Annotated in this window: 171 protein-coding genes and 5 pseudogenes (1 of these 176 only partly in view); 113 read left to right on the top strand and 63 right to left on the bottom strand. The window is 70.7% G+C overall.

Annotation, left to right across the window (positions count from 1 at the left end; translation table 11 throughout):
• The first annotated feature begins 2 nt into the window (after positions 1 to 2).
• From WMF11_RS18605 to WMF11_RS18560, 10 genes are all read left to right on the top strand, one after another.
• Positions 3 to 701 carry an L-ribulose-5-phosphate 4-epimerase gene (locus WMF11_RS18605; RefSeq protein ID WP_437978407.1) on the top strand — a complete coding sequence of 233 codons (699 nt, stop codon included), beginning with the start codon at positions 3 to 5 and terminating at the stop codon, positions 699 to 701.
• A gap of 83 nt (positions 702 to 784) precedes the next feature.
• Positions 785 to 1,756: an ABC transporter substrate-binding protein gene (locus tag WMF11_RS18600; protein ID WP_437553354.1), complete on the top strand. Its 972-nt coding sequence runs from the start codon at positions 785 to 787 to the stop codon at positions 1,754 to 1,756.
• Between the two features lie 48 nt (positions 1,757 to 1,804).
• Positions 1,805 to 3,325 (top strand): sugar ABC transporter ATP-binding protein, encoded by a 1,521-nt coding sequence (locus WMF11_RS18595; protein WP_437909713.1) that lies wholly within the window; start codon positions 1,805 to 1,807, stop codon positions 3,323 to 3,325.
• The gene (locus tag WMF11_RS18590) at positions 3,322 to 4,380 is read left to right on the top strand and encodes an ABC transporter permease (RefSeq protein ID WP_437909712.1); all 1,059 of its coding nucleotides are present in this window, start codon (positions 3,322 to 3,324) and stop codon (positions 4,378 to 4,380) included. The genes WMF11_RS18595 and WMF11_RS18590 overlap by 4 nt, the downstream gene beginning before the upstream one ends.
• Positions 4,377 to 5,426, top strand: coding sequence for a galactofuranose ABC transporter, permease protein YjfF (gene yjfF, locus WMF11_RS18585; RefSeq protein ID WP_437553348.1), 1,050 nt, complete (start codon positions 4,377 to 4,379; stop codon positions 5,424 to 5,426). The genes WMF11_RS18590 and yjfF overlap by 4 nt, the downstream gene beginning before the upstream one ends.
• A 129-nt stretch (positions 5,427 to 5,555) precedes the next feature.
• Complete coding sequence (locus WMF11_RS18580) at positions 5,556 to 7,979, top strand: family 43 glycosylhydrolase (protein WP_437978406.1); 2,424 nt, start codon at positions 5,556 to 5,558, stop codon at positions 7,977 to 7,979.
• Positions 7,980 to 8,099: 120 nt separating this feature from the next.
• The gene (locus WMF11_RS18575) at positions 8,100 to 8,249 is read left to right on the top strand and encodes a hypothetical protein (RefSeq protein WP_437978405.1); all 150 of its coding nucleotides are present in this window, start codon (positions 8,100 to 8,102) and stop codon (positions 8,247 to 8,249) included.
• A gap of 250 nt (positions 8,250 to 8,499) precedes the next feature.
• Positions 8,500 to 9,693, top strand: coding sequence for a zinc-binding metallopeptidase family protein (locus WMF11_RS18570; RefSeq protein WP_437978404.1), 1,194 nt, complete (start codon positions 8,500 to 8,502; stop codon positions 9,691 to 9,693).
• A gap of 89 nt (positions 9,694 to 9,782) precedes the next feature.
• Positions 9,783 to 10,025: an addiction module protein gene (locus WMF11_RS18565; RefSeq protein ID WP_437909708.1), complete on the top strand. Its 243-nt coding sequence runs from the start codon at positions 9,783 to 9,785 to the stop codon at positions 10,023 to 10,025.
• Entirely contained in the window at positions 10,022 to 10,345 is a 324-nt protein-coding gene (locus tag WMF11_RS18560; RefSeq protein WP_437978403.1) for a type II toxin-antitoxin system RelE/ParE family toxin, read from the top strand. The genes WMF11_RS18565 and WMF11_RS18560 overlap by 4 nt, the downstream gene beginning before the upstream one ends.
• A 108-nt stretch (positions 10,346 to 10,453) precedes the next feature.
• On the opposite strand, the gene WMF11_RS18555 is transcribed toward WMF11_RS18560, so the two are convergent.
• Complete coding sequence (locus tag WMF11_RS18555; RefSeq protein WP_437978402.1) at positions 10,454 to 11,272, bottom strand: hypothetical protein; 819 nt, start codon at positions 11,270 to 11,272, stop codon at positions 10,454 to 10,456.
• 526 nt (positions 11,273 to 11,798) lie between these two features.
• On the opposite strand from WMF11_RS18555, the gene WMF11_RS18550 reads away from it, so the two are divergent.
• Positions 11,799 to 12,707 carry an SGNH/GDSL hydrolase family protein gene (locus WMF11_RS18550; protein WP_437909706.1) on the top strand — a complete coding sequence of 303 codons (909 nt, stop codon included), beginning with the start codon at positions 11,799 to 11,801 and terminating at the stop codon, positions 12,705 to 12,707.
• A 44-nt stretch (positions 12,708 to 12,751) separates the two neighbouring features.
• Here the strand turns inward: WMF11_RS18550 and WMF11_RS18545 are convergent, their stop codons facing one another.
• Entirely contained in the window at positions 12,752 to 13,894 is a 1,143-nt protein-coding gene (locus tag WMF11_RS18545; RefSeq protein WP_437978401.1) for an aromatic ring-hydroxylating oxygenase subunit alpha, read from the bottom strand.
• Positions 13,895 to 14,008: 114 nt separating this feature from the next.
• Positions 14,009 to 15,001: a latent transforming growth factor beta-binding protein gene (locus WMF11_RS18540; RefSeq protein WP_437909704.1), complete on the bottom strand. Its 993-nt coding sequence runs from the start codon at positions 14,999 to 15,001 to the stop codon at positions 14,009 to 14,011.
• 819 nt (positions 15,002 to 15,820) lie between these two features.
• On the opposite strand from WMF11_RS18540, the gene WMF11_RS18535 reads away from it, so the two are divergent.
• A complete protein-coding gene (locus WMF11_RS18535; protein WP_437978400.1) occupies positions 15,821 to 17,626 on the top strand; it encodes a hypothetical protein in 1,806 nt (601 codons plus the stop codon).
• A 211-nt stretch (positions 17,627 to 17,837) separates the two neighbouring features.
• On the opposite strand, the gene WMF11_RS18530 is transcribed toward WMF11_RS18535, so the two are convergent.
• Positions 17,838 to 19,133, bottom strand: a complete 1,296-nt coding sequence (locus WMF11_RS18530; protein WP_437978399.1) for a sialate O-acetylesterase — start codon at positions 19,131 to 19,133, stop codon at positions 17,838 to 17,840.
• 200 nt (positions 19,134 to 19,333) lie between these two features.
• Entirely contained in the window at positions 19,334 to 20,008 is a 675-nt protein-coding gene (locus WMF11_RS18525; RefSeq protein WP_437909701.1) for a universal stress protein, read from the bottom strand.
• 406 nt (positions 20,009 to 20,414) lie between these two features.
• Between WMF11_RS18525 and WMF11_RS18520 the strand changes: the two genes are divergently transcribed.
• The 5 genes from WMF11_RS18520 to WMF11_RS18500 all read left to right on the top strand — a co-directional run bounded on the left by WMF11_RS18520 (position 20,415) and on the right by WMF11_RS18500 (position 28,059).
• Complete coding sequence (locus WMF11_RS18520) at positions 20,415 to 21,206, top strand: CBS domain-containing protein (RefSeq protein WP_437978398.1); 792 nt, start codon at positions 20,415 to 20,417, stop codon at positions 21,204 to 21,206.
• Positions 21,207 to 21,299: 93 nt separating this feature from the next.
• Entirely contained in the window at positions 21,300 to 21,710 is a 411-nt protein-coding gene (locus WMF11_RS18515) for a CBS domain-containing protein (RefSeq protein ID WP_437553323.1), read from the top strand.
• A 103-nt stretch (positions 21,711 to 21,813) separates the two neighbouring features.
• On the top strand, positions 21,814 to 23,154 hold the full coding sequence (locus WMF11_RS18510; protein ID WP_437978397.1) for an acetyl-CoA hydrolase/transferase family protein: 1,341 nt from the start codon (positions 21,814 to 21,816) through the stop codon (positions 23,152 to 23,154).
• Between the two features lie 250 nt (positions 23,155 to 23,404).
• Complete coding sequence (locus tag WMF11_RS18505; RefSeq protein WP_437909698.1) at positions 23,405 to 25,138, top strand: acyl-CoA carboxylase subunit beta; 1,734 nt, start codon at positions 23,405 to 23,407, stop codon at positions 25,136 to 25,138.
• Between the two features lie 2 nt (positions 25,139 to 25,140).
• Positions 25,141 to 28,059, top strand: coding sequence for a biotin/lipoyl-containing protein (locus tag WMF11_RS18500; protein ID WP_437978396.1), 2,919 nt, complete (start codon positions 25,141 to 25,143; stop codon positions 28,057 to 28,059).
• A gap of 42 nt (positions 28,060 to 28,101) precedes the next feature.
• Here WMF11_RS18500 and WMF11_RS18495 read toward each other — a convergent pair whose 3' ends face one another.
• Both WMF11_RS18495 and WMF11_RS18490 read right to left on the bottom strand, forming a co-directional pair.
• Positions 28,102 to 28,590 carry a hemerythrin domain-containing protein gene (locus WMF11_RS18495; RefSeq protein WP_437978395.1) on the bottom strand — a complete coding sequence of 163 codons (489 nt, stop codon included), beginning with the start codon at positions 28,588 to 28,590 and terminating at the stop codon, positions 28,102 to 28,104.
• A 169-nt stretch (positions 28,591 to 28,759) separates the two neighbouring features.
• Positions 28,760 to 34,441 (bottom strand): AAA family ATPase, encoded by a 5,682-nt coding sequence (locus WMF11_RS18490; protein ID WP_437978394.1) that lies wholly within the window; start codon positions 34,439 to 34,441, stop codon positions 28,760 to 28,762.
• A 428-nt stretch (positions 34,442 to 34,869) separates the two neighbouring features.
• On the opposite strand from WMF11_RS18490, the gene WMF11_RS18485 reads away from it, so the two are divergent.
• The 4 genes from WMF11_RS18485 to WMF11_RS18470 all read left to right on the top strand — a co-directional run bounded on the left by WMF11_RS18485 (position 34,870) and on the right by WMF11_RS18470 (position 39,655).
• A complete protein-coding gene (locus WMF11_RS18485) occupies positions 34,870 to 35,991 on the top strand; it encodes an ATP-binding protein (protein WP_437978393.1) in 1,122 nt (373 codons plus the stop codon).
• Positions 35,992 to 36,177: 186 nt separating this feature from the next.
• Positions 36,178 to 36,744, top strand: coding sequence for a hypothetical protein (locus tag WMF11_RS18480; RefSeq protein ID WP_437718245.1), 567 nt, complete (start codon positions 36,178 to 36,180; stop codon positions 36,742 to 36,744).
• A gap of 428 nt (positions 36,745 to 37,172) precedes the next feature.
• A complete protein-coding gene (locus WMF11_RS18475) occupies positions 37,173 to 38,090 on the top strand; it encodes a fibro-slime domain-containing protein (RefSeq protein ID WP_437978392.1) in 918 nt (305 codons plus the stop codon).
• A gap of 44 nt (positions 38,091 to 38,134) precedes the next feature.
• Complete coding sequence (locus tag WMF11_RS18470; RefSeq protein ID WP_437978391.1) at positions 38,135 to 39,655, top strand: hypothetical protein; 1,521 nt, start codon at positions 38,135 to 38,137, stop codon at positions 39,653 to 39,655.
• Positions 39,656 to 39,739: 84 nt separating this feature from the next.
• Here the strand turns inward: WMF11_RS18470 and WMF11_RS18465 are convergent, their stop codons facing one another.
• From WMF11_RS18465 to WMF11_RS18455, 3 genes are all read right to left on the bottom strand, one after another.
• A complete protein-coding gene (locus WMF11_RS18465; protein WP_437978390.1) occupies positions 39,740 to 40,618 on the bottom strand; it encodes a hypothetical protein in 879 nt (292 codons plus the stop codon).
• An 872-nt stretch (positions 40,619 to 41,490) separates the two neighbouring features.
• Positions 41,491 to 42,741: an RNA polymerase sigma factor gene (locus tag WMF11_RS18460; protein WP_437978389.1), complete on the bottom strand. Its 1,251-nt coding sequence runs from the start codon at positions 42,739 to 42,741 to the stop codon at positions 41,491 to 41,493.
• The gene (locus WMF11_RS18455; protein ID WP_437909689.1) at positions 42,738 to 43,073 is read right to left on the bottom strand and encodes a YciI family protein; all 336 of its coding nucleotides are present in this window, start codon (positions 43,071 to 43,073) and stop codon (positions 42,738 to 42,740) included. Before WMF11_RS18455 ends, WMF11_RS18460 begins: the two co-directional genes overlap by 4 nt.
• A 368-nt stretch (positions 43,074 to 43,441) precedes the next feature.
• On the opposite strand from WMF11_RS18455, the gene WMF11_RS18450 reads away from it, so the two are divergent.
• Positions 43,442 to 43,567 carry a hypothetical protein gene (locus WMF11_RS18450; RefSeq protein ID WP_437909688.1) on the top strand — a complete coding sequence of 42 codons (126 nt, stop codon included), beginning with the start codon at positions 43,442 to 43,444 and terminating at the stop codon, positions 43,565 to 43,567.
• A 129-nt stretch (positions 43,568 to 43,696) separates the two neighbouring features.
• Here WMF11_RS18450 and WMF11_RS18445 read toward each other — a convergent pair whose 3' ends face one another.
• From WMF11_RS18445 to WMF11_RS18425, 5 genes are all read right to left on the bottom strand, one after another.
• A complete protein-coding gene (locus WMF11_RS18445) occupies positions 43,697 to 43,846 on the bottom strand; it encodes a hypothetical protein (protein WP_437909687.1) in 150 nt (49 codons plus the stop codon).
• Complete coding sequence (locus WMF11_RS18440; protein WP_437979320.1) at positions 43,843 to 44,043, bottom strand: DUF2169 domain-containing protein; 201 nt, start codon at positions 44,041 to 44,043, stop codon at positions 43,843 to 43,845. Before WMF11_RS18440 ends, WMF11_RS18445 begins: the two co-directional genes overlap by 4 nt.
• Positions 44,044 to 44,478: 435 nt before the next feature.
• Positions 44,479 to 44,859 carry a hypothetical protein gene (locus WMF11_RS18435; RefSeq protein WP_437978388.1) on the bottom strand — a complete coding sequence of 127 codons (381 nt, stop codon included), beginning with the start codon at positions 44,857 to 44,859 and terminating at the stop codon, positions 44,479 to 44,481.
• Between the two features lie 347 nt (positions 44,860 to 45,206).
• Positions 45,207 to 46,721 carry a flavin-containing monooxygenase gene (locus WMF11_RS18430; protein WP_437978387.1) on the bottom strand — a complete coding sequence of 505 codons (1,515 nt, stop codon included), beginning with the start codon at positions 46,719 to 46,721 and terminating at the stop codon, positions 45,207 to 45,209.
• Positions 46,722 to 46,879: 158 nt separating this feature from the next.
• Entirely contained in the window at positions 46,880 to 49,198 is a 2,319-nt protein-coding gene (locus tag WMF11_RS18425) for a nitric-oxide reductase large subunit (RefSeq protein ID WP_437909683.1), read from the bottom strand.
• 207 nt (positions 49,199 to 49,405) lie between these two features.
• Between WMF11_RS18425 and norR the strand changes: the two genes are divergently transcribed.
• The 3 genes from norR to WMF11_RS18410 all read left to right on the top strand — a co-directional run bounded on the left by norR (position 49,406) and on the right by WMF11_RS18410 (position 52,992).
• Complete coding sequence (norR, locus tag WMF11_RS18420) at positions 49,406 to 50,965, top strand: nitric oxide reductase transcriptional regulator NorR (protein ID WP_437978386.1); 1,560 nt, start codon at positions 49,406 to 49,408, stop codon at positions 50,963 to 50,965.
• A gap of 109 nt (positions 50,966 to 51,074) precedes the next feature.
• Complete coding sequence (locus WMF11_RS18415) at positions 51,075 to 51,485, top strand: VOC family protein (RefSeq protein ID WP_437909681.1); 411 nt, start codon at positions 51,075 to 51,077, stop codon at positions 51,483 to 51,485.
• Positions 51,486 to 51,630: 145 nt separating this feature from the next.
• Positions 51,631 to 52,992 carry a PQQ-dependent sugar dehydrogenase gene (locus tag WMF11_RS18410; RefSeq protein ID WP_437978385.1) on the top strand — a complete coding sequence of 454 codons (1,362 nt, stop codon included), beginning with the start codon at positions 51,631 to 51,633 and terminating at the stop codon, positions 52,990 to 52,992.
• Positions 52,993 to 53,013: 21 nt separating this feature from the next.
• On the opposite strand, the gene WMF11_RS18405 is transcribed toward WMF11_RS18410, so the two are convergent.
• The 3 genes and pseudogenes from WMF11_RS18405 to WMF11_RS18395 form a co-directional block, all read right to left on the bottom strand.
• Entirely contained in the window at positions 53,014 to 54,393 is a 1,380-nt protein-coding gene (locus WMF11_RS18405) for an extracellular catalytic domain type 1 short-chain-length polyhydroxyalkanoate depolymerase (RefSeq protein WP_437978384.1), read from the bottom strand.
• Positions 54,394 to 54,623: 230 nt separating this feature from the next.
• A complete protein-coding gene (locus WMF11_RS18400; protein WP_437978383.1) occupies positions 54,624 to 55,697 on the bottom strand; it encodes an alpha/beta hydrolase family esterase in 1,074 nt (357 codons plus the stop codon).
• 546 nt (positions 55,698 to 56,243) lie between these two features.
• Positions 56,244 to 57,011, bottom strand: a pseudogene (locus WMF11_RS18395) (glycoside hydrolase family protein); the annotation flags it as partial.
• Positions 57,012 to 57,027: 16 nt separating this feature from the next.
• Here WMF11_RS18395 and WMF11_RS18390 point away from each other — a divergent pair.
• Positions 57,028 to 57,294 (top strand): hypothetical protein, encoded by a 267-nt coding sequence (locus WMF11_RS18390; protein WP_437979437.1) that lies wholly within the window; start codon positions 57,028 to 57,030, stop codon positions 57,292 to 57,294.
• Between the two features lie 58 nt (positions 57,295 to 57,352).
• Here WMF11_RS18390 and WMF11_RS18385 read toward each other — a convergent pair whose 3' ends face one another.
• The gene (locus WMF11_RS18385; RefSeq protein ID WP_437978382.1) at positions 57,353 to 58,681 is read right to left on the bottom strand and encodes a DUF2403 domain-containing lipoprotein; all 1,329 of its coding nucleotides are present in this window, start codon (positions 58,679 to 58,681) and stop codon (positions 57,353 to 57,355) included.
• A 548-nt stretch (positions 58,682 to 59,229) separates the two neighbouring features.
• On the opposite strand from WMF11_RS18385, the gene WMF11_RS18380 reads away from it, so the two are divergent.
• Entirely contained in the window at positions 59,230 to 60,582 is a 1,353-nt protein-coding gene (locus WMF11_RS18380) for a hypothetical protein (RefSeq protein ID WP_437909676.1), read from the top strand.
• Position 60,583: 1 nt separating this feature from the next.
• Here the strand turns inward: WMF11_RS18380 and WMF11_RS18375 are convergent, their stop codons facing one another.
• The 3 genes from WMF11_RS18375 to WMF11_RS18365 are packed head-to-tail and all read right to left on the bottom strand — an operon-like array spanning position 60,584 to position 66,311.
• Complete coding sequence (locus tag WMF11_RS18375; RefSeq protein ID WP_437978381.1) at positions 60,584 to 61,867, bottom strand: PEGA domain-containing protein; 1,284 nt, start codon at positions 61,865 to 61,867, stop codon at positions 60,584 to 60,586.
• On the bottom strand, positions 61,864 to 64,611 hold the full coding sequence (locus WMF11_RS18370) for an FG-GAP repeat domain-containing protein (RefSeq protein WP_437978380.1): 2,748 nt from the start codon (positions 64,609 to 64,611) through the stop codon (positions 61,864 to 61,866). Before WMF11_RS18370 ends, WMF11_RS18375 begins: the two co-directional genes overlap by 4 nt.
• Before the next feature lie 2 nt (positions 64,612 to 64,613).
• Entirely contained in the window at positions 64,614 to 66,311 is a 1,698-nt protein-coding gene (locus WMF11_RS18365; RefSeq protein ID WP_437978379.1) for a serine/threonine-protein kinase, read from the bottom strand.
• A gap of 232 nt (positions 66,312 to 66,543) precedes the next feature.
• Between WMF11_RS18365 and WMF11_RS18360 the strand changes: the two genes are divergently transcribed.
• Complete coding sequence (locus WMF11_RS18360; RefSeq protein WP_437978378.1) at positions 66,544 to 67,191, top strand: histidine phosphatase family protein; 648 nt, start codon at positions 66,544 to 66,546, stop codon at positions 67,189 to 67,191.
• Here the strand turns inward: WMF11_RS18360 and WMF11_RS18355 are convergent.
• The gene (locus WMF11_RS18355) at positions 67,160 to 68,170 is read right to left on the bottom strand and encodes a phosphotransferase family protein (RefSeq protein WP_437909671.1); all 1,011 of its coding nucleotides are present in this window, start codon (positions 68,168 to 68,170) and stop codon (positions 67,160 to 67,162) included. The genes WMF11_RS18360 and WMF11_RS18355 overlap by 32 nt on opposite strands.
• A gap of 277 nt (positions 68,171 to 68,447) precedes the next feature.
• Here WMF11_RS18355 and nhaA point away from each other — a divergent pair, with 277 nt between their 5' ends.
• Positions 68,448 to 69,857: a Na+/H+ antiporter NhaA gene (gene nhaA / locus WMF11_RS18350; protein ID WP_437978377.1), complete on the top strand. Its 1,410-nt coding sequence runs from the start codon at positions 68,448 to 68,450 to the stop codon at positions 69,855 to 69,857.
• 31 nt (positions 69,858 to 69,888) lie between these two features.
• On the opposite strand, the gene WMF11_RS18345 is transcribed toward nhaA, so the two are convergent.
• Positions 69,889 to 71,637, bottom strand: coding sequence for a DUF389 domain-containing protein (locus WMF11_RS18345; protein WP_437978376.1), 1,749 nt, complete (start codon positions 71,635 to 71,637; stop codon positions 69,889 to 69,891).
• 159 nt (positions 71,638 to 71,796) lie between these two features.
• On the bottom strand, positions 71,797 to 74,046 hold the full coding sequence (locus WMF11_RS18340; protein ID WP_437978375.1) for a bifunctional alpha,alpha-trehalose-phosphate synthase (UDP-forming)/trehalose-phosphatase: 2,250 nt from the start codon (positions 74,044 to 74,046) through the stop codon (positions 71,797 to 71,799).
• A gap of 471 nt (positions 74,047 to 74,517) precedes the next feature.
• On the opposite strand from WMF11_RS18340, the gene WMF11_RS18335 reads away from it, so the two are divergent.
• The 5 genes from WMF11_RS18335 to WMF11_RS18315 all read left to right on the top strand — a co-directional run bounded on the left by WMF11_RS18335 (position 74,518) and on the right by WMF11_RS18315 (position 82,063).
• Complete coding sequence (locus tag WMF11_RS18335) at positions 74,518 to 75,903, top strand: NfeD family protein (RefSeq protein ID WP_437978374.1); 1,386 nt, start codon at positions 74,518 to 74,520, stop codon at positions 75,901 to 75,903.
• A 7-nt stretch (positions 75,904 to 75,910) separates the two neighbouring features.
• Positions 75,911 to 76,903, top strand: coding sequence for a flotillin-like protein FloA (gene floA / locus WMF11_RS18330; RefSeq protein ID WP_437910996.1), 993 nt, complete (start codon positions 75,911 to 75,913; stop codon positions 76,901 to 76,903).
• Positions 76,900 to 77,262 (top strand): hypothetical protein, encoded by a 363-nt coding sequence (locus WMF11_RS18325; RefSeq protein ID WP_437978373.1) that lies wholly within the window; start codon positions 76,900 to 76,902, stop codon positions 77,260 to 77,262. Before floA ends, WMF11_RS18325 begins: the two co-directional genes overlap by 4 nt.
• Positions 77,263 to 77,373: 111 nt before the next feature.
• Positions 77,374 to 79,209, top strand: a complete 1,836-nt coding sequence (locus tag WMF11_RS18320; RefSeq protein ID WP_437978372.1) for a glycoside hydrolase family 15 protein — start codon at positions 77,374 to 77,376, stop codon at positions 79,207 to 79,209.
• A gap of 19 nt (positions 79,210 to 79,228) precedes the next feature.
• Positions 79,229 to 82,063 (top strand): cation-translocating P-type ATPase, encoded by a 2,835-nt coding sequence (locus WMF11_RS18315; RefSeq protein ID WP_437978371.1) that lies wholly within the window; start codon positions 79,229 to 79,231, stop codon positions 82,061 to 82,063.
• A 13-nt stretch (positions 82,064 to 82,076) separates the two neighbouring features.
• Here the strand turns inward: WMF11_RS18315 and WMF11_RS18310 are convergent, their stop codons facing one another.
• Entirely contained in the window at positions 82,077 to 83,132 is a 1,056-nt protein-coding gene (locus tag WMF11_RS18310) for an AI-2E family transporter (protein ID WP_437978370.1), read from the bottom strand.
• Positions 83,133 to 83,291: 159 nt separating this feature from the next.
• On the opposite strand from WMF11_RS18310, the gene WMF11_RS18305 reads away from it, so the two are divergent.
• Positions 83,292 to 84,848, top strand: coding sequence for an ATP-binding protein (locus WMF11_RS18305; RefSeq protein ID WP_437978369.1), 1,557 nt, complete (start codon positions 83,292 to 83,294; stop codon positions 84,846 to 84,848).
• Positions 84,849 to 85,066: 218 nt separating this feature from the next.
• On the opposite strand, the gene WMF11_RS18300 is transcribed toward WMF11_RS18305, so the two are convergent.
• Entirely contained in the window at positions 85,067 to 85,426 is a 360-nt protein-coding gene (locus tag WMF11_RS18300) for a four-helix bundle copper-binding protein (protein ID WP_437978368.1), read from the bottom strand.
• Between the two features lie 684 nt (positions 85,427 to 86,110).
• Between WMF11_RS18300 and WMF11_RS18295 the strand changes: the two genes are divergently transcribed.
• From WMF11_RS18295 to mnhG, 12 genes are all read left to right on the top strand, one after another.
• Positions 86,111 to 86,707 (top strand): hypothetical protein, encoded by a 597-nt coding sequence (locus WMF11_RS18295; protein ID WP_437978367.1) that lies wholly within the window; start codon positions 86,111 to 86,113, stop codon positions 86,705 to 86,707.
• A gap of 46 nt (positions 86,708 to 86,753) precedes the next feature.
• The gene (locus WMF11_RS18290) at positions 86,754 to 86,924 is read left to right on the top strand and encodes a hypothetical protein (protein WP_437978366.1); all 171 of its coding nucleotides are present in this window, start codon (positions 86,754 to 86,756) and stop codon (positions 86,922 to 86,924) included.
• 619 nt (positions 86,925 to 87,543) lie between these two features.
• Positions 87,544 to 87,738 carry a hypothetical protein gene (locus tag WMF11_RS18285; protein ID WP_437978365.1) on the top strand — a complete coding sequence of 65 codons (195 nt, stop codon included), beginning with the start codon at positions 87,544 to 87,546 and terminating at the stop codon, positions 87,736 to 87,738.
• 170 nt (positions 87,739 to 87,908) lie between these two features.
• On the top strand, positions 87,909 to 90,878 hold the full coding sequence (locus tag WMF11_RS18280; RefSeq protein ID WP_437978364.1) for a UPF0182 family protein: 2,970 nt from the start codon (positions 87,909 to 87,911) through the stop codon (positions 90,876 to 90,878).
• Positions 90,879 to 91,003: 125 nt separating this feature from the next.
• Entirely contained in the window at positions 91,004 to 92,017 is a 1,014-nt protein-coding gene (locus WMF11_RS18275; RefSeq protein ID WP_437978363.1) for a universal stress protein, read from the top strand.
• A gap of 47 nt (positions 92,018 to 92,064) precedes the next feature.
• Positions 92,065 to 94,383 carry a hydrogen gas-evolving membrane-bound hydrogenase subunit E gene (gene mbhE, locus WMF11_RS18270; RefSeq protein ID WP_437978362.1) on the top strand — a complete coding sequence of 773 codons (2,319 nt, stop codon included), beginning with the start codon at positions 92,065 to 92,067 and terminating at the stop codon, positions 94,381 to 94,383.
• Positions 94,365 to 94,787, top strand: a complete 423-nt coding sequence (locus tag WMF11_RS18265; RefSeq protein WP_437909662.1) for an MnhB domain-containing protein — start codon at positions 94,365 to 94,367, stop codon at positions 94,785 to 94,787. The genes mbhE and WMF11_RS18265 overlap by 19 nt, the downstream gene beginning before the upstream one ends.
• On the top strand, positions 94,784 to 95,134 hold the full coding sequence (locus WMF11_RS18260) for a sodium:proton antiporter (protein WP_437978361.1): 351 nt from the start codon (positions 94,784 to 94,786) through the stop codon (positions 95,132 to 95,134). Before WMF11_RS18265 ends, WMF11_RS18260 begins: the two co-directional genes overlap by 4 nt.
• On the top strand, positions 95,131 to 96,621 hold the full coding sequence (locus tag WMF11_RS18255; RefSeq protein WP_437978360.1) for a proton-conducting transporter transmembrane domain-containing protein: 1,491 nt from the start codon (positions 95,131 to 95,133) through the stop codon (positions 96,619 to 96,621). Before WMF11_RS18260 ends, WMF11_RS18255 begins: the two co-directional genes overlap by 4 nt.
• 4 nt (positions 96,622 to 96,625) lie before the next feature.
• Positions 96,626 to 97,123: a Na+/H+ antiporter subunit E gene (locus tag WMF11_RS18250; protein WP_437978359.1), complete on the top strand. Its 498-nt coding sequence runs from the start codon at positions 96,626 to 96,628 to the stop codon at positions 97,121 to 97,123.
• Position 97,124: 1 nt separating this feature from the next.
• On the top strand, positions 97,125 to 97,406 hold the full coding sequence (locus WMF11_RS18245; RefSeq protein ID WP_437978358.1) for a monovalent cation/H+ antiporter complex subunit F: 282 nt from the start codon (positions 97,125 to 97,127) through the stop codon (positions 97,404 to 97,406).
• A complete protein-coding gene (gene mnhG, locus WMF11_RS18240) occupies positions 97,396 to 97,776 on the top strand; it encodes a monovalent cation/H(+) antiporter subunit G (RefSeq protein WP_437978357.1) in 381 nt (126 codons plus the stop codon). The genes WMF11_RS18245 and mnhG overlap by 11 nt, the downstream gene beginning before the upstream one ends.
• Before the next feature lie 25 nt (positions 97,777 to 97,801).
• Here mnhG and WMF11_RS18235 read toward each other — a convergent pair whose 3' ends face one another.
• Complete coding sequence (locus WMF11_RS18235; protein ID WP_437978356.1) at positions 97,802 to 98,833, bottom strand: mechanosensitive ion channel family protein; 1,032 nt, start codon at positions 98,831 to 98,833, stop codon at positions 97,802 to 97,804.
• Between the two features lie 9 nt (positions 98,834 to 98,842).
• Positions 98,843 to 99,946, bottom strand: a complete 1,104-nt coding sequence (locus tag WMF11_RS18230; protein ID WP_437978355.1) for an AI-2E family transporter — start codon at positions 99,944 to 99,946, stop codon at positions 98,843 to 98,845.
• A gap of 409 nt (positions 99,947 to 100,355) precedes the next feature.
• On the opposite strand from WMF11_RS18230, the gene WMF11_RS18225 reads away from it, so the two are divergent.
• From WMF11_RS18225 to WMF11_RS18210, 4 genes are all read left to right on the top strand, one after another.
• Entirely contained in the window at positions 100,356 to 101,225 is an 870-nt protein-coding gene (locus WMF11_RS18225; protein WP_437978354.1) for a hypothetical protein, read from the top strand.
• 198 nt (positions 101,226 to 101,423) lie between these two features.
• Positions 101,424 to 101,858 (top strand): DUF6184 family natural product biosynthesis lipoprotein, encoded by a 435-nt coding sequence (locus WMF11_RS18220; protein WP_437909655.1) that lies wholly within the window; start codon positions 101,424 to 101,426, stop codon positions 101,856 to 101,858.
• 66 nt (positions 101,859 to 101,924) lie between these two features.
• Positions 101,925 to 102,065: a hypothetical protein gene (locus tag WMF11_RS18215; protein ID WP_437978353.1), complete on the top strand. Its 141-nt coding sequence runs from the start codon at positions 101,925 to 101,927 to the stop codon at positions 102,063 to 102,065.
• Between the two features lie 72 nt (positions 102,066 to 102,137).
• The gene (locus tag WMF11_RS18210; protein WP_437978352.1) at positions 102,138 to 102,563 is read left to right on the top strand and encodes a DUF6184 family natural product biosynthesis lipoprotein; all 426 of its coding nucleotides are present in this window, start codon (positions 102,138 to 102,140) and stop codon (positions 102,561 to 102,563) included.
• 251 nt (positions 102,564 to 102,814) lie between these two features.
• Here WMF11_RS18210 and WMF11_RS18205 read toward each other — a convergent pair whose 3' ends face one another.
• Complete coding sequence (locus WMF11_RS18205; protein WP_437978351.1) at positions 102,815 to 103,009, bottom strand: hypothetical protein; 195 nt, start codon at positions 103,007 to 103,009, stop codon at positions 102,815 to 102,817.
• A 407-nt stretch (positions 103,010 to 103,416) separates the two neighbouring features.
• On the opposite strand from WMF11_RS18205, the gene WMF11_RS18200 reads away from it, so the two are divergent.
• Positions 103,417 to 103,914, top strand: a complete 498-nt coding sequence (locus WMF11_RS18200; RefSeq protein ID WP_437979319.1) for a DUF421 domain-containing protein — start codon at positions 103,417 to 103,419, stop codon at positions 103,912 to 103,914.
• A gap of 203 nt (positions 103,915 to 104,117) precedes the next feature.
• Positions 104,118 to 104,402, top strand: a pseudogene (locus WMF11_RS18195) (hypothetical protein); the annotation flags it as partial.
• A 70-nt stretch (positions 104,403 to 104,472) separates the two neighbouring features.
• On the opposite strand, the pseudogene WMF11_RS18190 reads toward WMF11_RS18195, so the two are convergent.
• From WMF11_RS18190 to gspC, 4 genes and pseudogenes are all read right to left on the bottom strand, one after another.
• Positions 104,473 to 104,595 (bottom strand): annotated as a pseudogene (locus tag WMF11_RS18190) (glycoside hydrolase family 15 protein); the annotation flags it as partial.
• A gap of 18 nt (positions 104,596 to 104,613) precedes the next feature.
• Positions 104,614 to 105,027, bottom strand: coding sequence for a hypothetical protein (locus tag WMF11_RS18185; protein ID WP_437978350.1), 414 nt, complete (start codon positions 105,025 to 105,027; stop codon positions 104,614 to 104,616).
• Positions 105,024 to 105,185, bottom strand: a complete 162-nt coding sequence (locus WMF11_RS18180; RefSeq protein ID WP_437978349.1) for a hypothetical protein — start codon at positions 105,183 to 105,185, stop codon at positions 105,024 to 105,026. Before WMF11_RS18180 ends, WMF11_RS18185 begins: the two co-directional genes overlap by 4 nt.
• 50 nt (positions 105,186 to 105,235) lie before the next feature.
• The gene (gene gspC / locus WMF11_RS18175) at positions 105,236 to 106,183 is read right to left on the bottom strand and encodes a type II secretion system protein GspC (RefSeq protein WP_437909651.1); all 948 of its coding nucleotides are present in this window, start codon (positions 106,181 to 106,183) and stop codon (positions 105,236 to 105,238) included.
• A gap of 209 nt (positions 106,184 to 106,392) precedes the next feature.
• Here gspC and WMF11_RS18170 point away from each other — a divergent pair, with 209 nt between their 5' ends.
• From WMF11_RS18170 to WMF11_RS18155, 4 genes are all read left to right on the top strand, one after another.
• Positions 106,393 to 106,707: a hypothetical protein gene (locus WMF11_RS18170; protein WP_437978348.1), complete on the top strand. Its 315-nt coding sequence runs from the start codon at positions 106,393 to 106,395 to the stop codon at positions 106,705 to 106,707.
• A gap of 37 nt (positions 106,708 to 106,744) precedes the next feature.
• The gene (locus WMF11_RS18165) at positions 106,745 to 108,253 is read left to right on the top strand and encodes an ATP-binding protein (RefSeq protein WP_437909649.1); all 1,509 of its coding nucleotides are present in this window, start codon (positions 106,745 to 106,747) and stop codon (positions 108,251 to 108,253) included.
• Positions 108,250 to 109,620 carry a sigma-54-dependent transcriptional regulator gene (locus WMF11_RS18160; protein WP_437909648.1) on the top strand — a complete coding sequence of 457 codons (1,371 nt, stop codon included), beginning with the start codon at positions 108,250 to 108,252 and terminating at the stop codon, positions 109,618 to 109,620. Before WMF11_RS18165 ends, WMF11_RS18160 begins: the two co-directional genes overlap by 4 nt.
• Positions 109,621 to 109,847: 227 nt before the next feature.
• The gene (locus WMF11_RS18155) at positions 109,848 to 110,306 is read left to right on the top strand and encodes a hypothetical protein (RefSeq protein ID WP_437978347.1); all 459 of its coding nucleotides are present in this window, start codon (positions 109,848 to 109,850) and stop codon (positions 110,304 to 110,306) included.
• A gap of 19 nt (positions 110,307 to 110,325) precedes the next feature.
• On the opposite strand, the gene WMF11_RS18150 is transcribed toward WMF11_RS18155, so the two are convergent.
• A complete protein-coding gene (locus WMF11_RS18150) occupies positions 110,326 to 111,609 on the bottom strand; it encodes a hypothetical protein (RefSeq protein WP_437909647.1) in 1,284 nt (427 codons plus the stop codon).
• Positions 111,610 to 111,860: 251 nt separating this feature from the next.
• Here WMF11_RS18150 and WMF11_RS18145 point away from each other — a divergent pair, with 251 nt between their 5' ends.
• The 11 genes from WMF11_RS18145 to WMF11_RS18095 all read left to right on the top strand — a co-directional run bounded on the left by WMF11_RS18145 (position 111,861) and on the right by WMF11_RS18095 (position 126,992).
• Positions 111,861 to 113,423, top strand: coding sequence for a CotH kinase family protein (locus tag WMF11_RS18145; RefSeq protein ID WP_437978346.1), 1,563 nt, complete (start codon positions 111,861 to 111,863; stop codon positions 113,421 to 113,423).
• Positions 113,424 to 113,477: 54 nt separating this feature from the next.
• Positions 113,478 to 114,500 (top strand): calcium/sodium antiporter, encoded by a 1,023-nt coding sequence (locus WMF11_RS18140; protein ID WP_437909645.1) that lies wholly within the window; start codon positions 113,478 to 113,480, stop codon positions 114,498 to 114,500.
• Positions 114,501 to 114,578: 78 nt separating this feature from the next.
• The gene (locus WMF11_RS18135; protein ID WP_437978345.1) at positions 114,579 to 116,528 is read left to right on the top strand and encodes a TrkH family potassium uptake protein; all 1,950 of its coding nucleotides are present in this window, start codon (positions 114,579 to 114,581) and stop codon (positions 116,526 to 116,528) included.
• Positions 116,529 to 116,654: 126 nt separating this feature from the next.
• Positions 116,655 to 117,338, top strand: a complete 684-nt coding sequence (locus WMF11_RS18130) for a potassium channel family protein (RefSeq protein WP_437909643.1) — start codon at positions 116,655 to 116,657, stop codon at positions 117,336 to 117,338.
• Positions 117,339 to 117,450: 112 nt separating this feature from the next.
• Positions 117,451 to 120,207: a TonB-dependent receptor domain-containing protein gene (locus tag WMF11_RS18125; RefSeq protein ID WP_437978344.1), complete on the top strand. Its 2,757-nt coding sequence runs from the start codon at positions 117,451 to 117,453 to the stop codon at positions 120,205 to 120,207.
• Positions 120,207 to 121,715, top strand: a complete 1,509-nt coding sequence (locus WMF11_RS18120; RefSeq protein ID WP_437978343.1) for a hypothetical protein — start codon at positions 120,207 to 120,209, stop codon at positions 121,713 to 121,715. Before WMF11_RS18125 ends, WMF11_RS18120 begins: the two co-directional genes overlap by 1 nt.
• 2 nt (positions 121,716 to 121,717) lie before the next feature.
• Entirely contained in the window at positions 121,718 to 122,806 is a 1,089-nt protein-coding gene (locus tag WMF11_RS18115; protein ID WP_437978342.1) for a TRAFAC clade GTPase domain-containing protein, read from the top strand.
• A 7-nt stretch (positions 122,807 to 122,813) separates the two neighbouring features.
• Positions 122,814 to 123,536 carry a hypothetical protein gene (locus tag WMF11_RS18110; RefSeq protein ID WP_437978341.1) on the top strand — a complete coding sequence of 241 codons (723 nt, stop codon included), beginning with the start codon at positions 122,814 to 122,816 and terminating at the stop codon, positions 123,534 to 123,536.
• Between the two features lie 203 nt (positions 123,537 to 123,739).
• Complete coding sequence (locus WMF11_RS18105) at positions 123,740 to 124,600, top strand: SDR family NAD(P)-dependent oxidoreductase (protein ID WP_437978340.1); 861 nt, start codon at positions 123,740 to 123,742, stop codon at positions 124,598 to 124,600.
• Positions 124,601 to 124,869: 269 nt separating this feature from the next.
• Positions 124,870 to 125,298: a hypothetical protein gene (locus WMF11_RS18100; RefSeq protein WP_437978339.1), complete on the top strand. Its 429-nt coding sequence runs from the start codon at positions 124,870 to 124,872 to the stop codon at positions 125,296 to 125,298.
• A 356-nt stretch (positions 125,299 to 125,654) separates the two neighbouring features.
• On the top strand, positions 125,655 to 126,992 hold the full coding sequence (locus tag WMF11_RS18095; protein WP_437978338.1) for a hypothetical protein: 1,338 nt from the start codon (positions 125,655 to 125,657) through the stop codon (positions 126,990 to 126,992).
• Between the two features lie 29 nt (positions 126,993 to 127,021).
• Here WMF11_RS18095 and WMF11_RS18090 read toward each other — a convergent pair whose 3' ends face one another.
• Positions 127,022 to 127,957 carry a LysR family transcriptional regulator gene (locus WMF11_RS18090; RefSeq protein ID WP_437978337.1) on the bottom strand — a complete coding sequence of 312 codons (936 nt, stop codon included), beginning with the start codon at positions 127,955 to 127,957 and terminating at the stop codon, positions 127,022 to 127,024.
• Positions 127,958 to 128,141: 184 nt separating this feature from the next.
• Between WMF11_RS18090 and WMF11_RS18085 the strand changes: the two genes are divergently transcribed.
• From WMF11_RS18085 to WMF11_RS18030, 12 genes are all read left to right on the top strand, one after another.
• On the top strand, positions 128,142 to 129,101 hold the full coding sequence (locus WMF11_RS18085; RefSeq protein WP_437909634.1) for a DUF2169 family type VI secretion system accessory protein: 960 nt from the start codon (positions 128,142 to 128,144) through the stop codon (positions 129,099 to 129,101).
• A complete protein-coding gene (locus tag WMF11_RS18080; RefSeq protein ID WP_437978336.1) occupies positions 129,088 to 129,654 on the top strand; it encodes a hypothetical protein in 567 nt (188 codons plus the stop codon). The genes WMF11_RS18085 and WMF11_RS18080 overlap by 14 nt, the downstream gene beginning before the upstream one ends.
• Positions 129,651 to 131,852 (top strand): type VI secretion system Vgr family protein, encoded by a 2,202-nt coding sequence (locus WMF11_RS18075; protein ID WP_437978335.1) that lies wholly within the window; start codon positions 129,651 to 129,653, stop codon positions 131,850 to 131,852. The genes WMF11_RS18080 and WMF11_RS18075 overlap by 4 nt, the downstream gene beginning before the upstream one ends.
• Complete coding sequence (locus WMF11_RS18070) at positions 131,849 to 134,032, top strand: type VI secretion system Vgr family protein (protein WP_437978334.1); 2,184 nt, start codon at positions 131,849 to 131,851, stop codon at positions 134,030 to 134,032. The genes WMF11_RS18075 and WMF11_RS18070 overlap by 4 nt, the downstream gene beginning before the upstream one ends.
• Positions 134,029 to 134,538 carry a hypothetical protein gene (locus tag WMF11_RS18065; protein WP_437978333.1) on the top strand — a complete coding sequence of 170 codons (510 nt, stop codon included), beginning with the start codon at positions 134,029 to 134,031 and terminating at the stop codon, positions 134,536 to 134,538. Before WMF11_RS18070 ends, WMF11_RS18065 begins: the two co-directional genes overlap by 4 nt.
• 20 nt (positions 134,539 to 134,558) lie before the next feature.
• Positions 134,559 to 138,554 (top strand): DUF6531 domain-containing protein, encoded by a 3,996-nt coding sequence (locus WMF11_RS18060; RefSeq protein WP_437978332.1) that lies wholly within the window; start codon positions 134,559 to 134,561, stop codon positions 138,552 to 138,554.
• A gap of 1 nt (position 138,555) precedes the next feature.
• Positions 138,556 to 139,470, top strand: coding sequence for a hypothetical protein (locus tag WMF11_RS18055; protein WP_437978331.1), 915 nt, complete (start codon positions 138,556 to 138,558; stop codon positions 139,468 to 139,470).
• Between the two features lie 5 nt (positions 139,471 to 139,475).
• Positions 139,476 to 142,016, top strand: coding sequence for a type VI secretion system Vgr family protein (locus WMF11_RS18050; RefSeq protein ID WP_437978330.1), 2,541 nt, complete (start codon positions 139,476 to 139,478; stop codon positions 142,014 to 142,016).
• Positions 142,016 to 142,978, top strand: a complete 963-nt coding sequence (locus WMF11_RS18045) for a hypothetical protein (protein WP_437978329.1) — start codon at positions 142,016 to 142,018, stop codon at positions 142,976 to 142,978. The genes WMF11_RS18050 and WMF11_RS18045 overlap by 1 nt, the downstream gene beginning before the upstream one ends.
• The gene (locus WMF11_RS18040) at positions 142,975 to 144,306 is read left to right on the top strand and encodes a hypothetical protein (RefSeq protein ID WP_437978328.1); all 1,332 of its coding nucleotides are present in this window, start codon (positions 142,975 to 142,977) and stop codon (positions 144,304 to 144,306) included. Before WMF11_RS18045 ends, WMF11_RS18040 begins: the two co-directional genes overlap by 4 nt.
• 6 nt (positions 144,307 to 144,312) lie before the next feature.
• Positions 144,313 to 145,806 carry a hypothetical protein gene (locus tag WMF11_RS18035; RefSeq protein ID WP_437978327.1) on the top strand — a complete coding sequence of 498 codons (1,494 nt, stop codon included), beginning with the start codon at positions 144,313 to 144,315 and terminating at the stop codon, positions 145,804 to 145,806.
• 251 nt (positions 145,807 to 146,057) lie between these two features.
• A complete protein-coding gene (locus WMF11_RS18030; protein ID WP_437978326.1) occupies positions 146,058 to 147,080 on the top strand; it encodes a zinc-dependent alcohol dehydrogenase family protein in 1,023 nt (340 codons plus the stop codon).
• Between the two features lie 177 nt (positions 147,081 to 147,257).
• On the opposite strand, the gene WMF11_RS18025 is transcribed toward WMF11_RS18030, so the two are convergent.
• Together WMF11_RS18025 and WMF11_RS18020 are read right to left on the bottom strand one after the other, a co-directional pair.
• Positions 147,258 to 148,844, bottom strand: a complete 1,587-nt coding sequence (locus WMF11_RS18025) for a DUF2357 domain-containing protein (RefSeq protein WP_437978325.1) — start codon at positions 148,842 to 148,844, stop codon at positions 147,258 to 147,260.
• A complete protein-coding gene (locus tag WMF11_RS18020; protein ID WP_437978324.1) occupies positions 148,841 to 151,231 on the bottom strand; it encodes an McrB family protein in 2,391 nt (796 codons plus the stop codon). The genes WMF11_RS18025 and WMF11_RS18020 overlap by 4 nt, the downstream gene beginning before the upstream one ends.
• Before the next feature lie 180 nt (positions 151,232 to 151,411).
• On the opposite strand from WMF11_RS18020, the gene WMF11_RS18015 reads away from it, so the two are divergent.
• Both WMF11_RS18015 and WMF11_RS18010 read left to right on the top strand, forming a co-directional pair.
• Positions 151,412 to 153,097 carry an AAA family ATPase gene (locus WMF11_RS18015; RefSeq protein ID WP_437978323.1) on the top strand — a complete coding sequence of 562 codons (1,686 nt, stop codon included), beginning with the start codon at positions 151,412 to 151,414 and terminating at the stop codon, positions 153,095 to 153,097.
• A complete protein-coding gene (locus WMF11_RS18010; RefSeq protein WP_437978322.1) occupies positions 153,087 to 154,523 on the top strand; it encodes a VWA domain-containing protein in 1,437 nt (478 codons plus the stop codon). The genes WMF11_RS18015 and WMF11_RS18010 overlap by 11 nt, the downstream gene beginning before the upstream one ends.
• A gap of 169 nt (positions 154,524 to 154,692) precedes the next feature.
• On the opposite strand, the gene WMF11_RS18005 is transcribed toward WMF11_RS18010, so the two are convergent.
• The 10 genes from WMF11_RS18005 to WMF11_RS17960 all read right to left on the bottom strand — a co-directional run bounded on the left by WMF11_RS18005 (position 154,693) and on the right by WMF11_RS17960 (position 166,064).
• A complete protein-coding gene (locus WMF11_RS18005; RefSeq protein WP_437978321.1) occupies positions 154,693 to 155,406 on the bottom strand; it encodes a hypothetical protein in 714 nt (237 codons plus the stop codon).
• Positions 155,403 to 156,638: an AAA family ATPase gene (locus WMF11_RS18000; protein ID WP_437978320.1), complete on the bottom strand. Its 1,236-nt coding sequence runs from the start codon at positions 156,636 to 156,638 to the stop codon at positions 155,403 to 155,405. Before WMF11_RS18000 ends, WMF11_RS18005 begins: the two co-directional genes overlap by 4 nt.
• Positions 156,639 to 157,043: 405 nt before the next feature.
• A complete protein-coding gene (locus WMF11_RS17995; RefSeq protein WP_437978319.1) occupies positions 157,044 to 160,136 on the bottom strand; it encodes a DUF3427 domain-containing protein in 3,093 nt (1,030 codons plus the stop codon).
• Positions 160,137 to 160,178: 42 nt separating this feature from the next.
• The gene (locus tag WMF11_RS17990) at positions 160,179 to 160,454 is read right to left on the bottom strand and encodes a DUF1016 N-terminal domain-containing protein (RefSeq protein ID WP_437978318.1); all 276 of its coding nucleotides are present in this window, start codon (positions 160,452 to 160,454) and stop codon (positions 160,179 to 160,181) included.
• Between the two features lie 4 nt (positions 160,455 to 160,458).
• Positions 160,459 to 161,253 (bottom strand): hypothetical protein, encoded by a 795-nt coding sequence (locus WMF11_RS17985; protein ID WP_437909604.1) that lies wholly within the window; start codon positions 161,251 to 161,253, stop codon positions 160,459 to 160,461.
• 11 nt (positions 161,254 to 161,264) lie between these two features.
• Entirely contained in the window at positions 161,265 to 161,858 is a 594-nt protein-coding gene (locus WMF11_RS17980) for a hypothetical protein (RefSeq protein WP_437978317.1), read from the bottom strand.
• On the bottom strand, positions 161,855 to 163,231 hold the full coding sequence (locus WMF11_RS17975; RefSeq protein WP_437978316.1) for an AAA family ATPase: 1,377 nt from the start codon (positions 163,229 to 163,231) through the stop codon (positions 161,855 to 161,857). Before WMF11_RS17975 ends, WMF11_RS17980 begins: the two co-directional genes overlap by 4 nt.
• Before the next feature lie 96 nt (positions 163,232 to 163,327).
• Positions 163,328 to 164,053 carry a hypothetical protein gene (locus WMF11_RS17970; RefSeq protein ID WP_437978315.1) on the bottom strand — a complete coding sequence of 242 codons (726 nt, stop codon included), beginning with the start codon at positions 164,051 to 164,053 and terminating at the stop codon, positions 163,328 to 163,330.
• A gap of 447 nt (positions 164,054 to 164,500) precedes the next feature.
• Positions 164,501 to 164,764 carry a hypothetical protein gene (locus WMF11_RS17965; protein ID WP_437978314.1) on the bottom strand — a complete coding sequence of 88 codons (264 nt, stop codon included), beginning with the start codon at positions 164,762 to 164,764 and terminating at the stop codon, positions 164,501 to 164,503.
• A 577-nt stretch (positions 164,765 to 165,341) separates the two neighbouring features.
• Positions 165,342 to 166,064 (bottom strand): hypothetical protein, encoded by a 723-nt coding sequence (locus WMF11_RS17960; RefSeq protein ID WP_437978313.1) that lies wholly within the window; start codon positions 166,062 to 166,064, stop codon positions 165,342 to 165,344.
• 383 nt (positions 166,065 to 166,447) lie between these two features.
• Between WMF11_RS17960 and WMF11_RS17955 the strand changes: the two genes are divergently transcribed.
• Positions 166,448 to 167,332, top strand: a complete 885-nt coding sequence (locus WMF11_RS17955; RefSeq protein ID WP_437978312.1) for a hypothetical protein — start codon at positions 166,448 to 166,450, stop codon at positions 167,330 to 167,332.
• A 22-nt stretch (positions 167,333 to 167,354) separates the two neighbouring features.
• Here the strand turns inward: WMF11_RS17955 and WMF11_RS17950 are convergent, their stop codons facing one another.
• On the bottom strand, positions 167,355 to 170,753 hold the full coding sequence (locus tag WMF11_RS17950) for a protein kinase domain-containing protein (RefSeq protein ID WP_437978311.1): 3,399 nt from the start codon (positions 170,751 to 170,753) through the stop codon (positions 167,355 to 167,357).
• Positions 170,750 to 172,192, bottom strand: a complete 1,443-nt coding sequence (locus WMF11_RS17945; protein ID WP_437978310.1) for a sigma 54-interacting transcriptional regulator — start codon at positions 172,190 to 172,192, stop codon at positions 170,750 to 170,752. The genes WMF11_RS17950 and WMF11_RS17945 overlap by 4 nt, the downstream gene beginning before the upstream one ends.
• A gap of 314 nt (positions 172,193 to 172,506) precedes the next feature.
• Between WMF11_RS17945 and WMF11_RS17940 the strand changes: the two genes are divergently transcribed.
• Positions 172,507 to 174,414, top strand: a complete 1,908-nt coding sequence (locus WMF11_RS17940; protein WP_437978309.1) for a M6 family metalloprotease domain-containing protein — start codon at positions 172,507 to 172,509, stop codon at positions 174,412 to 174,414.
• A gap of 383 nt (positions 174,415 to 174,797) precedes the next feature.
• Here WMF11_RS17940 and WMF11_RS17935 read toward each other — a convergent pair whose 3' ends face one another.
• Entirely contained in the window at positions 174,798 to 175,172 is a 375-nt protein-coding gene (locus WMF11_RS17935; protein WP_437978308.1) for a hypothetical protein, read from the bottom strand.
• Positions 175,173 to 176,187: 1,015 nt separating this feature from the next.
• Positions 176,188 to 177,285 (bottom strand): hypothetical protein, encoded by a 1,098-nt coding sequence (locus WMF11_RS17930; RefSeq protein WP_437978307.1) that lies wholly within the window; start codon positions 177,283 to 177,285, stop codon positions 176,188 to 176,190.
• A gap of 182 nt (positions 177,286 to 177,467) precedes the next feature.
• Here WMF11_RS17930 and WMF11_RS17925 point away from each other — a divergent pair, with 182 nt between their 5' ends.
• Positions 177,468 to 178,055, top strand: a complete 588-nt coding sequence (locus tag WMF11_RS17925; protein ID WP_437978306.1) for a LysE family translocator — start codon at positions 177,468 to 177,470, stop codon at positions 178,053 to 178,055.
• A gap of 3 nt (positions 178,056 to 178,058) precedes the next feature.
• Positions 178,059 to 179,498 carry a PLP-dependent aminotransferase family protein gene (locus tag WMF11_RS17920; RefSeq protein ID WP_437978305.1) on the top strand — a complete coding sequence of 480 codons (1,440 nt, stop codon included), beginning with the start codon at positions 178,059 to 178,061 and terminating at the stop codon, positions 179,496 to 179,498.
• Between the two features lie 267 nt (positions 179,499 to 179,765).
• Here the strand turns inward: WMF11_RS17920 and WMF11_RS17915 are convergent, their stop codons facing one another.
• The 3 genes from WMF11_RS17915 to WMF11_RS17905 all read right to left on the bottom strand — a co-directional run bounded on the left by WMF11_RS17915 (position 179,766) and on the right by WMF11_RS17905 (position 182,033).
• Positions 179,766 to 180,794, bottom strand: a complete 1,029-nt coding sequence (locus tag WMF11_RS17915) for an alpha/beta hydrolase family protein (protein WP_437978304.1) — start codon at positions 180,792 to 180,794, stop codon at positions 179,766 to 179,768.
• Positions 180,795 to 180,954: 160 nt separating this feature from the next.
• A complete protein-coding gene (locus WMF11_RS17910; protein ID WP_437978303.1) occupies positions 180,955 to 181,311 on the bottom strand; it encodes an antibiotic biosynthesis monooxygenase family protein in 357 nt (118 codons plus the stop codon).
• Between the two features lie 146 nt (positions 181,312 to 181,457).
• A complete protein-coding gene (locus WMF11_RS17905) occupies positions 181,458 to 182,033 on the bottom strand; it encodes a DoxX family protein (RefSeq protein WP_437978302.1) in 576 nt (191 codons plus the stop codon).
• 145 nt (positions 182,034 to 182,178) lie between these two features.
• On the opposite strand from WMF11_RS17905, the gene WMF11_RS17900 reads away from it, so the two are divergent.
• Both WMF11_RS17900 and WMF11_RS17895 read left to right on the top strand, forming a co-directional pair.
• A complete protein-coding gene (locus WMF11_RS17900) occupies positions 182,179 to 183,144 on the top strand; it encodes a LysR family transcriptional regulator (RefSeq protein WP_437978301.1) in 966 nt (321 codons plus the stop codon).
• Positions 183,145 to 183,326: 182 nt separating this feature from the next.
• Positions 183,327 to 184,580 (top strand): Kelch repeat-containing protein, encoded by a 1,254-nt coding sequence (locus WMF11_RS17895; RefSeq protein WP_437978300.1) that lies wholly within the window; start codon positions 183,327 to 183,329, stop codon positions 184,578 to 184,580.
• Positions 184,581 to 184,636: 56 nt separating this feature from the next.
• Here the strand turns inward: WMF11_RS17895 and WMF11_RS17890 are convergent, their stop codons facing one another.
• On the bottom strand, positions 184,637 to 185,329 hold the full coding sequence (locus WMF11_RS17890) for an O-methyltransferase (protein WP_437978299.1): 693 nt from the start codon (positions 185,327 to 185,329) through the stop codon (positions 184,637 to 184,639).
• A gap of 131 nt (positions 185,330 to 185,460) precedes the next feature.
• Between WMF11_RS17890 and WMF11_RS17885 the strand changes: the two genes are divergently transcribed.
• Positions 185,461 to 186,372: a LysR family transcriptional regulator gene (locus tag WMF11_RS17885; protein WP_437978298.1), complete on the top strand. Its 912-nt coding sequence runs from the start codon at positions 185,461 to 185,463 to the stop codon at positions 186,370 to 186,372.
• A gap of 163 nt (positions 186,373 to 186,535) precedes the next feature.
• Here the strand turns inward: WMF11_RS17885 and WMF11_RS17880 are convergent, their stop codons facing one another.
• Positions 186,536 to 186,751, bottom strand: coding sequence for a hypothetical protein (locus WMF11_RS17880; protein WP_437978297.1), 216 nt, complete (start codon positions 186,749 to 186,751; stop codon positions 186,536 to 186,538).
• 1 nt (position 186,752) lies between these two features.
• On the opposite strand from WMF11_RS17880, the gene WMF11_RS17875 reads away from it, so the two are divergent.
• Positions 186,753 to 188,204, top strand: a complete 1,452-nt coding sequence (locus tag WMF11_RS17875) for a glycosyl hydrolase family 8 (protein WP_437978296.1) — start codon at positions 186,753 to 186,755, stop codon at positions 188,202 to 188,204.
• A 310-nt stretch (positions 188,205 to 188,514) separates the two neighbouring features.
• Here WMF11_RS17875 and WMF11_RS17870 read toward each other — a convergent pair whose 3' ends face one another.
• The 3 genes from WMF11_RS17870 to WMF11_RS17860 all read right to left on the bottom strand — a co-directional run bounded on the left by WMF11_RS17870 (position 188,515) and on the right by WMF11_RS17860 (position 196,088).
• Positions 188,515 to 189,792: a hypothetical protein gene (locus WMF11_RS17870; protein ID WP_437978295.1), complete on the bottom strand. Its 1,278-nt coding sequence runs from the start codon at positions 189,790 to 189,792 to the stop codon at positions 188,515 to 188,517.
• 61 nt (positions 189,793 to 189,853) lie between these two features.
• Positions 189,854 to 194,665 (bottom strand): sigma 54-interacting transcriptional regulator, encoded by a 4,812-nt coding sequence (locus tag WMF11_RS17865; RefSeq protein ID WP_437978294.1) that lies wholly within the window; start codon positions 194,663 to 194,665, stop codon positions 189,854 to 189,856.
• 10 nt (positions 194,666 to 194,675) lie between these two features.
• The gene (locus WMF11_RS17860) at positions 194,676 to 196,088 is read right to left on the bottom strand and encodes a hypothetical protein (RefSeq protein ID WP_437978293.1); all 1,413 of its coding nucleotides are present in this window, start codon (positions 196,086 to 196,088) and stop codon (positions 194,676 to 194,678) included.
• Positions 196,089 to 196,321: 233 nt separating this feature from the next.
• Here WMF11_RS17860 and WMF11_RS17855 point away from each other — a divergent pair, with 233 nt between their 5' ends.
• The 3 genes from WMF11_RS17855 to WMF11_RS17845 all read left to right on the top strand — a co-directional run bounded on the left by WMF11_RS17855 (position 196,322) and on the right by WMF11_RS17845 (position 198,978).
• Positions 196,322 to 197,095, top strand: a complete 774-nt coding sequence (locus tag WMF11_RS17855) for an MBL fold metallo-hydrolase (protein WP_437909574.1) — start codon at positions 196,322 to 196,324, stop codon at positions 197,093 to 197,095.
• Positions 197,096 to 197,344: 249 nt separating this feature from the next.
• Positions 197,345 to 197,953, top strand: a complete 609-nt coding sequence (locus tag WMF11_RS17850) for a TetR family transcriptional regulator C-terminal domain-containing protein (protein WP_437978292.1) — start codon at positions 197,345 to 197,347, stop codon at positions 197,951 to 197,953.
• A 32-nt stretch (positions 197,954 to 197,985) separates the two neighbouring features.
• On the top strand, positions 197,986 to 198,978 hold the full coding sequence (locus tag WMF11_RS17845; protein ID WP_437978291.1) for an alpha/beta fold hydrolase: 993 nt from the start codon (positions 197,986 to 197,988) through the stop codon (positions 198,976 to 198,978).
• Positions 198,979 to 198,993: 15 nt separating this feature from the next.
• On the opposite strand, the gene WMF11_RS17840 is transcribed toward WMF11_RS17845, so the two are convergent.
• Positions 198,994 to 200,481 carry a PLP-dependent aminotransferase family protein gene (locus WMF11_RS17840; protein WP_437978290.1) on the bottom strand — a complete coding sequence of 496 codons (1,488 nt, stop codon included), beginning with the start codon at positions 200,479 to 200,481 and terminating at the stop codon, positions 198,994 to 198,996.
• 64 nt (positions 200,482 to 200,545) lie between these two features.
• Here WMF11_RS17840 and WMF11_RS17835 point away from each other — a divergent pair, with 64 nt between their 5' ends.
• The 16 genes and pseudogenes from WMF11_RS17835 (at position 200,546) to WMF11_RS17760 (ending at position 223,211) form a co-directional block, all read left to right on the top strand.
• Positions 200,546 to 201,043: a cupin domain-containing protein gene (locus WMF11_RS17835; protein WP_437553112.1), complete on the top strand. Its 498-nt coding sequence runs from the start codon at positions 200,546 to 200,548 to the stop codon at positions 201,041 to 201,043.
• Positions 201,040 to 201,933, top strand: coding sequence for a dihydrodipicolinate synthase family protein (locus tag WMF11_RS17830; RefSeq protein WP_437978289.1), 894 nt, complete (start codon positions 201,040 to 201,042; stop codon positions 201,931 to 201,933). Before WMF11_RS17835 ends, WMF11_RS17830 begins: the two co-directional genes overlap by 4 nt.
• A gap of 213 nt (positions 201,934 to 202,146) precedes the next feature.
• Positions 202,147 to 203,034, top strand: a complete 888-nt coding sequence (locus WMF11_RS17825; RefSeq protein ID WP_437978288.1) for an MbnP family protein — start codon at positions 202,147 to 202,149, stop codon at positions 203,032 to 203,034.
• Entirely contained in the window at positions 203,031 to 204,086 is a 1,056-nt protein-coding gene (locus WMF11_RS17820) for a cytochrome-c peroxidase (protein WP_437978287.1), read from the top strand. Before WMF11_RS17825 ends, WMF11_RS17820 begins: the two co-directional genes overlap by 4 nt.
• Before the next feature lie 527 nt (positions 204,087 to 204,613).
• Positions 204,614 to 204,967: a hypothetical protein gene (locus WMF11_RS17815; RefSeq protein ID WP_437978286.1), complete on the top strand. Its 354-nt coding sequence runs from the start codon at positions 204,614 to 204,616 to the stop codon at positions 204,965 to 204,967.
• Between the two features lie 275 nt (positions 204,968 to 205,242).
• Positions 205,243 to 205,776, top strand: a pseudogene (locus tag WMF11_RS17810) (serine/threonine-protein kinase); the annotation flags it as partial.
• Between the two features lie 170 nt (positions 205,777 to 205,946).
• Positions 205,947 to 206,507 carry a BrxE family protein gene (locus WMF11_RS17805; RefSeq protein ID WP_437978285.1) on the top strand — a complete coding sequence of 187 codons (561 nt, stop codon included), beginning with the start codon at positions 205,947 to 205,949 and terminating at the stop codon, positions 206,505 to 206,507.
• Positions 206,507 to 207,292 carry a BrxA family protein gene (locus WMF11_RS17800; RefSeq protein ID WP_437978284.1) on the top strand — a complete coding sequence of 262 codons (786 nt, stop codon included), beginning with the start codon at positions 206,507 to 206,509 and terminating at the stop codon, positions 207,290 to 207,292. Before WMF11_RS17805 ends, WMF11_RS17800 begins: the two co-directional genes overlap by 1 nt.
• Entirely contained in the window at positions 207,289 to 207,864 is a 576-nt protein-coding gene (locus WMF11_RS17795) for a BREX protein BrxB domain-containing protein (protein ID WP_437978283.1), read from the top strand. Before WMF11_RS17800 ends, WMF11_RS17795 begins: the two co-directional genes overlap by 4 nt.
• An 18-nt stretch (positions 207,865 to 207,882) precedes the next feature.
• On the top strand, positions 207,883 to 211,422 hold the full coding sequence (gene brxC / locus WMF11_RS17790; protein ID WP_437978282.1) for a BREX system P-loop protein BrxC: 3,540 nt from the start codon (positions 207,883 to 207,885) through the stop codon (positions 211,420 to 211,422).
• Positions 211,419 to 213,371 carry an ATP-binding protein gene (locus tag WMF11_RS17785; RefSeq protein ID WP_437978281.1) on the top strand — a complete coding sequence of 651 codons (1,953 nt, stop codon included), beginning with the start codon at positions 211,419 to 211,421 and terminating at the stop codon, positions 213,369 to 213,371. The genes brxC and WMF11_RS17785 overlap by 4 nt, the downstream gene beginning before the upstream one ends.
• A 3-nt stretch (positions 213,372 to 213,374) precedes the next feature.
• Positions 213,375 to 215,627, top strand: coding sequence for an Eco57I restriction-modification methylase domain-containing protein (locus WMF11_RS17780; RefSeq protein WP_437978280.1), 2,253 nt, complete (start codon positions 213,375 to 213,377; stop codon positions 215,625 to 215,627).
• Positions 215,624 to 218,245, top strand: coding sequence for a hypothetical protein (locus tag WMF11_RS17775; protein ID WP_437978279.1), 2,622 nt, complete (start codon positions 215,624 to 215,626; stop codon positions 218,243 to 218,245). The genes WMF11_RS17780 and WMF11_RS17775 overlap by 4 nt, the downstream gene beginning before the upstream one ends.
• A 34-nt stretch (positions 218,246 to 218,279) precedes the next feature.
• On the top strand, positions 218,280 to 220,832 hold the full coding sequence (locus tag WMF11_RS17770; RefSeq protein WP_437978278.1) for a PglZ domain-containing protein: 2,553 nt from the start codon (positions 218,280 to 218,282) through the stop codon (positions 220,830 to 220,832).
• A gap of 7 nt (positions 220,833 to 220,839) precedes the next feature.
• Positions 220,840 to 222,879, top strand: coding sequence for a protease Lon-related BREX system protein BrxL (brxL, locus tag WMF11_RS17765; RefSeq protein ID WP_437978277.1), 2,040 nt, complete (start codon positions 220,840 to 220,842; stop codon positions 222,877 to 222,879).
• 95 nt (positions 222,880 to 222,974) lie between these two features.
• Positions 222,975 to 223,211 carry a hypothetical protein gene (locus WMF11_RS17760; RefSeq protein ID WP_437978276.1) on the top strand — a complete coding sequence of 79 codons (237 nt, stop codon included), beginning with the start codon at positions 222,975 to 222,977 and terminating at the stop codon, positions 223,209 to 223,211.
• Between the two features lie 227 nt (positions 223,212 to 223,438).
• On the opposite strand, the gene WMF11_RS17755 is transcribed toward WMF11_RS17760, so the two are convergent.
• Positions 223,439 to 226,210, bottom strand: coding sequence for a hypothetical protein (locus WMF11_RS17755; RefSeq protein ID WP_437978275.1), 2,772 nt, complete (start codon positions 226,208 to 226,210; stop codon positions 223,439 to 223,441).
• Positions 226,207 to 226,566: a hypothetical protein gene (locus tag WMF11_RS17750; RefSeq protein WP_437978274.1), complete on the bottom strand. Its 360-nt coding sequence runs from the start codon at positions 226,564 to 226,566 to the stop codon at positions 226,207 to 226,209. The genes WMF11_RS17755 and WMF11_RS17750 overlap by 4 nt, the downstream gene beginning before the upstream one ends.
• A 279-nt stretch (positions 226,567 to 226,845) precedes the next feature.
• Here WMF11_RS17750 and WMF11_RS17745 point away from each other — a divergent pair.
• The 4 genes and pseudogenes from WMF11_RS17745 to WMF11_RS17730 all read left to right on the top strand — a co-directional run.
• Positions 226,846 to 227,181 (top strand): annotated as a pseudogene (locus tag WMF11_RS17745) (hypothetical protein); the annotation flags it as partial.
• A complete protein-coding gene (locus WMF11_RS17740) occupies positions 227,178 to 227,372 on the top strand; it encodes a hypothetical protein (protein ID WP_437909555.1) in 195 nt (64 codons plus the stop codon). The pseudogene WMF11_RS17745 and the gene WMF11_RS17740, both read left to right, overlap by 4 nt.
• A gap of 47 nt (positions 227,373 to 227,419) precedes the next feature.
• The gene (locus WMF11_RS17735; protein WP_437978273.1) at positions 227,420 to 229,162 is read left to right on the top strand and encodes a CocE/NonD family hydrolase; all 1,743 of its coding nucleotides are present in this window, start codon (positions 227,420 to 227,422) and stop codon (positions 229,160 to 229,162) included.
• Positions 229,163 to 229,170: 8 nt separating this feature from the next.
• On the top strand, positions 229,171 to 230,686 hold the beginning of the coding sequence (locus WMF11_RS17730; protein ID WP_437978272.1) for an amino acid adenylation domain-containing protein. 7,790 nt of this gene lie beyond the right edge of the window; only the first 1,516 of its 9,306 coding nucleotides appear in the window; its start codon is at positions 229,171 to 229,173; the stop codon falls past the right edge of the window.

The raw sequence follows: 230,686 nt of genomic DNA, 5'->3' as shown, positions 1-230,686 counted from the left end.
ACGTGAGCGCGACCTATCGAGAGCTGCGCGAGCGCGCCTTCGCGGCGAACATGGAGATCCCGCGCCGAGGGCTCGCGATCTACACGTTCGGCAACGTCTCGGCGTTCGATCGAGATCGGGGCGTCCTGGCGATCAAGCCCAGCGGCGTCCCTTACGATCGGCTGTCGGCCGACGACATGGTCGTGGTCGATCTCGAGGGGAAGGTGGTGGAGGGACACCTCCGCCCCTCCTCGGACACCAGGACGCATATCGTTCTGTACGCGAGCTTCCGCGGGTTGGGTGGCGTGGTGCACACGCACTCGACCTACGCGACCGGATGGGCGCAGACAGGCACGCCGATCCCGATCTACGGTACGACGCACGCGGATCACCTGGCCGAGGACGTACCCTGCACCGAGGTGATGCGGCCGGACGCCGTGGAGGGCGACTACGAGACGGAGACGGGGAAGCAGATCATCGAGTGCTTCAGGGATCGTAACCCGCTTCACACACCCATGGTGCTGGTGGCGGGACACGGTCCGTTCGCGTGGGGAGAGGACGCCGAGAAGGCCGTGTACAATGCGGCGGTGCTCGAGGAGATCGCGAGGATGGCGTTCATCACCCGCACGATCCACCCGGGCGCCGCGCGCCTGCCGGACGCGCTCGTGCGCAAGCACTTCGACCGGAAGCACGGGAAGCAAGCGTATTACGGGCAGAAGTGACGCCGGACGTCGGGGGACGACGGCGAGGATGATTCAGGTGCCTCATGGAACGAGGCGATGGACGAGAGGAGACGAGCTGCGCCATGAAGAGGAGAAACTTTGTCACCACGGGGATGGTGGCGCTGGCAGGGCTGGCGCTGATCCTGGTAGGGCCGGGCTGTCAGAAGGAAAATAAGCAGATCACGCTCGGGTTCTCCCAGATCGGCGCGGAGAGCGAGTGGCGGACCGCGAACACGAAGTCGATCGAGGAGTCCGCCAAGGCGGCCGGGATCGATCTCAAGCTCTCCGACGCGCAGCAGAAGCAGGAGAACCAGATCAAGGCCATCCGGTCGTTCATCGCGCAGAAGGTCGACGTCATCGCCTTCTCGCCCGTGGTCGAGACCGGCTGGGAGCCCGTCCTGCGCGAGGCCAAGGAGGCCAAGATCCCCGTCATCCTGACCGATCGCGCGGTGGACACGAAGGACGACACCCTCTGGGTCAGCTTCATGGGGTCGGACTTCGTCGAGGAGGGCCGCCGCGCCGCGAAGTGGCTGGTCGAGAAGACGAAGGACCAGAAGGACCCGGTCAACATCGTCGAGCTGCAGGGCACCGTCGGCTCGGCCCCCGCGATCGATCGCAAGAAGGGGTTCGAGGAGATCATCAAGGACAAGCCCCAGTTCAAGATCATCCGCTCGCAGACGGGCGACTTCACGCGCGCCAAGGGCAAGGAGGTCATGGAGGCGTTCCTCAAGGCGGAGGGCAAGAACATCAACGTCCTCTACGCCCACAACGACGACATGGCGATCGGCGCGATCCAGGCCATCGAGGAGGCGGGGCTCAAACCCGGCAAGGACATCCTCATCATCTCGATCGACGCGGTGAAGGGCGCGTTCGAGGCGATGATGGCCGGCAAGCTCAACGTGACGGTCGAGTGCAGCCCCCTCCTCGGGCCGCAGCTGATGACCGCTGTGAAGGACCTGATGGCGGGCAAGCAGCTGCCGAAGCGCATCGTCACCGAGGAGGGCGTCTTCCCGATGGAGACGGCCGCCCAGGAGTTCCCGAAGCGCAAGTACTGAGCGCGCGTGACGGCGGCGCCGCGAAGGCCGCCGGGGAGGACGTGAGCGATGCAGAGCGGAGCCGTGCCCGTGCTCGAGATGAAGCGGATCTCCAAGGGATTTCCTGGCGTACAGGCGCTCTCTTCCGTGGATTTTCGGATGCTGCCCGGGGAGGTGCACACGCTCATGGGGCAGAACGGCGCGGGCAAATCGACGCTGGTCAAGGTCCTGACCGGCGTCCACCCCCCGGATGACGGGCAGATCCTGCTCGAGGGCCGGGAGATCAGGCCCTCGAGCCCGCAGGACGCGCAGGCGCTCGGCATCAGCGCCGTGTTCCAGGAGGTGAACCTCTGCCCCAACCTCTCCGTGGCCGAGAACATCTTCCTCGGGCGCGAGGACGCCGGCGTCTTCGCGATCCGGTGGGGGGAGATGCGCCGGAAGGCGAGCGCCCTGCTCTCGGACCTCAACATCCACGTCGACGTCACCGCGCCGCTCTCGACCTTCTCGATCGCCGTGCAGCAGCTCGTCGCGATCGCCCGCGCGATCTGCGCCCAGGCGAAGATCCTCGTCCTCGACGAGCCGACCTCGAGCCTGGCCGAGGACGAGGTGAAGACGCTCTTCTCGGTCATCCAGCGGCTCAAGGCGCAGGGGATGGCGATCCTGTTCATCTCGCACTTCCTCGACCAGGTGTTCGAGATCTCCGACCGGATCACGGTGCTGAGGAACGGTCAGCTGGTCAGCGAGACGCCGGCCGCCGAGCTGTCGCGCATGGAGCTCGTCACGCGGATGGTCGGGCGCGAGGTCGCGGAGGACGGTCCGACCCGGGCCGAGCGCGCGCGGGCGCCGTCGGCGGGCGGGCAAGCGCCCCTGTTGCGGGCGCGAGGGCTCGGCAAGAAGGGCTCCGTCAGCGATGTCGATCTCGACGTGCAGCGCGGCGAAGCGCTCGGCCTCGCCGGGCTCCTGGGCGCCGGAAAGACGGAGACGGTGCGGCTCTTGTTCGGGCTCGACGGGGCGGACCAGGGATCCATCGAGATCGACGGGGAGCCGGCGCGCATCGGCTCGCCGCTCGACGCGATCGCGCGCGGCCTCGGCTTCTGCCCCGAGGACCGGAAGGTCGAGGGGATCCTCGGCGACCTCTCGCTGCGCGAGAACATCGTCGTCGCCCTCCAGGCCAAGCGCGGCATCTTCCGCAACCTGTCCCGGGACGAGCAGGACGACATCGCCAGCCGCTACATCGAGCGGCTCGGCATCGTGGCCGCCGACGCGGAGGTGCCCATCTCGAAGCTGAGCGGCGGCAACCAGCAGAAGGCGCTCCTGGCGCGCTGGCTGGTGACCGATCCGCGCATGCTCATCCTCGACGAGCCGACCCGCGGCATCGACGTGGCGGCCAAGGGCGAAATCATGGGCAAGGTCATGGAGCTCTGCGATCGGGGCATGGCGGTGGTGCTCGTCTCCTCGGAGATGGCCGAGGCGCTGCGCTACTCGGACCAGGTCGTCGTCCTGCGCGACCGGCGCAAGGTGGCGGAGCTCGCCACGGACAAGACCGACGAGCAGGCGGTCTACCAGATCATCGCGGGAGGTCAGCCGTGAGCGCGGCCGCCGCCTCCCTGCGCCGGCTCGCCAGCGGGAACGCGTTCTGGCCACTGGCGATGCTCGGCTCCCTCCTTCTGTTCAACCTCGTCAGCAATCCGCAGTTCTTCGCGATCACGGTCAAGGACGGCCACCTCTACGGCAGCGTCATCGACATCCTGAACCGCGCGTCGCCGCTCATGATCATCGCCATGGGGCTCACCCTGGTGATCGCCACCCGCGGCATCGACATCTCCGTCGGCGCGGTCGTGGCCATCTCTGGCGCGGTCGCGGCGGTGCTGATCGGCGGCGAGCTCTCGCCGAGCGGCGGGACCGGCATGGTGGACGCGACGCGTGTCCCGCTGCCGATCGTCCTCTGGAGCGCGCTGGGCGTGGCGCTGGCGCTCGGCATGTGGAACGGCACGCTGGTGTCGATCTTCGGCATGCAGCCGATCATCGCGACCCTGATCCTGCTCGTCACGGGGCGAGGCATCGCCCAGCTCATCACGGGCGGCCAGATCATCACCATCTACTACAGCCCGTATCACGTCATCGGGAACGGCTTCCTCCTCGGGATCCCGGTCTCGCTGTTCATCGTGGCGGGCGTGAGCGCCGTCGTCTGGCTCTTGACCCGCAAGACCGCGCTCGGGATGTTCATCGAGGCGATCGGCGTGAACCCGGTCGCCTCGCGGCTGGCCGGGATCCGCGCGCGCACGATCACCTTCGCCTGTTACGCCGTGTGCGGCCTGTGCGCCGGCATCGCCGGGCTCATCGTGAGCTCGAACGTCAAGAGCGCCGACGGGAACAACGCGGGCCTCCTCTTCGAGCTCGACGCCATCCTGGCCGTGGTCCTGGGCGGGACGTCGCTCTCCGGGGGCAAGTTCACGCTGGCGGGGAGCGTCGTCGGCGCCCTGATCATCCAGACGCTCACCACCACCATCTACTCCGCCGGCGTGCCCCCGGAGGTCAACCTGGTGGTGAAGGCGCTCGTCGTCTTCCTGATCACCATCCTGCAGTCGCAGAAGGTCAGGGATCTCATCGCAAAGCAACGGACGAGGAGGCTGGTCACACCATGATCGACACCGCCGCCGTGACCGGACGGAGCGGCACCATCGCCGCGCCCGGACGGAGCGGCACCACCGCCGCGACCGGGCGCGCCGTCCGGATCGACCCGAGGCACCTGCCGCTCGCGGTCACCAGCAGCCTGTTCGTGCTCATGTTCGCGGCCGGGTCGTACCTGTTCAACGGGTTCTTCTCGCTACAGGTGTTCCTCAACTTCTTCATCGACAATGCGTTCCTCTTGATCACCGCCATCGGGATGACCTTCGTCATCCTCTCCGGCGGGATCGACCTCTCGGTCGGCTCGGTCATCGCGCTGACCACGATGGTCTCGGCGTCGCTCGTCGAGAAGCACGGCGTGAGCCCTGCCGTGGTCATCCCGCTCGTGCTGGCCATGGGCTCGGCCATCGGCCTCGTGATGGGGGTCGTCATCCAGTACTTCAAGGTGCAGCCCTTCATCGTCACGCTGGCGGGCATGTTCCTGGCGCGCGGGCTCTGTTACCTCATCAGCATCGACTCCATCACGATCCGCAACGGTTTCTACGTCGACGTCTCGTCGCACCGCATTCCGTTCCTGTTCGACACCTCGATTACCTGGAACGTGGTCATCGCGCTCGCGCTGTTCGCCGCGGCCATTTACATCGCCCACTACACGAGCTTCGGCCGCACGGTCTACGCGATCGGCGGCAGCGAACAATCCGCCCTGCTCATGGGCCTGCCGGTGCCACGGACCAAGGTGCTCATTTATACCTTGAGCGGGTTCTGCTCGGCGCTGGCGGGCGTCGCCTTCACGTTCTACATGGTGTCCGGCTACGCGCTGCACGCCGGCGGAATGGAAATGGACGCAATCGCCGCCGTCGTCATCGGCGGCACCCTGCTGACCGGCGGCCATGGTACGGTCGTCGGCACCCTGTTCGGTGTGCTCATCTACGGCACCATCCAGACCCTCATCATGTTCGAGGGCACGCTCAGCTCCTGGTGGACCAAGATCGTCATCGGCCTGCTCCTCCTGGTCGCCTGCCTGCTCCAGCGGCTCTTCGAGCGGCGCGCCCGTACGGCGTGACACGACGGGGATGAAGTGCATTCCGCCAGGGTCCGAGTGGCTCCGATAGGCACTTTCGTGCCCGTTCATTGATCATTTCGGACGCCCTCGGGAATTCAAGGGTCCACAACAAGGAACTGAGAGGTCATCGTGCGCTCTTATGCAGCAGGGATTGTCACTTTCGTTGGATTGATCGCGATCGGGTGCGGCTCGGACGAGCCCAATCCCAGCCCGGCGGGATCTAGCACCTCGTCCGGACCTACCTCGACAAGCTCCTCAAGTCAGGGCGGATCGGGAGGTGGAACTGGCGGCGACGGCGGCGGCGACGGCGGCTCCGGCGGCGACGGCGGCGCGGGTGGCTCTCCGAACGCCGGCGGCGGTGGGGCGGGCGGCGACGGCGACGCGGCCTTCCAGGTGACGACCTACCAGAACCCCGTTCTGCCCGGTGATCACCCGGACATGAACATTTACCGGGAAGGCGACTACTTCTACCTGGTCGGGTCGAACTTCCACATGATGCCCGCCTTCGAGATCCTGCGCTCGACGGATCTCCTTCACTGGGAGCGCATGAACCGGGTGGTCCACTCCACCGCTCCCGCGCTGGAGGCGCAGCTCGGCCCGGGCCAGGGCACCTGGGGCGGCTTCATCGTCAAGGCCGGCGATGTGTACCGGGTCTATTACTCCATCGGGGCCACCCAGCATTTCTCCTCGGCGCCGAGCCTCGAGGGCCCGTGGTCAGAGCCCACCAAGGTCGACATCTTCCCCTACACGCCGCCCGGCAGCGAGACCTCGTACGAACGAGGGACCGGCTCCGACAATTCCGTGTTCGTCGATCCCGACAGCGGCAAGACGTACATGATCATCAAGAACGGTCTGTGCAAGTGGGACGCGGAGCACCCCAACGACTTCGGCATCAACCTGGTCACGGAGATCGATCCCAAGACCGGGATGCTGCTGCCCGAGTCGAGCATCGACATGAGCTTCATCAACTGGGATCAGGAGACCGGCGGCTGCGGCGACTTCACGAATCCTGACTGGAGCAAGTGGGCCGAGGGGCCGACGATGGCCAAGCGCGGCGACTGGTACTACTACTTCGTCTCGACGCACACGGCCTGCGGCGGCCAGCTGCACGCCTGGGCGTCGAAGAAGCTGGTCGGCAGCACCCCCGAGGACTGGACGTGGCTCGGCTACGTCCTTACCGGCGAGGAGCCGTACGCCGGCGTCCAGCACACCACGTCGCCGATCGCGCTGGAGGACGGCTCGTGGTGGGCCTTTGCCCACTCGTACGACTGCAGCAACGTGGGCACCGACGACACAAAGACCTCGAAGAACGGCGACTGGCAGGGGCTTGGCCGCGAGGGGCTGCTGCTGGAGGTGACCTGGGTCGACCAAGAGGTGGACGGGAAGACGATCCCGGTCCCGCACTACCCGACCAAGAAGGGCGATCTGCCCGCGCCCAAGCTGCCGCAGAGCGGCGTGCCCTTCCTGCTGCCCGTGAACGACGATTTCTCGTCGGCCACGATCGACCCCGCGTGGACCACCTACGGCGCGTCGGAGGACAAGTACTCGGTGGTGGATCGCCCGGGGTGGCTGCGGATCACGCCGGGTACCGGAGAGACCACGTGGGTCGTTCAGAAGGACGCGCTGCACTCGAGCAGCATGGTCGCGAAGGTCGAGTTCGCGCCCGCGGCCGACGGGGACGCGGCCGGCATCCGCGTGGGCAACGGCTACTGGCAGGACGAGCAGGTGCTCTCCTGCCCGACGTGGATGAACGACAGCGAGAAGTTCAGGCTCCCCGCCATCATGGACGTCTCGGTGGCGCGGGTCATGGAGGGCGAGGAGGACATGATTCGCTTCTCCTTCCGGTCGCGCTCGGTGCAGGCCCCGGCCGAGGCGGGGGCTGCGTACACCGAGCTTGCCGAGCCGGTCGTGGTGGGCGCGTCGGTCCCCGCCCCCGCCGGGAAAGCGGTCTGGCTGAAGCTGGTCCGCTCCGAGCACAAGGCCACGGGCTGGTTCAGCACGGATGGAGTCGAATGGACCCAGGTAGGCACCGAGATCGACGTCTCCACGCTCGACGGGTTCTATGCCATGGCTCACACCTGGATTGGCAACCAGGCCGGCATGTTCGCGACCAATAGCCGTGCCTACTTCGACCTGTTCACCTATCGTGACGGATTCACCCCGATCCCGGCCGCGGAGGCGGACCAGCAGTCCGGCGCCCAGGTCGTGTCGAGCACGTCGGCGGGACCGGTGCTGGGTGATCTGGAGAACGGCGACTGGGCCATGTTCGGGAGCGTCGACCTCGGCAGCGGGGGTGTGAAGTCGAAGGCGATCGCGCTGGAGGCCTCGAGCGCCGGGGCCGGCGGCACCGTGGAGGTCTGGATCGATCCGCTGGCAGGCGGCGAGAGGATCGGCACCTGCGCCCTCCCCGGTACGGACGGCTGGGAGAAGTGGACGACGACGACGTGCAACGTGGCGCCCACGTCGGGCACGCACGAGGTCTACTTGAAGGTGAAGGGCGGCCAGGGCGAGCTCGTGCGCCTCGCATCGCTGCGCTTCGTGCCCACCAACTGACCTTGCCCGCCACGGGTGGCAAAGCCGCCGGCGGAGTCGCCGGCGGCCGCCCCCTTCCCAGCCGGCCTGACGGCCGCGAGCAGCGAGGAAGCTGCGGCTGGACCTGAACCTCCAAGAAGTGTGGCGCGGCCCCGTACGCCCGCCGGAGCCGGCGCGCTCGGGGCCGACGGGCCTGCCGATCTCGCCGTGCCAGGCAAGCTCGTGGTGGACACGGGCGGGCTCAAGCCGAGCTACCTGGGGCCGCCGGAGAGCTACCGCGCGACGAAGTAGCGAGGCGCGCGCAGCAGCAGTGCAAGCGCCGGGGAGGCGGGGAGTCGATTCCCAACCCGGGTCGGGCTGAAGCGCTCAACCTGGGTCGGGTCGCCGGCATTGTTGCCACACCGAGACACTTCGCGACGTCCGTCCACGGCACGTTAGGTCCTGCCCGTGTCGCGAGCGCCGAGCCAGAAGCCTGGCATACAACTTGCAAACCTTGCGATCGTGAGCTGAGGCCGACACGATCGAGGCCGCTCAACCCACCATGACCAATCGCTTTGACAGTCTGATCGCGCGCCTGCGCAGCGCCTGGAAGCGGACCAAGCAGCCCACCGCCCCGCGCGCTTACCGCTGCCAGTGTCAAAGGCCGGTGTTCTTCCGCAACAGCGAATGCCTCGCCTGCAAGACGCCGCTCGGGTACGAGCCCGATCGCGCCCAGGTCCTGCCGCTCAAGGCCGGCCCGACCGAGGGTACGTGGCAGATAGGGCACGACACGGCGGACGCGCCGCAGCTCTACAGGCGCTGCGGCAACTTCGACCTGGCGTCGGGCTGCAACTGGCTGATACCGGCGGCGGCGGAGGCGCCCGCGCTCTGCGCCGCGTGCCGGCTCAACCGCACCATTCCAGATCTCTCCGTCGCCCAGCACCAGGCGCAGTGGCGCCTGCTCGAGACGGCCAAACGACGGCTCGTGTCGCAGCTCCTGGCGCTGAACCTGCCGGTGAAGTCCAGGATCGGCGAGGATCCGGAGCGCGGCCTCTGCTTCGATTTCCTCGCCTCGCCGCCCGACGGGCCCAGGGTGATGACCGGCCACGCCGACGGCGTGATCACGCTGAACATCGAGGAGGCGGACGACGCCACACGCGAGCGCACCCGCGCCGCGATGCGCGAGCCTTACCGCACGCTGCTCGGGCACTTCCGCCACGAGGTCGGCCATTATTACTGGGACCGCCTGGTGAAGGGCACCGGGTGGCTGGCCCCGTTCCGGGAGCTGTTCGGCGACGAGCAGCAGGACTACGCCGCCGCGCTGAAGGCCAACTACGAGCAGGGGCCGCCGGCGGACTGGCCCGAGCGCTTCGTCAGCGCCTACGCCAGCATGCACCCGTGGGAAGACTGGGCCGAGACCTGGGCCCACTATCTCCACATGGTCGACACCGTCGATACGGCCCTCAGCTTCGGCATCGACGCCGATGATGTGGAGCTCGACGTCGAGCCATGGGGCGCGGACGCGCTGTGGCGGCCGGACGACCGAGGGGCCGAGACCTTCCTGGGCTTCTTGAACGCCTGGGTGGAGCTGACGGCCGTGCTCAACGAGATGTCGCGCAGCATGGGCCAGCATGACTTTTACCCGTTCGTGCTGCCGCGCCCCGCCGTGGCGAAGCTGCAGTTCATCCACCTCGTGGTGAACGGCGCTCCCCCCGCGGCTGCCGCTACGCCGCCCGCGGCTGCCGCGGTGCCATAGAAGATCCTATCCCGGCACGGCTCCCGCAGCCGAGCGACCGCTGTGAGGTGCGCCCGGTGCCACGCTCGTGCTAAGCTCCACAGTGCACCATGTCGCAGCATGAGAGCGATCTACTGGCCAAGATCCTGCGGCTCCCGCCATCCGTCCGCGCACAGTTCGCGCACGAGATCCTCGCCAGCCTGGACGACCCGGCAGAGACGGAGGTCGAGGGGCGCTGGACGGCTGAGATCGAGCGTCGGGCGGACGAGGTCCTTTCCGGACTGGCCGAGCTGGAAGACGCGGACCTCGTCCATGAACAACTCGCCGCGCGGCTCGCCGCCACTCGCCGGTGAAGGCGCACTACCACCGCGAAGCGCGCGAGGAGCTCACGGCCGCGGCGGAGTGGTACGAGGCCCGGCAGCCGGGATTGGGGCTGGACTTCGTCGCCGAGGTCGCCCGAGCGGTAGCATCAATCCGCGAGCATCCCGAGGCGTGGCCCCGCTGGCAGGGGCTCACGACCTCCGTCCCGATTCGTATGTTCGTCCTGCAACGATTCCCCTTCTCTCTTCCGTACCTGGTGCATGACAAGACCCTTGTCGTGCTCGCCATCGCGCACGGACAGCGAAGGCCGGGATACTGGCGCGCGGGGCTGCGCAGCCTGGAGGCGCCCTGAGGCCGCCTTCCAGGAAGCGGTTGGCAATGCGCCGCGCTTCGCGGCGGTATGTTCCCGTCGCCTCCGCCACAGGATCGCGGTGGTACGCGGCTGCTCCCTCGCCCGCGCCTACCGCCCGTACAGACGCTGGAGCTGCTTCACGAACTCCGGCTTGAACACGCCGTCCACGCGGATCGAGTACCGGAAGAACGGGTCCGGCTCGACGCCGTGGTAATCCATGTCGTTGAACCAGTAGATGGGCGCGCGGACGACCGTGCGCTCCTCCCCTGCCCTGTCGCAGACATAGAACCGCTTGTCGCCGCGCGGGTCGAACGAGATGGACTGCGCCGCGCCGATCGCGCTCCCAGGCTCGGTGTCCCGGTGCGCGGGCGCATGATCGTTCGCCTCGAGGCCGAAGATCACGCACCGCCCGATCTCGACGAACGGCAGGCCCCGGATGAACTCGACCGTCCGGGGGAACGTCGCCCCGGCCTCCGCCGAAAAGTCCTTGCCCGCGCCAGAGTGCTTGTCTTCCCAGCGATCGTTCTCGAGCAGATGATAGCAGACCTTCCAGGGGAAATAGACGCCGTAGCGGTACTTCAGGTACAGCATCTGCGCCCGCGTGAGCGGGTGATCCGTCTCGTCTCCGAACGTGTACTCGCGCCGCCGGTCGGGATCGAAGGCGGACGGGTCATCGCCGAGCGCGATGAAGTCGCAGAACTCGTCGCGCGAGAAGCCCTCGATGACCTCCCCGTAATCCACGTACGGGTCGTCGCGCACCCAGGGCGCGACCACGCCCATCCATTTCAGGCTGCCGCCGGTGTACGAGGGCTCGACGCGGCAGAGGCCGCGCACGATCTCGCGATCGAGCTCGGGGAAGCACGCGGCGTCGATCAGCGGCGACAGGTCGATGTAGGGGCGGCCCCACAGGCCGCAGAGCTTGCTCATGCCGTCCTCGCTCCGAGCGGTACCCGCGCGCGACCATGCCGTCAAACGTGTGGGCGCCGTCCTCCACCAGGGCGCAGGTCGACGGGGCGCGGCCCGGCGCGCGGATCCCGCGCTGCCGGCGCGCGCAGAGGGCGCGGTCCTCCCGGTTCGCGGCGTCCCAGGAGGCGCCCACGTGGCCCGGATCGAAGCCTGGCGTGAGCCAGCACGGGCGGGGAGCCGGGCTCGGGCGTGGAGCGCTCGGGACCGAACGCCTCGGGGGCCTCCCAGAAGGATGGGCCGTGGCGCAGACACCGAATTCGACTCTCGCCCGAATTGTTCAATCCACCAATATGGCCGTGACGTCTCGCATCGAGGCATAGGCGAGTATGCCTATACATCGCGTCAGCCGGCTTGGGTACGACGTCGTGGCAGTCACCTGCATCGGTCGAACGCGGCCCTTCGATGCATGGCTGAATCGTCAATACAAGGCAATGAGTGGCTTTCGCCGCTTGAAACCTCGGCGCCAAGCGGACACTGGAGAAAAAAAATGAGGTCGACACGTTCCTACGTCGCTACGAAACTGAGCGTTCTCGGTCTCCTGAGCATCGGCATCTGGGCCTGCGGTGAGGCCAATGACGGTGGTACGTCCTCGGCCGGCGGAGGCGCCCCTGACGAGACCACCTCCAGCAGCGCGGAGACCACGGCCACGGTCGGCTCGGGCGGTGCGGCCACGACCGGCGCCGGAGGCGCGACAGCCGGGAGCACCTCGAGCAGCAGCAGCAGCAGCAGCGCAAGCACCGCGGAGGCCAGCAGCTCGGCCAGCGGAGGAGAGACGGTCGGCACGGGCGGTGAACCGGGCGAGTGCGTCAAGGGCCAGACCAAGGGGAATCAAGTCGCGGTCATCGGAGAATCGTTCATCGCCGCGACTCACGGCATCACGCAGCAGATCGAGAAGCAGGCCAAGGCCAACGGCTCCCTCGCCCAGAACGACCGCTACATCGACAACTCCGTCAGCGGCACGACGCTCGCCAACGATCAGATCCCCAGCCAGTACCGCAAGGCCGCGGAGAACGGCATGATCAAGTACGTGCTGATGGATGGCGGCGGGAACGACTGCTTGTTGAGAGGGGACGGCGACGGGGCCCTCGCGGCGGCGCAGTCGCTGTTCGAGACCATGGAGAAGGACAACGTCGAGAAGGTGGTCTATTTCTTCTATCCCGACCCCATCGGAAACAACTTCTCGTCGCTCAAGAGCTGCCTCGACACGCTCCGGCCGAAGATGAAGGCGTTGTGCGACGGGCTCACGGCACCGAAGTGTTACTGGTTGGACCTTCGTCCGACCTGGAACGGACACAACGAGTATACGCAAGACGGAATCCACCCCACCTCTGCCGGTAGCATCGCCACCGGAGATGCAGTCTGGGAAGTGATGAAGGAGAACTGCGTCGCGCAGTAACCGGAGCCCGATCTACCGGCGACCACGCCGGCCGCAGCGCTCGCTCATGCCGTCCCCGCGCGGAGCGCCGAGAGGTACCTGCGCGCGACCATGCCGTCGAAGGCGTGGACGCCGTCTTCCACCATGGCGTAGGTCGACGGCGTGTAGCCGGGCGCGCGGATCCCTCGCTGCTGCCGCTCGCAGATGGCGCGGTCTTCCCGGTTCACAGCGTCCCAGAAGGTGAACACGTCGCCCGGATCGAAGCCTTTCGTGAACGCCGCGGGGTGGAAGTACGTGTCGGCGATCACGAGCGTCCGGTCGGGCGCGCGCGGGGCGAGCCGGTACGTGAGCAGGTAGTCGGGCTGGAGGCTCGTGAGCAGGCCCGGGAAGAGCATGGCGTCGCGCACGCGCCGCCGCTCCGCCTCGGGGACGATGAGCGGCCGCGCGCCGGGCGCCGCGCTCGTCGAGACGGTGTCGGCACCGGGCGCGAGGTCCATGACACCGCCGAGCCACGGGCCGCCCCGGCCCCAGGACACGGCGTCGTCGCACGGGGTCAGCCGCTCCAGCGCGGGGTGTACGCGCGGGAAATGGTGAGACTCCTGGAAGTTCTCCGCGCAGAGCTTCCAGTTCGCGGCGACCTCGTACTCCACCCGCCTGCCCCGCCGGAGCGAGCGCAGCCCGGGGCGCGAGAGCCAGGGAGGCGCCTCGCCGATCGCGCTCTCGAGCGGCGGCGCGCCGGGATCGAGCGTCACGAAGAGGAAGCCGAAGAGGGCGCCGGCGCGCGCCGGGAGGAGCCCGTGCGCGCCGCGGTCGAAGCCGGGCGGCGCGTGGGGCGCGGCGCGCAGCGCGCCGGAGAGCTCGTAGGTCCAGCCGTGGTACGGGCACTCGAGGTGCGCGAGGCGGCCGCACGGGCCGTCGAGCAGCGTCGCCGCCCGGTGGCGGCAGACGTTGTGGAACGCGCGGATCTCCAGATCGGCGCCGCGGAGGACGACGACGCCCGCCGGCGTGAGGGGGGCGAGCAGCCACTCTCCCGGGCGGGCGATCTCGTCCTCGCGGCCGACGCAGAGCCAGGAGCGCCCGAAGATCTCGGCCTGCTCGAAGGCAAAGACGTCCTCGTCCCAGTACGCGCGCGCGGGCAGCGGCCGGGCGCTGGGGAGCGGCGCCAGCACCGCGTCGAGATCGGCGGGGGTGAGAGGGAGCTCCGGCAAGACGGGCGATGTTACCAGAACGAGGGCGCGGAGGGCGGCGCGGGCCGAGAGCCCGCGAACGGTCCGTCGATCAAGCAGGCTCATCCCCCCCGCAGCGCTGGGATGAGCCCCGGATCAGCACCCGCGGATGCTGGCGTTGCCGCACGAGTAATAACACTCATCGCAGTTCACGCATCTGTCGTAGTTGAGATAGAGCTCCGCGCCATCCGGAGTTTTGTCGATGCACGCGGTGAAGCAGGCGTCGTCCCCGTCCCTGCAGGTCACGGCGCACTGAGCGAACCGGGGGCACTCGTCGTCGAGGGTGCACGCATCGAGCTCATCCGCGCAGCTCCCCTGGACCGCGCATCCGATGCACCCGCTCGTGTCGCTGCCGCACTCGTCGAGGTCGTCGCAGGCCATGGTGGCGTTGCAATCGGCGAGGTCCGTGCCCTCCTCGCAGAGACCGGTGCCTTCGGGCTCGTCGCACTCGCCGTTGTTCGTGGAATCGCACGGCTCGCCCGCCGCGCAGTCCGCGACGTCCGTGCCCTCCTCGCACTCGCCCGTGCCCTCGGGCTCGTCGCAGACGCCGTCCTGCACGCGGTCGCACGGCGCGAGCTCGCAGTCGTCGACGTCCGTGCCCTCCGGACACCGGCCCGTGCCCTCGGGCTCGTCGCAGGTGCCGTTGCCGGTCGAGGGACAGTGAGAGAGGCAGTCGGCGCGGTCGGTCCCAGCAGGGCAGTTGCCGGTGCCCTGGGGCTCGTCGCAGGTGCCATCACCCGCGCTGGGGCAGTGGTCCGTGGGATCGAGACAGCCCATCAGGGCCGCCGCATGGACGTCGCAGACCTCCGCCAGGTGATGACCGTCCACGCACCGGCCCTCCAGCCTGACACAGTCGATGTACGCCGTGTGCTCGTCCTGGCAGCGCTCCTCGGCTCGCCTGGCGATGGCTTCCTCCTCGGCCTCACACAGGCCCTCTTCGTCGCCAGAGCAGTCCTCGCAGGCGCAGCGGGCCTCGCAGACCGTCCCGTAGACCGGCTGCTCGGTCTTGCCACCATCGCTCCCCGAGCTGGCGCAGGCCGCGAACAGACCGGCGATCGCTGCTGTGATCATCACGTGTCGGACACGCATGGGGTCTCCTCATCCTCTGGCTGAAATGAGAGGTCGTCCGCCGAGGCGCAGGGCGCCGACGCGACGCGGCAAAGGCAAGACGACATGGCTGGCACTGGAAGCACCAGGGCACCCTTCACCTGCGCACACCGCGCTCGACCGCCTTTCGCTTCGACTGTGACTGAAAAATTCAACTCAAAGAAAACGGCTACCTATACCAGCCCCGGCGGCGACCGGTCAATCATCGCAAGGCGAAGCTGGGGCCGACAACGCGTCGCGAGGCGACGCTGGGGCCGACAGCGGGCGGGGCAGCGGCCGCCGCTGCGCTCGTGTCGACAGGGGCGGAATGGCCAACGCTTCACCGAACTCAGGAGGTGCGCTCGATGCGCTCGGGCTTGCCAACGAGCTGAGGAGCGGACGCCCGAAACCTCACGGACATCGGGAGGTGCACTCGGGCTCGGGAAGGTGCTGAGAAGCGAAACGCGCTGGTCGGCAAGGACGGCTCGCCGGACGGGTGCAACGGGTGAAAACGAGTGGAGAAGAGAGCGTCGCGACCTCCAAAACGCGCTCCACAAACGTGGAGCGGACGCGACAATCGCGCGCGCTCGGCCGTCGAAAAGCTGCTGCGTTCGTCGTTGGCCCGGGGCGAGGATGAGCGTGGACGAGGTAGGACGCGGACTGCGCGGGCGCCCTCCGCCCGAAAGCGCCGTGAAGGAGTAAAGAGGCGTTGGCATCCGCATCGTTTCGACAGAAGATGCGTGCGCGCGGTTCGCGCTGCGGCTCCTCGCCTCCGACGGCCGGCGCCGCGTCACTGGACCCCTACCGGCTGGAGAGCAGCGGATGAAGATGCGATCTTTGGTGTGTCTCTTCGTTCTTGGACTGATGACGACGGCGTGCGGCGACGACGACGCGACGATCATCGGGACTGGGGGCGGCGGGGGTGCGGGCGGCGGCACCGGCGGCGAAGGCGCCACCTCGGCCAGCAGCACGTCAGGAAACGGCGGCGGCGATACGGGCGGCGGCGGTACCGGCGGTACCGGCGGCGACGGCGGCGGCGACACGGGCGGCGGCGGTACCGGCGGTACCGGCGGCGACGGCGGCACCGGCGGCAACGGCGGCGGCGACACGGGCGGCGGCGGTGCAGGCGGCGTCGGCGGCAACGGCGGCGGCGACACGGGCGGCGGCGGTGCGGGCGGCGGCACCACCTCGAGCTCGGCCTCATCGAGCAGCGCGGCCTCGACCTCGGCCGCGGCCACCACCGGCGCTGGCGGCGACGGCGGCGGCAGCGCCTCGTCGACCTCGGCCGCGGCCACCACCGGCGCTGGCGGCGACGGCGGCGGCAGCGCCTCGTCGACCTCGGCCGCGGCCACCACCGGCGCTGGCGGCGACGGCGGCGGCAGCGTCACCTCCACGACCTCGGTCACCACGGGCGCTGGCGGCGACGGCGGCGGCAGCGTCACCTCCACGACCTCCGTCACCACGGGCGCTGGCGGCGACGGCGGCGGCGGCGTCACCTCCACGACGGCGGTCACCACCACCGGCGCCGGCGGCGGCGAGCTCGGTGGCCCCGGCGCTGCCTGTGCCAGCGATGCGATGTGCGCCAGCGACATCTGCCTCGAGGAGGACGATACTGGCTGGCCTTCCGGCTACTGTACCGCCGGCTGTCTGTCGGACGACGACTGTGGCGACGGCGTCTGCACCCAGGTGAGCCAGACACTCGCCATCTGCATGGCCGCGTGCGAGACGTCGGCGGACTGCCGCGACGGCTATGCGTGCGACGACGGGGTCTGCTGGATGGGCTGCACCAGCGATGATCAGTGCACGGAGGTGGGCTCGTGCCACGAGGCGTCCGGCGGCTGCTACCTCCCGGACGGCAGCGCTTGCGAGACGGACGCCCAGTGCGGTGGCTACCTCTGCGCCACCGAGGCCGTCGACGGCTATCCGGGCGGCTTCTGCACGGGTGAGTGCGTGGATGACAGCGACTGCGACGGCGGCACCTGCATCGACGCAGGCTTCTGCCTCGTCGAGTGCGGCACGGACGCCGACTGCCGCGACGGCTATGGGTGCGACCAGGGGCTCTGCGCTCCGGCCTGCACCAGCGACGCTCAGTGCACGGGCGAGGGTGCAACCTGCCTTGTGGACGTGGGTCGCTGCGCCCCGCCGCCCGGCGAGGGCGCCGACGGTGACCTTTGCACGGCGGACGGCGACTGCGCCGGCCTCTTCTGCGTCCTCGAAGAGTGGGGCTGGCCCGGCGGCTACTGCTCGGGCTACTGTGACGCATCGAGTCCCTGCGCCGGCGGCGGGATCTGCGCATCGGACGACACCTGCAACAGCGCGTGCGAGACGGACACCGACTGCCGCGAGGGCTATATGTGCACGCCGGAGGGCTGCCTCCCGGCGCCCCCGGCGCCGGCCGAGAGCGCCGACGGCGACGCTTGCACCGCCGACAGCGAGTGCATCAGCGGCATGTGCTACGACGGCTGGCCTGGCGGCTCCTGCACGGGCGACTGCGAGACGGACGCCGACTGCGCCGAGGGCGGCATCTGCGCCGCAGTGGACAACACCTGCAACCACGCGTGCGACACGGACGCCGACTGCCGCGACGGCTATGGGTGCACGGAGGCGAACGGCTGCGTCCCGCAATGAGGACCCGATGACCGGCAGGCTCGCAGGCTGGTCCGTACGACCTGACGACGGACCCCTGCGGCTCCCCTGAAGCGATGAACCTCCGCGTCGCCATGAGGTGACGACGAGGCCTCTCCCACGAAGCGCGGCGCGGCTGCTCCACCACGCCTGGAGCAGCCGGCGCGCGCCCCTTCCCCGCTCCACCAGCTCGCCACGAGGCGCCGCCCGGCGCTCAGCCCTGCCCGTGCCCGCGCGAGCGGCGGCGGCGCAGGCCCGCGAGCGCGACCAGCGCGAGCGCTGCCGCTGCCCCGGGGCCCTGGCCGGCGGCGATACGGCAGCCGCAGCCGCCGGCGCTCCCGGGCGCGACCCCGCCCGAGCTGGCCGCGGCCTCGGCGCTGCCCGTCGCCGCCGCGCTCCCGCTCGATACGGCCGTGGCGCCGCTCCCGCCCTCGGCTTCGCTCCCGGCGCCGCCCGCCGTCGCCGTGCTCCCGCTCGATACGGCCGTGGCGCCATCTCCGGTCGCGCCGCCTCCCGTGGCGCCCCCTCCCCCTGCGGCCGCGCTCCCGGCGCTGCTCGCCGACGACGCGGTCGACGAGCCCTCCTCGCGGACGAGCGCGAGGTACGCCTCGGCGAAGCGCGCGCCGAGGAGCTGGTACGCGGCGGAGTCGAAGTGATACGTGTCGTCGGGCGCTCGCACGGTGAAGTCGTCCGTGTCGACCCATGCGGCCCGCGGGTCCTCCTCGGCCACGGTCACCTGCGCCGCGCGCACGGCGTCGATGTTCGCCTCCTTTCCGGCGGCGATGGGCCCGCCGTTCGCGGGGTAGAGGTTGTCGCTGACCCTGCCGAGCACGACCGGGAGCCCGGGGACGCCGAGGTCCGCGCGGATCGCCGCGATGAAGCCGCGCAGCGTATCGCCGTAGGAGAACGCGGCCGACCACCCCGCCTCGTTCTCGCCCTGCATCCAGACGAGCGCGGCGATCTCGTACGGGTGCCCCTCCGACTCGAGCCTCGCCAGGGCGCCGTCGAGCCGCGTCACCTCCTCGGGATAACGGAGGGCGCGGTCGCCCTCGTACGTCGCGGAGTCCAGCTTGCCGAGGAGCGCGTGGTAGAGCTGCGATTTGTAGAGCACCTCGGGATCCGGCGCGAGGCCGCGCCCCCAGTGATCGACGAGGTTGGTGCCCCCCTGGGCCATCTTCACGATCGCGATCCGGTGCTCCGGGTACGCCGCGGCGATCGCGCGGCCGAACGTGATCTCGGGCCCGTAGCGGCGGGCTTCGCCCTTCGGCTCGAGCGGCCCCCAGTCGGCGCTCGTCGCCGCGGCGTACGGCCCTCCCTCGCGCGCGTCGGGGTTGTAGTGGTCGTACCAGACGTCCGGCTGGCTCTGGAGCTCGACCGGGAGCTGGCGGCCCACGCCGTAGCCGACCATGTTCGACTGGCCCGCGAGGACGAACACCTTCACCGGCTGCGCGATCGCGGGAGCGGAGAGGGACAGCGCGAAAGCCGCCAGGGCGATGCAAGACCGCTTCATGGCGCTGTGTATCCCTCGCGCGCGGTGGAACGTCAACGAACGTCAACGAGCGTCAACGAACGTCAACGAGCGTCAACGAGCGTCAACGAGCGTCAACGAGCGTCAACGCGGCGGGATCGCGCTCGCCTCGCGTCCTCACGGCGCGTATCGGGCGCTTGTGTGCATGACAGACGCGCGGCCCCGTCGAGCTCGCCGCGCGATCACGTCGCTTCGGGCGTCGACTGGTAAGCCGCGCTCGACGCCGCGTAGACCCCGTTGGTCGCATACGAGTAGCGGTGCGGCCGGACGTGGTGCTCCGAGTGGCGCGCGCACCAGAGCGCTGCGCCGCCCGTCTCTTGCCGGTGCCTCACGCACTCCGGGCAGGGCGGCTCGATCTCGGGGACCCGGCCGGCGGTCGCGTGATCCTTCGGCCGGACGATCCACACCGGGCAGCGCGCGAGCCGGGAGACGCGCTCGGCGACCGAGCCGAGGAGCAGCCGTTCGAGCCCGCGGTAGCCGTGCGAGCCGACGACCACGAGGTCGGCGTCCAGGTCGGCGGCGAGCTGGGCGATGTTCTCGGCCGCATCCCCGCGGCGGAAGTGCACGACGACGCGCTTCAGCCGCCCCCCGTCGAGCTTGTTGCCCATGGCGCTCACGCGCTCGCTCGCGCGCTGCTGGAGCTGCTGGAGCGCCACGTCGGGCCTGGTGGCCACCATGGGCGCCCGCGAGAGCCCGACGCCGACCCAGCTCTCGGGCTCGACGTAGACCCCGTGCACCTCGGCGTTCTCGCGACAGCAAGCGGACTCGAGCGCCTGATCAAGCGCACGGTTGCTCGGCTCCGAGAAGTCGATCCCGACGACGACGATGAACCGATTCGTTGCGTTTGCGCTCGACATGACAGCCTCCTCAGCCTCCATGCGAGGCCCCGACCCGCGGTCGCCTCGCTCCACCCATCTGCTCGTTTGCCCAATACTCAGCACGCCGCATGCCAGGCGTTCCGGGCGCCGGAGAGGAGGGTTTCGCGCGCGCTGGCTCCCTCGCGCGAGCGGGGCTCTCCCCGCGCGCTGGACGCTTCGCGCGGGCCGGGAGCGAGCTCCTCGCGCCGCGAGCTGCGGGCGGGCGCCTCGCGAGGGAGCCGGCAGCCGTTTGCGCCGCGGCGCAAACGGCGCGCGGAGGCGCAGACGCGACCGCGGCGTACCAGGGCCGCCGCCGCACGCCCGGGATCTCGAGTGCATGGCACGAACGGTGCTCATCCCACGGCACACCTCGAGCGAAGGACGCAGAGGCGAACGGGAGACGACGATGACAACCCTTGGACCTACCGGCGGAGAGCACCAGCTCCGGCACCACACGATCCGCAGCACACGCATCGTTGGAGACGACGGCGAGGAATCGGTCGTGGCGACCGTCTACTGTCCGGTGCGGGAGCGTTCGATGGCGGCGCGCGAGTGCGAGTCGTGCAGCCGCTTCCATGCGCTGCACTTCGACAAGAGCTCGCGCACGACGTCGGTCGTCTGCCACACCGGCCACGCGGCGCCGGGCACGGGGGAAGCGGCTCCGCTGCGCAGCGTGGGCGCCGACGTGGCCGTGAATCCGGAGGCGCCGCTCGCGGAGATCATGACCAAGGACGTCATCTGCATCCGATCGGAGGTCTCCCTCGACGACATCACGGCCCTGCTCGTCCGCCACGAGATCAGCGGGATGCCGGTCGTGGACGCGGCGGGCAAGCCGGTCGGCATGGTGTCGCGGGCCGACGTGCTCCGCGCAGCAGAGGAGCGCGGCGACACCGAGGAGTCGCGGCGGGTGGCCTCGCGGTCGGACGAGGTCGCGCCGCTCGAGATGGATCAGGGCTTCCATGTCTACGAGCCCGTCAGGGTCACCGCGCGCGACGTGATGACGCCCGTCGTGGTGCAGCTGCACGAGAGCGCCAGCATCCGGCAGGCCGCGTCGCTCATGGCGTACGAGGGCGTGCACCGGCTGCCGGTCGTCGCGGACGACGGCAAGGTCGTCGGCATCCTGTCGTCGCTCGACGTGCTGCGGTGGTTCGGGCGGTGCTGCGGGTACCTGATCCCGCCGGCGCGCAAGCGGGCCTGAGGAGATGTCGTGGCAAACCGAGCTTGATCGAAGGGCGCCGGTTCGCTCGGCCCGACTCGTTCATCGCGGACGTCCAGCGCCAGGGGAAGCACCATGAGCTCTTCCACCATTCGCATCCAGGACTGCATGACCCGGAGCCCCCACTCGATCGGCGCCGATCAGAAGGTCGGCCTCGCCCGCGCGCTCATGCGCGGACATCGCATCCGGCACCTGCCGGTGCTGAGCGGCGGCCGGCTGGTCGGCATCCTCTCCGAGCGGGACATCTACTGGATAGAGACGCTCAAGGAGCGAGAGGGGGACGATCTGCTCGTCAGCGAGGCCATGTCGCCGTGCCCCTACGCCGTCGCGCCGAGCGCCCCGCTCTCCGAGGTGGTCCGCGAGATGGCCGAGCACAAGTACGGTTCGGCGGTGGTGCTGAGCGGCGCGCAGGTCGTCGGCGTCTTCACGACGACCGACGCGCTGGCCGTGCTGGCCGCCCTGCTCACCGAGAGAGAGATCTCCTGACCCGAGGCGCGACCTGCGTGACGGCGCGGCCGGCCATCGCCCGCCCCGACGCCGGCGAACACGCTCCGTTCATCCACCCAAGAACACCGGAAGAAGGCACACGATGCAGCAGACGATCACGGACTGGCGATCGCGCTTCGGCGACAAGATCAAGACGGCCGAAGAAGCCATCCGCGCGATCCCCCCCGGGCGGCGCATCCTCGTCGGCTCGGGCGCCGCAGAGCCGACCGATCTCGTGAACGCCATGGTGGAGACCGGCGACCACCTCGCCGGCAACGAGATCGTCCACCTGATGACCGAGGGCCCCGCGCCGTATGTCCGCCCCGGCCTCGAGCGGCGGTTCCGTCACACGGCGTTCTTCATCGGCCAGAACGTCCGCGAGGCGATCCACGAGGGGCGCGCCGACTTCATGCCGGTCTTCCTCTCCGAGATCCCGAGCCTGATCCTCTCGGGCCGGGTGGGCATCGACGTGGCCCTCATCCAGGTAAGCCCCCCGGACGCCCACGGCTTCGTCAGCCTCGGCGTCTCCGTCGATATCGTCCGCGCCGCCGTCGACTCGGCGGCTGTGGTCCTCGCCGAGGTCAACCCGCGGATGCCCCGCACCCACGGAGACTCGTTCTTGCACGTGGATCGGATAACCCACCTCGTCCCGGTCGACCGCGAGCTCCCCGAGCGCGCGAGCGAGCCGCTCGACGACGTCGACCGCGCCATCGGCCGCAACGTGGCGGCGCTCGTGCCCGACGGCGCGACGCTCCAGACCGGCATCGGCAAGATCCCGAACGCCGTCCTCGCCGCCCTGGGAGGCAGGAGCGATCTCGGCGTGCACACCGAGATGCTCTCCGACGGCGTGATGGATCTCGTCCAGCGCGGCGTCATCACGAACCGCAGGAAGACCCTCCTGCCGGGGAAGCTCGTGACCTCGTTCCTCCTCGGCAGCCGCGCCCTCTACGCCTGGGCCCACGAAAACCCCGTCATCGAGATGCGCGGGGCCGCCTTCACCAACGATCCGCTGACGATCGCGAGGAACGACAGGATGATCGCGATCAACGCGGCCCTCGCCGTCGATCTGACGGGCCAGGTCGCCGCCGACACGCTGATGGGCCGCTTCTTCTCCGGGATCGGGGGGCAGGTCGACTTCATCCGGGGCGCGGCGCGGAGCGCCGGCGGCAAGCCGATCATCGCGCTCCGGTCCACCGCGAAGGACGGCACGATCAGCCGGATCCAGCCGGTGTTCGAGCAGGGCGCCGGCATCGTGACGAGCCGCGGGGACGTGCACTACGTGGTGACGGAGCACGGCGTCGCCGATCTCTGGGGCCGGAACATCCGGGAGCGCGCGCTGGCGCTCATCGAGATCGCCCACCCCGATCACCGCGCCGACCTGCTCGCCGCGGCCAAGCAGCGCCGCTATGTGTTCGGCGATCATGTCCTCTCGCGCGCGGATTGATCCTGACGGGCGCCGGGCTCAGCCACGCATGACTCGCCGCGTCCAGACGGAGAGCGCCGCGCGAGCCGGTCGAGGTGGCCGCGGCGACCCGGCCCAGCACCCCGTGCCGCGCCCCACATGCCGGCGCGCCCCACATGCCGGCGCGCCCCACATGCCGGCGCGCCCCACACGTCGGCGCGCGCCTCGCCGGGCGCGCGAGGTGCGCCCCCGGACCCTGCCATGACCATGATATAGAGCGCCTCGCCCGTCCATGAGCCCTCTTGATCACAACGATGTCGCCGTGAATCCCTCCGCCCTCGTGCCCTCGCTCGACGATCCGCTCGACGAGGGTGCCTCGGCGCCGGCCGCGCCCGCCTCGGCGTACGACGCGGCGCTCCGGGAGGCCGAGGAGCTCCGCAGGCGCCCCTATGTCTCCGCGGGCCCGGAGAGCATCATCCGGCAGCACGGCAAAGGCCGGATGACGATCTGGGAGCGCATCCGGGTGCTCACGCCCGAGCCGCCGCGGGTCGTCTTCGAGAACTGGGGGCCCAACCTGGACGGCGCCTCGCTGGTCACCGCGATCCTGCGCATCGGCAGCCGCGACGTGGCGCTGTACGGCCACGACTTCACGGTCCGCGCCGGGTCGATGGACGCGACGAACGGCCGCAAGCTCGCGCGGCTGTTCCAGCTGGCGGGAGAGCGGGGCATCCCGCTCATCGGCCTCAACGACAGCGCCGGCGCCTACGTGCCCGCGGGCGTCGGCGGGCTCGACGGCTACGCCGAGGCGTTCGCGGCGCTGCGCAAGATCAGCGGCGTGGTCCCGAGCATCATGTGCATGTTCGGGTTCAACGCGGGCGGCGGCTCCTACCTGCCGCGGCAGGGCAGCTTCGTCATCCAGCCGGGCGGCACGTTCTTCGGCCTGACCGGGGCGGCGGTCGTCAAATCGGTCCTTGGCGAGGTGGTCTCGCCCGACGACCTCGGCGGCCCGCGCGTCCACGGCGCCTCGGGGGTGGCCGATCTCACGGTGCCAGACGAGGTGGGCGCGCTGCGCACAACCGTCCGGCTGCTCGGTTACCTGCCGAGCAACAACCGCGAGAGCGCGCCTTTCCAGCGGACGAGCGATCCGGTGGGGCGGGAGACGACCGAGATCGACACGCTCCTCCGCAGGACGATCTCGTCGCCGACGGGCTACAACACGCCGCTCGATATCAACATCATCATCCAGCGCATCTGCGATCACGGCGACTACTTCGAGGTGCAGCCGCAGCGCGCGCGCAACACGATCACCGCGTTCGGGCGGGTCGGCGGGCGCGTCGTCGGCTTCGTGGCGAACAACAGCGCTGTCGCGTCGGGTCAGATCGACGTGGCGGCCGCTTACAAGAACGCGCGCTTCATCCGCTTCTGCAACCTCTACAACATCCCGCTCCTCTTCATGGAGGACACCACGGGGTTCCTCCCGGGCAGGGAGCAAGAGGCGATGGGCATCGTGCAGGCCGGCCGGGCCATGCTCGACGCGATCATCGACGTGCGCACCCCGCGCATCCTGCTGCTCGTGCGCAACGCGTTCGGCGGCGCCTATGCCTCGTTCAACAACTACGCGACGGGCGCGGACGTCGTGCTCGCGCTCCCCACGACGCGCGTCGCCGTGATGGGCCCCGCCGGCAAGGAGTTCGTCTACAAGGACGAGCTCCGCAAGGTGCGCGCGCAGGCGAGCGCCAGGGAGAAGGCCGGCGTCAAGGAGCGGCTCGCCCGCGGCCTGGACGAGGCCAAGGCGAAGGCGGAGGCCCGCGACGAGGCCGCGGCGTGGCTGAAGGCGAGAGAGGCCGAGTTCAGCGCGCGGTACGAGCGGGAGCTCATGAACCCGCGCGAGGGACTCAGCCTGGGCTCCATCTCGCGGCTCGTGATGCCGCGCGAGCTCCGCTCGGTGATCGCAGAGAACCTCGAGTTCCTGCTGCGGCACTACCAGCCAGGGCCGTTCACCGGTGTTCAGCGGGAGTTCCATTGATCATGGATGGATTCGAGACCAAGCGAGGTTACGACCGCAACCCGAGGGTGGTGCGCGACCGCAGGCTCGGCCGCTCGAGCTCGGCGTGGGCGCGCTCCTTCGCCGCCGACGACGTGCGGCCGCTGATCGTCTGCCGGGGCCCGATCCGGAAAGAGGCGATGGATGTCTTCGCCCAGATGGGGATCGAGCATTACGGCATCCTCCTCTCGGAGAAGGACTCGATCGTCTACACGCACGCCCTGGCGCCGGAGCTGCGCTGCGTGCACCCGGCGCACGTGCACCGCGTGAAGGACTATACCGGCGCCACCAAGGACGAGCGCGTCAAGCTGATGCAGAAGATCGTCGCGATCGCCCGGGCCGGCGGCTACACGCACGTGTTCGCGGGCTACGGCTTCATGGCCGAGGACGGGGAGTTCGTGCGCACGCTCGAGGAGGCGGGGCTCGTCTTCATCGGCCCGCGCTCGTCGGTGCAGCGCGCCGCCGGGCTCAAGGACGAGGCGAAGCGGACGGCGCTCGCGGCCGCGGTCAGCGTGACACCCGGCATCGACGACGCGACCCGGCGGATCGTGCTCCGCAAGTGGCCCGATCACGCGGCGCTGCGCGCGGCCGCGGCAGAGCGCGGGCTGCTCGGCGCGGGCGCCGCGGGCGCGGGGCTCGCCGACGGGATCCCGCTCGCCGAGGCGGCGGACGCCCTGCTCGCGGCGGCGTACGCGCGGCGCGTGGATCTCTACACGACCGACGAGCTCTGCGAGGAGCTCGAGCGGGGCGCGGCCGAGCTGCTCGCCCGCCACCCGGGGCGGCGGATCCGGCTCAAGGCCATCGGCGGCGGCGGCGGCAAGGGGCAGCGGCTCCTCGCCGGCGTCGCGCCCGACGCGGCGCCCCTCGAGGCCGCGGCGCGGGCGCGGGCGGCCGAGGTCCCCGCGCTGGCGCGGGAGGTCCTCGCGGAGGTGAAGGCCGCCGGCGTCGGCGACAACAAGAACATCCTGCTCGAGCTCAACATCGAGGAGACGCGGCACAACGAGATCCAGCTGATCGGCAACGGCGCGTGGTGCGTCGCGCTGGGCGGGCGCGACTGCTCGCTGCAGATGCACGAGCAGAAGCTGCTCGAGGTGGCGATGACGCAGGAGGGGCTGCTCGAGGCGATCGAGCGGGCGCGCGCGGCCGGCGAGGCGCCGCGCGCGGCGTCGCTCGAGCGCGAGCTCGCGTCGCTCGCCCGGATGGAGGCCGAGGCGGAGCGGTTCGGGCAGGCGGTCGGGCTGAACTCGGCCTCGACGTTCGAGTGCATCGTCGAGGGGGATCACCACTACTTCATGGAGGTCAACACCCGTATCCAGGTCGAGCACCGGGTGTCGGAGCTCTGTTATGGCCTCCGCTTCGAGAACCCGGCCGATCCGGCCGACGCGTTCGAGGTGACCTCGCTCGTCGAGTGCATGGTCCTCCTCGCGCGCCACGGCGAGCGGCTGCCCCGGCCGATCCGCGTCCGGCGGGAAGGGTCCGCGGTGGAGGCGCGCCTCAACGCGACGAACGGCGCGCTGGAGCCCCACGCGGCCGGCATCATCGTGTCCTGGAGCGATCCGCACCCGCACGAGATCCGCGACGATCAGGGCATCTGCGTGAAGAACCCCGACACGGGGGTGTTCATGCATTACCGGGTCGCCGGCGCCTACGACAGCAACATCGCGCTCCTCGTGACCTACGGCGCCTCGCGCGAGGAGGCCTACCAGCGGATCTGCGAGATCCTGCGCACGACCACGCTGCGCGGCAGCGATCTTCACACGAACCTCCTGTTCCATTACGGGCTCGTGCACTGGTTCCTCGCGCGGAGCGTGTGGACGAAGCCGACGACGCGCTTCGTGGTCCCCTACATCACGCAGGTCGGCCTGCTCGCGGTGGAGCTCGGGGAGCTCGATTTCGATGCGATGTGGGCCGAGCTCGGCGCCCGTCACGAGCGCCGCCTCGCGGCGCGGGCCGGGGCCGCGGAGGCGACCGGCGCAGGCGCGTTGAAGAAGGTCTTCACGCTGAAGGACACGCTGGTGCGCCGTCCCGTGGAGAAGATCTGCGCGGAGCCGCACCTGCTGTCGGCGTGGCTCAGCCGGAACATGGGGTCGTTCGAGATCCGGTCGGGGCGGGTGCGCTGGCTCAAGAACCCGATCGAGGTGCTCGCGGACACGTACTGGCTGCTCAACATGACGCCGCAGCCGCAGGCGCCCGCGGCCCATGTGATCTGGGATCACGACCAGGAGGTGCTCTCGCGGGCGCTCGGCTTCTACCGGCGCGTCGGCGAGCGGATGGGCCAGGCGGGCGGCGCGCCTTCGTGGCCCGAGCTGCGAGCGCACCTGTCCCGGGATACAGCGCCTCAGGGCTATGACGCCGAGCTGTGGCGGCGGGTCCGCGGCTCGCACCTCGGCTTCCAGGCGGGCCTTGAGCTCCTCGACGCGCTGGTCCTCGCGGGCGACGCCGCGCGCTTCTTCGAGCTCCGCGCGCGGGAGGACGGCACGGTCGACATCCCCGAGCGCCTGCTCGATCGCGAGCTCTCGGCCCGCATGCGCAAGGTGCTCGCGCCGCCGCCCGCCATGCGGGCCAACGAGATCGTGGCGGTCACCGGCGGCATGTTCTATGCGCAGGAGGCGCCGGATCGGCCTCCGCTCGTGACGAAGGGCAGCCATTTCGCCGCGGGCGATCCGCTCTACGTGATCGAGGTCATGAAGATGTTCAACAAGGTGCTCGCGCCGTGCTCCGGCACCGTCGAGGAGGTGCTCATCGACGGCGGCGAGGGGACGATCGTGCAGAAGGGCCAGCCGCTCTTCCGCGTGAAGCCCGACGAGGTGCTCGTGGAGGAGGACTCGGCCGAGCGCGCGCGCCGCCGGCGCGAGGCGGCGCGGCGGTACGTCGACGCGATCTTCGACGCCGAGGGCCCCTGAGGCCGCGCGTGGGCTGAGGCGCCGCGGGCCGCGTCGGCCCGGTCAAGGAGCCCGAGGCCCCGGCGCGGCCGTCGAGGACCGGTGAGCGGCGCGCTTCACGGCGTCGCGCGCCGCGGCGAGCCCATCGAGCAGGCGCGCCACGGCCGGCTCGGGCAGCTCCCGGTCGGCCCACGGATACAGCCCTTCCTCCTCGTGGGCGGCGTGCTGCCGCAGCGCCCGGACGAACGCCTCCACCCGCTCTTCCCGCAACGTGTGGAGCTCGATCGCGACCCCCATCTCCGCGATCAGCTTGCGGATGCCGAGGTGCTCGGCGCGAACGGTGCCCGCCTCCTCCGGATCGAAGCGATCGAGCACCGGCAGGAGCACCGCCTCCTCCGCCTCCATGTGCGCCGAGAGGTCGCGCTCGAACGCTCCCCACATCTCGCGCGCCGCCTCCGCGTCGCCGGCATGCATCCGGTTGAGCAGGCCCTCGAACACCTCGTCCAGCCGCTGATGATCCAAGCGCAGCGCGTCGTACAGCCCCTTCTTCATGATGTCCTCCGATCCAGGGACCGAGCATGAGACGTACCAGCGCCGAGCCCCGCCGGCAGCGCGGCGCCGCGCGGCAGGAGGTGCAAACGCCGCGCGTCGGCGCAACGCGCCCGGCGCTCGACCTCGAGAGGGAGCGGCACAGGGGATCGTCGCGAGCAGGACAGCCCGCTCACGCCGCCGGAGGCGGGGGCGCCGGCCCCGCGCAGGGGAGCTCGACGATGAAGGTGGCGCCGGCGCCGGGCTCGCAGTTGCACCGGATCGAGCCGCCGTGGTCCTCCACGATCTTGCGGCTGATGTACAGGCCGAGGCCCAGCCCGCCGTAGTGCCGCTCCGAGACGGCGCGCTCGAAGCGCTCGAAGATGCGGCCGCACTGCGCCGGATCGATGCCGATGCCGTGGTCCCGGACCGCGAGCCGGGCCACGCCGTTCTCGACGCCCACGACGATCTCGATGGGCTTGCCGGCGCCGAACTTGATCGCGTTGCCGAGGAGGTTGGTGACGACCTGGTCGAGGCGGGACCTGTCCCAGCACCCCACGACCGGCCCGTCGCCGCGGATCGAGATCGCGCAGCGTGCCCTCGCCAGATCGGCCTCGAAGCGCAGAGCCACCGCGCGGACGAGGGCCCCGAGGTCGACGTCGCCGAGCTCCAGCGCGCGCGGCCTCGACTCGATGCGCGAGACGTCGAGCAGATCACTGATGAGCCCGGTCAGCCGGGTTGTCTGCCGCGAGAGACGCTCGAGCCGCTGATCCATGACCTGCGGATCCACGGGGCGCCCCGCGCCTACCGCGCGGCGGAGGGACTGCACCAGGAGCGTGAGCGAGGTCAGCGGCGTATTCAGCTCGTGGGACGCGACGGAGAGGAACTCGCTGCGGGCGCGGACGGCCTCCTGAGAGGCGCGGTAGAGCCGGGCGTTGTCGATCGCGATCGCCGCGCGATGCGCGATCTCCTGCGCCAGATCGAGGTCGGCGCGCCCGTAGCGGCGCCCCGGCTCGCCCGAGGAGAGGGTGAGCGCCCCGAGCCTCTGCCCGCGCACCACGAGCGGCACCGAGAGCCGGGTGCGCGTACCGAGCTCCCGGAGCAGCCGAAAGTGCTCGTCGTCAACACACATCGTTCGCAGGATCTCCTCGGGCAGCTCGGACATGAGGAGCGGCGCGCCGGTGCGGAGGACCTCGACCGACGGGTCGAGTGAGCCCCAGCGCGGCGGATACCGGAGCTGAAGCTCCTCGAGGACAGGCGCCTTCTCGGGGTCTCCGTGCGCGCCGGCCAGGCGGCGGAGCTCTCCGTCTTCCACGATATCGATCGAGCACCAGTCGGCCAGGGTCTGCACGCAGAACTCGCCGAGGCGGGCGAAGGTCACCTCGTACTCGAGCGATTCCGACAGGACGACGCCGGCCTCGGCGAGGAACGCGGATCGGCGCTCGGCCGCCTCGGCCGCCGTCCTCGCCGTCCGCTCCCTGGCGAGGAGCCGCGCGTTCTCGAGGGAAATCGCCGCTTGCGTGGCGAGCAGCTCCAGGGCGGCGAGCCGATCGGGGGTGAAGGCGCCGGCGAGGAGGTTGTTCTCGAGATAAAGCAGCCCGACCGCCTGGGCCTGCCTGAGGATGGGCATGCAGAGGACCGACCTGGGCCGGCTCCGAGCGAAGTAGCCGTCGCTCGCGAACTTGCCCGCGTGGGCGGCGGCGTCGCTCAGGATGACCCGCTCCTTGGTCCGGCTCGCGTAGTGGATGAGCGACGCGGGAACGCGGAGCGAGCCGTCCAGCGGCTCCGAGCCGAGGAGGGTCGTCGTCGCCCCGCGCTCTCCGAGGGCCGCCTCCGCCTCGATCGAGAGGCCCTGGTCCTGGCACAGGAGGAGGCAGGCCCTCTCCGCACCTCCCTGCTCGAGCACGATCCTGAGCAGCGTGCGGATGAGCTCGTCGAGCACGATCTCACCGGAGATGGTCTGCGAGGCCTTGGTCACCGAGGAGAGGTCGAGCTGATCGGAGCCCACCGCGACGGTCGCGGTGGGCGGGGGAGACCGCCGCTCGACGAGGTGGGGTGTCTGCAGGTCGAGCTGCCTCACCTTGCCGTGGGCGCCCCAGCGGGCGTAACAGGCACGGGCATTGCGGAGGTACAGATCGGCGAACTCCTCGAGCCCTCGCGCCCGGTAGAACCGGGACGCGACCTCGTAGGCCACGGCTTCGTTGTGCGCGAAGCCGTTGTCGCGCGCCGAGCGGATGGCCTCGTCGAAGAGGCGCTCGGCGTCGAGAGGGCGGCCCTCGATCCGCGCGACCTCGGCCTGGACGAGGGCGCGGCGGTCCTGGAAGTTCGCGGGGCAGTGCTCTGCCCAGAAGGACAATTTTTGCAATTGAACCTCGAGCAGCTCCGCGAATCGACGTTGTTCCACGGCAGGCGCATCGGCGTACATCGCCGTCAGCGTGAGCGCGTAGTAGACGTGGTGCGTCGCCTCGTTCGCCAGGGACATCACTTCGCGCAGCATCGGCGCAGCGCGGGCCGCGGCCTGCCGCGCCTCGGCAACTCGTCCATCGATGAACGCCGCGACCTGCTTCATGATGTGAAAGAAGGCGACCCCGATCCCGAAGCCGGCCTTCTCCATCGCGAGGACACACTCCGCCTCGTCATAGGTATCGTCGTTGAAGCTCGTGGACGCCTGCGTCACCCCCCTCAGGCTCGCCGCGAATTGCTCCTCGGTCCGGAGGAGACGGCGCGCCAGGTCGTGGTGGCTCTTCTCGGCCAGCGACGCGTACTTCCGCGAGGCCTCGATGACTTGCTCGATCGAGCCGCCGCTCTCCACGACGAGCCACACCAAGTTGAAGGAAGCGTAGCCGGCAAAGATGAAATCCCCGACATCGAAGCAAGCGACATGAGCCTGCTCCATCATGGGAAGGAGCGTCGCGAAGCGCATGCGCCAGACGCTGACGAGGGCCGCGTGGTGAAAGAGCAGCCTCCCCTTCAGCGCCAGGCCGTTGAACCTCTCGTTCAGCCTGAGCGCCATCTCCGAGAATTGACACCCCCAGGAGATGTTGCCGTACCTCGACACCAGCAGGGCTGCATAACAACTGTAGACGAAAGCGGACTCTTCGCAGTTTCCATGCTGCAGGGAGAGGCTCAATGCCTTGGCGATGACCAGGGGCCAGTACGCCGGTCGCGTGCTGTACGTCGGAGCCATCGCCTCGACGAGCAATCGGACGACGGCCCGCACGCGCTCGTCCGTGGTCGTCGGCGCGAGCGCGAGGTCGGCGATGGCGCGCCCGCCGAGGAGGATGGGGACCCTCTGGAGCTCGGCCTCCACCGCGGCCTGGATCTCGCCTTCGGACTCCGGGAAGGTCACCCCGAAGAGGCGCACCGCCTCGAACATGGTGCTCACGGCGTCACCGAGCCGTCCGGCGATCTGATAGAGGCGCAGGCGGAGCCGATGGGCCTTGGCGCGGTCGAGCGGTGAGCGTGCGCGCGCGAGGATCAGGTCGAACAGCGCGTCGGCCCGCTGGAAGTCGCCGAGGAGGCACTCGCATTCGGCGAGATCCAGGTGGATCGCGAGCGTCTCCTCGTACTTTCTGCTCCAGGCATCCTCGGGCAAGAGGGATAACGCCTGGGCGAGGTAGCTCCGCGCAGACGCATGGGCGATCGCGGCCTTCGCCTTCGTCCCTGCGAGGAAGTCGAGCCGGCAGAGCGCCTCCTTTTCGCGCGGATCGGTGAGGAGATGGGCGCCGCGGTTCCACTGGTTCGCGACGTCGAAGATCCGCTCCGCGACCGCCTCCTCGGGCAACCGCGACGCGAGGAGCCGGCCGATCCGGAGGTGCTCTGCGGCCCGCTGCTCCTCCGGCACCAGCGAGTAGGCCGCTTCCTGGACGCGGTCATGGAGGAACTTGCACGTGCCGTCCAGGTCGAGGACCAGCCCCGCCCGGACGGCCTCCCAGAGGTCCGCCCGCGTGCCCTCTTCCAGGCCGCCGTGGACCATCGCGAGCAGAGCGATCTCCGCGGTGTTCCCCAGACATGCGAGCTGTTTCAGCGCCTCCTGCGTCGCCGGGGCCAGCCTCCGGAGCTTTGCGACCATCAGGTCGACCACGTTGTCCGTGAAGCCCTTCTCGCGGATCCTCGCGACGTCCCACCGGAACCGGCCGCTCCGCTCGTCGCGCTCGATCAGGCGCTCGTCGTGGAGCTCGGTGAGGAACTGGATGGCAAAGAACGGATTGCCCGCCGTCCTGTCCTGGATCAGCGCGGCGAGCGGAGCGACCTCGTCGACGGCGCAGCGCAGGGCCTCACCGACGAGCGCGGCGAGCGCCGCGGGCGGGAGGGGACCGAGCACGATGTCCGAGACGCGGGCGCCCGCCTGCCGCACCTCGGAGAGGCTGCGCATGAGCGGGTGAGAGGCGGACACCTCGTTGTCGCGGTACGCGCCGATGACGAGGACGTCCTGCACCTCCGCGTGGGTCAAGATCTCCTGGAGCAGCCCGAGGCTGGCCGAGTCGGCCCACTGCAGGTCGTCGAGGAACAGCGCGAGGGGGCGCTCGTGGCGGGCGAACACCCCGATGAAGCGCTGGAACACCCTGCGGAAGCGGTTCTGCGCCTCGACCGGCGGCAGCTCCGGCGCCGGCGGCGGCCGTCCGATGGCGAGCGCGACCTCCGGGATCACGTCGACGATGAGCTGGGCGTTGATCCCGAAGGCCTCGAGGAGAAGCCGCCTCCACGCGGCGATCTGCTCCTCGCTCTCCGCGAGGATCCAGCGCACGAGCTCCCGGAAGGCCTGGACGAGCGTGGCATAGGGGATGTCGCGCTTGTACTGGTCGAACTTCCCCGAGATGAAGAAGCCCCCCTGCCGGACGACAGGCGCCTCGATCTGGTGGACAAGCCCGCTCTTGCCGATGCCGGAGTACCCGGAGACGAGCACGAGCTCCGGTGTCCCCGTCGCCGCCACGCGGCCCCACGCCTCCTTCAGGACGGCCATCTCCGCGTCCCGCCCATAGAGCTTCTGGGGGATCTGGAGCTGATCGGACGCGTCGTGCTCCCCCGGTGTGAACGGTTTGATCGTCCCGCTCCGGGTCCACTCGGCGAGGCATCTCTCCAGATCGCGCCGGAGGCCGCGAGCGCTCTGATAGCGATCCTCGGGCGTCTTGGAGAGGAGCTTCAGGACGATCTGCGCGACGGCGCCGGGCACCTCGGGGGCGACGTCCGAGGCGCTCGGCGGGGCGTGGGCGACGTGACAGTGGACCCACGCCACGGGATCCTTCGCCTCGAAGCGGAGCCTCCCGGTGAGCATCTGAAAGAAGGTGACGCCGAGCGAGTAGAGATCGGCGCGGCTGTCGATCGCCCGGTTGGTCCGCCCCGTCTGCTCCGGCGCGAGGTAGGGCAGCGAGCCCTCGATGAGGCGCGCCGGCTGCGTTGGCCGGTGTTCCCGGGGGAGACGGGACGCGAGGCCGAAGTCGGTGATCTTCACCTCGCCGCTCGCGGGGCTCACGAGGATGTTCTGGGGCTTCAGGTCCTTGTGGATGATGTCCTTGCCGTGGATCTCCGCGACCGCCCCGGCGATGCGGATGGCGACCGGGAGGAACCGGTCCATGGGCATCGGCTCGCCGAGCAGGCCATCGAGGGAGTCAGCGCCCTCGTCCTCGAGGACGAGGGCGTGCATCCCCTGGTACGTCTCGAGGGCGAGCGGCCGGACGACTGCGGGGGTGTCGAACAGCGTTCCGAGCTCATACTCGCGCCTGAGCTGCTCGAGCTCCTTCGGTCCGCTGCGCCGCGGGTCGAGCACCTTGAGGATGACCGGATGGCCATCGGCGTCCCTCCGCGCGCGATGAACGACCGCCCTCCCCTCGCCGGAGAGCGTCTCGAGGATCGTGTACCGGGCGGCGGGAGTCATGGGTGAGGGCCTGAGGGGCGAAGCGCCACGTCGCTCGGGGCCCGCGTGGGGCCATGGCTGCGCCTGCCGGCCCCCCTGAGCTCCTCTCCAGCGTGGTGGCCCGGTTGGGCGGGGCCATCCGCAGGGCGGGCCGCGCGAAGCTCGAGCGGCTCAGGCTGCACCATGCAGGAGGCGATTGTACTCTTCAATGCCGGTGTGGAGGGCAACAAAATCGGACATGCCAGCCAGCCTCACGTTGATGCACGGTGGCCGAGACGCGGTAGTCATCCTGCCGATGCTCGCCGCTCGACCAGGCCCGCAAATGCTCAGGCCGCCAGGCCATCCCCGGACACCCGGCGCTGCATGTCGCCCGAGCACGCCGGGCAGCTCGGCTCGCCGCTCCATGGTCGCTCCGAGCGGCGCACCCTGAAGAGATGATGCGCTCCTCTGTGTCATTGCTCAAAGCGACGCTCGAATCGGCGGCGGACGGGATACTGGCCGTCGATCTCGCCCGGCGCATCGTGCTCTTCAACCGCCGTTTTGCGGAGATTTTCCTCATTCCGGACGAGGTCCTGACCCGCCGGGACGACGTGTACGCGTTGGATTTCGTGCACGATGTCATGCGAGATCCCGATGGGTTCCGGAGCAGGATCGAAGCCATCTACGCTCACCCGGAGGCGACCAGCTTCGATCTCTTCGAGCTCAAGGACGGGCGGTTCATCGAGTGCTACTCGCTGCCGCAGTACCTGGCCGGGGCCGTGGTCGGGCGGGTCTGGAGCCACCGCGACGTCACGGCGCGCGTGCGCGCTGAGCAGCAGCGCGACCGGCTCCTCCTGGAGGAGAGGCGTGCGCGCGCCGAGGCGGAGGAGGCGGTCCGCGTGCGCGACGAGTTTGTCGCCATTGCCTCTCACGAGCTCCGAACACCGCTCACGAGCCTGCAGCTCGTCATGCAGGGCCTGGAGCGGCGGCTCGCGCCGGGGATGGACGTCGGGCGCGCGCGCTCGGCGCTGCTCCGATGCAACCGGCAGATCCGGCGCCTCGCGGCCCTCGTGGACGGGCTCCTCGATGTCTCTTGCATCCAGGCGGGGGGGCTCGATCTCAGGCTGAGCGAGGTCGATCTCCGCACGGTGGTCCGCGACGCCGCCGCGCGGGTCGCGGACCAGCTCGCGCAGGGAGGCATCGAGCTGATCATGCAGGCGGAGGGGCCCGTGGTCGGCCGCTGGGACGGCGACCGGCTGGAGCGGGTGGTCACCAGCCTGCTGACCAACGCCGTCAAGTTCGGCGGAGCGAAGCCGATCCAGATCGCGCTCGCGTCGGATGGTCGAACCGCCCGACTGTCGATAACCGACCACGGGATCGGCATGGATCAGGAGACGCAGTCGAAGCTGTTCGAGCGATTCGGGCGCGGCGTTTCGGCGAGGCACTACGGAGGGCTGGGGCTCGGCCTCTACATCGCCCGCTGTGTCGTCGAAGCGCACGGTGGCCGGATGTACGTGAAGAGCGAGCTCGGGCAAGGAGCGACCTTCACGGTCGAGCTGCCGCTGCCGCGAGCTGCGCCTGAGTCGCCCTGAGGCGGGCGCGTCACTGCAGCGTCCCCCGAGGCCGCGCGCGCGCCGAGGCGCCGCCTCGGCCGGTCAACGGTCAAGGAGCCCGAAGCCGCGGTTCGCGCCTGGCCGGGCCCGTCCCTGCCACCCGGGGCGCTGGCCTGCCTCCGCGCGATGCGGTACCCTCCTTGCCGAGCGCGCTCGCGCGATGGGATGACCGACGAACCGAAGGTCAAGGGGGTGGCGTTTCGCTCCGTGGTGGCGAGCTTTGGCAAGCTGCGCGGCGAGCCTGTCCAGAAGCGCAGCCTGGATGAGATGTGTGAACCGCTGCGCGACGGCATCCGCTACGGCAGCCTCGTCTCCACCGGCTGGTACCCGATCGCCTGGTACAAGGACCTGTTCCAGGCCATCCGGCGCACGACCGGCGAAGGCAAGGAGCTCATCCACCAGATTGGCCGCCAGTGCACGCACGACGACATGAGCGGCATCTACAAGGTCATCGCGAACCTCATCTCCCCTTCCACCCTCTTCTCCCTCGGCCAGCGCGTCTTCTCCAACTACTATTCCGCCGGCCACGTCCGTGTCCTCGAATCCCGCCGCGGCTTCACCCGCGCTCTCTGGATCGGCTGCCAAGGCTTCGACGAGAACATGTGGACCGAGGTCATCGGCTCCTGCGAGCAGCTCCTCGTGATCGGCGGCGCCGACCACGTCCGCCAGCGCATCATCTCCGGCGGTGGCGACAACGACGATCACCTCGAGTTGACGGCTCACTGGAGCTGAGGCTCCGCGCGGGGCGCCGGTGAAGCGATCGCGGCCACGCGAGCGCGACGTCGCGCTCCGCATCCACGAGCCGGAGCGCTGCGACCCGGGAGCCCGGCGCTGGGTCAGCCCCGGTGAGGGCGCGCGCCTCGCCGTGCGCGTGGTCGGTCCGCTCGCTCTTCGGTGGAGAGCCGGGATCGCGTTCTGATGAAGGACCCGTCGGATGCCGGCATTCAGACGAGCGGGGCACATGAGCGAACCGAAGCGGTGGATCGAGGAGGAGGGAGGCGCCCCGGCCGGGGCGCGCGAGCTGCTGCGTTTGGCCGCGCGCCCGCGGCCGATGACGCCCGTCGGGTGCGCCGCATTGGCAGGGCCCCTTCGGGCGCCGCCCCTCGAAACGACGCGTTCACATGAGCTTGCCTGCCGGACCGGCAAGCTCGGAGGCATCCATGCGACAGGAGACGATCTCGATGAAGCTAGCCCAGCCCACGGCGGCCACCCGCGCGGGCACCCCGCGATTCCTGGCCGTCCTTCTCTCGACGGGCACGGCGTTCGCGGGGTGCACCACCGAGATCGCCGTCATCGGTCGCGACCTCGGCGCCACGACGTCGTCGTCGCCCGCCTCGTCCTCGTCCACCGCCGGCGGTGATGACCCCGGCATCCTCGATCCCGGCGCTGGCGGCGGCTCTCTCCAAGGCACCGCCGGCGCTGGCGGGGACGAGCGTTGCGAGCCGAAGCTCGCGGGGGTGGTGCGCGACTTCAAGGCCTTCAGCCCTGACGGCGGGCACCCCGACTTCGAGACCTTCGTGGGCGACGGCCTGAAAGGCATCGTCGAGCCCGAGCTCGGCCCCGACGACAAGCCGGTCTATGCCCATGAGGGCGGGACGGAGCACACGACCGGGCCCGAGGCGTTTTATCAGTGGTATCACGACGACCCCACGGTCAACGTACCGATCCGGTACGACGTCCCGCTCCAGGTGAGCGAAAGCGGCCTCGGGCTCTTCTCGGGAGACCAGTTCTTCCCCATCGACGATCAGGGGTGGGGCAACGAGGGGCGGGAGCACAACTTCGGCTTCACGTACGAGCTCCACATGACGTTCGACTACCAGCGCGGCGGCGTCTTCTTCTTCAACGGCGACGACGACCTCTGGGTGTTCATCAACAGGCGCCTCGCGATCGACATGGGCGGGCTCCACGTCCCGACCTCGGCGCTCCTCGAGCTCGACGCGCACGCCGAGGAGCTCGGCATCGAGGTCGGCAAGGAGTATCCGCTCGACTTCTTCTACGCGGAGCGCCGCGGCAGCAGCGCGGTGTTCACGATGATGACGTCGTTCAAGTTCACGAACTGCGACCCGATCCTGAAGTAGCATCGACGGTCTTCATGCGATGGAACCCAGGGAAGCGGGCACCTATGCCGCACAAAGTCTGCGTCGCCACGCCGTTCGCGCTGGCGTCCGCCTTGCTCCTCCAGGCCGGAGCCGCGCGCGCGTCGGGCGCGCTGGAGATCACCGGCGCTCCCACGAGCGCCAACGGGCTGAACGCACGGGCGCTCGCGCGGGGCCCGGAAGCCGCGTTCTTCAACCCGGCGCTCCTGCCGTACGCGCCCGCGACGACGCAAGCGGGCTTCTTCGTGCTCGTCACCCACGGCGACATCACCCTGGCCCCGCGCCCCCCGGGCGTCGACGTGCCCGAGTCGGTGTACGATGGCCAGATCCGGAATCCGGACGGCTCGACCTCTCGGCTCACCCACCGGCCCTTGCCCGGGTCGAAGCTCCCGAGCCCGCGGGGCGACACGCGCGACCGGCAGATCAACAGCTACGCGACGCTCGGGTTCGTGCGGCCGCTCTACGAGGACCGCCTCGTCCTGGGCTTCTACGCCCTCTTGCCGCTCAGGAGCTTCCAGGAGCAGCGGGCCTTCTTCGCCGACGAGCGCGCGCAGTACTTCTCGAATCGGCTGGAGTTCGAGCTGCTGGGAGATCGCTTGTCGGTCACCAGCCTGGCCGTGTCGATGGCTGGCCGGATCACCCGCTGGCTGTCGGTCGGGGCGGGCGTCGACGTCACGATCGGCACCAGCGCGCGGACCGCCGTCCACGTGCCCGACGCCAGCGACCAGCGGACCGCCCTCATCAACCCCGACGTGGAGGTCGAGAGCGTCTTCGCTCCTTACTTCGCCTTCGCGACCAGCCCGGCCCCCTGGCTGCGCCTCTCGGCCACGCTCCACCTCGCCTCGGCGTCGGACACCGACGGCGAGAACAGGATCCGCTTCTGGAACACCACCTATCCGGAGGGCGAGACCTCGGTCCCCCAGGCCTATCGCTTGACGCTCGGGCACCAGCCGACCCGCGTCGGCGTCGGGGCCTCGGTCATGGGCCCGCTGAGCGAGGACCGAGGGGGCGAGCGCGCAGCGCGCTCGAAGAGCCCGGCGCCGCCCGCCTGGGAGATCGGCGCGCACGCGCTCCTGACGCGGTGGTCAGAGTACCGCGATCGGCACGCGGAGAGCCCGCCCGACCCGTGGTCGAGCACGGTGTCCGTGGGGCTCGGCGGCGCGGTCGTGCTGGGGAGCCGCAGGCTCTCTGCCGACGTTGCCTTCACGCCGTCTCCCGTGCCCGACCAGATCGGCAGGACCAACTACGTCGACAACCCGCGCCTCGCGGCCAGCGCCTCGTTCGAGACGCCGGTGTCGCTCTTCGGCGCCGACTTCGGCGTGGGGGCGTTCCTGCACGGCCAGCTGCTCCTGCCACGGGAGGTGTCGAAGCGCCCGTCCGCCAGGAACCCCGTGTTCGACGAGGTCCCCGACAACCTCGTCGACATCGTGAGCGGCGAGCCGCTCGACGGCGTGGAGGGGCTGCAGACGAACAACCCTGGTTATCCCGGCTTCTCCAGCGGCGGCTGGCTCGCCGGCGCCGGCTTCGTCCTGCGGCTGCCCGAGTGAGCAGCGCAGCGAAGCCGGTGTCCTCTCGATGGGAGGCCCGGTGGCGCTCGGTCACGCGGAGCGCCGCGACCGCCGGGAGGGGCTTCACTGGAAGAGCGTGTCGGCCCTTTCCTTGATCCAGGCGCAGTCCGCGTCGTCAGTTGTACGGACCATCACGAAGGTGCTGTTGCACTCCTCCGGATCGGGATACGTCCTCGAGGCGGCCATTGTCGCCTTGAGGCTCGGAGGATCCGTTTCGAGCACGCTCTGCTCCGACACGAAACCGAGCCGACCCTCGATGCGATCGGTCGCGACCGCCACGCCGTCGAGCTCGGTCCGCGCCCGCTCGGCCACGTACACCGACCCGTCGATGAGCCCCTGGAGCTGAACCGTCATCCCCGGGTGCCCATCCTCGTCCTGATCGACGACGCGGGCGTCCGCCGGATCCGTGGGCAGCTCGTCCTGCGCCGGATCGCCGAGCGCCGCGCCGATCACCTCGTGGAGGGGCCCGAGCTTGTAGCGGAGTCCCCCTTCGCTCACCGCAAACGTGCCCTCGCGGGTGACCGGCGCGAGCGCCTCGCGGAAGCTGTCCGGGATGACGGCGTGCACGATCGCGTCCGGGTCCTCGGTGTAATGGTCGCAATACGTGCCCTGCAGGGAGATGGCGTCTCCATTCTGCTGCTGCGTGATGAGCATCACGCTGACGATGCGCGTCTGGAACGGCGGGAGACCCTGCGCCTGGGTGAGCTGCGACCCGACGGCGCGGTACGCCCACGTGCCGGAGACATCGGTGACGTCCGGGGCCGCGGCCTGCGCGCAGCCCGGCGACTCCCCGCCCGCACCTCCCGTCCCCGCGGAGCCCGTGCTCGTCGTCGCGCCCGTCGTCGTCGCGCCCACCGTCGTCGCGCCCTCGTTGTCAGCAGGATCCGATCCGCAACCCAGGAGGGGCAAGGCAAGCAATCCAGCGAACAGGTTGTACCTCATTCAAAGCTCCATGCATCGCCGGCCCGCGCGTCGAGGCGGCCGTGAGGAGGACCGCCTTCGGTCGTCCATGGCCAGCTCGTCTGCGTTCGGACGACCGGCGCGGTTGTTAGCATGAGCGCGCGCGGTGGAGGTGCGCCGACGCGCCGGCTCCTCATCTTTTTTTCCGCCGCATCCGAAGCGCACGGCGAAGAGCAACACAAGGAAGGCTGCGTAGAGCAGAGGCCCCGTCGCGTCCTTTTTGCGCCGGGGAAGTCCCGAGCACCTTCACAGCGCCACCCCGCCACGGAGTCGTGTTTCTGGCAGGGACCGCGCCAGAGCTTCGCATGCGACACCGACCCGCGCATCCGCCTGGCCTCCTGAGGCGCATGGCTCGCGTGCTCGGCCTTGTATGTGGCGGTCGCCGTCGTCCTGATACGTGCGCTGCTCGAGGGTCTCGACGTCCCCGGGCGCGACGACTGATTCGAAGAGCTCCTCGCTGCGTTCGACAGAATCGTGGCCGATCTTCGTACTTCTCGCGAAATTTTCGCGGGTATTTGAGGGGATCTTTCTCGAGCTCGTTCCCCGCGTCGGAAATCCCGCCAGAGATACCGGTCGATGACGAGCGGCCGCCGAAGAACAGCAGCGATCGCCGTGGTTTCCGTCTGGTTCGCTACCGAGGGCGACTCCGGTGTGGCCCAACGGGGCGCCCATCGCCGCATCGCCCGCGGTAAAGGGCCGCGGCATCACCGGTCCCACCGTACAGCCACGCTGCACGCGCTGGTTGACATAGAGAACCCTATGCGGTCCGGCCCTCCTGGAGAAACGACGCTATAGCAACAACTTATCCATGCATCGATCGAAGAGGCCGCCTTCACTCCACAGCCTGCGGGGAATCACGGGCCGATGGCCCGGAGTCGCCGCTGCAACAGCGCTTTCACCGCAGGAGTGGGCGCGGATTTGACCGCCACATCCCGATAGCGCCGCGCCGCATCGTCATTTCCGCAGCGCCGATGCAAGTCGGCGAGCACCGCAGCCCACAAGTATGAGCCGGTCAGCCAAGTGGGCGGCTCAAGGCCTTCGAGAACCGCGAGCCCCGCGGCAGGCCCCTGCCACTCCGCCGTTGCGACCGCGCGATTCAGCCGGTGTATCGCGGAGGGGCCGAGCCGCTCCAAGAGGGCATAGCAGTCCACGACCCTTTCCCACCGGGTTTCTGCGACAGACGGCGCGAGACAATGCTCCGCGGCGATGCCGGCCTCCGCGTGGTACCTGGAAAACACATCACCCTGCGCAGATTTGGCCAGCCACGAAAGCCCAACCTGAATTTCCTGCTGGTCCCAAAGAGATCGGTCCTGCTCTTCCAGGAGCAGCAACCCGCCGGAGGCATCCTGGCGAGCGGTCATCCGTGCCGCGTGCAGATGCATCAGCGCCAGCAGGGCAAACGTTTCCGGAGTCCGGCCTACCGGGTGTTCCGCCAGGATGGCCGCCAGCCGCATCGCTTCGTCGCAGAGCTCTCGGCGGATCGCCGTCTCCGCGTAGGAAGCGAGGTAGCCCTCCGTGAACAGGAGGTAGAGGATTGCGTGCACGGCGGGGAGCCGCGAGGCGCACTGCTCTCCCGTGAGCTCGTCGCGGAGCAGCGGAGATTCCCGCAAGCGGCTGCGGGCACGACCAAGGCGCTTGTACACATTGGCTTCGCTGGCAAAGAGCCGCTCCGCGATCTCGCGGACATCGAAGCCGCAGAGGGTCTTCAGGGCAAACACAAGCTGCGATTCAACGGGGATCGCGTCGTCGCAGCAGACGAACAGCATCCTGAGCAGATCGTCTCGCACATCGCCCGCGAGGAAAGGGTCAGGACCGTTCTCCGGCGCACCGGGGTCGTCCAGGGCGTGCTGCTCCGCCTTGCGATCGCGGCGCGCTCGTCGGCGCATCTCTCCCACAAGGTGGTTGTGCGCCACGCGGAAGAGCCACGCGGATGGATTGTCCGGCAAGCCGGCAATCGTCCACGATTCAAGGGCAGCCATAAGCGCCGACTGAACTGCGTCCTCGACAGCCTCGATGTGCTGCAGTCCTACGCGGCGCGAGAGCATGGCGACCAACCGGCCGTATTCGTGCCGGAAGGAGTGCTCAAGCAGCCGAGGTGCGCTCAAGGAGCGTGGATCTCGATGACTTCGACGCCTGAACCGGGCCGCACGAGCCCTGGACATTCACGGGCCACTTGGATTGCCTCTTCCAGCGTCTGCGCCGAGACGATCATGTAGCCGCCGACCAGCTCTTTGACCTCCACGAAGGGCCCGTCCGGCGCAGGCTGCGTGGTGACGAGCCTTCCCGCGCCGAGCTTGCCTCCCATATCAGGCAGGTTCTTCTGGAACTTCTCCCTCCAATCGTTGAACTTGACGTACATCGCTTGCATTTGGGCGGGCGAGGGTTTCTCGCCATCTCCACCGGGCAGCGCTCGCTGCAAACACAGATATTTGGGCATGGTTTCTCCTTTGAGAGCTCCGCCGGTCACCTCGACCGGCACCCCCATGACGCTCGCGCGTCGGGGTTTTGGACACTCCCGGTCGTTTTTTGTCGAGGGCCCTCAGGTAGGCGGCGACGTCTTCCCGGGAGCAGGTCCCGGATCGCCGCGGCTCGCTGCGATCCCGAGGCGCTCGATGAAATGCGGCCATCCGATGGCGTGCTTCGCCGCTTCGGCCGGGATGAGACCGCTGTGCGCTCCACAGTGAGTACTTCTATACTACTGCACCGTCTGGTACACTACAAGCACTCACTTGCGGAGATGTCACGACGACGCTTCATCACAATTTCCACACCTGCCCGCCCGAGCTGAACCGCGACTTCGCGCAGGTGGTCGCCACGCTGGAGCGCGAGGCCGGTGTGACGCGCGGGAAGATGTTCGGCTCGGAGGGCCTCAAGATCGGAAAGAGCGTCTTTGCCATGGAGATGAAGGCTAGCGGCCCGGATTTTTTCTGAGAGGGACCTGTCGTGGCGCGACCCGCTCGAACGTCTCGGTGTTGGCGCCCAGGGCCCAGTCGGCGCGGGGGCGCAGGGGGTCACGCTCCTCCAAGCGAGCGGCGGGCTCGACATTCGGCCCAAGCTTGCTCACCCCTCCGGTGCCGCCGACAGCCCGAGCAGCCGACCGAGCGCCTCGTGAACGACCCGGACCGCCGCCTCGTCCCCGAGGGCGACAGCGCGGCTCAGGGTGCTGGCGAGCGAGGCGACCACGGCCGCCCGAGGCGACGGATCGTTCACGGCGAGCGCCCAGGCCCTGGGCTAGACGCGAGCCCCCGGATCCGCGCCACCCCGCGCGCCCCGGGCAAGCGCATCTGAAGCCGTGGAGCCGCCGGATTCACGTGCTCGAGCACGATCCACTCATCGCCTTGCAGGAATGTGATCCGCTGGTCCTCGGGCGCCGCCTGGAAGTACGACCAGTCGAAGCCCGCGAGGATGTCGGCGTTCGGCCCCTCGAGCGCCTTGCGAGGCGTGCTGATCGGTCCGCCACATCACCGCATCGATCGCGAAGGCGAAGCTCGCCTTGGCGATGACGGTGACGTAGTGCCGGCCCTGCGTGCGCCAGGCGATCGCGGCGGCCGCGGCGCCTTTCAGCGGCGTCACGGCGCCGCGCAGGAGCGCGCTCATGATCGTGCTCTCCGACGGCCGCTCCCGGCCATGGCTCGCCTCGGCACCATGAATCGCCTCCCTCGCTGAGTGCCCTCGCTTGTGTGAAGAGCGCGCGGCAATCTCGCGATCTATGTGTGACTAAAATTCTGGCGTCTTTTGTCGGGGTTTGGCGTCTTCTGGCGTCCCAACTTCTCGCTGTTTGCGTGCGGCTTCAACCCGTTTGCCGCTCTGGCGGTGATCGATGAGGACGATCCCCGCGCTGCTCACCATGACCAGGCGATCGGCGTCTTATCACGAACATAGCAGCCGTCGCCGTGGTTGTAGCAGCGCGCGACCCAGTTCTGGCAGGCCCATAGGGCATCGTTGGGAGTATGGCCCCACCAGATCTTGACATGGCCGACGTCAACCCATTTGCCCCACCATTGCCAGCAAATCCATTCGCTTTCGGTCACCGCTTGCTGCGCGCTTCCAACCGCCTCCGCCGCGTCGGGGTCGATCGCGTCCGCTGACTCGGGATCAGCCTCCGCCGTCTGGGTCTCCTGCTCGTCGTCGCCTTCGAGGGAAGCGTCGCCAGCGCAGCCACCGAGCGCGGCTGCGGCACCGAGGAGCGTGAACGGGAGGACCCTCTTGCTGAACAAGCTCATCTCTTTACTCTCCTGAGATTTTTCCAGGAAGAGACCGTTCGCATCTCGGTCTCTCTCACGCCTGATGGATGCTGCGATGGCGAGCCATCCTTCACGCAATCGGGTACGGCCATCTCTTTTTTGAAAAAAGCATCCTGTCGCGCTGGCGATCTCGCTCTCTCCAGGCCGGAGCTCCCGGAGATCATCTCTCGTCGGGCCCCCTCCCCGCCTTGAAGCTCCGATGACAGCGCCGTGAAGTTTCAGGGGCATCAGGCCAGGGCGAACAGGGCAAGCGGAGCGATCGGAGTCCGCGTCCGGCGCGCGATGTTGGCCGGCAATGGCGGCTCGCCAGCGGAGCGCGCCTCCGGTCAGGCCTCCGCGCGCCGAGGACGCCCCGCGCTCGCGGGCTCGCGGCGCGGCGGCCGGCCCTCCCTGGAAAAAACCATGGTGCCGTCGTCCACCGGGCCGAGCTTCATCGCGAGCAGATCGAGCACGTAGTTCTGGCGGAAGCACCACGGCGCCTTCGATCCTTGCTTGGGCAGGTGGTCCACCGAGCGCCGCACGTAGCCCGACGTCAGGCCGAGCAGCGGCCGAGGATCGAGGATGGATTCGTCAGGGCGCGGCAAGCACTGCCGGTAGCCGTGGCGATCCATGTGGCTTAGCAGGCGGCAGACGTACGTCGAGGCCAGCTCGGCGCGCAGCGTCCACGACGCGTTCGTGTAACCGAGGCAGAGCGCGAAGTTCGGGACGCCGCCCAGCATCAACCCCTTGTAGATGAACGACCTGCCGGGCTCGAGGACGTCACCGTCGACGGCGAGCCGGATGCCGCCGCAGAGCAGGAGCTCCAGGCCCGTCGCCGTCACGATGATGTCCGCCTGGAGCTCCTTGCCCGACTCGAGCAGGACGCCGCTCTTCGTGAAGGTCCGGATGCTGTCGGTGACCACCGAGGCGCGCCCCTCCCTCACCGCACGGAAGAGATCGGCGTCCGGCACGAGGCAGAGGCGCTGATCCCATGGATCGTAGCGAGGGTTGAAGTGTGTATCGATGTCGAAGTCGGGCGGCAGATGCCGGGCGACGCCGCCGCGGAGCATCCGCCGGGCCAGCCGCGGCGCGCGCTGGCAGACCTGGTAGATGAGCAGGCTGAGCGCGACGTTCTTCCAGCGGGCGACGCGGTGGGCGATTTGCTCCGGCAGGTGCTCGCGGATCGCGTTGGCTATCGGGTCCTCCGAGGGCAGCGAGGCGATGTACGTCGGCGAGCGCTGGAGCATCGTCACATGCGCCGCGTCGGCGGCCATCGCGGGCACCAGCGTCACGGCCGTGGCGCCGCTGCCGATGACGACGACGCGCTTGCCCCGGTAGTCGAGATCCTCCGGCCACTGCTGGGGGTGCACGAGCTGTCCCTGGAAGTCGTCGCGGCCAGGGAAGCTGGGCGTATACCCGCTCTCGTAGCGGTAGTAGCCGCTGCAGACGTACAGGAAGCTGCAGGAGGTACGGACGCGCTCCTCGCCTGGGCCGACGTCCACCTCGACGGTCCAGCGCGCCTGCTCCGACGACCATGACGCGGCTCGAACCCGGTGATTGAACCGGATGTGCCGGTCGATGCCGAGCTCCCGGGCCGTGTCGCGCACGTAGTCGCGGATCGACGATCCGTCCGCGATCGCCTTGGCCTCCTTCCAGGGGCGGAAGGAATAGCCGAGCGTGAACATGTCCGAGTCCGAGCGGACGCCTGGGTAGCGGAACAGGTCCCAGGTACCGCCGATCGCGCTGCGCCCCTCGAGGATCGCGTACCGCTTGCCGGGGCAGCGCGTCTGGAGGTGGTAGCCGGCCGCGATGCCGGAGAGGCCGGCGCCTACGATGAGAACGTCGAAGTGCTCGGTGGACATGCTGGGTTCCCGGGGGCGAGCGCCGTGGCGCTCCCGGACCCGAGCATAGCGTGGCGGATCAGGGCTGGGCTCGACGCCACGCGCACATTTCGGGGCGCCGCGCGGCGCTGCGGCGAGGAGGCGCGCCAGCGCCCGGCCGGGCGCTGGCGCGCGGGTGCTCAGACCGCCGGCGCGCCGCTCGCAGCCGGCGCGGCCATCCCTGCCGCCTCACCTTCGGGCGCGGGCTTCGCCGAGGCAGCGCCCGCCGGCCTGCGGGTGAAGAGCCCCGCGACGAACCCGACGAAGGCCAGGACGCCGACGATGAACAGGGTGTCTCCGACGAGCCGCATCCAGCGCAGCGCCTCGAGGACCGGCTGCTGCATGAACTCCGCGCTCCGCGCATACCACAGCCCGCGCTCGACGCTGGCCCACGCCTGCGCCAGCCCGATCGGCAAGAGGCTCAGGAGGATCATGAGGCCGAGGCCGCCGTTCATCCCCCAGAACGCCACCCGGAGCCGCGCCTCGTTCCACACCGCGTCGGGGCGCAGGCGGCGGAGCATCACCAGCACGAGGCCGAGGGACAACAGCCCGTAGACGCCGAAGAGGGCGGCGTGCGCGTGCACGGGGGTCGTGTTGAGGCCCTGCATGTAATAGAGCGCGATCGGCGGGTTGATGAGGAAGCCGAACACCCCGGCGCCGACGAAGTTCCAGAACGCGACGGCGACGAAGAACTGGATGGGCCAGCGATAGGCCTGCATCCACGCGCTCCGGTGCTGCATCTGCCAGGTCTCGTGCGCCTCCATCCCCACGAGGACGAGCGGCACGACCTCCAGGGCGCTGAAGCTCGCGCCGACCGCCATCACCGAGACCGGCGTGCCGCTGAAGTAGAGGTGGTGGAACGTGCCGGGGATGCCCGAGACGAGGAAGATGCAGGTGGACAGGAGCGCCGCCCGCGCCGCGCTGTCGGGCCGCACGAGCCCGAACCGGGTGAACAGGAACGCGATGGCCGCGGTGGCGAACACCTCCATGAACCCCTCGACCCACAGGTGGACGACCCACCAGCGCCAGTACTCCATGACCGAGAGGTGCGTCTTCGCGCCGTAGAACAGCCCCACGCCGTAGAACATCCCGATCGCGACCGTCGCGCCGGTGAAGAGCAGCACGATGTGCCGGCTCATGTCGCGCCGCGAGAGCGCGGGCCAGAGCGCGCGCAGCATCAGGAAGAGCCAGAGCGCGAGGCCGCCGAAGAGCGCTATCTGGAAGGCGCGGCCGAGGTCGACGTACTCGTACCCCTGGTGCCCGAACCAGAACGAGTGCTCGAGCGCGAAGCGCTGCTTCACCGACAGCCACTCTCCGGCGAGCGAGCCGAAGACCACGAGGACGAGCGCCCCGAAGAGGACGTTCACGCCGAGCCGCTGCCCCTTCGGCTCGCGCCCGCCCACCGCCGGCGCGAGGAACAGCCCCGCCGCGAGGAACGCGGTCGCGATCCAGAAGACGCCGAGCTGGACGTGCCAGGTGCGCGTCACCGCGTACGGCAGGTAGTCCGCGACAGGCAGGCCGAAGACCTCGTGTCCTTCCACCGTGTAGTGCGCGGTCAGGGCGCCGAGCGCGACCTGGAGCACGAGCAGCGCGACGACGACGAGGCAGTACTTCCCGACGGCCCGCATCGACGGCGTGAGCACCCACCCCGAGAGCGGGTCGCTCGCCGGGGCGGCGACGGCCGGCTCCTCGCTGCGGCGGAACGCGTGGTACCAGACGAGCGCGCCGATCCCGGCGAGCAGCAGCACGATGCTGACGATCGACCAGATCACGTTGGCGGCCGTGGGGACGTTGCCGACGAGCGGCTCATGAGGCCAGTTGTTCGTGTAGCTGGCGCCGGTGCCAGGGCGCTCCGCGGCCGTGGCCCACGAGGTCCAGAAGAAGAAGGCGGTCAGCTTGTCGCGCCGCCCGGCGTCGGGGACCGCGCCCGTGTGCAGCGCGTAGCTCTCGCGCAGCCCGGTGAGGCTCGGCTCGTCGCCGAAGAGCGCGCGATAATGCGCCGCGGTCTGCTCGATCGCCAGCGCGCGATCCTCGGAGACCGTGAGCGCGCCGGTCGCGGCGTCGTAGCCGTTCTGGCGCATCGTCCGCTGGAGCCGCGCCTTGAGCGCGGCCTGCGCCTCGTCCGGGAGCGCCGCGAACGCCGCGCCGTGCTCTCGCTGGCTCCAGAGCGCGAGCTGCGCCTCGGCCTCGCGATGGAGCCAGTCGGCCGACCAGTCCGGCGCCTGGTAAGCGCCGTGCCCCCAGACGCTGCCGACCTGCTGCCCGCCGATGCTCTGATAGACGAGCTGCCCGTCCAGGATATCGTCCTTCGTGAGCAGCACCCGGCCGGCCGGCGTCTGGACCCGCTCGGGGATCGGCGGGGCCTTGCGGTACACCTCCCGACCCATGAAGCCGAGTATCAAGAAGCCAGCGGTGATGACGGCGGCGAGCGCCAGCCAGAGTCGTCGTAGGTTATGCATAGCGACCTCGTTGTTCGCGTGAGCCCCCGGCGCGCCCGCGCCTCCGCGGCGCGACCTCGAGGGCTCCGGTCGTGACGCCCGGCCCTGAAGCAGCCGGCGTGCCGCTGCCATGCGCCCCCTCGTTTCGTGCCTCCAGGCGGGTGGTGTTGCGATTTTCGCAACATCCGTTCGTTGTCGAATCGACAACCACGTTGTACGATCGACAACATGGTGAAGCCGAAGCTGGAGGCGCTGCTGTCGGTCGCGCTCGATCTCACGACGTCGCTGGGCGCCGAGGATCGGTACCGGCGCCTGCTCGAGGCGGTGCGGCACGTGGTGCCGTGTGATGCGGCGTGCCTGATGCGGTATCAGGACGGCGTGCTGGTGCCGCTCGCGGCGCACGGGCTCGCGCCGGAGGCGCTGGGGCGCACGTTTTGCACGAAGGCGCACCCGCGGCTCGACCTCCTCTGCCACGCGGAGGCGCCGGTGCGCTTCGCGCCGGACACCGAGCTGCCGGATCCGTTCGACGGGCTGCTCGCGTCGGACGCGACAGCGCTGGCGCACGTGCACGCGTGCCTTGGCTGTCCGCTGCGGGTCGAGGGCGCGCTCATCGGGCTGCTGACGGCCGACGCGCGCGACCCGCGGGCCTTCGAGGGGGTCGACGCGGCGACGCTCTCCTGGCTGGGCGCGCTGGCCGGCGCGGCGGTGCGCACGAGCCAGCTCATCGACGCGCTCGAGCACAGCGCCGAGCGGCTCGGCCTGGTGGCCGACGATCTCCGGCGGGCGGCGGAGCGGGAGCGGGGCGCGAGCCTGCTGGGGACGAGCCCGGCGATGCAGCGGCTGCGCGACGAGATCGCGCTCGTGGGGCCGTCGGATCTCACGGTGCTCATCACGGGCGAGACGGGCGTGGGGAAAGAGCTCGTGGCGCGCGCCGTCCACGCGGCGTCGGGGCGTCGGGGCGAGCCGCTGCTCCACGTGAACTGCGCGGCGCTGCCCGAGTCGGTGGCGGAGAGCGAGCTGTTCGGGCACGTGCGCGGCGCGTTCACCGGGGCGGAGCAGAGCCGGCCGGGGAAGCTCGAGGTGGCGGACAAGGGCACGCTGCTCCTCGACGAGATCGGCGAGCTGCCGCTGTCGATCCAGCCGAAGCTGCTGCGGGCGCTGCAGGAGGGCGAGGTGCAGCGGGTCGGCGCCGATCGGTCGCTGCGCGTCGACGTGCGCGTCGTGGCGGCGACGAACCGCGATATCGAGCGGGAGGTGGCCGAGGGGCGCTTCCGCGCCGACCTGTTCCACCGGCTCAACGTCTACCGCCTCGCGGTGCCGCCGCTGCGCGAGCGGAGGAGCGATATCCCGCTGCTCGCCGGCCACTTCTGCGACGAGGCGCGCGCGCGGCTCGGCGTCGGGCCGGTGCGGCTGACGAAGGCGGCGCGCGAGCTGCTCGCGGGCGGCGCCTGGCCGGGGAACGTGCGCGAGCTGGAGAACACGGTGTTCCGGATGGTGCTGCAGGCGTCGCGGGGCGTGCCCCGCGGGGCGCCCGTGGTCGTCAAGCCGGCCCACCTGGGGGTCGACGTCGCCGCGGCGCCGGAGCCCGCGCCGCGCGAGGACGAAGCGGAGAAGGCGGCGCCCGCCGCGGCGGCGGCGCCGCTGAACGAGCAGGTCGACGCGTTCCAGCGCGGGCTCATCGAGCGGGCCGTGGCGCAGGCCGACGGCAACTGGGCCGCCGCGGCGCGATCGCTCGGGATGCACCGCAGCAACCTGCACCACCTCGCGAAGCGGCTCGGGCTGCGCTGAGGAGAACGGGGACGGCGAAGGGCCACCGTCGCGCCGGGGCCTCCGGGTGGGGTATCCTCAGCGGCGTGCGCCGCTCCCCTACCCCGGCGCCGTCGCGGAGGCTCTCCCCATGTTCACACGCATCGCGCACGTCTGTCTCAACGTGAGGGATCTGCAGCGCTCGGTCGACTTCTACGGCAAGCTCGGGTTCGCCACCAAGTTCAGCTTCACCCGCGAAGGCGCGCCGTTCGGCGCTTACCTCGAGATCGCCGACGGCAACTATATGGAGATGTTCGAGGACCGGAACCTCGGCGAGGTGGTCAATACCGGGATCGCCCACTTCTGCCTGGAGACCGACGACATGGACGCCGTGATGGCGACGCTGAAGAGCCGCGGCGTCCCGTTCACCGAGAAGAAGCTCGGCTGCGACAACACGTACCAGATCTGGCTGGCGGACCCCGACGGCAACAAGTTCGAGGTGCACCAGTACACGCCGACCAGCACGCAGTACACCGGAGGGGTGATCGAGGCGGACTGGTAGTCGGCGCAGGGGCGGCAGCCGGGGCTGGATGGAGGGGCGCTCCCCCGTCTGCTCATGGCGAGAGGCGAGGCGATCGGCGGGCTCATCGGTCCAGAGAAGCGGTGGAGCGGTGGACAGAGGAGCAGCCGAATGGCAACCCGAGTCCATGGACAACCGAATCTCAGGTCGCCTGTGGCGCCGGCGTGGGGTGGCTCAGGTGCTCTTGGTCGGCGCCGGCGCGGGCGCGCTGGCCTCCTGCTCGCCCAAGCGCGCCGAGGTCACGCCGCAGCCGGCGCCCACCGACAGGATCCTCACCGGCGCCGACGCGCTGGGCGACTGGACGACGGACGCGCCGGGCGTGAAGCGCAAGATCACCGTCGCCGACCTCCCCGCGCCCAACGAGGGCGAGTCGGTGACCAACAGCCCGAACAGGGCAGATCGTCCAGCCGGTGCGTTCCCCAAAGTCCCGTCGGGATTCACCGTCACCGAGCTCGCCACGGGTCTGGAGAAGCCGCGCGTGGTGCAGGTGGCGCCGAACGGCGACGTGTTCGTGGCCGAGAGCGCGGCGGACCGGGTTCAGGTGCTCCGGGACACGGACGGCGACGGCAAGGCCGATGTCCGCAGCGTCTACGCCGAGGACCTGAACCGCCCCTTCGGCATCGCCTTCTATCCGAGCGGGACCGAGGCGCCGACGCACGTCTACATCGCGAACACCGACAGCGTTGTGCGGTTCCCTTACAAGGCGGGTGACACAAGGGCCAGCGGCCCGGCCGAGGCGCTGGTCACCAACATCCCCTCGGGCAGGGAGGCCGTGGGCGGCGGCGGCCACTGGACCCGCGATATCGTCTTCAGCAAGGACAACCAGCGAATGTTCGTGTCCGTGGGCTCCCGCTCCAACGTCGATGACGACGAGGACGAGATCCGGCGCGCCTGCATCCTGGCCTTCACGCCCGACGGCAAGAACGAGGTGCTCCATGCGTCAGGCATCCGCAACCCGGTCGGCCTGGCCATCGAGCCGGCGACGGGCGCGCTCTGGACCAGCGTGAACGAGCGCGACGAGCTGGGCGACAACCTGGTCCCCGACTACGTGACGCGCGTGCAAGAGGGCGGCTTCTACGGCTGGCCCTGGTACTACCTCGGCGGGCATCAGGATCCGCGGCACAAGGGCAAGCACCCCGAGCTCCGGGACAAGGTCATCGTGCCGGACGTGCTGATCCAGTCGCACTCGGCGTCCCTCGACCTCTGCTTCTACACGGGCCAGCAGTTCCCGGCCGACTACCAGGGACACATCTTCGCGGCGGAGCACGGCTCGTGGAACCGGTCGCGGCGCACCGGATACAAGGTGATCCGCGTCCCGGTCAAGGACGGCAAGGCGGCGGGATATTACGAAGACTTCATGACCGGCTTCGTCACGAGCACCGGTGACGTGTGGGGTCGCCCGGTCGGCGTCGCCGTGGCCAGGGACGGCGCGCTGCTGGTGACCGACGACCAGAGCAACACCGTGTGGCGGGTGGCCTACGGCAAGTGAGACCCTGGTCTTCCCGTGCGCTCAGCGCGGGCGGCGCTTCGGGCGACCGAGCAGCAATCCCAGCGCCGCGAGGACGAGACCCGCCTGGGCGCCAGAGTCGCTCGCGTCGCTGCCCACGGCGCAGCTGCAGCCGGAGCTGGAGCCTTCTCCTTCTGTCGAGTCGCCGCTTCCCGAGCTGGCGTCCTGTCCGTTCGCCCCCCCGGACGCGGTGTCCATCGCGCCGCCGCTGCCTGAGCCACTTCCCATGACCCCGCCCGCGCCTCCGGTTGCGGCCCCGCCACCCGCGCCTCCGGCTCCGGGCTCGCCCCCCGCGCCTCCGGTTGCGGCCTCGCCCCCCGCGCCTCCGGCTCCGGGCTCGCCCCCCGCGCCTCCGGCTCCGGCCGCGCCGCCCGCTCCTCCGGTGTCGTTGCCGCCGGGGACAGCGCCGGGACAAGCCGCCGTCTCTGGATCCTGACCACCGGCCCTGTCGAGGCCGAAATAGGCGGCGACGGCGGGTCCATCGAACGGCACGGCGTGCCCGACACCGTCCATCGAAAAGGCCTCATAGACCGTGTAGCCGCAGGAGCTCTTCCAGGACTGGCGCGTGGTTCCGCGCTTCGGCGTGTCGGTCCCACTCGGGGTTTCGCTCAACCCCAGGAGGTTCGTCCACTCCTTGACGTCTTCAGCCATGTTCTTGTAGCTGAGGATCGTGTCGGCGGTGCCATGCCAGTGCTGCAGGCGCGGGCGATGGCCGGTGTAACCGGGGAAATACGAACGAACGAGGTCTCCCCACTGCTGCCCGGTCTTCGTGACGTTGCCGCCCCCGCAGGGCCCGCTCCACTGGGCCGAGCTCCCCGTCCCGGTGACGTCGTTGTAGCCCTCGGCCCAGCAGCCGCACGGAACACCCATGAGCGACACGCCGGCCATGAACACGTCCGGATACACACCGAGCAGCGCCTCGGTCATGATGCCGCCCGACGACCCGCCGACCGAGTACACGCGGCCCGCATCGCCGCTGTACTTCGCGAGCGTGTATTTCACCATCTGGACGATGGCCCCCGTGTCGCCGCCGCCGCCGTGGGCGAGCGATCTCGTCGATCCCGCGTCCCAGCAGTTCTGCCCGGTGGCCTCCGGGAAGATCATGATGAAGCCGCTGGTGTTCGCGATGGACACCAGGCTCGACATCTCGCTGAACGTGCCCTGGCCATTTCCCTGGCAATGATGGGGAGCGACGACGATGGGAGGCTTGGCCGCCAGCTTGTCAGGCACGTAGATGTACATGTTGACGTAGCTGGGCAGGCCGTCCGCCCCCCATTCGCTCTGGTTGACTTTCTGCAGCGATGCCCCGCGCGCAGGCAGCGCAACGAGCAGCGCCAGCGAGAGCGACGCGAGCCCGAGGACGTGACTTTTGAATTGGTCCATCGAACAGAGACTCCCTATCAACGACAACCTGGCACGCGAGCCAGCGCCGCTTTGTTTCGCGCACTCTAGAGCGACAAGCGGGCTGAAACCCCGAGGAACAGCGGGGATTTCACAGGGAGCCGAGGAGGCGGGGAGCGAGAGACCGCGGGTAAGGAGAGCTGCTTCTCTTCTTCCTCCCCGCCTCCTCGCCTCCCTGTGAAAATTCTCCGGGTTTCAACACGATCGGTGTTCTAGAACTGACTCAGGAACGTCCACACTTCCTGAGGCATCCATGACATCTGCTGCCCGCCGTCGTTCGGCGACGGGGTATGACCGCCGTCGTAGTCACACCAGCGGGTGGGGTGCCCCGCGGAGCAGCCCTTGTAGTCCGAGCAGGCGTGGCCACCTCTGGGCGCCTTGGCCAGGGACTCCACCATGCATCCATTTTGCTTGGCGAAGAAATCGCTGTTGGAGGTCTGTCCGGCTCCGCCGCTCTCCTGCTGACCGAGCGAAGACATGAAGGCGACCGGCTGACAGCTCGCCGGCCGGGGGAGACCGCCGCCGGAGTGCACGACCGCGGCGCGGTAAACGTCCGGACGCGCGCAGGCCAGCGTCCACGCCATCGCCCCCCCCTGGCTGAAGCCTTCGAGCTCGATGCGCGAGGTGTCGATGCAGAGATCGCCCGTGACCTGCTTGAGGATGTCGTCGACGAAGGTCACATCGTCGGCTGACCAGATCCCGCCGACAGCGTCGGGCGCGATGAAGATGGTGCTCCCTTCGGAGAGCGACCAGAGCCCGAAATAAGAGGGCGCAACCTGGCCGCTGTTGCCCGTGGCCCCGTGGAAGGAGAGAATGAGCCGGTACGGGTGGTCGCTATCGTAATCGTCGGGGGCGCGCAGGGCGTATTTGCGGCTCTTTCCGCCGCTCTGCACGGTGCCAGCGCCGTTCTGGAGCGTGCGCATCTTGCCGCAGCCTGCGGACTTCACCGCGTCACCTCCACCTCCGTCACCGCCGGCCCCGCCTGTCCCGGCGCCGCCCGCGCCGCCCGCGCCGCCCGCGCCGCCCGTTCCACCCGAGCCCGCTCCACCGGCGCCGACGGTCGCTCCGCCGCTACCGGCGGCTTCGCCGCTGCTCGTGCCGCCGGAAGCGCTGCTCGACCCAGCGGTCACGCCGGTCGACGCCCCGCTGGCGGCTGACACGCTCGGGCTGCCCGCGCCCGCAGCTTGTGCCGCGTCGCCGCCCTCATCGCCGCACGCCAGCATCGCGACGCTCGAGAGCAAACAGAAGACATGGATGCGACTGACGGCTTTCTTTTCGTGGTGCACAATGCCCCTCTGGTTGCGTTGCGCCTGCGCGAAGCGCTCACTTGAGACCGACGACGGCGAACTGCGAGATTGGCAGACAGTGGTTGCCAGATGTTCCGCGCTTGGAGTGCGCCCTGGTGTCATCCCAGCCGAGCCCGACCGCTGCTCCTCCTTTCCCCCGGCATGCGCCTCGTCCGGGGCCATGGCGCGACCGTCGAGGTGAACGCGCACGACGCAGGCCCCGGTGCGCCTGGCGGCCCATCCAGGGGAAGGCAAAAGAATATTCGGAGTGCCGAATGTGAACGCTCACATAGCCGGCGTCAATCACAAACTGGCGCGGCGAGCGCGAGGCCCGCGCCTGGGGAGGACCGGAGCTGGTGGCGCGGGGTGACCGCGCCTTCGAGCCTCACGCTCGCGTCGCTGACGGCAGCCGCACCGACGCGTTGCGGCGCGGGCCTGCCGCGCCGACGCCGCTCGAGGGGCGAGCCGCGGCGGGTCCAGGGCGCTGCGGCGTGGTGGTCACGGCGGGAGAGCGCGCAGGCGACCGGCCTGCCCGCCGCGTCACGCTCACTCCGTCGAGGCTCCGCACGCGTGCTGCGGCGCGCTGACGTAGGCTTGACCGAGCTCGTTGAGCTCGCCGTCGTCGCCGAGCAAGCTCGCGTGCCGGACGTTGTCGGCGCGGCCCGAGAACCACGCGTACTTCGCGATCCGGGGCTCGTTCTCGAGGTACGCCAGCGCGTCGACGAGGAACTCCTTCTGCTCGGCGAGGGAGCCCGCGCTGTCGCACGCGAACTCGGTGAGCCAGAGGGGCTTGTCGAACCGTGACTTGTACGTCTCGACGTGGTTGATGAGCCACTGAGCCTGGTTGTCGCCTTCTCCCTTGCAGCCGGTGTAGATGTGGATACCGATGTAATCGACCCGGCACCCCCTGCACGCGGCGAAGAAGTCGTCCAGGTACTTGAAGGGATCGGTCTCCTGGCAATCGCCGCCGCAGAAGTTCACGGCCGGCGACACGAGCGCGAGGCCGCGCGCGTCGGCCACCGCCTCGACGTGCGGCCAGAGAGCCGCGGCTTCGGCCGCGGAGAGGTCGGCCTGCGCCCCGAAGTTCGGCTCGTTGAACCCCAGCAGGAACCTCGCCCCCTCGGGGATCTCGGAGGCGATGCGGCCGGCGGCGGCGCTGTCGAGGTTGCCCCCGCCCCACACCATCGGTACGTACTCGACGCCGAGCGTCCTGTAATAATCGGGCCGGACACCCTCGTCCGGAACATGAGTCCAGTTGTACCACCAGGACACTGCCGGGGAGAGGACATCCATGTCGGCCTTCGAGTGATAGCCATACGCGAGGCCGCGCTTGCAGCCCGCCGGCGCAGGGCCGCCGCTGCCGCTCGAGCTTGCGGCGCCGCTGCTGCTGCTCGAGCTGCCCGCGCCGGCGCCGCTCGAGCTTGCGGCGCCGCTGCTGCTCGAGCTGCCCGCGCCGGCGCCGCTCGAGCTTGCGGCGCCGCTGCTGCTGCTCGAGCTGCCCGCGCCGGCGCCGCTCGACCCCGACGACGCCTGTGCCTCGTCGTCGCTGCTCGAGCACGCCGGCACCGCGGCGAAGGACGCGATAGCGGCGATGTAGACCCACCGCGCCGGAAGCTGACGGAGATTGTGCATGGTGTTCCTCGGTTTCATGGGGCTCACTCCGGCAGGCGCATCGAGATCATGGCGTCGATCGAGCCGCGCGAGAGCCCGCCCGGCAGATCGGGGAGCATCTCGGCCGCGGCGGAGGGGATCCTCTCGGGGTGGATGACCGCGACCTGGATCGTGCGCTGCGCCTCATCGAGCAGGATCATGAAGTAGCGATCGCCGCTGGGCCGGCGCCATGTCGGGCAGCCGTCCGAGGGCCCGCCGGCCTCGATGACGGGCCCCTTGTCGTAGGCCTTTTGCGCGCACGCATCGACCACCTCGACGTCCTCGGCGAACTCGTCGCGATCACAGCCGGTCCCGCAGACGCTGCCGCCGATGTGCCCCTCCTGGAACGAGCGGACACCGGTGCTCATGAACTCGCGGTTGCTGTACTCGTTGTTGTCCATCACGACCTCGAACACGTTGATCTCGCCGCAGCCGTCGCCGACGGTGCCCGTCTTCGAGTAGCAGTTGCAGAGCCCGTTCCACTTGCGGCCGCCGTCGCGAATGAGCTCGGAAGCGACGAACGCGACCCACGGGCCGGGGTGGCCCTGCCCGTCGCCGTCGCATTTCTCGACGCCCGCGTCGTCGAACGTCATCGACGCCAGGAAGACCACGAGCTTCGAGCCCGCCCAGCCGAGGTGCATGATGCCCGGATCGTCGGGACAGTAATAATCCTTGCCGTCACCGCACGCGAAGGGCTTGTCCTGCGTGAAGTACGTGACGCAGTCCTTCTTCGTGAGGTCGCCCGTGAAGTCGGCGGAGGTGGTCTGCCCTTCCGTGACGAGCAGATTGGAGCCTGCGCCGTTCTTCGCGTCCCACGACGAGACCATCTGCCATGCGGCAGGGTCGCTGCCGGGCTGGTAGACGGCGAGCTGCTTCACGCGGATGGCCTTCATGATGAGGGTCATCTCTTCATCGAACGGGGCGAGCCTGTCGCTCGTCGTCTGATGCTCGGTCATGCAGCAGTGCCCGCCCCAGGTGTCGTCGCCGTCCTTGTAATCGCACGCCGGGTCGCCCGGCTCGCGGTCGATGCGGCGGGGCCACCAGCCGGGCGCGCCGATGTTCGTGAACGTCATCGTCCCGCCGCGCGTGGGCGTGCTCGGCTCGGGGACGTGGGGGCCGAGACCTCCGCCGGCGCCCGTCGTGCTGCCGGACGGGCCTTGGCCGGCGCCGGTGGTGCTGGCGGACGAGGCTGCGCCGGCGCCCGTCGTGCCGGTGGAGAGACCTCCGCTCGCCTGGCCTCCCTGACCGCCCTGCCCTCCGACATCGCCTCCGTCACCGCAGGCGCACGCGAGGAGGACGAGGGCAGCCTGCACGATCAACGAGGAGCGCTTCATGCCCGTGACTGTCTCCGGAGCGCGCGCGTTCCGTGATGGAAAACGGAGGGGTCGGAGCCGATTGGTCATCGAGAGGCCCACATGGGCGCCGCTCGGGCCCGAGCCGATCGAGCGCGGTCTCGCCAATCGGACCGACGGGCGGCGGAGACAGCAAAGTCGACTCCCGAGTTCTCCCGCGAGAGGGGCCATCCGGCGGTGGGGTATTTTGGCCGAAGGTGGGGTCTTTTGAACCGAGAGGACGTGCGATCGTCAGACGCGTCGTCTGCTAGAGTGCGCGCGGGAATATCGGTCTCGCGATCCACCCGGCTCGGGCAGTAGGGGGAAGTGAGGACGGAATTCTTGTGCTGTGAATTTTCTTGCTGAGCAGGAGGCCTATGAACCAGCATGTCCGATGCGCCCTTTCGGCGTTGCTTGCGGCGGTGTCAGTGAGCGTGGCAGTGCCGGTCCGGGCGGATGTGACCATCTCGGACGATGTATTGCCCTCGAGCCCGTCGGACCCGTGGGACCTCGGGGAGAGCCCTCTGCTGGTCGGCGGCACGATACGGGGCATGCCCCGTTCGGGGGGCGTGCGCGTCTTCAACAAGGGGAGGATGCTCAGCCCCGGCGCCCTCATCGGCGGGCCTTACGAGGGCTCCGGTAAGGTCGAGGTGGTCGGGTACGGATCGCAGTGGACCAACAATGGCTCTCTCGCGGTCGGCGCGGGCCACTTCGCCTGGGGCTGGCTCATCGTACGGACCGGCGCCAGCGTCATCACCGACGATCTCCTGGTCAGCGGGCCGTACTTCCACGCCTACGGCGACGTGCTCGTCGAGGGCTACGACGCGACCCTGACGAGCCGAACCAACGCGTACATCGGTGACCTGTGGGGCGGCAGGTTCGAGATCCGAAAAGGAGCCAGCTTCTTCTCGCACAACGTCTATTTCGGTGCCAACGCCCCGGATGGCCCTTTCCGCCCGATCGAGGCGTTCATCACAGGCTCCGCGACGAGGTGGGTGAGCACGGGGGAGTTCGTCGTCGGCGCCGGCAGGGCCGCGCAGCTGACCGTCTACCGGGGCGAGCTCTCCACCGTGAACGCGCAGGTCCTCGGCAACGAGCTCGAGAACAGCGTTGTCAGCGTGAGCGGCTGGGGCGGCACCTGGACGAACGCGGGGCTGCTGTCGGTGGGGGGAGACGATGGAATCGGCGGGATCGCCCTTGGAGCGCTGGGGACCCTGGCCACGGAGGAGGCCGAGATCCGCTCGCGAGGCGGCGCGGCGTACGTCTACGTGACCGACGTCTATGCGTCGTGGATCAACAGCGGTGACGTCACGATCCTCGCGTCCACCGACTCGTCGGTCTATCCGGCGCTGCAAATCGACGGGGGAGGATCCGTCCGCATCGGCGGCCTCCTCCGGCTCGCGCCGCTGCCAGGCGCTCCCGGCGGCCCGATGTGGGCGGTGCGGCTCGCGGACGGCGAGCTCATTGCGGGAGAGATCGAGGTCCAGGCCGGCTACGTCATCGATTTCTACCGGGGGCGCCTCGAGACCAGCAGCTTCACGGGCGATCTCGCGAACCCCTCGCTCGGCACGCTGGTCGTGGGCGAGGTGTACCCCTCGACGAGCGTCGCCGGGAGCTACAGTCAGGGCTCGTTCGCGAGGCTGAGCGTGACCGTCGCCGGGCCGAGCGCCGCGCCGCTCCTGTTCGTGGACGGGGACGTGACCCTCGACGGGGCCCTGGAGATCCACGTGGAGGACGAGGCCATGCCCTTCCAGGCCGGCGACACAGTCGCCGTGCTCGGCTGGAGCGGCGCCCTCCTGGGGACGTTCTCCGAGGTGAGCATCGATGTGCCGCTCGCCCCCGGGCTCGCCTGGGACACCTCGGCGCTGTACACGACCGGCGAGATCGTCGTCGTGCCTGGTTGATCTAAAAGCGCCCTCGAACACCTGCTGACAGGACGCCCACCGTGAACTCCGCATCCATGCCGGGATCCCGCGGCGGCGGCGCAGCGGGAGCGGCGGCGCCAAGGCCCTTCGGCTCGTCGAACGCGAAGAGCCCGAACCCCACGGCGGCGGCCAGGAGCGACACCCCGCCGGCGACGGCCGCCGCCGCGCCGAGACTTCCGCGCGCGTCGACCGCCGCGTTGTAGCGATCCCGCTCCGACGGCGCGAGCGAGCCCGCGTCCTTCCTGTCCCGCAGCTCGACCGCATCGCTCTGGCTCGCGAGGGCGAGGCCCCCGAGCACGCCGGTCGCGACGGCGCCCGCGGCGCCGACGCCGAGCACCGTCCACGCGGCGACGCGGCGGGACGTCATGCGGAGATCGGCGTCGAGCCCCACGGCCTGCTCGCGCGTCACGCGGAGCCCTCGCCGGAAGAGCTCGTATCCAGGCAGCGAGACCTCGACCACATGAACCCCCGGCTCGATCGCGATCGCGCCCGCCGTCGGCACCGTCCCCCTCACCTGCCCGTCCACCGCGATGCGCGCGCCGCCCGTGCCGGTCACCCGCAGCTGCGCCGGCTTCACGCGCAGCACGACGTGCCGCGGCATCAGCTCACCGGCGACCGCGACGACCGTGAGCTCTTCGTCGTCGTGCCCCGCCGCCTGCACCCGCACGCGGTGCGGGCCAGGCGCGACCGGCGCCACGAGCGGCGCCGCGACGAACGGCTGGCCATCGACCGACACCCGGGCCCCCTCGGCCGGCGACGACAGCAAGAGCCGCGTCCCGCCCGCAGCCGGCCTCGCGGCCGCCGCGGCGCCGCCGCCCGCCGCCGTCGCGCCCTCGCCGCCCGGCGCCTCCGCGCCGTCGCCGGGGAGCCGCGCCTCCAGCGGCACGAGCGACCCGAGGGCCGTCACCGCCTCCTCGCGGCGCGCCGCCTTCGGATCCTGGCGGAGGTACTCGCGGTAGAGGGCGATCGCGCGGCGCAGCGCGTCCGGCGACGGCTCCGTGAGGTGCTGCCGCCGGAACGCCTGCGCCGCCGAGAACAGGAGCGACGGGCTCGGCACGCGCTCGTGCGCCTCCAGGAACGCCTCCGCGGCGACCTGGTACTGGCCCGCCTCGTAGGCCTGCGCGCCGGCGTTGAAGTAGCTCTCCGCCTGCGCCACCTGCTCGGGCGTCGGACGCGCGTCCGCCTGGGCCGCGGCGGGCGCCGCGGCGAGGCTCAGCGAGGCCCAGGCGAGCAACGGGCCGAAGCAACGCGCCGCCGCCCTCATTGCAGCACCGGCTTGCCGCGGAACACCTTCAGGAACGCGGAGCTCATCCCCACCGCGAGATCGTCGACGCCATCCCCGTCGACGTCGCCCGCGACCAGCGCGACGAAATCGCTGCCGGCCTCCGGCGGAGGCCCGGGGAACGCGGTGTCGATGCGGCGCAGCGCCCGCGCGCCGGCGTCGAGATCGTAGAGCTCGAGCCGCCCGGGCCCGGCCACGGCGACCTCGAGCGCGACGTCGGCGTCGGCGTTGAGCAGCGCCACGGCGAGGCCCGCGCAGGCCCGGTCGCCCTCGCAAGGCTCCGGCGCGACGAGCGCCGTCTCGTCGAAGCCCCCGCCGGCGCGGCCCCAGAGCGCGACGATCTCGCCGCTCGCCGCGCGGGCGAGGAGATCCTGCCGCCCGTCGCCGTCCAGATCCGCGACGAGCGGGCGCGGCGCGTACTTCGGCGGGTTCACGTCCTCCACGATGGCCTTGAACACGTGCGCCGTCTCCTGCCGGGCCGTCTCGACCAGCTTCTCGCCGTCGGCCGCGTACAGCGCGAGCTCGCCGTCGTTGAGCCACACGAGCTCGTCCCGGCGGTCGCCGTCGGTGTCGATCGGCGCGAGCACGCACGCCTCGCACGGCGGCGCCCCCTCGCCGGGCCGGCCGGACGCCTCGGCGCGCAGGTTGTCGCCCTCCGGTGAGACCGAGATCAGCCAGATCTGCGTGCCTTCGGGCACGGGACCGGGCGCGCCCTCGACGGCGAGCTCCGTGATCGCGGCGAGGCGCTGCTGGGGTTCGCCGTCGGCCCCGACCGCGAACATGCCGCCCGCGACGCCGAGGAGCCGCACGGGCAGGATGGAGCTCGGCGCGCCAGGACCAGGCGGCATGCCACCCGGCGCTCCGGGAGGCGCGGCGAAGTAGAACGGCGCGCGGATGAGGCGATCACGGCCCCCCTCGATGAGCGCCAGCCCGGAGCCGGAGCCCACGGGCGCGTCGGGCGGCCGCGGGAGACCGCGCAGGGCGAAGAGCTGCGCGCCCGTGGCCTCCTGGAGCACGCGGCCCGCGACGAGGCCGCTGGCGAGATCGAGGCGGCCGTGCCCGGCCGGCGCGGAGGGCGCGGCGAAGGCGTTGCCGTAGGCGATGTCGAGCCGGGTCGAGGGCTGCGGCGACGACGGCCGCGCCTGCTGGTCGAAGTAAGCGATGTCATTCACCCGATCGCCGTCGAAGTCGCCGACGGCGAGGTAGTGGGGCGGGCACTGCGTCGCGACGCGCTGCGTGTAGAACGCGCCGTCCGAGGCGCCGGTGTACACCGTGATGTCGGGCCGCTGCGTCTCGGTGGCGACGATATCGAGGTGGCCGTCGGCGTTCACGTCGGCGGCGATCGCCTCGCACCCTCCGCCGATCGAGCCGCAGACCGGAGACTGGAACGGCGCGCTGGGGCGGCAGTCGAGCGGCACGAGCTCTGGCCCGGGACGGTCTTCGTCGAACTCGCCGGCGACGAAGATCCGGTCCGGATCGGCGAGCGCGGCCTCGAGCCCCGCGTCGTCGAGCGAGAGCGCGCCCGTGCGCTGGTCGGGCGAGCCGCCGGGCGGAAGGCCCGGCGTCGCGTGGAAGCGCCCGTCGCCGAGGCCGTACGCGACGTGGAGCTCGCCGCGGTCGGCGCGGACGGCGTTCACGACGATGTCGAGGAAGCCGTCGCGGTTCTGATCGTGCACGGCGAGCGACGCGTTGACGTCGCGGATCCTCGCGCCGAGGCCGAGCTGCACCTCGGGCAGCGCCGCGAGCGCGCTCGAGCCCGCGGGGCCGCAGACGGCGTAGATGCGGATCCGATCGTCGCCCCGCTTCGCCACGATCGCCTCGTCGCAGGCCTCCGGGTCCGCCGCGGCGTCGCCGTCCAGATCGGCGGCGACCGCGGCCGCGATGTCGCCCGGGGCCACGACGTCGCCGTCGAGCGTCTGCGGCGTCGCGGCCGGGTCCGACATCACCGCGATACGGCCGGGGCCGCCGCTCGCCGGCGGCTCGCCGCCCGTACCGCCGCCGCTCGATCCCCCCATCGCGGCGGCTGCTCCGAGGAAGATCAGCGCGGCGTCGCGGCCGCGCAGCCGCGCCGACAGGAGGCGCGCGGCCTCGCTGTCGAGGCGCGTCGTCGCGTAGAGCGTGGGCGCCATGGCCCCGCTCTCCGAGGCGGAGAACACGAAGAGGCCGTTCGCGGCGCCCCCCGGCGCGGAGACCACGTCCCCGCGGCCGGCGACGATGAGCTCGAGCTGGCCGTCGCTCGTGAGGTCGCGCAGGATCGGAGCGGGCGACGTCTCCTCGCTCGACGGCGCCCGGGCGATCGGGAGCGCCTGCTCCGCCTGCGCGCACAGCCCAGGCGCCTGGCTGGGGAGCGCCGTGATCGTCGTGCTCTCGAGCGTCGTGTGCACGAGCTCGTCACAGCCGTCGGCGTTGATGTCGCCGGCCGAGAGCTCCATCGCCGTGACCATGGTGCGCGCCGAGAGCTCCTCGAACACGCCCGTGGGGCGCCGGCAGACGCCGTCCGCGCCGCACCCGTAGCCGCCGGGGCACACGAACCCTTCGGCGCCCCCGCAGAGGTAGCGGCACTGGTGCGCGCTCCCGGGCGCGCCGCAGCCTTCCTGCCCGTCGCAGGCCTCGTCCGGCGCCTCGACGACGCGGTTGCCGCAGACGTCCTCCTCGAGCAGCGAGAGGTTCGCGCAGCCCGCCGCCGCGATCGCCAGGACGATCGACGCTCCGTGAGATGCCTTCATGGTCAGGGTGCTCCGCGGAGGCTGTCGAACGCCGGCTTCTCCAGATCGGTGTGGTGCTTGCGCGGTCGGGTCCCCCGGACGCCCGAGGGCGCCGCGGTGGACGCCGCGCTGGCCGCCCCGGCGACCGGGGCGGTCGGCGCCGGTCCCCCCACGGCGGCTCCCGGAGCCGCCTGGGCACCGGGGGGCGCGGCGCTCGCGACGGGCGGCGCGCCCGAAGGATCCACGGCGCCGGAGGGCGCGCCGGCGGCGCCCGCGCCGACCAGCGGCGCGCCGAGGGGGCCCTGGGTGCCGGACGTCCCGCCGGTGGCGTCTGCAGCGCCAAGCGGCGCGCCCGTGGCTGCTGTCGGGGCGGCATCGCGGGTCGAGGCAGCGTCGCCGCCAGGGCGGAGCCACGCGATCGCCCCGGCCACCGCGCCGCCGAGGAGCAGCACCGCGAGCACCCCGGCGCGGCGGGCGCTGGTCCTCGACGCCCGAACAGGCTCGGCGAGCGGGGCGAACGCCACCGTCCGGCCGATCTCGGCGGGCGCCACCGAGCCCGGCGGCATGGGCTGCGTGCGCCCCGCCGCGACGGCCCCGCTCTCGCCAGGGCTGCGTAGCGTGCCGGAGGAGCCGCCGTTCCCGGAGGCGCCGCTCCGGGACGCGCCGCCCCCGTCCGCGCCGCCGCCCTCCTCCGGATCGAGCGCGTCCACCACGTCGGTCGCCGCCTCGGAGCTGACGTCCTGCGAGCCGACGGACACCACGCGCGCGCTGCTCCTGGGCCGCGCGGCGCCCGTGCTGTCGAGCCCCTCGAGGCCGAGCTTGCGCACCTGCTCGACGAACGCCTGGACCGCCGCCCCGGCGGACGGCGGGCGATCCTCGGCGCGCTTCGCCAGCATCGCCGTCACCGGGGCGTCGAGCTCGGGCGGGAGGTCCGCGCAGACCTCCGACGCGCGCGGCGGCGGGTGGAGGAGGTGCATCATCATCACGTCCATCATCGACTCGCCCTGGAAGACGAGCGTCCCCGTGAGCACCTCGTGGGCGATCACGCCGAGGGCGTAGATGTCCGAGCGATGGTCGACGCCCTTGCCGCGGACCTGCTCGGGCGACATATACGCGGGCGTCCCGACGGCGACCCCCGTGGCCGTCTTGTGGGCGAGCGCCTCGTCGGCGAGCTTCGCCACGCCGAAATCGAGCAGCTTGGGGAAGTAGCGGCCGCCCTTCTCGATCGCCACGAAGATGTTCTCGGGCTTCAGATCGCGGTGCGTGATCCCCGCCGCGTGCGCGGCGTCGAGCGCGTCGGCGATGCCCTCGAGGATGGGGACGGCGCGGCCCGGCGAGAGGCGCCCCTCGCGCCGGATCAGCGCGCCGAGCGTGAGCCCGTCGAGCAGCTCCATGACGAAGTAGTGCCGCCCGTCGACGACGCCGAAGGAGAAGATGTCGATGATGTTGCGGTGCCGGATGCGGTTCACCGCGCGCGCCTCGCCGACGAAGCGCGAGACGACGGTCGGATCGGACGCGAACCGCCGGTTCAGCACCTTGATCGCGACCCGCTTGCCGATGAGGGGTTGCTCGCCCGCGTAGACGTCGCCGAACGTCCCCGCCCCGAGCAGCCGCTCGACGCGGTACTCGCCGAGCATCGTGCCCGGCGCCAGCTGCGCGTCCTCCTCGAGGAAGGCCTCGTCCGGCAGCAGCGCGTCCCCGTGCTCCGGACAGGTCGCCACATCCTGCGGATAGACCGAGCGACACGCGGGGCAGGTGGCCATCGACCGTCACGCCAGTCTAGGAGCCATCGGCAATCATGAACAGCGCGGCGAAGCGCGCGCCCGCGCGGGCCCGGCTCGCTCGCGCCGCCGGGCGACCACGGCGCTAGGGTGAGCCCGTCGCGCGCGGCGCTCGATCTGGCCGCGGCTCACGCTAGCTTCCGGGCCGAGCCCCCCTGCTCCGGTCCGACCCATGCGCCCCTCTCTCCTGGTCCTCGCGCGCCACGGCCACACCGCCGGTAACGGCGCCGGCCCCGCGACGCCGATGAGCGGGTGGACCGACACGCCGCTCGACGCGCGAGGGCGTGAGGAGGCCGAGGCGCTGCGCCGCCGCCTCGCCGGAGGCCCGGCGTTCGACGCCGTGTATTCCAGCCCGCTGAGCCGCGCGCTCGAGACGGCGCGGATCGCGGCCGGCGCGTGGGGCCCGGTCCGCCCCCACGACGGGCTGCGCGAGATCGGCTGCGGCGACGTGGACGGCCTCCCGATCGAGGAGGTCAAGGCGCGCCACGCCCCGCTCTGGGAGGCGCACCTGCGCCAGGCCGACGACGATTTCCGCTGGCCAGGCGGGGAGAGCTACCGCGAGCTGCGCGCGCGCTGCCTCGCGACGATGGCGGCGATCGCCGCGGCGCACCCGGGGCAGCGCGTGCTCGTGGTCACGCACGCGGGCGTCATCGGCCAGATCCTCGGGGCGCTGCACGGCGTCCCGCCCGCGCGCTGGGAGCCGTTCCGACCGGGCAACGCCAGCCTCACGTCGCTCTCGTGGCAGGGCGAGCGCGGCGTCCTCCTGCGCTTCGACGACCGCGAGCACCTCAGCTCCAGCACGCGTCGGCCCGGCGGATGACGCGCAGCCAGTCCGCCGCGTTCCGTGCCGCGGCCTCGAGCGCGCCGGGCGCGCTCGCGCCGCAGGCCACCGCGAGGTGGTGCCCGAGCGCGCCCGCGAGCGCGTTGGACGCCGCCGCGAACCAGTAGACGTCGCGCAGCGGCCGGGTCAGCGCGGGGGCGAGCCCGCGCGCCGAGAGGTAGCCGGCGAGCAACGTGTCGTGGCGGCGCCGCGCCTCCGGCTCCCAGTACCCGAGGGCCTGGAGCCACGAGCTCACGTCCTCCAGCGGCGAGCCGATCCGCGCGCGCGCCCAGTCGAGCAGCACGGGCTCCACGACGCCGTCGCGCCGGCGGACCATGACGTTGCCCGGGTGCACGTCGCCGTGGATCACCGCGCGGCCGAGCGGCTGGAACGCGAGGAGCTCGCGGCGCATCGCGGGCAGCGCCGAGACGACCCGCCGCAGGGCAGGCAGCGTCCGGGCGAGCGCCGGGACCTCGCCGCGGGGCAGGCGCTCGGCCAGCGAGAGGGTATCGCGCGCCATGGCCAGGTTCTCGGCCTCGTAGTCCCAGGCCGGCAGCGCTGCGCCCTGCGCCGTCTCCTCGTGGAGGCGCGCCAGCCGATCGAGCACACGGGCCGTGTGCCCGCTGTCGGCCCAGGGCCAGGCGTGCGCCGGCTCGATCCGCTCGAGGTAGAGCAGCCAGCGCCCGCGCCCGAGCCGCTCCGCGCCGAGCAGCTCGGGCGAGAAGCGCCGCCCGACGGACATCGAGAGCCGCCGGTACACGGCCGCCTCGCGCGCGGCGGTGCCGTGCACGAGCTTGGCCACGAGCGTGACCCGGCGAGCCCGCGCGCCGCCGCGCAGCCGCGCGGTGACGAGCGCGACCTCCGAGCAGAGCCCGCCGGGGAGCGGGCGAATCTCGATGGCCGAGTCGCAGACCGCATCGCCGTGGCGGGCGACCAGAAAGGCCGTCACCGCGGCGCGCTCCAGGGCATCTCGCGTCATCCGCCACCTCCCGGCCCCGACGATGCGCCGAGGCCAGCTCACGATCCACCCTGCGGCTCGAATCCCCTCCAGACGCCTGGCCGTGCCGGAGCGGCGGCGCCAGACAGCCCCGGAGCGACGCCCCCGGCCCGGCGCGCCCGTTCGCGCTGGATCCGGTCGCCTGAACGAGTATTCTCCCGCTCGGGTGTCGCGGCGGTGGAGCGCTGCGGCAGGTCTTCATGGGATGGTCGGGCCGCCTTCCCCCCTCGCGCGACGTCGCTCGCGCCTCGGTGGTTCATTGCGTCGATCCCCCTCTCAGGAGCTTGCCCCCGGAACCTGGGCCCCCGCGCGCCGCATCGCCGAGCGCGTCCTCGGCCCGATCGAGCGCTTCTTGCACGTCGAGGCCGCCAGCGGGATCGTCCTGCTGATCGCGTCCGCCGTCGCCCTCGCCTGGGCGAACTCGCCGTGGGGCGACGCCTACGAGCACCTCTGGCACGTCCCGATCACGCTCAGCGCGGGCTCGCTGGCGTTCACGCAGCCCCTCCACTTCTGGATCAACGAGGGGTTGATGACGATCTTCTTCTTCGTCGTCGGCCTGGAGATCCGGCGGGAGATGCACGAGGGGGAGCTCTCGGATCTCAAGCGCGCGGCGCTGCCGGTCGCCGCGGCGGTGGGCGGCATGATCGCGCCCGCGCTGCTCTACCTGTCGCTCAACGCCTCGCCGGTCTCGCGGCACGGCTGGGGCGTCCCCATGGCGACCGACATCGCGTTCGCGGTGGGCGTCCTGGCGTTGCTCGGCAAGCGCGTGCCCCCTGCCCTGCGCGTGCTCCTCCTCGCGCTCGCCATCATCGACGACATCGGCGCCATCATCGTCATCGCGCTGTTCTACTCGTCCGGCGTCGCGTGGAGCGGCCTGCTCGTCGCGGCCGGCGGGGGGCTCGCGGTGCTGCTGCTCCAGCGCTTCGGCGTCCGCTCGCCCGCCGCCTACGTGGCCCCCGGCGCCGTCCTCTGGTGGGGCATGCTCCGCGCCGGCGTCCACCCCACGATCGCCGGCGTCGCCGTCGGGCTCCTGACGCCGGTGCGCTCCTGGTTCGGCACCGAGGGGTTCGTCGCCGCGGCGCGCGACGCGGTGGACAGGGTCGCCGCGCTCACCGAGCGCGACGGCCACCGCGCGGACGAGCTGCTCAAGCCCCTCGGGCGGATCCGGCAGGCCCAGCGTGAAGCGCTGCCGCCCGTGGTCCGGCTCCAGGCGGCGCTCCACCCGTGGGTCGCGTACGGCATCATGCCGCTGTTCGCGTTCGCCAACGCCGGCGTCCGCATCGATGCTTCCTCGCTCGGCCACCCGGCCTCGGGGACGATCCTGCTCGGGGTCACGCTCGGCCTGGTCGCCGGCAAGCCGCTCGGCGTCTTCCTCGCGAGCTTCGCGATGGTCCGGCTCGGCGTCTGCGCCTTGCCGCGCGGCGTCGGCTGGCGCGGGATCGCGGTCGTGGGCTGCGTCGCGGGCATCGGCTTCACGATGGCGATCTTCATCGCGGGCCTCGCGTTCGGCGACGCCGCGATGCTCGCCGCGGCGAAGCTGGGCGTCCTGCTCGCCTCGGGCGTGGCGGCCGTGGTGGGGCTCCTCGTCGGCAGGCTCGCGCTGTCCGAGGCCCCGGCGCCCGGCGCGGCGCTGACGCTCGAGGAAGCCGAGACGTCGACGGAGCAGTAGCCGCCGCGAGCGACCGCCCCCGCGGCGGGCCTCAGCGGATGCCGGAGCCCGCGCCGGCGTCCGCCGGAGCGCCGGCGTCCGCAGCGGCGTCGGCCGGCGCCGCTGCGGACGCCGGCGCGCACGGCGAGGTCGAGACCAGCGCCCGCCATCGCGCGCCCTGACGGACGTGCACCCGATCCGAACGGAGGGCCGGCAGCGACCGGAGCGCCACGAGGACCGCGTCGAGCTCACCGCTCGGCTTCTCCCCGGGGTTCGGGGGCACCTCGACGCAACCGTGGAGCGCCCCCACGTCGTCCACCCAGGCGAGCGCGCGCCCGGCGGCCTGGAGCCAGGACCATCCGCCCGGCGGCTCGGCGACGATCGGCTCGGGCGAGATGGCGCGGTCCTGCACCGCGACCTCCGCGCCGAGCTCGCGCGAGAGCGCGCGCCCGAGCAGGTCCGCCGCCGGGGCGCCTAGCTCGGGACCGACGTGCACCACCTCCACGACGGCCGGCTCGTTCTCCGGGAACCGGAGCCGCCACGCGACGAGCGGCCCCGCCGCGTGCGGCCACGCGCCGGCGAGCGACGTCGCGAGCTCCTGGCGGACGAGCGCGAGATCGGGCTCCTTGGGCGCCACGTCGATGGGCGCCGAGCTCGCCCTGACCGACGCCGCCACCTCCTGCAGCGCGCTCGCGTCGAGGACGGCGATCACGTCGACCTTCGGGGTGATGCCCGCGACGGCGGCGATCTGGTCGCGCAGGTCGCGCTCGATCCGGTCCGCCTCGTCCGCTCGGCCGAGCATGACGAGGCGCACGGCGACGCTGCCGTGATCGACCGAGACGTTCGACCGCACCGCGCTCTGCGGCAGCGCGTCCAGCATGCGCACGATCGCCGTGCGGACGCGCACCTGCCACGACACCCGCGCGAGCGCCTCCCGGAGCGGGAAATACACCGCCCCGAGGAGCGCGAGCGGCATGAGCACGCGGAAGATCCACCCGTGGCGGAGCTCGAAGAAGACCTGCAGCGCGCGCGCCACGCGGCGGATCGCGCCCGGCTTCTGCTTCGCGAGCTCCGCGTGCTCGAGCTCCGCGGTGCTGACGGCGCTGTAGCCGAGGAGCAGGAAGGAGAGGATGGCGAACAGGAGGATCGCGCAGAGGTTCGCCGTGAAGAGCAGCGCGGCGCCGCTCGCGACGCTCTTCATCCGCGTGCCGATCCCGTAGCCGATCACGCAGAGCGGGGGCACGAGCGCGATGCCGATCGCCGTGCCCGCGGCCGTGGAGGTCGTGTCCGAGCCGGGCCGCGCGGTGGTGTAGGCGGCCGCGATCGCGCAGAAGATCGCGATGAGCAGATCGAGCGCCGTCGGCGACGTGCGCGCGGCGATCTCCGAGGTCACCTCGTAGAACGGCAGCATCAGCGTGAGGACCGTGGCGCTCGTCACGACCATGACGACGCTGAAGGCGACGCGCGTGAAGGAGCGCAGCGCCAGGAACGGCGAGCCGATCGCGAGGCCCATCCCGAGCTCGACGATGGGCCCCATGAGCGGCGAGATCAGCATCGCGCCGATGACGACCGCCCCGCTGCCGAGGACGAGCCCGAGCGAGGCGATGCCCATGGCGAGGAAGAGCTGGAGCCAGTAGCCCGCCGCCCCCCGGGCGCTCCGCTCCAGCATGCTCCGGACGATGGCCTCGCGGGCCTCGGGCTCGATGCCGAGCGCGGCGGCGATGCGGTCCTGCAGGGGCGCCCCTGCGGGCCGCCCGGACGGCCTTTCTTCGGGCCGTTCACGGCCGGGATCCTGATCCATGGCGCGCGTTATAACGCGCCTCTCCGCCGCGCTCGCCCCGCGAAACGCGGGCCGGTGCTGGACAGCGCCGCGCCGCGAGCGGCGGCGGCTTCGGGCCGGGAAGAAAGGCATGAATCAGGCGTAGAACGAGCGTGGAAAGCGCGTGGACCCCGGCGCGGGTCAGGCGTGGATCCCGGCGTCGAGCCCCGCGGGGCCGGCGTGGCCGGCGGGGCCGGCGTGGCCAGCGTGGCCAGCGTGGATCGAGCGCAGGAGGCGCCGCACCGCGCCTGCGTCGGGCAGCCGGTAGGCGGCGCGGCTGCTCTCGTTGCCGACGTGGATGGTGTACGCGGACGGCGGCAGCGCCGCGAAGATGTCCTCGTCCGTGCGGTCGTCGCCGATGGCGATCACCGCCGCCCTCGCCGGGACCTGGTCCAGGATGAGCGGCACCACCCTGCCCTTGTGGACGCCGCGCGGCCGGACCTCGACCACCTTGGCGCCGGCGAGCAGCTCCAGGGTATCCATGGGGAGGCGCTCCTCGAGGCGCGCGCGCAGCTCGCGCACGTGCTGGCTCGCCAGCTCGGGCTCGGCCGTGCGGTAGTGCCACGCCAGGGTCACCGTCTTCTCCTCGATGAAGCTGCCCGGGGTGCGCCGCGTGAAGCCCTCGAGGATCGCCCGCGCCTCGCCCTTCCAGGCGGCGGCGTCCGTCTCGAGCGCGACCCAGTCGCCGCTCGCCTTGGGCCGCGACCAGAAGCCGTGCTCGGCGTGCAGGTGGAGCGGCAGCGCGCCGAGCCAGCGCTCGAGGTCGGCGCGCCGGCGGCCGCTCACGACGTGCACGCGGTCGCGCTCGGACAGCGCCCCGAGCAGCGCGAGCAGCTCCTCGTCCGGCGCGGCGAGGTCAGGCACCGGCGCGAACGGGACCAGCGTGCCGTCGTAGTCGAGGATCCACACGCGCTGAGGCGCGAGGCGCATGCGCTCGACGACGCCCTCGGGCATCCCTCGGCGCGACGGCGCGGCGACCCCCGCGGGCTCCGGCGCCGCGGCGCGGCCAAGCTCATCGAGGAACGCCTGCGCCCAGGCGTGGACGTCGTGCGTCGCCACGCGGCGGCGCAGCGCCGCCATCCGGCGCTGCTGCTCGGCGGGCGGCATGGCGATCGCCTGCTTCACGGCAGCGGCGACCGAGCCGATGTCGTACGGGTTGACGGAGATCGCCTCCGCGAGCTCGGAGGACGCGCCCGCGAACTCGCTCAGGATCAGGGCGCCGTCGTCGTCGACCCGCGCGGCGACGTACTCCTTCGCGACGAGGTTCATGCCGTCGCGCAGCGGGGTCACGAGCATCACGTCGGCGGCGAGGTAGAGCGCGACCACCTGCTCGAGCGGCAGCGAGCGGTGCATGTAGTGGATCGGCGTCGCGTACGTCGTGCCGTGCTGCCCGTTGATGCGGCCGACCATCTCGTGCACGAGCCGCCGGAAGTCGGCGTACGCGCCGGCCATCTCCCGCGTGGGCACGGCGAGCTGGAGGAAGCGGACCTGATCGCGCAGCTCCGGCTCGCGCTCGAGGAACCGCTCGATCGCGAGCAGGCGGCGCGGGATCCCCTTCGTGTAATCGAGCCGGTCGATCCCGAGCACGATCTTGCGGCCGCGCGCCTCGGCGCGGATGCGCGCCACCTCGTCCCGCACGCCGGGGTGGCCCGCGAGCCGCTCGATCTCGGCGGCGTCGATGCTGATGGGGTGGACCCCCAGCGCGACCGCGCGCCCGTCGTGCTCGATCACCGCCTCGCCCGGATCGACGCCGAGCACGTGCGCCGCCGACGCGGCGAAGTTCCTGCGGTAGGCGGCCGTGTGGAAGCCGATCAGGTCCGCGCCGAGCAGGCCGCGGACGATCTGCTCCCGCCACGGGAGGATGCGAAAGACCTCGGCGGACGGGAACGGGACGTGGAGGAAGAAGCCGATCCGGGCCCCGGGGAGGCGCAGCCGGAGGAGCGCCGGGAGGAGCAGGAGCTGGTAGTCGTGCACCCAGATCACGTCGCCCGGCGTGTACTGCGCGGCGACGACGTCGGCGAAGCGCTCGTTGACGCGCTGGTAGGCCTCCCAGTCGAGCTCGGCGTCGAGGTTCACCTTGTCGAGCAGGTAGTGGAGCAGGGGCCACAGGACGCCGTTCGAGAAGCCGTCGTAGAAGCGGTGCTGCTCCGCGGCGCCGAGGTGCACGGGCACGGCGCGCATCCCGGCGAGCGCCACGTCGGCGTCCCGCCGCTGCTCCGGGGAGAGGCTCGCGACGCTGCCCGGCCAGCCTATCCAGATCGCGCAGTGCCGCTCGTGGGGGCCGCGCATGGCGGCGGCGAGGCCGCCCGAGGAGCGCGTGAGGCTGAGCGCGCCGCGGTCGACGCGCACGCTGATCGGGAGACGGTTGGAGACGATGAGCAGTCGGGCCATGGAACTCCCCTCCTCTGCGGCGGCCCGGCGCCGCCCGCCGGGCGCGAGGCGCGGCACCTCCCTCATCCCGCCGGGCGCGCGCCGGCGCGGCGCCGAGAGCTGTCGGAAACGAACAGGGCGCGACGCCCCCCGGGATCGCCGCGGGCGAGCGGCGGAACGAATCCTTTGAACTCAAAACATATTGCGCGGCGTCGCGCAAGCTGATCCGGCACGCCGGAGGGCGTCGCGCGTCGATCGGCCTCCGACGTCGCGGCGCCCGTCGCGGCCTACCCGGTGCGCGCAGGCGTCATGATCGGCCAGGCGAGAGATTGCCCACCCGATCGCCTCCCCCTCGACGGATGGGCGCGAGCGCTGCGGGGCGCAAGAAGCGGCGCACGGCGGAGATGCCCGAAAGGCTGGGGATCTCGCCGCGCACGCCGACGCCTTTGACCACGGCGATCACCGCTCTAGGTGTCCACCCGGGGGTGACGCGTGTCGCTGACAAAAAGGCGCCTGCGCGCGCGGCTGCCGCGCTGGATTCCGTACGTGCTCGCGCTCGTCTCCGCGCTCGTCGCCTCGATGGCGCGTGCCGGGGCCGCGCCGATCGTCCATGTCGCGCCGATCCAGGGCGAGATCGACGCCGGGCTGTCCGCCTTCGTCCAGCGGGCCATCGCCACGGCCGAGACGGCTGGAGCGAGCGCGCTGATCCTGCCCACGAACACGCTCGGCGGCCGCGTCGACGCGGCCATCGCCATCCGCGACGCGCTGCTCGCGACCCCGCTCCGCACCGTCGTCTTCGTCGATCAACGGGCGATCTCGGCGGGCGCGCTCATCGCGCTCGCGGCAGAGCAGATCGTGATGGCGGAGGGCGCGACCCTGGGCGCCGCGGCGCCGGTGCACGCGGGGCCGGAGGGCGCGGAGCCCGCCGGGGAGAAGGCGACCTCGTACGTCAGGAAGGAGTTCCGCTCGACCGCCGAGCGCCGCGGCCGGCCGCCGGAGCTCGCCGAGGCGATGGTGGACGAGGACGTCGCCGTCGAGGGGGTCGTGGGGCCGGGGAAGCTGCTCACGCTCACGACCGCCGAGGCGCTGGCGCTCGGCGTCGCGGACGCCCAGGCGGACGGCATGGATGCCGTGCTCGCCCGGCTCGGCCTCGAGGGGGCCGAAATCCGCCACCTGTCGCCGAGCTGGGCAGAGCGCGTGCTCAGGTTCCTGACGACGCCTGTCGTGAGCTCGCTCCTCCTGAGCCTCGGGATGATGGGCCTGCTGATCGAGCTGCGCACGCCGGGGTTCGGCGTCCCGGGCCTCGTGGGCGCCGCCAGCCTGGTGCTGTTCTTCTGGGCGCATTGGCTGCTGGCCCTCGTCGGCTGGGAGGAGATCGCGCTCGCCGTGGCCGGCGTGCTGCTCCTCGCCCTGGAGGTGTTCGTGATCCCCGGCTTCGGCGTCGCCGGCGTCCTCGGCACGGTCGCGCTGCTCGCCGGGCTGAGCATGAGCCTGGTCGGCGCGGGCGTGACGCTCGGGCGCGCCCTCGAGGCCGTCGCCCAGGTCACGCTGTCCATCGCGCTGGCGCTGGCCGGCATGCTCATCGCGCTGCGCTTCCTGCCGCGGCTCCCCTTCGGGCGGCGCCTGGTCCTGTCGACGAGCCTCGGCGCGGGCGTCGACGGCGGCCCGCCAGCCCAGGCCGGAGGACCGCTGGTGGGCGAGCGCGGCGTCGCCGCATCGCCGCTCCGGCCGGCCGGGATCGCCCGCATCGGGGGAGCGCGGATCGATGTGGTCTCGGAGGCTGAGTACATCGCGGCCGGAGAGGCGGTCGAGGTGATCCGCGTCGAGGGCAACCGCGTCGTCGTGCGCCGGCCAGCGGCGCAGGGGATGGAGGGATGAGGGGATGATGGGGTTCGATCTGGGCCTGTTCGGGCTCGTCCTGCTGCTGCTCGCGGCGATGTTCATCGGGCTCTACATGATCCCGATACCTCTCTGGATCGCGGCCTGGGCCTCGGGCGCGTATGTCGGGCTGTTCACGCTCGTCGGGATGCGGTTCCGGCGCGTCCCGCCGGGCACGGTGGTCACCGCGCGCATCAGCGCCGTCAAGGCAGGGCTCGACATCTCCGTCAACGACCTCGAGGCGCACTTCCTCGCCGGCGGCAACGTGGTGCGCGTGGTCAACGCCCTCATCTCGGCGGACAAGGCGAACATCCCGATGCCGTTCAAGCGCGCCGCGGCCATCGACCTGGCCGGCCGTGACGTGCTCGAGGCGGTGAAGATGTCCGTGATCCCGAAGGTCATCGAGACCGCCCGCATCGCGGCGGTCGCGAAGGACGGGATCCAGCTCATCGCGATCTCCCGCGTGACTGTCCGGACCAACATCGATCGGCTCGTGGGCGGGGCGGGCGAACAGACCATCATCGCCCGCGTCGGGGAAGGCATGGTGAGCACCATCGGCTCGGCGGCCACGCACAAGGAAGTGCTCGAGAACCCCGATCACATCTCGAAGAACATCCTCTCGCGGGGGCTCGACGCGGGGACGGCGTACGAGATCCTCTCCATCGACATCGCGGACGTCGACGTGGGGGCGAACATCGGCGCCAAGCTGCAGATCGACCAGGCCAACGCGGACAAGCAGATCGCCCAGGCCAAGGCGGAGGAGCGGCGCGCGATGGCGGTCGCGCTGGAGCAGGAGATGCGGGCGCGGGTCGTCGAGGCCGAGGCCGAGGTGCCGCGCGCCATGGCCGACGCGTTCCGCCGGGGGAACCTCGGCATCATGGATTATCATCGGCTGAAGAACGTCCAGGCGGACACCGACATGCGCGGCGCCATCGCCTCGGACATGACCGGCGCCGACGGGACCACGGAGGTGCTCCGCGAGCGGAGAGGGCACCCGTGACGCTGGCAGATCTGCTGCTGCTCGCGCTCTTCCTGCTCTTCGCGCTGATCGCCTGGCTCGGCGCGGCGCTCGGCGGGACGCGAGAGCGGCGGCAGGAAGGCGGGGTGCTCCCGCGCGCGCCGTATGGTGGGATGCTGCCTGCGCCGTACGACGAGACAGCGACCGGCCGGCCCGCGCGCGCCGAGCCGCCCCCAGCGGCGCAGAACGGGGCGCCGTCGCCGACAGGCGTCTCCGACGCGGGCGCCGGTGCGCGCGCGTCGCGGCGCGCGAAGCTGCGAAGCGCGCTGCGCCGTCGGGACAGCTTGCGACAGGCCTTTGCGCTGGCGGAGATCCTGGGTCGACACCGCTCGGGACCGTGATCATCCTGCTCGAGCTCGGGACATCCAGACCCGCTCTCCGCATCGGGGCGCTCGACCCCTCGCGCCCGGGCCGTTTGACATCATGACGCGGGCTCCCCAGGGAGCCTCTCGATGAAGCTCTCAGCACTCCGCTCCGAGCGCGGGTACCTGCCGCTCGAGGACCACGGCCTGCTCGGGGACGGCACCACCGCCGCGCTCGTCGGGCGCGACGGGGCCGTGGTCTGGCTGTGCGCGCCGCGCTTCGACTCGCCGCCCGTCTTCTGCAGGATCCTCGACGCAGCGCGCGGCGGCGCCTTCACGGTGTCCCCGGACGTCCTCGTCGCGTCCGGCCAGCGCTACATCGAGGACACGGGGATCCTGGTGACCGAGATGCAGGGCCCGACAGGCCTGCTCCGGGTCACCGACGCGCTCACGTTGCGCTCCGGCGCCGATCTCGCCGAGGACGTGGCCGCGGGGCGCGCCGAGCTGCTGCGCTCGGCGGAGGTCGTGGAGGGGAGCGTGGACGTGCGGATCGACATCGCGCCGTACGGCGGCGCGGAGGTGAGCCAGGAGCGAGACGGCCTGCGCCTCCGATGCAGGGCCCGACCCGAGCTGGAGCTCTACCTCAACGCATCGCTCGAGCTGACCGGGCCGACCACGACCGTGAGGCTCCGCGCCGGCGAGCGGCTGCACGTGGCGCTCCGCCTCCGGAGCGCGCACCGGCACCGCGCCGTCCCACCGGCGCGGGCGCTCGACGCGACGGCTGACGCGTGGCGCCGCTGGGCCTCGAGCATCCGGTACGATGGGCCCGCACGGGCGCTCGTGCGCCGCGCGGCGATCACGCTCAAGCTGCTCGACCATTTCGAGTCCGGCGCCATGCTCGCTGCGCCGACCTCGTCGCTGCCGGAGGTCATCGGCGGCGCGCGGAACTGGGATTACCGATTCGCCTGGATTCGCGACGCCGCGTTCGCCGTGCACGCGCTCCGCCGGATCGGCCTCGCCGACGAGGCGTGGGGCTTCCTCGGCTGGGTGCTCGACGCCGCCGACAGGGACGGCCGCCCTCGGGTGCTTTACGACCTCGACGGCTATCCGCCACCGCCCGAGCAGATCTGCGGGCAGCTCGAGGGATATCGCGGCTCCCGGCCGGTGCGCTGGGGCAACGCGGCCATGGACCAGAAGCAGCACGACGTCTTCGGTGAGATCATCGATTGCGCCTACCAGTGGTCCTCGCGCGGCGGAGAGATCCGTCCTGCCCTGTGGTCCCGGCTCGCGCCGCTCCTCGACGGCGCGGCCCGCGAGTGGAGGCAGCCCGATCACGGCATCTGGGAGGTCCGCAGCGCGGGGCGTCCGTTCACGTACTCCGCGGCGTTGTGTCAGGTCGCGCTGGATCGGGGGTGGCGGCTCGCAGGGCGGCACGGGCTGCCTGGGGACATCCACGGCCTCCGGCGAAAGGCGGAGGAGATCCGCCGGGCCATCCTCGAGGAGGCATGGGATCCGCGCGTCCGGGCGATCACCTCGGCGCTCGGCGGAGGGCCGCTCGACGCGAGCGCGCTGGCGCTCCCGCTGCGCCGGGTGATCCCCGCCGACCACCCGCGGATGATCGCCACGACGGAGGCGATCGCGACCGGCCTCGGGGCGGGCGATGGGCTCCTGTATCGTTACCTGCCCGACGAGTACGACGACGGCGTCGCGGCGTCCGGCGAGGGCGCCTTCCTCCTCTGCAGCTTCTGGCTCGTCGACAACCTGACGGCGCAGGGGCGGGTCGACGAGGCGCTCTCGCTCTACGAGGCGCTCTGCGCCCGCGCGAGCCCGCTCGGCCTGCTGCCGGAGCAGATCGAGCCGGCGACCGGCGCCTTCGTCGGGAACTTTCCCCAGGCGTTCAGCCATGTCGGGCTCATCGCCAGCGGCGTGAGCCTCGCGCGCGCGCTCGGCCAGCGCGGACGAGAACGAGAACAGCAGATCGGCTGACACGAACGGGAGCGCGCGAGTGTACGGATTGCAGCAGGGGGGTGGCGGCGGCTGGCGGCGTTCGCGACGTGGGAGGGGCGGGCGAGGCGCCGCGGCCGGAGCGGATCGAGCCCAGCCGCCCGCAGGAGCGGCGGCGCTGCCGGGCGGGCCCGGGCGATCGGCCCACGCGGCGCCCCTCGAGGCGCTGCTGGCGGAGCTTGCCGTCGACCCTGGCGCGGGCCTCACGGACGAGCAGGCCCGGGAGCGCCTCGCGCGCTTCGGGTCGAACGCCCTGCCGGAGGCGAGGAAGGCGTCGCTCCTCGCGCTCTTCCTGCGCCAGTTCCGGAGCCCCCTCATCTATCTCCTCCTCGGCGCCGCTGCGCTCGCCTTCTCGCTGGGGGAGCGCAGCGACGCCGCCGTGATCCTCGCGGTCGTCGCGCTCAACGGCGCGATCGGGGCCGTCCAGGAGGGGCGCGCCGAGCGATCGCTCGCGTCGCTGCGGCAGCTCTCGGCGCTCACGGCGCACGTCGCGCGCGGCGGGCGCGAGGTGTTCCTCGAGGCGCGCCAGCTCGTCCCCGGCGACGTCGTGGTGTTCTCGGCGGGCGACGCGATCGTGGCCGACGCCCGGCTGCTCGAGGCCGCCGCGCTCGAGGTGGCCGAGGCCGCGCTCACCGGCGAGTCCGTCCCCGTGCCCAAGGCCCCGGGCGCGCTCGCCCCCGACACGCCGCTCGCCGACCGCGCCAACATGGTCTGGTCGGGCACCCACGTGACCGCGGGGCGCGGGCGGGCGCTGGTCGTCGCGACGGGGGTGAGCACCGAGGTGGGCAAGATCGCGGCGCTCACCGCGACAGGCGAGGAGCCGGAGACGACGCTCGAGCGGCGCATCGCGCAGCTCGGGCGCTACGTGATCGCGGCGGGCGTCGTGATGTGCGGCGTCGTGGTCGCCCTGGGCGCGCTGCGGGGGCTGCCGCTCGTCGAGGTCTCGATGATCGCCGTGAGCCAGCTCGTCTCGCTCATCCCGGAGGGCTTGCCCGTGGCCGTCACGGTCGCGCTCGCGCTCGGCGTGCGGCGGATGGCCGCGCGCCGCGCGATCGTGCGGCGCCTCTCCGCGGTGGAGTCGCTCGGCTCGCTGAACGTCATCTGCAGCGACAAGACGGGGACGCTCACCAGGAACGAGATGACGGTGACGGTGCTCTACCTCCCGGGCGGCCGGCGCGTCGAGGTGGAGGGCACGGGGTACGAGCCCTCCGGGCGCCTCACCGAGGACGGCCGCGCGATCGACGCGGGGGCGGACGCGGACGCGCGCGAGCTGCTCCTCGCCGGCCTGCTCTGCAACGACGCCGAGCTCGTCCCGCCCGACGACGACGAGCCCCGGTGGCGCGCCCTCGGCGACCCGACCGAGGCGTCGCTGCTGGCGGTCGCAGCGAAGGGAGGGCTCGACGTCCGCGCGGAGCGGGGCCGGTCCCCGAGGCAGGGCGAGATCCCCTTCGACGCCGCCACGCGCTTGATGGCGACGCAGCACGACCGGGGCGGCGCGCCGCGCGTGCTCATCAAGGGCGCGCCGGAGTCGGTGCTCGAGCTGTGCGCCAGCGTCCGACGGGGCGGGCGCGCCGAGCCCCTCGGCGACGGCGAGGCGCGCGAGGCGCGCCGCGCGTGGGAGGACATGGCCGATCGCGCGCTCCGCGTCCTCGCGATCGCGCTGGTGGACGAGGCCACGATCGCGCCGCAGCGCGGGTACGCGGCGTTCGCGGGCCGGGCCCAGCTCCTCGGCCTCGTGGGGCAGCTCGATCCGCCCCGCCCGGAGGCGCGCGGCGCCGTGCTCACGGCCCAGGAGGCGGGGATCCGCCCGGTCATGGTCACCGGCGATCACAAGGCGACGGGCCTCGCGGTGGCGCGCGCCCTGGCGATCGCGCGCGAGGGCGACGTGGCCGTCGACGGGCGGGAGCTCGACGCGCTCGGGGACGACGAGCTCGCCGGGAAGCTCGCGCGCATCTCGGTGTTCGCCCGCGTGCATCCCGAGCAGAAGCTCCGGATCGTCGAGGCATTCCAGGCCCGCGGGGACGTCGTGGCCATGACCGGTGACGGTGTGAACGACGCCCCGGCGCTCGCCCGCGCCGACGTGGGCGTCGCCATGGGGATCACGGGGACCGAGGTGGCGAAGGGCGCGTCGAAGATCGTCCTCACCGACGACAACTTCGCGACGCTCGTCGACGCGGTCGCCGAGGGGCGGCACGTCCACCGGAACCTGAAGCGGCTCATCCTGTACCTGGGATCGAGCTCCCTCGCCGAGGTCGTCGCCCTGGTCACCGCGCTCGTGATCGGCCTCCCGGTCCCGCTCGTCGCCGTGCAGATCCTCTGGGTCAACCTGGTGACGAGCGGGCTCGTGACCGTGCCGCTCATCATGGGCCCGCCCGAGGGGGACGAGATGCGGCTCGCGCCCGTGCCCAGGGGCGAGCCGCTGCTCTCGTCCCAGGTCCTCCGGCGGATGGTGTTCATCGTCCCGGCCATCGCGGCCTCGACGCTCGGCTACTTCGCCTACCGCCTGTCGCTGGGCGTCCCGCTCGTCCAGGCGCGCACGGAGGCGTTCACGGTGCTCGTCGTCGCCCAGTGGTTCAACGTGCTCAACTGCCGCTCCGACCGGGCCTCGGGGCTGAGCCTCGACCTGGCGAAGAGCCGCTGGCTCATCGCGGGGCTCCTCCTCGGCAACGCGCTCCACGCCGCCGTGATCTTCGCCCCCCCGCTCAACGACGTGTTCCATACCGTGCCGCTGCCGATCCAGGAGGTCGCCGCCATCGGCGCCGTCGGGAGCCTGGTGCTCTGGGTCGAGGAGCTCCGCAAGGCCCTCGCGCGCCGGCGCGAGCGGCGCGCGCCGTGACGGCGGGCGCGGATCACTCGGCCCGCTCGCACCACGCCTCCCGATAGAAGATGTCGAGCGCCGTCCTCGCCAGGCCCGCGACCGGCACCGCGAGCAGCATGCCGGGGATCCCGGCGATGGCGGCGCCGGTCGCCACGACGACGACGATCGCGATCGGCGGGAGGCGCACCGAGCGCCCCTCGAGCAGCGGCCCGATCAGGAGGCTCTCGACCTGCTGGGCCACGATCATCACCGCCCCGACCCCGAGGACGAGCCCGACGCCCTGGAACGCGGCGACGATGACGGCGGGGATCGCCGCGAGGAGCGGTCCGACGACGGGGATGAAGTTGAGAAGCCCGCCGACGACCGCGAGCAGGAGCGCGTGGTTCAGCCCGAGCAGGGCGAAGGCGATCCAGTAGCTGACGCCGATGAAGATCGACGCGACGACGCGGGCGCGCACGTAGGCCGCGAGGACGCGGCTCGACGCGCGGCCGAAGCGCACCCAGCGCTCGCGGTGGGCCGGCGGGATCCAGCGCGGGAGGCCGCGGGCGACCTCGTGGCCGCTGAGCAGCAGGTACAGGCCGGCGATCAGGCCGAACAGCACCGACGACGCGGAGCCCGAGGCGGCCATCGCGACGCCGAACAGCCGGTGGACGAGCTCCATCGCCACGCCGCCCGACCGCCGCAGCAGGGTGTCTATCGCCGCCTGGACGCGCTCGTCGGAGCCCTCGCCGAGCACGCCGCTCTCCTCCACGAGCCACCGCTCAAGCCGCATCAGGCGGTCAGGCAGCTGGCTGACGAGCGAGGAGAACTCGCCGTACACGCGCGGAACGAGGTACCAGGCGGCGGTCGCCACTCCCCCGCCGAGCAGCCCGGCGAGCAGCAGGGTGCTCGCGATCCGCGGGACGCGCCGGCGCTCGAGGAGCGACACGAGCGGCGCGAGCAGGTAGTAGACGGCGCCGCCGACGAGCAGCGACAGCACAGCGGGCCAGAGATGATGGACGGCCAGGCACAGGGCGACCACGCCGCCGGCGACCGCGAGCACGCTGGTGCGCGCCGACGGCGCGCTTCCGACCCGGGAGCTCCGCATCTTCGTACCGCCACAGCGGGCTTGCGAGCGGCGTTCCTGCGACGTCGGGGCACGTGACGAGCGGCGCCTGCGCCGTGGCCTGGAAGGGCGCGCGGTCGCCGGGCCGGCCGGCGTTCGAAGCCGCCGACGCGATACGGGGCCGCTGTCATAATGCCTCCCATGCCCGCGAATCATCAGCGCCCGCCCGACGATGGACAGCCGAGGTCGGGCGCGGAGGCGGGCGGGGCGAGCCTCCGATCCATCGTTCGGAGCATGATCGCGCTCATGGCCGTGCTCCTGTTGCTCTCAGCAGCGGGAATGGGCCTGCTCACCACGTTCGTGCACCGGACGGCGCTCCTCATTGACGACAGCGTGGAGAGCGTACGACTGGCGATGGATCTGCAGCAGCAGATGACGCAGTACAACCGCCTCAGCAACCTCGCGCTGGCGTCGGCGGAGCGCGCGCCCGCGTCCGCCAAGGACGCCCGCCCTGCGCTGGGGGCGATCGTCGCCGGCGCGGAGCGGCGCCTCGTCGAGGTCCGCAAATACGTCGGCGGCCGGGAGGAGGAGCTGCTGCTGCACGAGGTGGAGCAGCGCATGCACGACTACTTCGCCTCCCAGGGAGCCCTCCTCGAGCGCGGCGTGACGCCGGGCGAAGCCATCCGGACCTCCGGGCCCCTGCTCGACGCCGCGATGACGAGCCTCGAGGACTTCGTCGACCAGAATCGCCGGCAGGCCCAGGCCGCGATGCGCCAGGCCGTCGCCTGGGACACGACGGCGAACGTGCTGAGTATCGGGGTCTCCCTGTTCGCCGCGATCGCGATCGTGGCGTCGCTCGTCGCCCTGGAGCGCTTCATCCATTCCCCGCTGTCGGAGCTCGAGCGGGCCATCGAGCGCTTCGCGCGCGGGGACAAGACCGCGCGCGCCCGGGCCACGGGGCCCGCGGAGCTGCGCTCGATCGCGGGCGTGTTCAACCGCATGGCGGACAGGCTGATCTGCCAGGAGGAGAATCAGCTCACCTTCATCGCCGGCGTCGCCCACGACCTCCGCAACCCGCTGACGGCGCTCCAGATGAAGGTCGGCAGGTTCGACCCGACCGGCCCGGCGCCGACCGCGGAGCATGCCCGGCGGGCGAACGATCTCGTCGCACGGCAGGTCGCGCGGATGGATCGGCTCGTCGGCGACCTCCTGGACGCCACCCGGATCCACGCCGGCCGGATCGAGCTGAAGCTGGAGGCCTGCGATCTGCGCGAGCTCGCGCGCGAGGCGGCGGAGCTCTTCCAACCTCTGTCATCGGCTCATGAGATCATCGTCTCGAGCGCCGCGGGACCGGTGGTCGCCCGCTGTGATCCGTCGCGCATCGCGCAGGTGCTCAACAACCTCATCAGCAATGCCATCAAGTATTCTCCTCAGCGAGGAGAGATCACCGTCTCCGTGGGAGAGGACGGCGATCGTGCCTTCGTCACGGTCGCCGATCAGGGCATCGGCATCGAGCCGGAGGACGTCGAGCGGATCTTCGAGCCGTTCCGCCGCGTCGGCGCGTGCCGCGAGCTGGTGCACGGCGTGGGGCTCGGGCTGTGGCTGGCGCGGCGGATCGCCGAGGCGCACGGCGGGTCACTCGGCGTGAGCAGCGCGCCCGGCCAGGGATCCGTCTTCCGCCTCGAGCTGCCCCTCGCGGAGGGCGAAACGGGCCCGATGTCGCCGAGCGCTCGGGCGGCGTCGGCGCCGCGGAGCTGAGCGCGTCGGTGAGAGAGCCGCAGCGACGACGACGACGATACGTTCGACGTCTCGGTTGCCCCTGGACGTTCCTGGCCTGACCATCTCTCCAAGAGCGTGGCGCTCCTCGCGGGCGCTCACCTGCCGCGACCCGGCGCGGGTTCAGCGGAGCGCCAGGCCGCTCGTCATCGAGCGAGCCACGCTCCGCCGCTCCTCTCAGGGAGCGCTGGACCGGACGCCTACGCTGCGCGCGCGACAGGGGAGGCGTCGCGGCAGGCTTCTGCGCAGGCGCGGCATACCTCGGCGCACATGTTCGTCCGCTCGTCGTCGAAGCGATCGCACTCGGACGCGCAGCGGTCGCATACCTCGGCGCAGACCTCGCACGTGCGGCCGACGAGCGGCGACCCTCTGAGCATGAAATGCGCGCTCATCTGGCAGATCTCCGCGCAGTCGAGCATGATCTCGACGTGGCCCGGCTCGGCGTGCGCGCCGCCCTGACGGAGACAGTGGATCACCATCGTCTTGCAGAGCTCATGGCAGTCGAGGCACGCGTTGATGCAGGCCTTGGTGTCCTGGCTCATCTTCGAGACGTCGATCATGATCTACCTCCTGTGGTCGGTGGTTCCGGAGCCGTGCTCTATCGAATGGTCGCGTCAATCCCGCTCTGGAGAGCCCGGACACCCCGCACCTCATCGGTGATGTCCTCGATGTGGTGCTCGCCGTCGCCTGCCTGCGCGTGAGGGCGCAGCGCTCGCGTTGGCTCAGCCCCTCGTCGGTCAGGCGCTCCGAGATGCTCTCCGCGCGCACGCGTGCGCCCTGTGCGCCGTGCATGGCGCGTGCCGAAAGACGCTCAGGATTCACGTGAGAGGCACCTGGCGCGGATCGCACATCGGACCCTTCGCTCTTTGACACAGGTCGTTGTACGACGAGCAGAGACGCCGCTCTGCGCGACAGGAGACACTCACGGGCATGACCGAGCTCGTCGCACTGGCAGCTGAGGACATCGAGGATGCCGCTCGGGTGAGGTGCAGCTCGTCGCGCAGAGCGCCCCCGCGCGCGTGGACGCACTCCGCCTGACGTGCTGTCGAGCGCTCCGGCGCGCTTGGCCCTGAGCGCCGGGCTCCGTCGCTCGCACGCGGCGATCGGGGCACGAATTTGCATGCAAACGTCGCGTGCCCCGACCAGCCAAGGGCGCTGCAGCCTCTCACGTGCGGGTGGCTGCGCTCGTTCACGCACCGGCCCGACCGTGCGTGAAGCAACTCTGAATCAGGGGAGCAGGACGTATGATGTTCACCAGGACCGCATCGTTGGTCTCGGCGATGGCCGCCGCGGCGCTCGTGGTCGCTTGTGACCGCAACCCGGGAGAGGACCTCGTTCAGGCCCGCAAAGAGGCGCAGGAGGAGATCGCGCGCATCCAGCGCGAGGCGGATCAGAAGATCGCCGAAGCTCGGCGCGAGGCCCAGAAAGAGATCGCCGAGGCCAGGAGAGAGGCGAGGCAGGAGCGGGCCGACGTGCGCGAGGACGTGGCCGAGGAGCGCCGGGAGCTCCAGGAGGCGCTCAAGGACGCGCGGCACGACACGAAAGAGGACTACATCGAGTACGCGCGCAAGCGGGCTCGGCTCCTGGAGCTGCGGGCGGCGGAGCTCAAGGCGCAGGCGCCCACCGTGCCTGCCGTCGACCGGGGCCCCGTCGACCAGGCGCTGCAAGAGATCGAGGCGAAGCACCGCGAGGTGATCGGGGCTCTGAACGAGCTCGGCAAGGACACGAAGCAGCCCTGGAGCTCGGCGAGGGCGGAGATCGACAGGAAGCTGAGCGAGCTCGAGCAGCGCGTCGACGCGGCCGGCGGCGCCGCGAAGGCGGCGACGAAGCCCGCCCGGTGAGCGTTTCGCAGCAACGACGCCCGCCGCGCGCCAGGTGGTGGCCACGATGACGGTCGCAGCGCTGTATCTCCGTGGTCGTGGCCAGCATCACTCGGCCGTGGTCCGAGGTCGCTCGATCATGAAGGACTGCGGCAATCCGTTCGACACCCCGGCACGAGGCGGCGATGAGCATCTCGAGCCCTGGTGGCGGCGAGCCCTGCTGCAGATCAGCCGCTGAGCGCGCCGCGCCAGGGGCGTGCGCCTCGCGGGAGGCCGGCGCAGGACATTGACCAGCCCGCGCGCTGGCTTCATGGATACCACCGTGGAAAGCTGGTAGTGCTCAATTTCGCCCGGAGAGAGTTCACATGAAGGCGAGAAGGCGGGAAGATCATTGAGATTCTCTTCCCGCCTTACCGCCTTCATGTTCAATTTTGAGCACTACCGGAAGGCTGCTGCCTCCGGCGTGATGCCGCGCTGCGGGGCGAGCTCGAACGAAGACCGACGAGGAACTGGGAGGGGTCGATATGCCTGGAGACAACCCGTCTGCCACGAGCACGCCGGACGACGTGCGGGAGCGGGCCGCGGAGGGCAGCGCAGCGACAGCGCAGCCCAGGCCGGATCGGGAAGATGGCGCAGCGGCCGAAACGGAAGCGGAGGCGGAAGCCGAGGTGGCGGGGAATGCTGCCTCGGCCTCGAACTCGGCTGCATCCAGAAATTCGGCTGTGGCCACGTCTGCCGCGGCGGCCACCGATGCAGACGCCGACGCGGACGCCGACGCCGCTGCGGGAGATGCAGCCAGCCGCGCTTCCGCTTTCCACAAGAGCTCATCGGGCCACAACCGCGGTGACGCCAGGAACGTGAACATCGTCATCCTCCCGGACTCCGGCGCGACCGTCGCCTGCCTCCTCCTGGCGTTATCGAAGACGGGTGGTCTGAGCCTCGGCGCTCCCGCGCCCGTGACGCAGCTCCTCGAGTCGCTGCTCGCGCAGCAGCGGGAGATGCATCAGCAGCTCGTCCACGCGCTTCAGGCGCTCGCGCTCAAGGGCGGCTGAGGCGTGCCGGACGAGGGCGCTCGAAGCGCGGACCATCCCGGCGCGCTGCCGGCTCGCCTGTCCGTGCATCGCTGACACGCACCCGCAGCTCTGGATCGGGCGCGGTCCTTGCGCCTTGAGGGCGCACGCCGTCGCGCCCCGCGCGGGGCCCTGCTCGAGGGAGGCATCGAATGTATGTTCTCGTCATCGTGGTGCTGCTCGGCGCCGGAGCAGCCCTGATCACGCGGGGGATGTGGATGCACAGGCGCCTGCCCGTCACGGCGGGAGCGCTGCTCGTGGTAGCCACGCTCGCGTTCTTCGGGTTCCTGAGCTTCTGGGGCGAGTACCTCTGGTTCGCCGAGCTCGGTTACACCGCGCGCTTCTGGAAGGTGACGCTGGCCCGGTTGATCTCGGCGCTCGTCGCCGCAGCGCTCGGCGGGCTCGTCGTCTTCCTGCTGACCCGCCCCGCGCGGTCGCGCGGCGCGCGGCGCACCCCGACGCTGCTCGGCGCGGCGCTCGGCGCCATCTGGGGCTTCTTCGGCTGGGCGGTGATCCTGCGCTTCCTCGAGCGCGCGCCCACGGAGCTGCGCGACCCCATCCTCGGCCGCAGCACCTCGTTCTACCTGTTCTCGTTGCCGTTTTACGATGCGGTTTACTTCCTGCTGTGGGCCCTCGCGCTCTTCGCGCTCGCCGGGGCGGCGGTCGACGCGGGCCTCGTACCTGTGAGGCGGAGGGGTCGTTATCCCGCCCCGGATCACGCCGCGGTGCCTCCTGCGGAGCACGCCGCGGAGCCTCCTGCGGAGCACGCCGCGGCGCAGGCCGTCGCGGGCTCCGCCGTGGCGCCGGCCGTCGCGGGCTCCGCCGCGGACGCCGCGCCGGCCGGCGCCGCACGGTACCGCGCGCTCTTCTTCTCTCTCGGCGCGCTCGCGCTCGTCGTGGCCTGGGGGCGCTGGCTGGCGGCCTATCGCCTCATGTACTCGGAGTGGGGCGTGGTCGTGGGCCCGGGCTGGACCGACGTCCACGTGCGCCTGCCCGCGACCCGGATCGTCGCCGTCATCGCGGCGCTCGTGGGGCTCGCGCTCTTCCTCCCGCCCGTGCAGCGCGCCCTCTATCGCCTCGCCGCCGGCGAGCGCGGGCCGGGCCGGCGCACCGCGGCGGGGCTCGCCGCGTTGCCGGCGCTCCTCGTCGCAGCGCCGTGGGCGCTCGGCATGTTCGTGCTCCCGCTGCTCTTCCAGTGGCTCAAGGTGGTGCCCAACGAGCTCGCGCTCGAGCGCCCCTACCTCGCCCACAACATCGCGTTCACCCGCGCGGGGTTCCGCCTCCACGACGTCGAAGCCACCGAGTTCCCCGTCTCCGACCGGCTCACCCGCGAGACCCTGGCGAACAACCAGGACCTCCTGTCCGAGGTGCGCCTCTGGGACGCGCGCGCGCTCGACGCCGTGTTCCATCAGTTCCAGGCGATCCGACTCTATTACGACATGCCCGGCATCGACATCGATCGCTACACGGTGGGCGACCGCTACCGGCAGGTCATGCTCGCCCCGCGCGAGCTCAGCGTAGAGAACCTGCCGAGCGAGCACCAGACCTTCGTCAACCGTCGCTTCAAGTACACGCACGGTCACGGCGTCGCGATGGCCTCGGCGCACGACTTCACGCACGACGGGCAGCCGAACCTGCTCGTGAAGGACATCCCGCCCGTCTCCGTCTCCCCCGAGCTCGCGGTCGAGCGCCCCGAGATCTATTACGGAGAGACAACCCACGGCTACGTGGTGGCCAACTCCAGGGAGCCGGAGTTCGACCATCCGAGCGGCTCGGAGAACGTCTACACGCGCTACGCGGGCACCGGCGGGATCGCGCTCGACGGCTTCTTCCGAAAGCTCCTCTTCGGGTGGAAGCTCGGCGGCACGAGCTTCCTCGTGTCCGGCATCCCCACGGACGACAGCCGGGTGATGTTCCGCCGCGAGGTCCGCGAGCGCGTGGGGGCGATCGCCCCCTTCCTGGCGCTCGATCGCGATCCGTACATCGTCGTCGCCGGCGGGCGGCTCCACTGGATCGTCGATGCGTACACCACGTCGAGCTATTACCCTTACAGCGAGAGCTTCTTCTCCGCTGAAGACACCGGGATGAGCGGGGAGCGCGCGCTGGGCGACGCGGGCGGGCGGGCGGGGTTCACGCATCACCTCCGCCACGCGAACTACGTGCGCAACTCGGTCAAGGCGGTGGTCGACGCCTACGACGGCTCGGTGCGGCTTTACGTCTTCGAGCCGGAGGATCCGATCATCCAGGTCTACAGCCGCATCTTCCCCGGCCTGCTCCTGCCGCGCGAGGAGATGCCGGCGGAGCTCCGCGCGCACGTGCGTTATCCGGAGGATTTCCTCCTCGCGCAAGGGCTCGTCTACGCGAAGTACCACATGAGAGATCCCGAGGTGTTCTACAACCAGGAGGATCTCTGGACGCGCGCGACCGAGAAGTATTACGAGGAGGTCCAGCCGGTTGAGCCCTATTATGTGATGTGGAAGCCGCCGGGCGACGGGCGACCCGAGTTCACCCTGATCCTGCCGTTCACGCCGAAGAACCGGCAGGTGCTCATCGGCTGGATCGCCGGCATGTCCGACGGCGACAACTACGGGCGCATGCTCGCGTACAAGTTCCCCAAGGAGACGCGTGTCCTCGGCACCCAGCAGATGGATACCAAGATCGACCAGGATCCGGTGCTGTCGGCGCAGCTCTCGCTCTGGAGCCAGCGGGGTCAGAAGGTGATCCGCGGCAACGCGCTGGTCATCCCCGTCGAGGACACGCTCCTCTATGTCGAGCCCATCTTCCTCCAGGCGGACACGGCGGCGTATCCGGAGCTCCGCGTGGTGGTGGTGATGCACGGCGACCGGATGAGCTACGCGAGCTCGCTCGACGCGGCGCTGCGCGGGCTCGTCGACGGCGGAGCGCCCCCGGCGGCGGCCGCGGCGGGCCTGCCCGGCGTGCCCGAGGCGCCGGGTGAGCCCGGCGTGACCGACGGGCTGGAGCAGCGGGCCAACGACGCCTTCGCGAGCTACCTGCGCCTGCTCGGCGAGCGTCGCTTCCACGAGGCCGCCACGGAGCTCGAGGCGCTGAGCCGGACGCTCGAGGAGCTCCAGGGCCCGTCCGCCCTGCTCGACGAGCGGTAGCGGGACGCCGCGCGCGACCGGTCGGGGCGGGCGAGGCGGCTGCGCGGTCGCTCGACCAGCAACCGAGCGCGCAGTCGTCGCACGCCGCACAGGCAGGCACACCTTTCGCTGCTCCACCGTAGTCCATGCCAATCGTCTGCGACACCGACTTCTCTCCAGCCGCACAGCAAGCTGGGCGGGCCGCTGCGTCCCTCGCCCAGCGGCTCGGCGAGGAGCTGCATCTCGTCCACGTCGTCGACGAGCTCGGCTCTGAATTCCTGATGGGCCACGAAGAGGACGCGCTGCTCGATCCGGAGCGCGAGATGCTCGATCGGCAGACTGCAGCGCTGCGGCAGCTTGGAGCGCGGGTCGAAGCGCGGCTCGTCGCCGGGCTCCGGCACGTCTGGCTCGCCGAGATCGCGAGCGCCTGCCGAGCCCGCCTGATGGTGATCTCGCGCCGCCCCGGGAAACGGCTCGAGAGGCTGTTCGGGGACAGCGTCGAGAGAATACTCCGGAGCTCGCCCGTCCCGGTGCTGGTCACCGAGGGCTCCGATCGCCTGGTCGATTGGCTGCAAGGCGAGCGGGGCTTGCGCGTCCTGGTGGCGCTCGATCCCTCTGACTCTTCTCGAGCCGCTCTGGGCTGGCTCACCGAGCTCGACGGCGCGGGGCCGCTCGAAGCGCTCGTCGCGACCTTTCACCGGGAGCTCGGCCCCGTGAGCTTCTGGACGCGGGTCGTGTCGGCCGCGGCGACCCGGGGCGTCGTGCATCCCTACCGCGACAGGCCCCTGGCCTGGGCTCGCAGCACGGTTGAACCGGGCTCGCTCGACGGGCCGACCTCACAGATCGAGATTGTCACCCGACATCCAGCCGCCGAGCTGCTCCGCCTGGCCTGGCGAGAGCAGGTCGATCTCCTGATCCTCGCTCGCGATCCGTCGCAAGGTCGCCCGTGGCGCGCGCCCGTCTGGCGCGCCATCCTCCAGCCGAGCCTGCCGTGCAGCGCCGTGTGCGTGCCCGCGACCTATGCGCCGGCAGAAGCCTCGAGCTCGCGCAGCGAGCCCGCGGCGCAACGCATGCGGCGCCGACGCCCGCGGGCGCGATGGTCTGCGCGGAGCGCGCGCGGAGATCGGAGAGCCCATGGCGGCATGCAGGGCAGAGCGTAGCCACGTGCCAGGGGGGGCCTACCCCGTTCGGCAACAAGGGTTCTCGCATGCTACCGACCCTCGCATGGACGATCGCTACTCCCTTCCTGGGCGCGGCGCTCGTGCTGTTTCTCTCGCCGCGGTGGGCTGGACGCGTCGCGCTCCTCCCCCCTGTGATCGTGCTGTTCCTCATGCTTCCGCGCTGGTCCGAGGTGTCCGGGGGTGCATCGACGACGATCCCCGTCGAGTGGCTCCCCTCCGTCGGGATCACCGCGAATTTGCGCCTGGACCGCCTCGGCTCTTTCTTCGTGCTGCTCGTCGCGGGCGTGGGCCTCGGCGTCGTCCAGTACAGCCGTGCATACCTCGGACCGAAGGGCAAACCCGCCTACTGGGCGACGCTCCTCGCGTTCATGGGGGCCATGATCGGGGTCGTCCTCTCGGACTCGCTCGTGCTCCTCTACGTCTTCTGGGAGCTGACCACCATCGCGTCCGCTCTGCTCATCGGGATGGACTTCACCGATCCGGAGGCGCGGAGCGGCGCGGTCCGCGCGTTCCTGGTCACGGGCGCAGGGGGCCTCGCGATGCTCGCCGGCGTGGTGTTGCTCGGGCAGCTGGCCGGCACTTACAACCTGTCCGAGCTCGCCCCGCGCGCGGGTGAGATCGTGGCGCACCCGGCCCATGTCCCCGCGCTCCTCCTCCTGCTCGTGGGGGCATTCAGCAAATCGGCGCAGTTCCCGTTCCATTTCTGGCTCCCGGGCGCCATGGCCGCGCCCGCGCCCGTCAGCGCGTATCTTCACTCCGCCACGATGGTGAAGGGCGGCATCTTCTTGATAGGCCGCCTGTTCCCGGTATTTCATGCGTCCCCCGTCTGGCAACCCGTCCTCGTCACCGTGGGGCTCACCACCTTCGTCGTGGCCGGATGGGACGCCGTCCGGGCCTGGGACCTGAAGAAGCTCCTCGCTTACAGCACGGTGGCGTACCTCGGCGTGCTGACCGCGCTCTACGGCCTCTATGCGAGGGCGGGGACGCGCGGTGAGCTGCTGAATATCGCGAACCACGCGCTGTACAAGTCCTCTCTGTTCTTGCTCGTCGGCTGGATGGAGAAGGTGACGGGGACACGCGATCTTTCGGTGCTGAAGCGGGAGCACTGGTTCCGGCGCGAGCCGGTCGCCGGGGTCTTGATCGGGTTCGGCGCCGCTGCCATGGCGGGCTTTCCCTTCGTGTTCGGCTTCATCAGCAAGGAGGTCCTCTTCGAGGCGCTGCTCACCGATCGCTCCCCGGCCGGCGTGGTCGCGGTCGTGGCGGCCGTCGTGGGCGGGGCCCTCGCGGTCGCCTATGCGCTCAAGCTCTTCGTCGGCTCGTTCTGGGGCCCCGACATTCCGCCCGAAGATCGCGGCCATCCGAGACACCAGCTCTCGCCATGGCTGCTGGTCGTCCCCCTCCTCCTGCTCGCCCCGCAGGTGATCGGCGGCGTGGCTCCCGGGCGGCTGGGTTCTCTGCTCGAGCCCGGAGCCGAGCGGCTGGGGTGGCTGGCCGTGTGGCACCACGCGGACGCCCTCTTCGCCCTCAGCTTGATCACGATCGCGCTGGGGGCAGGCGGTTATCTGCTCTGGAGGCGGCACGCGGAGCCCCCCAGCGAGCCGGAGACGCAGATCCTCTCCGACCGCATCTCCGGGGTCGTCCTCCGCCTCTCGGGCTGGGCCGGGCGAGCCGTACAGGCCGGGGGACTGCCACGTCACCTGGCGGTGATGCTCCTCTTCGCCGCCGCGGCGTCGTGCGCCGCCGCCGCGCTGGGGGATGGGCGCGGCGCCACGGGGACGTGGGGCCCCGATCTCGGGGTCGCCTGCCTCCCGGCGTTCATGATCGTCGCCGGCGCCGCGCTGACGCCCTTCGGGACGAGCCGCGTCGCCAGGATCGTGACCATGGCGGTCGCGGGGTACGGCGTCGCGGTCTTCTACATCCTCTTCCGCGCGCCCGACCTCGTGCTCACGCAGATCCTGGTCGAGACGGTCTCTCTCATCCTGCTCCTGCTCGTCTTTCGCAGGCTCCCCAGGCTCGCTCCCGACGCGCGGCCTCGAGGGGTGCGGATCGCCCACGCCGCCGTGGCCGGCGCCGTGGCGGCCCTCGCGGCGAGCCTCGCCTGGGACACCGGTGTCCATCCTCCGAGCGCCCCTGCCGGAGCGGATCAGCGCGCGCTGTCGCTCCCCGAGGCCCACGGAAGGAACGTCGTCAACGTCATCCTCGTGGATTTCCGGGGCGCCGATACGCTCGGCGAGATCACGGTGCTCGCCGTCGCCGCGCTCGGCGTGGCGGCGCTGCGCCCGCGGCGCGAGCCGGCGCCGGCGTCCAGGCCAGGGGGGTCCGGATCATGCGATCGCCCTTCCTGAGCTACGTCGCCACCGGGGTGCTCCCGTTGATCGTCGTCTTCGCCCTCTTCCTGCTGCTCCGCGGGCACGACGCGCCGGGAGGCGGCTTCATCGCCGGGCTCGTCACGACCATCGCCTTCGTCCTGGCGGCCCTGGCCTTCGGCGCGGGCACCGTGCGGGCCGCGCTCCCCCCGCTCGCTTGCCGGATGCCCTGGATCGGCCTGCTCGTCGCCGCGGCGTCGGGGCTGCCAGCCGTCGCGCGCGGCCAGAGCTTCTTGACCCATTACCACGTGCCGATCGGCGCCGCCGAGGCGCCCGCGCTCCGCCTCTCGACGACGCTGCTCTTCGACGTCGGGGTCTATCTCACGGTGGTAGGCGCTGCGATCCAGGTGCTCGACGCCTTCGCCGCGGAGGCGCCGCCGTGATCGGAGCCGCCGCGATCGCCGCCGGGGTGCTCCTCGCTGCGGGTCTGTATCTCATGCTGTCCCGCGACGTGCAGCTCGTGGCGATCGGCTTCTTCCTGCTGTCCAACGGCGTGAACCTCTTCGTGCTGACCGCCTCGGGGATGCCCACGGGCGCGGCCCCGCCGCTGATCCCGGAGGACGAGCCGGCCGCCGCCCTCGCCCGCCCCACGGCCGATCCGCTCGCGCAGGCGTTCATCCTCACGGCGATCGTGATCGGCTTCGGGATGGCCGCCTTCCTGCTCGCGATGGCCGTCGACATCCACCGGAGGAAGGGGGGCGATGAGCCGTCCGGGAGGGACGACGCATGAACGCCGCGATCGTGGCGGTCCCGGTGCTGCTGCCCCTGTTCACCGCGGTGCTCCTGGCGCTGTTCTCCGGGCGGCCTCGGCTGGAGCGGTGGCTGTCGCTCGCCAGCGGCGCCCTCCTCTTCACGACCGCTCTCTCGATCACCGCCCGGACGGCCCGCGGCGCGATCCTCGTGCTCGCCATCGGGAGCTGGAGCCCGCGCGTCGGCATCGTGTGGGTGGCGGACGCGCTCTCCGCCCTCATGCTGCTGTTCGCGTCGATCGTCGCCCTGGCCGCGCTCGCCTACGCGCCCGGATCGCTGCGCGGCGCGCGCGAGCGGCGGTATTTCTATCCGCTCCAGCAGCTCATGATGGCGGGGGTCGACGGCTCCCTCGTGACCGGCGATCTCTTCAATCTCTTCGTGTTCTTCGAGCTCATGCTCCTGTCGTCCTTCGCGCTGCTCGCGCTGGGCACCCGGGCGGAAGCGCAGCGGCATGCGCTCGCGTATGTGGTGATCAACCTCGTCGCCAGCGCGGCGCTCCTCGGCGGCGTCGGCGCGGTCTACGGTACGGCCGGCACCGTGAACATGGCCGAGCTCGCGGTGCGCGTCCGCCAGGGGGGCCTGCCCTCCGCCTTCTGGAGCGCGGGGGCGCTGGTGCTCGTCGTCTTCATGGTCAAGGCGGCCCTGGCGCCGGTGTTCTTCTGGCTGCCCGACGCGTACCCGGAGGCGTCGGCCGTGGTGAACGGCCTCTTCGCCGGGCTCCTCACCAAGGTGGGCGTCTACACGCTGTTCCGCGCCGTCCCGCTCCTGGGCGACGCCGCGCCCGGCGCGCTCCGCCCAGCGCTCCTGGTGATCGCCGCCGTCACGATGGTCATCGGGGTCGTGGGGGCGCTCGGGCGAAGCACGGTGCGCGGCATCCTGTCGTTCCATATCGTGAGCCAGGTCGGCTACATGATCTTCGGGCTAGCGCTGTTCAGCCCCGTCGCGGTGGCAGCGGGGCTGTTCCATACGCTCCACAACATGGTCGCGAAGACAGCGCTCGTCTTCGCAGGAGGCGTCGTGGAGGGCATCGGCGGGCCTGGGGCGCTCGGCCATGCCCGCGGGCTCGCGCGCACCCACCCGTGGGTGGCCGCGGGCTTCCTCGTCCCTGCCCTGTCGCTGGCCGGACTGCCCCCGCTCAGCGGGTTCTGGGGCAAGCTGCTCCTCGTCGTCGCTGGCTTCCGGGCCGGAGCCGTCGTCGCCACCACGGTATCGCTCGTCGTCGGTCTCCTCACGCTCGCGTCGATGCTCAAGATATGGACGGCCGTCTTCTGGGGAGCGCCCACCTGCCTGCACATGCCTCGCACCGGCCGCGACCGGGGCATGCTGGGCGCGACGCTCGGCCTCGGCGCGCTGACCGTGATCCTGGGCCTCGCGGCGGCGCCGCTCTTCGCGCACCTCGAGCAGACCGCGACCGCGCTCCTGGAGGTGACGCCGTACGTGGACGCGGTCCTCAGGGAGCGACGATGAGCCGATGAACCACCTCGCGTTGAACCTGCTCCTCGCGATCGTCTGGGTCCTGCTCCAGGTGGAGTTCTCCCTGGGGCGCCTGGTCGTGGGCTTCCTCGTCGGCTTCGGCGCGATTGCGCTCACCGAGCGAGCGCTCGGCAGGAGCTTCTACGCGCGCGCTGCGGCGGGCGTGCTCGCCCTGGCCTGGAGCTTCGTCAAGGAGCTCGTCCTCTCGAACCTCACGCTCGCGCGCGACATCCTCCGCCCGCGGCCCGTGTTCCATCCGGCGTTCGTCCGCCTCGATGTGCGCGCCCTGAGCCCCGTGCAGACGATCCTCCTCGCCAGCCTCATCTCCCTGACCCCGGGCACGCTGACGGTCGACGTGGGCCTGGAGGAGCAGGCGCTCTACGTCCACTCGCTCTACGCGCGCGATCCCGCGGAGCTGCGCGACCGGCTGCGCCGGTTCGTCCGTCTGATCCAGCGCGCCGCAGGCCGCGGGCTGCCGCCATCGCTGGAGGAATGACATGGGGAGCGTCGATCCGCGGTCCGCCGTCCTCTTCGCGTCGCTCTTCGTGCTCGGCGTCGGCATCGGGCTCTGCACGATCCGCGTCGCGCGCGGGCCGACGAACTTCGATCGACTGCTCGCGTTCGATTGCCTGTTGATGAATGTCGTCGGCGTGGCGCTCGTGGCGTCGATGCTGCTCGCCACGGACGCGTTCATCGACATGGTGCTGGTGACCGTGCTGTTCGGGTTCATCGGCACCATCTCGCTGGCCGCCTACCTGGAGGGCTCCCTTGCTCGCTAGCGCGCTCGAGATCGCCGCCGCCGTGGCGGGGACGTTCTTCATGTTCGTGGCGTCGCTCGGCGTCCTGCGCCTGCCGGACTTCTATGCGCGCATCCACGCGCCGACCAAGGCCGCGACGCTGGGGCTCGCGTTCCTGCTCGCCGCGCTCGCGCTGCACTTCAGGGAGCTCTCGAGCGTGACGAAGGCGGCGCTGGCGCTGCTCTTCGTGGCCGTGACCGCGCCCCTCGGCGCGCACATCCTCGCGCGAGCGGCGTACCGCAGCGGCGTGCGGGCGCCCCGAACGCGGGTCGACGAGTACGGGCCTTCCGTGCAGCGCCTGCGCAGCGAACCCGAGCGCGCGGAGGAGGTGAAAGGAAAGGAGGACGGGTGAGCCAACGTCGACCGGAAGACGCTGGTCAAGGCGCGCCCCCGTCGGTATCGCGCCGCTCTCCCCGGCCCGGCGGAGCCGCGTCTCGCGGCTCCTGCGCCCGGGCCACGCCGCGGGGCCGCGGCACCGGGCCCTTGCCGGCGGGCCACCCCTCGCGCTGGCGGGAGCGATCGCCGTCGGTCTCCTCGGTCTGGTCGTGGAAGAGCACCTGCGTGGTCGGGAAAGGCAGATCCACGCCGGCGTCGGTGAGCGCCCGCTTGATGGCGACGAGCACCCGATCGCGCGCGTCGAGCGCGTCGTGCTGGCGGGGAGGCCTGATCCACCAGCGGACGCGCAGGTTCACCGAGCTCGCGGCGAGCTCCATGGCCAGCACGTCGGGCGCTGGCTCCGGGAGCACGCCGTCCACGCTCCGGAGCGCCTCCAGGATGAGCGCCTTGGCGCGCTCGACGTCGTCGCCGTAGCCGATGCCCACGTCGTATTCGAGCCTGCGCACCTCGAAGGCCGTGTTGACCACCACCGAGTTCGTGAACAGCTCCGAGTTCGGGATCACGACGCGCCGGCCGTCGTACGTCTTGAGGAGCGTCGCGCGGGTCTGGATCTCCTCGACCGTGCCCTCGTAGCTGCCGAAGCGGATCTGGTCGCCGATGCGGAACGGCTCGGTCAGGAGGAGGAGGATGCCCGCGAGGTAGTTCTGGAGCACGTCGCGGAACGCGAAGCCGATCGCGACCGATCCGATGCCGAGGAACTGGAGGAGCGAGGCCGGCGTGAAGTTCGGGAAGACGATGACGCAGCCGACGAGGGCGCCGAGGATGAACATCGCCCCCTGGGTCAGCCGCCCGAGGACCAGCCCGAGGTTCTGGTTCCGGCGCCGCGTCATCGCGATGCGCCGGATCGTGGTCCTGAGCAGCTTGCCGGCGACGTAGAAGGCCGCGAACACGGCGAGCGCGATCCCGATGCTGGGCAGCGAGGCGATCAGGTCGGCGGCCAGGTGATGCACCTTGTCGACGGCCTGCGCCCACGCAGAGGGGCTCTCGCCGGGAGGCGCGGCGCTGGCGCTCATGGCGTCTCTCTACCGCTGCTCGGGGAGCCCCGGGACCGGCGCATCCTCCCCCTGGTTCACCGTGGTGTCGCCCAGCACGCCCTCGACGTAGACCCGCTTCGCGAGCACGACGAGGACGACCAGGATCGGCGTGGCGAGGACGACGCCGAGACCGCCGGTCAGCGTGCCCATCAGCACCTGCGTCACCAGGATGAGCCCCGGCGGCAGCGACACCGTGCTCCGCTGGATGAGCGGCGTGATCAGGTAGCTCTCGACGACCTGGATGCCCAGGTAGAGCGCGATCACGTAGCCTGCCATGGCCGGGCCTTGCAGCAGGCCGAGCAGCGCGGCGGGGACGGCCGAGAGCGCCGGTCCGACATAAGGAACGAACGTCAGCACCGCCGCCAGGATCGCGAGCGTCAGCGCCAGGTGGATGCCGAGGAGCGCGAGGCCGATCCAGGTCATGACGCCCACGACGGCCATGGAGAGCAGCCTCCCGAGCAGCCATCGGCGGAGGAGGTGCCCCATGTCATCGAGCACCGTCGACGCCTGGGCCCGCCGCGCGACGGGGACGAGGCGGAGCAGGCCCTTGCGGTAGGCCGCGGGCTCGGCCGCGAGGAAGAGGCCCAGGAACAGGACGACCACCGCGCCCGCAAGGGCGCCGAGCGTGGTCGAGAGCAGGCGTGTTGCGCCGAGGAGGGCCTGCCGCGCGTGCGGGAGAACCTGCACGTCCGAGAGGCGCTCGGCGAGCTCACGGCCCCAGGCGTACCGCCCGGCGTGCTCGGCCGCGCGGCGCGCCGCCTGGGGCAAGCGCAGCGCGAGCTCGTCCACCTGCGCCGCGAGCGACGGCGCGATGAGCCAGGCGCCCGCCGTGACGGCGGCGGCGAGCGCGGCGACGGTGACGGCCAGCGCCCAGCCGCTCGATAGAGGGGAATGGCGGCTCAGCCAGTCCCCGATGCCGCGCAGAACGATGGCCAGGAGGAGCGCCGCGAAGACGAGGAAGACCACGTCGAACACGGCCCCGAGCACCCAGAGGAGCAGCCCGCTCACCGCCACGATCGCGACCGCGGCGATAGCGCTCGATCGCGCCTGCCCGAGCCTGTCGGCGTCCGAAGCCGGTTTCCGCTCCACCATATCGGCTCCGCGGGCGCGCCGCTGCGCCTCTGCACACGCCTATTCCGCCGGCGGGGTCGCACGTCAAGCCACCGAGGGCGCGCTCGTGCCGGCCTGGCGTGCGGCGGGCGTGCGCCGGGGCTCTCGAGTCCAGCTCACGAGTGCGCATGACGGTGACGGCGCTCGGCCGTGCCCGGCGCCGCTCCGGGAGCACCGTCGCTTGCAGGCTTGCCCGTCGCTGGACGGGCGCGGCGTTCCCTTGCGGGGCACCGAGGCGCCTGCCGCAGCGCATATCGAGCCTGCGGCGGCGTCGCCGGCCCGGCGTCTCGCGCCGGCCGATCCCTGCCGGCGAAGCGTTCCGCGGTGTCCCTGGCGTGCAATGGCCGAGCTCGGCGTCGGCAGAGGCACGCCAATCGCAAGATGTCGGGGCATGTTGCGAAGAACCAGCACGCGGATGCTCTGGTCGGGGACGGTTCTGATGGTGGCCGTCGCCGGCTGTCGAACCGATGAGCCGCGCGGAGAGGCCCTCGGTGAGAACCTGCAGAAGGAGCCTCCGGCGCAACAGCAGCAGCGAGGCACGCAAGCGCCTCCGGAGGGCGCAGCGCGGCAGGCTCCTCCGCCCGACGTCGTGGTCGGCGGCGTGCTGTCCTGCCGCCCCGAGGCCGAGATCGAGGCCACCATGACCCGCCTCATCGCGCTGGCGGACGCGAACGGGGACCGGGCGCTCTCGAAGGACGAAGCGCTCGGCCTGACGAACGTCGTGGTCGGCGGCTTCTTCTTTCGCGCCGACGAGAACGGCGACGGGGTGGTGACGCCCGAGGAGGGCCGGAAGGTGCGAGCGGAGTTCATGGACCAGAACCCCGCGGCCGCCGCGCTCTTCCAGGAGGCGCGCAAGACGACCGGCAAGAGCCCCTTCGCGACGCTGGCCCGGCTGTTCGACGTCGACTACGGTAAGCCGCTCGCCATCGCCGAGGCGCGCGACGCGGCCCGCGGCGCGGTCGAGGATCTGTACCGCGCGGCCGATCAGGACCGCGACGGAATCCTCTCGCGCGCCGAGGCCAACGGCGTGGCGTGGGAGGGCGCGCGGGCGCTGGGCCGGTCGGCGTTCGAGGCAGCCGACGGCGACCGGAACGGGCGCCTGACGTCGCAGGAGTTCCAGGCAGCGCTCCAGGGGCCGGCCAAGGTGGCATTCACCATGGCCGATACCAACAACGACGGACAGCTCACAGAAGAAGAGGCGGCCAGGGCGATGGGGCAACTCGTGCAGCGGCTCGGCGTCCAGCCGCCCGCGCCGCGGTAGCAAGTGACGCGCTCGCCACGGCCGGCGTGCCCTGCTGGCGCCCGCCTGGATCGCGATGGCGCGGCCCGATGACGCCGTCCAATCCGGGATGTCGCCATCGACGTGGATGTACGCCGGCCGAGAGGCACCACCATCGCGCGTTCGCCGCGCGCTGGACAGCGCCCGATCTGCGCGATCGGGCTGGTTGGGGAGGAAGAGATGATGCGAACGAACCATGGGACATCGGTGGTAGGCCTGGTCCTCGCGGCGGCGGCGACCCTGCTCGCGACGGGATGTGATCGAGAAGAAAGGGCGCTCGGGACGACGCGCCCCCCGGAGGGCTCCCAGGTCCAGGCGCGGACGGCGGTCGCCAGCGCGGTCGATAGCATCGTCGCGGCGCGGTGCGACCGCGAGGCGCGGTGCAACAACGTCGGCCAAGGCCGCGAGTATGCGAGCAAGGAAGCCTGCGCCACCAGGATCCGAGCCGAGTGGCGCGACGAGCTCAACTTCGTCGAGTGCCCGGGCGGCATCGATTCCAAGGAGCTGAACGAGTGCTTGCAGGAGATCCGCAACGACGACTGCAACAATCCGTTCGATACCCTCGGCCGGATCGTCGCCTGCCGCTCCAGTGATCTCTGCCGAGCCACTCCCTAGCCGCGCTCTCGCGGCACGGCAATCGCAAGGTACGTAAGGCGCGTCAAGCGTACGCAACGGAGCGCGATGCGAGCTCATGAGGTGCGCGGGCTCACCGTGGCAGACGGCCGCGTCGACCTGGACCTCCGCAGGGCTGGAGGCGACAGCGTCGAGGTCGACGTGCTCCGGGTCGAGGGCAACATCGATGTCGTGGTCGAGGAGCGCTGAGCCGCACCGGCCGCTGCGCTCCATCGCTGATGTGACATGTGACGAGAAAGAGAGAGCGAGAGAGGGGGAACCATGCAGATGATCGTTGGGAGACCGGTGGTGGGCCTGATCCTGGCTTCGGGGATGAGCCTGTTTGTGGCGTGTGGCGGAGAGGACGGCTCTCAGGGGGCGCGAGCCCCGGACGGCGCCCGGCGCGAAGCGCCGGTGCCGGTCGGCAGCGCTGTGGATAGCATCGTGGCAGCGAGGTGCGAACGCGAGGCGCGGTGCAACAACATCGGACAAGACCGGGAGTACTCGAGCAAGGATGCGTGCTCGAACGAGATCCGATCCGAGTGGCGCGACGATCTCAACTTCACCGAGTGCCCGGGCGGCATTGACGCCGAGGAGCTGAACGAGTGTCTGGAGGGGATCCGCAACGAGGAGTGCGGCAATCCGTTCGATACCCTCGGGCGGGTCGTCGCCTGTCGCTCCAGCGATCTCTGCCGCGACACGCCCTAGAACCGATCACGTTGAAATCTGGAGAATTTTTCACAGGGAGGCGAGGAGGCGGGGAGGAAGAAAAAAAATGAATCTCTCACTCTTGCCGTCTCTCGCTCCCCGCCTCCCCGCCTCCCTGTGAATTCCCGCTTTCTCTCGGGGTTTCAACCCGTTTGTCGCTCTAGGGGCTGGTCGGACCGGGCGCCGCTCCGGTCATTGTTGTGAAAAGGGGAAAGCGGACATTCCGCCGCTCTGCTGCGCCCGGGAGAGGCTCATTCTTCACGGGCGAGCGCAGTATACAACGCGACGAGCGCCCGCTCGGCAGCGCGCAGCGCGATCAGGATCTGCTGGTCGGACGCGGGTACGCGGTCCGCGGGGTGAAGGCGCGCCGCCTCCGCCCGAAACTCCCGCACGGCAGCGGACACGCGGCTCGATCCACGGTACGGACCGGCCGCGAGCGCCTGCATGCCGGACGCTGCGTCGCGGAGCGCGCGCTCCGTCGCGGCGCGGAAGCTCGCGTGCCGGGCGGCGACATCGAACCAGGCTGCAGCGGTCCGGCGCGCGTCCGGCCGCCCGCCGTCCGACCGAGGCCGCAGGGCACCTCCCGCCGATCAAGGGTATCGTTGCTGCCAGCGCAGGAGGGGCGGCAGCTGCAGAGCCGCGGTGTGACCTTGCAATCCAGCCACATCGGCTCTCTCGGCCATCCCTGGACTTTCACGGTCCGACCGTCGGGTCTATGGATGTGGTTGACGTCACGCGGCCACGCCCGGTCCGCTCAGGACGGGTCCGGCCGCGCCGGGTTCTCTCCCTCCGATAAGCGTCGCGGTGGAGCTGCGCTGCAGGCTGCCGCCCCATGGATCACGGAGCATGTCGCGTGTTCTTCAGCAACTGGAACAGCCTGGGTCGGATCGTGCTGGTCGGCGGCCTCGCCTACGTGGCGCTGGTCGTGCTCCTCCGGGTCTCCGGGAAACGCGTGCTCTCGAAGATGAACGCCTTCGACCTGGTCATCACCATCGCGCTCGGCTCGACGCTCGCGACCGTGATGCTCTCGAAGGACGTGGCGCTCCTCGATGGCGTGCTCGCGTTCGCGCTGCTCGTCTCGCTCCAGCTCCTGATCACCTGGCTCTCGGTCCGGTCGAAGGCGGTGAGCCGGATGGTCAAGGCCGAGCCGACGCTGCTCGTACACCGCGGAGAGATGCTCCCGGGCGCGCTCAAGCAGGAGCGCGTCGTCGAGGCCGAGATCCTCGCGGCTGCGCGCGAGCACGGGCTCATGTCGCTGGCAGAGGTGGAGGCGATCATCCTGGAGACGGACGGCAGCTTCTCGGTGATACGCCGCTCGCCGTCGGGCGGGGAGGCGTCCTCCACCCCATGAGCAGGGCGCTCGCCCGTTGACGCGCTGGACAGGCTGTAGAACCCGGATTCTCTCAGGGGTAGGGCGATGATGAAGATGGGAAACGCACCTTCTGTGCACGGCTTGCGGAATGAGCGGTGACGGCTACTCCTTGTCAAGCCGAACGGCGCTGTTCTGGTGAGCGGCTGCCTGCCGAAGGAAGCGCTCCCTGATGTTGCTGCATCTTGCTGCACCGAAGCTGGTTGTTGTCCTGTCGAGCGTCGCCGCCGGCGCGCTGGTCTCCCCTCTCGTGGGGCGCGCGGTGCGTCCCCTGCTGCGCACCCTCGTCAAGGGAGGTATCGTGGCGCAACGAGAGATCCCGGGGCAGGCGCATCCCGATGGACGGCGTCATCGTCGAGGGCCAGGGCACGATCAACGAGGCCCCCATCACCGGCGAGAGCATGCCCGCGATGAAAATGATCGGCGCGACCGCCTACGCCGGGACGGTGCTCCTGTCCGGCGGTCTGCGGGCGCGCGTGGCGCCGCGCGCGCGGGGCCAGCCGCGCGCGTGGCCGGCCACCGCCAGCGCCAGGCCGATCGCCGACGCGCCGCGTTCACCAGCGCGACGTGCGAGAGCGCCTGCGGGAAGCCCCCGAGGAGCCTCTTATCACGCGGATGGTACTCCTCGGACAGGACGCCGACGTCGTTCTTCAGGGTGAGGAGGCCACCCAGGGCGCTTGCCTACCGCGCTCGCGTGGTGAAGAGGGACGTGATGGAGTCCAGGATATCCTGGATCGACAGGGCAGGAGTCGGCTTGTCCGGGTTGTCGAGGGCCCTGTCCACGTAGTGCCCGAGGTACTCGGTCGTAACGAACGCCGTGATCGCGTTCGTCACCGCGCCGGCCAGGGGGATCAGCCCCAGGGTCATGGTGAGCACGAGTCGAAGGGCGCCGCCGCCCCAGATGATCTGGTGGACCTGGGACCACGCGGCCTTCGAGAGGGACGCGCGTCGCTCCTTCGCGAGCGACGCCGTGAGCAGGTACTGGATTGGAATGACGAACAGCTGGTCCGAACCCGGCAGCGGCTGGACGATGAAGCTGATCCCGGCGGCGCCGGCCGAGAATGCGTGCGTGGTGAGCCGTGCGCCGAGCTTCATGAAGGAAGCTTAACGCCCGCTCGGCCGTCGAGAAGTGGCTCGCGCCGCTCGTCCGGGCGCGGGCTCTCGATAATCGGCGCGAGCAGCCTGAAGGACGCGCGCTCGCCCGCCGGGCCGAGCGCCTCCAGCCACCGTTTTGCCGCGTCCTCTGTCTTCACGGAGATCTCCTGTTCATCGATGGCACGCCGCGCGGTGCCTGAGCCGCGCCTCACTGGATCCGGAGATCGATCGTCATGTCCTTTCCCCCCCGCTGGAGGGAAATCGCGAGGTTGTTCGCCGAGCGCAGCCGGGCGTAGGCTTGAAGCGCGCTCTGCGGGTCGGTCATGTCGAAGCCGTTGATCGAGCGGATCGTGTCCCCCCTGCGCAGGCCGACCGCGGTCAGCAGCGAGTTGGGCGCGACGCGGGCGAGGCGGACGCCGACCACGCGCTCCCCCTCCCGCGCAGGTACGATCCGCGCGGAGCGCATGAGCTCCCCCTGCTTCTCCAGGACCAGCTCGATCGCCGTCCGGTCGACCACGAACTCGCGGTCGCTCACCTTCCGGATCTTCGCCGCGATCTCCGGCGGGAGCGCGCCGGGCTTCGGCCGCGGCGCCGCGGGCGGCGGCGCGGGCGCCGCGCGCGGCGCGCCCCGGTTGTCGCCGATGCGGAGCTGACACCGCGCCCCCGGCTCGGCGAGCCAGACGCGGTCCCAGCCGATCGCGACGACCGAGCGGCCCTCGACCGCGTCGCCCTCCCGGCGCAGGAGCGGCTCCCCTCGCCCGGCCGCGATCGTGGCGAAGGACCAGGAGGGATCCTCCGAGGCGGCGATCAAGAGGACGCGCGCGCCCTCGCAGATCGGATCCAGCAGAGGATCGCCGCCCACGGCGGACACCTCGTCGTCGTCCTCCTCCTGGCTGGCAGGCTTCGGCGTGAGGGGCCCTGTCACCGAGTCGAACGGGTTCCGCGCCACGATGGCTGCCGCGCTGGTCGTGTGATCGCCGTCGTCCAGGAGGGGCCGCGGCTGCGACAGCGGTTGCGGTCGCGCCGGCGGCAGCCCGGAAAGCCACGCTTCTTCCACCAGGTACGAGATCCCGGAGGCCTGCTGGTACGCGGCGATCATGATCATCCCGCCGAGGATCACCGGGAAACATCGCTTGATGAGGAGTTCCGGAATCACCGTCGCCTTCCAGAGCGAGCGTGCACGCGAGCGTCGGTGCGCCCCGCAGCCCGCCAGCAATCGTCGCCAGCACACCTTGACGGAGCGCGGAGGCCCCTCCGGGCGGCCGTCGCGCGCCGGGGCCCTCGCGCCCGAGAGCAGCATTGCCCGTGCCCACGCCGGAGCAGCATCCGTGCCCAGGTGGCTCGGGAGTTGCTGCCCGCCGATGCATGAAGAAAAGGACGGACGCCGCCCCGCTCGCCCTGCTCGCCGCGCTCGCCGCGCTCGCCGCCACGGCCGGTTCTGCGGCGGCGGGCTGCGCTCCGGACCCGCGCGGCGTGGCCTGCGCCGACGACAGCGAGTGTCAGCGCCCCGACGGGGGACTCGCGTACTGCATCAACTCCCGCGGCGTCGAGTGCGTCTCGAGCTCGCTATGCAGCGCGGAGGACCGGTGCATCGGGGGTCGATGCGCGCCCCGGTGCCGGGACACGCGCGACTGCCGGTCCGACGAGCTCTGCCGCGAGGGAACCTGCGAGGCCCGCTGAGATGCGACATCGTGTCGCATCTGGGACAATGGATCGCATGAACGCGCACAGCCACGAGGGACGGAGCGCGATGGGGCTGACGCTCCAGCTCTGGCTCGTGCTCCTCGTGCCGATCGTCCTGGCCGTTGCGCTCTACGGGGCGGCGATCCACACGACGCGGCATCAGTTCCTCCGCAGGCAGGCGTCGGCCGAGCTGCGCCACCACGCGAGCCTGGTCGAGGCGGCGATCGGCGGGGCCGTCGAGCGCGGCCAGGTCGAGCTGCTCAAGCAGCGCATCGAGCGGCTCGCGCAGGCCGAGCGCATCCTCGGGATCGCGGCGTTCGACGAGCGCGGGGGCCCGATCCTCGTGACGGATCCCATCGCCGGCGAGTCGGCCGAGCTCGCGGCGCTCGCGCGCAGGGCGCTCGCGACGGGCGCGGAGATCGAGGAGGAGCAGACGCTCGGCGGAGGGCCGGCGCTCGTCCGCACGGTCACGTTCTCGCAGCGGGGTCTGTCGGTCGTCGCCGTCGTCGTCCGGGAGCTCCGCTACCTCGACGCCTTCGCGCGGAGCTCGAACCGGGGCCTGGCGCTCGCCGGGGCCGGGCTGCTCGCCGCCGTGGCGGTGATCGCCGCGTTCGCGAGCCGGGCGACGGTCGGGCGCCCGGCCGGCGCGATCGTGGCGGGCGTCGAGCGGGTGGCGCGCGGGGAGCTCGAGGTGACGGTGCCCGAGGCGGGCGCCGAGGAGCTCCGGCGGCTCGCGCGGGCGTTCAACGCGATGACGGCCTCGCTCACCGAGGCGCGCGCCCGCCTGGAGCAGGAGCAGGCCGCCCGCGCCGCCGCCGAGCGGAAGCTGCAGCAGGCGCACGCGCTGTCGGCCGTCGGGCAGGTGGTCGCCTCGATCGGCCACGAGATCGGCTCCCCGCTCAGCGTCATCCTGGCGCGCGCCCGCCGCCTCGCCGACCAGCCCGGGTGGCCCGAGCCGGCCCGCGGCGAGCTGGAGACGATCGCGACGCAGTCCGAGCGCATCTCCCGCGTGGTGGCGCGGCTGCTCTCGGTCGCCCGGCCGCCGAGGCTCCTCGGCGGCGGCAGCGACGTGGCCCGGGTCGCGCGCGAGGTGCTCGCGTTCCTCGGGCCGGAGTGCCGGCAGCGCGGGATCGCGACCCGACTCGAGCACGACGGGGCGCCGCTGCACGCGGTGCTCGACGCGGACCACCTGTTCCAGGTGGCGTTCAACCTGTGCCTGAACGCGGCGCAGGCGCAACCTCGCGGGGGCGAGATCACGGTGCGGCTCCAGACCGTCGACGCCCGCAAGGCGGCCCTCGAGGTCGAGGACCGCGGGCCCGGGATCCCTCCCGAGGTCGCCGAGCATATCTTCGAGGCGTTCTTCACGTCGAAGGGCGATCGCGGCGGCACCGGCCTCGGCCTGGCGATCGTCGAGGGGATCGTGCGCGAGGCGGGCGGCTCGGTCGAGCTCGTCCCGACGGACCACGGCGGCGCCTGCTTCCGCGTCACCCTGCCGCGCGGCGTGTCCGCGCCGCTGCCCGCGCGCGCGGAGGCTCGACCGTGAGCGCCCGCGCGAAGGTGCTCATCGTCGACGATGAGCTCGAGATGGTGAAGCTCGTGGCCGACATCGCCCGCGACGTGGGCCACGAGCCGGTGACGCTGACCGCGCCGCTGCTCGCGCTCCCGCTGCTCGAAGAGCGCGAGTTCGACCTCGTCGTGACCGACGTGCGCATGCCCGAGATGGACGGGATCGAGCTCATCGAGCGGATCGCGCGCTTCGACCCCCGGACGGCGATCATCGCCATGACCGCGTTCGGCTCGATCGACACCGCGGTCCGCGCCATGCGCGCCGGCGCGTTCGACTACCTGCCGAAGCCGTTCCAGCCCGCGGACATGGCGCTCCGGATGGAGCGGGCGCTCGGGCAGCGGGCGATGACGGTGGAGCTGACCGAGCTCCGCTCGGAGGTCGCGCAGCGGTTCTCGATCGCCGGGATGGTCGGGCGCAGCCGGGCGATCGAGGAGGTGATCGCGCTCGTGCGGCGCGTGGCCGACAGCCGCGCGACGGTCCTCGTGAGCGGCCCGAGCGGGAGCGGCAAGGAGCTCGTGGCGCGCGCGCTCCACGGCGAGAGCCGGCGTCGCGGGAGGAAGTTCGTGGCGGTCAACTGCGCGGCGATCCCGGAGTCGCTCATCGAGGCGGAGCTCTTCGGGGTGCGCAAGGGCGCGTACACGGACGCGCGCAGCGACCGGCCCGGGATGTTCCAGGAGGCCGACGGCGGGACGTTGTTCCTCGACGAGGTGGGCGAGCTCGCGCTCCCGCTCCAGGCGAAGCTGCTGCGGGCGCTCCAGGAGCGGGAGGTCCGCCCGGTCGGCGCGGTGTCCTCGGAGCCGGTCGACGTGCGCGTCATCGCGGCGACGAACCGCGATCTGCGCGCGGCGGTCGCCGAGCGCAGCTTCCGCGAGGACCTCTTCTACCGGCTCGCGGTGATCGAGATCGCGATCCCGTCGCTCAGGCACCGCACGGACGACATCCTGCCGCTCGCCGAGCACTTCCTGGCCCGCGCGGCCGCGCACGCGGGCAAGCCGATCGCCGGGTTCTCGGGCGCGGCGGTGAAGCGCCTGCTCGCGTACGACTGGCCCGGCAACGTCCGCGAGCTGGAGAACGCGATCGAGCGGGCGGCGGCGCTCTGCGACGGCGCGCGGATCTCCCCGGACGACCTCCCCGAGGGCGTGCGCGCGCGGCGAGGCGCGCCGGATTTCCTCGATGCCGCCGCGGATCGGCTGATGACGCTCGACGAGCTCCAGCGCGAGTACGCGCAGGTCGTCCTGCGGCGCGTGGGCGGCAAGAAGCAGCGGGCGGCGGCCCTGCTCGGCGTCGATCGGCGGACGCTCCAGCGCTGGTTCGGCGGGAGCGACGGCGAGCAGGAGCCCTGAGGGTCGCCCTGGAGCGCTGCGTCCACTCCCCGCTGGCGGCGCTCGAGCGGGCCATCGAGCGCTTCGCGCGCGGCGACAAGACCGCGCGCGCCCCGGCCAGGGCCCGCGGAGCTGCGCTCGATCGCGGGCGTGTCCTCGGGCCCCCGGGGCTGAGCGCGCTGGCCAGAGCGGCACGCCCGGCCCAAATTATTTTGATCTCAAACGATGCGCAGGCTAGAAATTCTGTCATGAGCCTGTCCTTCTCCGGGCCGAATGGGTGGATCGAGCAACGCTGGATCGTGTATGCGCTGATGCGCGACAGCATCCAGCACCACCTCGAGGACGGGCGGCCGAGCGCGGAGTTCGCGACGATCCATGGCGCCGCGGGGGCGCTCGGCGGGCAGCGCGTGGTGCTCCCTGCGCGAAGGCTCCACGACGAGCTCAGCCGCGCGCGGGCCGAGCTCGCGGGCCGCCCGATCGAAGACCTGGCGATCAGCGGCCGGACCCGCTCGGTCCTCAGCCTGCGCTGGCCGCCGCCGGAGGAGCTCGAGACGATGCTCGTCACGGACTGGGGGGACTCGGTGCCGCTGCTCGGCGCGCCATGCGGCGACAGCCTCGACGACGTCTTCGGCCACCTGCTCGATGGCCTCTTGCGCATCACGGAGGGGGCATCCGAGTCGGATCACGTCGAGATCATGGACCTGTAAGCGCGCGTCCCGCCGGAGCTCACTCCTTCGACAGATAAGCGATCACGAAGCACATCTCCTGATTCGTCCCTTCCCCCCAGGGCACGTCCACTGGCGGGAGCGAGAACTGCCCCTCGCTGTCCACCGTGTTGTCCCATGTGCACTCGGTGACGAAGCGATCCCCTGTCCCCCAGCGCATCGGCTCATCGAACATGTAGAGCGCCTGGTGGTGGAACTCGAACTCGCCGCGCGCGGCGCACTCGTTCTCTCCGCCGTCGCGCTCGATCCAGGCCCGGTAGGAGCGGCCGAGCACGTGCATGTGCGGCATGACGCCGTACACGAGCAGCGGCGGGCCCTCGTTCGGGGCGGAGCTCTGCTCGGTGTGCGCCTCGGCGCCCGCGGGGATCGTGAACGGGACCGGGCCGAACACATCCATGTAGACCTCGGCGCGAGGCGCCTCGCGCGCGAGCTCCAGGCGGTAGCCGGACCGATCGCGCGCCTCCGAGTTCCTGCGCCCGAAATAGTGCATCTGCAGCACGAGCTGCTCGCCGGGCTCGACCCGGACCCCGGCGCCCTCCGGCAGCCGCGTCACCCCGACGCCGGGCGCCCAGCTGTGGAGCAGCTGCCAGTCGAGCTCGATGACCGGATCGCGGCACGGAAATGCGCGCGTCCCCGGCGCGACGCCATAACCGATGCCCGCGTCGCCGCCGAGATCCCGGTACACGGCCATGTGGTGCACAACGGCCGGATTGCCGACCTCCGCCTCGAACGCCGTGATCCAGGCCGGCTCGGAGAACGGATTGTCGATGATCGTGCAGAAGTACTCGTTGCCGTCGTCGTCGAGGGAGACCTCGTGCTCCTCGGGCATCCCGAGCGTGGCGTCGGGCACCTCGATGCTGTCCGCCCGGCCCCGCGGCGGCGGCGAATCGACCGGATCGCCGAGCGGGGCGCCGTCGCGCGCCCATGCCTCGAAGAGGAGGCGCTCCTCTTGGCTGAGGCTCATCCTCTCCGCGCCTTCGTAGCTGCGGCAGCTCGGGTCCAGCACCGGCGGCGGCATGTCCCCCGCGCTCACCCGCAGTGACATGAGCGCGGCCAGCCGCTGCGCCGTCGCCGCGTCCGTCAGCGCCACACCGCCGACGCCCGCGCCGTCATGGCAGGAGGCGCACGAGCGCTCCACGAGCGGCTGGATGTCCCGGTACCACGTCACCTCCGGCCCCGGCGACGCGGGCCCCTCCCCGTCGCCACCACACCCCGTCATCCCCACCGCCCCGAGCACGAACACCACCGCGCTCCGTGCTCTGCGCACAGCTTCGCCCCTCGTCATCCCAGGCCTCCTGTCGTCACGGCCGGCTCAGGAGCCGCATCTCCGCGAGAGCTCCCGTCAATCGACCGTTTCAAACGATTGTTTAATAGCCAGTCGGCGGTGTGTCAAGGGCTGGGCTCGACGATGGCCGCGGCGGTCCTCGAGCGGCGGCGACGTGAGAACGGAGCGGCGCGTGTCGGCGCGCGTGCGGATGCCAGCGCACATCCAGCACCGGGGGGCCGAGCCGCGCGCCCTCGGCTAGGATCGCCAGCATGCGCAACCCCCGCCTTCTCCTGCCGCTGGCGACGGCCCTGGTCCTGGGATCCTTGCAAGGTGCCGGCTGCTCCGGCGAGACGCCCGCTGAAGGGTCGTCGGGCCCCGATGGGTCACGCTGCGAGCCGTCGGGCGGCGGGCCGCACTGGCTCCTCGAGGGCGAGACCGTGACGTTCCCCGTGACGTGCGCGACCGGACTCGCGCTCCCGGACGGCGCGATCGAGGTCGGCCCCCTCCCCGACGGCGCCACCTACGACCCGGTCGCGCGCGAGGTGACGTTCTCACCCGGGCTCGACCAGGCCGCCGTCTACGAGATCGAGATCCGCGTCGCGCAGACGTCCGAGGTCGGGCGCGTGAAGATCGGCGTCGCCGACGCCTTTGCCGATCCGGCGAACGTGCCTGTCGTCGATCCGGCCCGCTATCCCGAGGAGTACGGCCTGCCGGTGCTCTTCCTCTCGCCCACCCCCGAAGCGAAGGAGTACGCGCCGGCCACGGTGGTCTACCGCGGCCACACGTACACCGCCGAGGCGGAGCTCCGCGGCGAGAGCTCGCTCGGGTATCCGAAGAACAGCTTCACCCTCAAGTTCCCCAAGGAAGACAAGTTCAACGAGCCCGACGAGGCCGGCGGGTTCACCGATCGCCGCAAGGTCGTGCTCATCACGACGTTCGACGACAACTCCTATGTCCGGCAGCGCCTTGCGTACGACCTCTGGAATCGCCTCGATCCGGAGCACATCCAGATCAAGACGTACAGCGCCGTCGTGTACCTCGACGGGCAGTACGCAGGGCTCTACACCGTGGCCGATCACGTCAACGGCTACCTCATGGAGGACCACGGGTACTCGCAGGACGGCAACCTCTACAAGGCGGTCAGCCACGACGCGAACTTCGCGCTGACCGCGCACGACGACGAGCCGAAGGAGACGCTGCACGACGGCTTCGAGAAGAAAGAGGGGACGCCGCCGGAGGGCGAGCCGGAGGCGTTCGCGGACCTGGAGGACCTCGTGAGCTTCGTCGCCACGTCCGACGACGCCGCGTTCGCCGCCGAGATCGGGTCACGGATCGATCTGCGCGATTACGAGGACTGGTGGATCTTCGTCACGTTCATCATGGCCGACGACTCGGCCGGAAAGAACAGCTACCACTACCGCGATCCGGTCGCAGACACCGTGTTCCGCTACGTGCCGTGGGACTTCAACGCGAGCTTCGGCCAGGCGTGGCAGACGGAGCGCCAGCCGGCCTCCGATCGCGTCGAGTACCTCGGCGTGAACCTCCTCTTCCAGCGCCTCCTGGAGGAGCCGTCGATCGGCGATCCGCTGCGCGCCCGCTATGGCGAGGTCCTGCGCGGCGCGTTCGACGAGGCCGAGATCCAGGCGATCGTGGACGGCTACGTGGCGCGCATCGACGCGAGCGCGCGCCGGGACGAGGCGAGGTGGGGCGAGGCCTACCGGACCTACGAGGAATGGAGCGGGCGCGGCGACTTCACGACGTACGAGGAGGAGATCGCGTACGTGAAGGCGTGGATCTCGGAGCGGTGGCAGCACCAGGACACGCTCTACTGATCAGCCCGAGACGAGCCGCTGGGCCGCGGCGGCGCCGGATGATAATGCGTCCCCGTGCTCCTCCACGCCACGCAGCTCCTCCTGGGCGGGCTCTTCCTCTATCTCGGCGCCGAGTGGCTGGTCAAAGGCTCGTCTGGCCTGGCGCTGGCGTTCGGGCTGCGGCCGCTCGTCGTCGGGCTCACCGTGGTCGCTTATGGCACCTCGGCCCCGGAGCTGACCGTAAGCCTCGCGGCCGTGCTCGAGGATCGGGGCGCCATCGCGCTCGGCAACGCGGTCGGCTCGAACGTCGCCAACCTCGGCCTCATCCTGGGGTTGACCGCGCTCATCTGCCCGCCCCGCGTGGAGGGCGGCCTGATATGGCGCGAGATCCCGGTGCTCGTGGGCACGGCGGCCGTGGTGCCGCTCCTGCTCCTCGACGGCGTGATAAGCCGCCTCGAGGGAGCGCTCCTGTGCGCGGCGTCGGTCGGGTACACGGCGTGGGTCATCCAGAGCGCCCGCAGGGGCGCGCCGGGAGGCGCCGCGGCCGTGGCGCGCCCGTCGCCGCCGTCCCCGGACGAGCGCGGCGCGTTCGCGGCCGCCCGCGAGATGGAGATCGACGCCGAGCGGGCCGGCGCCCCCGCGGGCCGCGGCAAGCGGCGCCTCGCGCTGATCACGGCGGTGGGCCTCGGCCTCCTGATCTTCGGCGGCAAGGTGTTCGTGAGCGGCGCCGTGGGCGTGGCGCTCGGCGTGGGCATGAGCGAGCGGCTGGTCGGGCTGACCATCGTCGCGGTGGGCACCTCGCTCCCGGAGCTGGCGACCAGCATGATCGCGGCCGCGCGCGGGCACTCGGACATCGCCGTCGGCAACGTGGTCGGCTCGAACATCTTCAACGTGCTGATCATCCTCGGCGCCGCCGCCCTGGCGCGGCCGCTCGCGGGCTCTCCAGCCGGCATGGCCGTCGATCTCGCCGCCCTCGGCGGGGTGACGGTGTTCGCGGCGATCGCGATGCGGACCGAGCGGGTGCTCCGCCGCGCGGAGGGCGCCGCGCTGCTGGTGATGTACGCGGCCTTCCTCGCCGCGCTGATCCTCGCCGCCTGATCGGCGCGCCCGCCCGGCGCCGGACCGCTCGCCGCGCGGCCGGAGCGGACGTTGACATCCTCCAGCGCGGCGGCGTGAATGCTGCGCGTGGATCCATCACCTCCCCCCTCGTCCTGGCCGCGCGCGCCGCGCGCCGACCTGCCCGGCAATCGCGGCGATCGCGCGGAGCCCTCGCTGACGGTCGCCTCGCTGGTCGCGCAGTCCGTGCCGCCGCCGCCCTCCGCGGCCGCCAGCGCGGCCGCGGTCGCGCCCCGGCCGCGCGCCGCGTGGATGCGGCCGGCGCCGCTGCTGGTCGGCAGCGCCGTCCTCCTGGGGATCGACCTGGCGTTTGCGATCACCCCGCGCGCCTCGATGGCGCTCACCGCGCTGGAGACGCTGCTCGTTCCTGCGTGGGTCGCGGCCGTGGTCTCGCTGGAGCGCCTGCGCAGGGCGCTCGCGGGCGCGAGGATCGAGGCCAGGCGGCCTCGGCTCGCGCTGTTCCTGCTCGCGTTCAGCCTGCTGCTCGTGTGCATCGGCGAGAAGTGGCTCCTCGTCTGGCAGCCGGCCGACGACCCGGGGAACCGCGGCGTCGTGCTCTACCGCGCGTACACCGTGCTCGCGTTCCTCCTGGCCATCGGCGGGCTGCTCGGGCGCCGGCCGCTCGAGCGGCTCCTCGCCACCGCCGCGGAGCACCCGGCGCGGCTCATGGCCGTGTCGTTCGGGGTCGCCACGCTGATCGGCAGCTTCCTGCTCACCCTGCCGCAGTCGCTCAAGAACATCGCCGACGCCTCGTTCATCGACGGCCTGTTCATGTCCGCGAGCGCGGTGTGCGTGACCGGGCTCGCCGTGCACAACGTCGCCGAGACGTACACGCCGTTCGGCCAGGCCGTCCTGCTCCTCCTGATCCAGATCGGCGGGCTCGGGATCATGGTGCTCTCGACGTTCTTCGCCATCCTCGCCGGCAGGAGGCTCAGGCTCCGCGACGCGGCCGTGATGGCCGAGATGATCGACGCCGAGTCGTTCGCCCGCCTCCGCCGCAACATCGCCGCGATCGTCCTGTTCACGCTCGGCATCGAGGCGGCGGGCGCGCTCGCCCTGCTGCTCAGCTTCCTGCCCCACCACGAGATCGCCTCCGGGCCCGTCGCCGGGGAGCCCCTCTCCGGCGCCGGCGATCACCTCTGGGCGGCCGTCTTCCATGCGGTCAGCGCGTTCTGTAACGCGGGCTTCTCGCTGTTCAGCGGGGGGCTCGTCCCGCTGGTCGGCTCGCCCGCGGTCTGCGGCGTGGTGATGGCGCTCGTGATCCTGGGGGGCCTCGGCTTCCCGGTGCACGACGAGCTCCTGCGCCGGCTCAGGCTCCGGCTCCGCGGCGAGCGGCCGCCGCGGTTGTCGCTGCACAGCCGGGTCGTCCTGCTCACGACCGCCGTGCTTCTCGTCGCCGGGGCCGCGGGCTTCCTGCTGCTGGAGCGGCGCCGATCGATGGGGGACCTGTCGTGGCCCGTGACGGTGCTGGCGAGCTTCTTCCAGTCGGCCATGACGCGGACGGCGGGCTTCAACACGATCGATCTGGGCCTCATGGGCCCGGCGACGTGGATGCTCACCTGCATGCTGATGTTCATCGGCGGCTCGCCGGGCTCGACCGCGGGCGGGGTCAAGGTCACGACCGTCGCCGCGCTGTTCGCGACGCTGCGCGCCGAGCTGCGCGGCGAGGAGGCGCCACGCCTCCTCGGCCGGACCCTCCCGGCGGCCACGGCGCGCCGCGCCCTGGGGGTCGCGTTCCTCAGCGTGGTGCTCGTCTCGGGGTTCTTGCTGATCATGCTCGCCCTGGAGCCGCACGACCCGATGGGCCTCGCGCTGGAGACGGTCAGCGCGTTCGCCACGGTCGGGCTGTCGGCGAACCTCACGCCGTCGCTGAGCGCGCCGGGGAAGGTGGTCATCACGCTGGCGATGTTCATCGGCCGCATCGGGCCGCTGACGCTGGCGCTGGCGCTCGCCAACCAGGCGAGGGCGCGGAGCTACCGGCTGCCGGAGGAGCGCGTCGGCATCGGGTGAGCGCGCGGCCGGGCGGCGGCCCGGCCCCGGCGCCGCCGCCCGGCCCGCGGATCAGTGGCGCTTGCCCCGGATCCGTGAGACGTTCGCGGCGCCGCGCCGCCAGGAGGCGGCGCGCGATACCGGACCATGAGATCGAAGAGCGTCCTCGTCATCGGGCTCGGCCGGTTCGGTACGTCGATCGTCGAGACCCTGTGGAAGGCCGGGGCGGAGGTCATCGCGGTCGACAACAACCCCGAGGCGGTCGACGCGGTGAAGGACAAGACCTCGGCCGCCTTCGTCGGCGACGCGACGGTGCACAAGGTGCTCGAGGGGATCGGCGCTCAGTACGCCGAGACCGCCATCGTGACGTTCGGCGAGCACTTCGAGCCGTCGGTGCTCTGCGTGGCCTCCCTGGTCCGGATGCGCGTGCGCGAGGTGATCGCCCGCGCCGCCACCGATCGCCAGGCCGACATCCTGCGCGCCGTGGGCGCCACCCGCGTGATCCAGATCGAGACCGAGATGGGCCGCCGCGTCGGCGCCGACATCACCATGCCGCTCGCCCAGGATCTGCTCGACCTGGCCAGCCACTACCGCGTGGTGCCCTGGAACGCGCACGGCCCGCTCGTCGGGCAGACGCTCGCCGGCTCGAAGATCCGGCAGCGGTACCGGATCAACGTGCTCGGCGTGCGGCCGCACACGAGCAAGCAGCCGGGCGACAAGCCGCGGCTCGAGGCGCCCACACCGGACTACGTGATCCGGGATGGCGACACGCTGCTGCTCGTGGGCGACGCCGACGACGTGAGCCGGTTCGTGGCCGAAGTCGGGGGCTGATCGGCCTCCGTGCCTCCGGCGTCGAGGCGCCCCGAACAGGCCACCCGAGCACAATCCTGGCCACCCATTCCCGCTTCTCCCCTCGTCCTCGATGTGCGAGAGCGCCAGGCACATGCGTTCTTTCAAAGCGCCCTCTGCGATGCGCCTCGCTGTCTCGGAAGCGCTGCTGCTCGCGGTCGCGGTGACCACCAGCGCAGCGCGCGCGCAGCCCGCCGACGAGCCTCCGCCTGAGGGAGACGTGGGCGGGGCCTCCGTTCCTCGCGGCGGAGCCGGCGCGGTCGTCGTCCCCCTGCCGGGCACGGCCCAGCCGGCGCAGCCCGCCGCCGTCAGCCCGCCGAAGCTGATCACGTACGCCCCGCCCGTGTATCCGGAAGAGGCCCAGCGCGCGGGCGTCGAGGGGAGCGTCATCCTCAAGCTCGACATCGACAAGACCGGGCGCGTCACCAAGGCCGAGGTCCAGACGCCGGGCGGACACGGCTTCGACGAGGCCGCGCTCGCGGCCGCGCCCGGCCTCGTGTTCGAGCCGGCGCGGCGCCCGGACGGCACGCCGGCGCCGGCGCGCATCCTCTACCGGTACGGGTTCACGCTCACCCCCAAGCCCGAAGGCACCGCGGCGCCGGCGCCGCCCGCCGACGTCGAGACGGTCGTCGGGACCGTCCTGTCCGCGAGCACCGGCGAGGGGCTCCCGGACATCGCGGTCAGCCTCCTCCGGCCCGACGGCGGCCGCGAGGACGTGAAGACCGACCAGCGCGGCAAGTTCCGCTTCAAGAACCTCGCTCCCGGCAAGTACCGCGTCGAGGTCGCCGCCGCGGGGTTCGAGCCGTTCACGGCCGACGAGGACATCGCGGAGGGCGAGGCGATCGAGGTGCGCTACCGCATCTCGCTCGCGAAGCCCAAGGACGGCGCGCCGCAGGGCATCGAGGTGACCGTGCAGGGCGAGCGCCCGCCGCGCGAGGTGACCCGGAGGACGCTCGAGCGCCGCGAGATCGACCGCATCCCGGGGACCGGCGGCGACGCGCTGCGCTCGCTGCAGAGCCTGCCCGGCGTCGCGCGCAGCGGGTTCGGGCTGCTCATCGTGCGCGGGTCCGCGCCGCAGGACACGCTCACGTTCATCGATCGCACCCCGGTGCCGATCATCTACCACTTCGGCGGCCTCTCCTCGGTCGTGCCGACCGAGATGCTCGAGAAGATCGACTTCTACCCGGGCAATTTCAGCGCCGTGTACGGCCGCGCCATGGGCGGCATCGTCGACGTCGGGCTCCGCTCGCCGAAGCAGGACGGCAAGTACCACGGCGTCGTCCAGCTCGATCTCATCGACGGGCGCGTGCTCCTCGAGGGGCCCGTCCCGTACCTCAAGGACTGGAAGTTCATCGCGGCGGGCCGGCGGAGCTGGGTCGACGCGTGGCTCGGGCCCGTGCTCAAGGAGGCGGGCTCCAGCGTGACGCAGGCGCCCGTCTACTACGACTACCAGTTCGTCCTCGAGGGCCGCCCCTCCGCCAGCGAGCGGGTGCGCGCGAGCTTCTACGGATCGGACGACGCCTTCAAGATCACCCTGGACAAGCCGCCGGAGGACGAGCCGGCGCTGACGGGCGACTTCGGGCTGCACACCGCCTTCCAGCGCTTCCAGGTCAGCTACGAGAACCGCCTGGGGAACCGGGACAGGATCCTCTGGTCGCTGGCCCTCGGCAGGGACGTCTTCGACTTCGGGGTCGCTCCCCTCTCCTTCAACATCACCACGGCCTCGCTCGACCTGCGGCTGGAGTACTCGCACCGGTTCGCCAGGTTCCTCACGATGAACGTCGGCACCGACCTGACGAGCGGCATCGCGACGGTCAAGCTCCACGCGCCGACGAGGGTGCCTGCAGGCCACCCGTCGAACCAGCCGTTCTCGACGCTCCCCGCGCAGGACCAGTCGTTCGACGGCCCGTACTCCCGGCCGGCCGCCTACGCCGAGTTCGAGGTGGTCCCCTCGCAGCGCGCGCGGATCGTCCCCGGGGTGCGCGTCGACTACGCGCTCGACACGCGCACGCTCGACGTGAGCCCGCGGATCAACGCGCGCTACGACATCCGGAGCGGCTTCCCGCGGACGACGGCGAAGGGCGGCGTGGGCCTCTACTACCAGGCGCCCCAGTTCCAGGAGAGCGTCGAGCCGTTCGGAAACCCGGATATCAAGTCGAACCGATCCATCCACTACGGCCTCGGGGTGGAGCAGGAGATCACGCCGCAGATCGACGTGACGGTGGACGGGTTCTACAAGCAGCTCGATCGGCAGGTCGTCTTCTCGGCCGAGAAGGACGGATATGCCAACGACGGCACCGGGTACGCGGTGGGCGGCGAGGTGCTCCTGAAGTACAAGCCAGACGACCGCTTCTTCGGCTGGGCGGCGTACACGCTCTCGCGGTCGGTGCGCACGGACGGCCCCGGCGAGGAGGAGCACCCCACGCCATGGGACCAGACGCACGTGCTGACCGTGCTCGGGAACCTGCAGCTCGGCCGGGGCTGGGAGGTCGGCGCGCGCTTCCGCCTCGTGTCGGGCAACCTGGAGACACCCTATGTCTGCGATCCGGAGCAGAAGGGGTGTGATCCGAACCGGGTGAACGCGATCTACCATGCTTCCTCGGGCAAGTACTCGCCCTTCCCGCTCGGGGGCGACTACAGCGAGAGGATGCCGCTGTTCCATCAGCTCGACGTCCGCGTCGACAAGACGTGGCGATTCAAGAGGTGGCAGCTCGGGCTCTACCTGGATGTGCAGAACGTCTACAACCACCAGGCTGCGGAGGGCATCAGCTACAACTTCAACTTCACGAAGCGGGAGTACGTGACGGGGCTCCCCTTCCTGCCCACGCTCGGGCTGCGAGGAGACTTCTGATGAAACGGACCCGACTGCCCTCTCGCCGCGCGCTGCTCGCCGCGCTCTCGACCCTGGCCCTCGGCATCCCCTGCTGCTCGGGGAGCGACCTGGCTCCGTCGTCCGAGGTGGAGGGGCTCCGCATCCTGGCCGTGACGGCGGACAAGCCGTACCCGGCGCGGGGCACGCCCGTGACGTTCCAGATGACGTACGCCGACGCGCTGGGCGACGCCAACGGCGACCCGCGGAACGTCGAGGTCATGTGGATCGGGGGCTGCGTGAACCCGCCTGTCGGCGTGGACGCGCAGATCGGGTGCCTCGGGCAGTGGATAGGAACCTACATGGCGGCAATGGCCCCGCCGCGGGGAGGAGAAGGTGCCGGCAGCGGCAGCGGCAGCAGCGGTAACGGCGGCGGCGGCAACGGCGGCAGCGCCGACGGCGGCGGCGGTAACGGTGGCAGCGCCGACGGCGGCGGCGGCGCCAACAACGGCGGCGGCGGCAACGGCGGCAGCGCCGACGGCGGCGGCGGCGCCAACAACGGCGGCGGCGGCAACGGCGGCAGCGCCGACGGCGGCGGCGGTAACGGCGGCAGCGCCGACGGCGGCGGCGGTGCCAACGATGGCGACGGAGGCAACGATGGCGACGGAGGCAACGGCGACGGCAATGGCGGCCAGGAGGAGCAGACCGCTCTCTTCAAGCGCCAGGAGCTCGAATCGGAGCTGAGCGGCAAGCCCAACGCAGCGTCGTTTACGTGGACGCTGTCCGGCGACATCCTCAGGCGGGAGGACGCAGGAACCACGGCGGCCGGAACGAAGTACTCGTCGGCCTACGTGTTGTTCGCCGTGTGCGCCGGCAAGATGCGGCCGACTCCGGCGCTGTCCGCAGCGCTGGAGGCGATGCTGGCAGTCGATGACCCGCTCGCGGCGATGTCCGCGGCGATATCCGCGGCGCTGGCCGGCGGCATCGAGATTCCACTGGAGTGCGTCGACGAGGACGGTAAGGTGCTCGGTCCGGACAGCTTCGTCGTGGGCTACACGCAGGTGTTCGTGTTCCAGGATTCGGATCAACGAACCAACACGAACCCGCCCATCGACGGCTTCACGCTGAAGCTGGACGACAAGGAGGTCGCGCTCGGCGAGAGCGGCCTGCCCGTCGTGGAACCGTGCATCCAGCCGGAAACGAAGGCGCAGGGATGCGGCCCGGCAGAGCCGGACGCCGACGACTGCACGACCTACGACATCGACGTGATCGTGCCGCCCGACGCCGCCGACGTGGACGTGGAGGCCGCGGGGCTCGGGGGGCCGCCCGCGCACGAGGCGATCTGGGTCGACTACTACACGGACGGGGGCGGATTCGACGGGGCGAGACGCCTCGTGAGCGACGCGGTGACGGGTCCCGGCGAGCGCCACGGGACCACCTGGACGCCGCCCTCGAAGCCGGGACGCGTGTCGCTGTGGGCGGTCGTCCACGACACGCGGGGCGGATCGAGCGTGAAGCAGATCGAGGTCGAGGTGCGGGAGAAGGAGTAGTCATGCCGCCGCTCGATCTGCACGTCGCCCTGTTCGGCGCCTCCGGCGCAGGCAAGACGGTCCTCCTGGCGGCCTTCTACCGGGCGCAGACGCAGCCCTCGTTTCAGCAGGAGCACGCGTACAAGATCCAGGCGGTCAACAAGGCGCAGGGCAACCAGCTCCTCGGGCGCTTCTACCGCCTCGAAGAGGGCAGGTTCCCCGACGGCAGCACGCGCTTCGACGCGTACGAGTTCGACTTCTTCCCGAGGGACCTGCCGGACGCGGCGGTCCGCATCCACTGGTACGACTACCCCGGGCGCTGGTGGGAGGACGAGCCGATCGACGCGGAAGAGCGGGAGGCGATGCGCCAGGGCCTGCTCAAGCTCGGCATGAGCCACGTCGGCATCCTCCTTGCGGACGGCGCGAAGTACCGGAGCGAGGGGACCGGCTACATCCGGTGGCTCTTCGAGCACTTCGCCGACGAGTGCGACCGGCTGCGCCGGACGAGCGCCGCCACGGGGGACGAGGTGAGCTTCCCGCGCGAGTGGATCCTCGCCCTCAGCAAGGCCGACCTGTTCCCGCCGGAGTACAGCGCGAGCGACTTCGAGCGCGAGGTCTGCCGCGACGCCGACGATCAGCTCGCGAAGCTCTGCGCCGTGCTCCGCGCCGAGCGCGCGTTCGGCCACCGCTTCATGCTGCTCTCGTCGGTCGCCGCGCCGGCCGACGCCGACGCGCCGGTCGACCCGGGCACCTCGCTCGGCGTGCGCACGCTCGCGCCCGCGGTCCTCGTGAGCACCGTCGAGGGCGCGGTCCGCGAGGCGCAGGCCACGCGGAAGGAGAGGTCGGCCGGAGAGACGTTCTTCCAGGGCCTGCGCGATCTGGTCACGTTCGTCGACTCGCTCGACGACTTCCTCCCGAAGCGATACCAGATCGTGAGCAAGATCCTGCGGTTCGTCTCGATCAAGGACTTCGCGACAACGCGGCTCGACAGGCTCCAGAAGACCCGCGAGGGCGCGATCCGGAGGGGCGACGCGTTCACGGCGGTCCTGAGCGCGATGGCCGCGGCCCTGCGCAACGACGAGGGGGCGCGGGCCTACCACCAGAACCAGTAGGACAGCCATGCTCGCGCCCGCGCCAGCGCCCGTCGTCGAGACCTCGCGCCTCCTCTGGAGGACGCGCGGCGAGCACTGGGATTACGAGTTCATCTGCGTGCCCGAGCACCCGGCGCTCCCCGCCTGGCTCACGGCGCTCGAGGCCATGATCGGCGACGCCGACGCGGGCGCCGGAGAGCTCCGTTATGGCCTGCTCGAGATCGACGAGCCCGGGCCGAGAGGCCCTCTCGTGTTTCCCTACGTGGCGACGCGGTTCCTCGATCCGGCGCGGAAGGACTGGACCGGAAGGCAGGTCCAGCACTTCGCCGTGTGGTTCCCGCCGATCCCGGAGGCGGCGATCGAGGCGCTGCCCGCGGCGATCCCCGCCGACTGGCACCTTCGCGTGCTCGAGGGCCTCGCGGGGACGTACGGCTCCGGCGAGGTGTTCGGGCTGCCCGAGGCGGCGATCCGCGCGTCGAGGCGGGGTGCTCCGGAGAGCCGGGCGGCGCGCGCGATGGCGATCGTGAAGCGCACGCCCCCGGTGGCGCTGCTCGAAGGCGAGGCCGCGCCCGCGCGGTGGAAGCGGGTGCCCACCGTAAAAAAAAAGTGCCCGGATCCTCCTGGCGCGGTGGGCCTGAAGGTGGCGGGAGCAGGCGATAGCGGCAAGCGCCCGGGACTCGGCTGCTTCGCGGTCAGCCTGCTGGTGATCCTCGCCGTCAGTCGACTGATGATCGGATGGGCGGCGGGCTGAGGCGGCCTCGCGGCGCGCGCGCCTGTCGGCCAGCGCGCATGGTAGGAGCGGCTGCGGTGACATGCAAGCCATCCGTGGAGGTGGCCACTTCACGCTGGATGGTCGTGGCCCTACCCGCCGGCGCCCACTATGCTCGCCCCGATCGCCGCGCCAGAGGCGGCGCGCGATCAACGCATGACGGCAACGCATGACGGAGATCTGCTGTGAATGACCATCCCGCATTGACACCTGGCCGCGCCGCCGTCGTGACCGGCGCCGCCAGCGGCATCGGCCTCGCGGCCGCCGAGCGCTTCGCGCGCATGGGCCTGAAGGTCTGTCTCGCCGACCTGGACGGACCGGCGCTTCACGAGGCCGCCGCCCGCGTCGCCGCCGCCGCGCCCGGCGGCCAGGCCGACGTGCGCGCGGTGCCGACCGACGTCGCCAGGCTCGAGGACGTGCATCGGTTGAAGCAGGCCGCCTACGACGCGTTCGGCGAGGTGGCGGTCCTGATGAACAACGCCGGAGTCGGCGGCGGCGGCAAACCCTGGAAGGACATCGATCGCTGGCGGCGGCTCATCGAGGTCAATCTGTGGGGCGTGATCCACGGCGTGCAGGCGTTCACCGAGGCGATGATCGCGCAGGGCACCCCCTGCGCCATCGTCAACACGGGCTCGAAGCAGGGCATCACCACCCCGCCCGGCGACGCTGCCTACAACGTCTCGAAGGCCGGCGTGAAGGTGCTGACAGAGCAGCTCGCCCACGAGCTGCGCAACGTGGCGGGCTGCAAGATCACCGCCCACCTGCTGATCCCGGGCTACACGTTCACGGGGATGACCGCGCGAGGCCCGGAGAAGCCCGCGGAGGCATGGACCGCCGATCAGGTGGTGGATCGGATGATCGGCGGCATGGCCCGCGGCGACTTCTATCTGCTCTGTCCCGACAACGCGGTGACGCGCGAGATGGACGAGCGCCGCGTGCAGTGGGCGGCCGACGACCTGATCCGGAACCGACCTGCGCTGTCGCGCTGGCATCCAGAGTACGCCGAGGCGTTCGCCGCGTTCATGGCGGGCGCCGCGAAGCCCTGAAGGGGCAGGCTGCCCGGAGCGCGCGCCGCCCGCAGGCGGGGCGGGGCTCGGCCCCGGGCAGCATAAAGATCCGTCGCTGTAACAGGAGAACTGCACAGGTTCTTTTCGGCCGCCCGAATTGAATGTTTCACTTCGCGTGATGGTCGGGCTTCTCACAACACAACAGCGCAGAGATCCTGGCCCGTTGCGCTGCTCCTCCTCTGGATGCAGATCGTGCGACGAGGTCCTCGACGAAGGGTCGCCCGCGGCCCAGTCTACCCGCCAGCTGTATGGTCCCGCTCCCTGCCCGCCCGCTTCAGACCCACTGGTGCAGCGAGGGCACGGTAAAGATCTGGTGTCCCGCGCCGGCGCTGATGGTCACGTGTGTCACCGGCGTGCTGGTGGAGGCGGGCGCCGCGGCGATCGAGGAGGTGATGTTGCGGCGGGTGGCCGCGGAGGGCCGAGTGCTGGTCTTCAATGACTGGGAGGCGATGACCGATTACGAGCACGTGACGCGCACGCGGCTGACCGCGGCGACGATTTCCGTCCTCCATGCGGTCGAGGGAGCTCACTTCCTGCTCCAATCCAGGGTGGTCATCTTCGGGGTTCAGATCGCGAATACCGCCATCCGGAAGCTGACCGTCCATCCGTCGCGCGCGGTGTTCGAGCGCGCGCTGGAGGACGCGCTCCGCCAGCGCGCCCCGGAGGGCACGGTCTAGTCCTCGGGTTGACCCCCACGGCTGGCGGGAAGTTACGATCCGGATTGATCTTTATCTGTCGGCGTCCACGCGCTCCAGCGCGCGCCCCCGCGTCGAGCGCTCGCCGCGGGGATCCCCGTTGATTTGGGGCATATTTTTTGGCAGCCCGACGGATTCGGTAGTAGGGTGTCCCGCCATTCACAGCCCACGATAAGATTGTCGGCGTATTGAAATCGCTTTGCGCGGACCATGCTCTCGGGAGACCCACGTGAACACCAACATGACAAGTGGCGTGGTCGACGGCGGCGCCGATGCGGCCCTCGTGGATGTCGGAACGTGAACCCGCGTGTCCGATTCACCGCCGTAGGAGATTGATCATGAGCACTTGGAAGACGCCCAGCGCAACCCTTGTCGTCACTCTCTCGCTGGCCGGGATCGCTGCGCCGGCCACGAGCAACGCGCAGCCGGCGGAGCCGGCTCAGCAGGCCGCGCCCGGCGCGGCCGCGCCGGCGCCCGTGGAGGCGCCCCCTCCTGCTCCTCCTCCGCCGCCGGTCGAGCAGAAGAAGGCCGATGACAAGCCTCTCGTGCGTGTCTACGGGATCCTCAAGCCCACGGTCGTCGTGGGGAACGGCCTTGAGTCCTTCGGCAACCCGAACTACTCCGCCCCGACGGCCGCGGTGAACCCGCTGTTCCTCGCCGATCCGGACGCCGTGGGCCTCACCTTTCAGGCGCAGCAGACGCGTGTTGGCGTGGCCGTCGGGGAGGGCTCGCCCGTGAAGGGGCAGGTCGAGCTCGATTTCATCGATTTCGGCAAGTCCTCTCCGGCCCAGGGGATGAGCCTTCGCGTGCGTCAGGCGTTCCTGGATTGGACTCCCGCCGACGGGCACAAGCTCACGCTCGGCCAGACCTGGGATCTGTTCTCGCCGCTGAACACGCACACGTACAACCTCGTGGGTGGGATGTTTCAGTCCGGAAACTCGGGCTTCATGCGCCACCAGTTCATGTACCTGGCGAACGTCGGCAGCCTCGAGGTGGGCGCCGCGCTCGGTCTGGTCAGCCAGAACGTCACGGCCATCCTCAACAACGTCGAGTACTCGCGCACGCCGACCGTCTCGCTGCGCGCGAGCTATCGCGCCGAGAAGACCGCGTGGGTGGGCGCCTCGGTGATCGGGACGCGGCTCGCCTTCGACGCGAACTTGCCGACCGAAGAGGGGCGGCTGGCGCTCGGCGGCAACCTGTTCGGCGAGATCACGAGCGGTGCTCTGAACGTGCGGGCCGAAGCGTACGGCGGGAAGAACCTCGCCAACCTGGGCCTCCTGACGCTCGGGCAGGGCTATCGCACGGACGACGTCGCCGAGGTGGGCGGCTGGGTGTCGGGGAAGGTCACGTTCGACAAGCACTCTTTGCACCTCGTCGCAGGGACCGCGATGGTGCTCAGCACGGAGGAGATGCAGCTCGGCTACACGCCCGGAACCCCCGCGGCGGGCGGCACGCCGGCGACCGCTCCCGCGCGCGTTGGCGCCAATGGTCCCGGCATCGAGCGCAACGTGACCCTGCGCGCGGGGTATGCCTTCGCGCCCCTGAAGGGGCTCTCGATCGTGCTCGAGCCTTCCCTGTTGCTCACGCGCCACAAGCTCGATCCGGCGGCCGCAGTGCAGCATGACGCCGACCGCACGGGCTTGGCCGTCGAGGCGGGCGGGCTCTACCAGTTCTGACAGCGCTGACGGCCCCCGCGAGGGGGCGCTCAACGTCGCCCGCTCCGCCGGCGCTCTCCCCGGCGCTGGGGCGAGGGTGGAGCGAAGATCTCCGCGAGAAAATCGACGAACACGCGCACCTTCGGCAAGAGGTGCCGGTTCTTCGGGTACAGCGCGTGAATCGGCCAGGTCGTCGTCGGGAACTCGTCGAGCACGGTCACGAGCGTCCCCTCGGCCAGCGCGTCCTTCGCCAGGAAGTCGAACATCGCGATGATCCCGCTCCCGGCGATCGCGAGGTGCCTCAGGACATCCACGTCGTTCGCGTGGAACGGCCCGGAGATGGGCACCTCGAGCACGGCGTCGCCGTCTCCGGTCAGGAAGCGGAACGCTGTGGGCCGCCCGTCGCGCAGGTACCCGACGCAGTCGTGGCCCGAGAGATCGGCCGGCGTCGCGGGCGCGCCGCGCCGCGCGATGTACGACGGCGCCGCGCAGTGGACGATGCGGCTCGCGCCGAGCCGGCGCGCGACGAGGCTCGAGTCGCCGAGCGGGCCGATGCGCACGAGCAGGTCGAGCCCCTCGGCCACGGGGTCGACGTGCTGATCGCGCAGCGTCAGGTTGACCCGCACGTCGGGGTAGCGCGCCGCGAAGCGCGGCAGGCTCGGCGCGATCACGCCCCGTCCGAGCGCCACCGGCGCGTCGACGCGCAGGAGCCCCACCGGCTTCTTGCTCGCGCGCGCGATCGCCTCGGTCGCCTCCCCGAGCTCCTCGACGATGCGGACGCAGCGCGCGTAGAAGGCCTGCCCGTCGTCCGTCAGGCGGAGCGAGCGCGTCGTGCGCGCCAGGAGCGCCACGCCGAGCTCCTGCTCGAGGCGCATCACGCGCCGGCTCACCGCGGACGGCGTGACGCCGAGCCGGCGCGCGGCGCGCGAGAAGCTACCGGTCTCGACAGTGGCGACGAGCAGCTCTATCGCGGCGAGCGAGATCATGATCTGTGCTGAAATAGCACAAGTGACGTTCCCTCGCGCGGACTGATGCGCCCCGGATGGCTCGCTCAGGCCATTGGCCGAGCTGGATTCACTCTCTCGATTCTTGATGCCATGCCCTGCATTCCGATACGTTCCGAGGAGGCACGGAATGTTTGCGAACGCCACACCGGTCGCTGCTCTGGCCGTGCCCCTGCACGATGAGCGGGGTGTCGACGTCGTCATCCTCCTGGCCAAGGCCACCTTCGCCAGGCGCGGTCCCACGCTCGTGCTCCTGGACGAGCAGGCTCCCCTTCGCCTGAATGACGTGCCGACGGACGAGGCGGCCGTCCGGGACGGCCGTGAGTCGAGCATTCGCTATCCCAGCGACGTCTGCTGCGAGAAGCCGGGGGCAGACGTCGTGATCGTCGGCAGCGCGGTCTCCTCGAAGGCCGTCAGCAGCCTCGACGTCGCCGTTCGCGCGCCGGGCCGCTCGATGTCGCTCACCGTGCACGGCGAGCGGGTCTTCTACAAGAGCGGCCTCGGCATCAAGATCTCCCCGGCAGCGCCGTTCGAGCGCGCCGCGATCACCTACGAGCGTGCGTACGGAGGGACATCGAAGGACGGCACCGTCGTGGAGTGGCACAACCCCGTGGGGCGCGGCGCCCACCGATCGACCTCGGAGCTCGATGGATCCCCGGCCCCGTGCGTCGAGGATCCCGCTCACCCCGTCACGGGCACGGACGCGACGCCTCCGGCCGGATTCGGCGCCATCGCGATGTGGTGGCTGCCGCGGCGCGCGCTGTCGGGGACGATGGACGCGGCCTGGCAGCGCGAGCGCATGCCGCTGCCGCCGCTCGACTTCGATCGACGCTTCTATCACGTCGCTCATCCCGGTTTGCAGCTGGATCGGCCGCTCGCGGCGGGCGACGTCATCGCCACCCACGGGCTGTGTCCCGAGGGGCTGTTCGACGTGACCATTCCCGAGCTCGCGATCGTCGCGCACCTCCGCCGGGCGACGGGGCGGGCGGTGTCCCTGCCCCTCGCGCTCGACACGGCCGTCCTCGAGCCCGACACGGCGCGCGTCGAGCTCACGTTCCGGCGCGTCGTCCCGCTCGGCAGGGGCGACACGATGCTCCGGGAGGCGCGGCTCGATGTCGACGCGTGACGCCCTCCTGCTCTCCCTGCCCGCTGACGGGCGGATCCCCGGAGCGCTCCGCGCTCCCATCGAGGGGGTCTCCATCGCGCACTACCTCGTCGTGGAAGCGGCGCAGCTCGACGGGCTCCCCGTCCCCGCCGTGCTGGAATGGCTCGGCGTGCCGCGACGAGCGTTCGCGCGGGCCGAGGAGCTCTGGAGCGAACGTGTGGCCGACGCGCTCGGGGGCGAGGACGGCGGCTTCGACGCGCTGTACGAGGACGTCATCGGCCGAGCGCTCTCGCTCTGGGCGCGGGCCGTCGACCCGCTCGACCGGGACTTCGGCGCCTGGATGACGTTTCAACGCCACGCGCTCGAGGCCGACGATCCGGGCGAGCTCGCCCGCCGCGCGGGGCTCACCCGGGGTGACGAGCTGCGCCTCGCGCGCCTCTGGCGCGGGCGGCTGGTCGAGGCCGAGCCCGAGCTCGTCGCCCTGGCCGAAGCGGCGATGTCGGGCCCGCTCGCGCCCCTGCCCGCGCTCACCGTGTCTCCGTTCGTCTTCCCACCGCCGGAGGAGCGCCCGTGATCAACCAGGCAGAGCTCCGGCTCGATGGGCTCGAGGGCGCGGAGATCGTACGGGTCCGCGGGCGTGAAGCCATGAACGAGCTCGGCGCCTTCGTCGTCGATATCCTGCACCCCGACCCGCACCTCGACCCGGCGGCGCTCGTCGACAAGGACGCGACCCTCGGGCTGGCCGACGCGAGCGGACACACGACGACGTTCCACCTGATCGCGCTCGAGGCCTCCCACGGCGGCCACTTTCGCGGCAGCGACCGCTATCACATCACGCTCGGGCCCGCGGCCGAGCGCCTCGCCCTGCGCGTGAGCCACGCGATCTTCCAGGACAAGACCACCCAGGAGATCGTGGCCGAGCTCCTGCTCCGCGCGGGCATCCCCGCCGCCCAGGTGAAGTGGCGCCTCGCCGGGCAGTACGCGAAGCGGGACTACACGGTGCAGTACGGAGAGAGCGAGTGGGCGTTCATCGCGCGCCTGCTCGCCGACGAAGGCATCAACCACTGGCTCGATCGAGAGGACGACGCTCCGCTCCTCGTCTTCGGCGATCACCCGAGCTCCCATGAAGGGATCGAAGGGCCGAGCCCCGTCGTGCCGTTCGAGGACGCGAGCGGCATGAGCTCGATGGCGTTCGCCTTCCATGCCCTGCGGCGAAGCTGGTCCATCACCTCGACAAGGGCGAGCCTGCGCGACATCAACGTGCAGAACCCCGGCGTGCCCGTGGACGGCGAGGCAGGCGAAGGCGCGCTGGAGGTCTTCGAGTATCCCTCGAACCTCATGATGCCGACGGCGGCGACCGCGCGGGCCAAGGTCCGCCTCGAGCAGCTCCGCCGCCATCGCTCGACGCTCGTGGGCGAGAGCGGCAATGCGCGCCTCCGCGCCGGACGGGTCGTGCAGATCACCGGCGCCGCGGACGCCTGCTTCTCGGGCAGGTTCCTGATCACCGCGGTGGAGCACGAGCTCGAGCAAGCCTCACGGGAGCAGCCCCGGGGCACGCCGTACCGCAATCGCGCCACCCTCGTCCCCTTCGCCCCGGACGCGCCGTACCGGCCCGGGATACCGCGCTCACGGCCGATCGTGGCAGGGATCGAGAGCGCGATCGTCACCGGCCCTGCGGGGGACGAGATCCACGTCGACGATCTCGGTCGCATCAAGGTGCGCTTCTTCTGGGATCGCTCGGGCGTGGGCGACGACAAGAGCTCACGCTGGGTCCGGGCGCTTCAGATGAACCTCACGACGCCGCAGATGCTGCCCCGCGTCGGATGGGAGGTCCCGGTCATCTACGAGAACGGCGATCCGGACCGGCCCTTCGTCCTCGGGCGCGTCTACAACGGCGGGGCCGCGCCGCCCTACGGGCTGCCCGACAGGCGCGCGACGAGCACGCTGCAATCGGCCACCTCGCCGAGCGACGGGACGACGCAGGAGATCCGGATGGGCGACGACGGGGGGAGCGAGCAGACCTTCGTCCACGCGACGAGGGATCAGACGGTATCGGTCGGCGGCGCTCACGCGATCGAGGTCGGGGCGAACCGGCTGGACACCGTGCAGAAAGGGCAACAGCTCCTCGTCGACGGCAGCCAGACGACGACGATCGGGGGCAACCAGTCCATCGTCGTGGGCGCCGACGGGAACATCGTCGTCAAGGGGGCGCGCTCGGAGAGCATCGGCGGCAGCGAGAACATCGGCGTGACAGGCACCTACAAGACGACCGTCGATGGCGCTTACGTCGAGCTGATAGGCGCCCTCTACAGCCTGCGCTGCAACGAGTACAACGCGAAGATCCAGGGGGCGTTCACGCAGGTCATCGGCGCGGCGCTCTCGACCACGGCGGGGCTCGGGAGCAACCAGTCGGTGGCGGGCGCGCGGACCGAGGTCGTGAGCGGCGCCCGCAGCTTCACGGCCGGCCTCGCGTACGCCGACGGGACCATGGGTCGAAAGAGCGTCACCGCCGGGGCGGCGAACGAGAGCGCGAACGCCAAGGTGGCCTTCAACGCGGGCGCCCGGGCGACCCTCGAGGCGGGCGGTGTCCTGTCGATCGAGGGCGGCGGCAAGGTCGTGTTCGAGGCGAGCACGATCTCCGTCAAGGCTGCGACGCTCACCGCGAAGGGGGGGAGCACGATGAGGCTCGCAGGGGCGATGAAGTCGACGTCCACCGTCAAGCTCGACGCGCCGACGGTCAAGAAGAACGACAAGGTCAAGGTGGGGCCGTGAGGGCCGCGTTCGATCTGACCATCGAGGGGGCCCCGCCGCTCTCGGTCCAGTCGTTCGATGCCCACGAGCGGACGCATGTCGGCGGCAGCGTGCGTGTCCTCGCGCGCGTCGCTCCAGGGCGGGACGAGGCGCTCGTCCCCGACGAGCTGCTCGGCAAGAAGGCGACGCTGGAGATCACGCCGAAGGACGCGCTGCGCGACGTCCCGCGGAGGTTTCACGGGGTCGTCGACGTCATCGAGAGCTCGGGGCAAGGCGCGCTGCTGACGATCGTCCCGCGCCTCATGCCGCTCGAGGACGGATCGGATCACCGTATCTTCCTGGAGCAGGACTCGGTCGCCATCGCCGAGGAGCTGCTGCGCGAGGCAGGCCTCGCCCTCGACATCCGCGTGGCGACCCGACCCGAGCCGCGGGTCCAGTGCGTCCAGGCCTTCGAGTCCGTGCTCGCGTTCGTGCGGCGGATCCTTGCCGAGGACGGGATATCGCTGTGGGTCGAGCACCAGGAGTCGGAAGACGTGGTGGTGTTCGGCCAGGACGACTCGGCCTGCCACGATCTCCCGGGCGGCGCGCGCGTCACGGTGGCGCACGACGGAGGGCTGACGACGGGCGAGGTGGTCACGGATCTGCGGCTGCTGCACCGCCTGACGCACGACGGCGTGGCGGTATCCGATTACGATCCCGATCATCCCGCGGTCGATCAGGCCGCGTCGGTGGGCGGGCAGCGCTTTCAGCGCTTCGCGTACCCTGGACACCATCGCTCGCCCGAGGCAGGCGCCTCGCGGGCGCGGCTCCTCCTGGAGGAGGAGCAGACCGAAGGCGTGATCCTCCGGGCGCGCACGACCTGCCGGCATGTCGCTGTGGGGTATATCGTGGAGCTCGAGGGCGCCCCGCGGGACGATGAGAACGGGCGCTTTCGCGTCCTGGAGGTGCGGCATCAGGGGCGCGACTTCGCCGCGAACGGCGCGGGCGATCTGCGTTATGAGGCCGAGTTCACCGCGGTCCCCGCGGCGCGACCCGTGCGGCCGAGGCGGCAGCCGGCGAAGGGGCTGGGCGGGCTCCAGACGATGACGATCATGGGGCCGCCGGGCGCGGAGATCCACACCGACCCGCAGGGGCGGGTCAAGGCGCGCTTCCGCTGGGATCGCCTCTCACCGGACGACGACACGGCGAGCGCGTGGGTCCGGCCGATGCAGCCGCCCTTGAGCGGTGGGTTCTTCCTGCCGCGGGTCGGCTGGGAGGTGCTTGTCGGGTTCATGAACGATCCTGCGCCGACGGGGGATACCCCGCTGTCGCTCGGGCGCCTCGACAACGGGCAGGCGCCCCCCGCCGAGAGCCTGCCGAAGCAGAAGGTGCGGTCGAACTGGGGGACCCAGAGCACCGGGGGGAGCGGGAAGCAGAACCAGATCCGGTTCGACGACGCCGCGGGCAACGAGGGGATGCACTTCGCGGCGTCGAAGGACGCGAACGAGAGGACAGAGAACGACAAGGTCGTCAGCGTGACGGCCGACGAGGAGAACGTCGTCGGGGGCAACCACACGAGCACGGTGACCTTGCAGCAGGTGACAGCGGTGAAATCTGCCCAGACGTACTCGGTGGGTGGCAATCGCGACGTGACGACGACGGGCGCGCTCGGGATCTTCGCCGCGAGCGAGAGCGTCAGCGTGGGCGCGACGCGGAAGCTCACGGTGGGGGGCGATTACGAGATGAAGGCGGCCACCGTCAGCCGCATCGTCGGGGCCGCGGAGAACGTCGTCGCGATCCAGGGGACGAACCGCCACGTGACCGGCGCCTCGACCATCGCCGTGGGCGGCACGTGGACCGAGATCGGCGGTATCACGGCGTCCACCGGCGTGCTCGGCCAGAGCACGTTGACCGCCGGCGGGCCCCTCTCGGTGAGCGCGAGGAGCGTGTCGATCAACGCGTCGGTGCTCTCGGAGACCTACGCGGGGCTGTACAAGGCGCACGCCGGCGCGGATTTCACGGTGGGGGCTCCCATCGTGAAGCTCAAGGCGGGCGGGGCCATCCGGGCCAAGGGAGCCGACGTGTCCTTCAAGGCGAAGTCGAGGATCGTGCTCAAGGCGGGCGGCGTCACGGTCACGATCACGCCGGCGTCGATCACGGTGAAGGGAAAGCTCAAGGGCGATTCGACGAGCGTCGTGACGACGAGGGAGGAGGTCAAATGAGGGCGACGAGGACCATGAACCAGGGCGCGAGCGCGCGGCCTGCGCCGAACAAGGGCGCCGCGCGCAAGGCCGGGCCGGGCAAGGTGGTGAAGCTCGGCCGCCGCGCGGAGGCGGCGGCGCCGCTCAGCCCCGGAGCCCATTTCGCGAAGCTGCTCAGGAAGCTCGCGGAGGGGCGGTACGAGGCCTCGCTCTTCGGCGGAGAGCCGCGCGAGGTCGGGGTGCTGCCCGAGGTGGATCTCGAGCTCGCCGACAGGTGCCTCGCCGAGCAGGGCATCGTCCTCGTGGGGATGGTCGGCGACGACGCGGTGATCTTCGGCGCGCTCCAGACGAGGGAGCGCAGGGCGGAGGAGATCGTCCTGGAAGCGCCGCGGAGGCTCGTGCTCAAGGCGGGCAAGTCGAAGCTGGAGCTCCTGGCCGAGGGCCGGGTGAAGCTGTCGGCCGACGCCGTGACCGTGGACGCCCCCCGCGAGGTGCGGCTGGCGAGCGCGCACGTGGAGATCCCGTAAGCGGGGCCGCCGGAGCGACGATGAGCAGCGTCGGCAAGAAGGAGATCGCCACCAAGAAGAGCGGCCACGGCGCTGTCGCGCCCGGCGCCATCAGCCCGGTCAGCCCGCCGGCGCCCCCCGTCCCGACGCCGTTCCTGTACACGGCGCGCAGCGCCAACAAGACCGGGACAGAGCACAACTCCAGCTACTGGATCTGGGACACGCAGGCGCTGGTCGAGGGCAGCCAGATGAGCGTCGACCCGCCCGCGAACGCGCCGTCGAAGACCGCCGGCGGCGACCTCGTGACGCACGCCGACACGAAGATCGCCGTCATGAAGACGGGCTCGATGGTCGTGAAGGCGGCCGGCAAGAACGTGTGCGGGACCGGCGATCTCGTGAACATGAACGTGCTGACCGCCGAGCAGAGCATCGCTCAGATGGTCGTTCCCCTGCTCAACAAGGTCGATCTCGCCCGAGCATCGAAGTCGACCGCCCACGCGCACAGGGTCAACGAGGAGTACTATCGCGCGTTCCACCCCGAGCGCGCCAACCAGACGAACGTCGGTGATCCGATCGACGTCGGCACCGGCTTCGTCGTCGACGAGGGCACGGACCTGAGGCTGCCCGGACCGATCGAGCTGGTGTGGCGGAGGACGTACTCGTCGGGCTACCACAGGAGGACGACGGCGCTCGGCAAGGGCGGTTGGGTGCACTCCTTCGAGCAGTGGATACAGCCGAGCGAGCGGGTGATCCGGCTCCACGACGAGGAGGGATTGCCTGTCGACTTCGCCGTCCCGCCGCCGGACAGGGTCAGCTTCCACCGGGGCCGGCGCCTGGAGCTCCGCGCCGTGGGCAAGCGCTACCAGGTCCGGAGCCTGAAAGACCGGCTCGTCCGGGAGTTCAGCGCGCTGCCGAACGGCCGCTTCGCGCTCGCCGCGATCATCGATCCGTACCAGCACCGGATCGAGCTCGAGTACCGCGGGAGCTCGCTCGTGCGCATCGCCGGCAGCTGCGGCCGCGACGTCCGCGTGATGAGCAACGAGAAAGGCCGCGTTGTCCGCGTCGAGGTCTGGGCGCGCGCCCCGGGGAGCGACGGGGCGCCTGCGCTCCAGACCTGGTTCGATTACGACTATCATGTCGAGGGGACGCTCGCCTCCCACACCAATGCGCTCTCGCACGTCAAGCGATGGGACTACGACGGTCTGCACCGCATGGTGAAGACGACGGCGCGGAACGGGATCTCGTTCCGCTACGAGTACGACGAGGAGACAGGCCGGTGCGTGCGGACCTGGGGCGACGGGGGCCTCCACGACGTCCGCCTGGTGACCGACGACGACGCGGGCGAGGCGCGGACCCACGGCACGAGCCGCGCGCGGCGATATCACGTGAAAGACGGCATCGTGGTGCGCGAGGAGACGTTCGACGGCGGCTGGGCGTCGGAGCGCGAGCTCGATGGCGATGGGCTCCTCATCCGCCGGGGCAACGCCGCCGGCGAGGCGATGACGTACGAGCACGACGCGCGCGGGAACCTCGTGAAGGAGATTGACCCGGCGGGCAACGCCACGGCGTGGGAGATCGAGGCCGACGCGCCTGTGCGGCGGATCGACGCTGCGGGCCGCGAGATGCGCTATCGGTACGACGCGCATGGCGCGCTGATGAGCGTCACGCTCCCGACGGGCGCGTCCTTCAGCCTGACGCGCGACACGGACGGGCGCGTCGTCGGCGCCTTCGGTCCGAACGGCACGCTCGCGACGTTCACCTACGATGAGCACGGGAACCTCGCGTCGGAGACCTCGGGGCGCGGCGAGACGACCTGGTACCACCACGACGCGCTCGGCAGGCCCGTGGCGCGGGTCGAGGCGTCGGGCCATGTCACGCGCACCGAGCACGATCGGCTCGGCCAGGTGGTCGCCCTTGTGCGGGCCGACGGCACGCGCCTGACGGCGAGCTACGATCCGGTGGGAAACGTCACGAGCACGACCGACGCAGCGGGCAGGACGACCCGCTTCGAGTACAGCGGAACAGGGCACCTGGCAAGGATCGTCCCGCCGGACGGGCAGGTGGTCGCCCTCCTGCACGACGCGGACGAGCGGCCGATCGAGATCATCAACGCGCTGCTCGAGCGTTATCGCCTGGAGTACGACCGCGCCGATCGCGTGGTGTCGGAGCGGACCTTCGATGGACGGCTGATCACGTACCGCCACGATCGTGGGGGGCGGGTCGCGCGGATCGACTATCCCGACGGCGAATGGCGCGAGCTCGCCTACGACAAGCTCGGGAACGTCGTGGAGGACCGCGGGGCCGACGTCCAGATCACGTTCGAGCGCGACGCGCTCGGGCGGATCGTCCGTGCGGTCTGCGCCGACGCCACGGCGAAGGTGGTGACGGAGATCGAGCGTGACAGCCTGGGGCAGGTCGTCGCCGAGCGCCAGGACGGGCGCACCATCCGCTACGAAGTCGACGCATGCGGCCGGCGCACGGCGCGCGTCGCGCCGGGAGGCGAGCGGACGGAGTACCGCTATGACGACGACGATCTTCTCGTGGGGATCACGCACGAAGGACGGGGGGTATCCATCCAGCGCGACGGGGAGGGCCGGGAGCGGCGCCGCGACTTCGGCGCCTTTCGACTGGAGCACGACCACGACGCCCTGGGGCGGCTCGTGCAGCAGCAGGTGATCTCCACGGAAGCGGAGGGCGCCGCGAGCCTGGTTGTGAGGCGGCGGTATGGCCATGACACGGCAGGCCGCCTGACGTCGGTGAGCGACGGGCCCGACGGGCAGGGCGGCACCACAACGACGTACCGCTACGATCGCGCGGATCAGCTGCTGGAGGCGGCGAGCAGCAGGCTGCGGGAGGCGTTCGAGTACGACCCCACGGGCTCCCTCGTGGGCGCGGTGCGCGGCGGTGGATCACCGGATGTCGCGCGACGCTGGTCGCTCGGCCCGGGGAACGTGCTGAGAGCGGCGGGCGGCGCGCGCTATCGGGTCGACGGTCGCGGCAGGCGTATCCAGCGCATCGAGAGAGGCGCGGGCGGCGGCGAGAAGGTCACGATCTACGGCTGGGACACCAGGGATCGGCTCAGGGAGGTCGTCCTCCCCGACGGCAGGCGGGTCCGCTTCACCTACGACGCGTTCGGCCGGCGGGTCCGGAAGACGGTCCTTTCACCCTGGGATCGCTCGTCCCTCGAGGGCGGGGCGAGCGGAGGCGCGGTGGTGGAGGCGTCGGTCGACTTCCTGTGGGACGGCGACGTCGTGTGCGAGGAGAGACATGTCACGGCGCAGGGGCCGCGATCCCGGCTCCACGTCCACGATCCCGGCACCTTCACGCCGCTGCTCCAGGTCGAGCAGGGCATGGTCTTCGGCGTCGTCGTCGATCAGGTCGGCACGCCGAAGGAGCTCGTGGATGAGCGCGGGCGCGTGGCATGGCGAGCCCATCACGGCGCGTGGGGCGACGTCGTGTCGGTCGAACGGGACCCGCACACGTTGCCCGTGGAGAGCCCGTTCCGGCTCCTCGGCCAGGTCGCGGACGACGAGACGGGCCTCTGCTCCACGAGGTTCAGGTACTTCGAGCCGGCGTGTGGAAGGTGGCTCTCGCCGGATCCCATCAACATCCATGGCGGGTTGAACCTGATGGCGTTCGGCGGGGCGCCGACCGAGACGGTAGATCCCCTGGGTCTGGCGTATGACCCATGGCAGCCGCACTCCCCCGGTACCCAGGACTGGAACGACGGGAAAGGCACGCACTTCTACACCAACAACCCGGGCGTCGAGCTGGGAGTCCGCACCGACGGCAGGGGCAACGTCACCTTCGAGCGTGTCACGGGCACCGAGAGGAGACCTGGACCGGTGCAGACCGAGATCAACACCGCGAGGGAGAGGCTGAGGACCGACGCGGGCTGGCGATGGCAGCTGCTCCGGAACCTCTCCGAGGGCATCCAGCGCGCCTCGACAGGGACCCCGAGCGACAGGGCCCTGGCTGCGAGGATGGAACAGGTCAGAGCCGCTCTGGCGAGGCTCATCGCCCACAAGGGTCATTGATATGCGCCTGCCGCGGCCCACCGTCGACTTCATGAACGAGCTCGCCGCGCGCCGCGCGCCGGAGATCGAGCTCTACCAGGAGCTTGGCTTCCCGGACTTCTTCTTCACCGACGGCGAGCTCTCCGGGCCTCCCTGCGAGGTTCAGTTCCTCACGTATGGACCTCGCGAGTGTGAGGTGATGCTGAAGGGGAGCCGGGTGCTCGGTCATCCACACAGCGTCACGACGGACGAGGCCGACGGGGTCCCATGGGATGGTGTGGTGCGGCCGAGGACGTTCCGGGAGTACCGAGCGCACGTACAGTCGCTCGCGCCGTCGATCGCGCCGAAGTCTCCCCTCGGACGCGCGCTCAAGGAGCTCCGGTCGGTGGACCGACGCTTTCGCAGCGCAGAATGGCTCCGGTTGATCGACTGGTGGGCGCTGAGCCGTGAGACGCGCGAGAGGCACCTGGAGCCGCTGCTGAAGAGCGCGCTCCAGCGGATCGGAGCCGCGTTCGACGGCGGCAGCTTGACCGCTCTCCGGCTCGCCGCGGAGCTGATCGCGCCCGGCTTCGCGAGGCAGACGCTCGTCGACGCGGGCGTCTGGCCGCCGTCGCGCCTCGGCGTCTCCGAGGCACGTCTGACCGAAGCCTTTCCCGCGAACCACCCGGACCGGTACAGGGTGTATTGCCGCGCGACCGGGGAGCACCTCGGCCCCCTTTACCAGGTGCAGCCTCGGTTCGACCGCGAGCTTCGCGAAGAAGAGCTCTTCGCGGAGGAGGACCGGAGAACGAGCTGGCGGCTGGGCGCCACCGGCTACGTCCTCACCGGCGACGGCAAGCTCTGGCGGCGGGAGAAGCACGGATGGCGTTGCTTCGGCCCCGCGATGGACGCGCTGCTCGTGCGGCCCCCGAAGGCCGAACGAAGGCGCTCGGGCTGACTCCCATGCACGTCACGCTCTCCCTCGATCCCCCGGCGACGACCCGCGCCATCGCGCTCCGGGTCGCGAGCGCGCTCGGCGGCGCGACGCGCGCCGAGATCGACGTCTCCGCGCCGGAGCCGCTCGACTGCGAGGCCCTCACGGGGACGCCCGCGCGCATCGAGATCAGCGGCGACGACGGCGCGACCGCGGTGCACCACGGCATCGTCGCCGGGATCACCGCGAGCGCCACCGTGGACCCGGGCGCGCAGCGGCTCTACACGCTCGACGTCCGCTCGGCCATCGAGTGGCTGACGCTGCGCAAGGACGCGCGGGTGTTCCGCAAGACGACCGCCGCGGCGATCGTGGAGGAGCTCCTCGCCGGTGTCGGAATCCGGGACGACGCCTTCGTGAACGAGGCAGAGCCGCCGCCCGAGCGCGACCACGTGACCCAGTGGAACGAGACCGACGCCGTCTTCCTGCGCCGGATCTGCGAGGAAGAGGGCCTGTTCTTCCGGTTCGATCCGAAGGAAGGGTTCGACGCGTTCGTCCTGTGCGACCGGTCCGACGCGGCGCCCGACGGCCTGTCGGATCCCCTGATGTTCGTCGATGGATCGGGCCTGGTTCCGGGGCAGCGCGTGGCCTTCGCCCCCAGGCAGATCCGCAGGCGCCGGCCCGGCAAGGTGGCCCTCCGCGATCACGACCCGGCCAGGCCGGCCGTGAAGCTCGAGGCCAGGGCCGAGGGCGGGGTCGATCCCGAGAAGGCCGTGGAGGTCTACCAGGCGCCCGGCCGGTTCCGGACCGACGGCGAGGGGGAGCGCGAGGCGACGCTGCGGCTCGAGGCGCTGCGGGCCGACGCCGATGTGCTCGAGTTCGACACGACCGCCCTCGAGCTCCGCCCCGGCGTGCAGTTCGAGGCGGACGCGACGCTCGCCGTGGGGCTGGCGCCGAGCGGCAAGTACTTCGTCGTCGAGACCTCGCTGACGTGGCGCGCGGGCGAGCCGGAAGGCCGGATGTCCGTGAAGGCGATCCCGCTCGGCGTGCCGTACAGGCTCCCGCGTGCCACCCCTCGCCCGCGCGTCCCGGGGATCCTGAGCGCCACGGTGACCGGGGCGAGCGGCGAGGAGATCCACACCGACGCGGCCGGCTGCGTGCGCGTCACGTTTCCCTGGGATCGCGGGGGCCCGAAGGACGAGACCGCGAGCCTGCCAGTCCGCGTGATGCAGGCCCATCTCCCGGGGTCCATGCTCGTCCCGCGCGTGGGCTGGGAGGTCCTTGTGGGCTTCGAGGACGGCGATCCGGATCGGCCCTACGTGCTCGGGCGCTCCTTCAACGGCCGGCAGCTGCCAGCGTTCGGGTTGCCCGCCAACAAGACGATGACGGCGTTCGGCACGGTGAGCTCTCCCGGCGGCGGCAAGGCCAACATGATCACGCTGGAGGACGCCGCCGGGCGGCAGCACATGGTGTGGAACGCCGGCTTCGGCAAGACGACGACGGTCGGGGCCGACATGCAGAACCAGACCGTGGGGTTCGAGAACATCCACATCAAGGGAGCGCAATCGTGGCAGATCGGCGGCAATGAGACGCTGTCGCTCGAGAACGCGTGGACGGTCGGCGTCGACAGCCAGACGGCTTCCGTGGGTGGCAATCAGGACATCACGATCAACGCCACCGGCATGACGAAGGTGGGGAGCGAGACCGTCTCGATCGGCGCGAACCTCATCGAGCAGGTGGGTGATCCGATCAGCGGGCTCAAGGGTTTCGCGGAATCGGCGGTGCTGGCCGGGGTCGGCCAGATCCCCGGGGTCGGCGCGGCCCTCTCGAGGGGCTACACCTGGGGAAAGGCGCTGGGCGAGGGATACCGTCGAGGCGGGTGGAGCGGCCTGGGAACGGCCGCGGTGCGGACGGGCCTTGGCGAGGTCGCCGGTCGGATCCCCGGCGGCGACGCCATCGTCGCGGCCGCGGACAGCGCCGGGCTCACGCCGTGGTCCGAGCAGGCCCAGCAACGCGCGGCCGAACAGCAGGGCGGAGGCGGCGCTGCGGGCCCCGGCGGCGCGGGCGCCGGTGCGGCCGCCGCCGCGCCGGGGCACCGGAAGCTGGTCGTGAACGGCACGACCACCGAGGTGATCGGCGCCGTCCACGCCATCCAGACGCCGGGATCTCTCAAGTGGACGACCCTCGGCGCATCGAGCTTCGCCATCGGAGGGAGCCACGCCACCTCCGCCGTCCGCATCTCGCGCCTCACGATGGCCGCGTCGGCGGACACCGCGGCGGCGACCTCCCTCCGGGCGAGGGCCGGGCTCGGGCGCAACGTCAAGACCGCCCATACCCTCAAGGCGGGCGGCGCCATCCAGCTCGATGCCGGCGCGGAGTTCGCCGTGAAGGCCGGCGGCGCGCTGTCGATCCAGGCGGGTGGGGCCATCACGCTCGACGGCGGCACCGTGGTGTTCGACGTCGGCGACGGCGCGTCCACGGTCTCGGTGCACGGCGGCGGGCTCACCCTCGAGTCCGCGACGATCACCATCAACGGCGAGACCCAGCACACTGGCAAGGAGAACGCCGGCTGATGGCGCTCTCCGTCGCCGAGATCGCCCTTGTCTCGCCGCTCGGGTCGAGCCCGAGCGAGCACGTCTTCTTCCATCGAGCGGAGGTCAATCCGCACGCGAGCGGCGCGTTCACGACCCGCGACGGGGAGGCCCTCCCCGTCCACCACTGCCCGTGGATCGCCGCTTCACGCCCGTGGTCGTCGCGGATCCGCCTGCTCGCGAAGCAGGCCCTCGCGCGCGCGGCGCCCGGGTCGAGGAAGACACCCATCCTCCTCGTCGCGCCCCGCGAGGCGCTGGAGGGCGAGGCGGACGTCGCGCGGTTCCTGACGCTCGCGGGTCACGCCGTCGTGAGCCAGCGATCGGGGGCAGCGGGGTATGTGATGGCCCTGAAGGAGGCGGAAGATGTCCTCCGGCAGGATCCAGAGGTGGTGGTGCTCGCCGTCGACTCCCGGATCCACCGGCCGGACATCGAGCGGTGGCTCGAGATGCGCTATTCGGCCTTCACGCGCAACCCGCTGCCCCCCTCGGAGGGCGCCGCCGCGATGCGGCTCGTCGCGGGCGCGCAGGCGCCGCTCGCGGGCAAGGTGCACTCGTACGCCGTCGCGGAGAGCGAGGCGCGCGACGACAACGATCTGCCCACGGACGGCGCCGCGCTCACGCGCGTGTTCGCGGCGCTCCGGCTCCGTCCGACGGTGCCGCTCGTCGTCGGCCCTCGCGACGTGGATCCGCTCCGGATCCGCGATTTCCATCTCGCCTCCGTGCGTCACCACGCGCGGCTGCAGCGCGCGGAGATGCCGAGCTTCGAGGGGCAGATCGGCGCGCTCGGCAGCGCCGCAGGCCTGATGTCGGCGGTCTTCGCGCTGGCCTGGCTGCGGCACGGGCTCCCTCTCCCCGGGCCGGCGCGCGAGCGTGTCGCGTTGGCCTGGGCCCGATCGCCCGATGGAACCGTGGGCGCCGCGCTCGTGGGAGACGAGCGGTCATGAGCGTCCGGCAGGCTTCTGCTGGGCTCCGGCGGGTGCTCCCCTCCCCGCCCCTCACCGAGCGAGAGCCGCCGCCCGCGGATCGGGATCTGCACGCGCTCGCGTGGCAAGGCGAGGTCCGCCTCGACGCCGAGCGGGCAGCGGAGCTCACCGTGGCGCTCTGGCAGCGGCACGTGCGGACCGGTCTCCTGGAGCGGGCGCTGGTGCTGGGGGCCGATCACCGCGCGGGGCCGCACCTCGATCGGCCCGAGGCCGCGCGCCGCCTCCTCGCGCACATCGACGCGCTCGCGGAGGCCGGGCTGACGCCCGTCGAGCTCGCCGCGTTCGCGGAGGAGGCGGACCTCGATCACCCGGGCACCTTGTGGGCGCTGGCGGTCCTCTTCGGCTGCCTGGAGGTGCATGGCGTGGAGGACGCGTTCGAGGCGTGGCTCACGTCCCTGGACGGCTCGGCCTTCCCCACCTACCGAGGCATCGTCGAGCTCGCCGACGCGATAGCGACCCAGCCGAGCGCGGATCTGCGCGAGCGCGCGCGGCGCTGGGCGGCGCGCCTGGAGCAGCCGGTCCTCTCCGCGATCGCGCTCGAGGGGACGCCTCCCGGCGAGCTCCCGGGGGACGCGCTCGTCGCCCTGGGGCGGGCGCAGAGCCCCATTGTCCAGGCGGCCCTCGAGCGGTATCTCTCGCGGGCGCCGCGTGACGCCGCGCCCGCCGCGCCGGGCCGCGCGTCGTGGCTCGACGTGGCGACCCCTGCGTTCGCCCACGAGGTGGCGCGCGCGCGCATCCTCCAGCGGGACGTCGAGCCGCTGCACCGGGTACGGAGCATGGATCCTCGCGCCGTCGCCGCGCTCGGCCCGTACGCGATCGACGTGATCGCGCTCGCGGGGGATGCGGGCGATCAGGCCCTCGCGCGCGATCTCGCGGCGGGGTTTCCCACGACCCCGCGCACGCTGGACGCCATGGGGCGGATCGGGCTGCCTTCCCTGTTTCCGCGCCTCCTCGCGGAGCTGGGGAGCGACGAGCTCCACGAGGACGCGCACGGCGCGCTCGTGACCGCGCTCGGATCGCGCGTCGCGTTGCCCTCCGTGAAGGCGTGGGAGGAGGCGATCGCGTCCCTCCCCGCGACCGCCGCGCCGACGCGCCTCCGGGGGGGCGAGCCTCATTCTCCGCGATCGGTGCTCGAGGAGATGAGGCGCCCGGACCTGTCCGCCGAGGCCTTGCGCGTGCGCGCCGACGAGCTCCTCGCGCGGGCCGGCCGACCGGCGCAGGTGGCGTGGGACGCGTTCGGGGCGACATTGGAAGGAGCCTTGTCCGATCTGGCTCGCCTCGCGCGCTGAGGGCTTATGTCACAGGAGACGGTCATCTCGCTGGAATCGTACGCTGCCGTGATGGCCGGCCTCGGGGCGGGGCTCGACCTGCGGCGAGCCCTCGCGCACGCCGGCGTCGCTCCGGCGGCGTGGGAGCAGGCTTCCGAGCAATGGCAGGCCAGGATCGACGAGAGCGCGGCGTCGGATCTCGCCGTGCTTGTGGCCTTCGACGCCGCCCTGCTGACCGCGAAGCGGCGGTTCGAGCCGACGTTCGAGCCCATCGAGTCGGATGTCCGCGCGTGGGCCCATTTCCGCCGGCACTTCGTGACCGCGGCGGAGCCGATCGCATTCCTCGCGCGCCACGACCTCGATCTCGGGACGTACGCGCGCATCGAGGCGGGCTGGGCGAACCGCGTCCTTCTGGAGGAGATGCTCGCCGCGACGCTTCGAGGCCACATGGAGGGCGCTCTCGAGGACTGCCCTGCCCTGACGAGGACGCCTTCGCCGCTGCTCGCCGCGACGGACGCGGAGCCGGCGCCGGCGCCGGCGCCAGTCGTGGCGTCGCCGGCGGTCGTGGCCTCGCCGGCGGTCGTGACGCCGGCCGTCGTGGCGCAGCAGGTCGTGGCGCAGCAGGTCGTGCAGCCACCCGCGGTGGTTCAGGCGCAGGTCGCGCGCGAGATCGTGGAGGCGCCTCGGTCGCCGCCGCCTCCGTCGCCGCCGCCTCCGTCGATGCGCGACGCTCGTGCTGCCCCGGGGAGCATCCAGATGGGGACGACCGTGGCGGTTTCGGCCGTCCCGTTCCCGGAAGGCCTGCCGTTCCAGCGGCCCGCCCCGCCGGGTCAGGCGAAGGCGGAAGAGGCACCGCCGCCCATCCCGCTGGAGCGGTATGCGGTGATGCTCGCCGACCACACGCTCTTCGGCATGACGGAGGCGCAGCTCTGCGAGAAACACCAGCTGACGCCTGCGCAACGGGCGCAGGCGTTTCAGTACTGGAAGGGTCGAGTCGACGCGGACGCCGCGCTCAGGGGCCGCGTGAAGGTCGCGGTGGATCGTTACCAGGCAGCCCGCGCCAAGGCGGGACAACACGCTCCCGAGCGCTCGTCCCCACGACAGCCGGCCATCGTGCAGGCGCCCAACCCTCCGGCCGCCGAGCGGCGCGTCGACTTCAACAGGACCGTCGATCCGGGCGAGGTCGTGATGTCGCCCATCCTGCCGTTCCTGGCCGGTTCCTCGCCCGCGCAGAGGCCGACCGCGAGCGCCAAGCCGAGGCCGACCGCAAGCGCCGAGCCGCAAGGCGGCGCCGGTCAGCTCTCGCTGGAGCAGTACGCGTCGCTCACCGTCGATCTCTCGCTCGATCCGGAGCGCACCCCGGAAACGCTCCGTCGCTACGGCCTCACGCCCGCGCAGAGGACGCTCGTGGACGCCACCTGGACGGCGAGGCTCGCCCAGAACGCCGCCGAGCGCAGCGCGTTCGAGGCGGCCCGTGCCTCGTACCGAGCGTGGCGCCTCCGCAACACGAGCAAGCCGTGATCGTGCAGGTGCGCGGTGCGCGGTGCGCGGCGCGCGGTGCGCGGTGCGCGGCGCGCGGTGCGCGGTGCGCGGCGCGCGGCGCGCGAGAAGCTCCCGGTCTCGACAGTGGGCGGCGACGAGCAGCTCGATCGCGGCAAGCGAGACCATGATCTGTGCTGAAATGGCACAGGTAACGTTCCCTCGCGCGGACTACTGCACGCGGAGGAACGGATCTACGGATGGGGTGTCCAGGGAAGATTGGAGGACACGCCATGAAGACTGTCATCATTCGGAAGAACGCCTCGGAGTCGGACGCATGGACGCTCGCCGAGCGCCCCGCACCCAGGCCCGGTCCGGGCCAGGTGCTCGTGCGCGTCCGCGCCGCGTCGCTCAACTACCGTGACCTCATGGTCGTGCGCGGCCGGTACGGCGGTGAGCGCAAGGAGGAGCTTGTCCCGCTGAGCGATGCGGCGGGCGAGGTGGTCGCGGTTGGAGCGGGCGTGCGGCGCTGGAAGGAGGGAGATCGCGTGATCTCGACGTTCTTCCCGGCGTGGGCCTCGGGGCCGTTCCGGAGGGAGTACAGCGCTGCGACGCTCGGTGCGGGCGGGAACGACGGGGTGCTCGCGGAGCTCGTGGTGTTCGGGGAGGACGCGATTGTCCGCGCGCCGGCGCACCTCGGGTTCAACGAGGCGGCGACGCTGACCTGCGCCGGGGTGACGGCGTGGACCGCGCTGTTCGAGTCAGGGCCGCGGCCGGCGCCGGGGGGGACGGTGCTTGTCCAGGGGACCGGCGGGGTGTCGCTGTTCGCGGCGCAGCTGGCGCGCGCGGCGGGGCTGCGCGTGATCGCCACCTCGTCCAGCGCGGCGAAGATCGAGCGGCTGCGCGCGCTCGGAGTGACCGAGGCGATCGACTACCGGAAGCAGCCGGAGTGGCATGAAGAGGTGCTGCGGTTGACGGGCGGCGAAGGGGTGGATCGGGTGATCGAGGTGGGCGGCGCGGGGACGCTGCCGAGGTCGATGCAGGCGGTGAAGACGGGGGGCGTAGTGAGCTTGATCGGGCTGCTCAGCGGGGTTGGGAGCCAGATCGATCCGATGCCGATCCTGTTCCGGGCGATCCGCGTCGAGGGGACCATGGTGGGGTCGCGGCAGGCGACCGTGGAGCTCGGGGCGGCGCTCGAGCTGCATGGGATCCGGCCGGTGGTTGATGAGGTCTTTCCGATCGAGCGGGCGAACGAGGCGCTCGCGAAGCTCGCCGCGGGGAAGCACTTCGGGAAGGTGGTGATCGGGCTCGACTGAACGAAGCGACCGCGAGGGCCTGTCATCGCGCCAAAGCGCGGCACGGCGCCGCGCTCGATCAGGCGCCGGAGACGGCGGGCTGACAGCGACTCGTCCGGAGCTGCGCGATGTAGCGTGATCGACGGCGTTCCCCGCGAGAGCGGTTGTGGCGGCCAGGCCCGCCCCCGCCGCTGGCGCCTACGCTCGGACGGCTCGACCTCCCATGGCGAGAATGAGCTTCGCCAGGTCGAGGTCCGGTGGCTCCCCGGGCGTCAGCCGCCAGGCCCCGATGCGGAACCGCTCGCGGAACTCGCCCGCGAACCAAGGCTGACATTCGGGATCGATGGCTGGGACGAGGAGCAGCCCGCCGCGGCATCGACCGCCAAACGTCTCCCACCTCAGCGCGTCACGATAAATGTGGAGCGAGGCGAAGGAATCCGCGAGCGCCTGACGACGTACCCGGTACTTGGCGTCCAGACAAATCCACGAATGCGGCTCATCTGGCGACTCGAACGAGATCACGATATCGGGTCGGCGCTCGCCGGAGATGCTGTATCGGTCCGAGATCCCCCGGGCGAGGTATCCGGGGAACGTCATATTGTAATGGAGTTCGAGCCGCGCCCCGTCGTTCGGACGCCTCGCGGTGAACGCGGCCCCCGTCCCGAAGCCGGCGAGCAGATCGTTCTCCCGCCCCTGCTTCCAGGTCCACGTCCACCCGTCGAGGATCCCGGCGAGCGCCCGCTGGACGGCGAGCAGTGTCCACAGCTCGTAAAGCTCGAAGCTCGGGCGCACCGGGGCTTCACCGCCGGCCAGCGACTCGCGCAGGCGGAATCGCGGCGACAGGAAGGGCCGAGCCAGCGCGTGGGCGCGGGCGTAGACAGGATCGTCCTGCACCGCAAGGAGCGCGGCCTCGGTGGCGGGCATGGGCGTCAGAGACCCGAGAAACGTCCGTCGCAGCGTGGTTGACAGCTCGTCCGCCGCGCCTGCGGCCGCGCGAGCTCGTGCACGGCACCATTGCGCGGTGTCCGGCTGCAGGCGTCGTTTGACCGCGGCGTCGCCAAGCACGACGCTGAGGTCGTCGAGCACGCGAGCGACCCGCCCGACGAGCCAGGCAACGTAGCGGTTCACCGGGTGATCGACGGTCTCGTGCGTTATGTCCTGCGGCACGTACGGGTCCTGCTCGCCGGCGCGAGCAGCCAACCAGGGATCCACCGCACGTGCAGCCGCCGGATGCCTCGCCAGCCAGTGGAGCGTCTCCCGATCCGCGCGACGCACGCCTCGCAACGGGACGTCCTCGCGCGTGGATGCCGCGAGCTCCCGCGGCGCCGCGGCGATGGCCTGAACGGCGCGGACGAGCGCCGGCACCAGCGGCAGCAGCGCTATGGCTAAAACAGTCGCCGTGGTGCCCTCCGACTGGACGGCGCCGACGCCGCCGCCCTCGAGGCCGATGGCCAGGCCCGGCGACCACGTCTCCAGGTCCGCGAGGAGCGCGAGCCATGCCCCGTCGGAGAGCTTCTCATCGCGCGGGGCCACCTGGACGGCGACCTCCGTCTCCCGGGCGTCGTGCGCCACCTTGAGCACCGCCGAGCCGACCCAGTGGCGCACCTCGAGCGTGAACGACCCGCGCTCCTGGCTCCAGGGCAGCTCCAGCGGTCCGAGCCACGCCCGCGGCGCGCCGGCACCAGGAGGCGCGTCGACGTGGTAGGTCCTCGCCTCTTCGAGGTGCAGGACGCCGTCGACGATGTGCTGGTCCAGGCCGTCCGCGTCGCGGACCTGGAGGCTCATGCCCAGAACCGGGTCACGCCCGTGCGCTTGAGCAGATCCATCATCGTCGCGAGCTTGGCCTCGCACATCGTGAGGCCGCGGCGCTTGCAGATCCCCTGGAGGGTCTCGAGCGCGCCCTTGAACGCCGGCGTGTCCTCCCCGCGCAGGCGCGGCAGCACCTTCGAGAACACGGCCTGATCGAGGAACGTCGCCTGCGCCGCGCCGCCCAGCTCCGAGACGGCGCGCATGAACGCGAGCACCTCGCCGGCCGTGCGGTAGCCGAAGTGACGACGGACCGCGCGCATGGCACCGTGCAGCTCGATCAGCACCGCCTCCACGTCCGGGAGCCGCTTGCCCGGGCTCTTGGTCGCGGCGCGCTCGAAGAAGCGCTCGAGATCCACTTCCCAGAATTCGAGCGTGAAGGCCCTGTCCAGCACCTTGTCGCTGAACGGATGGGTCGTCTCGTCCATGTTGACGGTGCCCGCGATGTAGAGGTTCGCCGGCCAGGGGACACGCGGCGGAACGTCGTTGACCTCGGCGCCATTGGCGTGGAGCACGAGATCCTTGCCCGTCTCCATGGCCGAGAGGAACGGCGCGAAATAGCGCTCGACGCGGGCGAGGTTCATCTCGTCGAGGACGAGGAAATAGGGGCGCCCCGGGTCGGCGGCGGCGCGCAGGACGAGGCGGAGCGCCGGCTCGGCCTGGAAGGTCGGATTGGCGTGCAGTGCGTTGAAGTACCCGAGCAGCCCCGAGGGGTCCCGCCAGTCGGGCGAGACGGGCACGATCTCCCGGTGCTCGGCGACGGAGAGCCCCATCAGCTCGCAGACCGCGCGCGAATAACACAGGGTGACGGCGGTCTTGCCGGTGCCCGAGAGGCCGGAGAGGAGCACGAAGCGCTTGCGTGGATTGCTGCGCCACGCCGCGTGGAGGCTCGCGAGCTGGCGGTCCTCGAAGACGAAGTCGGCGATCTCCGGATCGGACTTGAAGCGCGCGAGGATATCCTCAAAGGCGGGATACGGGATCTCCTTCGCCTCGACGGCAGTCGTGGCCCCGGGGGGGCTGGTATCGATGATCTCCCCTGCCGGAGGCTTCGGGAGCTCCTTCGGAAGCCGGGCGGCCCGGGCAGCGCCATACTCCGTCAGCTGGAGGCCGCCGTCTTGGTCGCGCTTGAGCAGGCCGAGATAGAGGCTCCAGTTCCGGAGATCGTTGGGAACCCCCGCGGTGGTCCAGGCGGGATAGATCTTCTGCAGAGCGTCGACAATGGCCGCGTCGGTCGCCCCTCGATGCTCGTCGACGTACCGGAGGAGATGGGCAAAGCCGAAGACGCGCTCGATGAGGCGGTCAATGAGGATGTCCGGCTGCTCGCTGCCCAACAGCTCGTCGCCATCCTTCGTGGCGTAGAGCAGACCGTCGCGCTGCTCGATGAACCCGAGGCCCTTGGCGCGGATGATGAGCTGGCGCAGCGTCGGCGCCGGGACTTTGTCGAAGCTTCCGCTCGCCTGGAGCACCCCCACGAGGTCGTCTTGCGAGAGCCCCGGGAGCGCCGCTTGCACCACGGCGCGGTACGCGCCGGCGAAGTTGCGCACCGCGAGATAGCCCACGTACTGCTTGGCGAAGGGCCAGACCCGGAGCGGAGGCAGCTTGTCGTCGGGCGGGGGCATCGCTCCTCCGCCGTCGGCAGGCTCGTCGCTTTTCCACGGCGGCATCCGCCCAGCCGAGAGCCGTTCGTAGTTCTCGTGGAGCCACCAGCAGAAGGTCGAGCGCTGCACGTGCTCGGCCAGGGTCTTCTCCTCGCCGAGCACGGCCCGGAGCCGCGCGCGCATCTTCACCTGGGCAACGATCGGGGGATCGTTCGCGTCCCCCAGGAGGAGCTTCGCTATATTCCGGACGGCATCGTAGCTGAGCACGCAGCTCAGCTCGGCTGGCACGAGCGCGCCGACCAGCCGCTGGAGCTTGGCGTGCGGCCTGGGCTTGACCTCGCGCGCCACGGCCATGCCGAGGATGCGCTCGTACTCGCCCTGGATCTCCGCGGCGCGGACGGCGACGTCGGACGAAAAGGCGCGCCCACGCAGGCCGACGATGGCGTCCACAAACTCGGGGTCGGCGAGGAGCGCGTCGATGTTGATGGCGTCGCCGTAGCCGGCGGGGGTGATCGCGCGGGCGTTCCAGAGCTTCCTCTGCGCGGCTTCGGTCCGCAGCTCCGACTCAGGGAGGTCGCGCGCCCAGCGCAGGACGTCGAGGTAGTCTCTTTGCCACTTCGCCCACCCGGCAGGTGGGGTGAAGCCCTTCCAGACGGCGGTGAGCTGTTCGTCGGTCAGCATGACGATGCGCTGCGACGGTAGCGGACGGCGGAAAGGTCGCGCAAGATCCCGGACGTATCCGAGACGCTGGCGCTTGCCGTCGCGCATCCTCGCACATGGGCTCGTGTGAAGCGCTGGCTGCAACCACCGCGACGGGTGGCAGGAACGACGGCGCTGCGGAGCGGCGACCGAGGCGCCCCCGAGAGACCTCTTCGCCCTCGACAGGTCACCGCCCGGTCCCGCTATGCTGCGCCGGTGGATCCCGGTTCCCATGAGATGGCGGCTCCGATGAACGACGCAGACCCGGAACTCGCGTTCATCCAGGGGAAGATCAGCCGGCTCTTGCGATCGCTCGATCGCAGCTTCGTCGAGCGCGAGACCCACATCCGCGTGGCCTTGCTCGCGATCCTGTCAGGGCACCACGTCGTGCTGCTCGGGCCGCCGGGGACGGCGAAGAGCCTCCTGGCCAGGGCGCTCTGCGAGAGCCTGCACGATGCGACGCTCTTCGAGTACCTCCTCTCGAAGTTCACCCATCCCGACGAGCTCTTCGGGCCGGTCAGCATCCCGGGGCTCAAAGAGGAAGATTACCGCCGCCTCACCGAGGGCTACCTGCCGCGCGCGCACATCGCCTTTCTCGACGAGATCTTCAAGGCAAACAGCGCGATCTTGAACAGCTTGCTCACCCTCATCAACGAGCGGGTGTTCCACCACGGCAAGCACCGCGACCAGGTGCCGTTGTTCAGCATCGTCGGCGCCAGCAACGAGCCCCCAGACCCGGAAGGAGGGCTTGGAGCGCTCTACGACCGCTTCCTCGTCCGCCTCAGCGTGCCTCCCATCGCCGATCCGGCGAGATTCCTCCAGGTCTGTCTCGGTGAAATATCAGCGTATCAGCCGATCGCCACGGACAGGCTCACCCGCGCCGAGCTCGAGTGGCTGCGAGATCGGGCGAGCAGGATCGGCGTCGATGACGCCGCGCGCAGGACGCTGCTTCGGGTACGCGACGGGCTGTCCGAGGAGGGCGTCGATGCGAGCGACCGTCGCTGGCGCTGGGCGCTGGAGCTGCTCAAGATGTCCGCGCTCACCTCCGGGCGCGCCAGGATCTCGCCCCTGGACGTGGTGCTCCTCGAGCATTGCTTCGGGGATCCAGGACCCAACCAGGCGGCCGTCCGCATGTGCGTGCGCGAATCGCTCGTGGTCCCGGACGAGCATGACGATTACCTCACACCGCTGCGGCAGCTGTGGGCCGAGATCGAGGCGGACATGGCTGCCCCGGATCTGTCGACATGGCGTCTCGGCGCCGTCGGCCGGCTGGACCGATTCGACAACGCATGCAGCAGGGCCCGGGAGCTGCTGGACCTGCACCTCGATCACCTGCGGCAGGAGCTCGCGCGCACGCCCTGGTGCACGGAGCTGCCCTCTGAGCTCGTTGCGGGCCTCGTGGCCGTGCGCACCAGGCTCCAGGCCTTCGAGCGCACGAGCGCGCAACATCGCGCCGCGGTCGCCGCCTATGGTCCCGCGAGCCTCTTGATGTCGCGCATGCGCCAGGCGGCGAAGCAACGCGGACACTACAGCGATGTGAGGCTGTGGGTACGCGCGCCCACCGACGCGGCGGACGAGGCGGTCGGCCTGGCTGCCGATGGGGAGCCGATCCGGCACAGCTCGTACCATCAGGAGCGAGCGACGCCCGTCGTCGTCGATGACGCAGATGCGCACCGCCTCCTGGTCGGGAAAGACACGGGCGCCGTGCTCGCCTCGTTAGGTGCGCAGATGCGCGCCCGGGGGGCATCGCGGGGCGGCGATCCAGCCGAGCGAACAGAGACCTCGGGTGAGCATCTGAAGCAGATGTTCGAGCGCTGGACCACCTGGATCCAGAAGACCGTCTCGCGACACCTTCCCAGGGCCCCTTCCCTCCCGGCCTCCGGATCGCCGACGGACGATAAGCGGGGCTCGGCCGAGCGCGCCCTTGCAACATGATCCGCTGGCGCCGCTCGCGGACGCGACGCCGGAGCTCCGTGCGCTGGCTGCGTCCGTCGGCCTGGACGAGTGGATCGGCGCGGCAACGCTCGCGGTCGCCAGGCGGCTCTGCGGCGAGCCCGTGGGCGATCCGGGCCCGCTGGGCGCGTTGTGGTTCGCCGTGGCCGACGGCGAGCTGCGCCTGCTGGAGGTCGCGTGTCAGGGAGAGCCGTTGCGCGCGGCGGCCTGCGCGGTCGCCTGGAGTGCGCACGTCCTCCGCCACCACGGCGCGCGCGCCCCGGAGGCGATCGGCTCCCCTCGAGACGCCATCGTGAAGCCGGGTGGCACAGGCGATGCGGAAAGGGAGGCACAGCAGCTGCGCGAGCAGCTTGCGGTGCTCATGGCGCGGCGCGTACCGGACGGCTTCCCGCTGCCGACGTCAGGCCCCCTGCCCCGCGATCGTAGCGCCCTGGGCCTGGGCGCTCTGCTCCGGGAGCAGCTCGGCGCCGGCGACGCGACCGCGGCAGCAGCGGCAGCCGCGCGCGCGTGCGACGAAGCGGTGCTCGCCCTCGGCGCGCTCGTCCCCGGGTTCGGCTGGGATTTCGCGACAGGCCAGCTCCACCGGACGTTGCTGGCGCGCATCGAGCATCTGTCGGCGCTGCTAGGCCGGCTGCCGGTGCTTCGCCGGGTCGTCGACGAGCTCGGGCGGATCGAGGCGCTGCAACGTCAGGCGCGCCGGGCCGAGCGCGGTGGCCGTGAGGCGGTCGCCGGCGTGCGCGTCGGCGGCGAGCTCTCGGATGCGCTCGCCTGTGAGCTCGCCTTGCTGGCGTCTCCTGAGACAGAGGATCTCTTCTTCCAGCGCCTCGTCGAGCACCGGCTCGTCTGCCTGGAGCTGCTGGGAACCACGACGGAGACCACGCCCACGGACGAGCGGCGTGGCCCTGCCATCGCGTGTGTGGACACGAGCGGCTCGATGCAAGGTGCCCCCGAAGCCGTCGCGAAGGCGCTGATCCTGGTCGTGGTGCGGCAGCTCGTTCCCAAGGGCCGTGCTGTCCAGCTCCTCCTGTTCGGCGGGCCCGGGGAGGCGGAGCCGCTGGAGATCCGACGTGGCCGGCAGGGCCTCGCACACCTGCTCGACTTTCTGAGCATGGGGTTTCATGCCGGCACCGATTACGACACCCCCCTGCTCCGTGCGCTCGAGCTTCTGAAAACGGACGCGTACGCCAGGGCCGATGTCCTGGTGGTCACGGACGGTCTGTGCCGCGCCAGCGCACGCGTCGCACAGCAAGTGGCTCGCGCGAAGCAAGACGCCGGGGCCCGTGTCCTCTCCGTCGTGGTGGGCGGCGACCCCGCCGGAGTTGAACTCTTCAGTGATCAGGTGTGGCTCGTGGACCCGAACGCACCGATCGCCGGAGGCTTCGACGTGCGGCAGTGGCGTGGCCCTTGATGCTCGCGAGGGCTGGAGCAGTTCCACAGCGGCGTGGGCGACGACGCCCGCGACGACGTGCAGCGGGCGTTCAACAGCGCGCCCGACGAGCACCCCGTGCGCATCTCGGTCGACATGAAGGGTCGCGACGCTTCCATCCAATCGCGTGAGCTCCCTCCTCGGCCCCAGCTCAAGGCCCGAGCACGTCGAGGAGACGACCGAGATCCGGGCAGCGGCTCAGCACCTCGGCGCGTCGAGCCGGGCCTGGCCTGATCCGAACGCGCAGGAGATCCTCGTCGTCGCGCCCCTTCTTGTAGCGCCGCTCGGAGATGATCTGGAATACCCGGTCCAGGCACTCCGCCGGCTTGCGGTACTGGACTGCGAACTCCTCGGCGCCGAGCGTCGCCGGAGGAGGGGCACACCTGTCCAGCAGCTCTTGAACCTGCTCGCGGCGACCTTCGGCGTGATCGAGGAGGGCGTCGGGGCACGCGACGAGCAGACTCTCCTTGTTCCAGCGGATACAGCGCACGTACAACCTCGACGACTTCTCCTCCGAGAGCGCAGACTCTCGCACGAGGTGGTCTTTCCATGACGCCTCGAAGGCGATCACCCATTGGTGCAGCGCTGCGCCGTCCCCTCCGGCGGGCGCTGGCCGCGCGCCCGGAACGAGGTTTTGCGGCCTGTCGGCGTCCGCGAGGCAAACGACGCGATCGGGCGGGAGCTTCGTCTGCTTGAGCGGCGTCCGCAGGAGCCTGGGCGCCTCGTGCACGAAGTTGCCGGTGCCGCGGACAGGTCTCCCCTCCACGATCATCTCGGGAAGACCACGGTCTCTGCGCATGGCCTTGACGAGCAGGTGCAGCTCTTCGTGGTAGTCGTCCTCGTAGGCGATGACGATCGATCTCACGACACGGACGTCCCGTCTTGAGGAGGCGACTCCAGCATGCCTCGGGCGCGCAGCTCCGACAGCGAATATTCCTTGAGCCAGGCGTCGAGCAGCTCGCCGTCGAGCGTCTCCACGGTGACGCCGGCGTCGCTCGAAAAGCGCGTGATGCCGAGCGACGCGGCGGGGTCCTCCAGGTGATCGAGCAGGCGGTCGGCGTGCGTGGCCGCCAGGATCGGGGTCTTCTCCGCGCGCGACTCCATCACCTTCACGAGCCGCCGCATCGCCCTGGGGTGGAGGCTCCGCTCCGGCTCATCGAATGCGATCAGCGCGGGGCTGTCCGGCGCGTGCAGCGCGGCGAGCATCGCCAGGTAGACGCGCATGCCTTCGCTCATGTCGTCGAGGTAGAGGGTCGCCCCCGAGCGCTTGTCACGCCACGTCAGCGTGATCACGCCTCGGCCGGGCCCCGGAGGGAATCGCATCTCCTCGCACCAGGGAAAGACGGCCTGCAGGTCGGCGAGCAGCGCGCTCCACGTGTCAGGGTATTCCTGCGAGAGGGTGTGAAGCGCATTGAGGAGGTCGCGCCCAGACCGCTTGATGCGGCGCGTCCGCTCCACGGGCCGCGCGTTGATGGGCTCGTGCGCGCCCTCCGAGCCGTCGGGGGCGGCGCCGAGGGCGAACGACGGATAGAAGGCGATGCTTTGCAGTGCCTCCTTGACGTGCATCGGCGTCGGGTAACGCACCTCGTCCGAGATCGCCGCGAGGCTGGAGTTCGTGAGCATCGCGCTGTCCGACTCCACCGGGGCCAGGACATCGTTCTTCCTTGTCTGGACGTTGGCCGCCCAGGACGCGGCGCCGCCCTTCAGCGCGATGAACGGACGCTGGTCGAAGCCGTTTTTGTAAACCCGGACCTCCTCGTCGAGGACGGTCGGGCTCGCCCGGACGCTCCCGAAGCGGATCATGTACTCGACCGGCGCCCTCTCCCGCTGAAAGACGGGCGAGCGCTCCGAGAAGCGGGCGATCAGCTCGATCTCGGTGCTCGTCCCGGCCCAGGCGACAGCGGCCCATCCGCCCCGATCGAGGATCGCCCGCCCGGCCCGCCCGCCCGCGGCCGCGCAGATCATCGCGACTCCATCCAGGATGGAGCTCTTGCCGCTGGCGTTCTCGCCGATGAGCACCAGCGGCTTGCCTGGAGGCAGCGAGATCTCCACGTCCTTGAGCGCACGGAAGCCTTGGATGCGGATCTTCTCGAGCATGGCGGCGCTCGCCGTCTATCGCGCGGATACGGTTCGTCGTCCAGATCTCATGCACGCCGGAGCAGCGGGGACGGGTCGACGGGCCGGAGAGCGAGACTGGGCCGTGGCGCTACCCGCCGACGGCGAAGCTCGAGCGCCTCCTGCGGAACGCCGGCGTCCCCGTCGGTTCCCTCTTCAACGGCACGCACCTGCGCCTGGTCTACTACGTCCGGCGCAGCCTGAATCCGGGGCCGGTCCAGGCGATCGAGAAGGCGGTGAAGGAGGCCGGTAAGGACGACGCCGCGCTCGCCGAGGCGCTCGCGTGATGGTTCGAGCTCCTAGCAATGCCGAGAAGAGAGCCGCGGGCGGTTCACTTACGTGCGCCGCAGGCAGGCACTTTGTCCGCAGGATCGGGCGAGGTTCGCTTCACGCAACCGCCGCGGCGAACGACGCGAACAGGTCCCCCGGCAGCGCATGCTTCAGCCGCCACGTGATCGCCATCGGCAACTCCGACTCATGCCGCACATAGCTCGCCGGACCGAGAAACCAGAACGCCCGCTCGTCGCTGCGCAGCCGCGCGAACAGCATCACCGCGGTGCCGAGCTCCTCGTGCTGCTGGTAGCGCTTCCCCGTCTCGCTCTCGGCGCGGGTGGTCGACTGGCTCTCCCAGTGGATCAGCTGCCGGCTGATGGCATGGTCGCGGTAGCGCGTCGTCGGCGAGAACTGCCCGTTCGTCTTGTCGAGCGTGAACGCGAGCAGGTCGGCGCGGGCGTCCTTCGCCCAGTACACGCCTGTCTGCCAGGGCGCGACCTTCGCGCCGCCCCCGACGCCGAACGCCGCCAGGATCTCGATGCGCGAGTAGCGCGCGTGCACCTGGAGCGGCACGTCCGGATGGGTCCCGAGCGCCCGGTGAACGTGGTCCACGCGGGCAGCCAGCACGTCCATCACCTCGACGAGCTCCGCGCGCACCTGCGGATGCGCCCAGACGAGAGCACACGCCTGCGCAAGGGTGGTCGCCTTGTCGATGGCGCGATCGGCCACGGTGGCGACGAGCATGCGCAGAAGGCGGCGCTCCCGCAAGCTCATCGCCCCCGGATCGGGACACGCGTCAGACGCGAGCAGCCGGCGGTACACCTCGATCCGCACGAAGTCGTCGACGTGGAGCAGCCGCCCGCACGCGCGCCGCAGCACCTCTTCGTGCGGTCCCACGCCGAGCGACGGGAGCCCAGCGTCATCACGGAGGTCTGACCAAGACTTCTGCCCGGCATAGACGTCCTCGAGCTCGAGCCCGGTCTCTTCGAGGAACCGCGCAAGCCTCACGTCGCCGCTGCGGGCGAGCCGCCGCAGCTCGTCGACCTTGGCCGTCCACCCCGACGGCACCGCTTGCCGGATGTTGTCGAGCACGAGCTCCGATGCCTTCTGGTCGAGCTCCATGTGGCAGCCCGCGGGCAGAAACGGGAACCCGCGTTCAACCTGCTGAACAAGCTCCTTCCGGCTCCCGCCGAGCAGGGCTGCGAAGCGGCGATCGAAGCGGAACTCGCGTCGATGGTGCCCGACGAAGTCGAGCACCGTGCACACGGTCTTGCCGGCGCTGCGCCGCAGGCCGCGCCCGAGCTGCTGCAAGAAGAGCGTGGGGCTGTCGGTCGGGCGCAGGAGGATCAGCGTGTCGACCGCGGGGACGTCGATGCCCTCGTTGAACAGATCCACGGAGAAGACAACGTTGACCCGCCGCGCCCCGAGATCCGCGAGGGCCGCGCGCCGCTCGTCATCGGGGCTGTCCCCCCACACCGCGGTCGCCGCGACACCGGCCTCGCGAAAGACGCGCGCCATGAACCGCGCGTGCTCGATGCTGACGCAGAATCCGAGCGCCCGCATCGCTCGCGTGTCATCGACATGCGCGGCGAGCTGGGCCACCACCTGCCGGGCCCAGGCGTCGTTGGCTGTGAGCAGCTTGGAGAGGCCATCGACGTCGTAGCCGCGCCCGCGACGCCAGGGCACATCGCGCAGGTCCAGCCCGTCGTGGATGCCGTAGTAGACGAACGGAACGAGCCGGTGCTGATCGATCGCGTCCCAGAGCCGCAGCTCTGCGGCGATCCGGTCATCGAACCAACCGAGGAGCGGGAGCCCATCGCTCCTCTCGGGCGTGGCCGTGAGCCCGAGGAGCTCGACGGGACGCACGCGCTCCAGCAGCGCGCGGTACGACGGCGCGGCGGCGTGGTGAAACTCATCGATGATCACCACGTCGAAATGGGACGGATCCAGGTCATCGAACCCCGCTGCCGAGAGGCTCTGGATCGACGCAAAGACATGCTCGAAGCGCCGCGGGTGACGGCCGCCGACCCACAGCTCGCCAAAGGCATGATCGCGCAGGCCGTGACGAAAGGTCGCGAGGCTCTGCTCCAGGATCTCTCCGCGGTGCGCGACGAAGAGCAGGCGTGCGCGGGGGAGCGCCTCCCGAAGTCGGCCGTAGTCGATGGCGGCCATGACGGTCTTGCCGGTGCCGGTCGCCGACACCAGCAGGTTGCGGTGATGCCCGCGCTCGCGGGAGAGCGCGATCTGCTCGAGCAGACGCTCCTGGAACGGCTCTGCGCGGAGCTCGATCGGGCTGAGCATCACCCATGGCGCCGCGCTCGTCGCCAGATCGACGCGCTCAAGGAACTCCGCGCGGTCGTACGGCACGAAGTCGCCGCCGTTCCAGTAGCTCTCGAAGACGGCGGCGACCTTGGCGATGACATCCGGGTTGCGCGCGCCGGACACACGAACGTTCCACTCGAGCCCGCTCGTTTGCGCGGTGTGCGTCAGGTTGGAGGAGCCGATATAGGCGGTCGAGAAGCCCGACGCGCGATGAAACAGCCAGGCCTTCGCGTGCAGGCGGGTCGTCCCCGTGTCGTACGACACACACACGTCAGCGCCGATCTTGCGGAGCGCATCGAGCGCCAGCGCTTCGGTCGATCCCGTGTACGTGGTCGTCAGCACACGCAGCGCGCGGCCCGCCTGACAGTGCACGCGGAGCGCCTCGAGCAGCGGGGCGATGCCGCTCCGGCGGACGAACGCCATGACGACGTCGATGCGGTCCGCCGAGCGAACCTCGGTCAGGAGCTGGTGGCCTACCCTCGGCTCGCCAGGCGCGTTGGTGAGCAGCGCCGTGTCGAGGAGCGGGATGAGCGGCTCCGGGATCGTCTCCGGCCTGCCGTCCGGCTGGCGCCCGACGATGGCGTGGAGCACCGTCGCCGGCTCGACGGGCGCCTCGGGCTGAAGCTCTGCGCCGGCGATCATCTGATCGATCTGCTCGACGAGCCTCCGCGCCAGACCCACGCCGACGGCCACACGCTCTGCATCGGGCACGCCGGAGAGGGCGCGCTGCACGAGGCGACCCAGGTGCAGCGCGATACGGTCGGCGGCCTCAGCGGCCCGGAGCGCCGCGGTGCGGACCTCCAGGCTGGCGTCGAGCTCGCGCAGGCCGGACGCCAGCGCCTCGGTGATCAGATCCTGGTAGAGACCGCGCCGGCTCGTCGTCATGGCCAGCGAGTCTACGGCAGGCGAGCGCACATCCAAGAGGCATCACAAGACAGGGGCGCGTCCACCGCCGAGACGGGTGCCACTCGTCTTTTGCTGGCAGATGGTGCTCGGCTGCCTGGGTGCGGCGACGCCGCCGTTCTCGGCTCGCGCTCGTGGCGGTCGAGCCATCCAGCGCTCGACGCGGCACATCTCGGTGTGGAACGCGTGCGCGAGGGGAGCCTCGAGCGGCAGCAGGAGAACGAAGTGGCTCCAGGTCAATTGTCGCGACAGCGCCGCGACAATCGGCTCCTCGGGGAAGGCCCCGGCGAACTGGACCATGCGCTCAGGGGGCCTTGGTAGACGGGGGAAAGCTGTAGACGAGGGGGCTCGTCGCAGGGATGCGGAGCTCCGAGCGCTCCTGATCGTCGAGAGGCCATTTGCTCTCCAGCAGCTCGAAGATCCGGCCGTGGTAGCTCCACAGCCAGATCCAGGCATGCGACGAGCGATCGAGGACGGTCGCAGCTTCGAGCTTGCGCGTCACGAGCCGGCGATGGTCCTTGAAGAAATCGAGGTACTCGGGCGGCTCATCCACCTCCGAGCTGATCGCCCACAGATAATCGACGAACCACAGGCCGTCCCTGTCCTGGCGGAGAAGCTTGCGAATGTAACCGAGCTCCTCCATGACCGAATGTTGCGGAGCGCGCAGGACGGCGTTCTGCTCGACCTCGCGGAGCAGACGGGGGTCGACGATGACCCGCGGGACGTGTGCGACCTCGTCGCGCAGGCGCTCAGCTTCCACGATCCCGCGGCCGATGACGAGATCGCCGTTCGCGGCGGCCTCGCCGAGCGCGATCGCGCCGCGCACGAGCACGCCGAGCGGCACGAGAGCCGCCTGGAGGTGGACGATGTTGAGCGCCTGCCAGAAGAAGAGCATCCCCGCTGGCCTCACCGGCGCGACGTGGAGCACGCGAGGGGCCGCGAGGAACATGTGGCTTCCCCAGAGCTTGGGTAGCTCGGAGTCGCCGAGGTGGCGCTGGACGATCGATAACGCCTGGCGCGCCCTTCCCTCGGGCATCTCGGGGTCGTCGACCCCGAGCAGCTCCAGCGCCGTGACGATGCACGGGCGCGGTCTGGGCAAGGGGGTCGCCTTCACGCAGGCGCCTCCGACAGCAGGCGGAGCGCGGCGGTCAGCGTTTCCAGCCCGACCCGATCGAGGAGCCCGCCCAGCTCTGGATCGGTGTCGTCGGTCACGAGCATGCACCCCTCGGCCCGGGCGTGCCCGCCGACGAGCCAGTCGACCGTGGCGCCGCAGGTCCGGCCGGTGCCGGGAGCCTCCGCGGCGCTCGGGGACAGCCCCAGGCACGAAAGGCAGCGGTCGCGCTTGGCGCGCTGCCAGGCCGCGTCGTTCGGATACCGCTCGCCGAGCCGCGCCGCCGTCTCCAGCGCGTGCCGGGCGTCGAACGACTGCACCTCGATCCCCTTGGAGCGGAGCCCGTCGAGGATGACATCGAGGTTGAAGGTCCCTCGCCATCGCTGCTTGAGGTCGAACAGCTTCTCGGCGTAAGCGACGGCGGAGATCACGAGGCGAACCGGCGCGCGGCCCTCGGCGGCCAGGCGGAGGTTGTGCCGCGCGATGCGGTCACAAAGCTCGTTGAGCCGCCGGTCGCGGTACACTGCGTTGGTGTCGAACGCCAGCGTGACGGCGCCCTCGCGCAGCCGCGCCGCGAGCTCGTCGGCCGTCACTGCTGTGGCCCCCGCTCCTCGAACAGCTCGGCATACTGGTCGTTCGTCAGCATGCGATAATGCCCGTCGTTATCGCGCACGAAGACCACGCCGCCTCCGTGCGAGAGGCCGAGCTGCTGCTGGACCTCGGGCGGGACCTGCACCACCCCTTCCCTCGTCAGGTATCCGCGCGGCGCGCGCGCGCCCGAGGGCGGCGGCGGCGCCGCAGGCTGGGTGAACTCCCAGGCCTCCTCGGCAGACACCTTGTGGATCCGCGGCCCATCCTCCGAGCGCGTGAGTAGGTAGAAGGGTGGCTGCTTCTCGAACTGCCCGGAGTGGCTCGTGATGAGGAGCTGTGACGGGGCTTCGGGGTCGGCGGCGAGCTCGTCGAGCACGTCGCGCAGCGCACGTTGCGCCGTCCAGCGCAGGTTCAGCTCCGGCTCCTCGACTGCGATGATGTCCGCGCCCGTCATCACGAGGCGCGCACAGAGGACCGCGATCTGCTGGATGCCGGAGCCCATCAAGCGCAGGGGCAAGAGCTCCGATCCGGTATCCAGGACCAGCTCCGCGCGATCGGCCTCGGTGTCGAAGCGCATGCGCCATTGCCCGGGGCCGACCAGATCCCCGAAGCGGCCGAGCGCCGCCACGAAACGCTTGAAGCGCTCGCGCGGTGCGCCGGTCGCGCTCTCGGCGTCGTGCAGCGCCTTGCCGAGCGCGCGGGGGAGCGGCTCGCGCGTCGCGAGCGGCGACGCGCCTTCCGATGCGTCGCGCGTGAGGGTGCGATCGGCGCGCACCAGCGCAAAGCGCGGCACGACCTCCTTCCGGCGCACGCGCTGCCCGAGCCGCTCCAGCACCAGGGCGAAAGCGGCGTCCGTCGCCGCCTTGTCCCCCGCTCCGGCCGCGAAATCCGCGCCGTCCGTGGTACGCCGGAGCGTGGTGATCCGGACGGTCACCTCCTCCTCCCCGCGATCGAGGCGGACCTGGGCGATGATCGGCTTATCGAGCCAGGGCGGATCGTCCTTCTCGCGATCGAGCAGGAGCTCCGCTTCGAGGACGATCGGCCCCGCGTCCTTCAAATTGAAGATCTCGGCCGGCGGGTACCCTTGCTGGGCGAAGTGCTCGTACCCGCGTACGGCCTCACGCGGCGGCCGCTCGTCCGGCGCGGCCTGGGGCGGCGGCGCGGTGCGCGCGTAGCGCTCCATGAGGCTCGGGCCGCCCCGCGCCTCCTCCCGCAGCGCCTGGATCGCCGCGAAGAACAGCCCGATGCTCTCCAGCAGGTTCGACTTGCCGACGTTGTTGTCGCCGTGCAGCACGTTGAGCCGGCCGAGATCGGCGAGGCACACCGGGGCGCGGAGGTTCTTGTAGCCCTGGACCTGGAACCGCTGGAGATGCATCGTCGGGTCCAGGGCATCCTAGGCGACGATCCTGCGAACGGCCAAGCCACGGCCGGGTAGGCCGCGATCGGACCGGCGGCGGTCCGGACGACCCCGCTAGATGCTCGTCGTCGGCCAGAGGTACACGAGCCCGACCGGCGCGAGCCGCTTCAGGCTCACGCGGTAGAGCGCCTCGAGCTCCGCCGGCTCGTCCCGGATCTCGTCCTCGATGCGGGCCAGGCGCTTCCTCATGTCCCCTCGTTCGCTCTCCTTCCTCAGCGCGGCCGGGCCTTCGCAGATGATCACCCGCCGGTCGCCCCAGGCGCCGCTCGTGCGCTTGCCCCTGTCCGACGCGCCGACCTGCGCATCGTCGTCGAGGCAGACGAGATCGACGCGGATGGCCTCGCTCGGGGCTTCGGGCGTGATGACGTCCTCGACGAGGTACTGGCGCTGCCGGACGAGCGCGATGTCCCCCTTCACGGGGGTGAGGCGAGGGGTCACGTGGGCTCCGAAGAGGCCCGTCGGAGGGGCAGTCTTGCGATCGCCGAAGGCCTGGAGGAGCCGCTCTGCGAGCTCCTGGCGCGCGCGGCTGGAAGCGTCCAGGCCGTGGGCCTGGCAGGCAGCGCGGAGCTCGTCGCGGCCCGTCCATTCGACCACGGCGCGCATGCGGACCTGCTCGGAGCGCGCCAGGGCGGCGACCAGCTCGGCCTTCGTGCCGCGCTGGGGCACGAAGACGCCGAAGTAGCGCGCGAGCTCGATCAAGCGCCCCCGTGAGGGCAGCGACTCGAGGAGCGTGCGAACGGAGGGCGAGGAGACGGAGGGCAACGACACGGACATCGACATCGGGGTTCCACGCGCCGCGCCGAACCGGCGGCGCACAGCAAGGTACGCCTCGGCAACGACACGGTGAAGATTGTTCAGTCGACGGTGCGCCGGGTTGCGCGCGAGCGTCGCACGACCTGCTCCTGGCGCTTACCCTCGGCCTGGACCGGGAAAGAGCAAAGCGGCAGCGCTTCGCGCCGACGGCTCCAGCGCGCGGCGAGGCCCGATCCACCGAGCGGAGTGATGCGCACGAGCAGCTCGTGCCCCCTCGGACGCCGACGCCGGAGCGCCGATCTCATGGGTAACCGGACGACCCGAAGCGAGCGGAGCGACCTGCGCCTCAGCGACGTTTGGTGACGTGCCGCCCGAGGCCTCGGCGCGGACTTCCTTGCTCCGGAGGTAGGCAGCCCCGTTCTGGCTGCGGACGCCGTGACGGCACTGGAATCCCGCCGCGCGGGTTCACGCTCGTCAATGACCGACGACGGAGAGAGCCATCACCACGCAAGCGAGAATGAGCGCCGAGCAGATGGGCAACACGAGCCAGAAACCGAGGTACGGCGTGGAAGGGTGACGGACGCGAACGAGACTGACGACAAGGACGTAGAGCGCAGAGGTCAGCGTGAAGGTAAACGCCAACGGCTTGAGCATCTTCGTCCCTTCAATCGAGAAGACATAAAGAGAAAACAGAGTTGGCAGCGCGAGCAAAAGGACGATGAGGATCTTGAGGAACATGCCGGACGCTCGTCTTGTCGATCAGGGTTTCAGGTTCACAGCAGCAGCAACTTTGCGCGGGATCAGGAAAGCGGCCGCCTCACCCGAGCCGGCCGGCGCCACGAGCGGTTCCTTGGAGATCCTATCTGCCATCGTGTGGTTCCTCCCTTCGCTCCCAGCGAGAGCCTATCCCACGACCGACCGCCGGAACATCGCGCCCGCCACGCGCCCCTCGCCAGGCCGACGGGGAGGCGAGGATCGTGCGGGATCGGGCACGAAGCGGCGGAGCGAGCATCGCCGGATCGTCGGCCCCCGGGAAGAGCCACAGATCCGCCTGTCCGGGCGCGCGCCGGGGACCGATGCCAGCGAGCTGCGCGTGAAGCTCGAAGAGGACTTCCCAGACCGGCAGCCTCGCTCCAGCGAGATGGCGGCGAAGCTCGTCCAAGCTCATCGATGCGGGCGCGTCGCGGGGACCGAGATCGAGCGTGGCGCGAGCGCGCGCTGACAGGCTCTTCAGGAACTCGTGCTGTTTGGTCTGGACCACCATGACGCCACGCCACCGCGTGATCCTCGCGGCCACTCCCCCTCCCTTCGTAGTCTATTGCTGCGAGCGCTGATAGGTATTCCCGAAGTCGTCCTGCACCACGACGGCGAGCCCGTCCACCGCCTCCACCACGAGCTTTTCGTCGATCACCCGCGTTCGAAAGGCCCAGCCGTCGGGGAGCGTCAATGTCTCGCCGAGCTTCGCGAGCGACGCCTCGTCCTGCTGCACCTCCTGCACGCTGTACGACTGCAACTCGTAGATCGCGCCCTCCGGATCGACGAGCTCGTAGACGGTTTTGCCCGCGTCGTAGCCCCACGTCGTGTCGCGCCGCACGGTGCGTGTCTCGTAGGGCTTCGCCTTGCCCGCGGCCTCGGCGAGCGCGACGGTGAGCGTGCCCGTCTTGCGCATCTCGATGCCGCCGAGCGTGCGCACCTCCGGATCGAGCACCTTCGAGCCCTCGAAGCTGTCGATCATCCAGTGGCGCGGGCCGTTCATGACCACCACGTCCGCCCTCGTCTCGGCCTTCACCTCGGCCTCATCGACCGCGACCCACGCCGCCTCGGGGCACTCGTTCAGGCCTTGCGTGTTGTACACGTCGATCGTCACCGATCCCGCGCCGAGATCCGCGTCGCCGAGCAGGATCTCGCAGTAGCGGCTCCCCCGCAGGACCTCCTGCGCGGGCCCCGGCGTCTCGGTTTCGACGGGCTCCGTGCTGCCACAGCCGACCGCGGCGAGAACGAGCGAGAGGAAAACGGAGAGCGACGACGGCTTGTTCATGGCGTGTACCTCGGGCAGAAGGCGTTCGTGGAGCGCGCGGATCGCGCCCTCTTTCCCCTACTCCCGCAAAAGGTCCCGCCGACCCGACACGGCCTCGGTCGATTTTTCTCCGCGCTCCGGCAGCTCCGGCAGCTCCGATGGGCGCCTGTCATGGCGGCGCAACACCCGCTGTCCGCGCGACGGTCACCTGTAACGTCGCCGTACCACCTCGCCGGGAGACGCGCGGCCAGATCCGCCGCCGCCGCGCCGCTCCCGAACATGGCACGGCGCATGCTCTTGTCCCCGGCACGCAGCGCGGCGATCATGGCCGCTTGTGTCCACGCTCGGCGAGCTCGCCGTTGCCGTGAACGAAGGCTCGAAACTCTCTGGACGAGGAGATCGCGATGAAGCGCTCGGTCGGTGCGCACGGGATGGTGATGGGCGTCGGGCTCCTCATGGCGGCTTGCGGGCCGGCGTCGGAGTCGGAGATCGAGATCGAGCTCGACGCACCAGGGCTCGAGGCGACGGTGATGAAGCCCGGTATCCCGGACACCAACGGGACCCCGAAGCTCGCGTGGCACACATGGAAGTACGCGGTGGTCACGGCGCTGCGGAGCCCGCTGCTCCAGAACGACCAGATCCACCCGGCCATCCTCGCCACCAAGATCCTCGACGAGGCGGCCCCCGGGGGCGTGGACGGCAAGGAGGTCTTCGATCACACCGTCCGCTGCGCCGCCGCCGCCGGCACCGTCGTGCACCACGGCGAGGAGGTCTACCTGGGGCGGGGCATGGTGAGCAGCGCGTCGGCCTGGACGGAGGAGGGGCTCTCCGATGCCGTGATCGGCAACGTGCTGGAGTGCGTGATCGCCTACGTCAACGACGTGACCGACGGCCTCAGCGTCCTGCTCACGGGCACCCAGGTGACCGACGACGGGGCGCCTCACACCGAGTACATTCACCGCGAGGCGCTCTGGTGCGCGGTCCCCTCGACCGCGTTCGGCGCCGAGGTGTCCGTCTATGCAACGGCCCCGTTCATCGCCCATTGCGATGTCGACCCTGAGTCGGCGCTGAAGCAGCGGTACTGCTACAAGCCGGGGACCTGCGGCCTCAACTACATGGGGCTCCTGGCGGACAGCATCGATGACGGCACCTGCCAGCACGTCGGGCCCGGCCAGTTCATCTGCAACGACAAGCCGTGCACGATGACGTGGCTGACGGACATCGAGCCCGACTGGTGCCGTGAGCCCAGGCGCGTGCGCACGATCGATCCCGCGCTGTTCCCCCAGTGAGCGCCGCGGGCCGCGGGGGCGGTCAGGGCGCGGCGGGGTCGGGCGCCTGGCCCGCGAGCCGCCGCGCCTCCGCGAGGCGCGCGCCCTCGGTCCGGGCGCGCAGCGGCTTCGCCAGGAGGGCCGCCTCCAGGGCCTCGGCCCCGCGTCCGGCGGCCTCCCGCCGGGCCGCCGCGCCGGGCGCGGCCGCGGCGCGCAGCAGCCAGAGCCCGCCCTGGGCCACGAGCGCCCGGTCGAACCGCGGGTGGAGCCCGAGCGCCGCGTCCGCATGCCGGAGCCCCTCCGCGATGTCGGCGGCGGCGTCCCCCCCGTGATCCGCCCGGTGGGCGGCGCGGACCTCGTGGATCTCGGCCAGGAGCGCGGGGAGCCGGGGATCGGCGCGCTGCCCGCCGAGCAGGGGGTCGAGCACGGCGAGCGCCGCGTCGAGCCGCGCCGCGTCCGGCCGGCCGCGCTGCGCGCTCCACCGGTAGGCGAGCAGCTCCACCTCGGCGCGCTGCAGCCGGTCCGACACGTCCCAGGGCGCCACCGCGATCTGGCGATCGAGCGCCTCGCGCGCGATCCGGATCGAGGGCGACGGGTCCTCACCCCGCGCGACCCCGGCGCGCGCCTCGAGCACCGCCAGCATTGCCCGCAGCGACTCCGGGAAGGCCGTCGCGTCCGGCGCCACCTCCAGCGCGCTCGCCCGGACGCGCGCGAGCGCCGGGCCGGGATCCGCGCCCGCGTCGAGCGCATGCAGCGCGAGCGCGTGCTCCAGCCAGACCCGCCAGTAGGGCGCCCAGCCCCAGGAAGGGTCCTTGTGATGCATCCCCTCGATCACCTGCTGCGTCCGCTGGACCGCCTCCTCGGGAGAGCGGCCGGCGCGGACGAGGTGCTCTGCCTCGTAGACGCCGGTGACGAGCCGCGAGGTGCGCGCGCCGTCGAGGCCGGGGTCGAGCGCGAGGACCTGGTCGCAGCGGGCCGCCGCGCGCTCGAAGGAGCCGCTCGGGTCGCGGCCATGCAGGGAGTCGTGGCGGCCGAGCTCGGCGTGGACGGAGCAGAGCTCGGCGAGGGCCCAGGCGAAGTCGGGCTCGCGCTGGAGCGCGGCCTCGTAGCCCTGGATGGCGCGCTCCAGGTCCGCGCGCTGGTCGCGGCCGAGCATGTCGGCGTGGTACGCCCGCGCGCGGGCGACCGCGGCGGCGACGTACCGGGCGAACGCGTCGTCCGGGCTCCTGTCGAGCGCCGCCTCGGCGCGCGCGGTCGCGGCGCGCAGGGCGGCCTCGGCGTCCTCGCCCGGCTGCATGCCGCTCGCGGCCCACCAGGCGAAGCAGTTGTGGACCCAGGCGAGCTTGACCAGCGCCTCGGGGCTCCGCGGGCTCGCCTCGAGCGCCCGCTCGCAGGCCGCCTGCGCGCGCTCGAAGCTCGGGCGCATCGAGTCGCCGCGCTTGCCGGCGGCGTTCATGGTCTGGGTCCAGAGCTCGCACGCGGCGGCGTGGACCGAGGGGTCGGACCGGCCGTGATCGGCGGCGATCCGGTACGCCTCGGCGGCGCCGTCGAAGTAGCCCTTCATCCGGTCGAAGTCGAAGGCGGCGGCGTCGTGGCGGTGGCGGCTCCCGAGGGCGAAGAGCACGTCGCCCTCCAGCTTCTTCGCCTCGTGGAGCCACGGCGCCGCCGCGAACGCCTCCCGGGCCCTCTCCAGCGCCTCGTCGTGCCTGCCCTCGGCGAACGCGAGCAGACCTTCCACGTAGGCGGGCGCCTCGATGGCGCCGTGCGCCGGCGCCTCGCCGGCGCCGCCCAGCGCCGCGCGGAGGTGCCGGGCCGCCGGGGCCTTGTACTCGACCTCGAGCGCCGCGATCCGGGCCTCGCGCTGCGCCGGGTCGCGGATGCGGCGGGTCTCCTCCAGGGCGCGGCGGTAAAGCTCGGAGAGCGCCACGCCGGCGGCGTGGTCGAGCCCCGGCGATCGGTACCCGGCCCGCTCGGCCGCGCGGAGGTGGTCGAGCGCGGCGCGCGGCTCCTGAAGCGCCAGCAGGCCGCGGCCGAGCGCGTACTCGCCGGGGCCGCGGCCGACATCGCCCGCTGTCGCCATCCGGGCCTCGACGGCCCCGAGCCGGGCGCGGACCACGTCGCGCTCGCGCTCGACGTCGTGGAGCGGCATCGCGTGGGCGGCGCGCAGGAAGAGCTCCATCTCCTTCACGGTCTCGCCGAGCTCGCGCGCGAGCTCCGCCTGCTCCGCGGCGGCGCGCCGGCCGCGGACGAGGAGGCCGGCGACGACCAGCGCCACGAGCAGCAGCGCGGCCGCGCTCGCGAACGCCGCCCGGTGCCGCCGCGCATGCCGGGCGAGGCGGCGGCTCAGGGAGGCGCGGCGCGCGAGCACGGGATCGCCGTCCAGGAAGCGCTGCAGGTCCTCGCCGAGCGCGCGCGCCGACTCGTAGCGGGCGCCGGGCTGCTTCTCGAGGCAGCGCATCACCACCGCCTCGAGATCCTGGGGGATGTCGCGGTCCAGGGTCCGGAGCGGCGGCGCGTCCTCCTCCAGCACCTGGCGGAGCACGTCCATCACGGTGCCCCCGGTGAACGGCGGGCGGCCGGCGAGCAGCGCGTAGAGCGTCGCGCCGAGGCCGTAGACGTCGGTCCGCCGATCGAGGGCGTGCACCTTCCCCGCGGCCTGCTCGGGCGCCATGTACGCGGGGGTTCCGAGCAGGGCGCCGGTGAGGGTGGGCCCGCTCTCCCCCGCCTCGCGCGCGATGCCGAAGTCCATGAGGTAGGGGCGGTAGGCGCCGTCCGTGCCCCGCTCCAGCATGATGTTGCTCGGCTTGACGTCGCGGTGCACGAGGCCGAGCCGGTGCGCCTCGTGGAGCGCGGCGGCGATGGCCCGGGCCACGCGCACCTTCTCCTCGAGGGTCAGGTCGCCGCGGGCGTCCTGGAGGGAGGGGCCGTCGATGCAGCGCATGACGAGGAAGGGCACGTGATCCGCGACGCCTGCCTCGTGGACCTCGCAGACGTTCTCGTGGCGGAGCCGCGCCTGGGAGCGCGCCTCGCGCAGGAAGCTCCCGTCGATCTGCGCGCCCGCCGAGAGGAGCTTGATGGCGACGCGCCGGCCGAGCCGGAGGTCCCGCGCCCGGTAGACGACGCCCATGCCGCCGCGGCCGAGGAGGTGGAAGTCCTCGAAGCGGGCGTGGAGCGAGGGCGGTACCGGCGAGGGTGGGATCGACGAGGGCGCGGGCGTGGACCCGCGCGCGTCGGCGGAGCGCCGGCTCTCCTCGCCGAGGCCGAGATCGGACGTGGCCTCGGGCGCGGCGGGCGTGGCCTCGAACGCGGCGGGCGAAGCCCCGGGCGCGGCGGGGGGAGCCCCGGGCGTGGCCGGGCCGGTGACGGTCGCGTCGTCGCGCCCGCGCCGCGGCCACGGCGGGGCGTCGACGCGGGGCTCGTCACCGTCCACGGGCACGATCATCGGGCCCGGAGGCCGTGGCGCTGGAGCAGCCGGTGGACGAGCTGGCGGGAGACGCCCATCGCGTCGGCCGCCTGCGAGATGTTGCCCCCGTGCTGCCGGAGCTTCTCGGTGACGTAGGCGCGCTCCAGCTCCTCCAGCACGACCTCCCGCGCTTCGGGCAGCGGCAGCTCGAGGAGCCTGCGGAGGCGGGCATCGCCGGGCCCTGCCGGCGGCGCTCCGGAGGGCGCCGCGCCCGACGAAGCCGCTCCGGAGGGCGCCGCGCCCGAGGGATCGAGGCGCGTCGCTTCCGCGCTGGCGCTCCCCTGCGGCGCCGGCGGCGCGGCGCCGAGGATCTCGTGGAGCAGCTCGGGGAAAAGAACGAGCCGCGCGACGGTGTTCCGGAGCTCGCGCACGTTCCCCGGCCAGTCGTACGCCTCCAGCAGCGGGAGCGCCCCCGGCGGCAGGTCCGCGAGCGCGCGCGGCGGATCCCGCGCGACGAGGAAGCGCTCGACGAGGAGCGGGATGTCGTCCTTGCGCTCCCGGAGCGCGGGGACATGGACCTCGACCACCGAGAGCCGGAAGTAGAGATCGGCCCGGAACGAGCCGTCCTGGGCCTTCGCGCGCAGGTTCCGGTGCGTGGCCGCCACGATCCGCGCGTCGAAGGGGACCCACTCGTTCGAGCCGAGCCGCCGGATCTGCCGCCCCTCGATGGCGCGGAGGAGCTTCGGCTGGAGCTCGAGCGGGAGCTCGCCGATCTCGTCGATGAAGAGCGTGCCCCGGTTCGCCTGCTCGAGCAGTCCTGGCCGCGCCGCCGCGGCGCCCGTGAACGCGCCCCGGGCGTGGCCGAACAGCTCGCTCTCGACGAGGTTCGGGGCGATGGCGCCGCAGTCCACGACCATGAAGGGGCCGTCCTTGCGGCGGCTTTGCGCGTGGATCGCCCGCGCCAGCACCTCCTTGCCGGTGCCGGACTCGCCCAGCAGGAGCAGCGTCTCGTCGGTCGGCGCCGCGCGCTCCAGCCGGGCGAACATCGCGCGCATGGGGAGGCTCCGCCCCGCCGCCTCGCCGAACGCGTCCGCGGCGGAGAGCGGCAGGACGGCCGCGGGCCCCGCGGGGCCGACGACGATCTCGGAGCCGCCGACCGTGGCGGGGACGCGCGGCGGGAGGAAGGCCTCGCGGATCCGGACGTCGCGGATCAGCGTGCCGTTCTTGCTGCCCAGGTCGCGCAGGAGCACGCCCTGCTCGGTCAACCGGATCTCGCAGTGCCTGCGCGAGGCGCGTGGATCGGCGAGGACCAGATCGCAGTCGGCGCCCGCGCCCACGACGAGGGGGCGCAGATCGAGCGGCGCGGTGAGCGTGCGCCGGTCCGGGAGGGTGACGGCCACCGAGACGGCCGGGAGCCGGAGAGAGCGCCCCTCATCGAAGCTCGTGAGCGTGCAGGCCTCCCCGGAATCGTCGCCCATGATCGCCATGGTGCCCCTGGAGGGGGCCGCGTCAACCCGGAACCGGCGCGCCCGCGGGCCGCGCCCGCGTCTGCACCGCACGCGCACGCGCACGGGTGGAGCGCCTGCAGGACGGCTGTCACGCCGCCGCGACAGCGCCCGTCGCGCGCGCGTGACAGCTGTCCCGGCGGCGTGTCGGCGCGGGGCGAAGCGCTCGCCGGAGACGCGTGGATCCGCCTGGAAACGCGGCGATTCGCGCTGCTGACCGATCCCGGCACACGCGTTGCGATGCGCCCCTCGAACGCGGCGAAACGCGGATTGAGGAGGATGCGGACATGACGTCTCGAAACAGCGGCGCGGGCAACGTGGATCACCAGGGGATCGCCGGCGCGCGCCGATCGGCGCGGCTCGGGCTCGTCGCGCTCGCCGTGCTGGCGAGCGCCGTCTCGGCGAGCCGCCCTGCGGCCGCGGTGAGCGCCGAGCCCGGGCTGCGCGAGATCCAGCTCGACGCGACCGGCGCGACCTTCCGCGCCGAGGTGATCGGCGACGAGCACTTCGATTACCTCCGGATGGCGGACGGCACCGCCGTCGTGCTCAACGCCCTCTCGGGCGACTACGAGGTCGCCGAGCTCGGATCGGACGCGCGCGGCGCCCTCAGGCTCGTCCCCTCCGGGGTGCTGGTCCGCGATCTCCGCGGGCACGGCGGCCCCGTGGATCCGTCGCTGCTCCAGCGCATCGACGATGAGGCGCTCGATACCCTCTGGGAGGCGGAGATCGCACATTCCCGGGGCGCGCTCTCGTTCGCGGCGAATCCGACGGTGATCTCCGGGATCCGGCGCCCCCTGCTGACCATCCTTCTGGAGTTCACCCAGGGGGGCGGGCTCGCCGCGCCGGGCGCGTTCACGGGCAACTTCAACACCGACTTCGCGTACTGGAAGCAGACGATGTACGGGAGCCTCCCTGGCTCGGTGAACCATTATTACGCCGACATGTCGCGCGGGAAGTTCTCCTTCATCCGTGCGAAGGAGACCCAGGGCACCGCCAACGACGGCATCGTCCGGATCAAGCTCCCGTTCGCGCACCCCAACAGCAAGAAGGATTTCTCCCTCCTCCAGCTCTACCTGAAGGAGGCGCTGGTGCTGGCGGATCCCTTCGTCAACTTCGCCTCTTACGACACCAACGCAGATGGCAAGGTCCGCGGCGACGAGCTCAACACGGTCTTCATCGTGGCCGGCTACGAGACAGCGAACACGAGCAAGACGCCCTCGATCTGGGCCCATGCGAAGGGCTTCGAGGACCCGATCACCCTCGACGGGAAGGTCCTTACCGGCTATGCCGCGCTCGGCGAACGGCAGGTCCACTCGGTCGGCGGCGTGCCCACGACGATGCCGGCCACGGTGGGTGTCATCGTCCACGAGCTCGGGCACTCGGCGGTCGGCCTCCCGGATCTCTACAAGGGCCCTACCCCGCTTGGGTCATGGTGCGTGATGGCGAGCGGGAGCTGGGGGAGCACGAGCGGCTCGCCCGCGGGCTCGGTGCCCGTGGCGATGGGCGCCTGGAGCAGGATCAAGGCCGGATTCCTGGCGCCGACGGTGATCGAGCCCGGGTCCCCGCCGCAGGACATTGCCATCGTCCGGACGGCCGGCGCGGAGTTCCTCGGGCAGGGCGTCGCGCCGACGATCTACAAGGTCGAGACCTCGGATCCGGATCAGTACTTCCTGATCGACAACCGCCAGAACGAGGGATACGACCGCGGCCTGCAGCGCTGGCTCGACTTCGATGACGTCTCCGGCGGCGTGGCCATCTACCGCGTCGACGAGGCCAGGAAGGCGGGCGCCGGGAAGATCGCGGTCATGGCGAGCAACCCGAGCTCGCCGAGCTCCATCGCCAACCTCTACAACGACGAAGGGGGCCGGACCTTCACGCCGTTCACCGACCCGAGCAGCGACGACGCGGACGGGCAGTTCACCGGGCTCTCGGTCACGGACTTCAACGTCTCCGGGCCGATCATGCTCGCGCACGTGAGCTACGTCCCCTTCGCCTGCAACGCGATCACCGCGTCCGTGGCGGAGCACGAGATCCACGGTCGCGCCCACAAGCAGATCGTCGACCTCGGGGACGACCAGATCTTCCTTGGATACCGCACAACGGGCGTGCAGCAGGCGCTCGGGTTCGACGAGGACGAGATCGTCACGCTCCACGTCGAGGCGCCCGGGATGTGGAGCGTCGGGGAGTGCGACTGAGCGGCCTGGCCCGGCTTGCCTGATCGGTCCCCACAGGCACGCGTCCGGGCCGATCTCATGGCGTTCGTGTACGCGCCGGATTGGAGGCGAAGCCCCCGGCTGCCCTGCAGCAGGGCTTCACCGGCTATCTGCAGGGCGATGCCTACGCAGCGTAAGGCGCGATAGTGCGCGGAGGCGACGGTGGCGAGATAAGTCTGCCCGGGCCCTGGGCAGACGCCGCCCCGCACCCAGCATCGTCGACGCCAGCGAGAGCCGCCAGGGTCGCGCCCATGACGACGGCCGGGCGCTTACGAGCAACCGACCAATCACTACATCAGCCAGCATGCCTGCGGCTTGACCTCACCGGGGACAGTATCGACCGTGCCAAGAAAATGAGCACCGCTCTAATCCCAGAACGTCATGGTCGCCGATCCTCCGAACGATTTATACACATAAAACTCTGCCCGATCATTGTCACCGTCAACGAATCCGCCAATGCCGCGAAACGCCCCGCATGCACCGGGACGCAGATAGACATAACCGACGTACTCATCCGCATTGGAAGAGTCATCTTCATACAAGCTGTAGTAGCCCGAAGGACCAGACTCAAGGCAAATCATGAAATCTCCTCCGGCAGACTTCACCACTGCACTGGTGTAAGAAAAACTGGAAGAGCCCACGTAATCCCACTCTCCCGACCCAGCAGACGCCGTCGAAGACGTCATGACCAACGCAACCGCCGACACGAGAAGAGACATGCAATATCTTTTGAATTTCATCGCAACCTCTATTTTTTGTCTTGAATTTCAGCCAACCTGTTCACCATCACAACCCAATGTACGCGCACTAAGACCGACACTTGCGACAATCTATCAATCACTCATACGGCAACAAGATCGCCCTCCTCCGGCCCGAGCTCGCTGGTGATTGAGAGCAACAGAAGGCGCTCGCGCCCGACACCGGGCCGCATTCTCGCGCGTGCGCCGCAACATGCCAGCAATGTCGCCTCAATTAACCGTCAACTCGATGGAATCACTTCGCGATTCATGGCAGGCGTGCGCAGAAGCGACAACAAGAGCAAACAAATGACGAAGCCACGATGCTCATGCATAGAATAGTCCATGTCGTTCGTTTACTACCAACGACCCCAGCAATGAAAACAGCTCCACCGCCCGAGTCCAGAGCACATCAGACGACGCGCCCCGAGATACGATTGTCATATAACCACGAAACACATTCGTCAAACCCATGACCGAATTCTGATTCAAGACATCGTTTCGACCGCACTGTCACACGCCATATCTGCCGCTGGCCGCTGGCCGCTGCCGCTGGCCGGCCATTGTTAGGCAGATTATGAGCAAAGAACTGCGTAATTACGCAGCAACCGAAGCAGTCTTTATTATACGCATCACCACGCGCACCGGCGGGATAGCGCCGCTGCCTGCCAAACAAGCGCGTAAAGCTATTCGCGCCGCCTCCGGTTTACCCAGGATGAGCCCTAGCGACAAAAAGCCAGCTCATACAGTCACAGCGTTGCTGCATATCCAGCTGTTCTCAGGCATCAGGCCTCACCGTCGGCGACGCCGCAGCCATTACGAGGTGAACGGTAGTCTCACCTGCGGCGGGACCGCTGTTCCCCCGGCGGAGGGAGGGCCATCCCCACCGTCTCGAACAAACGTCCCGTGTGCTCCCAGAGAGGACCAGGGCCCAGTCGGGCCCGGAAAGGAACAGCCATTATGCCCCCGCTCAGGTGGACACCGCCAGAAGGCGCCAGCACGCAGGGAGAGCCGGCGGTCACCCGCCCGCGGCCTCCTTCTCGTTCACGATCAAGGACTTCGCGCAGGCCAAAGCGTCGCGCATTCCAGCGGCGGAGTGCTCGAAGAACCTGTCCTCCGCGCGGTTGCCGTTCTTGTAGATGACGAGCTTGATCGGACCCATCTCCGCGCCCCACTCGATGTCGATCGTGTACCGGCTCGTCCCCTGCTTCACGAGCCGGCGGGTGATACGCCGCTCCTCGCCCTTGAAGTGAGGACACCAGCCGTCGTACGTGACCCCGATCCCGTCGTGTTTCTCCGGAGAGAAGGCCGGATCGGTCACGGCCTCGACGACCGCGCGGTAGAGCGGATCGTTCGCGCGGAAGCCCGCGAGCCACACCTCGTACCGCTTCCGCTCTTCCTCGCGGGCCTCGCGCCTCGCCTGCTCCTCCTCGGAGATCCACTCGCCCTGGAGGACGAGCTTCAGGCCGTCGCGCCGGAACGTCAGGGTCGCGGCGATCGGGGCCTCGGCCTCGTCGCCCCTGGCCGCGTCGGCGCGCGCCGACTGGTAGCAGACGATCGTCCCGTCGGCGTTGAACGCCGGCGGGCGCCGATCGGCGTCGATCATCGCGGTCGCCTCGATCTCGGGCCACCCCGACATCGGGTCCGCGAAGTCGAAGAAGCGGAGCTCGTACGGGCACGCCCAGATGCATCCTTCGACGACGAGCATCGCGGCCGACGGCTCGAAGCGCATGTCCGCCCAGCAGAAGCCTATCCCGTCTCTCGCCTCGTCCGGCAGGTGATCTCGCCGCTTTCCGGTGTCGAGCTCCACCACGGTCTGGCCCTGGTAGTCCTCGCCGCACACCAGGTAATCGTGGCCGTTCGCATGCCCCTCGACGAACAAGAAAGGGAACGACCCGTAGTTCCGCTGCACGACGGCGACGGGGTCGGTGGAGCCGGTCCTGTAGACCTCGCCCTGGGCGTAATCCCAGCTGCCACTTCCGGTCGAAAAGCTCGACACCACGAGCCTGTACTTCCCCGCGGGGCTCGAGATCTCGTGGCGCGAGCCCTCCCGCTCGTTCTCCGGTCGGAAGAACGCCGCCTTCTCGGCCTCGCACGCCGCTGATTCGTGCGTCATGTCTCCTCCGCGCCCCCGGCCTCATCCGGCTGCGCTGCGCCGAGTGTACCCCGGGCGCCGGGCTCGGCGCTGTACCTGTCGCGCGACTGACACAGTGCTTTCGTGCGGCGCGTCCCCTGTGCCTTCACCGGCGAACACCGCCTCCTTACGCTCCGGTCCATCCCCGACCGGAGCGATCTGCGATGACCGAGCTGCTGCCCCTCCTGACCTATTGCTTCGTGATGTCGAGCACCCCTGGGCCGAACAACATGATGCTCACCGCCTCGGGCGCCAACTTCGGCTACCGCGGATCGCTGCCGCATCTCCTGGGCATCAGCGTGGGCGGCGCGGTCCAGACCTTCGTCGCCTGCCTGGGCCTGGGCGCGCTCTTCGCCGCCTACCCGGCGCTGCACGCCGTGCTGCGTGTGACCGGCGCGCTGTACCTGCTGGTGCTGGCGTGGAAGCTGACCGGCGGCGCCGCGGTCAAGGGCGCCGAGGTGCCTCGGCCGCTGTCGTTCGCGCAGGGGGCGCTGTTCCAGGCCGTCAACCCGAAGAGCTGGGTCAAGGCGATCACGGTGGCCTCGGTGTTCATGCCGGCGGGCATGGGCGTGGCGAGCGGCGCCCTGCTCGTGTCCGTCGTCAGCCTCGCCATCACCTTTCCATGCACCTCGGCGTGGGCGCTGTTCGGCGTGGCGATCCGGCGATTTCTGACCGATCCGCGACGGCACCGGCTGTTCAATGGCATCATGGCCGGCGCGCTGGCGGTGCTGGCGCTCCTGTTCCTGCGTTGACCCATGTTCTCGCTCGACCGCGACTCCGCCGTTCCCCTGGCCGACCAGATCGAGGCGCGGCTGCGCGCGCTGATCGAGGGCGCGCAGCTGCCGCCCGGCGCGCGGCTGACGTCGATCCGCCAGCTGGCGGGTCAGCTCGGCGTGAGCCCCAACACCGTGGTGACGGCCTACGATCGGCTGGTGGCGGCCGGGCTTGTCGAGTCGCGCGGCACGGCCGGGTTCTTCGTGTGCGAGGCGGCGTCGGCCATGCCGAGCGAGGCGTGGCTCGAGGCCGGGGAGGAGCAGGAGCCGGTGTGGCTGGCGCAGCAGTCGAACGACCAGCGCGCCGGCGTGCTGCTGGCCAGCAGCGGCGCGCTGCCGGCGAGCTGGCTGAGCGACGCCATCCCGGCGACGGTGCTCCAGCGCGCGCTCGCCCGGAGCGACGCCGGCATGGCGGCGCGCTGTCCGCCGCAGGGGCTGCCAGAGCTACGGGAGCGCATCGCGACGCTGCTGCGCGCGCAGGGCATCGCGGCCGACGCGGGCCGCGTGCTCACGACCTGGGGCGGCACGCACGCCATCGACCTGATCTGCCGGAGCACCCTCCAGCCGGGCGACGCGGTGCTGGTGGAAACCCCGGGCTATTTCCTGCTGTTCGGCCGCCTGCGGCAGGCGGGCTACCGCCTCGTCCCGGTGGCGCGAAGGCCGGACGGCGTGGATCTGGGGGCGCTGGAGGCTGCGTGCCGCGAGCACCGGCCCAAGCTGATGTTCCTCCAGAGCGTGCTGCACAACCCGACCGGCTGGGGCTCGAGCGCCGCCAACCTGCACCGCGTGCTGACGATCGCGCACCAGCACGGTGTCCTCATCGCCGAGGACGACGTGCACGGTCACTTCCACCCCGGGCACCCGACGCGGCTGGCGCAGCTCTCCGGGCTGGACGGGGTGGTCTATTATTCGAGCTTCTGCAAGGCGCTGAGCCCGGCGCTGCGCCTGGGCTACATCGCGGCCGAGCCAGGGCGGCTGAAGCCGCTCCTGCGCGAGAAGATCTATTCGGTGCTGACGAGCGGCGCGCTGAACGAGCTCGTGCTCCTGGAGGTGCTGTCGGCCGGCAGGTGGCGCAAGCACATCGACCGGCTGCAGCAGAAGCTCGGCGCGGCGCGGAACGCGGCGGCGCGCCGGCTGCGCGACGCCGGCGTGCTGCTGGACCACCCGGGTGAAGGCGGGCTGTTCCTCTGGGGCACGGCGCCGCGCGGGGTGGACGTCGACGAGCTGGTGAAGGACGCGTACCTCAACAAGATCCTGCTGGCCCGCGGGGCGACGTTCATGGCCGATGGGGCGGGCGATCCGCATATCCGGTTCAATGTGGTGTTCAGCCAGCACGTGCGGGTGGCGGAGTACCTGGAGCAGCGGTTTGCGGCCGTGGCGAGCGCGCGGGGGGCGATGGCGAGGGCGGCAGTGGGGGTGTAGCGGGTGGGGAGGCTCCCCGCCCGCGCACCGCGGCGAGCCCTGTCGAGGCGCGCTAGAATACCGATCACGTTGAAACCCGGAGAATTTTCACAGGGAGGCGGGGAGGCGGGGAGGAAGAAAAAAAAATGGATTCCTCCCTCTTACCGTTTCTCGCTCCCCGCCTCCCCGCCTCCCTGTGAAATTCTTGCTTTTTCTCGTGGTTTCAACCCGTTTGTCGCTCTAGCGGAGCGGCGCGCCTGACCAGGAGGCTTCCCCGGCCCAGCGACGTCAGGAGCGCTCGGCTCGCCGTCTCAGGTGCTTCGCCAGGAACGCGTAGATCTCCTTGCGTGACGCGACGGCGGCGGGCGTGTCGATCCGGTTGAACGCGTGCCCGCCCGGGGCGTCGGCGTAGATCCTGTGCTCGAAGCGCTTTCCCGCTGCCTTGAGCGCCTGGATCAGGTGCTCGACTTCGAGCACATGGACGTCCCGATCGTTGGTCGTGCCGTGGATGAGCAGCGGCGCCGAGATCTTGTCGACATGGTAGATGGGCGAGCGCCGCTGGTACTCCGCCACGTCCGCGTGGGGTGTCTTGCCGATGTGATAGGGCGCAGAGAACAGATCCCGATAATCCTGGGTCGAGTAGCCGAGCCGCGCAATGAGATTGGTCACCGGCACGCCGGCATAGACCGCCTTGAACATCTCCGGAAAGCGCTCGGCGGCGAGCAGGGCAATGAGCCCTCCGTGGCTCCAGCCGATGATTCCCACCCGGTCCGGGTCGACGAAGGGCAGCGCGGCGACGGCCCAGTTCCTCCCCTCGACGATGTCGTCCACTTCGAGCCCGCCGTAGTCGATGGCCTTGTGATACGCCTCGCCATATCCTGTGGAACCCCGGTACTCGGGGGCGATGACCACGTATCCCTGCAGCATCAGCTCGCGGACGATGTGCGCGCTCTGCGTGTCGAAGCTTGCGTGCACGCCGCCGTGCGGGAACAGGAGGACCGGGTGCTTCAAGGACCTGTCGAGCCCTCGCGGCACGAATACATAGGCCCAGAGCACGAATGGGTGTCGAGCGTTGGCGATTCCGTAGGTCTCTTCGCCCCTCGGGTCGGGCGGACCGGTGTACCTGACCTTGTCGATGACGGCGATGTCCCCCACCTTGTGGAACCAGAGCACGTCATCGGTCTTCTTCTGCTCCACGTCACGCTCGAAGGCGGCGTTCTCCAGCTTGCCGGCGATGGCGTCGATCTTCCTCGAGAGGCGCTCCTCGCCCGCGGCCGCGTCGGCGGCCCTGGTCACGGGGGAAACGGACGAGATCACGGCGAGTGCAACCATTCGGGCGAGCGTGTGGCGAGTCATGACGAGCCTCCGTGGACGTGCAGTGGCGCAGCGGGGTCCTCGGGAAGGCATATAGAGCGCAGGGCGCCTTTTGGGGACTGCGCCGTCGCTCGCGAGCTCCCGGCACGCCTGCCGGGGGATGTCACGTATCGCCAGTGCTGTTTGCACCGGCGCGCTGGTCCTCGCTCTCTCGCGCCTCACGGAGCTCGTAGTGCTGCGCTCGGGCATCGAAACGCGCGAGGATCTGGCGCGCCTTCGCTGGCACGTACGCGCTCTCATGGTCCTCCCCGGCGAACGCCTTGACGGCCTCGATCGAGTCGAACGACATGATCGTGACGAACTCGACCTCGTCCCCGAGCGGGCGCCGGAGCAGCTCGATGCGGCGGAAGCCTCGCACCTGCTTCGCCAGGATTCCCGGGAAGATCTCTGTCTTCAACAGGGCCTCGTACGTGTCGGCGTTCTCCGGGGTTGTCCAGCCGTGCCAGATCCGTTGAATCATGCGACCTCCTGCAAGCGAGCGCGGGGGGAACCGAGTCCGTGGTCCGCGCTGCGGGCCACATCCGTTTATCAGGTCACGATGACTCGAGGGAACCAAGGATGCGCTCGAGGTACGCGACCGGGTCCTCGCCCGACGGACCCTGCAGCTCAGCGCACGAGCGCCGCCTCGCCTGCGTGCCCGAGTTCGCCGTCGGCAGCGAGCCGGCGCCCGAACCGCCGGGCGAGCAGCGTATCCAGCGAGAACCGTCCCGGTCCCGCGCCGAGGAGGAGGACCGCGAAGGCGATGAACAGCGACGCGAGCTCCGAGGACCCTGATCCCATGGCGCTCCGGCCGCCCGCGCGCACGAGCCACGTGGGCAGACCGCCGAAGGGGAGGCCGGGCCCCGCGTCGACGCCCTGCACGGTCAGACGGATGAACGGCTCGCCGGCGGGGACGTGAGCTACCGCGATCCCCACGATCATGGTCACCCCGATCCCGGCGGACGCGAGCGGCGTGGCCAGGCCCAGGATCCAGGCGATGCCGCCGCCGAGCTCGGCGAAGGCGGCGAGCGCCTGGAGCCATCCCGGCACGGGGCCCGGACCCATCCAGCTCGTCGCGGCCATCATTTTCGGCGCCCCGTGCAGGGCCATGGCGGTGCCGGCCACCAGGCGAGCGAAGAGCAGGCCCGTCGACGTGGAGCGATCGAGCGCGCGAGGGAGAAGAACTCTCAGCATCCGGTCCATGGTCATGATTCCTCCGCCGCCGGCGCTTGCCGGGATCGGCACGTCACCGCGGCTCAGGCGACATGGATGCACCCGATCCGGGCGCGTGATAACGCACCCGGCGCTTGAAGGACCTTTGCGCGATCCTGAAAGATGGTGGAGCCCGATGGACCGCTTGACCAGCATGGCCGTGTTCACGAAGGTGGTCGCGACCGGGAGCTTCTCGAAGGCCGGGCGCGAGCTCGGGCTGTCCCCCGCCGGGGTGAGCAACCACATCCGCGCGCTCGAGGACTGGCTGGGCGCGCGCCTCATCCACCGGACGACGCGGCGGCTCAGCCTGACGGAGGCGGGCGAGGCCCTTCACGAGCGCTGCGCGCGCATCCTCGCGGAGGTGGAGGAAGCCCAGGCCGCCGCCGGCGCGCTCCACGAGGCGCCGCGGGGCCGGCTCAGGATCTCGGTGCCCATCACCTTCGGGATGCGCCACCTCGCGCCGGTGATCACCGATTACCTCCTCGCGTATCCGGAGGTGGCCGTCGACGTCTCGCTGAACGACCGCAAGGTCGATCTGCTCGAGGAGGGCTTCGATCTCGCCATCCGCATCGGCGCGCTCCCGGACTCGAGCCTGGCCGCTCGCCGCATCGCGCCGAGCCGCTCCGTGCTCTGCGCCTCACCGGCCTACGTCGAGCGCCGCGGCGCGCCGGCGGAGCCGGCCGACCTCGCCCGCCACGAGTGCCTCGAATACACGTACCGTGCGACGCCGGGCCAGTGGCGGTTCCGCGGGCCCGGCGGCGAGGAGGTGTCCGTGCGCGTCCAGGGCCGGCTCACGGCGACCAACGGCGAGATGCTGCGCGTCGCCATGCTGAGCGGGCTGGGCATCGGCGTCGCGCCGACGTTCATCACGGGCGAGGACCTCGCCGCAGGCCGCCTGGTCCCGCTGATGCCCCGCTACGCGCTCGAGGAGGTCGGCATCCACGCCGTCTACCCGCAGGGGCGGCACCTCTCGGCGAAGGTCCGGACCTTCATCGACTTCGTCGTGAGCCGCTTCGGGCAGGAGCCCGCGTGGGACGCCTGGGCGCAGCGCGGCGCGGCCGCCCCGGCGCAGCCGGAGCGCAGGAGGGAGCGGCGGCGATGATGTCTGTGGTCACCGAGCTCTCGCGAGGAGGGACGCCACCGCGCCGCGGTCAAAACGAGCGGGGTGACCAGGCCTCCGCTCACCTCGGCATCGCGGAGATCGGGTATGATCCTCTGTTGCGCTCGTGGCGGGTCCCCGCAGGGACGGCCGCCCCCTCCCCTAACTCCTTACGAGGTCCTACCATGTCCACCATCGGTCGTTGCCATCGCGGTCTGCGCGCGCTCCTGTCCTTCGCTGCGCTGACGGCTGCCGGCTGCGCTTCTGCGCCGGAGCCCGCGGACGATCCGCTCGACGAGGCGGCGCTCGAGGTGCACGCGGTGCCGTCGTCGGCCGGCCATCACGCGAAGAAGAAGAAGTGCCGCCGCCACGTCGGCGTCCACGCGGAGTGGTCGTCCGTGGCGCCGCTGCCAGAGGCGCGAGAGCGGCACATCGCCCTGCTCATGCCGGACGGCAAGGTGTTGGTCGCCGGCGGCAGCGGCGATTACCCCTACCCCACGACGGTCGACTTCTACAATCCCGCCGCTGACACGTGGACGCCCCGTCACACGCTGCCCTACCCCATGTCCCCCGTGGGCGCGGCGCTCCTTCAGGACGGCAGGGTGCTCTTCAGCCCAGGCGGGCTTGTCTACGATCCGATCACGGGCACGACGGCGAGCGTCCCGCTCACGCCCGGCGAGGCGGCCCGTGGCTGGGAGTTCGCCTATACCGCGCTCACCCTCCTGCCGGACGGGCGGGTATTACGCACGGGCGGCAGCGACGACGACAGCACCCTCAAGGAGGCCGTGCTCTACGATCCTGCCACGAACACGTGGTCCAGCGCAGGGTCGATGTCGGTGACCCGCTACCTGCATACGGCGACGCTGCTCCAGGACGGGCGCGTGCTCGTCGTCGGCGGCTACACGTTGAACGGCAACGAGATGCCCCAGGGCCGCACCAGCGTGGAGATCTACGATCCGGCCACGGGCGCCTGGACGGCGGCAGCGCCGACGAACCTGCCCCGCATGCAGCACAAGGCCACGCTGCTGCCGAGCGGGCGTGTGCTGGTGGTCGGCGGCGGCGGCAGGATCTACGGCGGCACCGAGGAGGAGATCGAGGTCCTCGTCGATGCCGGCGAGACCGCCGAGATCTACGATCCCGCGAGCGACACGTGGACGTTGACCGCGCCGCCGAACTTCCTCCACACGTGGGCGTCCGCCGTCGCGCCCATGTCCCATGGCCGCGTGATGGCCGTCGGCAGCGACGGCGCCGAGATCTACAAGGAGGCGAACGGCAGCTGGACCCCGATCGACGAGCCGATCCAGAGGGGCTTCCCCACCGCGACGACCCTGCAAGACGGCTCGGTCCTCATCACCGGCGGGTATGACGCGACGTACTTCAGCAATCCGCCGACCCTCGCCAGCGTGGAACGCTACGGGGGCTGCAAGAAGAAGCATTGATGCGCGCACGCCGCCTCGTTCCGCTCGCCCTCGCGTGAGGAACGAGGCGGCCTATCTCACGCCTCGCGCTCGCGCCCGTCGCGGCCGTGCCAGCAGGAGACCTCCAGCCTGTCCCCCAGCGGGATCTCCACCGACCCGTAGCCGCTGCCCGCGCCGCGCACGTACTCCAGGTACGGGCGCAGGTCATCCGGCGCGATGTCGAGATCGTCCGCGACGATGAGCGCGCCCCTCCGCAACCGGGGCTCGAGCATCCGGAGCACCGGCAAATAAAGGTTCTTCCATCCGTCCAGCAGGACCAGATCGATCGGCCCCTCCACGTCCCGCAGCGTCACCAGCGCGTCTCCCTCGCGGATCTCGACGAGATCGCCGAGCCCGCTCTCATCGAGGTTCTGCCGCGCCCGCCGCACCTTCTCCGGGTGCAGCTCGCTGCCGATCACCCGCCCGCCGCCGCCGTCGCGGATGGCCGCGGCCAGGAACACCGTCGAGATCCCGAACGACGTGCCGAACTCCACCACCGTGCGCGCCCGCGCCGCGAAGGCGAGCAGGTGGAGCAGCCGCCCGACCTCGCGGGAGACCGGCAGATACGCGTCGGCGAGCGTGTGGGCGAGCGTCTCGGGGTCGGGTCTCGGGCCGAGGCGCTCCCAGTCGGCGCGGACGCGGGCGATGATGCCCGGATCGCCGCTGTCGGCGTCCTGGAAGAGGCGGTCGAGGGTCCTTTGAACGCGCGGCGAATCGAGCGTCGTGCTCATGATGGCATGTCTCCTCCGGGCCGGCACGGGCGACGGCTCCCCTGCCCTCGCGGCTGCCCTTGTCGACACCGAACTTGCGCCCGAACAGACATGACTTCCAGTGCATGTACGGTAAGTTATTGCTGCGTCCCATGCACTCCATGGATCTGAACCTGCTCGTCGCGCTCGACGCGCTCCTCGAGGAGGAGAGCGTCCTCCTGGCCGCGAAGCGGATGCACCTCAGCCCCTCGGCGATGAGCCGCACGCTCGCGCGCGTCCGCGAGGCCGTGGGCGACCCGATCCTCGTTCGCGCCGGCCGGCGGCTCGTGCCCACGCCGCGCGCCGCGGAGCTGCGCCCGCGCGTGCGCGCGGTGGTCGCCTCGGCCAGCGCGGTCCTCCGCGAGCGGGGCGCGCTCGACGTCGCCGCGCTCACCCGCAGCTTCGCCGTCCGGACCAGCGACGGCATGCTCGGGCTCGTCGGCGCCCCGCTCCTCGACGCGCTGAGGGCCGAGGCCCCGGGCGTCACCGTCCGCTTCCTGCCCGAGGGCGACGAGGACGTCGCCGCGCTCCGCGAGGGCCGGATCGATCTCGACCTCGGCATCATCGGGGACATGGGCCCGGAGATCCGCGTGCAGGCGCTCGTCAGGGACCGCTTCGTCGGCGTGGTGCGCCGCGGCAGCCCGCTCGCGTCCGGCAAGGTGACGCTGGAGCGGTTCGTCGAGCACGCCCACCTCGGCGTCTCCAGGCTGGGCAAGACCTGGGGCCCCATCGACGAGACCCTCAAGAAGAAAGGGCTCGCCCGGACCACCGCGGCCGTGGCGTCAGGCCATTACGCGGCGCTGTGCCTCCTCGCCAGCTCCGACCTCGTCGGCGCGTTCCCGTCGAAATGGCTCGCGCACGCCGCCCCGCGCTTCGATCTCGTCACGTTCCCGCTGCCCGTGACCACGCCGGCCATCACCATCTCGCAGGCGTGGCACCCCCGCTTCGACGCCGACCCGGCGCACCGGTGGCTGCGCGACCGGCTCCGCCGCGCCTGCCGGTCGCTGGCGGAGTTCAGGGCGTAGCCGCGCCCGACCCGGCAGCGCCGATTCGGGGCGTGTGAACGTCGATCATGTCGACCGCGTCGACCCGTGAGCGAGCAGCGCTGTGACGTGAAGGCGATCCCCTTCGACACATGAAAAGATGCCGGGATCACGCGACTTTTCCAGAAGAGCCGGATCGCGGTTGTCACGGTGTCCTCTCACCCCGAGGCAGGCCCGGCAGTTGGGACTTGACGCCTCCGAGCGGTTGGATTTCCTTCTCGCCCATCAGCGTCATCACGTGGACGTCGCCAGCGATGTTCACGCCGAGCGCGTCCTCAGAGGATGCGAGCTCGAACACGAGGATAGCGATGAACTTGCGAATGCTAACGTCTCCCGTCGCATCGGCATGGTTTGCGGTCACGGTGATCGCCTGCGCGCCCAGCAACCAAGGCACCCAGGTCGGCTCGCCCGATCCGGCGAGCTCCACGAACCCGGCCGGCAGCGCCGCTCCGGCCAGCACCGCAACGCCGAGCGGCGCGGCCCAGGCGCCCGCCCCGGCGGAGCCCGCGCCCCTCGGTCCGCCGCTCAAGCCCGCTGCCAAGGGAGCGTTCGTCACGGGGGAGTACCGCAACCTGTTCGCCGAGCTGGGACACAAGCCCGAAGAGATCGACGCGAAGATCGCGAAGGCCTACGAGCAGCTGTTCCACGGCGATCCCAAGGAGCAGGCCGTCCTGTTCCCGGCGGGAAAGAACGCGAACGGCCCCAAGGCGTACATCATGGACATCGGCAACAACGATGTCCGCTCCGAGGGCATGTCGTACGGCATGATGATCGCCGTGCAGGTCGATCGCAAAGACGACTTCGACGCGCTGTGGAACTGGGCCAAGTCCCACATGTACCGCGCGGATCCGAAGCACCCCGGCTTCGGCTATTTCTCGTGGCAGATGCGCCCGGACGGCACGGCCATCGACGAGAATCCGGCCCCGGACGCGGAGGAGTATTTCGCCACCGCGCTGCTCTTCGCGTCCAACCGCTGGGGGAACGGCAAGGGGATCTACGACTACAAGAAGGAAGCCTTCGCCATCCTCGACGCGATGAAGAACCGGAAGCCGATCACCGGTCCGGTCAACAAGGACAAGCGCAAGACGACGCTGCACTCGCTCTTCAACACCGAGCACAAGATGGTGCGGTTCACGCCCGACGCGGACAACTTCGCGAAGAACGGCGATCACACCGATCCGTCGTATCACCTGCCGGCGTTCTACGACATCTGGGCGGCCTGGGGCCCCGAGGCGGATCGCGCGTTCTGGGCCGAGGCGGCCAAGGTGAGCCGCGATTACTTCGTCAAGGTGACCCATCCGAAGACCGGGCTCGCTCCGGATTACGCCAACTTCGACGGCACCCCCAAGGCTGCCTCCTGGGACGCGGGGACCGCCAACTTCCGTCAGGACGCGTTCCGCACCGCGATGAACTGGTCGGTGGACGCGGCGTGGTGGGCGAAGGATCCGCGGCAGACCGAGCTGAGCGATCGCCTCCTCGCGTTCTTCGAGGCGCAGGGCCCCAAGTACAAGGGCAACTTCACCCTCGAGGGCAAGCCCACCGTCGACTACGACTCGCTCGGGCTCGTGTCGGCGAACGCCGTCGCGGCGCTGGCCGCGACCCATCCGCGGGCCTGGCGCTTCGTCGAGGAGCTCTATCAGCGCGAGGCGCCCACCGGCAAGTGGCGGTACTACGACGGCATGCTGTACACGATGTCGCTGCTGCACCTGAGCGGGAAGTTCCGCATCATCACGCCGCAGGCGCAGGCCGCGGCGCCGGCTGCCGCTGCGAAGGCGCAGGCCGCGGCGCCGGCTGCCGCTGCCGCGAAGAAGTAGCTCGGCAGGCGTGGGGGGCGCTCGGGATCACGCCGGTGCTCGCGGGCGCCCGACGCCGACCCTCACAAGGCATGTCCCGCCGGGAGGTAGCGTTCCCGGACCTGCACCGCGTCGCAGCGGGCCTGGAATAGCAATCACGTTGAAACCCGGAGAATTTTCACAGGGAGGCGAGGAGGCGGGGAGCGAGAGACGGCAAGAGGGAGAAAATCATTTTTTCTTTTCTTCCTCCCCGCCTCCCCGCCTCCCTGTAAAATTCTTGCTTTTTCACGTGGTTTCAATCCGCTTGTCACTCTAGCCCGCGCCCCCCGGATCACCGGGCGACGCCGCGGAGCTCCAGCTCGCCTCCCGGTGAGCGCGCCGCGACCACCGTGATCGTCGCAGAAGCCGACGGCCCGAACAGCTCGAACGCCGAGAGCCCGGGGACCTCGGCCGCGGGCGCCGAGAGATCGGCCGGCCTCCGCCGCAAGGACGCATTGCTGTCCGCGGGCCGCTCCACCCACTCGATGAGCTCGCCGCGGACCTCGGGGAGCACGTACGGCAGGCCCGACTGCTCGATGCTCGCGGCCAGGGCGTCGCCGTCGGCAAGAGCGGTGATGTCCCCGATCCGCAGATCGAACTGCTCGTACTTGGGCTCCGGATGAAACGGCGCCCATTCGAGATAAGCTACTACCCTCTCTCCGGCGCCGAGCATCGGGAAGGACTGTTTGCCTTCCCGGGATCGCGTAACAGCGCGCCTCGTGCGCCGGTCATAGACCACGATGTCCGCGAGATCGCGCTCGTCCTCGTCGAAGCGGCCGTCGGGATCCTCGGAGAAATCGGCGAAGGCGACGTGCGTCGCTGAGACGTCCGGGAAGCGCTGCTGCCCCGGGCCGGACGCGATCGGGACCGCCTCCGCCTGGCCGATCTCGTACAGGAAGACGTCCGTGTCGCCGCTCTCGTCCGCGGTCAGCCAGCCCGTCAGCACCACGGCGTCTCCCGCCACGCGCGGCTCGCCCGCGTGATGGAACGGGCCGCGGATCGTCTGCGTCTCGCCCCCCCGGCGCACGCGCACCACGCGTGCTCCGTTGTCCGTCGCCTCCCAGACCACGACGTCGCCGGCGAGCGCAGGCCGGCGGGGCGTCTCGGCGGCCGGCGCGAGGAGGAGCTCTTCGCCCGTACCGAGATCACGCAGCCTCAGGGCGCCGCTCACGTCGCCAGCCTCGCGCGGCGCGACGTAGGCCAGCAAGCAGCCGTCGATCGCGTAGGGCGGAGCGCCGGGAGCCTGCGGGTCGCCCGAGTCGACGCTCGAGGCGAAGACGGCGACGCCATCGGCCGCGGAGGCATCACACGCAGCGGGCGAGGGCGGCTCGGCGGGGGCGCCGCCTCCGCCGTCCGGCAGGTGCGCCGGCGCTCCGTCGACGGCCGCGGGCGAGCAGCCCGCGACGAGCAGCGCGAGAGCGAACCGCCCGCTCCATCCACGGCGAGCGCTCGGCCCTCGATGGCAGGGGCGCGGGGAGATCGGAAAGGCCGTTTCTCCTGCCGCGCGGCCCTGTCGGCGCTCCTCCTCGAGCCTCGATGTGTTCAGTGCTCCGGAACCGCTGCCCTTCATAAGGAGTCCTCCACGACTGCGTTTGATTGCCTCTCTGTCAGCGGCGCCTTCACGAGGGGATTCACTCCGCTTTCCTCTGCGACCCGGAGGGAGCGCGCATGCCGAGGCGCGCCATCCGCTTCTTCAGACCGTGGCGCGTGATGCCGAGACGCTCGGCCGCGCGGCTGATGTTGCCGCCGGTCTCCGCGAGCGCGCGCCGGATCGGCTCGCGCTCGTCGTCCTCGGCCAGCGCGTGGCGCGCCTCGCCCGAGCTTCCCCGCCCCGCGGCCGGCGGCGGGACGGGTCCGGCCATCGGCGGCCGGGTCGGCGACGCGGGTAGCTCGGCGGCGTCGGGCGCCCGGCGCGCGCTCGCTCGCGGCGCGCTCGCCCGCAGCGCGCTCGCCCGCGGCGCGCTCGCCCTCACCCCCCGCGGGAGGTGCTCCAGCTCGACGCGGCGCACGCCGAGCGCGGCCAGGCGCTGGACCAGGTGCGCGAGCTCCCGCACGTTGCCGGGCCACGCGTAGGCATCGAGCGCCGCGAGCGCGCGCGGCGCGATCTCGATGGGGGCGCCCGTCCGGGCCAGAACCCCGGCGAGCAGCAGCGGCACGTCGCCCTCCCGGTCGCGGAGCGGCGGCAGGTGGATCTCGATGGCGTTCACCCGGAAGAGCAGGTCCTGCCGGAACGCCCGCTCGGCGGCCGCCTGCGCGAGATCCCGGTTCGTGGCCGCGACGATCCGCACGTCGAACGGCCGCTCGTCGTCGCTGCCCACCGGGCGATAGCGCCGTGACTCCAGCGCCCGCAGCAGCGCCGCCTGCCGCGCGAGCGGCAGCTCCCCCAGCTCGTCGAGGAAGAGCGTGCCGCCCTCGGCCCGGGCGAGCAGGCCGGGGCGCGCGCGCTCGGCCCCCGTGAACGAGGCCCGCGCGTGGCCGAAGAGCTCCGCCTCGAAGAGCGCGTCGGGTACGGCGCCGCAGTTGATGGCGACGAGCTCGCGCGAACGGCGCGGGCCGAGATCGTGGAGCGCGCGGGCGAAGAGCTCCTTGCCCGTGCCGGTCTCGCCCAGGAGGAGCACGGGCAGATCGCTGTCGATGGCCGCGTCGAGGCGCGCGAGCGCCCGGCCCAGCGCGGCGCTCTGGCCCAGGATGTCGGGGAAGCTCCTCCGCGGCTGGGCCGCGGGCACGACGGTCGTGTCGGCGCGCCGGAGATCGGGCGCGGGCTCCGCGAGCGAGGCGAGGCAGGGAGGCGCCGGGCCTTCGCGGCGGGGCTCTTCCGGCGCGCCGGGGCGGGCGAAGAGCCGCAGGAAGAGCCCCGCGAGCGACGCCCAGCGAGCGGCCCGCGCCTCCGTGACGGCGTCGAAGCACGCCGGGCGGAACCGGTGCTCGATCACGATGAGCGCGCGCGGAGGCCCGGGGAGCGCCGGGTCTGGCGAGGCCGCGCTCGCCGCCAGGGCGCGCGCGCCCATCGAGGCGTGGCCCGCGCCGACGCGCAGCACGAGCCGCGAGCCGCGGCCGCCCGGCGTCTCCACGTCGCGCTGGTAGTGGACGGGCGCGGCCTGGCTCAGCGCGAGCTGCGCCAGGTCGGGCGCGATGCGCCGCGCCGCCTCGGCGATCTCCAGCCCGTCGAGGTCGGCGCCCCAGGCCGCGACCACCCGGCCCTGCTCGTCGACCACGGCGAGCAGCGCGCGCTCGGCCCCCGACTGCTGCACGAGGGCGCGCGCGAGCCCGACTGCCGCCTCCGCGGCGCCGTCCGCGGTCGCCACCGACGCGAGCCACGCCCAGAGCGCGTCGTCCTCTCCGCTCGCCGCCGCCGTCATGCCTGGGCCAGCATACGCGCCGCCCGCCGCCGCCGGTGCCCCCTGCGCCGCCGGTGCCCCCTGCGCCGCCGCCGGTGCCCCCTGCGCCGCCGCCGGTGCCCCCTGCGCCGCCGCCGGTGCCCCTTGCGCCGCATGCGCGCCGCCCCGCGCCGTCGCCGCGGCCGGCGCTCGACGTGCTGCGCCCGGCCGCGCCGAGCGCAGCACGTCGAGCGCCTGCGCCTCCACCTCCGCGAGCATCGCCGCGCGCGCCCGCCGCGCGGCCCGGATCGCGCCCCGCGCCGCCCGCCGGGGCTCCGCCGGCAGCTTGGTGAGGTACACCTGCGCCTCCGCCACCTGGGCCCGCGCGTCCACCAGCGGGTCGTTCGCCCGCACGCCCGGGTCCAGCGCCGCGAGCGCCGCGAGCGCCCGCCGCCCGTCGCCGTCGAGCAACGCCACGTTCGCCCGCGCGATCACCAGATCGGCCTGGATCGCCGCAGGGAGCGACGCCGCGAGCGCCCACGCCTCCTCGATGCAGCGCTCCGCCGCGCGCGCGTCGCCGCGGCGCACCTCGATGTCCGCGCGCGCCGACAGGCACCAGCCGCGCCCCGCCACCTGCCCCAGCGATCGCGCGAGCCGCATCGCCTCGTCGAGCGCGCCGAACGCCTCCTCGTAGCGCGACGCCTTCCCGAGCGCGATCCCGAGGTTCATCAGGCACGAGCGCATGCCGGCGCGGTCCCCGAGGGTCCGCTTGACCGCGAGCGACGCCTCGAACGTCCGCACCGCGCCGTCCACCTGGCCGCGGTACAGGGCGACGATGCCCGCGTTGTGGTGAAGCCGCGCCACCTCTTCGACATCGTCCACGCCGTCGGCGCGCTCGCCCGCCGCGGGCAGCTTCGCCTGCGCCCCCGCGAGCCACGCCTCCGCCTCGCCCCAGTCGGCGCGCATCAGCGCCACGAGCCCCAGCGTCGACAGCGCGAACGCCTCGGCCGTCCCGCCGCCGAGCCGCCGCGCCGCCGCGAGCGCCGCGAGCGCCTGCTCCTTCGCCGCCGTCGCGTCTCCATCCCGCGCGCGCTTCTCCGCGCGCCGCCGCAGCGCGAGCACGAGCACCCGCTCGTCGCGCTGCGCCGCCTCGTCGAGCCACGCCACGACCTGCGGGTGCGCCGCGCCCACGCCCGCGTCGCGCGTCAGCCGCTCGAGCCTGCAGAGGAGCGCCGGGGTCCTCCGGTCCGCGTCCTCGCCGAGCGCGAGCAGCGCCTCGATCTCCTCCGACCGCAGCCCGGCCTCGCGCGCCTGCGCCGCGGCCCGCTCGTGGAGCTGCGCGCGCCGGGCCTTCGTGCACGGCGCCGCCGCCGCCGAGAGGAGCGCCGACGCAGGCGCGCCTGGATCCGCGAGCAGCGCCGCGGCGACCTCCTCGGCGACCTCCGGCGTGGCGAGCGCCGCGGCGAGATCCCTCGCCAGGGCGGGAGCGGACAGCGTGGTGAGCGCGCCGGCCGCCGCCTCCCGCCGCGCGATCAGCGCGCCCGCGAGCAGCTCGCCCAGGGCTCGCTCGCCGGAGGCGCCCGGCTGCGCGCCACCCCGCGCGTACACCCGGCCGCCGCGCCCGAACCCGAGAGCGCAGCGCGCCTCGGGCAGGGCGCCGCCCGCGATGGCGATCGCGGCGAGCGTCGCGCAGGCGTCGGCCGACAGCTCGCGCACGCGCTCGATCGCGGTGTCCTTCGTGAGCGGCACGCGGCCGAGCGACGCGAAGAGCCACCCCGGGTTCTTCCCCGACGCCACGGCGGCCTCGCGCACGCTCGCCTCGTCGTCCACGCCGAGCGCGCGGCACAGCGCGCCGAAGCTCGCGTCGCCGAGCGGCCCGAGCGCCACGCACGCCGCGCCCTCGGGCGCGCTCCGGGCCGTCGCGACCACCTCGATCGCCGCGCCGCCGGGCGCCGCCGGCCGGCACCGGTACGCGTCGAGCGCGGCGCGCAGCTCGGCCGGGGCCTGATCCAGATCGTCCAGCAAGAGCAGGAGCGGGGGCCCGTCGCCGGGCGGCGTCACGAACGGCGGCGCCCGCTCGGCGCCCCGGAAGAACGCGATGAGCCGCTGCAGGAGCGGGTCGGCCTCGCGCGGGAACGCCACGTACCTGGCGCTCCGCCCGGCGAGCAGCGCCCGCGTCACGAGCTCGCGCCCGAGGTGGCTCTTGCCGGCGCCGCTCGGCCCCGTGACGTAGCGCACGCGGCCTGACGGTGACGGCGCCTGCTGCAGCGCCTCGAGCTCGCGCTCCCGCCCGATGGGCGCGGGCGGCGTCCCCACGGCGATGCCCGCCTCCGCGGCCGCGACGCCGAGCTGCCGGAGCACCTCGCGGGCCTCGGCAGGGCGGTCTCGCGGGTGCAGCGCCAGCAGCGCCTCGATCACCTCGGCCACGCTCGGCTGCACCCACGACGCGGCGTCGCGCAGCGGGCGCCGCGCGCGAAGGGGCCCGGGCGGGCGGCCCGCGGCCGAGCACCACGCGAGCGCCCCCAGGCTGTAGAGGTCGGACGCGGCCGACGGCGCGCCCCCGGCGAGCAGCTCGGGCGCGGCGAACGCCGAGGTGAACGCGACGGCGCCGCCCGGCGCGCGCGCCCTCGACACCGCCGCCCCCAGGTCGAGGAGCACGGCCTCGGCGCCGCCCCCGCCGAGGGGCCGCATCCGGACGTGCGCCGGCTTGAGATCGCTGTGCACGAACCCCGCGTCGTGCAGGGCGGCGAGCGTCCTCGCGACGCCGGCGAGCACGCCCGCGAGCCGCGCCGGGCGCTCGCCGGCCGGGGCCCCCTGCACCCACGCCCCGGCGTCGTCGCCGGCCACGTACTCCTCGACGAGGAAGGGCGCTCCCGTCCGCTCATCCCGCCCGAGATCGTGCGCCCGCACCACGCCGGGGACGCGCAGGCGCGCGAGCAGCGCGAACTCGCCGAGCAGGGTGTCCTCGCGGAAGGCGCCCTGACGGAACACCTTCGCGACGAGCTCGCGCCCCCGCGCCTCGCGGTCGATCACGCGCCCCACGACGCCCTGCGCCCCCTGCCCGAGGATCTCGCCCGGCTCGTACCGAGCATGGGCCACGAAGGGCTCGCGCCGCGGGGCGTGCATGGCCGAGAGGTTACTCGCGCGCGGCGCTCGCCGTCGCTCCGGCTGCGATGCGGGCGAGCAGGGGCTGGCCGTACGCGGGCTCGCCGAGGAGCGTGAGCGCGCGGCGGAGGCGCGGCTCGGCGAAGCGCCCGAGATCGTCGAAGTGGCGCTCGGCGTCCCCCGCGAGGGACGGATCTGCGAGCCGCCTCGCCGCGCCGACGTCCGCTGCCTCCATCTCGGGCGAGAGCACCTCGACGCGGAGCATCATGACGCGCACGACATCGGCAGGCATGGGAATGATGTCGATCGGGATCGAGGCGTCGGTCCACGCCTCCGGAGCGAGGTAGAGCACCCGGACGCCGGGCGTCCGGAACCACTGGCGCTTCCAGGTGTTCACCATGGCGACGGCCTCGTCGTGGTACAGGCCGGTCGCGTCGAGGGTGTCGATCATGCTCGCGCCGAGCGACTCGACGAACTCGTCGAGCGGCGGCGCTCCGTCGAGCGAGGGGGCGCGCTCGACGAGCGTGCCGCCCGTGGCGATGCCCTTGGGGTGGGCGACGAACGCCCCCGTCGAGGCGCCGACGTTGAGGACGAAGACGGCGCCGATCGCCTCGTCGAGGGTATTCTCGGCGGAGATCGCCCCGCCGGTGCCGGCCGTCACGCGGACGGGCAGGTCGAAGTTGCCGAGCCCTCGATAGAACAGGAAGCGCTCGTGCTGGGGCGCCTCCATCGCGCCGGGCACGCCTGCGATGCGGAGCGGGTTGGCGCCGACCTGGCGCGCGTGCGCCCACGTGAACCGATCGAGCGGCGCCTCGGGCAGGGGGATATCGCTGTCGCGCCCGAGGACCTCGATGTTGCTCCACTCGAGGAACCCGCGCGCGTTCGGGCCGTAGATCTCTGAGCACATCGGCGAGCCAAAGGGGAAGTCGGGGTCGAACGCCGGGTCCGCGTACGTCGTCAAGTCAGCAACGCTGCCGGGCGCGATGATGGGCGGGTAAAACTGGCGGACGGCGGGGTACCACTGCGTGAAGATCCCTTTGGGGAACCCTATATGGACATGCGCGTCGAGCGGCTCCTCGGCGTAGAAGTAAGTGACCGGCGTCTCCATCTTCACGTTGACGCTCGTCGAGATCGAGCCATCGAGCGTGCCGGCTCCGAGCCGGTCATAGACGAAGGCGGGGAGGTCCTCCTCTTCGTGGTGCAGCCCCGGTTGAAGCGAGCCGTCGGAGCCGACGACCACGGTGTCGGTGCCCCATTCGTGGACGATGAAGCCCTTGCCGGGGTACGCGAGATCCGGCGCCGAGGGCACCGCGGGCGCGGCCTGCTGGCCGGAAGGGGCGCCCTCGTGGGGCGCTGGAGCGGCCGGATCGGCCGGGGCGTCGCCGGTCGAGCTGCCGCCGTCGGCCGTTCCGGCGCACGCGGCGAGCAGGGTAGCGAGGAGCATGGGAAGCGTGAGGCGGTGGGATGTCGGTTCGGTTACCATGGTAAGGTCTCCTGCCAGCCCCTGAAGCAGCTCTCGGGCCATCGCGCCAAGTCATTGAATTTCAATGGATTGCGCGCGTCGCACCGGGGCGGTTACCAGGGGACGTGGTAACCGGGACGGCGGGGTGACCAGGAGCTGGTAACCATGGACGACCGGCCGAGCGAGGAGTAAGGCGGGCGGTTGAAGTGAAACGCATGGCCACTTTGCCGATCGCCGACCGCTGGTTCGAGATCACGCGCGTCAGCGATGACATCACGCTGCTGATCGAGCCGCACGTGGTGCCGCTGATGCGCTGCAACATCTGGCATGTGCGCGGTCGCGATCGCGACCTGATCATCGACACGGGGTTGGGCATCGTCAGCCTGCGGGAGGCCATGAAGCACCTGCTCGACAAGCCGGTGACGGCGGTCGCGACCCACACCCACGCCGATCATGTGGGCAGCCACCATGATTTCGAGCACACCTTGGTGCACCATCTCGAGGCGGAGAACCTGCGCTCACCGACCGACCGCGGCACCTTGCTGGCCTCGGTGATGGGCGCCGCGACAATTCGCAAGCTGGGCGACGCTGGCTATCCGATCGAGGGCGATGTGATCACCGCCCTGCCCTACGCGGAGTACGACATCGCAAGCTACGCCCTGCATGGCGCGCCGGTCACGGAGGTCGTCGCCGAAGGCGACGTCGTGGATCTCGGCGACCGTCACTTCGAGGTGCTGCACCTGCCCGGTCACTCGCCGGGCAGCATCGGTCTGTGGGAGGCGGCGACCGGGACCTTGTTCTCGGGCGATGCGATCTATGACGGGCCGCTGCTGGATGAGATCGAGGGCGCAGACATTCCCGCTTACGTCCGCACCATGAAGCGGTTGCGGGAGCTCCCAGTGCAGATCGTGCATGCAGGCCACGACCCCAGCTTCGGCCGGGCACGGCTGATCGAGCTGGTCGATGCCTACCTGGCGAAGCGCGCCTAGAATACCGAACACGTTGAAACCCGGAGAATTTTCACAGGGAGGCGAGGAGGCGGGGAGGAAGAAAGAATGAATTTCTTTCTCTTGCCGTCTCTCGCTCCCCGCCTCCCCGTCTCCCTGTGAAATTCCTGCTTTTCTCGTGGTTTCAACCCGTTTGTCGCTCTAGCGTGCGCCGGCAATGCAGGCGATCGTCGAGGAGGGTCGGCTGCCCCGTCGCTTGACAAAATAGAACGGTCGTTCTATGCAGTCGAGGTGGCGAAAGGTGAAGATACCCGGCAGGCCATCCTGGCCGAGGCGCTGGCGCTGGCGAGCGAGGTCGGGCTCTCGGGCGTGACCGTCGGCGCCCTGGCCGAGCGCGTGAAGATGTCGAAGAGCGGCCTCTTCGCGCACTTCAGCTCCAAGGAGAACCTGGACGTCGCCATCCTCGAAGAGGCCAAGCGCCGCTTCGTCGACCTCGTGGTCGCGCCCGCGCTGCGCGAGCCGCGCGGTGAGCCGCGCGTGCGCGCGCTCATCGATCGGTGGTTCGTCTGGACAGAGCAGGACTTCATGCCAGGCGGCTGCGTCTTCCATGCCGCCGCGGCCGAGCTGGACGACAAGCCCGGTCCGGCGCGCGACGCGCTCGTCGCGTCGCAGAAAGACTGGCTGGCCACGCTCGCCACCGCCGCGCGCATCGCCGTCGAAGAGGGCCACTTCCGCTCGGACCTCGACCTTTCGCAGTTCGCCTTCGAGGCCTATGCCATCGCGTCCGGCTCCCACGCGCTCAGCCGCTTGATGCCCGACAACGCGTCGGAGCGCCGGGCCCGCGCCGCCTTCGAGAGGCTCGTGACCGACGCCCGGCGCTCGCCCCGCCGCTCTGCCTGATCCGTCTCGCAATCCCCCGAGGAGGTCCCCCCATGCAGGAAGCCAATCAGGTCCATTCGTCGCCCACTAATAGAACGATCGTTCGTACTGATCCGCGGCAGGTCCTCCTGCGCGGTGGGCTCCGGTTCGGGTTCAAGCTCCTCAACAAGGCCGCGCCGGATCTGGCCTCCCTGGCGGCCGAACGGCTGTTCCGCTCTCCGCGCCGGCACGCGCGCCCGGCCTGGGAGGAGGAGATCCTCGCCGGCGCGGCGCGCTTCTCGCTGCCGTGGGGCGCGGAGGCGCTGCCCGCGTGGTCGTGGGGGGACGGGCCGACCGTGCTGCTCGTGCACGGCTGGGAGGGGCGGGGCAGCCAGCTCGGCGCGTTCGTGAGGCCGCTCGTGGAGCTGGGCTTTCGCGTGGTGACGTTCGACGCGCCGGGGCACGGCGATGGGCCGAGCCGGTCGGCCACGCTCGTGGAGCTGGCCCGCGCGGTCACCGTCGCGATGGACGAGGTCGGGCCCGTCCACGCCATCGTCGCGCACTCGCTCGGGAGCGCCGCGACGACGTATGCCCTGTCCCGCGCGGCGTCCGTCCGGCGCGCGGGCGCTCCGGCGCCGAGGCTCGTGTTCATCGCGCCGCCGCTCAGCGCGGTCCGCTACACCCAGCATTTCGCGAAGCTCCTCGGCATCGACGAGGCCGTCCGGCGCCGCATGGTCGCCCGCCTGGAGGCGCGCTACGGGGTGCCGCTCACGGACCTCGACGCGCTCTCTGCGGCCCCGCGGATGAACGCGCCGCTGTTCGTCGTGCACGACCGCGACGATCGCGAGGTGTCGTTCGAGGCAGGCGCGGCGCTCGCCGATCGCTGGCCGGGCGCGCGGCTCATGTCGACCCGCGGCCTCGGCCACAGGCGCGTCCTGCGCGCGCCGGAGGTGATCGCCGAGGTGGTCGAGGTCGTGACCGGCACCCCGTGGCCGGTCCGGACAGGGCTCGAGACGTGCGAGCTGGAGCGCGAGCTGTTCGAGCGCGACCGCCGGCGCGTGGTGTGACGTGGAGAACGCTGTTCATCGGCGCCTCGATCCCGCGTCGGGCATCAGGCACGCCTCCAGCGTATCGCAGATCCTCGACAGCTCTTCGCTCGTGTGCGCCGCGAACCCGAAGCGGAATGCGGGCACGGCCCCGGCCGCGACATGAACGGACCCCGGGGTGAGGGCCAGGCCGCGTGCGTGCGCGCGCTGGACGAGCTCTTCCGAGGTCAGGTTGCGCAAGCGCATCCAGAGCGCCAATCCCCCGCCGGGCGGGTCGCACTCGATCGCGGAACGCAAGGGCGGCCTCGACGCGAGCTGCTCCAGCAGGTGGTCACGACGCTGCCGGTAGAGCTGCCGGGCGCGCCGCGCGTGACGCTGGATCTCGCCGTCCTCGATGAGCTCGGCCACGGCGCGCTCGAGGGCGACATCTCCCTGACGATCGAGCAGCTCACGGACCGCCCTCAAGCGCGCGACAACGGACCTGTCCGCGATGATGTACCCGAGCCGCAGGGCCGGAGCGATGAGCTTCGAGAGCGACGCCACGTAGATGCAGCGCGACGAGAGATCCTTGGTCGCGGCGAGGGGGAGCAGCGGCGCGCCCTCGAAGTGGTACTCGTAGTCGTAGTCGTCCTCGACGATGTAGAGGCGAAACGACTCGCAGATTCGTCGCAGGTGCATCCGACGCTCGGCCGACATGGCGACGGTCGTGGGGTAGTGATGGTGAGGCGTCACGTACACGGCCTTGAGGCGCCCCTTGAGCTTCCTGGCGTGCGCCTCCAGCTCCTCCGTTCGAAGGCCGTGGGCGTCGACCGGCACATGAACCACGTCGGCCCGGGCGAGCTGGAACGCGCGCCATGCCGGCGTGTACCCCGGGTGCTCGACGGCGACGACATCCCCGGGCTCCAGCATCGCCAGCGCGAACAGGCTCAGCGCGCCCTGGCTGCCGCGCGTCAGGACGACCTCCTCCGAGGAGCACGACAACCCGCGGGCGTGATTGACGAAGCCCGCGAGAACCTCCCTGAGCACGGGATCGCCCGCGGCATCTCCGTAGCCGAGGCCCGTCCGCGCCAGCGCTCGGAGAGCGCGCCGCTGCGCGCGCGCGAGCTCGTCCACGGGCGCGATCCGGGCGTCCGGGATCCCGTCGTTCACCGCGATCATGGCGCCGCGGCGCTGGGCGACGACCGGTTCGACCGAGCGGCGGCCCTCGGCGTCCGCGACGGCGAGCGTCGGAAGGTTGAGCGCGACGCGGGTGCCGCGCGCGGGCAGCGCCTCGAGCCACCCCTGGGCCACCAGCTCGTCGACGGCAGCGACGACGACCTTCCGGTTCACGTCGAGCTGCGCCGCGAGCGTCCGGCTGCCCGGGAGCGTTGAACCCGGCAGCAGCCGCCCGCGCTGGATCTCTTGAACGATCGCCCTGCTCAGCTGGGTCTGCCGCGGCACGGACGCGCCGTCGTCGAGCACCAGGTCGAAGCGCCAGGGCCGACCAGCTGGACCCGTCGAGATGTTCGTTCTGGAGCCTGTCATGGGTCCAGCTTCGCGCTATCCCCTCTCCTGCGCAAGATGCCTTTTGCGCTGACAGGGAGCCGACATGAGCGAACGATTCCATTCAGCAGACTTCGACAAGACGCCGCCGCGGCCTCGGGTGGTGATGCCAGAGAGGCTCGCGCACCCCGCGGTCGAGTCCGCCGGGCGTCACGGTGAGTATTCGAAGGCGCGGAAGCATCCAGTCTTCTTCGTGGACCTCCCGTCGCACGCGATCAGCATGACCATCGGATGGCTCGATCCGGGGCAATCCTCGAACCGGCATCGGCACACGTACGAGACCATCCTCTACGTCCTGGAGGGAGAGGGCTACTCGTACGTGGGCGGGAGGCGTGTCGACTGGAAGCAAGGGGACGCGATCTACGTCCCTGTCTGGGCCTGGCACAACCACGTCAACACCGGAAAGGGTCGGGCCCGCTACCTCGCCTGCGAGAACGCGCCGATGCTGCAGAACATGGGAGGTGTCGCGCTGCGCGAAGAGGTGCCCGATCGGGGAGATCAGCTCTTCGACCGGGATCACGAGGGGGAAGGAGGCGTGCGATGACATCGTCTCTCCGTGGAATCATCGCCTACCCCATCACGCCGTTCACGGAGGCTGGACGCGTCGACGAACAGCTCCTCGGCCGCATCGTCGAGGACATGCTCGCCGCGGGCGTTCATGCGATAGCCCCGCTGGGCAGCACCGGGGTGTTGCCGTACCTCTCGGACGCGGAGCGCGAGGCCGTCACCGACATCGTCGTGAGGCGCGTGGCGGGCCGGGTCCCGACGCTGGTCGGCGTCTCGAGCCTCACAACGGAGCGGACGGTGCACCACGCGAGGTACGCGGAGAGGGCCGGCGCCACCGCGGTGATGATCCTCCCGATGAGCTACTGGAAGCTCTCGGACAGGGAGATCGTTGCGCACTTCGAGGCCGTCGCGAAGGCCATCTCCGTCCCCATCGCCGTGTACAACAACCCGGCGACGGGTGGCCTCGACCTGAGCCCGGACGCGATCGCCCGGTTGCTGCAGATCCCGAACGTCACGATGGTCAAGGAGAGCACCGGGGACGTGAACCGGATGCACCGGCTCGTGCAGCTCTGCGGCGACCAGGTTGCCTTCTACAACGGAAGCAATCCGCTCGCGCTCGCCGCCTTCGTGGCCGGGGCGCGCGGCTGGTGCACGGCGGCCCCGCACATCATCCCTCGCCTCACCGTCGAGCTCTATGACGCGGTGACCCGTGGCGATCTCGAGGCCGCTCGGCGCTCTTTCTATCGCCAGCTGCCGTTCCTTCAGTTCATCGTCGCGCATGGCCTGCCGCGGGCCATCTCGGCGGCCCTCGAGCTGATGGGCACACGGGTCGGGCCGCTCCGGGCCCCGCTGCAGCCCCTCGAGAAGGCGCGGGTGGAGGAGCTCCGGCGGATCCTGGTCGACCTCGCCGTACTGCCATCGGCGTGAGCCGTCCGGAATCTTTGCTACCGCTCGTCACGCCATCGCTCGCGCCTTGATCGCGTCTCACCCAGCAAGATCCCGGCGATGCGTCATCTGTTCCGGCGTGGTGCGTCATCGCGTACACTCGATCCCACGATGAAATCTCCTGGCTTGTTCGGGTTGATTGGGTTGCTCTTGGGCGCCGCGGCCGCTTGCGGCACGTCCTCGAATCCGCAGCCAATGGCGTCCGGGACCGGCGGGGCGGGCGGCAGCCAGCCCGACGGGTCCGGTGGGGCGGGCGGCGCGGGCGGCACGGGCGGCGCCGGTGGCCAGGCTGAGGAAACCTGGCCGACCGGTTGCGCAGAGCAGCCGGCGTCCATCAGGACCGAGGGCGCCATCGTCGAGCTCGCGTTCGAGCTCGTCCTCGGCGGCGAGCCGTTCCTGTTCGGCGAGCCGAACGTCGCGCCGGACGGCAGCACGGTCACGCCGCTCAACGTTCGCTTCTACGTCTCGCACGCGGCGCTGATCGGGGCGGACGGCGATCTCGTGCCCGTCGATATCGTCGGCCCGGACGGCGCCGCCACCCCTTACGGGGTCCACTTCTACAACGCCGAGGAGCCGGGCTCGGCCACGCTCCGGCTGCGCGCTCCGGCTGGCAGCTATGAAGGCGTCAGCTTCGTCTGGGGCTTGCACAAGGCCTGCAGCACCTCTCGGCCCGAAGCGAACGTCGCGCCTCTGTCGGAAGCCTCCCAGATGACGTGGCCGCACAGCGGTTACCTCTTCCTGCGCTACGAGGGCAGCGTGGCTCCGCCGGCCGAGGGTGAGGGTGGTTCCGATGATCCGGACGGAGAGACGGCCGCGGTTCCGCCGGCGGTCCACATGGGAGGCAACCTGATCGAGGATCTCGCCCCCAGGGTCGAGGTACGAGGCGCGCTGTCCGTGCCCGCGAGCGGCTCGACGGGCGAGGTCGTCCGGGTCGTCATGGACGAGGTCTTCGGGGGCGCCACGGCGGACATCGACTTGACCGGGTTCGTCGCGCCGCCCGGCCCCGTGGGAGACGAGCTCCTCGCGGGTGAGCGCCTGCGGCGCGGCCTCCCCGATCTGACGGTGTTCACCTTCGGTCCGTGACACCGAGCTTCAACCGTGGTGGGGCCATCGGCCTCACGGCGCTGCTCCTTGCGGGCGGATGCGGCGACAACGGTCCGGCGGCCCCTGAGGCCCCTGGACCTTTGCCGCCGCTCGTCACGGACGCCATCCCCGCCGGGTTTCCGGCGCGCACCGCGGCGGCCAGAGCGCCGGCCGACAACACGCTCACCGAGGCGAGGGCCCAGCTCGGCAAGAGGCTCTTCTTCGACAAGCGCCTCTCTCGCACCGGCGAGGTAGCGTGCGGAAGCTGCCACCGCCAGGAGTACGCCTTCGCCGATCCGGACCCCGTCTCCCGGGGGGTCGACGGCCGTCTGGGACAGCGGAACGCGCCCGCGCTGGTGAACCTGGCGTGGGGCGAGAGCTTCTTCTGGGATGGCCGCGCGGCCACCCTGGAAGAGCAGGTGGGGAAGCCCATCGAGAACCCCGACGAGATGGATCTACCGCTCGCCGAGGCCGTGGCTCGTGTCGCCGAGGATGAGGTCTACGTGAAGGCGTTCAAGGATGCCTATGGCGGGCCTCCCGGGGAGGAGTCCTTGCGCCATACCCTGGCGAGCTTCGTCCGTTCGATCGTCAGCGCGGACAGCCCTTACGACCGGCACAAGCGCGGGGACGACACGAGCTTCGGAGACGCCGAGCGCCGCGGCGAGGCGCTGTTCCTGAGCGAGCCAGCTGGCTGCTTCCATTGCCACCCGTCCGGAATGCTCACCAACGAAGGCTTCTTCAACAACGGCACCTACCTCGACGGCGGCGACGTCGGGCGGCAAGTGATCACCGGGCGGACGGGAGACCTTGGCAAATTCAAGGTGCCCGGTTTGCGGAACATCGCGGCGAGCGCCCCCTATATGCACGACGGATCGCTGGCGACGCTGGAGGAGGTTGTCGACCATTACGATCGCGGCGGGCTGGGCCATTCGTCCACCGATCCGCAGATCGAGGAGCTGGGGCTCTCTCCGGACGAGAAGGCCGATCTGGTGGCGTTCCTGCGGTCGCTGACCGATGCCGCCTTCCTCGACGATCCGCGGTACCGCCCCTGAGGGGCAATCCAGGGGAATGGCGCCATGTCCCCGGATGCCTTGTGTGCCGCCTGGTGGTGAACCCGCTGAAGCAGTGCGGTGCTGGTCGAAGGTGGCGCGCCGGCACCTCGACAAGCTGAAGAGCAGGCATTGCGCAAGGCCGCCATCGCGCGCCGTTCAGCTTCCACGACCTCCGGCAGTTCTTCTTGACCCGGCTCTTCCGCCGTGGCGCGGTGGCGCCCCGGCCGTCCAGGTCCTCACCGCCCACCTGCACCTGGCGCCCCCTAGATCTGCGCCCCCGTCGTCCGGAGGGCCTCGTGGCCACCGTCAGCCTGCTCGGCGGCGGTGGTAACCGGACTACCGGCCTCTCCGGCCACTCGCTGAGGCGTGCATCTCATGGGTCGAAATCCAGAACGATTTCGCGTTGATGGGTCAACAGAGACTCGAACCCTGGACCTACGGATTAAAAGAGCCTGGGGGTGCTGAGAGAAATCGCGGGGGGTTAAGGGGGCAAAGTGGGCAGGCGGGGGGTGGTGGGGGTAGTGCCGGTGGAAGACGGGGGGCGGGAGCTGGCGGTGGCCGCGTTGAGGGTGGTGGCCGCGGGTGAGGCCGTGGGCGTCGATATGCTGGTGCGGTTGGCGGAGCAGGTGGTCGCGAGGGGAGGCGCGGCGGACATGGCGCCCTCCCCTGCCCCGTCGGCACGGGCGGTGCTGGTTGCGCAGCTCGGGGAGGGGCTGGGGGCCGCAGCGGCGGCGGGGGATGTCGAAGCGGTGCGCGTTGCGCGCGAGGCGATCGGGCGGCTGCTCGGGCAGGCTCCGCAGAATGCCGCGGCCCGGGTGGAGGCGCTGGTGATCAGCTTGCGGCCAGGAAAAAATGTGCTGGGGGGTAGACGCCCAGGCTGAGCGCGTATTTCGCGCCCATGGGTGCGAGCGAGCCGAGGCGCCGCGGTTGCGGTTTGTCGGTTTGGTCGCCTTCAATCCGTGTGGGCTCAAGGTAGCCACAGGACCGCGGCCGTGATCGACGCGCTCGTGCCGGGCAGCCGCATTGGCGGCTACGAGCTCTCGGAGCCGCTCGCCATGGGCGGCCTCGGGAAAGTGTACCGCGCGCGGTCGGTCCAGGACGGCCGCGAGGTCGCGGTGAAGGCCGTTGCCGAGGCCGGCGCCCCAGCAGCTTCCTCAACGAGGTCGGGGTACTCGCGCGCCTGCGGCACGACGCTGTCGTGGCGTTGCTCGACCACGGCGTGCTCGACGGCGGGCGACCCTACATGGTCACGGAGCTCGTCGTGGGCGAGCAGCTCGACGCACGGCTGAGGAGAGAGCCGATGCGCCTCGAAGAAGGCGTGGAGCTCGTCCAGCGTATCGCCGAGGCGCTCGCGTACGTGCACGCGCAGGGCATGGTTCACGGGGATATCAAGCCGAGCAACATCATGCTGACGACGGACGGGCGGCCCGTGCTCCTCGACTTCGGGCTCGCAGCACCCATCAGGACAGGCCTGCTCACGAGCACCGGCATGATCGTCGGGACGCCGATGTACATGGCGCCGGAGGCCATCATGGGGAACGCGCGCGGACTGACGGGCGACGTCTTCGCGCTCGGCGTGGTGGCGTACGAGTTCCTCTGCGGGCGGCTTCGCGGAATCGGTTTTCGGGGAGGCGAGGGCGCGCTTCCCAGACGCGCCGACGAGGAAGGACACGCCCGACGGACCGCGTAGCGCCGTCGAGAGATTGCACCAGTGCTCCTCACGCCTGCACCTGCACCCGCCCGCTCGTGCACGCACTTGCGTAGGAGCCGCCTCGCGCTCCGTAACTCGCCGCTCATGCCGGTACGGCGCGATCGGGTTGACGGTTCGCCGCGCTCCCATCTAGGGTCTGCGACGTCAACGTGAGCGCCACCCTCGACCTCGACCGCTTGCTCCGGCTTCGCCTTGTCATCGCGCGCTTCGGCGAGATGGACGGCGCGAAGTGGTGGAACACGAAGGGCCAGCTCGGTCGGTACGGTGTGGTCGCGCTCGGCCGCGGCTTTCCGCGGACGCACTTCTTCGCCCAGGCCCGGTCCGTCTTCGCGGTCGCGGCGCACCGCTGCGCCGAGGTCTTCCATCCACCCCGTTGCGTCACCCTCTGGCGGCTCCCGGAGGATCTGGAGGAGGAGCTCGACGCCCGCTGGGAGCACTGGCTCGACGATGCGGGCTCCTGGAGCGACTTCTTCGGCAGGCTCGGGCAGAACCAGGGCGGTGACCTGCTTGCTGCGCTCTGCAGCTTCGACCTCATCGGCGACGCCGAGGCGAACGCGGCGGCGCGCCTCACCGTCTCGGCCGAGGGCCGCGCCGTCCAGCTACCTGCGACCTTCCGCGCCGACGACGTAACCCTCACGCTGCTCGCGGCGGCGTTCGCCCATGGCCGGCCCGGCGCCCTCGCCGTGCCGTATGCGAGGCTGGAAGGCTGATGCCGGCGGCGTCGCGCGCCAGCGTCGTTTCCTCGTTCACGATCATCAAGGGGGCGATGATCGAGGAGAGCTATGCATACCTGGCACAGTGGGAGTTCGGCGGTCCGAAGACGGAGAACCTCGGCCAGTTCAAGATGGGCAACTTCGTCGGCGCGCGGACGCAGCAGTGGCTCCGCGACGTCGCATTCGTGATGAGCCGCCGCTTCGAGCCCGAAGGGCGTGATCGGCCGCTCGTCCTGCTCGCCAAGGCCGGCTGCGACCTCGAGGTCTGGAAGCCGCTGCTCCTCTGGCACATCACCCGGGACGAGTTCCTCCTGCGCGACTTCCTCGTCGGTTGGCTCTTCCCCGCCTTCGAGTCGGGCGCGTACCGCATCCGGCCCGAGGATCTCAGGCAGTATCTCCTCGGCATCCCCAAGCGCGGCGGCGTGACCGAGCATGTGTGGAGCGAGGCAACGCTGAAGCGGGTCGCGGCGGGGCTCCTCAAAATCGCTGCCGACTTCGGGCTGCTGAAGGGCAGCATGGCCCGCGAGTTCGCGTCGTACCACCTGCCGGAGGAAAGCTTCCTGTACCTCCTGCACGCCATGCGCGACGTCGAGCAGAGCCCGCGCAAGGTCATCGACTCGCCCGACTGGAGGATGTTCTTGATGCGGCCCGCCGACGTCGAGCACGAGCTGCTCCGGCTGCACCAGTACCGCAAGGTCGGGTACGAGGTCGCGGGCAGCCTGGTGGAGCTCCGGCTTCCCTGCGCGTCGTCGCGCGAGTATGCCGAGAGGATGGTGGCATGAGCGACTTCGAGCAGCGCCTCAAAGACGACCTCGGGCCCATCCTGGAGCTCCCCGATCCACGTGAGCGGATCAGCGCGTACCACGACATGCCGTACGCGATCTTCCCGTACGACCCGGAAGACGAGATCCCGCTGCGCAAGGCGGTGACGCTGCTCGAGACGCGGCTCCACCAGAAGAGCAAGCGCATCAGGAGGATCTCGCTGGCCGAGTGCCTCGACGAGGCGATGCGCTCGCAGCGTGCGCTCCCCGAGTGGTTCGACGTCGAGCGGGAGCAGGGGGTCGACACGGTCGTCGACACCATTCACAGCGTCCTCGCGGAGTACGCGCCCCTCGTCGATCTGGTCGCGAGCCGGATGCCGGAAAACCCCGACCCGCGGAACGACATCGTGTTCATCGTGCGGACCGGCGCGCTATTCCCGATGTACCGCACCTTCTCGTTGCTGGAGCAGCTCAGGGGAAAGGTCCAGGCGCCCACCATCCTCTTCTACCCGGGCACGCTGGACGGCGCCGCGGGCCTCAAGTTCATGGGTGTGCTGGACGCCGAGCACAACTATCGCCCGAAGATCTTCTGACGTACGAGGACAACGGACATGCCCGCGCTGCCCGCGATCAAGACGCTCTTCGCCAACGACATCCATCGGCGGATCGAGGAGGTCATCAAGGTCGACCAGACCGACGACGAGATCCTCCGCGACGAGATCGGCGAGTACGTCGTCACCGACGCGATCCGGCGGCACTTCGCCGAGGTCCTCGAGCGGTACCAGACCACGCCGAACAAGCCGCACGAGGGCATCGCCGTCTGGGTCTCGGGCTTCTTCGGCTCGGGAAAGTCGAGCTTCGCCAAGATGCTTGGCTTGGCGATCGAGAACCGCCGGATCGCCGACGAGCCGGGCGCCCAGCGCTTCGTCGCGCGCGCGGGTGACAAGCGCATCCAGGTGATGCTGGCGGCGATCACGGAGCAGATCCCGACGCACGCCGTCATCTTCGACGTCTCCACCGATCGCGGCATCAAGAGCGGCAACCAGACGCTCACCGAGATCATGTACGGGCTCTTTCTCCAGAGCCTCGGCTACGCGAAGGATCTCGACCTGTCCGAGATGGAGATCACGCTCGAGGCCCGCGAACAGCTCGCGGCGTTCAAGGCGAAGTACCAGGAGATCTTCAAGAAGTCCTGGGACGCCGAGAAGGGCAAGGTCGCGTTCGCGCTCAGCGAGGCCAGCCGGGTGCTGCACGCCCTAGAGCCGGACACCTATCCGATGGCCGACTCCTGGGTGAAGGCGGTCAAGAACAAGGCCGACATCTCCCCAGGCAAGCTCGCCGAGCGTTGCGGCGAGCTGATGAGGCGAAACAAGCCCGGGTACAGCCTCCTTTTCGTCATCGACGAGGTCGGGCAGTTCGTCGCGCGCGACGTGCAGAAGATGCTGGATCTCCAGGCCATCGTGCAGAGCCTCGGGGTCCGGGGGCGCGGCAAACACTGGATCGTCGTCACCTCGCAGGAGAAGCTCGGGGAGTTGGTCAGCGGCCTCGATGACAAGAAGATCGAGCTGGCGCGGCTGATGGACCGCTTCCCGTCCCAGGTCCACCTCGAGCCATCGGATATCTCGGAGGTGACGAGCCGCCGCGTCCTCGCCAAGAACGCGGCTGCGCAGGAAGCGCTCGGCAAACTCTTCGACGAGCACCGCGGCCGGCTCACCGAGAACACGAGGCTCGCAGCCGACATCAAACTCCCCGAGCTGACGCGCGACGGCTTCGTCGACCTGTACCCGCTCCTGCCGTACCAGATCGACCTCGTCATCCAGGTCGTATCGGGCCTGCGCACGCAGGGCGGGGCGAGCAGGCACGTCGGCGGGGCGAACCGCACAATCATCAAACTCGCCCAGCAGCTCCTCATCAACCCCGCCACCCAGCTTGCGGAGCAGCCGCTCGGCGTGCTCGCACGCATCGATCACGTCTACGACCTCGTCGACGGCAACATCGACGGCGACGTGCGCGCCAAGATCGCCGCCATCCCGAAGCAGACGGAGCACCCGCTAGCGCAGGCGGTGGCCAAGGCGATCTGTCTCCTCCAGTACGTCAAGACCATCCACCGCACTGCCGAGAACATCGCCGCCACGCTGCACCCCGCCGTCGCCGGAGACTCCCAGCTCGTCACGGTGAAAGAGGCGCTCGCCGAGCTCGTCATGCGGCACCTGGTCCGGCTCGGCGACGACGGCTACCGCATCCCGACGCCGGCGGAGGACGACTGGGAGCGCACGCGGAACGGGATTTCGCCGCGCCCCGGCGACGCGCACCGCCTGCACGCGGAGGTCCTCACGAGCTTCTGGCAGCCCCAGCCGCAGCACAACTTCCTCGACACGAAGCTTTTCAAGGCCGGCCTCGTCCTCCAGGGCCGCGAGCTGGTCGAGGGCGACACGATGTTCCACCTCCACCTCGCCGACGACGCCAAGGCCTTCGCGGAGCTCGCGAACGAGCTGCGGGCGCGCAGCCAGCAGGAAAAGAAGCACGTCTTCTGGGCTGTCGCCCTGAACGAGGCAATCGACCGCGAGACCGTCGAGGTCTTCCGGTCCAAGGAGATGATCGCGCGCAAGGAGCGCGAGGCCAAGACCGACGTCAAGGACCGGCTCATCCCGGAAGAGAAGAACCGCCAGCGCCGCCACATGGATGATCTCAAGCGGCTGCTGAAGACGGCGTGCCTCTCGGGCGCGGTCTACTTCCGCGGCAACGACCGGAGCCCGACCGATCGCGCAGTCGACGTCGGCAAGGCGGCGGCGGAGATCCTTGGCCAGGCGCTCCCGCTCGTCTTCGATCGCTTCAAGGAAGCGGCGGCGCGCGTGGGGAAGAAAGACCTCGACGCCCTCTGCACGTCGGAGAACCTGCATGGCCTGACGCCGGTCTTTTCCCAGCTCGGGCTGCTCCGCACGGAGCGTGGCCAGGTAGTCTTCCAAACCGACAAAGGGCCGCTGGGCGAGGTCATGGGCCGCATTCTGGACCGCGCCGACTACGGCGAGAGCCCGAGCGGCCGCTACCTAACCGACGAGCTGGCCAAGGAGCCGTTCGGCTGGGACTTCGACGTCGTGCGCCTGTTCGTCGTCTGCCTGCTCCGGGCGGGGAAGATCGAGGCCACCAGCAAGAGCCAGACGATCGACAACGCGGTGACCATCGAGGCCCGCGATACCTTCAGCAACAACAACCTTTTCCGGCAAGCATCGTTCCGGCCCAAGCGGAGCGTCGATTTCGAAGCGCTCGTCAAGGCGGCGGAGGGTTTCCGCGACACCTTCGGCAGCGAGGTGAAGGAGCTGTCCGCCGGCGTCATCGTGCAAGACCTCCGGCGCGAGCTCACGCGGCACGAAGACACCGTCATGGAGGCCCTCTCGCGGCTCAACGCCGAGCGCTTGCCAGGCGGCTCCATGCTCGAGATGGCATTGAGCCAGATGAAGGCCATTCAGCGCGGCTCGGAGGACAACGCAATCGAAATCTTCAACAGCTCGCACCGGGCCATCAAGGACGCGATCCGGCGGGCCGCCGAGCTGACGCAGGCGCTGACCGAACCGCGCCTGCGCGACGTCGCGCGCGCGAAACAGGCACTCACGGTAATCTGGCCCTTTCTTGCCAGTGAGCAAGATCTCGATGAAGCCTTTCGAGGGAGAGCGGCAGCGCTCGAGGACCTGCTCGCCAGGGAGACATTCTTCCGGGATATGCCGGCCATCGAGCAGCACACCCGCGCGCTAGAACTGGAATACGCGCGACGGCGCGACGATGCGCTACAGGCGCGGGTAAATGCTTACACGAAGGCGTTTGAGCGACTCACGAAGGCTCCAGGGTGGGCTGAGCTCGATAAAGACTCTCAGCACAGCATCGCCGAACCGCTTAAGCAAGGGATGAGCCGGACCGCGGAGCCGGTCGCAATTCCGCTGCTTCGCTCCGAGCGCGATGCGTGCGAGTCGCGCCTACGCGTCGCTGTGCAGGCGGTTCACCGCGCGCGCGAGGGCGACAGGGTGGCGTCCGTCGATCTCTCATCCTACTTCGCCGGAGGCATCGAGAGCGAGGAGCAGCTCGACGCCGCCCTGAACGGGATCCGGGAAGAGTGTGCGCGGCTCATCGGAGCCGGCAAGAAGGTGATCGCGTCATGACTGAAGCCATCGATCTACAGCAGCTCTCCATCCGTGAAAGCGAGCAGACTGAGTGGAAAGAGAACGTTGCCGACATCGACGGCGTGGTCGAAACGCTCTCGGCATTCGCGAACGACCTCGCCAACCTGGGCGGCGGCTACGTCGTGTGCGGCGCGCGTGAAGACCGGGATCCACATGGGTTCCCGGTGCTCGTGCGTACTGGCCTCACCGCGAACCGGTTGAGAGAGGTCGAGAATACCGTGCTCGCCCGATGTCGTGACCGCGTCTCGCCTCCGATTACCCCCAGGGCCGAGGAGCTAGCGTCGGACACCCCGGAGCGGCGCATCCTCGTGTTCATTCAGCCTGCGACCGACCAAGCCCACACGTTTCGGCGTGACCGCGATGGGGCGAAGCACTTCGTCAGGGTGAGCCGCTCGACGATCGAGGCGAGAAATGGCGTCTTGCGAAACCTGCTGGTCCGCAAAGGCGCGGTAGAGCCGTGGGATCGGCGGCCCTGCACCGCGGCGACGATCAACGATCTGGATCTCCTCGCGCTGCGCGACGCGCTCCAGCGCATGGGCGTGTTCTCCCCTGAACGGGGGGTGGAGCCGTATCTGAGCGAGGACGTCCAGCTAAGCCCCTTCGTCCCTCCGCTGTGCGTCAGGGAGCCGCTTACCGGTGTGCTTCGGCCGCGCAATTTCGCGGTGCTGCTGTTCGGCCGCGAGACACAGCGGTTCGCACCGGGCGCCTTTAGCCTCTTCTCGATCTACCCTGGCGTCGACCGGTCGGACCCTCACGCCGAGCGACACGAACTGCCTGGGAACCTGCTGGAGCAGGCCCGACGACTCACGGAGCTTCTCGACGTACAGTCCTATACGGCTTTCGACAAGAGCGACCCAGCCTCGCCGAACAGCGTGAAATATCCAAAGCGTGCGCTCTACGAGGCCATGGGCAACGCTCTCGCGCATCGTGACTACGAGATTCCGGATCCAACGAGGATTACGGTCTTCTCCGATCGTATCGAGGTGCTCTCGCCTGGCTCTCTGCCGCTCGGCGTCGATGTCGCGGCGTTTCGAGAGGGGCGCTCCCCGCCCAAGTGGCGGAACCAGACGCTCGCATGGTTCTTCAACCGCCTCCAGCTCGCCCAGGCCGAGGGACAGGGGATCCCGACGATTCTCCGGGTCATGCGCGAGGAGGGATGCCCGCCCCCGACGCTGGAGGCGGATGAAATCCGCGTGCTCTGCGTCCTGCCCGCCCACCCTCGCCATGCGCTCTTGCGGGACCTGCGGGCGGCCGAGCAGGCGCTCGTGCTCGGTGAGCTGCGGAAGGCACAGGACCAGGTGCGCCTTGTGCTGGACAAGGATCCGCTCAACTCTCGTGCCCTGCAGCTCTTCGCCGAGGTCCAGCACGCGGTGCGTGACTCAGGCCCCGTGAAGGAGCTCGTCGCGAAGCACGTCGAGCAGATCGATAGCCTGCCGGCAGCGGTCCTCGTGCAGCTCGCGGAAGCGCTGGTCGCCGGTGATGCTCCACCGGAGTCGACGAGAGCGCTGTCTCAACGACTCCTCGCGTCGGCCTCGCGAGGACGTCTGGAGGAGCGTGAACTCCGACGCATCGCCGTCGCCATGCTGCGGGCGCGCCAAGAGGAACCCGCGTTGTTGTTGATCGAACGACATCTTCAGGAGCATCCCGAATGGGAGCGCAATGCGTCGCTGCTCCAGTTGCGCGGTGATACTCTGCTCGGACTCGCCAAGCGCTGCCGTACAACGGCCAAGAAGCGTGGGATTCCGCCGCAAACGAAGCAACGCGCCTGGCGGGAGTTTCATGCCTATCTCGCACGTGCGGAGCGCGATCTTACAGAGGCGTTGTCCAGGAGCGTCGACGACGGGCTGACCGGGCAGATTCATCGCAACGTCGAGTATCTTGAGCAGTTGCGTCGCGAAAACTCTCCTCCTGGGCGCGGAAGGCGCTGATTGATGGACAAGGAAACCCGCTCCGCCATCGAACGCGCCACCCAGCGGGCGCGCAAGCTGCTCGAAGCCGACTTCAGCGAGCAGATCGAGGGCACGTACGACGTCCTCCGGTCCGGGGCGATCCCGAAGGCGGCCGGCGCGCATCTCGGACCACGGCAGCGGGTCCTGCGGGAGAAGATCCTCGCCTCTATCGCGCACAAGACGGCCGCGGGGATGAAGCCGGCCGAAGCCGTCGCCGACTACCTGCGGGACGCCGCGTTCACCACGCTCAACCGCTTCGTCGCGCTCAAGATGCTGGAGGCGCGCGGGCTGGTGCAGGAGTGCGTCTCCAAGGGCGATCAATCGAGCGGCTACCACAGGGAGTTCTGTGGTCTCGCGCCGGGCGTGGCGCTCCTACCGGACGGGGCCGGCTACCGGCTCTATCTTGAGTGCATCTTCGACGAGTTGTCGACCGAGGTGAAGGTCCTCTTCGATCGACGGGATCCGGCCTCGGTGCTCTGGCCGCGGCGGCAGGCACTCACCGTTCTGCTCGAGGTGCTGAACGGGCCCGATCTCGCCGGGGTGTGGCGGGAGGACGAGACCATCGGTTGGGTGTACCAGTACTTCAACTCCAAAGAAGAGCGCGCCGCGATGCGGGAAACCAAGCAAGGTGGATCGCAGGCGCCGCATAATAGCCGTGAACTGGCGGTCCGCAACCAGTTCTTCACCCCGCGGTACGTGGTGCAGTTCCTGACCGACAACACGCTCGGGCGCATCTGGTACCAGATGCGGCAGGCCGAGACAGTGTTGAAGGAGCGTTGCGAGTACCTGGTCCGGCAGCCCATGGAGGTCTTCCTGGGGGAATGGCCGGAACGCCAGGGCAACCAGGATTTGCCAGACTGGCTCGCCGCGACTTACGAAGGGGATTTCGCCAAGCTGCCCGAAGAGCTGCCCTGGGGCGCGACGGCGAAGCTGGCGCACGTCATCAACGGCTACGAGGTGGCGCCTGCAATCGGGCTCGGGGATTGCGGTGAGCTCGCGAACCGGAAGTCCGAGGAGTACAAGCAGGCGGGGATCTGGACCGGGAACGCGGCTGAGCTGTGGTGCTGCCTGTTCTTCGAGCACCGCCGGTATAGGCACTTCGGCCACGACCCCGAGGGCGAGGCGCTCGACGGGCTGGGCGCGCTCTACAAGTCGCTGCGTGCGCGGCTGAACGAAGAGCCGGCGTCGCAGGAAGACGCGTTGAAGCAGCCGGTGTTCGTACGGCACCGGCCGATGAAGGATCCGCGGGATCTGAAGATCCTCGATCCGGCGTGCGGATCGGGACACTTCCTCCTCTATGCCTTCGACCTGCTCACGACGATCTACGAGGAAGCGTGGTGCGGCGGTCGTATCTCCTCTCCGGTGTCGGAAGCGACGGGCAAGACGCTACGGGAGGACTACGCGGACGAGGCGGCCCTGCGCCGCGCAATCCCGGAGCTGATCCTGCAGCACAACCTGCACGGCGTGGACATTGATCCCCGGTGCGTTCAGATCGCGCAGTTGGCCCTTTGGATGCGCGCCCAGCGCGCCTTTCATGAAGCGGGCCTCTCGCGTGCCGAGCGGTCGCGGATCCGCAAGACGAACATCGTACTCGCCGAGCCGATGCCGGGCGAGGAGGACATGCGCCGGGAGTTCACGACGCGGCTCAGGGACAAGGCACTCGCGGAGCTGTTCGACAGGCTCGTGGAGCGGATGCAGCTCGCGGGAGATATGGGACTGCTTCTCCGGGTCGAGGAGCTGGTAAGGACGAGTGTGAAGACGGGGGAGACGGGGAACCTGTTCGCGCCAGCCGAGGAGCGTATCAGGGCTGCGCTCCAGCGCTTCGCCGAGGAGGCTGCGGTGCAGCAGCGTACTGCGCGGCGGCTGTTCGCGGAAGACACGCTTTCGGGGCTCGGACTGATCGATGTGGCGGAGAAGAAGTATGATGTGGTGCTGATGAACCCGCCGTTCGGCGCGGGGAGCGTAGGCGCCAAGAAGGAGTTGGAGGCGACGTATTTGTGCAGCAAGAACGATATGTACGCTGCCTTTGTGGAGCGCGGCACCGAGTTGGCACATCGGCAGGGGATGCTTGGCGCAATCACCTCGCGTACGGGTTACTTTGTCTCATCCTTGACGGCGTGGCGTAAGGAGATCTTGCTCGGCCGAACCCAGATTTTGACGTTCGCTGATCTTGGCAACGGTGTTCTTGACGGTGCAATGGTTGAGACGGCAGCCATTTGCCTGGAGAGGCTGTGAAAGGCACCTTCTTCAAAGTCACGTCGATGAACGACAAGGCGTCTGCGTTGAGGTGCGCTGCCCGGGCCGAATCTCGCGACCGATTCAGTGTTAACCCTCGTGAATTCGCGTCGCTGCCGGGCGCGCCCTTCGCGTACTGGGTCTCGGCAAAACTTCGCAAGATGTTCATCGCAACCCCACCCTTCGAAGCAGGCGGCAAAGCCGCAAAGCAGGGACTCGCCACCACGGATGATTTCCGATTCGTACGTTGTTGGTGGGAAATCGATGCGTGCTGCGCGCGAGCGGCGAGGTGGTTTCCATTTTCGAAGGGTGGCGAGGTCACTCCGTATTACGGCGACCTTCATCTGGTGGTCGATTGGTTCCGCGGTGGAGCCCAATCGTGGGCAATTTATCAGATGCACCATAAGCGCGTCGGTGGAATTATCAAGAATCCGAGCTTCTACGGACAGCCTGGCCTAACATACTCTCTTCGTGGCGCACGATTTAGGCCCCGCATTCTTCCCAAGGGCTCGATTTTTAGCGTCCGCGGCTCTGCGATTTTTCTTCCTGCGTCTGCTCTTGCGCATCTCGCGTTCCTGAATTCATCGTGCTTTGACTATCTACTTAAGCTGTTACTGGGGCGAGACGAGTTTCCGCAATTTGACATGGGCGACATCAACATGACTCCGGTACCGGAGTTTCAACTGGAGGACGAGCGGCGTCTGAGCGCGTTGGGAGCGCGGGGTTGGAGCTTGGTACGGATGGCACAACTCACCAATGAGATCAGCCATGCATTTATTCTCCCTAGGCAAATCCTAAATAGATTCGTCAGGATTGATCCTAGGACCAGCGACGCCGAACTCGAACAGTTGCAGCGGGAGATCGACGAGATTGCGTTCCGACTTTACGGCGTTGATGGCTGCGATCGCGACACCATCGACTCGGCGGCCACGCGTTCAGAGACTCTCGCGTCACTCCAAGAGGAGGATGGTGACGGTGATGCCGGACCCGCCTCAGGAGACCTGGGCACCGAAACGGACGATTTGATGTCTTGGGCCGCCGGTATCGTTTTTGGTCGTTTCGAGATCCGCCTCGCAAATGGTGAGCGTACCATCCCGCCCGATCCCGACCCGTTTGACCCGCTCCCTACGCATAGCCCCGGCATGCTGGTCGAGCCTTATCCCGGGTGGTGCATCGGCACCCTTACCGCTCCTCCTGCCTGCCTTGTCGACGATCCCGGTCATGCTAACGACATCACCGCCGCGCTGCGTGTCGTTTACGACCACGTCGACCTCGACGCACCCGAACCCGAGAGCATCCGTCGCACCCTCGCGCGCGACTTCTTCACCGATCACATTAAGCGCTATTCCAAGAGTCGCCGCAAAGCCCCCATCTATTGGCAGCTCGCTACTTCTAGCGCTTCCTACTCCGTCTGGCTCTATTACCATCGCTTCTCCCGCGACACCCTCTACACCGTACAAAACGACTATCTCGCCCCCAAGCTCCGCCACGAGGAGAGCAAGCTCGAATCCCTCCGTCATGAAGCCGAACAATCTCCTACTTCCGCTACGCGCAAGGCCCTCGCCGCCCAAGAGATTTTCGTCGACGAACTGCGTACCTTCCTCGACGAGGTGAAGCGCGTCGCGCCGCTCTGGGACCCGAATCTGGATGACGGAGTCATCATCAACTTCGCCCCTCTCTGGCGACTCGTCCCGCAGCACCGTGCCTGGCAGAAGGAGTGCAAAGACTGCTGGGATAGTCTCTGCGCCGGTGAGTACGACTGGGCGCACCTGTCCATGAATTTCTGGCCGGAGCGCGTCATTCCGAAATGCCGGGAAGACCGGAGCCTTGCCATCGCCCACGGCCTCGAAGACCTGCTCTGGGTGCAGGACTTCGACGACAAGTGGCGCTCGCGCCGAGGGCTCGTCGACACCATCGCGCACGTCGTCGACCGTCATTACTCGCCGGCGATGCAGGCGGCGGTTTCGGCCGTGCGCGCGTTCTGGAAGCAGCGCTTCGCCGATGCGGGCTGCAGCGACGCACAGTGGTGGATGGAGCTCGAGGCGGGCATGCACGACGACGTTCCGGTCGCGCTCGCGTTGTGGCCCGGAAGGGTTCTGGAGAAAGCGACCAAGGATCCAACGATCGCACGCGCGCACAACCTCGTGGTGGCACCATCTCTCCCCGCGGTCACCGCGGCAGGCCCGGGCAAGCGTCGAAAGGCACGAGAAAAGCACATCCCGCTGCTCACCTCGGCGGAGCTCTCGACGCTGGCCGCATTTTGCTGCGAGCTCGAAGGCCAGCCTTCGTGGGCGGCGCGCTGGCGGGCTTGGGATGCGGGCGCCTTCGATGATCGATCGCCGCTCGCGCTGCACGTTCGCACGAACGCCGTCGTTCATCAGGCTGCGGAGCACCACGCGGTCGCGCTGACCTTCGGGCTGGAACGCTGGTTCTGGATCGAGACGAGCGATGGAATTCGCCGGCTTCGGGAGCCCGAGGAGGAGCTGAGGCAGGCGATCGCTCAGCGCGAATCGGTTACAGTGAAGGCGGCCCTGAAGAGCCTGCTCGAAGCTCCGACGCCCGGGGCGGGTGGAGCACTACGTGGCGGCGGTCGGCGCAGGCGCGGGGATGCGGGATGATGCGTCAAGGCAAGCTGCGCGCAGGAGACACGTGATGCACCCGCTCCACAAGTACATCGCCAAGCAGATCGCGAGCCGTCTCGATGCCCGCCGCGTCGTGGTCCTGTACGATCCGCGCTTCGAGCTCGTACCCTTCGTCCGCGAGCTGCGGGGCGCGGAGCCCTCTGCGCGGCCCTCACCGGTTTGCGTGGGCGGAGTCGACGCGCACCTCGTCGAGCATGCCGGCTCGCTCTTCGAGGTTCGTTTCGCGGTGGAGCCGCTCGTCGCCGGGGACGAGCCGGAGAAGGTGTTGATCTACCTGGCCGGTGTCACGCGCGACCACAATGGATCCGTGTTCATGGAACTGGAAAAGGCCGGTGTCTCCTACGAGCCATCCCTGAAGCAGCTCGCACGGAGCGTGCTGCGCGAGCGCTACACGGATGGCATCATCGACGACATCCTGCGGCCCGACCGCGTCACCTACGAGGACCTTGTGCGAGCTCTCTCGGACAAGCGAGGCTCGGAGCCGCCGAGCGTACTTAAGGCCATCTTCCACGAGCACTCCGGCTTCGCCGCGTTGATCGCGGCCTGGGTGGCGAGCGACGCGCGCGACAGTGAAATTGAGACCAAGGAGGCGAAGCGCGAGCTGGTGAAGCTCCTGCGCGTGAAGCTCGGGCTGACGCTCGGCGAGGGCGAGCCACTCGCGAAGCTACGAAAGATCGTTCAGCGCCACGTGCTGGCGTGCGAGTTCCGCGCCGATCTCCGGTGCCCCCCGCCCTCTACGCTGGACAGCGTCCCGGCGCCGGCGAACGAGACGCTCGATGCTGTGCAAAAGGTCACGCGCCGTCTCCGCGCCGCGCACGAGGACACTTATGCGGGCATCGCTGACGAAGTAGAGAAGGAGCTTGGTCTTGCGTCGGCACAGCTTCCGGCAGCTGCGCTCGGCTCGACGGACACCTTCCGCTTCGAGGAGCGCGCACTGCTCCAACACGCGGGAGAGCTGATTGCGGCCGGCAAGTATACCGAGGCGCTCGCCATCATCGGAGAGCGCGAGGGCAGCTACTGGCTCGTTCGCGACGTGGCGCGCAAGACCCATTGGGAGGCGTGCCGGCGCATGGCCGATCTCGGGACCATCGCCGCGGAAGTGCGCGCCGCCGCCCGGGACGAGGCACGAAAAGGCGCGATGGGCGTGCAGGGCTGGGTCGAGCGGTACGCCACGAAGAACGGCTGGCAGCGCCTCGACCAGGCGCAGCGGCGGCTTGAAGCATGGGTGAGCACGCTAACGGAAGAGCCCGACGAGCGCCCCCTGGGCCTGGTTCGACGGGCGTACGACGACGCGTGCGCGGCACTGGCGGACGGCTTCTCACAGGCGCTGGCGGCAGCGCAGTGGTCGGTGCCAGGGATCTTGCACCAGACGCGGATTCATGCCGATGTCGTCGCTCACCAGCCGAGCCCGGTGGCTTATTTCCTGGTGGACGCGATGCGGTTCGAGATGGGCATCGAGCTGGCGGAGCGCCTACCAGCGAGCGCCGAGGTGATCACGCGTTCGGCCATCGCAGCGCTCCCGTCTATTACCCCGGTGGGGATGGCGGCGCTCCTGCCCGGGGCATCGAGCAGCTTCAGCGTCGTCGAGCAGGGAGGCAAGCTCGGGGCGAAGATCGACGATTCCTTCCTGCCCGACCTGGCGAGCCGGAAGAAGCTCGCTCTGGCCCGCGCGCCCGGCATGATCGATATCAGCCTCGACGACGTCCTGAACATGCCGCCGAGCAAGCTCGCGAAGAAGGTCGAGGGGGCGCCGCTCGTGATCGTGCGCTCCCAGGAGATCGATCATGCGGGTGAGGCCGGGTTCACCTCGCAGGCGCGCCTCGTGATGAACAATGTGATTGACAACCTCCGCCGCGCCATCCGCAAGCTGGCGGGGGCGGGCATCGAGCACGCGGTCGTCACGGCGGATCACGGGCACATCTTCTCCACCGAGCGAGACGAGTCGATGCGCATCGACTCGCCCGGCGGACAGGCCGTGGAGCAGCACCGGCGCTGCTGGATCGGGCGGGGTGGGTCGACGCCGTACGGCTCCCGCCGGGCCCGAGGAGCAGAGCTCGGTTACGAGTCCGACCTCGATTTCGTGTTCCCGACCGGCGCGGGCGTGTTCAAAGGTGGCGGGGATCTGGCCTTCCACCACGGCGGCACCAGCCTTCAGGAGATGGTCATCCCGGTGGTGACGGTGCGCCTCAAGCTGAAGCCGTCGAACCGCCCCACCGCCGGGCCGATCTCCGTGACCGACGTACCCGAGGCCGTGACGAACCGCATCTTCCGCGCGACGCTCCACCTCGGGGGGAAGAACCTCGATCTGTTCGGGAGCACCTCGATGTCGGTCCGCCCGCTCCTCGTGCACGACGGGAAGCAGGTCGGCAAGGTGGGCATGGTCACCGACGCGGAGCTCGAGCGCGCGGGCGACTGCGTGAAGCTCGCTGCCAGCAAGCCCGCGACCGTCTTCTTTTTGCTGAGCGACGACACGGTTCCCTCGCTGCGCGTGATCGTGCAGGATCCGATCACCGACGCCGAGCTGTGGCGATCGCCGATCATCCCCGTGAAGTTGATGACATAGGTCTCCCATGAGCAACGACGCCCCTGCCCGCGACGCACTCGACGACAAGGTCAACCGGCTCTTCGCGGGGAAAGTCGTGCGCAAGGATCTGGTGCGCAAGGTCAAGGTCGGCGCCAACGTCCCCGTCTTCGTGCTCGAGTTCCTGCTCGGCAAGTACTGTGCGTCCTCCGACGAGATCGCGATCCAGATGGGGATGCAGGTCGTCAACGACACGCTCGCGAACAACTACATCCGGCCGGACGAGTCGGTGAAGGCGCAGAGCAAGGTGAAGGAGAACGGCAAATACTCCTTCATCGACAAGGTGAAGGTCCGGCTCGTCGACTCTGACTACTGGGCCGAGGCGTCCAACTTCGGCAATAAGTACCTCCACATCCCCACTCCGTACGTGCGCGACTACGAGCGCCTGCTCACCGGCGGTGTGTGGGCGCAGCTCGATCTGCGCTTCGAATACGACGAGGAGACGAAGGGTAAGAACCCCTTCTGGATCGACAAGCTCACGCCCATCCAGATTGCCAGCTTCGACCTCGAGGACTACCGGCGCGTGCGCCGCGAGTTCACCACCGACGAGTGGATCGACTTCATGCTCCGCAGCATGGGCTACGAGCCGGCGGAGATGTCGCGCCGCCTCAAGATGCTCTTCCTGGTGCGGCTCATCCCGCTGGCCGAGCGCAACTTCAACCTCGTCGAGCTCGGCCCTCGCGGAACGGGCAAGAGCTACGTGATCCAGGAGATATCGCCCTACGCTGCGCTGCTCACCGGCGGGACGACGGTGGCGAACCTCTTCGGCCACATGACCGGGAGGCAGAAGGGCATGGTGCAGATCTGGGACGTCGTCGGCTTCGACGAGGTCGCCGACCTTCAGAAGATGCCGAAGGAGGTCATCACCACCATGAAGACCTACTGCGAGTCCGGCACCTTCCAGCGCGGGCAGGAGGCCGTTGCCGGCGACGCGAGCATCGCGATGTTCGGCAACACGAACCAGCCGATCGACGTCATGGTGCAGACCGGCCACCTGTTCGCGCCGATGCCCGACGTGATCCGCGACGACATGGCGTTCATCGATCGCCTGCACTTCTACCTCCCCGGCTGGGAGATCCCGAAGATGCGGAACGACATGTTCACGAACCACTACGGGTTCGTGGTCGACTTCCTCGCCGAGGCCCTCCGCGAGATGCGGAAGCACAACTTCACCGAGGTGCTCGATCGCCACTTCTCGCTGGGCGCCCACTTAAACGCGCGCGATCGCAAGGCCGTGCGCAAGACTGTGTCGGGCCTGATGAAGATCCTCTTCCCGCACGGCGAGGTGGCTCCGGCAGAACTCGCCGAGGTGCTTGAGCTCGCGCTGGAAGGCCGGCGCCGCGTGAAGGAGCAGCTCAAGAAGATGGGCTCCTTCGAGTACTACCACACGTCCTTCAGTTACACGTCCCAGGAGAGCGGCGAGGAGCGCTTCGTCGGCGTACCCGAGCAAGGCGGCCGCGACCTCATCTCCGGTGATCCTCTCGCGCCAGGGACGGTATACACCGCCGGCGTGACGTCGGACGGTACCGTCGGGCTATACCGCGTCGAGGTGTCGGTCTCGAGCGGCACCGGGAAGCTGAAGACCGCGGGGGGCGTGGCCGGCGCCATGAAGGAGTCGGTCCAGCGGGCGTTCAGCTTCCTGCAGGCCAAGAAGAGCGAGCTCGGGATCGCGCGGGATCTCGACACGTCCGACATCCACGTCGAGGTCATCGACCTCCTCGGGAACCGCGTGGAGGCCGAGGTCGGCGTGGCGTTCTTCGTGGCCGTCTACTCAGCCCTGCGCCGCGCGCCCGTCAGCCCCGGGCTCCTCGTGCTCGGCGACATGAGCGTGCAGGGGAACATCAAGCCGGTCCGGTCACTTGTGGAGCCGCTCCAGGTCGCAAAGGACAACGGGGCGAAGCGGGCGCTGATTCCGATCGAGAACAAGCGGAGCTTCCTCGAGGTGAACGCGGACGTGGTGGAGCACGTGGACCCGGTGTTCTATGGGGATCCGAAGACAGCGGCGATGAAGGTACTGGGAGGACCGTGACAGCTCCCGAGTAGGGTGGGGCGACGAGAGAACGGCGTCGCACCGGAGCTTGAACCGAGGCTCACTGGTGGAGTGATGCATGAGGATCACAGAAGATGCGCTTCAAGCCAGCCACAAGTGCCTCAAGCCGAACTACGGGGCAAGAGTACTTCGCGCTGCACTATCTCTGCAATGAATTCGGCCTCCCCGAGCCAGCCGCGGCAGCGCAAGTCGCCTTTAATGACTATGGGATCGATGCGTTCCACGTCGCCGCGGCGCGGCGCAAGAAGAAGCTCGTCGAGCGCGAGCTGATGGACCACGTTGTCGGCGACCTGGGGACGGACAACAGCTGACGCCGACCGCGATGACGGGTGCGTTCTCGGCGCCGGCACAGGAGCTCCGCGTCGCGCCGGAGTCGGCGGTCCACCGATGATGGCCATCACGAGGCCGCCAGCGGCGCACGCCTTAGGGATGGCCATCACCCTTCTTCGACGCCAACCGAGCACGCCCGCGATGGCCCCATCAAGGGGCCTGTTCGGCGAGGCATCAGCCAGCTTGAGAGTCAACACTCCGCGGACGCTCAGGGAAGCCACCGCGCGACATCGACGATCTCCCGGGCCACCGCGACGACGCCCTGCGGTCCAGCGATGCGGGCGAACAACGGCGCCAGGTGCCCGAGGTCGTCCTTCGTCCAGTCGTCGAGGAGATCGGGCCGCGGCTTCCAGCCGAGCTCGTTCAGGAGTCTCTGGCAGAGGCGGCGTGCGTGCGGTTCGGTCATCCAGGCGGCCAGCGGGATCAGCGCGAAGAGCGCCTCGTCCGCGTCGCTCGGCTGCTCCAGAGCGCGCTCGACCAGATCGCGCGCAATCGCCGGCGCGTGGTCCGGCGAGGCGCCGGCGATCGCGACCAGGGCTGGCCAGTTGGCGCTGATCTCGCGTGACAGGTCGAGGACAGCATCGGCCCCGAGAGCCCGGGTCCACGCAGCGGCGTTCCGCGCGAAGAGCAGGCGCGCGCCGTCGCTCGCCCGCAGATCGCCCGACAGCTGGGCCCAGGCGGCCTCGCGGACCGCGGCGGGCAGGTGCGCGAGCAGCGCGGATCGCACCTCGATCCGGTCCGACGGCTGGGGCAGCGAGTCCACCAGCGCGAGCGCATCCTGCACGCGCCCCAGATCGCAGAGGCGCGCGGCGACGGCCATCACCACCGGGAGGTGGAAGCCGGCCGCAGCCGCGCACGCCTGGACCAGCGCCGACGCGGCGCTGGCAGGTGCGTGCGGCGCGAGCGCGCAGATGCTCCAGCACGCGTCCGGCGGAAGCGCGTCGCCCGCGAGCAGCGACAGCGCGAGCCCCAGCGCCTCCGACGCGCCCGCTTCCCGCTCCTCCGCGGGCAGGCCCGACGCGAGGCGCGCGAGGACCAGGTGCCGCTCCGAGGGGGGCAGCGCCTCGGACCATGCCCAGAGCCCGCGCACCGCCGCGGGAGACCATCGCGCGGCGGCCTCCGAGAGCCGCGGCAGCTCGTCGCTCCTCGCGTCGGCCGGGACCTCGGCGAACGCCTCGCGACCGAGGTCGCGCGCCTCGTCCTCGGGCAGCAGCGCCGCCAGGGACACGCGCCCGAGCCGGCTCTCCCTGGTCCGCTCGCGAGCGAGCCGCGCCGCTGCCTCGCGCGCGGCCGTCACGCGCGCCTGCCCGTCGAGGGCGCGCGCCACGGCGGCGAGCGCGCCCCCGCCGGCGTGCTCCTCGCTAGCGGCCTCGAGCGCCCAGCCGAGCACGACGGCGCGCTCGGCGTCGGGCAGCTCGTTCGCCAGCCGGATCAGGGCACCGGCGCGCTCCGCGGCGTCGGCGATCGGCCGTCCAGCCTCGAGGATGTCCTCGCCCACACGCGGCATCTCGATGTGGGGTCCGGCGGAGCCCTCGCCTCCCTGGGCCCCTCCCTCTTCCTCCTCGTCCTCCTGCGCGGCCTGCGCAGCCAGCACACGCCGCGTCTCCTCGAAGCCAAGGATCGTCCGCACCGAGCTCGTGACGAGCAGGCAGCGGATCCGCGCGGCCAGCGCCGCCAGGACATCGCCTCCGGCCACGGCATCGACCAGAAGGCTCGCCGCGCACGCCGCCGTCGCGTCCACGTCGGCGATGAACCCGGACGAGCCATCCGGGCGCGTCCTCCACACGTCGAGCCACGCCCTCGAGACCAGCTCGATCCGCTCTGCGAGGCTCGCGCCGACCCGCTCCAGGTGAGCGCGCCAGTTCCGGCATACATAGTCAGAGACCGTGCCCGAGGCGAACGCGCGCTTCCCGTGGTCGGCGAACCGGCGATCGACCACCGCGCGCTCGTGCGGCGCGAGCCGCCCTTCGATGGCCTCCGCCCAGGCCGGGTGACGGAGCGCGAGGCCCGACTCTCCGACGGCGACTAGCGGTCCGCTCAGCTCGTTCCAGGCGCCGCCGTTCACCGTCGAGATCGCGAAGAGCTCCTCCCCCTCGATCGGCGCGAGCGCGCCTGCAAGCCATGGCAATATGGGGCGGATCGTGCCGCCGGCGCAGAGATCCAGGACGCCCGGAGCTCCGGCGGGAACGCTCGCGAGCGCCGGCGCCACAGCCGCAGGCTCCTGCGCAAACGCCTCGACGAGCGCCTCGACGAGGAACGGCTCCCCGCCGCTCACCCGTGCGAGCTCGTCCTTCACGCTGGCCGGCAGCTCGCCGAACCTCCGCCCGATCGCCTCCGCGACGTCGTCGACCGCGATCGGCGGCAGCGCGACCACCTCCGTCCCCTCCCGGAGCCCTCCCAGCGCCTCGATCGAGCACGCCGACAGCACGGCGCGGACGCCGGGGCCGAGGTCTCGCAGGAATCGCTGCGCTGCATCGAGGGTCCAGGACACGCCCTCGTCGAACCCGTCGAGGATCACGACGAGCGACCTGCTTCCGGGCAGGCGGCCATCCTCGAGCATGCTCGCGAGGAGGCGCCGCATCTCCTCGACCCCGTGCGGCCGTTCGCCGGGGCGCCACCGCGACCTGAGGAACAGAGCCACGCGCGCGTAAAGGAGGTTCAGCGCCGTGGACTCCAGCGCCGTACCGAACCGACGGCTCACGGGGACGAACGCTACCTCGTGCCGGCCCGCGCGGGCCAGCTCCAGCGCCCACGCGCCCAGCAGCATCGACTTGCCGCGCCCGCTCGGCCCGAGCAGCGCCACGCGCGCGCCGCCATGCTCCAGCCACGCTTCGAGGCCCGCCACGGCGCCAGCGCGCGCTCTACCGCCGAACGGGGCGCTGCGGCAGCGCTCGACCTCGCGCCAGAAGGCGAGGACGCCGCGCTCCGCCGCCGCAGGGCCCGCGGCCAGCGCATCCGGTGCTCGCGAAGGAGGGCTCATGTGCCTGCGAAGGGCGGCGTGCTCGAGGGAGCGGTCCTGAACGACGTGGGGTGTCCCGCTAGCCAGACATTGCCGTTCCACGCCTTGCCATCCGCGCCGATGACACCGTTCTTCTTGCCAGTACCGCCGTTGTTCGCCGGGTGAAGGCCGAGCTCACGCAGGACCTGCGCGCAGAATTTGCATAGATCCATGAGCTTACCGCGCTTGTCCGTCGTCGTCATCTTGCCCTCCTTCACCTGTTTCTGCAGCTCCTTCCTGATCTCGATGTCTTCGGCCGCGGGGTCTTTCAATGTCTTACCGTTCTTCTTGCGGTCCTGCCGGATGTCCTTCGCCAGGTTGTCCAATGCATCAGCCACTCAAAGCTTGGCGCGAGCTATGAACCACGCCCGCCACACGAGCGCCGAGATGGATGAGCTTGCCCGCGCAGCGCAGCGGGATGGGTTCTGCCTGATAAAGAACCTCATTCCGAAGAGCCTGCTGCGCTCGTGGCGTGAGGCCTTCGCGCCGCTCCTCGACGCCCACATCGCGCGTGAGGGGCACCTCAAGAACCGGGGGCCGGGTCGCTATTACGTGACGCTCCCGTTCAACGCCCCCTTCGCGGAGCCGCGCAGGAGGTCCACCGCGATGCGCCGCCGCTCTTTCCCGAGACCGGGAAAGAGACGCCCGCGTTCCAGCTCGCCGTCAACTTCCCCCTGGTCGACGTCACCGCCGAGAACGGCCCGATCGAGATCGCACGTGGCGCGCACATGCTCTCCAAGGCCGAGGGGATGCGGCGCCTCGCGCAGGGCGAGGTCGCGCTCGAGCCGATCGCCATGGAGCTCGGCGACGTCATGGTCCGCGACGTTCGCGGCCTCCACCGCGGAACCCCGGCACCTCGGCCACACGTCGATCGCCTCGACGGTTTGCCGTTGACTCTGGTCGGCTTTGACGGAACCATCGGCGCGGGCACTGGAGGAGAGACAAGACCATGATCCTGAGCCAACTTCTCGATCCGAAGATCTACTCGACCCTGACCGCGGACGACGTCGACAAGCTCGAGGCCGTGCTCACCGCCGAGATCGCCTCGAACCCGGAGATCCAGAAGCTCCTCAAGGCGCGCATCGACAAGTTCGTTCCCCACTTCAAGGGAACCATCAAGGGAACCAAGAAGATCGGCGGCTGACCGGGAGATCGCGCGCAGTCACGAGCCACGCACTGCACGGGCGACCGATGACCGAAGACATCGTTGCCAGCTCGTCGTACCTGCCCATGCGCGACGGCACGCGGCTCGCGGTGTACGTCTTTCGCCTCGCCACCGGGCGATCGTCGCCGGTCGTCTGGATGCACAATCGCTATCACGCAGGGCATCCCAGCACGGATCAGCTGCGGCAATGGGCGGCCGCCCACCAGTGGCTGCGGGAGCTCGCCTCGGCGGAGATCGCCGTCGGCGAGATCTCCCTGGATCCCTGGCTCGTGGGCCTGGTTCGCCGCGGGTACGGCGTCGTCCTGGTCGACGCGCGGGGAACCGGAGCGTCGTGCGGAAGCCGCCGCGGGCCCTTCGCGCCCGAGGAGGCACGCGACGCCGCGGAGGTGACCGCTTGGCTCGCATCCCGCCCGTGGTCCTCCGGCGCGGTGGGGATGTTCGGCCGGTCGTACATGGGTACCAGCCAGTATTTCGCGGCCACGGAGGCCCCGGCGCTCGGCGCCATCTTCCCCGAGATGCCCCTGTTCGATCTGTACGATCTGGTGCGGCCGGGCGGCGTCTTCCGGCACGTCTTCGGACGCCAGTGGACCGATGACGTGACGCTGCGAGATCGGGGGGCTTCGGTCTCGCCGGTGCAAACCGATCCGGAGGGGGCGCTGCTCGAGGCGGCGCGCGCGGAGCACGCGGCCAACCTGGACAGCCACGATCTCTTCGCTCCGCTGCGCTGCCGGGACTCGCGGGACCCGGTCACCGGAGCGCGCCTGTTCCTGGAGCGCAGCCCCTCGTTCTGGGCGGCCGACCGGCGGCCCGCGACGCCGGTGTTCCTGCTGGCAGGCTGGAACGACGCGTTCGTTCGCGACGCGCTGCTCTGGTATCACAACAGCCCCGGGCCGCGGCGCCTGGTCATCGGCCCCTGGGCGCACACGGGGAGCGCGGGGTTCGACCTTCTGGAGCAGCACGCGGCCTGGTACGACCGATGGCTCGCGGGCGTCGAGCCCTCGGGGGAGGAGCCGCCCATCTATTACTACACCGTCGGGGCCGACCCTGGTGAGCGCTGGCGCTGCACCGAGGTGTGGCCGCCAGAGGAGATGGTGGCCACGCCCTTCCACCTTCGAATCGGGCGCTCCGGGAGCTGCCGGTCGATCAACGATGGCCGCTTGACGTTGCAGGCAGCCGACTCCGGAGAAGGCGCCGACGACTACGACGTGGATCCGACGACGACCACCGGCACCGCGACCCGCTGGGCCAACACCGCCGGAGGGCCCTTTGCTTATCCGGACCTCGCCTCCAACGACGAGCGGGCCTTGACGTACACGACGGCGCCGTTGACGGCCGCTCTGGAGCTGACCGGGCATCCCATCGTGCGCCTTTGGGTGAGCTCGACGGCTCCCGACGTGGACGTCTTCGCCTACCTCGAAGAGGTCGCTGAGGACGGCCGGTCGCTCTACGTCACCGAGGGTGTGCTGCGCGCTTCCCATCGCGCGCTCCACACGCCTCCCCTCGAGCACTTGGGCTTGCCTTACCACCGGAGCTACGAAGAGGATCTCTCGCCCCTGCCCGATCACCCGGTCGAGCTGGTGTTCGACATGCACCCGATCTCCCGGAGGATCGCTCCAGGGAGCCGGCTCCGGCTCGCGGTCACGGGGGCCGATCGCGACAACGCGCTCACCGTGGTGCCGCCCGGCGGAGCACGGCTCCGGATCCACCACGAGCCGGGCTGTCCATCGAGGTTGATCCTGCCCGTCGTGGGTCCATCTGCCGCGTTCTAGGGAGGCTCGTGCGCGAGGACGAACGCCCTACCACCGCAGCGGCCGAGGTGCTGGACGTCATCGCGCGCGAGGCCGGGGTGCCCCCGGAGCGCGTCGATCCCGATGCGTCGTTCACCGAGCTGGGCCTGGACTCGCTCGGCATGATGACCCTGAGCGAGGCCCTGGAAGCACGCCTCGGCCGGAGCGTCCCCTTCCGGCGGCTCATGGAGGATCTCTCGACGCTGCGGCGCCTGGTGGACCACGTCGAGAGCCTGGAGGCCGAGCAGCGAGCGACGCCCGCGGCGCCTCCGCCGGTGCCGGCCTCCGCCGGTGATCCGGCGCCCGCGCCTCCGGCCGCGCTGACGGCGGCCCAGCTCGCGGCGATCCGGGACATCGGGGCGCGCCACGTCGCGCGCACAGCGACGTCACAGCGGTTGCTCGATGGATCGCTCGGACGGCTCGCCGATCCGCGCATCGCGGGCCGCACGCCGGATGGACGGCGATGGGCCTGGCCCGTCCTCACCGGGCCCGCGGGAGGCGGCAAGATCCGCGACGCCGACGGGAACGTCTATGTCGATCTGAGCATGGCGTCGGGCGCCTGCCTGTTCGGGCACGCGCCGCCGTTCCTCACCGCGGCCGTCCGGCGCGCGCTCGACGACGGAGCGTTCCTCGGGCCAGAGCACCCCACGACAAACGACGTCGCCGAGCGCCTCCGCGCGCTGACGGGGGTCGAGCGGGTGGCCTTCTGCATCTCGGTGACGGAGGCTGTCATGAGCGCGCTGCGGCTCGCGCGCACGGTGACACGCCGCCCTGGCATCGCGGTGTTCGCGGGATCGCACCACGGGCACTTCGACGGCACCCTGGCACGACGGGCCGCCGATTCTCCCTGGGGGACGCCGCTGTCCCCCGGAGTGCCCCGGAGCATGGTCGCCGACGTGGCGGTGCTCGACCACGGCGCGCCCGCCTCCGTGGAGGCGATTCGTCGGCTCAGCGACAGGATCGGCGCAGTGCTGGTCGAGCCCGTCCAGCCCCGTGGTTCGAGGGGGCCCCAGCCCGGGTTCTTGCGCGACCTCCGCAGAGCAACCGAGGAGGCGCGCATCGCGTTGATCTTCGACGAGACGACCACCGGCTTCCGCTGCCATCCAGGAGGCGCTCAGGCGCTCTTCGACGTCCGGGCCGACATGGTCGTGTACGGGTCGCTGCTGGGAGGCGGGATGCCCCTCGGCGTCGTGGGCGGCCGCGCGCGGTTCCTGGATACGATCGACGGAGGCCCCTGGGCCTTCGACGATGCCTCCTCACCGCAGGTGGAGCAGACCTTCTTCGGAGGCACCTTCTACAAGCACCCCTGCTCGATGGCCGCGGCGTCCGCCGTGATCGATCGCCTGATCGCCGAGGGGCCGGAGCTTCGACACCGCCTCGACGCCCGGGCGGCGGCGCTCCTCGGGCGCTTGCGGGCGGTGCTGGCCGCGAGCCGATCGGGCCTGCAAGGGTACGGGTTCTCCTCGGTCCTCTGGTTGGATTGTCCGCCGGGGCTCGAGGACGCGC

It is taken from the genome of Sorangium sp. So ce295 (assembly GCF_051527405.1).
GTDB lineage: Bacteria > Myxococcota_A > Polyangia > Polyangiales > Polyangiaceae > Sorangium > Sorangium cellulosum_B.
This window is presented reverse-complemented; position numbering and strand designations above follow the sequence as displayed.

Coding starts and splice junctions, on each gene's coding strand:
- WMF11_RS18015 (WP_437978323.1), top strand. CDS start 151,412: ATGAACGACGCAGACCCGGAACTCGCGTTCATCCAGGGGAAGATCAGC.
- floA (WP_437910996.1), top strand. CDS start 75,911: ATGGGGTTCGATCTGGGCCTGTTCGGGCTCGTCCTGCTGCTGCTCGCG.
- WMF11_RS18475 (WP_437978392.1), top strand. CDS start 37,173: ATGCGACAGGAGACGATCTCGATGAAGCTAGCCCAGCCCACGGCGGCC.
- WMF11_RS18255 (WP_437978360.1), top strand. CDS start 95,131: ATGAACGCCGCGATCGTGGCGGTCCCGGTGCTGCTGCCCCTGTTCACC.
- norR (WP_437978386.1), top strand. CDS start 49,406: ATGGTGAAGCCGAAGCTGGAGGCGCTGCTGTCGGTCGCGCTCGATCTC.
- WMF11_RS18295 (WP_437978367.1), top strand. CDS start 86,111: ATGATGTTCACCAGGACCGCATCGTTGGTCTCGGCGATGGCCGCCGCG.
- WMF11_RS18210 (WP_437978352.1), top strand. CDS start 102,138: ATGCAGATGATCGTTGGGAGACCGGTGGTGGGCCTGATCCTGGCTTCG.
- WMF11_RS17950 (WP_437978311.1), bottom strand. CDS start 170,753: ATGATCGTGCCCGTGGACGGTGACGAGCCCCGCGTCGACGCCCCGCCG.
- WMF11_RS18565 (WP_437909708.1), top strand. CDS start 9,783: ATGTCGCAGCATGAGAGCGATCTACTGGCCAAGATCCTGCGGCTCCCG.
- WMF11_RS18155 (WP_437978347.1), top strand. CDS start 109,848: ATGAGCCTGTCCTTCTCCGGGCCGAATGGGTGGATCGAGCAACGCTGG.
- WMF11_RS17780 (WP_437978280.1), top strand. CDS start 213,375: ATGGACAAGGAAACCCGCTCCGCCATCGAACGCGCCACCCAGCGGGCG.
- WMF11_RS18505 (WP_437909698.1), top strand. CDS start 23,405: ATGAGCCCTCTTGATCACAACGATGTCGCCGTGAATCCCTCCGCCCTC.
- WMF11_RS18150 (WP_437909647.1), bottom strand. CDS start 111,609: ATGACGAGGGGCGAAGCTGTGCGCAGAGCACGGAGCGCGGTGGTGTTC.
- WMF11_RS17830 (WP_437978289.1), top strand. CDS start 201,040: ATGACATCGTCTCTCCGTGGAATCATCGCCTACCCCATCACGCCGTTC.
- WMF11_RS18530 (WP_437978399.1), bottom strand. CDS start 19,133: ATGAAGCGGTCTTGCATCGCCCTGGCGGCTTTCGCGCTGTCCCTCTCC.
- WMF11_RS18065 (WP_437978333.1), top strand. CDS start 134,029: ATGAGGGCGACGAGGACCATGAACCAGGGCGCGAGCGCGCGGCCTGCG.
- WMF11_RS18035 (WP_437978327.1), top strand. CDS start 144,313: ATGTCACAGGAGACGGTCATCTCGCTGGAATCGTACGCTGCCGTGATG.
- WMF11_RS18115 (WP_437978342.1), top strand. CDS start 121,718: ATGCCGCCGCTCGATCTGCACGTCGCCCTGTTCGGCGCCTCCGGCGCA.
- WMF11_RS18415 (WP_437909681.1), top strand. CDS start 51,075: ATGTTCACACGCATCGCGCACGTCTGTCTCAACGTGAGGGATCTGCAG.
- WMF11_RS17800 (WP_437978284.1), top strand. CDS start 206,507: ATGCCGGCGGCGTCGCGCGCCAGCGTCGTTTCCTCGTTCACGATCATC.
- WMF11_RS18050 (WP_437978330.1), top strand. CDS start 139,476: ATGCACGTCACGCTCTCCCTCGATCCCCCGGCGACGACCCGCGCCATC.
- WMF11_RS17935 (WP_437978308.1), bottom strand. CDS start 175,172: ATGAAATTCAAAAGATATTGCATGTCTCTTCTCGTGTCGGCGGTTGCG.
- WMF11_RS18435 (WP_437978388.1), bottom strand. CDS start 44,859: ATGAGCTTGTTCAGCAAGAGGGTCCTCCCGTTCACGCTCCTCGGTGCC.
- WMF11_RS18470 (WP_437978391.1), top strand. CDS start 38,135: ATGCCGCACAAAGTCTGCGTCGCCACGCCGTTCGCGCTGGCGTCCGCC.
- WMF11_RS18300 (WP_437978368.1), bottom strand. CDS start 85,426: ATGATCGACGTCTCGAAGATGAGCCAGGACACCAAGGCCTGCATCAAC.
- WMF11_RS17940 (WP_437978309.1), top strand. CDS start 172,507: ATGACGTCTCGAAACAGCGGCGCGGGCAACGTGGATCACCAGGGGATC.
- WMF11_RS18230 (WP_437978355.1), bottom strand. CDS start 99,946: ATGGTGGAGCGGAAACCGGCTTCGGACGCCGACAGGCTCGGGCAGGCG.
- WMF11_RS18380 (WP_437909676.1), top strand. CDS start 59,230: ATGCCCCGTTCGGGGGGCGTGCGCGTCTTCAACAAGGGGAGGATGCTC.
- WMF11_RS18280 (WP_437978364.1), top strand. CDS start 87,909: ATGTATGTTCTCGTCATCGTGGTGCTGCTCGGCGCCGGAGCAGCCCTG.
- WMF11_RS17840 (WP_437978290.1), bottom strand. CDS start 200,481: ATGACAGGCTCCAGAACGAACATCTCGACGGGTCCAGCTGGTCGGCCC.
- WMF11_RS17895 (WP_437978300.1), top strand. CDS start 183,327: ATGTCCACCATCGGTCGTTGCCATCGCGGTCTGCGCGCGCTCCTGTCC.
- WMF11_RS18600 (WP_437553354.1), top strand. CDS start 785: ATGAAGAGGAGAAACTTTGTCACCACGGGGATGGTGGCGCTGGCAGGG.
- brxC (WP_437978282.1), top strand. CDS start 207,883: ATGCCCGCGCTGCCCGCGATCAAGACGCTCTTCGCCAACGACATCCAT.
- WMF11_RS18425 (WP_437909683.1), bottom strand. CDS start 49,198: ATGCATAACCTACGACGACTCTGGCTGGCGCTCGCCGCCGTCATCACC.
- WMF11_RS18130 (WP_437909643.1), top strand. CDS start 116,655: ATGAGATCGAAGAGCGTCCTCGTCATCGGGCTCGGCCGGTTCGGTACG.
- WMF11_RS18515 (WP_437553323.1), top strand. CDS start 21,300: ATGAGCTCTTCCACCATTCGCATCCAGGACTGCATGACCCGGAGCCCC.
- WMF11_RS17905 (WP_437978302.1), bottom strand. CDS start 182,033: ATGGACCGGATGCTGAGAGTTCTTCTCCCTCGCGCGCTCGATCGCTCC.
- WMF11_RS17865 (WP_437978294.1), bottom strand. CDS start 194,665: ATGCACGCCCCGCGGCGCGAGCCCTTCGTGGCCCATGCTCGGTACGAG.
- WMF11_RS18205 (WP_437978351.1), bottom strand. CDS start 103,009: ATGCAGGCGCTCGCGGCCGGTCCGTACCGTGGATCGAGCCGCGTGTCC.
- WMF11_RS17855 (WP_437909574.1), top strand. CDS start 196,322: ATGGCCACTTTGCCGATCGCCGACCGCTGGTTCGAGATCACGCGCGTC.
- WMF11_RS18595 (WP_437909713.1), top strand. CDS start 1,805: ATGCAGAGCGGAGCCGTGCCCGTGCTCGAGATGAAGCGGATCTCCAAG.
- WMF11_RS17945 (WP_437978310.1), bottom strand. CDS start 172,192: ATGGGCGACGATTCCGGGGAGGCCTGCACGCTCACGAGCTTCGATGAG.
- WMF11_RS17975 (WP_437978316.1), bottom strand. CDS start 163,231: ATGCATCTCCAGCGGTTCCAGGTCCAGGGCTACAAGAACCTCCGCGCC.
- brxL (WP_437978277.1), top strand. CDS start 220,840: ATGAGCAACGACGCCCCTGCCCGCGACGCACTCGACGACAAGGTCAAC.
- WMF11_RS18020 (WP_437978324.1), bottom strand. CDS start 151,231: ATGCGCGACGGCAAGCGCCAGCGTCTCGGATACGTCCGGGATCTTGCG.
- WMF11_RS17785 (WP_437978281.1), top strand. CDS start 211,419: ATGACTGAAGCCATCGATCTACAGCAGCTCTCCATCCGTGAAAGCGAG.
- WMF11_RS18185 (WP_437978350.1), bottom strand. CDS start 105,027: ATGAAGCTCGGCGCACGGCTCACCACGCACGCATTCTCGGCCGGCGCC.
- WMF11_RS18345 (WP_437978376.1), bottom strand. CDS start 71,637: ATGGATCAGGATCCCGGCCGTGAACGGCCCGAAGAAAGGCCGTCCGGG.
- WMF11_RS18310 (WP_437978370.1), bottom strand. CDS start 83,132: ATGCGGAGCTCCCGGGTCGGAAGCGCGCCGTCGGCGCGCACCAGCGTG.
- WMF11_RS17890 (WP_437978299.1), bottom strand. CDS start 185,329: ATGAGCACGACGCTCGATTCGCCGCGCGTTCAAAGGACCCTCGACCGC.
- WMF11_RS18510 (WP_437978397.1), top strand. CDS start 21,814: ATGCAGCAGACGATCACGGACTGGCGATCGCGCTTCGGCGACAAGATC.
- WMF11_RS18500 (WP_437978396.1), top strand. CDS start 25,141: ATGGATGGATTCGAGACCAAGCGAGGTTACGACCGCAACCCGAGGGTG.
- WMF11_RS18245 (WP_437978358.1), top strand. CDS start 97,125: ATGGGGAGCGTCGATCCGCGGTCCGCCGTCCTCTTCGCGTCGCTCTTC.
- WMF11_RS18430 (WP_437978387.1), bottom strand. CDS start 46,721: ATGTCCACCGAGCACTTCGACGTTCTCATCGTAGGCGCCGGCCTCTCC.
- WMF11_RS18045 (WP_437978329.1), top strand. CDS start 142,016: ATGGCGCTCTCCGTCGCCGAGATCGCCCTTGTCTCGCCGCTCGGGTCG.
- WMF11_RS17735 (WP_437978273.1), top strand. CDS start 227,420: ATGACCGAAGACATCGTTGCCAGCTCGTCGTACCTGCCCATGCGCGAC.
- WMF11_RS18250 (WP_437978359.1), top strand. CDS start 96,626: ATGAACCACCTCGCGTTGAACCTGCTCCTCGCGATCGTCTGGGTCCTG.
- WMF11_RS18080 (WP_437978336.1), top strand. CDS start 129,088: ATGTCGACGCGTGACGCCCTCCTGCTCTCCCTGCCCGCTGACGGGCGG.
- WMF11_RS18265 (WP_437909662.1), top strand. CDS start 94,365: ATGCGATCGCCCTTCCTGAGCTACGTCGCCACCGGGGTGCTCCCGTTG.
- WMF11_RS18360 (WP_437978378.1), top strand. CDS start 66,544: ATGCGCCCCTCTCTCCTGGTCCTCGCGCGCCACGGCCACACCGCCGGT.
- WMF11_RS18235 (WP_437978356.1), bottom strand. CDS start 98,833: ATGAGCGCCAGCGCCGCGCCTCCCGGCGAGAGCCCCTCTGCGTGGGCG.
- WMF11_RS18290 (WP_437978366.1), top strand. CDS start 86,754: ATGACGGTCGCAGCGCTGTATCTCCGTGGTCGTGGCCAGCATCACTCG.
- WMF11_RS18550 (WP_437909706.1), top strand. CDS start 11,799: ATGAGGTCGACACGTTCCTACGTCGCTACGAAACTGAGCGTTCTCGGT.
- WMF11_RS18060 (WP_437978332.1), top strand. CDS start 134,559: ATGAGCAGCGTCGGCAAGAAGGAGATCGCCACCAAGAAGAGCGGCCAC.
- WMF11_RS17885 (WP_437978298.1), top strand. CDS start 185,461: ATGCACTCCATGGATCTGAACCTGCTCGTCGCGCTCGACGCGCTCCTC.
- WMF11_RS17990 (WP_437978318.1), bottom strand. CDS start 160,454: ATGGTCCAGTTCGCCGGGGCCTTCCCCGAGGAGCCGATTGTCGCGGCG.
- WMF11_RS18570 (WP_437978404.1), top strand. CDS start 8,500: ATGACCAATCGCTTTGACAGTCTGATCGCGCGCCTGCGCAGCGCCTGG.
- WMF11_RS17870 (WP_437978295.1), bottom strand. CDS start 189,792: ATGAAGGGCAGCGGTTCCGGAGCACTGAACACATCGAGGCTCGAGGAG.
- WMF11_RS18030 (WP_437978326.1), top strand. CDS start 146,058: ATGAAGACTGTCATCATTCGGAAGAACGCCTCGGAGTCGGACGCATGG.
- WMF11_RS18465 (WP_437978390.1), bottom strand. CDS start 40,618: ATGAGGTACAACCTGTTCGCTGGATTGCTTGCCTTGCCCCTCCTGGGT.
- WMF11_RS18000 (WP_437978320.1), bottom strand. CDS start 156,638: ATGCTCGAGAAGATCCGCATCCAAGGCTTCCGTGCGCTCAAGGACGTG.
- WMF11_RS17845 (WP_437978291.1), top strand. CDS start 197,986: ATGCAGGAAGCCAATCAGGTCCATTCGTCGCCCACTAATAGAACGATC.
- WMF11_RS17955 (WP_437978312.1), top strand. CDS start 166,448: ATGAAGCGCTCGGTCGGTGCGCACGGGATGGTGATGGGCGTCGGGCTC.
- WMF11_RS18305 (WP_437978369.1), top strand. CDS start 83,292: ATGCCCGCGAATCATCAGCGCCCGCCCGACGATGGACAGCCGAGGTCG.
- WMF11_RS17835 (WP_437553112.1), top strand. CDS start 200,546: ATGAGCGAACGATTCCATTCAGCAGACTTCGACAAGACGCCGCCGCGG.
- WMF11_RS18100 (WP_437978339.1), top strand. CDS start 124,870: ATGGTCCCGCTCCCTGCCCGCCCGCTTCAGACCCACTGGTGCAGCGAG.
- WMF11_RS18375 (WP_437978381.1), bottom strand. CDS start 61,867: ATGAGGGCGGCGGCGCGTTGCTTCGGCCCGTTGCTCGCCTGGGCCTCG.
- yjfF (WP_437553348.1), top strand. CDS start 4,377: ATGATCGACACCGCCGCCGTGACCGGACGGAGCGGCACCATCGCCGCG.
- WMF11_RS18275 (WP_437978363.1), top strand. CDS start 91,004: ATGCCAATCGTCTGCGACACCGACTTCTCTCCAGCCGCACAGCAAGCT.
- WMF11_RS17965 (WP_437978314.1), bottom strand. CDS start 164,764: ATGTTCCTCAAGATCCTCATCGTCCTTTTGCTCGCGCTGCCAACTCTG.
- WMF11_RS17960 (WP_437978313.1), bottom strand. CDS start 166,064: ATGAACAAGCCGTCGTCGCTCTCCGTTTTCCTCTCGCTCGTTCTCGCC.
- WMF11_RS18040 (WP_437978328.1), top strand. CDS start 142,975: ATGAGCGTCCGGCAGGCTTCTGCTGGGCTCCGGCGGGTGCTCCCCTCC.
- WMF11_RS18025 (WP_437978325.1), bottom strand. CDS start 148,844: ATGAGCCTCCAGGTCCGCGACGCGGACGGCCTGGACCAGCACATCGTC.
- WMF11_RS18055 (WP_437978331.1), top strand. CDS start 138,556: ATGCGCCTGCCGCGGCCCACCGTCGACTTCATGAACGAGCTCGCCGCG.
- WMF11_RS18340 (WP_437978375.1), bottom strand. CDS start 74,046: ATGGCCCGACTGCTCATCGTCTCCAACCGTCTCCCGATCAGCGTGCGC.
- WMF11_RS18525 (WP_437909701.1), bottom strand. CDS start 20,008: ATGTCGAGCGCAAACGCAACGAATCGGTTCATCGTCGTCGTCGGGATC.
- WMF11_RS18220 (WP_437909655.1), top strand. CDS start 101,424: ATGATGCGAACGAACCATGGGACATCGGTGGTAGGCCTGGTCCTCGCG.
- WMF11_RS17825 (WP_437978288.1), top strand. CDS start 202,147: ATGGCGTCCGGGACCGGCGGGGCGGGCGGCAGCCAGCCCGACGGGTCC.
- WMF11_RS18370 (WP_437978380.1), bottom strand. CDS start 64,611: ATGAAGGCATCTCACGGAGCGTCGATCGTCCTGGCGATCGCGGCGGCG.
- WMF11_RS17770 (WP_437978278.1), top strand. CDS start 218,280: ATGCACCCGCTCCACAAGTACATCGCCAAGCAGATCGCGAGCCGTCTC.
- WMF11_RS17925 (WP_437978306.1), top strand. CDS start 177,468: ATGACCGAGCTGCTGCCCCTCCTGACCTATTGCTTCGTGATGTCGAGC.
- WMF11_RS18110 (WP_437978341.1), top strand. CDS start 122,814: ATGCTCGCGCCCGCGCCAGCGCCCGTCGTCGAGACCTCGCGCCTCCTC.
- WMF11_RS18170 (WP_437978348.1), top strand. CDS start 106,393: ATGAAGAAAAGGACGGACGCCGCCCCGCTCGCCCTGCTCGCCGCGCTC.
- WMF11_RS18410 (WP_437978385.1), top strand. CDS start 51,631: ATGGACAACCGAATCTCAGGTCGCCTGTGGCGCCGGCGTGGGGTGGCT.
- WMF11_RS18225 (WP_437978354.1), top strand. CDS start 100,356: ATGTTGCGAAGAACCAGCACGCGGATGCTCTGGTCGGGGACGGTTCTG.
- WMF11_RS18480 (WP_437718245.1), top strand. CDS start 36,178: ATGACCGACGAACCGAAGGTCAAGGGGGTGGCGTTTCGCTCCGTGGTG.
- WMF11_RS18145 (WP_437978346.1), top strand. CDS start 111,861: ATGCGCAACCCCCGCCTTCTCCTGCCGCTGGCGACGGCCCTGGTCCTG.
- WMF11_RS18120 (WP_437978343.1), top strand. CDS start 120,207: ATGAAACGGACCCGACTGCCCTCTCGCCGCGCGCTGCTCGCCGCGCTC.
- WMF11_RS17740 (WP_437909555.1), top strand. CDS start 227,178: ATGATCCTGAGCCAACTTCTCGATCCGAAGATCTACTCGACCCTGACC.
- WMF11_RS18090 (WP_437978337.1), bottom strand. CDS start 127,957: ATGATCTCGCTCGCCGCGATAGAGCTGCTCGTCGCCACTGTCGAGACC.
- WMF11_RS18135 (WP_437978345.1), top strand. CDS start 114,579: ATGCTGCGCGTGGATCCATCACCTCCCCCCTCGTCCTGGCCGCGCGCG.
- WMF11_RS18540 (WP_437909704.1), bottom strand. CDS start 15,001: ATGCGTGTCCGACACGTGATGATCACAGCAGCGATCGCCGGTCTGTTC.
- WMF11_RS17910 (WP_437978303.1), bottom strand. CDS start 181,311: ATGATTCAACGGATCTGGCACGGCTGGACAACCCCGGAGAACGCCGAC.
- WMF11_RS17860 (WP_437978293.1), bottom strand. CDS start 196,088: ATGCTCCTCGCTACCCTGCTCGCCGCGTGCGCCGGAACGGCCGACGGC.
- WMF11_RS18165 (WP_437909649.1), top strand. CDS start 106,745: ATGAACGCGCACAGCCACGAGGGACGGAGCGCGATGGGGCTGACGCTC.
- WMF11_RS17900 (WP_437978301.1), top strand. CDS start 182,179: ATGGACCGCTTGACCAGCATGGCCGTGTTCACGAAGGTGGTCGCGACC.
- WMF11_RS17795 (WP_437978283.1), top strand. CDS start 207,289: ATGAGCGACTTCGAGCAGCGCCTCAAAGACGACCTCGGGCCCATCCTG.
- WMF11_RS17930 (WP_437978307.1), bottom strand. CDS start 177,285: ATGACGCACGAATCAGCGGCGTGCGAGGCCGAGAAGGCGGCGTTCTTC.
- WMF11_RS18355 (WP_437909671.1), bottom strand. CDS start 68,170: ATGACGCGAGATGCCCTGGAGCGCGCCGCGGTGACGGCCTTTCTGGTC.
- WMF11_RS17755 (WP_437978275.1), bottom strand. CDS start 226,210: ATGAGCCCTCCTTCGCGAGCACCGGATGCGCTGGCCGCGGGCCCTGCG.
- WMF11_RS17920 (WP_437978305.1), top strand. CDS start 178,059: ATGTTCTCGCTCGACCGCGACTCCGCCGTTCCCCTGGCCGACCAGATC.
- WMF11_RS18455 (WP_437909689.1), bottom strand. CDS start 43,073: ATGCCCAAATATCTGTGTTTGCAGCGAGCGCTGCCCGGTGGAGATGGC.
- WMF11_RS18495 (WP_437978395.1), bottom strand. CDS start 28,590: ATGAAGAAGGGGCTGTACGACGCGCTGCGCTTGGATCATCAGCGGCTG.
- WMF11_RS18095 (WP_437978338.1), top strand. CDS start 125,655: ATGAGCACTTGGAAGACGCCCAGCGCAACCCTTGTCGTCACTCTCTCG.
- WMF11_RS17760 (WP_437978276.1), top strand. CDS start 222,975: ATGCGCTTCAAGCCAGCCACAAGTGCCTCAAGCCGAACTACGGGGCAA.
- WMF11_RS17970 (WP_437978315.1), bottom strand. CDS start 164,053: ATGTCGATGTCCGTGTCGTTGCCCTCCGTCTCCTCGCCCTCCGTTCGC.
- WMF11_RS18320 (WP_437978372.1), top strand. CDS start 77,374: ATGAAGCTCTCAGCACTCCGCTCCGAGCGCGGGTACCTGCCGCTCGAG.
- WMF11_RS18535 (WP_437978400.1), top strand. CDS start 15,821: ATGAAGATGCGATCTTTGGTGTGTCTCTTCGTTCTTGGACTGATGACG.
- WMF11_RS18555 (WP_437978402.1), bottom strand. CDS start 11,272: ATGAGCAAGCTCTGCGGCCTGTGGGGCCGCCCCTACATCGACCTGTCG.
- WMF11_RS18520 (WP_437978398.1), top strand. CDS start 20,415: ATGACAACCCTTGGACCTACCGGCGGAGAGCACCAGCTCCGGCACCAC.
- WMF11_RS18125 (WP_437978344.1), top strand. CDS start 117,451: ATGCGTTCTTTCAAAGCGCCCTCTGCGATGCGCCTCGCTGTCTCGGAA.
- WMF11_RS18405 (WP_437978384.1), bottom strand. CDS start 54,393: ATGGACCAATTCAAAAGTCACGTCCTCGGGCTCGCGTCGCTCTCGCTG.
- WMF11_RS18215 (WP_437978353.1), top strand. CDS start 101,925: ATGCGAGCTCATGAGGTGCGCGGGCTCACCGTGGCAGACGGCCGCGTC.
- WMF11_RS18385 (WP_437978382.1), bottom strand. CDS start 58,681: ATGAAGCGCTCCTCGTTGATCGTGCAGGCTGCCCTCGTCCTCCTCGCG.
- WMF11_RS17995 (WP_437978319.1), bottom strand. CDS start 160,136: ATGACGACGAGCCGGCGCGGTCTCTACCAGGATCTGATCACCGAGGCG.
- WMF11_RS18490 (WP_437978394.1), bottom strand. CDS start 34,441: ATGACTCCCGCCGCCCGGTACACGATCCTCGAGACGCTCTCCGGCGAG.
- mbhE (WP_437978362.1), top strand. CDS start 92,065: ATGCTACCGACCCTCGCATGGACGATCGCTACTCCCTTCCTGGGCGCG.